Below are 225,048 nucleotides of genomic sequence, written 5' to 3'. Positions count from 1 at the left end.
AGCGCATCTGGGCGCGGATGCGCGCCAGCAGCACGGCGAAGCGGAACGGCTTGACCACGTAGTCATTGGCGCCCGCCTCCAGCCCCATGATGGTGTCGCTGTCGGTGTCGTGGCCGGTCAGCATGATGACCGGCGCCTTGAAGCCGCCCTCGCGCATCTTGCGCACCGCCTCGCGCCCGTCCATGTCGGGCAGGCCGACATCCATCAGCACCAGGTCGATGCGGCTGTCGTCGACCGCGCTCATCGCGGCCTGGGCGGAATCGACGGCGACGACCTCGAACTCGTCATAGAGCGAGAGCTGCTCGACCAGCGCCTCGCGCAGCTCATTGTCGTCGTCGACCACCAGGACCCGCTGTGCATTCGCCATGTCCGCTCTCCCGAACCTCTTGTTCGCGCCACGCCGCACGTTCACTCTCGCGCGGCGCTGGATGGATTGCCGTGGGCCACCCGACTAGGCAGGCCGGGCGCGTTCGGCAAGAGTCGGCAGCCCGCGGTGCAGGACACGAGCGGGTTCGTGACGTGATCGTGAACGGAAAACGCGTGAAGAAGAAGGCCCTTCGCGGTCCTAACCGTACGAAATCCCCCACGAAACGCGCCCGGAGCCTGTCCGGGCTGCGCGTCGTCGCCCTTCCGGGCCGACAAACGCGCGGCCTCGTGCTCACGGAAGGTCACCCCATACCAGTCGCGCTCGGCGCGGGGGGAATCAGGTGCGACAAGCGCGAGGGCGACGGCGCGACGCCGGCGGGGCTGTGGCACCCGCGCGAGTTGCGCTTCCGCGGCGATCACCTCCGCCAGCGGCCGCGCAGCCTCCTCCCCATCCATCGGACCCGGCCGGAAGACGGCTGGTGCGACGATCCTGAAGACGGGCGCTACAACCGGCCGGTGCGCCTTCCCTTCGCGCCCTCGCACGAGCGGATGTGGCGCGCCGACGGGCTCTACGACCTCGTAATCGTGCTTGACCACAACACCCGCCCGCGCCAGGCACGGCGCGGATCGGCGGTGTTCCTGCATCTCGCCCGCGAGGGCTTCGCGCCGACCGCCGGTTGCGTCGCCTTCCGGCGGGCGGACCTGCTGCGCCTGCTGGCGCGCCTGTCGCCGCGCACGCGCATCCGCGTCGGCTGACGTCGATGGAGTTGGATTCGGGGCCGGCCTAGCGTCCGCCGAAGATCGCGCTGCCCACCCGCACATAGGTGGCGCCGAGGCCGATCGCGGTCTCGAAATCGCTGCTCATGCCCATGGAAAGCGTCGACAGCCCGTTGCGCCGCGCGATGGTCGTGAGCAGCGCGAAATGCGGCGCTGCCGGCTCGTCCGCCGGCGGGATGCACATCAGCCCCTCGACGGCGAGGCCGTGGGTGTCGCGGCAGGCGGCGATGAAGGCGTCGGCCTCCTCGGGCGCGACCCCGGCCTTCTGCGGCTCCTCGCCGGTATTCACCTGCACCAGCAGGCGCGGCGCGGGACGGGCTTCCGGCCGGGCCAGCTCCTTGGCGAGGGCGGCGGCGAGCGAAGGCCGGTCGAGCGTGTGGATGACGTCGAACAGCGCCAGCGCCTCGCGCACCTTGTTGGTCTGCAGCGGGCCGATCAGGTGCAGCTCGATGTCGGGATGCGCGGCACGCAGGGCCGGCCATTTGCCCTTGGCCTCCTGCACCCGGTTCTCGCCGAACAGGCGCTGACCGGCCTCGATCGCGGGCGCGATGTGGGCCGCCTCGAAGGTCTTGGAGACGGCGACGAGGTGGACCTCGTCCGGCGCGCGCCCGGCGTCGCGGCAGGCACGCTCGATGCGGGCCCGCACCTCGGCGAGGCGGTGGACCACGGGGCTGTCCTGCTCCACTGTCATGCTGATCTCCGGCCGGCGACGCGCCCGCAATGCGAGGTGACGGGGCCATTGTCAAGGAAAGCGGCTTGAAACGCGCGGTTCTTGCTGTATCTCACTTCTTGGCGTTCGTGCCGCAACGATAACTCCCTGCAATGGCAGATACGCCGACCCGGGATTGGCCGTGACCGAGGACAACCAGCCGGGTGCCGATGGCGTCGACCGCCTGCGGCGCCGGCAGGGCGAGGTAAAGCCCTCGCGCACCGTCAGCCTCCGCCTGCGGCTCGGCTTCCTCGCCGCGCTGGCGATGACGCTGGTGATTGCCGAACGAACGGTGAGCATCGTCCGCCTCGAACGCAGCGACCTCGCCGCTGCCGAGCGCCACGTGTTCGAGGTGACCGAGCGCGGCGTTTCCCAGTACCAGAACGCCCTGGTCTCGATCCGCACCATGCTGGCGACCCTCGCCTCCGACAGCCAGATGACGCCGGAGGACGCGTTCAGTTTCTCGCCGGGCACCGACCCGCAGGCCCCGCCACCCGATCCCGGCCTCACGCCCAGCACACCGGAGATCTGCTCGCGTCTCGGCCGCGTGCTGGAGGTGGTGCCGGTGGCGGATTCGCTCGCCGTCACCGCCGCCAACGGCATCGTGCGCTGCGGCACCTCGCCGAACGCCGAGGGCCTCGACCTGTCCGGGCGCGACTATTTCCGCATCGCCATGCGCGGCATCCCCTCGATCGACACGGTGGCACGCTCCTTCGTCACCGGGCTGCCCAGCGTCTATGCCGCCCAGCCGCTGGTGGCGCCGGGCGGCCGGGTCGCCGGCGTGCTGGTGGCGCGGGTCAATATCCGCGAGCTGTTCCCGCTCGAGATCGCCAGCGAGCTTGGCCCCGGCGCCGAGATGATGATCGTCGACCCGGCGGGCCGGGTCATGATCACCTATCCCGAGGACCCGACGCTGATCGGCCGCGAGATGGGGCAGAAGGCCTTCGTCGCCCCCTCGCTTAGCCGCACCAGCGGCACCGTCACCGCCCAGGGCCCGGATGGCGTGCGCCGCATCTACGGTTACAGCCGCCTGCCCTCGACCAACATGCACCTGCTGGTGGGCGTCGACGAGCGCACCATCCTGACGCCGATCGAACGCGCCACCTTCCAGGCCGGCATGACGCTGCTGCTGGCGAGCTGCATCATCTTCCTCGGCCTGTGGATCGCCGGCGAGCGGCTGATCGTGGCGCCGGTGCGCGCGCTCGCCAACCGGCTGGTGCGCTTCGGCCGCGGCGAGGCGATCGAGACCGAGCGGGCACCGACCCTGATCACCGAGATCCAGCCGCTGGCGGTCGCCTTCGAATCCATGACCGAGGAGCTGACCCGGCGCGAGAACGCGCTGCGCAGCGCCAACCGGCGCCTCAGCTCGCTCGCCAGCCTCGACCCGCTGACCGGCATCGCCAACCGGCGCAGCTTCGACGCGGTGGCGGCGCTGCAATGGGGCACCGCCTCGCAGATCGCCATGCTGATCCTCGACATCGACCACTTCAAGAAGTTCAACGACCGCTACGGCCACAAGGAAGGCGACGACTGCATCCGCCGGCTTGCGCAGGCCCTGGCCTCGACCGTGCGCGGCACCGACATCGTCGCGCGCATCGGCGGCGAGGAGTTCGCGGTGCTCATGCCCGGCGCCACGATCGAGGCCGCGTGCGACGTCGCCGAGCGGCTGCGCGCCGCGGTCGAGAAGCTCGCCATCCCCCATGACGGCCTGCCGGCCGGCTTCGTCTCGATCAGCGTCGGGTGCGCCGCCTGCCGGCCCGAGCCGGAGATCACGCTGTCCGACCTGTTCGTCGCCGCCGACCGGGCGCTCTACGAGGCCAAGGCGGCGGGCCGCAACGCGGTGCGCTGCGCCCCCTCGGTGCGCCACGAGCCCGACCCGGAAGCGGCCATCGTCTCCTCCTCGGACCGCGGAACGTCAGCCGACGGTTGACCGGGCGCCGGACTTCGTGCCTAGTCCCGCGCCATCCGATGACATCCTGACCAGGCCTAGACGACATCCGCCCATGAACCCGCCGATGAGCACCGAGCGCTACAACGCACGCGAGGCCGAGCCCCGCTGGCAGAAGATCTGGGACGAGCGCGGCATCTATCGCACCCGCAACGACGATCCCCGCCCGAAATACTACGTGCTCGAGATGTTCCCCTATCCGTCCGGGCGCATCCATATCGGCCACGGCCGCAACTACGTCATGGGCGACGTGGTGGCGCGCTTCAAGCGGATGAAGGGCTTCAACGTCCTGCACCCGATGGGCTGGGACGCCTTCGGCCTGCCGGCCGAGAACGCCGCCATCGAGCGCAAGACCCATCCGCGCGAATGGACCTACGAGAACATCGCCACCATGCGCGAGCAGCTCAAGCTGCTCGGCCTGTCGCTCGACTGGTCGCGCGAGATCGCGACCTGCGACGTCGACTATTACGGCGAGCAGCAGCGCATCTTCCTCGACTTCTTCAAGGGCGGCTTCGTCTATCGCCGCGAGAGCGAGGTGAACTGGGACCCGGTCGACAACACCGTGCTCGCCAACGAGCAGGTGATCGACGGGCGCGGCTGGCGCTCGGGCGCGCTGGTCGAGCGGCGCAAGCTCGCCCAGTGGTTCTTCCGCATCTCCGACGCCTCGGACGAATTGCTCGCCGGCCTCGACACGCTGGAGCGCTGGCCCGAGAAGGTGCGCCTGATGCAGCGCAACTGGATCGGCCGCTCCGAGGGGCTGCATGTGCGCTTCGCGCTGGAGAGCCCGGCGCCCGAGCTGCCACAGGAAATCAAGGTCTACACCACCCGGCCGGACACGCTGTTCGGCGCCTCCTTCCTCGCGCTCTCGCCGGGCCATCCGCTGACCGAGACGCTTGCCGCGGCCGATCCGGCGCTGAAGGCCTTCGTCGAGGAATGCCGGCGCGGCGGCACCTCCACCGCGGAGATCGAGACCCAGGAGAAGATGGGCTACGACACCGGCCTCAAGGTGGTGCACCCGCTCGGCGGGCCGCACCTGCCGGTCTATGTCGCCAACTTCGTGCTGATGGAATACGGCACCGGCGCCATCTTCGGATGCCCGGCGCACGACCAGCGCGACTACGACTTCGCCAGCAAATACGGCCTGCCGATCACCCCGGTGGTGCTGCCGCCCGACGCCGACCCGGCGAGCTTCGAGCTCGACGGCGGCCCCTATGAGGGCGACGGCACGCTGTTCCACTCCGGTTTCCTCAACGGCATGTCGGTGCCCGAGGCCAAGGAGGCGGTCGCCGCGCGGCTGGAAGGCGAGCTGCTCGGTAATTCCGCCGTCGGCGAGCGCGCGGTGAACTACCGCCTGCGCGACTGGGGCATCTCGCGCCAGCGCTACTGGGGCTGCCCGATCCCGATCATCCATTGCGACGCCTGTGGCCCGGTCCCGGTGCCGCAGGACCAGCTCCCGGTGCGGCTGCCCGACGACGTCAGCTTCGACCAGCCCGGCAACCCGCTCGACCACCACCCGACGTGGAAGCACGTGACCTGCCCGCATTGCGGCGGGCCGGCGCGACGCGAGACCGACACCATGGACACCTTCGTGGATTCGTCCTGGTACTTCGCCCGCTTCGCCTCCGAGCCCGGCACCGCGCCGCTGCAAAAGGCGGCGGCCGACCACTGGCTGCCGGTCGACCAGTATATCGGCGGCATCGAGCACGCGATCCTGCACCTGCTCTATTCGCGCTTCTTCATCCGCACGCTGAAGAAGCTCGGCCGGGTCTCGATCGAGGAGCCGTTCGCCGGCCTCTTCACGCAGGGCATGATCGTCCACGAGACCTACAAGGACACGGCCGGCAAGTGGCTGTTCCCGGAGGAGGTGGAGAAGCGCTCTGACGGCACCGCGGTCAAGGTCGGCACCGGCGAGCCGGTGACGGTCGGCGCGCCGGAGAAGATGTCGAAGTCCAAGCGCAACGTGGTGCCGCCCGAGATCGTCGCCGACACCTACGGCGTCGACTGCGCCCGCTGGTTCATGCTGGCCGACACGCCTCCCGAGCGCGACAGCGAATGGACCAGCGCCGGCATCGAGGGCGCCTGGCGCTTCGTGCAGCGGATCTGGCGCCTGGTCGGCGACGCCACCGTGCTGGCGCCCGCCGATATGCCGATGCCGGATCGTTTCGGTGACGAACCGACGGCCCTGCGACGCGCCTCGCACCGGCTCGCGGCCCAGGTCGCGGACGATGTCGAGCGGTTGCGCTTCAACGTCGCCGTCGCCCGGGTGCACAGCTTCGCCAACCAGTTCGGCGATGCCATCGGCGCCGCGCGCAAGGCCGGCGTGACGCCCGACTGGGCGTTCGCCCTGCGCGAGGCCGCCGCCTTCCTCGTCGCCGTGGTCGCGCCGATGGTGCCTCATCTGGCCGAGGAATGCTGGGCGGGGATCGGCGGCGCCGGCCTCGCAGCCGAGGCCGGCTGGCCCGAGATCGACCCCGCGCTGCTGATGGAGGACACCGTTACGCTGCCGATTCAGATCAACGGCAAGCGTCGCGGCGAGATCACCGTGCCGAAGGAAGCCAGCCCCGGCGAGGTCGAAAAGGCGGTGCTCGCGCTCGAGCTGGTGTCGCAGGCACTCGACGGGCGTGCGCCGAAGCGTATCATCGTGGTTCCGCAGAGGATCGTGAATGTCGTCGCCTGATTCGTCCCGCCGGACCGCTCGCCCGTCGACCCTCGGCCTGTCGACTTTCGGCTCGTCGACCCACCCTGCGCCGGTGCGCCGCGCATTGGGCTCCCGCCTGCTCGGCATCGCGGGCGCGGGGCTGCTCGCCCTGTCGACCGCCGGCTGCTTCCAGCCGATGTACGCGCAGAAGCCGGACGAGCAGGGCCCCTCGATGCAGCAGCAGCTCAGCGACATCGAGATCGTGTTCTCCGCCGGGCGCATCGGCAACGAGGTGCGCAACGACCTGATCTTCGCGCTCACCGGCGGTGCCGGTAATCCGTCCGGCACGCCCTATCGCCTCGAGATGCGCGCCACCGACAACACCACCGCGGCCATCGTCGATTCCGTGTCGGGCCTTCCCGAGGTCGAGCTGGTCTCGGTGCAGGCGCTCTGGCGCCTGGTCGACAACACCGACCCGAAGAAGCCGGTCACGCTGACCTCGAACATGGCCTTCGGCAAGGCGTCGGTGGACAGCGGTTACCAGCGTTTCGCCCGCGAGCGCGCCATTCGCGACGCACAGAACCGCGCCTCCCAGGTGGTGGCCGACACCATCAAGATGCAGCTCGCTTCCTATTTCGCCACCAAGCGCGCCAATGGCGGCAAGGAGCCCGGCAGCCAGGCGGCCGGCGCCCCGGCATCCGGCATTCCGGCCACCGGCGGGCAGACGCTCGGCACGGGTACGCCCGTCGGCGGCGCGCCCAAGAGCTGACCTTCCCATGGTTGCCGTCCGGCCCGGCGACGTCGAGGCGACGCTCTCGCGCATCGACCCGCTCCGGCCGGTGGTCCTGCTCTACGGCCCCGATACCGGTCTGGTGCGCGAGCGCGCGAGCGCCTATCTCGCCCGCGCCGGCCAGGGCACCAGCGACCCGTTCGGCACGATCCGCCTCGACGGCGACGAGATCGCCGGCGACCCGGGCCGGCTGGCCGACGAGGCCGGCACGGTGGCGCTGTTCGGCGGCCGGCGGGTGGTCTCGGTGCGTGCCGGCAGCCGTAACATCGTCCCCGCTGTCGAGGCGCTGCTCGCCGTGCCGATCGAAGACGCCGTCGTCGTCATCGAGGCCGGCGACCTCAAGCGCGGCACCGGCCTGCGGGCGCTGTGCGAATCCTCCCCGCGCGCCCTCGCCATCGCCTGCTACGCCGACACCGACCGCGATCTCGGCCGGCTGGTCGACACCATGACCGCCGAGGCCGGCATTCCGATCGAGCGCAACGCGCGGGCCGAGCTGATGGGCCTGCTCGGCGGCGACCGCCTCGCCTCGCGCGGCGAGATCGCCAAGCTGCTGCTCTACGCCGCCGGCGAGCCGCGCATCACCGCCGAGCATGTGCGCGCCATCGTCGGCGACGCCTCGAGCCTCGCCATCGACGAGGTGTCCGACGCCGCGCTCGCCGGCATGCCGTCCGAGATGTCGGGCGCCTTCGCCAAGGCCATCCATGAGGGGATGCGGCCCGACGTGCTGCTCGGCGCAGTGTGCCGGACGGTGCAGGGCCTGCACATGATGCGGCTCGGCATCGAGGCGGGCGGCAGCGTGGAGCGGGCCATCGACGGCGCGAGACCGGCCATCCATTTCCGCCGCAAGCCCTTGATCGAAAAGGCGCTTCGGAGCTGGAACAGCGAGCGGCTGAAAGCGGTTCTGCTGGCGCTCGACGACGCCTTGCTGGCGGCCCGCCGCAATGCCGCGCTGGGCCCGGCCATCGCCGAGCGCGCCCTGCTTCAGATCGCCGGCGCCGCCCGCCGCGGCTGACGCCCGCGCCCGGGTGCAGGCGCGCTCACGCGCTCAGCTTCCCGCGAGGCGCCGGCAGACCTCGTCGAGCTGATCGAGCGAGGAATAGCGGATGCGCACCTCGCCGGCCTCGCCGTCATGGCGCAGCGTCACCTGCAGGCCGAGCGCATCGGAGAGCCGGCGCTGCAGCGCCGCCGTGTCGGCGTCGAGCGCGGCGGCCGCCTTCGGCTTGCGCGGCGGCTTGCCGGCCGCTTCCGCCCGGGCGACGTTCAGCTCCTGCGCCAGCGCCTCGATCGCGCGGACATTCATGCCCTGCTCGACGATCACCCGCGCCAGCTGCTCGGGGTCGTCCTGGGTCAGCAGCGCGCGCGCATGGCCGGCCGAAAGCCGCCCGTCGGAGACATAGGCCTTCACCGATTCCGGCAGCTTGAGGAGGCGCATCGTGTTCGCGACATGGCTGCGGCTCTTGCCGATCACCCGCGCCAGGTCGTTCTGCGAATAGCCGAACTGGTCCGACAGCGACTGGTAGCCAGCCGCCTCCTCCAGCGGGTTGAGGTCGGCGCGCTGCACGTTCTCGATGATCGCGATCTCGAGCGCCTCGCGGTCATCGACCTCGACCACCACGATCGGCACCTCGTGCAGGCCGGCGCGCTGCGAGGCCCGCCAGCGCCGCTCGCCGGCAACGATCTCGAAGGCGTCGCGCTGGCCCGGCACCGCCCGCACCACGATCGGCTGGATGATGCCGCGCTCGCGGATCGAGCCGGCGAGATCGTCCAGATCCTCCTCGGCGAAGCTGCGGCGCGGGTTGCGCGGGTTGGCCCGCAGGAAGGCGAGCGGCACCCGACGCTGGCCGCCGGCCGGGCGCGCGGGCGCCCCGCCGAGGTCGCTCATCTCGCCCATATCGCCGATCAGGGCCGCGAGACCGCGACCGAGCCGCGAACGTCCGCCGTCATCCGCCATGGCCATTGACGCCTCCCTCAGACCGCCGCCGCGCTGCGCAGGGTGCGCTCGCGCTGAATTATTTCGGATGCGAGACGAAGATAGGCCTGCGATCCGACGCATTTGAGATCGTAGAGCAGCACCGGCTTGCCGTAGGACGGCGCCTCCGACACCCGGACATTGCGCGGGATGATGGTCTCGTAGACCTTGTCGCCCATGAACTGGCGCACATCATCCACCACCTGCGACGACAGATTGTTCCGCGCGTCGAACATGGTGAGCACGATGCCGTGGATCGACAGACCGGGATTGAGCGTCGTGCGCACCTGGTCGACCGTCTTGAGAAGTTGCGACAGCCCCTCCAGCGCGAAGAACTCGCACTGCAGCGGCACCAGGATCGCGTTCGCCGCCGCCATCGAGTTGACGGTGATGAGGTTGAGCGAGGGCGGGCAGTCGATCAACACGTAGCTATAGGGAAAATCGTTCCCATCCCGAAACGACGTGTCGCCGTTCAGCCGCGCGATGGCGTCGCGCAGGCGAAACGCGCGGTCGCGCGCGGTGGCGAGCTCCAGCTCCAGCCCGGACAGATCCATGGTCGAGGGCACGATGTGCAGGCGCGGCACCGCGGTTTCCAGCACCGCGTCGCGCAGCTCGACCTCACCCACCAGCACGTCATAGGTCGAGATCCGGCGGGCGCGCCGGTCGATGCCGAGGCCGGTCGAGGCGTTGCCCTGCGGGTCGAGGTCGACCACCAGCACCGTCTCGCCGATGGCCGCGAGCGCTGTGCCGAGATTGATCGCCGTCGTCGTCTTGCCGACACCGCCCTTCTGGTTGGCGAGGGCCAGCACGCGCGGCATGCGCCGCCCTGCGCCTTCCGGCGCGAGGGGGACAAGCGGAGCCTGCTCACTCATCGTTTCGACCCTTTCACCTGCCCGGCGGCATCACGTGGCCGGCGCCAATGGGGCGGCGGATGTCACGATCAGGATCCGGCCGCTGCGGTCCGTCACGCTGGGCGCGATCCTTGATGCGATTCTCCAAGATTTAGCTGAATCGGTCAATTCGTTATCAACATCTTGTCCCTTCAGAAACAGCCCCGTGGCGCCTTGGGCGAGGAAGGGATGGGCGAGTTCGAGGAGCCGGACGAGCGGGGCGAGCGCCCGCGCCGACACCACCTCGACCCCCGGCGCCAGCTGGGCAGCGACACGCTCGATCCGCGCCGGCACCACCGTCGCCGGCAGCTCGGCGATCCGCGCCGCCTCGCGCAGGAATGCCGCCTTCCGGCTGTCGCTCTCGACCAGCGTCACATCCGCCCCCGGCCGCTCGCCCAGCATCGCCGCCACGACCAGCCCGGGAAAGCCGCCGCCCGAGCCGAGGTCGACCCAACGCCGGGCCTCGCCGGCGAGCGGCACGAGCTGGAGCGAATCCGCCACATGGCGCATCCACACATCCGGCAGGCTCGCCGGCGCGACGAGATTGATGGTGCGCTGCCATTTCTGCAGCAGCGTGACGATGGCGTCGAGCCGCTCCGCTGTTTCACGTGAAACAGGTACCAGCTCCAGGGCCCGGTCCCGGCCGGCCGAATCGCTCTTGCTCATGCGCCATATTCGCCCCGAACGGCCCGGCTGCGCTACTGCCCGCGCGACGCGCGCGCCTACCGCGCCTTGCGCGCCTGCGCCGCCAGCAGGGCGAGCGCGGCCGGCGTCATGCCGTCGATGCGGCTCGCCTGACCAATGGTACGGGGCCGAATCGATTGAAGCTTGGCCTTGATCTCGTTGGAGATGCCGGCCAGCACGGAATAGTCCACCTCCGGCAGTGCCGCCGCCTCGTTGCGCCGGAACGACAGGATGTCGGCTTCCTGCCGGTCGAGATAAACCGCGTATTTGGCGTCGATTTCCACCTGCTCGCCGATCCGCGGATCTTCGCCCGCCGCCTCCGGCCAGATGCGGCAGATGTCGGTCCAGCCGACATGCGGGTAGGACAGAAGGTCGAACGCCGTCCGCCGCTGGCCGTCGCGGTTCAGCGCCAGCCCGTGCCGCTCGCCCTCGCCCGGCGTCAGCGAGACGGAGCGGCTCCACTCACGCACCCGCGCCAGCGCCGCACTCTTCATCCCGAACTGCGCCCGCCGCTCGCCCGCGATCAGCCCTAGCGCCTCGCCGCGCGCGGTCAGCCGCTGGTCGGCATTGTCGGCCCGCAGCGACAGGCGGTACTCGGCGCGCGAGGTGAACATGCGGTAGGGCTCGCTGACGCCGCGGGTGACGAGGTCGTCGATCATTACCCCGATATAGGCCTCGGCCCGGTCGAAGGTGACGCCCTCCTCCCCGCCCGCGCGGCGCGCCGCGTTCAGCCCGGCGACCAGACCCTGCGCGCCCGCTTCCTCATAGCCCGTGGTGCCGTTGATCTGCCCCGCCAGGAAAAGCCCGCGCAGGCGCCGCAGCTCCAGCGTCGGCTCCAGCTCGCGCGGGTCGACATGGTCGTACTCGATCGCGTAGCCGGGCCGGCTCATCACCACCCGCTCGAGCCCGGGAATGGTGGCGAGCAGCGCCGCCTGCACCTCCTCGGGCAGCGAGGTGGAGATGCCGTTCGGATAGACCGTCGGGTCGTCGAGCCCCTCCGGCTCCAGGAAGATCTGGTGCCCCTCGCGCTCGCCGAAGCGCACGATCTTGTCCTCGATCGAGGGGCAGTAGCGCGGGCCGACGCTGTGGATGTTCCCCGAATACATCGCCGAGCGGGCGATGTTGGCGCGGATCACCTCATGCGTCGCCGGCGTGGTGCGGGTGATGCCGCAGGCGATCTGCTCGATGGTGATGCGCTCCGTCAGGGTCGAGAACGGTTCCGGCGGCGAATCGCCCGGCTGCATCTCCAGCGATGCCCAGTCGATGGTCCGCCCGTCGAGCCGCGGCGGCGTGCCGGTCTTCAGCCGGCCGAGCGTCAGGCCGAGCCGCACCAGCGAGGTGGAGAGCCCGCGCGCCGGCGCCTCCCCCATCCGCCCGGCCGGAAGCTGCCGGTCTCCGATATGGATCAGCCCGTTGAGAAAGGTGCCGGTGGTGATGACGACCGCGCCGGCGCTCAGACTGCGCCCGTCGGCGAGCCGCAGGCCCGCGACGCGCCCGTCGGCAACGATCAACTCGTCCGCCTCGCCCTCGACGATGGAAAGGTTCGCCTGCGAATCGATCGCCTGCTGCATCGCCTGTGCATAGAGGCGACGGTCGGCCTGCGCCCTCGGCCCCCGCACCGCCGGTCCCTTGCGCCGGTTGAGTACGCGGAACTGGATTCCGCCCGCGTCGGCAACCCGCCCCATCAGCCCGTCCAGCGCATCGATCTCCCGCACCAGGTGGCCCTTGCCGAGCCCGCCGATGGCCGGGTTGCAGGACATGGCGCCGATCGTGTCGCGCCGATGGGTGACCAGCGCCGTCGACGCGCCGAGCCGCGCCGCCGCAGCGGCGGCCTCGGTCCCCGCATGCCCGCCGCCGATCACGACGACATCGAATTTCAGTTCATCGACTGCCATGGCGTCACTCGTCACGGGCGCGCGCCCGCAAATAAATCGCCGCTGTTGAGCCCTGTCCGCCGGCCGGCGTCAAGCCTCACGAGGAGACGCAGCCGGAGGCGCACGTCCTCACACGTGATTCACGTGAAACATTCCGGGCGCGAATCGCTCTTTGCGCCGCCGCTGTTTCACGTGAAACCGGCCGCCTATTTGCCGATGCAGAACTCGCGGAACACCACGTCCAGCAGGTCCTCAGTGTCGATGGCACCGGTGATCCGCCCGAGCGCGCGGCCGGCGAGACGCAGCTCCTCGGCAAGAAGCTCGTCGCTCAGTTCGTCCCAACCGGCCAGCGCGACCGACAGATGGCCGGCCGCCTCCTGCGCATTCGCCCGATGCCGCTCGCGGATCAGCGCGGGGTGCTCGCCCCCTCCCGCCCGCGCGGCGACGGCTTCCGCCAACGCGGCGGTCAGCGCGTCCAGCCCCTCGCCCTCGCGGGCGGAGATCGCGAAGTCGCGTGTCGCCCAATCGGGGCGCGCGAAGGCAGCCGCGCCGGCGTCGACCTTGTTGGCAAGCAGCCAGAGTTCCGCCTGCGAATCGATGTCCGGTCGCGTCTGCGGCGGCGGCTCCGTGGCGACGTCGTGAACCCAGAGCACGAGATCCGCCCCTTCGATGCGGGCGAGGGCGCGGCGAATTCCTTCCGCCTCCACCGCCCCCTCCGCCGTCCGCAGCCCGGCCGTGTCGATCAGCGTCGCCTTGTGCCCGCCGAGATCGAGCGCGACTTCCAGCACGTCGCGGGTGGTCCCCGGCTCGTCGGAGACGATGGCGATGTCGCGCGCGGCGAGTGCGTTGATCAGCGAGGACTTGCCGGCATTCACCCGGCCAGCAATGGCGATGGTCGCACCGTCGCGCAGCAGCGCCCCGCGCCGATCCTTCAGCGCCGCCTCGAGCTCGGCGCGCAGCAGCTCCGCCTCCGGCCGGGCGAGAGCGCGCGCCTCGGCCGGCACGTCGTCCTCGTCGGCGAAGTCGATGCCCGCCTCGATCAGCGCCATGGCGCGGATCAGCCGCTCGCGCCAGCGCGCCACCTGCTCGCCGAGATGGCCGAAGGCATGGGCGAAGGCGAGCCGGCGCTGCGCCTCGGTCTCGGCCGAGAGCAGGTCCGCTAGACCTTCCGCCTCGGCGAGGTCCATCCGCCCGTTCAGAAAGGCGCGGCGGGTGAACTCGCCCCGCTCGGCCGGCACGATGCCGGGTACGGCGATCAGCGCGTCGAGCGCCGCCGCCACCACGGCGCGCCCGCCATGCACCTGGAACTCGGCCATGTCCTCGCCGGTCACGCTGCGCGGTCCCGGCAGCCAGAGCACCAGCGCGCGGTCGATCTCGGCCCCGCTCGCGGGATGGCGCAGCGTGGCGAGCGTCGCCCGGCGCGGCTCGGGCAGGCGCCGCGCGAGCGCCCTCACCGCCGCACCCGCCTGAGGGCCAGAGACGCGGATCACAGCTACCGCCGCCGTGCCGCTGCCGGACGAGACGGCGGCAATGGTCGAGCCGCCGCGCCCGCTCGGCCCGCCCTCATTAACCCGACGCGCGTCCTTCATCGGTCTTCCTTTTTACGTGACCCGTCCCGCACGACGCCCTATCTCGCTAGCATCACCGTTCCGCCGACCCGTCAGAAGCCGGAGAGAGTCTTGCCCAACCGCCTCCAGCACGCCGCCAGCCCCTACCTGCTCCAGCACAAGGACAACCCGGTCGACTGGTGGCAATGGCAGCCCGACGCGTTCGAGGAGGCCCGCCGCAGCGGCCGGCCGATCCTGCTCTCCGTCGGCTACGCGGCCTGCCACTGGTGCCACGTCATGGCCCATGAGAGCTTCGAGGACGAGGCGACCGCCGCGGTGATGAACGAGCTGTTCGTGAACATCAAGGTCGATCGCGAGGAGCGGCCCGACGTCGACCAGATCTACATGTCGGCACTGCAGCAGCTCGGCGTCCAGGGCGGCTGGCCGATGACCATGTTCCTCGACGCCGAGGGCGCGCCATTCTGGGGCGGCACCTATTTTCCCAAGGAAGCCCGCTACGGCCAGCCCGCCTTCACCGACGTGCTGCAGACCATGGCCGGCGCTTATCGCAGCGGCGACCCGCGCATCGCCTCCAACCGGGAGGCGCTGCTCGAGCGCCTGCGCACCAAGGCGCAGCCGGAGGGGCGCGTCACGGTCGGCCCGAACGAGCTCGACGACGTCGCCGGCCGCATCCTCGGCATCATGGACACCGCCCATGGCGGGCTGCAGGGCGCGCCGAAATTCCCCAACACGCCGTTCCTCGAGCTGCTCTGGCGCGCCCATGAGCGCACCGGGCGGCAGCGCTTCCGCGACGCCGCTCTGCATGCGCTGGACGGCATGAGCGAGGGCGGCATCTACGATCACATCGGCGGCGGCTATGCCCGCTACTCGGTCGACGAGCGCTGGCTGGTGCCGCATTTCGAGAAGATGCTCTACGACAATGCGCAGATCCTCGAACTGCTCGGCCTCGCCTATAGCGAGACGCTGGCCGACCTGTTCCGCGCCCGCGCCGAGGAAACCGTCGCCTGGCTGAAGCGCGAGATGCTGACCGAAAGCGGTGCCTTCGCCGCCAGCCTCGACGCCGATTCGGAAGGCCATGAGGGGCGCTACTATGTCTGGACGCTGCGGCAAATCCTCGACGCGCTCGGCGCCGAGGATGCCGAGTTCTTCGCCCGGCACTACGACATCACCCCCTTCGGCAACTGGGAGGGGGTGTCGATCCCCAACCGGCTGAAGGAGACCGAACGCTCCGGCGCCGACGAGATGCGCCTCGCCATGCTGCGCGACAAGCTGCTGGCGGTGCGTGCCGCGCGCGTGCCGCCGGGGCGCGACGACAAGGTGCTCGCCGACTGGAACGGGCTGATGATCGCCGCCCTTGCCGGCGCCGCGCCGCGCTTCGGGCGCCCGGAATGGACCGGGATGGCGGCGCGCGCCTTCCGTTTCATCGCCGAATCGATGACCCGGAACGGCAGGCTCGGCCATAGCTGGCGCGCCGGCAAGCTGGTCTATCCCGGCCTTTCCAGCGATTACGCGGCGATGATCGGCGCCGGCCTCGCCCTCCACCAGGCGACCGGGGAGGCCTTCTATCTCGAGCAGGCGATCGCCTGGCAGAGGGCGCTGGAGACCCATCACGCGGCCGAGGACGGCGGCTACTACCTCACCGCCGACGACGCCGAGGGTCTCATCCTCCGCCCGGAGGCGACGGCGGACGACGCCATCACCAACCCGAACGCGCTGATCGCCCGCAACCTCGTCACGCTTGCCACGCTCACGGGTGAGGAAGCCTGGCGCGCGCGAGCCGACCGCCTGTTCGACGGGCTGCTGCCGCGCGCGGCGGCCAATCTCTACAGCCATGCCGGCCTGCTCAACGCGCTCGACGCGCGGGTACGGGCGACCGAGATCGTCATCACCGGCCCCGCCGACGACCCGGCCGCCGATGCGCTGCTCGACGCGGCGCGGCGCCTGCCGCGGGCCGGTCTCGTCATCCAGCGCGTCGGCGATCCCGCTGCCCTGCCGGATACCCATCCGGCCCGCGCCAAGGCGATGGCGGCCGAGGGCGCTGCCGCCTTCATATGCAGCGGCGCGGTCTGCTCGCTGCCCGTTACGGAAGCGAATCGATTGGCCGAGGAGGTCACACGGACCGATGCCGGCGCCCCCGCCGGCTGAAGATCTGTGCGCTCGCCCGAGGCGCTCAATGTGGATTGCCCTGTGGATAAATCGGCGATCTCGCGGCCGCATGGCACGGATCGGCCCAGAAATGACCACTGACGGCAAAGGACTTCCCGCCGTATCGTTCCTCGGAACGACAGCGGAATGCGCGTCAGCGCTCAATTGTGGGGACAACCGTTTCGCGTACGAATCGAGTTTTGACTCGCGGAAGTTTCAGCGCCGCCAGATGTCGCGGGAGAGCTTGGCCTTGTCCTGCTCGCGGCGGCTGAACATGAGGTTCGCGAACATCAGCGGCAGCACGAGCGTGAGCGCGCTCGTGAGGTCCGCCTGCATCATGTAGGAGAGTCCGAGCTCCTCGCGCACCGCCGGCCCGATCACCGGGTCGACCAGGTCCGCCACCAGCGAGGAGTCGAACAGCGCCACCGGCACCCAGAGCGCCAGCGGCAGCCACCAGCGCCGGCAGGCCATCACCCAGCTCAGCGCCGCGACACCGACCACGAGAAGCCAGAGCACGGCGGAAGGCGGCTCGCGCTCGGCGACGCCCGCGAAGGCGGGAGCGGCGGGCACCAGCCACGCCGCGCCCACCAGGGCGACCGATCGCACTATGCCTGCCGCAGCGGCCGTCATGCCCGCCTCCCGGCTCTCCCTGGCTTCCCGATTCCCGACGTCAGGTGTTCATCGAGTCGAAGAAGTCCGAATTGGTCTTGGTCTGCCGCAATTTGTCGAGCAGGAACTCGATCGCGTCAACCGTGCCCATCGGATTGAGGATTCGCCGCAGCACGTACATTTTCTTGAGCACGTCGGAAGGAACCAGCAGTTCTTCCTTGCGCGTGCCCGAGCGGGTGATGTCGATCGCCGGGAAGACGCGCTTGTCGGACACCTTGCGGTCGAGGATGACCTCGGAATTGCCGGTGCCCTTGAACTCCTCGAAGATCACCTCGTCCATGCGCGAGCCGGTCTCGATCAGCGCGGTGGCGATGATGGTCAGCGAGCCGCCTTCCTCGATGTTGCGCGCCGCGCCGAAGAAGCGCTTGGGGCGCTGCAGGGCGTTGGCGTCGACACCGCCGGTCAGCACCTTGCCCGAGGACGGCACCACCGTGTTGTAGGCGCGCCCGAGGCGGGTGATCGAATCGAGCAGGATCACCACGTCGCGCTTGTGCTCGACGAGACGCTTGGCCTTCTCGATCACCATCTCGGCGACCTGCACGTGGCGCGCGGCCGGCTCGTCGAAGGTGGAGGAGACCACCTCGCCCTTCACCGAGCGCTGCATGTCGGTCACTTCCTCCGGCCGCTCGTCGATGAGCAGCACGATGAGGTAGCACTCGGGATGGTTGGTGGTGATCGACTGGGCGATGTTCTGGAGCAGAACCGTCTTACCCGTGCGCGGCGGCGCGACGATGAGGCCGCGCTGGCCCTTGCCGATCGGCGCCACGATGTCGATGATCCGCGCCGAGAAGTCCTTGCGCGTGGGATCCTCGATCTCGAGCTTCAGCCGCTCGTCGGGATAGAGCGGGGTGAGGTTGTCGAAGTTGATCTTGTGCCGGATCTTGTCCGGGTCTTCGAAATTGATCGTGTTGACCTTGAGCAGTGCGAAGTAGCGCTCGCCGTCCTTCGGGCTGCGGATCTGCCCCTCGACGGTGTCGCCGGTGCGCAGGCCGAAACGGCGGATCTGCGAGGGCGAGACATAGATGTCGTCGGGACCCGGCAAATAGTTGGCGTCCGGCGAGCGCAGGAAGCCGAAGCCGTCGGAGAGGATCTCGACGACGCCTTCGCCGATGATGTCGGTCTCGCGCGCGGCAAGCTGCTTGAGGATGGCGAACATCAGCTCCTGCTTGCGCAGCGTGCTGGCGTTCTCGACCTCGAGTTCCTCGGCGAAAACGAGCAGTTCAGCCGGATTCTTGGACTTGAGGTCCTGGAGCTTCATTTCCCCCATGGGAAAGGGCCTCGGATGTTGGATTGCCCGGAAAGGCCAGATGAAAGCCGCCGGGAAAGAAGGATAAGGGAAGCGCTGGTCTGCGGACGTGGCCGAAGGGATCCGGCCCCCTGTCCGACACCCCGACCGACATCGCGAGACGATGGCGGTTTCAGCGGAGCGTCAGCCAGCTTCGTGGAAGAGTGGGCACCATAGGCAAAGCCGCGATCCTCCGCAACCCGCCTCGCCGCGCTTTCAGCACCTCAAAACGGTTTTACGATGACCAGTATGACGATGGCGATCATCAAAAGCGTCGGCACCTCGTTCATGATCCTGAAGAACCGCGCCGGTCGGGTGTTCCGGTCGGCCGCGAAGTCGCGCACCCAGCGGGCCTGGAATTCCTGCGCCACGCTCAGCGCGATCACCAGCGCCAGCTTGGCGTGGAACCAGCCCGAGGTGAGCCAGCCGCCCTCCCAGGCGAGATAGGCGCCCGCCATCCAGGCGACCGCCATGGCCGGGCGGGCGATGGCGTTGAGCAGGCGTCGCTCCATTACCTTGAAGGTCTCGGACTGGGGCGAGCCCACAGGCGCGTCGCAGTGATAGACCATCAGCCGCGGCAGGTAGAGCAGCGCCGCCATCCAGGAGATGATGGCGACGACGTGCAGGGCCTTGATCCATTCATACGCCATCGCCCGCTCCCGATTTCCTCAGCCGCGCACCAGGGCGATCATCTTCTCGACATGAGCGATCGGCGTCTCCGGGCGGATGCCGTGGCCGAGATTGAAGATGTGCGCCGCGCCGCGGAAATCCTGCATCAGCGCGCCGACCGCCTCTTCCAGCGCCGTCCTGCCGGCGATCAGCGCCAGCGGGTCGAGATTGCCCTGCAGCGCGCATTTGGCGCCCAGCGCGTAGCGCACGCCGCGCCGGTCCGCGGTCCAGTCGAGCCCGACGCAATTGACGCCGGTCCGCGCCACGAGCTCGGTGAGCCCCGCCAGCGTCGCCCCTTTCGGGAAGGCGATGATGCGCGCATCCGGGATCTCGGCCCGCACCAACGCGACGATCCGCCGGATCGGCTCGATGCTCCAGCGCCGGAACGCTTCCGGGTCGAGCACGCCGGCCCAGCTGTCGAAGATCTGCACCGCGTCCGCCCCCGCCCGGAGCTGGCCGACGAGATAGCGCGCGGAAGCTTCGACCAGCCGGTCGATCAGCGCCTCGAAGAAGGCGGGGTCGGTCAGCGAGGCGAGCCGCGCCGGTGCCTGGTCGGGCGTGCCGCGCCCGGCGACCATGTAGGTCGCGACCGTCCACGGCGCCCCGCAGAAGCCGAGCAGCGCGGTCTCGCGCGGCAGCTTCGCGCGGATGCCGGACACCGCTTCCAGCACCCGGTCGACCTTGTCCGCATCCGGGTCGCCGCGCAGAGCCTTCAGGGCGGCGAGATCGGGCACCGGGCTCAGCCGTGGTCCCTCGCCGGCCTCGAAGGTCAAGTCGCAGCCCAAGGCATGGGGAACGACGAGGATGTCCGAGAACAGGATCGCCGCGTCGAAGCCAAAGCGACGGATCGGCTGCAGCGTCACCTCGACGGCGAAGTCGGGCGTGTAGCAGAGGGTAAGGAAGTCGCCGGCCCTGGCGCGCAGCTCGCGATATTCGGGCAGGTAGCGCCCGGCCTGGCGCATCATCCAGATCGGCGTGCGATCGGGCACATGCCCGTCGAGTGCCTGGAGCAGGATCGGCTGCCCATCCCCTCTGTCCGCCGGCGCCTTCATACTTATTTAATCTCTTTGAATGAAGAGTCGTCTGTGTTTAGGACAGGGCATTAGACGGGTTCCGGGCTCATCACAACCGGCCCCCAGCCCCGCCCACGGCGCGGCCTTCGGCGCGTTCCGAAAAGGGCTGGAATTACCGCCGCTTGCGCGGGCGCGACAGTTTATCCACGCTGTTCGCGCGGAGGTCCGGATTCCACGCACAGCACGTTGAACTGTGGAAGGGCGGCCCCGCTTTCCCCAGACCGGACTTGCTAACGCGCGCCGGGCGTGTCTTGTTCCCGCTCCATGCACAGCCCTGTGGACAAGCGCCGTGATCGACGACGCTGAGATTCCGGAAAGCTATTTCCACCTTCATCTCGTGTCGGATTCGACCGGCGAGACGCTGCTGAGCGTCGGCCGGGCGGCCTCGGCGCAGTACAATGTGAAGGCGATCGAGCACATCTACCCGCTGGTGCGCACGCACAAGCAGCTCGACAAGGTGATCGGCGATCTCGAGGAATATCCCGGCATCGTGCTCTACACGTTGACCGAGCCCGATCTGCGCAACCGGCTGAAATCCTTCTGCCTGGAGAACGGCATTCCCGTGCTCTCCGTGCTGGCGCCGGTGGTGCGGCTGTTCCAGGCCTATCTCGGCGGCGACCCGACCCCGCGGGTCGGGGGTCAGCACCAGCTCGACGGCGAGTATTTCCGCCGCATCGACGCCATGAACTACACGGTGATGCACGATGACGGGCAGCACACCAGCGGGCTCGACGCCGCCGACGTGGTGCTGCTTGGCATCTCCCGCTCGTCCAAGACCCCGACCAGCATCTATCTCGCCAATCGCGGCATCAAGACCGCCAACATCCCGCTGGTGCCGAACATCCCGGTGCCGCCGGGCCTCGACGAATTGCGGCGCCCGCTGGTCGTCGGGCTGGTGGCGAGCCCCGAGCGCGTCGTCGAGATCCGCCGCAACCGCCTGCTCGGGCTGAACGCCGCCCAGCCCAACGACGCCTATACCGACCGCGACGCTGTCGCCGAGGAGGTGGCGTTCTCGCGCCGCCTGTGCGCGCGCCATGGCTGGCCGGTGATCGACGTCACCCGCCGCTCGATCGAGGAGACCGCGGCCGCCATCATCGCGCTGCTGCAGGAGCACCGGCGCAAGCTCTCCGAGGCGCGCTAGCGATGGCGTCCGCGACCCATCCGCTTTGGCGCGGAACGACTCCGCTTGTGCTCGCCTCAAAGAGCGCCGCCCGCCGTGCGCTGCTGGAGGCGGCCCAACTGCCGGTCGAGACGCTCGCCGTCGATGTCGAGGAGCGTGCGCTGGAGGCGGAGGCGGTCCTGCGCGGTGCCGCTCCCGCCGAGGTCGCCGCGGTTCTGGCCCGAGCCAAGGCGCTGGCAGGCAGCGCGCTTTGCCCTGGCCAACTGGTGATCGGCGCCGACCAGACGCTGGCGCTGGGCGAGGAAGCCTTCCACAAGCCGGCCGACCGCGCGGGCGCGCGGGACCAGATCGCCCGCCTCGCCGGCCATACCCATGCGCTCCATTCCGCCATCGCGCTTGCTCGGGACGGCGTGGTGCTGTTCGAGACCGTCGAGACCGCGCGCCTCACGATGCGCCCGCTCGACGCGAACACGCTCGACGCCTATCTCGATGCAGCCGGCGAGGCGGTGACCTCGAGCGTCGGCGGCTACCAGCTCGAAAATCTCGGCATCCACCTGTTCGAGCGCATCGAGGGCGACCATGCGGTGATCCTCGGCCTGCCGCTGCTGGCGCTGCTCGCCTTCCTGCGCCGGCATGGAGACCTGACATGACCCGCCGCGCCGCCGTCATCGGCCATCCGGTCGCCCATTCGCGCTCGCCGCTGATCCACGGCTACTGGCTGAAATCGCACGGCATCGACGGCAGTTACGGGCTTTTCGACGTCGCGCCGGCCGACATCGACCGCTTTCTCGGCGACTTCGCCGCCAGCGGCCTCGTCGGTGCCAATGTGACGGTGCCGCACAAGGAGGCGGCCTTCCGTGCCGCGCGCGAGCTCGACCCGGTGGCGGTAGCGCTCGGCGCGGTGAACACGCTGTGGCTGGAGGACGGGCGCCTGTGCGGCGCCAATACCGACGTCCACGGCTTCCTCGCCAATCTCGACGCCGCCGAGCCGGACTGGACCCGCGCGCTCGGCGAAGCCGTGGTGCTGGGCGCCGGCGGGGCGGCGCGCGGCATCATCCACGGCCTGCTCAGCCGCGGCCTCGACCGGGTGGTGGTGGCGAACCGCACCTTCGCCCGCGCCGAGGCGATGCGCGCCCATTTCGGCCCACGCGTGCTGCCGGTCGAATGGCGCGACATGCCGGCCACGCTCGCCGGCTGCCAGCTCCTGGTGAACACCACCTCGCTCGGCATGAAGGGCCAGCCGCCGCTCGACATCGACCTGTCGGCGCTGTCGCCGGACGCGCTCGTCACCGACATCGTCTATGTGCCTCTGGTGACGCCGCTTCTCGCCGCCGCGCGGGCGCAGGGCCTCGCCACGGTGGACGGGCTCGGCATGCTGCTGCATCAGGCGGTGCCGGGCTTCGAGCGCTGGTTCGGCGTGCGCCCGCAGGTCACGTCCGAGCTGCGCGAGCTGGTGCTCGCCGACCTCGCCGCCAAGGGCCAGCTCGCATGAGCGGCGCGCGTCCCCTCCGGCTTGGCCTGACCGGCTCGATCGGCATGGGCAAGTCGACCACCGCCGCGATCTTTCGTGAATTCGGCGTGCCGGTGCACGACGCCGACGCGGCGGTCCACGCCATCTATGGCGCGGAAGGCGTCGGCCCGGTGGAGGCGGCCTTTCCCGGCGTTTCCATGGGCGGGCGGATCGACCGCACCCTGCTCGGCGCCCGGGTGCTGCACGACAAGGTGGCGATGGCGAAGCTGGAAGCGATCGTCCATCCGCTGGTGCACGCCCGCGAGGCCGCCTTTCTCGAACGCGCCGCGGCGGCAGGGGAGCCGGTGGTCGTGCTCGACATCCCGCTGCTGTTCGAGACCGGCGCCGAGGGCCGGGTCGACGCCACGCTGGTCGTCACCGCACCGGAAACGGTGCAGCGCGCCCGCGTTCTCGCCCGTCCGGGCATGACCGAGGCGAAGTTCCAGGCGATCCTGTCGCGGCAGGTGCCTGATTCGGAAAAGCGCGCGCGGGCGGACTACCTCATCGACACCGGCCACGGGCTGCAGCATGCCCGCGAGCAGGTGGAAAAGCTGATCGCGGCGCTTCGCCAGCGCGCTAAAGGGGAGGCCGGCCATGCGTGAGATCGTGCTCGACACCGAAACCACCGGCCTCAACCCGCTCACCGGCGACCGGCTGGTGGAGATCGGCTGCGTCGAGATCTACAACCGCATCCCGACCGGCCAGAACTATCACGTCTACATCAATCCCGAGCGCGACATGCCGGCCGAGGCTTTCGCCGTGCACGGGCTGTCGAGCGAGTTCCTCGCCGACAAGCCGCTCTTTGCGGCGGTGGCGGAAGAGTTCCTCGCCTTCATCGGCAATGACCCGCTGGTGATCCACAACGCCGCCTTCGACATCGGCTTCCTCAATGCCGAGCTGGCGCGGCTCGGCCGTCCGGCGATCGTGTTCGACCGCGTGGTGGACACGCTGAGCCTGGCGCGGCGGCGCCATCCGGGCGGCTCGAACCGCCTCGACGACCTGATGACGCGCTACGGCATCGACGGCTCACGCCGCACCAAGCACGGGGCGCTGCTCGATTCCGAATTGCTGGCGGAGGTCTATGCCGAGCTGTGCGGCGGCAAGCAGACCGCGCTGAGCCTCACCATCGAGGAACGCACGGTCGTCGTCGCCGATGGCGGGCCGGCGGCGCCGCTGCAGCGCCCGCGCCCGCTGCCCCCGCGGGTGCATGCCGAGGAGCTCGCCGCGCATGAGGCGTTCGTCGCCACGCTGGGCGAGGGCGCGCTCTGGAACGGCTACGTGGCGGAGAAGTGAACCGCCCGGCGGCCTCCGTGTGAGAAGCGCCGCCGGCCGGGATCCTGTTCGCTCAGGAGGCGAGCACGTTGCTCGGCGGGGTCTTGGCCATGCGCTCGCGGTAGAGCGTGACGAAATCCACCGGATCGATCATCAGCGGCGGGAAGCCGCCATTGCGCACCGTGTCGGCGACGATCTGCCGCGCGAACGGGAACAGCATGCGCGGGCACTCGATCATGATGAAGGGGTGCATGGTCTCCTGCGCCACGTTCTGGGCGCGGAACACGCCGGCATAGGCGAGCTCGACCGCGAACAGCGTCTTGCCGCCGCGCTCGGCCTTGGCTTCGATCTTCAGCTCGACCTCGAAGTCGCCGTCGCGGATCGGGCGCGCATTGACGCCGATCTGGATGCCGATCTGCGGCTGTCCCGCCGGCTGCAGCGATTCGGGCGCGCCCGGATTCTCGAAGGACAGGTCCTTGGTGTACTGCGTCAGCACCTGCAGGGTGGGCATGGACGCGGCGGCGGTGTCGGTATCGGCCATCAGGATCTCCTCGGGTCCCCGCCGGCGGCAGGGCGCCTTTGCGGGGTCGTTCGCCGCTGGGTCGGAGGGTGCCGCCGCAGTCGGACGTCAAATCGGCGCGTGTCGCTAACACGGTTGCCGCCCGGCCTCAAGGCGCGCCGCGCCGCGCCGCGCCCGGGTACCGGAGGCGGCCCGCCGGGCGCGGCAAATCGCATCGAGCCTTGGCGCCGGATGGCCCCTTGCTCTACTCTTGCGTAAGGTAAGGGCCTTCCGGCCCCTCGCGCGAGGTGATGACGTTCCGTCAGTTCCCGGGCTGGCGAAATCGCGCGGACGGCGTAAATAGGCTGTAGAAGGCCGGGATCGGTCGTCGGTGGTGGACTTGGACGAAGCTCACACCACATATGACGATAAGGGTGCCATGGATGCCTGAGGCAAGGCGAAACGACGGCGATTAGCAACGTGTTCGATATCTATACGATCATCTTCCTGGCTCTCGCCGTGTTTATTTTCATACGGCTGCGCAGCGTGCTGGGTCAGCGTACCGGGCGCGAGCGACCGCCCTATGACCCCTATTCGCGGCGCGATCCCGCCAAGGCGCCGGCCGGCGGTTCGGACAAGGTCGTGAATTTTCCGGGCGCCGCCGAGGCCCCGGCGATTCCCGAGCCGGTCGAGCCCGCCGATCCGAACGAGCCGCGCCCAGCCCGCTGGACCGGCGTCGCCGAAGAAGGCTCGCCGGTCGCCACCGGGCTCGACGCGATCGCCGTGCAGGAGCGCGGCTTCGACGCGCAGCACTTCATCACCGGCGCCCGCGCGGCCTATGAGATGATCGTCGTCGCCTTCGCCAAGGGCGACCGCGCGGCGCTGAAGGACCTGCTCGCCCGCGAGGTGTTCGAGGGCTTCTCCTCCGCTATCGCCGAGCGCGAGCAGCGCGGCGAGAAGATGGAGACCCACTTCGTCGGCCTCGAGAAGGCGGACATCGTCGAGGCGCAGGTGAAGGGCCGCAGCGCCCAGATCACCGTGCGCTTCCTCTCCCAGCTCATCTCGGTGACGCGCAACCGCGCCGGCGACGTCATCGACGGCGATGCCGAGCAGGTGGTCGACGTCAAGGACGTGTGGACCTTCGCCCGCGATCTCGGTGCGCGCGACCCCAACTGGAAGCTCGTCGCCACAGAGGCCGCTTCGTGAGAAGATGATGGGGTGCGAACCGCTCTTCTCACCCTTGCCGCCCTGGCGCTGTCGGGCGCGCTGACCGGCCTCGTCCCGCCGCCCGTCTCCGGGCTTGCGGGTGCGTTGGGACCGGGGCTCGCCTATGCCTCTTCCGCCGGCAAGCACGCCTCCCGTAACCGCCACCGACCCGACTCCGTGCCGGTGCTGTTCCCGCAGGCGGCGCTGGAGCCGGTGCGCTTCGCCGATTTGCCCGGCTGGTCGTCGGACGATGTCGCTACCGTACTCGCCGCCTTCCGCCGGAGCTGCGCGATGAACGCGGCCAAGGGCGACCTCGTCACCCCGCCGCGCCCCTTCTTCACCGCGCTGGCGCCGATCTGTGCCCGGGTGCGGCATCTGCCCAGGCATGTCAGCGAGCACCGCGCGCGGGCCTTCCTCGAGCGCGAGTTCCGCCCCTACGCGATCGCCCCGATCGGCCAGCCGGACGGCTTTCTCACCGGCTATTACGAGCCGGAGGTGGAAGGCTCGCGCACGCGCACGGCCGAATTCCACACCCCGCTCTACCGGCGCCCGCCCGACCTCGTCACCGAGCCGCCGCCCAAGGGCAGCCCGCCCTCCAACCGCGCCCCGGCCTACCGGCGCGTGGACGGCAAGCTGGTGCCCTATTTCGACCGCGCGGCGATCGACGACGGGGCGCTGAAGGACAAGGGGCTGGAGATCGCCTGGGTGCGCGACCCGGCGGACGCCTTCTTCGCCCAGATCCAGGGCTCGATCCGCATCCGCCTGCCCGATGGCGGCGTGCTGCGCCTCAATTATGACGGCCATAACGGCCAGCCCTACACGCCGATCGGCCGGCTGCTGATCGAGCGCGGCCTGGTGCCGCGCGAGAAGATGTCGATGGACGCCATCCGCGCCTATATCGGGGCGCATCCGGAGGAGGGGCAGGCGCTGATGCGCGAGAACCGCTCCTTCATCTTCTTCCGCGAGGCGCACGAACTGAAGGCCGACGACGGCGCCGTCGGTGCGCAGGGCCTGCCGCTGGTGGCCGGACGCTCCATCGCCGTCGACAAGCGCATCCACGCCTATGGCACGCTGTTCTACATCGCCGCCGCGCTGCCGACCGGCACCGACGGCGCGCTGCAGCCCTTCGACCGGCTGATGGTGGCGCAGGATACCGGCTCGGCCATCGTCGGGCCGGCGCGGGCCGACATCTTCTTCGGCGCGGGCGACGTGGCGGGCTCGATCTCCGGCCGCATCCAGCATCCCGGCCGCTTCGTCATCCTGCTGCCGCGCGCGCTCGACCCCGCCCGGCACCGCGTGCCGCGCCCGCCCAAGCCGCCGGTGAGGTCCGAAGCGGTCTCGGAAGTGCCATGAGCGGGGCGGGCGAGAGCGGAGGTCGGCCGCGCCGAAGGCGCGTGCTCGGCGCCGAGGAGCGCGAATTGTGGGAGCTCGTCACCCGCTCGGTGCATCGGCTGCGCCCCGAGAAGCCGAAGCCGGCGCCCAAGGCCGAGACGCCTCCGCCCGAGGCGATGCCGGAAGCTCCCGACGCGCTGTCCAACGGCAAGGCCGCGCGTCCCCTCGCCCCGGCGCCGCGTCCGCGCGTGCCGGCACCCCCCCCGCTGACGCCGCTCGCCCCGCTGGAGCCGAAGCTGCGCCGCCGCCTGTCGCGCGGCGCCGAGGTCGATGCGCGCCTCGACCTGCACGGCATGACCCAGGCGGCCGCCCATGGCCGGCTGCTCGGCTTCCTGCGCGGGGCCCAGCATTCGGGTCATTCGCTGGTCTTGGTGATCACCGGCAAGGGCGACGGCGGCGGCCTGCTCGCCGGCGAGGGCGGGCGCGGCGTGCTGCGCCGCATGGTGCCGCAATGGCTCGCCTCGCCGGAGCTGCGCGCGGTGGTGGTCGGCTTCGAGACCGCCGGGCGCGGCCATGGCGGGGAAGGCGCGCTCTATGTGCGGGTGCGCCGGCTGAGGGAGGGGGGACGATGACGCCTTTCGGCCGCCGCATGCGCGAGCTGCGCGCCGAGCGCGGCGTGACGCTGACCCAGATGGCCGAGGGCATCGGCGTCTCGCCGGCCTATCTCTCGGCGCTGGAGCACGGCAAGCGAGGGCAGCCGACCTTCATCATGCTCCAGCGCATCATGGCCTATTTCAACGTCATCTGGGACGAGGCCGAGGCGCTGCGCATGCTGGCCGACATCTCCGACCCGCGGGTGACGGTTGACACCGCCGGCCTTTCGCCCGAGGCGACCGAGCTCGCCAACCTGCTGGCGCGCGAGATCGCCACCCTGCCGACCGAGGCGGTGGCCGAGCTGCTCGGCCGGCTGAAGATCCTCAGCCGCTGGGGGTGAGCGGGCGGCGTTTCACGTGAAACGCCCACCAGGCGCATGCCCCACCCGGTTCGCGCCTCACAGGATGAAGCGGGAGAGGTCCGCATTGCCGGCGAGGTCGGCGACCCGCTCGCGCACATAGGCGCCGTCGATGACGATGGTCTCGCCGTTACGGTCCGGCGCGTTGAAGGACAGATCGTCCAGCACCCGCTCGATCACCGTCTGCAGCCGGCGTGCGCCGATGTTCTCGACCGAGCCGTTCACCTGCACCGCGGCGTCCGCGATCGCCTCCACCGCGTCCTCGGTGATGTCGAGCGTCACCCCTTCGGTACCCATCAGCGCCACCGACTGCTTGACGAGGCTGGCCTCGGTCTCGGTGAGGATGCGCTTGAAGTCCTCGCGCGTCAGCGCCTCCAGCTCGACCCGGATCGGCAGCCGCCCCTGCAGCTCCGGCAGCAGGTCGGAGGGCTTGGACACGTGGAACGCGCCCGAGGCGATGAACAGGATGTGGTCGGTCTTCACCGGCCCGTGCTTGGTGGAGACGGTGGTGCCCTCGATCAGCGGCAGCAGGTCGCGCTGCACGCCCTCGCGCGAGACGTCGGCGCCCGAGCGCCCCTCGCGGCCGGCGATCTTGTCGATCTCGTCGAGGAACACGATGCCGTTCTCCTCCACCGCCCGGATCGCTTCCTGGACGATCGCGTCCTGGTCGATCAGCTTGTCGGCCTCCTCCGACAGCAGCAGCGGATGGGCGTCGCGCACGGTGACGCGGCGCGGCTTGGAGCGGCCGCCGAACGCCTTGCCGAGCATGTCGCCGATCGAGATGGCGCCCATCTGCGCGCCCGGCATGCCGGGAATCTCGAACATCGGCATGCCCTGGCCGCCGGAGGTGATCTCGATCTCGATCTCCTTGTCGTCCATCAGCCCGTCGCGCAGCTTCTTGCGGAAGCTCTCGCGGGTGCCGGAGGAGGCGGTGGAGCCGACCAGCGCGTCGAGCACGCGCTCCTCGGCGGCGAGATGCGCCTTGGCCTCCACGTCCTTGCGGCGCACGTCGCGCACGATGCCGATGCCGACCTCGACCAGGTCGCGCACGATCTGCTCGACGTCGCGCCCGACATAGCCGACCTCGGTGAACTTGGTCGCCTCGACCTTCAGGAAGGGCGCGCCGGCGAGCTTGGCCAGGCGGCGGGAGATCTCGGTCTTGCCCACCCCGGTCGGGCCGATCATCAGGATGTTCTTCGGCAGCACCTCCTCGCGCAGGCTTCCCTCGAGCTGCTGGCGGCGCCAGCGGTTGCGCAGGGCGATGGCGACGGCGCGCTTGGCGTTGTGCTGGCCGACGATGTAGCGGTCGAGCTCGGAGACGATTTCGCGGGGCGAGAAATTGGTCATTGAAAGGTCTTTCAGCAGCGGGTCGGGCCGGCGCGGGTCGGGCGCGGCCTCAGCCGATCGTCTCCACGACGACGTTGCCATTGGTGTAGATGCAGATATCCGCGGCGATGGCGAGGCTCTTGCGCACGATCTGCTCGGCGTCCTGCCCGCTGTCGGCGAGCGCGCGCGCGGCCGCCAGCGCGTAGCCGCCGCCCGAGCCGATGGCGGCGATCCCGCCCTCTGGCTCCAGCACGTCGCCGGTGCCGGTCAGCACCAGGGTGGTGGTGGCGTCGGCGACGATCATCATCGCCTCCAGCCGGCGCAGGTAGCGGTCGGTGCGCCAGTCCTTGGCGAGCTCGACCGCGGCGCGCTGGAGCTGGCCCGGATACTGCTCGAGCTTGGCCTCCAGCCGCTCGAACAGGGTGAAGGCGTCGGCGGTGGCGCCGGCGAAGCCGCCGATCACGTCGCCGCGCCCGAGCCGGCGCACCTTGCGCGCATTCGACTTCATCACCGTGTTGCCGAGCGTCACCTGCCCGTCGCCGCCGATGGCGACCCGCCCGCCGGTGCGCACGGAGACGATGGTGGTGCCGTAGATCGTGTCGGGGGAATGCGTCATGAAGAGCTCCGATCGGGAAGCCCTTACTTAAGCCCTCGCCGTCTCAGCGCAACTCGGGCGCGGGCACGGGCGCGCGGGCGAGCTTCAGTCCCGGCAGCAGGGCGGTGAGCACCAGCACGCCGCCGAGCGCCAGGAACAGGTCCGCCGGCAGCACAGCGAGCAGGCTCGTGAGCAGCCCGGCAAGGAACACCGAGAGCGCGACGCTGGCATTGGCGATGCCCAGCGCCCAGCCGCGCTCGGTCTCGTCGACCGCCGAGGAGATGGCGGCGAGCAGGGTGACATAGGCCAGGATGTTGCTCGCGGTCGACAGGAACGCCACCGCGACCTGCCCCCAGGCCGGCAGCGGCGCCGCGCTGACGATCAGGAACAGCCCGCACAGGGCGAGGCCGAGCAGCGCCGTCGCCCGGTCGCTGCCGAGCCTCGCGCGCGCCCATTTGAAGCCGATGGCCGAGGAGAAGGCGCAGCCGAGCCCCAGCACCATCGAGAACAGGCCGAGGCCCCCGGTCGAGAAGCCGTAGCTGCGCTGCATCTCGACCAGGATGAAGGTGTAGTAGATCAGGAAGCCGAGCTGGAACAGCAGGAACGCCGCCGCCGGCACCCGTATGGCCTGCCGCTGGCCGATCCGCGCCAGCAGCAGGAAGGGCTGGCGCCAATCGAGCGCGAGCGTCCGGCGCGCCTCGTCATGGGCGAAGCGGGCGCCGCGCAGCAGTACCAGCGTCGCGACGCACAACACCAGCGCAAGGGCGAGCGGCAGGCGGAAGTCGAGATGGCCGAGCAGGCCGCCCAGCGCCGGGCCGGCCACCATGCCGAGCGTATTCGCCAGCACCACCTGCGCCACCGCCGCGCTGCGCCGCTCCTCCGGCACCGAATCGACCATCGCCGCCTGCGCGATCGGCGCGGTGCCGGCCATGAGGCCGGACAGCAGCCGGCCGAGGAAGAACAGCCACAGATGGCCGATCTCCAGCGAAGCCCACATCAGGGCGTAGCTCAGCGCCAGCCCGCCCATGCAGATCATCAGCGTGCGCCGGCGCCCCAGCGCGTCCGACAAATCGCCGAGCAGGGCGGCGCCGAAGAACATGCCGACCGGGAACAGCGAGAAGGCGAGCGAGAGCAGCGCGTCGCGCATCGCGGGCGAATAGCCGGCCGTGATCGCCCCGCCGTCGAACAGGGCGACGATCAGCGGGTACATCAGCCCGAAGGAGAAGATGTCGATGAAGACGGCCAGGAACAGCGGCGCCCGGGCGCGCAGCCGCGTGGTCTGCAGACCGGTGACGTCCATGGCGAAGGCCTTCGATGCTGCAGGGTCGGGGAGAGGGGCCGCGCGGGCAGCCCGGTAGTGTCGATGATGGCCGACTTCACCCCGGCACGCCAGCGCTGCCGCGCCGCGCGAACGCGCGTTTGCCGCCCGCCTGGCGGGCCGCTCGCCGCCCGGCGCCGCGCGTATGGCATCGCGGTGCCATTGCTGCTAAGACGCCCGCTCTTCCGGGAGCCCCTTTCATGCGCACGGCCAGCATCACCCGCGCCACCAAGGAAACGCAGATCCGCCTTGCCGTCGACCTCGACGGCACGGGCAAGGCGTCGATCGCCACCGGGATCGGCTTCTTCGACCACATGCTCGACCTCCTCGCGCGCCATTCGCGCATCGACATGGAGATCGAGGCCACGGGCGACCTGCACATCGACTTCCACCACACGGTGGAGGATGTCGGCATCGCGCTCGGCCAGGCGGTGAAGACTGCGCTCGGCGACATGCGCGGCATCACCCGCTATGCGAGCCTGCACCTGCCGATGGACGAGACCCTGACCCGGGTCGCGCTCGACATTTCCGGCCGCCCGTTCCTGGTGTTCCGCACCGAGTTCGCGGCGCCGAAGATCGGCGAGTTCGACACCGAGCTGGTGCGCGAGTTCTTTCAAGCGTTCGCCATCAATGCCGGGCTGACGCTGCATGTGGAGACGCTCTACGGCCTCAATGCGCACCACATCGCCGAGAGCTGCTTCAAGGGACTGGCGCGGGCGCTGCGCCTCGCGGTGGCGATCGACCCGGCGATGGCCGGCGAGATCCCGTCCACCAAGGGCAGCCTCGGCGGCTGAGGGCGAAGCCATGGCGATCTGGACCGTATTCGAGCTGGACGAGGCGGAGGCGACGACCGAGCGCTGGGCGCAGAAGGTCGCCTTCGTGCGCGAGGGCTTCTCGTGGAGCGCGCTCTTCTTCGCGCCGCTGGTGCTGCTGGCGCACCGGCTGTGGCTCGGCCTGCTGGCCTATCTCGCGATACAGGGCGCGCTGCTGGGCACGGTCTATCTGCTCGACGTCGATTCCGACGCGCTGGTGCTGCTGGCGCTGACCCATCTCGCGGTGGCGCTCATGCTGCCGGACCTGCGGCGCGGCAAGCTGCTGCTGTGGGGCTACGAGGAGACCGGGGCGGTCGCCGCGCGCCGGCTGGAGGAGGCCGAGCAGCGCTATTTCGAGGCCCGCCTCAACGCCGTGCCGGCCCCGCGCGAGACCCTCGCAGCCGCCCGCACCCCCGCGGCGGCCCCGCTGCCGGCGCGCCCCGCCGGGGCCGACGTGCTCGGCCTGTTCCCGGAGGCGGGACGATGATGCCGCCCGCTCCCGTCGCCCTGATCGACTACGGGTCGGGCAATCTGCATTCCGCCGGCAAGGCGCTGGAGCGCGCCGCGCGCGAGAGCGGCAGCGGCCGGGCGATCATCGTCACCGCCGACCCGGAGGTGGTGCGCGCCGCCGACCGCGTGGTGCTGCCCGGCGTCGGCGCCTATGCCGACTGCCGGCGTGGGCTCGACGACGTGCCCGGCATGGTGGAGGCGCTGACCGAGGTGGTGATGGGGCGCGGCCGGCCGTTCCTCGGCATCTGCGTCGGCCTCCAGCTCTTGGCGACGCGCGGGCTGGAGCACGGTGTGACGCCGGGGCTCGACTGGATCGCCGGCGAGGTGGTGAAGATCGCCCCGGACGACCCGGCGCTGAAGATCCCCCATATGGGCTGGAACGGGCTCGACATGCGGCGCCCGCACCCGCTCCTCGCGGGCATCCCGACCGGCGCGGACGGGCTCGACGCCTATTTCGTGCATTCCTATCACCTCGCGCCGGCGCGGCCCGAGGACGTGGTCGCCACCACCGATTACGGGCAGGCGGTGACCGCCATGGTCGCGCGCGACAACGTCGCCGGCACGCAGTTCCATCCCGAGAAGAGCCAGCGCCTCGGCCTCGCCCTCCTCGCCAACTTCCTTGCGTGGACGCCGTGATTCTCTTCCCCGCCATCGATCTCAAGGACGGCAAGTGCGTGCGCCTGAAGCAGGGCGACATGGCGCAGGCGACCGTCTTCAACCACGACCCCGCCCAGCAGGCGGCGCAGTTCGAGCATGACGGTTTCCGCTACCTGCACATTGTCGATCTCGACGGCGCCTTCGCCGGCAAGCCGGTCAACGCCCATGCGGTGGAGCGGATTCTCGAGGCGGTGACCATGCCGGTCCAGCTCGGCGGCGGCATCCGCGACCTCGCCGGCGTCGAGGCGTGGCTGGAGAAGGGCATCACCCGGGTGATCCTCGGCACCGCCGCGGTGCGCGATCCCGCCTTCGTGCGCGAGGCGGCGCGCTGCCATCCCGGCCGCGTCGCCGTCGGGCTCGACGCGCGCGAGGGCCGCGTGGCGGTGGAAGGCTGGGCCGAGACCTCGGACCTGACCGCGCTGGAGCTCGCCCGCCGCTTCGAGGATGCCGGCGTCGCCGCGATCATCTACACCGACATCTCCCGCGACGGCCTGCTCAAGGGCCTGAACCTCGAGGCCACCATCGCCCTCGCCGAGGCGATCTCGATTCCCGTCGTCGCCTCGGGCGGCCTCGCCTCGCTTGACGACGTGCGCGCGCTGCTCGACCCGCGCGCCGCCAAGCTCGAAGGCGCGATCACCGGCCGCGCGCTCTATGACGGGCGGCTCGACCCGCACGCCGCGCTGGCGCTGGTGGCGGGGCTCGCGGCATGAACCCGGCGGAACGTCCATGCTGAAGGTCCGCGTCATCCCCTGCCTCGACGTCAAGGACGGGCGCGTCGTCAAGGGCGTGAAGTTCGTCGACCTGCGCGACGCCGGCGATCCGGTGGAGGCAGCCAAGGCCTATGATGCCGCCGGCGCCGACGAATTGTGCTTCCTCGACATCACCGCCAGCCACGAGGCGCGTGGCACGCTGATCGACGTGGTGAGCCGCACCGCCGAGCAGTGCTTCATGCCGCTCACCGTGGGCGGGGGCGTGCGCACGGTGGAGGACATCCGTGCGCTCTTGAACGCGGGCGCCGACAAGGTGTCGATCAACACCGCCGCGGTAAACCGGCGCGATTTCGTGCGCGAGGCGGCGGAGAAATTCGGCGAGCAGTGCATCGTCGTCGCCATCGACGCCAAGAAGGTCTCGGGCGCGGGCGAGCCGGACCGCTGGGAGATCTTCACCCATGGCGGGCGCAACCGCACCGGCATCGACGCGGTGGAGTATGCGCGCGAGGTGGTCGCGCTCGGCGCCGGCGAGATCCTGCTGACCTCGATGGACCGCGACGGCACCGGCGAGGGCTTCGATCTCGCGCTGACCCGCGCCATCGCCGACGCGGTGCCGGTGCCGGTGATCGCCTCGGGCGGTGTCGGCACGCTCGATCACCTGGTCGAGGGCATCAGCAAGGGCGGCGCCTCGGCGGTGCTCGCCGCCTCGATCTTCCATTTCGGCACCTTCACCATCGGCGAGGCGAAGGACCGCCTCGCCGCCGCCGGGCTCGCCGTGCGGGCCGGCGGGGGCGACGATTTCGGGCAGGAGAGCGGGACATGAGCGAAGCGCCCGGCCGGGTGAGCCTCGAGGACCTCGCCGCCATCGTCGCCGCCCGCGCGGCCACGGGCGGGGAGAGCTCCTACACGCGCAGCCTGATCGCCAGGGGGGTCGCCAAATGCGCCCAGAAGCTCGGCGAGGAGGCGGTGGAGACGGCGCTGGCGGCGGTCGGCACCGATACCAAAGCCGTCATTTCGGAGAGCGCCGATCTTCTCTACCATCTCGCCGTGCTGCTGCAGGCGCGCGGCGTCAGCCTGGACGACGTCTATGCGGAACTGGGACGCCGGACGCACCAGTCCGGCCTTGAGGAGAAGGCCTCCCGGCCGAAGGCGTGAACGCGCGGCCGCCGGCTGCCCTCGCGCCCATTGCCTCGTCGTCTTCCGCTTCGTCGCCTTTCGTTTCGCGACCTTCCGCCCTTTCGCAGCCTTCCGTCCTGCCGCTGCGTCGGCCCGCGCCGTGCCATGCGCGGGCGTCGCGGCCGCCATCGCAGCTTGCTGTATCGCTTTGCCCCGCTCTGGGTTATGTGGTCGACCAGCGCCCGGCGCCGGCAATGACCGGGCGATGGTTCTGGAAACGTCCTCGGAATCCCGCCCATGGATCTGAAGCTCGACAAGGCCGGGCTGTCGCCCTACCGCAATTTCTCGCGCGTGGAATGGGCGGGACTGCGCGCCGACACGCCCCAGCCGCTGACGCCGGACGAGATCACCCGTCTGCAGGGCCTCAACGACCGTCTCTCGCTGTCGGAGATCGAGGAGATCTACCTGCCGCTTTCGCGCCTGCTGTCGATCTATGTCGGCGCGACGCAGAAGCTGTTCCGGGCGATGCAGAAATTCCTCGGCCCCGAGGATACCGGCAAGATGCCCTATGTCATCGGCGTCGCCGGCTCGGTGGCGGTCGGCAAGTCCACCACCTCGCGCGTGCTGCAGGCGCTGCTCGGGCGCTGGCCGAACACGCCCAAGGTCGCGCTGGTCACCACCGACGGCTTCCTGCTGCCCAACGCGGTGCTGGAGCGCGAGGGGCTGATGGGGCGCAAGGGCTTTCCCGAGAGCTACGACCTGCCGGCGCTGCTGCACTTCCTGTCCGACATCAAGGCCGGCCGCCGGCCGGTGCGGGCGCCGATCTACAGCCATTTCAACTACGACGTCCTGCCGCACGAGACGGTCGAGGTCGACCAGCCCGACATCCTCATCGTCGAGGGGCTGAACGTGCTGCAGACCAGCCGCCCGCCCAAGGACGGCAAGGGCATCCCCTTCGTCTCCGACTTCTTCGACTTCAAGATCTACATCGACGCCGACGAGGCGATCCTCGAGCGCTGGTATGTCGAGCGCTTCATGCGCCTGCGCGAGACCGCCTTCCGCGACCCGGCCGCCTATTTCCACCGCTATTCCGGGCTCTCCGACAGCGAGGCCGACACCACCGCCCGCTCGATCTGGCGCTCGATCAACCTGCTCAACCTGCGCGAGAACATCCTGCCGACCCGCCAGCGCGCCGACCTCATCCTGCGCAAGGGCGGGGACCATGAGGTCGAGGCGGTCTCGCTGCGCAAGCTCTGAGGGGCAGGCGATGGCCACGGCCACGAAAACCGCTCCCGCGCCGGCAGCGCCGGTCGAAATCGCCCCCGGCTGCCTGTGGTGGTCCGGCTGGCTCGACCGCCCGGCGCAGGAGGCGCTCGCCGCCGAGCTGCGGCAGGTTCTCGCCCGCGCGCCGCTCTTCACCCCGCGCATGCCGCGCACCGGCAAGCCGTTCTCGGTGCGGATGTCGAATTGCGGGCCGCTCGGCTGGGTGTCGGACGAGACCGGCTATCGCTACCAGCCGACCCATCCCGAGACCGGCGAGCGCTGGCCGCCCATGCCGGCGGCGCTGCTGGAAGCCTGGGAGAAGCTCTCCGGCGCCGCCCTTGCGCCCGAGGCCTGCCTCATCAACTGGTACGCGCCCGGCGCCCGCATGGGGCTGCACCAGGACCGCGACGAGCGCGAATTCGGCGCGCCGGTGCTCTCGCTCTCGCTGGGCGACACCGCGCTGTTCCGCATCGGCGGCACCAGCCGGCGCGATCCGACCCGCTCGATCCGCCTCGCCTCGGGCGACGCGCTCGTTCTGGCCGGCCCGAGCCGCCTCGCCTTTCACGGCATCGACCGCATCGTGCCGGACAGCTCGACCCTGCTAAAGCAGCCCGGGCGCATCAATCTCACGTTACGTCGTGTAAATCCTGCAGGAAATGGCGGAATTCCGCCGTCTTGACGTCCCAATTGGGCTGGACCGCCCGACACGTACCGGACAGGTTCGGGGGCGGACCGCCGATCTTACTCGAAGGAAACGGAATGAGCCGCCTCGCCCGTGCCCGCCTCTGCCACGTCCTCGCCGCCTGGTTCCTGCTCGTCGCCGCGGCGCTTCCCGCCGCCGCGCAGGAGGCGGTGTTCCCCAATGACGGCACGGTCGGCCTGGTGCCGCCGTCCGGCATGTCGGAAATTCCCGGCGTTCCCGGCTTCGAGGACCGGGTGGCCCACGCCGCGATCCTCATCATGGAGGTGCCCGGCACCGCGCTGGAGGACGTCTCCAAGAGCTTCACCCCCGAGGCGCTCGAGACCAAGGGCGTGACGGTGGAGAACAGGCGCGACGTGACCCTGAAGAGCGGGGCCAAGGGCGTGCTGATGAGCGGCTACCAGACCATGGGCGCGGCCGCGCTGAAGAAGTGGATCATGCTGGTTGGCGACGGCAAGCAGGGCGCCATGGTCACGGTGCAGTTCCCCGAGGATTCGGCCGCCCGCTATTCCGACGACGCGGTCGAGGCGGCGCTGATGAGCGTCACCTTCCGCCCGCCGCCGACCCAGGAGGAGCTGCTCTCGCGCCTGCCCTTCACCATCAAGGACATGGAAGGCTACCGGGTGGTGCGCGTGTTCGGCACCAATGCCGCGCTGCTGACCAAGGGCGACGCCGCCAGCGGCGACCTCTCGCGCCAGCCCTTCTTCATCGTCTCGATCGCCCCGGGCGAGGTGCGCGAGGACGACCGCGAAAGCCTCGCCAAGCGCGCCATCTCCAGCGTGCCGGGGGTGAAGGAGCTGAAGATCGAGCGCGGCGGCACGCTGCGCATCGGCGGGCAGCCGGGCTACGAGCTGATCGCCAACGCGGTGGAGATGCGCACCGGCACGCCGGTCAAGGTGGCGCAATGGGTGCGCTTCGGCCGCTCCGGCTATGTGCGCATGGTCGGCGTCGCGCCGGCCGAGGGCTTCGACACCAGCTTCAACGAGATGCGCGGCCTGCGCGACGGCATCGAGCTGCGCTGAGCGCGGGCGGCAGAGCGCGCACGAAAAAAAAATGCCGTGCGACGATTGTCTCGTCGCCCGGCGGTTCGGGAAAGGGTTCGCGGATCGATGTGAGGATCGCCGGGGAGGGCCGGCGGCCCGTTCAGCTCTCGGCGGCGGGCGCTTCGGCCGGGGCCGCCTTGGGGCCGCCCTTGGATACGCCGACCAGCGCCGGGCGCAGCACCCGCCCGCCGATCGTGTAGCCGGGCTGGATCACCTGCACGACCGTGCCGGAGGGCACGTCCTCGTTCGGCACCTCGAACATCGCCTGATGGAGGTTCGGGTCGAACTTCGACCCCTCCGCCTCGATGCGCGCCACGCCATGCTTGGTGAGCGTCTGGTTCAGCGCGCGGGAGGTCAGCTCGATGCCGTCGATCAGCGTCTTCAGCGTGCCCTCGGCGGCGGCGCGGGCCTCGGCGTCGATGGCGCCCATGGCGCGCTCGAAATCGTCGGCCACGGTCAGCACGTCGCGGGCGAAGCTGGTGATGCCGTAGACCTTGGCGTCCGCCACCTCGCGCTCGGCGCGCCGGCGCACATTGTCCGCCTCGGCGAAGGCGCGCAGGAACTTGTCCTTCAGGCTCGCGACCTCGGCCTCGAGGCGTTCCTTCTCGGCCGCCCACGGGGCGGCGTCATCCGCCGGGGCCGCCGCCGCGCCGATCTCCTCGTCGGGAGTGCCGGGCGTTGCGTCGGTCTGGTCCGCCGGATTGCGGGAATTATCGCTCATAAGTACCTCGTCGGGAGAAATTTCGCGTCCGCCGACCCTGTCAGGCGGCCATTTCGTGCAGACCTGCGCCATATCGGGGTGCGGGCATGAAAAATCAAGCCGCGTCGGCCCCGGGGCCGGCCAAGACGCGGCTTACCACCCGGGCGGTGAAGTCGACCATCGGCACGATGCGGGCATAGTTCAGCCGCGTCGGCCCGATCACGCCGAGCACGCCCACCACCCGGCCCTGGCCGTCGCGATAGGGGGCGACGATGGTGGAGGAGCCCGACAGCGAGAACAGCTTGTTCTCCGAGCCGATAAAGATGCGCAGCGCCTGCGCCTCCTCGGCGCGGCCGAGCAGGTCGACCACCTCCTGCTTGCCCTCGAGATCATCGAACAGCAGGCGCACCCGCTCCAGGTCCTCGATCGCCTTGAGGTCGTGCAGCAGCCGGGTCTGGCCGCGCACGATCAGCCGGCGCTCGGCCTTGTCGCCGCCGGACCAGCTCGCGAGCCCGGTCTCGACCACATGGGCGGTGAGCGCGTCGAGCTCGGCCCGGCGCTCGGCGAGCGCACGCTCCACCTCGGCGCGCAGCTCCGCCAGCGTGCGCCCATGGGTGCGGGCGTTGAGGAAGTTGGTGGCCTCGACCAGCGCCGAGGCGGGAAGCCCGGTCGGCAGCGGCACCAGCCGGTTCTCCACCTCGCCGTCCTCGGAGACGAGGATCAGCAGCGCCCGCGTGGTGTCGAGCGGCACGAACTCGATGTGCTTGAGCCGCCCGTCGACCCGGCTCGCGGTCACGATGCCCGCCCCGCGCGACAGGCCGGACAGCATGTTGGAGGCTTCCGCCAGCACGCCCTCGACCGATTGCGCCAGCGCTGCGGCGCGCACCTGCGCCTCGATCGCGTTGCGTTCCTCCTCCGAGACGTCGCCGATCTCCAGCAGCGCGTCGACGAAGAAGCGCAGCCCGCGCTCGGTCGGCAGCCGCCCGGCGCTGGTGTGCGGGGCGAAGATCAGCCCGGCCGCCTCGAGATCCGCCATGACGTTGCGCACCGAGGCCGGCGAGAGCGTCATCGGGATGAGGCGTGAAATGTTGCGCGACCCCGCCGGCTCGCCGGTCGCGAGATAGGTCTCGACGATCTGGCGGAAGATCTCGCGCGAGCGCTCGTCGAGCCGCGCGAGTTGCGGGGTGGTGGCGGTGAGAAGCGGATCGAGTGGCATCGCGCTGCTGAATCCTGACGTGACACCGCTATATTTCGGTATTCATCATGCCGGTTCAAGCGATCTGCGGACTTGAGCGCGGATGGCGCGCCCCGTACAAGGGCCGGCCGAAACCTGAAGAGAGTGCCCCGCATGCGCCCCTCCCGCCGCGCCACCGACGAGATGCGAGCCGTCAGCTTCGAACGCGGGGTGCTGCGCCACGCCGAGGGAAGCTGCCTGGTCAAGTTCGGTGAGACCCACGTCCTGGTCGCCGCCACGCTGGAAGAGCGCCTGCCGCCCTGGCTCAAGGGGCAGGGGCGCGGCTGGGTGACGGCCGAATACGGCATGCTGCCGCGCGCCACCCATGAGCGCACGCGCCGCGAGGTCACCGCCGGCAAGCCGACCGGCCGCACCATGGAGATCCAGCGCCTGATCGGGCGCTCGCTGCGCGCGGTGGTGGACCTCGAGCGGCTCGGCGAGCGCCAGATCACCGTCGACTGCGACGTGATCCAGGCCGATGGCGGCACCCGCACCGCCTCCATCACCGGCGCCTGGATCGCGCTGCACGACTGCCTGTCCTGGATGAAGGCGCGCAGCATGATCCCGGCGATCCCGCTGCGCGACCACATCGCCGCGGTCTCGTGCGGCATCATCGACGGCGAGCCGCGCCTCGACCTCGACTATGCCGAGGATTCGGAGGCCGAGACCGACTGCAACTTCGTCATGACCGGCACCGGCGGCTTCGTCGAGATCCAGGGCACGGCGGAGAAGACGCCCTTCACCGGGGCCGAGTTCGACGCCATGGTCGCGCTCGCCCGCAAGGGCGTGGACAAGCTGGTCGACCTGCAAAAGATGGCGGTGGCCTGACCATGAGCGAAGCGCCTCGCCGCCTCGAAGGCCGGCTCGTCATCGCCACCCACAATCCCGGCAAGCTCGAGGAGATGCGCGGCCTGCTCGCGCCCTATGGCGTGGATGCGGTCTCGGCCGGCGACCTCGGCCTTCCCGAGCCCGAGGAGACCGGCGGCACCTTCGCCGAGAACGCCCGGCTCAAGGCCGACGCGGCGTCCAGGGCGACCGGCCTTCCCGCCTTCGCCGACGATTCGGGTCTGTGCGTCGAGGCGCTGGGCGGGGCGCCGGGGCTCTATACGGCACGCTGGGCCGGGCCGGAGAAGGATTTCATGGCCGCCATGGCCAAGGTCGAGGAGGGCCTTCGCGAGGCCAATGCCGACCTGCCGGACCTGCGCCGGGCCTATTTCATCTCCGCGCTGTGCCTCTCCTGGCCGGACGGGCATGTGGAGGAGTTCGAGGGCGTGGTCGAGGGCACGCTGGTCTGGCCGCCGCGCGGGCCTTCCGGCTTCGGCTACGACCCGATGTTCCAGCCGGACGGCTACGAGAAGACCTTCGGCGAGATGACGGGAGCCGAGAAGCACGGCCTGCCGCCGCTCGGGCGCGGCCTGTCGCACCGGGCGCGCGCCTTCATGGCGCTGGCGCAGGCCTGCCTCGGGGCGAAATTTGACTGAGGACCTGCTCCGGCAGCCCGCGCGGCAGCCGCTGCGGCGCGCCGTTCCGGCCGATCCCGGCTTCGGGGTCTATGTGCACTGGCCGTTCTGCAAGGCCAAGTGCCCCTACTGCGACTTCAACTCCCACGTCCGCCATTCTCCGCCCGACCAGGCCCGCTTCGTCGCCGCCTTCCGCGCCGAGATCGCCCATATGCGCGCGCTCACCGGCCAGCGGCGTACCCAGAGCGTGTTCTTCGGCGGCGGCACGCCCTCGCTGATGGAGCCGGCGACGGTCGCCGCGATCCTCGAGGCAATCGAGGCGGCCTGGCCGCTCGACCGCGACGCCGAGGTGACGCTGGAGGCCAACCCCACGAGCGTCGAGGCCGCGCGCTTCCGCGGCTACCGCGCCGCCGGCGTCAACCGGGTCTCGCTCGGCGTGCAGGCGCTGGACGATGCCGCGCTCCGGGCGCTCGGGCGCATGCACAGCGCCGAGGAGGCGCTGGCCGCGGTGGCGGTGGCGCGCGCCGCCTTCGAGCGCGTGTCGTTCGACCTCATCTATGCCCGCCCCGAGCAGTCGCCGGCCGAATGGGGCGCGGAGCTCGCCCGCGCGATCGCCGAGGGCTGCGAGCATCTCTCGCTCTACCAGCTCACCATCGAGGAGGGCACGCCCTTCGCCGCGCTGCATCGCGCCGGCCGCCTCGTGACGCCGGACGGCGAACGGGCGCGCGCGCTGTGGGACGTGACGCAGGAGGTGACGGCGGCGGCCGGCCTGCCGGCCTACGAGATCTCCAACCACGCCCGCCCCGGCGCGGAAAGCCGGCACAACCTGCTCTACTGGCGCTACGGCGAATATGCCGGCATCGGCCCCGGCGCGCATGGCCGCATCGACACCGACGACGGCCGGCGCGCCACCAGCACCGAGCGCGGGCCGGAGGAGTGGCTGACCCGGGTCGAGCGCCTCGGCCACGGCATCGTGCTCGACGAGGGGCTGAGCCGGGTCGAGCAGTCCGACGAATATCTGCTGATGGGCCTTCGCCTCGTCGAGGGCATCGACCGCACCCGCTATGCCCGCCTCTCCGGCCGCGACTTCGATCCCGGCCGGGTGGCGGCGCTGCGCGAGGAGGGGATGATCGAGGCGCTGCCCGGCGACCGCCTGCGCGCCACCGCCCGCGGCTTCCCGGTGCTCGACGCGATCGTGGCGGATCTCGCCGCCTGAGCCGTGTCAGATCGCGCCGGCGAAGCTGCGCGGGGCGGGGTCGATGATCTGTGAGGTGCCGTTGCCGACCTGCATGATGGCGAGGCCGCGCTGGTTGGTGCCGTCGGCGCGAAAGCGGAAGATGCCGTCGACGCCGATGAAGCCCGACGGATTCTGGATCGCCGCGTCGGTGATGCCCATCTCGCCCTTGGCGTTGACCAGCGCCGCCATCAGCGACACGCCGTCATGGGCGAGGGTAGCGGTGCGCACCGGCTCCTGCCCGTAGCGGGCGCGGTAGCGCTCGGAGAAGGCGCGGAAGCCGGCCGGATCGGGCGCGGCGAAGATGCCGCCGGCCACGGAAGGCGCGGCGAACAGCCGCCGGTCGTCCCACAGGCCGGTGCCGATGAGCTGCTTGCCGGACATGTTGACCCCGGCCGACGCCAGCGCCTGGATGATCTGCGGCACCGCGTCGGCGGCGTCGGGCAGGAAGATCGCGTCCGCCTCGCGGGCGGAGGCGGCGGCGCGCTGGGCGGCCTCGGCATATTTGCCGCCGTCGCCGGTGGCGTAGCGCTCGATGCCGAGTACGCGCCCGCCGGCGGCCGGCACGGTCTCGCGGAAGGCGGCCTCGACCACCGAGCCATAGGCGTTGTCCGGCACGATGCCGACGAAGCCGCGCCGCCCGCGCGAGGCCGCGTAGCGTATCGCCCGCTCGACGTCGGTCTGGGGCAGGAAGCTGAGCAGGTAGACGCCCTGCGTGGCGACGTTGGTGTCGGTGGAGAAGCCCACCAGCGGCACGCCGCGCTGGCGCGCCACCTGGCCGGCGGCGGCGACCGTATGGGCGAAGACCGGGCCGATGATGGCCCGCGCGCCCTCGTCGATCGCCTGCTGGGCGGCGGCCTGGGCGCCGGGGCCGGTGCCGCCGTCGTCCTTCACCAGAAGCTGGATGTTGGCGCCGGTGAATTCCGACATCGCCATCTCGGCCGAGTTGCGGAGCGACTGGGCGGCGAGCGCGGCATTGCCGCTGGCCCCGAGCGGCAGCAGGAGGCCGATCCGCACCGAGCCGGTGCCGATCGAATTGGCCGGCTGCTGCGGCATCTGCGGCGCGGGCTCGGTCGGCAGCCCGGCCTGGGGCGGCGGGGACTCGGGCATCGAGCCGCAGGCCGATAGCGCCGTGCCGAGCGTGGTGGCGCCGGCCATGACCAGAAAGGTGCGGCGGGACGCACGGGCGGGGAACGGGCCGGCGGGCCCCGAAGCCGGATGGTCGTCGTCGCTCATTGCGTGCGCGCTTGGAGCTCCCGGTGCGCCCGCCCCTGCGGCGCGCGCATCGTCCTTTTTAGGCCGCGCGGTCGCGCCCTGTCACCTCGCCCCCTGCCGGCTTCGGGCAAAAAGCCCACATTTCCCCCCGTTCCGCCCATCACGATCGATCGCGCGGGGCTGCGGGGCGCGCGCCGGCGGGCATGACGGCGCCGGCCGGCGGTTCTAGAGTGCGGCCGCATGAACGCCAGCGAATCGCCCGCCCGCCCCCGCCTCTTCCGCCTCGGCTCCCGGCCCGGCGCCGACCCCGGCGCCCCGTCCCGCGCCTATGAGGTCGCCGTCGCGCGGCCGCAGCCCGGCCTCTACGTTGTCGCGACGCCGATCGGCAATCTCGGCGATGTCACTTTGCGGGCGCTGGAGACGCTGGCCGGCGCCGACCTCGTCGTGTGCGAGGACACCCGCGTCACCCGGCGCCTGCTGGATCGTTACGGCATCGAAACGCCGCTCGCCGTCTATCACGACCACAATGCCGAGCAGGCGCGCCCGCGGCTGCTGGCGCGGCTGGCGGAGGGGGCGGCGCTGGCGTTGGTGTCGGATGCCGGCACGCCGCTGGTCTCCGATCCCGGCTACAAGCTGGTCGGCGCGGCGATCGAGGCCGGGCATCGCGTGGTGCCGCTGCCCGGCGCCTCGGCGAGCCTCGCCGCGCTGGTGGCGGCCGGGCTGCCGACCGACCGCTTCTTCTTCGAGGGGTTCCTCCCGGCCAAGAGCGGCGCGCGACGCAACCGCATCGCCGAGCTGAAGGCGATCCCCGCGACGCTGGTGCTCTACGAGACCGGTCCGCGCCTGCCCGACTGCCTCGCCGACCTCGCCGCCGGCCTCGGCGCCCGCCCGGCGGCGGTGTGCCGCGAGCTGACCAAGGCGTTCGAGGAGGTGCGGCGCGGCCCGCTCGACGCCCTTGCCGCCCATTACGCCGAAGCCGGGCCGCCGAAGGGCGAGATCGTGCTGGTGATCGGGGCGCCGGTCGCGGCGGCGGCGGACGAGGAGGATGTCGACGCGGCGCTGCGCCGGGCGCTCGCCAGCCTGTCGGTCAAGGATGCGGCGGCGGCGGTGGCGGCGGCGATGGGCGTGCCGCGGCGCGCCGTCTATGCCCGCGCGCTGGCGCTGCAGCAGGGCGAGGGGGATGACTGAGGCCCGCCGCGCCGCCTTCACGCGCGGGGTCGACGCCGAGGCGGCGGCGGCGCGGCTGCTGGAATCGAAGGGCTTCGCCGTGCTCGCGACCCGGGTGCGCACGCCGCGCGGCGAGATCGACCTGATCGCCCGCCGCGAGGACCTGCTGGTCTTCGTGGAGGTGAAGGCGCGCGCCAATCTCACGGCGGCGGCGGAATCGATCCTGCCGCGCCAGCGCCGGCGGATCGGCGAGGCGGCGGAGATCTTCCTCGCCCGCAATCCCGCCTATGCGGGGCTCGACATGCGGCTCGACGTGGTGCTGGTCGCGCCCGGCCGCGCGCCGGTGCACCTGCCTGGCGCCTTCGAGGTCGGCTAGCGCGGCCGATCCGGTCCCTGCCGGCCGTGCCCGTCATGGCATGTCGGCGCGCGAGCGGCTAAACAGGAAGGGAATGCCGCCACGCGGCCCCCTCCTCCGAGAAGACCTCCCATGACGCTCAATGTCGCCGTCCAGATGGACCCGATCGACCGCATCAACATTGCGGGCGATTCCGCCTTCGCGCTGCTGCTCGAGGCGCAGGCGCGCGGGCACGCGCTCTCCTATTACACCACCGACCGCCTCGCCATGCGCGATGGCGAGGTGTTCGCCACCACCCAAGCGCTCGAGGTGCGCGACGTGGCGGGCGACCATTTCACCCTCGGCGAGGCGAAGCGGGCGCGCCTCGACAGCTACGACGTCATCCTGATGCGCCAGGACCCGCCCTTCGACATGAACTACATCACCGCCACGCACCTGCTGGAGCGTGTGCACCCGAAGACGCTGGTGGTGAACGACCCGGCCCATGTGCGCAACGCGCCGGAGAAGATCTTCGTCACCGAGTTTCCCGAGCTGATGCCGCCGACGCTGATCACGCGCGACCTCGACGAGATCAAGGCGTTCCGCGAGGAGTTCGGCGACATCGTGGTCAAGCCGCTCTACGGCCATGGCGGCGCCTCGGTGTTCCGGCTGACGCGCGACGACCTCAATTTCGGCTCGCTCTACGACCTGTTCGCCACCACCTTTCGCGAGGCCTGGGTGGTGCAGCGCTTCATCCCCGAGGTGAAGCACGGCGACAAGCGCATCATCCTGGTCGACGGCGAGTTCGCCGGCGCGGTGAACCGGGTGCCGAGCGAGGGCGACCTGCGCTCCAACATGGTGCGCGGCGGGGCGGCCAAGGAGACCGACCTGACCCCGCGCGAGCGCGAGATCTGCGAGCGGCTCGGCCCGGCGCTGCGCGCCCGCGGCCTGCTGTTCACCGGCATCGACGTGATCGACGGCAACCTCACCGAGATCAACGTCACCGCGCCGACCGGCATCCGCGCCATCGCCCGGCTCGGCGGGCCGAACATCGCGGCGCGGATCTGGGACGTGATCGAGGCCAAGCGAAAGGGCTAGGGCGGAAGGGGTGAGGCGGGGAATGGCTGACGCCCACGAGGCGTCAGTCAGCCTCGTTTCGTCTACGAAATAAAATGCCGCCATCGCGGCGCCGCGCAAGGGCGGCGGGAGATGGCGGCATGTTACCTGTTCCCGGACACCGACCGGTCCGTTCGGCCGGCGCCGTGTAGTCCCGAGGCGGCGTCAGTGCACGCTGAGCGTCACCAGCTCGTTCTGCATCGCGCTGGCGACGGCGGCCTCGCGGCTGTCGGTCAGCATCATCGGCGTGCCGTCGGCGGCGTGCAGGGTGAAGAGCTTCAGCCCCGGCGCGAGCCGCGCCTGCGGGAACAGCTCGGCCGCCATCTGGGAATCGATGGCTCGCACATAGGCGATGTGCCCGCCGCCAAGATTGGCGAAGGCCTCCGGCGAAAGGGCACCGGCGACGGCCGAGCCTGCGTCGGGCGAATTGATCTCGAATTCGTTGGTCATGGTCCGCGACTCCTGTCTAGCTGTCGAGACCGGCTTCGGGCTTCATTCGTCGGTCGCAATGGAGATACGCCGGACGACGCGTTCCGGTTCCGGCCGGACCAGATCGACCGAGAGAAGACCGTTCTTCAGATCGGCGCCGATCACCCGCATGCCGTCGGCCAGCACGAAGGTGCGCTGGAACTGGCGCGCGGCGATGCCGCGGTGAAGATAGACACGATCGGTCTCGTCGATCTGCCGCCCGCGGATGACGAGCTCCTTCTCCTCCAGCGTCACGTCGAGCTGGTCGCGGGTGAACCCGGCGACGGCCAGCGTGATGCGGAGCCTGTCCGGCTGGCCCGGCACCGACACCCGCTCCACATTGTAGGGCGGGTAGCCGTCCGAGCCCTTCATGACGCGATCGAGCGCCCGCTCGACCTCGTCAAAGCCGAGCAGAAAGGGGCTCGACAGCGTGGGGATACGCGACATGCTCCCAAAGTCCTCGTCTGAAGCGACTTTGCGTTGTGGAACCCCCGGGGGGCATTCCGTTGCCTCAGCATATGGGCAGTGCCGGCGACCCGCGCAAGATACCGTCCGGCCGCTGCCGTCCGCCGCCCAGGCTCCGGCAACGCGCTGGCGAAGCGGGATCGTTGCACGGCTTTGCGGCCACGCATGTCCGCTCCGCCGGCCGGCTTGGCGCGGGGTCTTACCTTACGACAGATTCGGCTTCGCTCATGCGCGCGGCGAAGCTCGCGAGATGCCTCGCCGGGCTGCCTTCCCGGAAGCCGGGCGGCGGGTGTTCAGGCCGCGTGGCGCTCGGCGTTGACGCCGAAATGGTCGAGATAGCGCGGGTTGATGCGCTCGACCGGCAGCACGATCAGCACGTCGGTGGTGCCGAACTGGCGGTCGACCACCGCCCCGCGGCCGATCTGGGCGCCGAGCCGCAGATAGCCCTTGATCAGCGGCGGCAGCTCGACGAGCGCCGCCTTGGCGTCGAGCGCCTCGGAGGCGACGAGGTCCATCGCCACCATGTTGTGCGCCAGCGCGGCGGCCGACCATTCCGCATCCGCCGGCGCGAAGTGGTGCAGGAAGGACAGCGGGCGGGCGAGCGCGGCGATGTCCGTGCCCTCGAGGCTGGCACAGCCGAACATGACGTCGATGCCGTGCCGGCGCACATAGGCCCAGATGCCGTGCCACAGCAGCTCCACCGTGCGCTTGGTGCGGTAGGGGCGCAGCACGCAGGAACGGCCGAGCTCGAGGAAGCGGCGATGCGGGTGGCGGGCGATCAGCGGGCCGATGTCGAACTCGCCGGCGGTATAGAACCCGCCATGGCGGTCGGCGATCTCCTGGCGCAACAGGCGGTAGGTACCCACCACGCGCGGCACGCGCTTGCCGCGCACCATCCGGCAATCCTCGTGGTCGAGCACGAGAAGGTGATCGCAGATGGCGTCGAAATGGTCGAAATCGCGCCGGGCAAGCCGGGCGGCGGCGGCGGGGATGGCCGACATCTCCTCGTAGAACACCTCGTAGCGCAGGCGCTGGGCGCGGCGCACGTCGGCCGCCGTGGTGGCGAGCCGGACCTCGAGCGCGCCGATGCGCCCGAGCGTGACCGGGCCGGGGTCGCGCCGGCTCTCGCGGTGGCGCAGGCCCGAATAGGAGCGCAGCGCCGGCATCAGCCGCGAGGGCGCGAACGCCGCCGGCACCAGCCGAAGCGGCGCCGCCCGGCCGGCGGCGGGCGCGGGCTGAGCGGTGGAGGGGATGGCCTGGGCTGCTCCGGCCTGAGCAGGGATCGCTTGAGCCGGGACGGCGACGGCCGGGGCGACCGGGAACAGGCCGCGCCCGCCGAATATCTGGCGCAACGCGCTGGCGACGGCGGAAGGTGCGTTCCCGGCATGTCCGTCGGCGAGCATCTGCGTCATGACCCGGCCCCTGACCCTCGTCACACTATAGCGTTCTACGACAGGAATCACATTTGTCGGACGCGTATGTGACAGACCGGACCCCGCCGTGCGAGCCCGCTCCGCAGATCGAGGCGCCGCGGCGGAGACCGGAACTGACGCAAGGGTAGTCGGTGGCTTGACGTCTGGCAAAGGCGGGGCTGGACTTTGCCGGGACGGAGGCATTCGGGCAAATTGGGGTGACCCGAAACCCGAGTGTGCGGAGCAGGCTCGGATGCGCCCCGGGGGCAGCCGGTGTGCGGGAGGCTCGATGCCGGGTGGCGGACGCCATGGTCCGACACTGGCAGGCCGGTTGGCGTCGACATGTGCGCCGGCGCGGCAAGTCCAGAACATTGCGCCCGCAGGATTTCAGCGAGAAACCTCCCACCGGAAGCCTGACCCGCCTTCGAGCCAGGATGCCCGACAACCGCGTCCTCGTTTGACAAGACCCTTGCCGATCTCCGAACCCGCCGACGCCGGCCGATTCCCGCACCGGCCAACATCCGTTCGCCCACACGCGCCTGCGCCTCGGGCGGACCAAGCCGCTGTCGGTGCGGAGCAATTCAGCGCTTGCCACCTTCCCGGCGGCCCCATCCTGATCTTCAAACACCGGCGACTAAGGCGGACCAACGGCCGCTGCCGCGGCGACTATCACCGCCGCTCCACTGTCGTCGGACGCTCCCACAACTAGGTCGCTCTCTTTAGGCCGCTCTGCGCCTCTCTTCCGCTTCCAGACTGCCCGGCGATTCCCCCGCCACGCACCCATCTCCCCACCCGGTACATGCCCATCGCACGCAGCACCCCCACCCCACCCCCTCACGCCGCCGCCGCCGCGCGGTCGGCGGCGGAGCGGTAGGCGAGGGCTTCGGCGATCTGGGCGCGGCCGACCGATTCGGCGCCGGCGAGGTCGGCCAGCGTGCGCGCCACCCGCAGCACGCGGTGATAGCCGCGCGCCGACAGCCGCATCAGCCGCGCCGCGTCGGCGAGGAGCGCGCCGCCCGCCGCGTCGGGCGAGGCGATGGTCTCCAGCATCGGGCCGCTCGCCTCGGCATTGGTGAACAGGTCCGGCCGGTCGAGCGTGACGAAGCGCGCACGCTGGGTCTCGCGCGCCGCCATCACCCGCGCGGCCACCGCCGCGCTCGGCTCGGCCGGGCCCGGGCGCACCAGGTCGATGGCCGAGACCGCCGGCACCTCCAGATGAAGGTCGATGCGGTCGAGGAACGGGCCTGACAGCCGCTCCTGATAGTCGCTCGCGCAGCGCGGGCCGCGCCGGCAGGTATGGCCCGGCTCGCCCGCGCGCCCGCACCGGCACGGGTTCATCGCCGCGATGAGCTGGAACCGGGCAGGATAGGCGATGCGGTGATTGGCGCGGGCGATGACCGCCTCGCCGGTCTCCAGCGGCTGGCGCAGCGAATCGAGCACGGCGGGCGCGAATTCCGGCAACTCGTCGAGGAACAGCACCCCGCCATGGGCGAGCGACACCTCGCCCGGGCGCGCCCGCATGCCCCCGCCCACCATCGCCGCCATGCTGGCCGAATGGTGCGGGGCGCGGAACGGCCGGCGATTGGTCAACGCCCCGCCCTGCAGCGCCCCGGCGACGGAGGCGATCATCGACACTTCGAGCAGCTCGGCGGGCGCGAGCGGAGGCAGGATCGAGGGCAGGCGCTGGGCCAGCATCGACTTTCCCGCCCCCGGCGGGCCGCACAGCAGCAGGTTGTGCCGGCCGGCGGCGGCGATCTCGAGCGCGCGCTTGGCCGTCTCCTGCCCCTTCACCTCGGCGAGGTCGGGCAGCGCGGAATTGCCGGCTTCGAGCCGCGGCTCGGGCCGCCCAAGCGTCTGCCGGCCGGCGAAGTGATTGACGAGCTGGATCAGCGAGGCCGGCGCCAGCACCGCCATCTCAGGGCTCGCCCAGGCCGCCTCGCAGCCGCATTCGGCCGGGCAGATCAGCCCGTGGCCGCGCGCATTGGCACCGATCGCGGCCGGCAGCACGCCGGCGACCGGAGCGATCCGCCCGTCGAGCGCCAGCTCGCCCACCACCGTGTAGCCCTCGAGCGCGTCCGCGGCGATGGCGCCGATCGCCGCCATCAGGCCGAGCGCGATCGGCAGGTCGTAATGGCTGCCTTCCTTCGGCAGGTCGGCCGGGGCGAGGTTGACGGTGATGCGCTTGGCCGGCAGGGCGAGGCCGGAGGCGATCAGCGCCGCGCGCACCCGCTCCTTGGCCTCGGTCACCGCCTTGTCGGCGAGACCGACCAGGTTGAAGGCCGGCAGGCCCGAACTCACCTGAATCTGAACGTCGACCGGGCGCGCCTCCACCCCCTCGAACGCCACCGTCGCCACTCGCTGGACCATGGCCGCCCCCCGAACGTCGCCTCGTCCCCACCCGCGCTCCATCGCCCGAATGCCCGCAGATTAAGGGCTTGCCGGCATGCGTCAAGAACAATTAGGGAACATTGCGGCGCGGCGATCCGACACGGGCCGCGGTACCTTGACGATAGAAAAATTCTATCGAGGCACGAAACACCGGAATTGATTTTATCCAAAAGGCATTAGATCTTTTTCTTTGGAAAATTCTAAAAGAAGGCCGGGAGAAATGCCGCATTACGAACCCTGGAGCGAAGATCGCGCCCGCGCTGTGATCGCGGAGTTCGCGCACCTCGAGGGTCCCCTCATGCCGATGCTCCATGCGATGCAGGAGACCTTCGGCCATGTGCCGGACGCGGTTGTGCCGATGCTCGCCGAACACCTGAACGTCTCGCGCGCCGAGGTGCATGGCGTGGTGACGTTCTATCATGATTTCCGCCACGAGCCCGCCGGCCAGCACGTGCTGAAGCTGTGCCGCGCCGAGGCGTGCCAGGCCGCCGGCGGCGACGCGCTCGCCGCCCATGCCGAGCAGCGGCTCGGCTGCAAGCTGGGCGAGACCACGGCGGACGGCCGCGTGACGGTCGAGCCGATCTACTGCCTCGGCCTGTGCGCCACCGCGCCCTCGGCGATGCTGGACGGGCGCATCGTCGCCCGGCTCAACGAGAACCGGCTCGACAAGCTGATCACGGAGGCGCAGTCGTGAGCATCCGTATCTACGTTCCCAAGGACGCCTGCGCGGTCGCGTGCGGCGCCGACGAGGTGGCCGAGGCGATCCAGGCCGCGGCGCTCACCCGCCGCCAGCCTGTCGAGATCGTGCGCAACGGCTCGCGCGGCATGCTGTGGCTGGAGCCGATGGTCGAGGTGGTGACCCCCGAGGGGCGCATCGCCTACGGCCCGGTGGAAGAGGGCGACGTCGAGGGCCTGTTCGAGGCCGGCTTCCTGACCGGCGGCGCGCATGCGCTGCGCATCGGCAAGCCGGAGGAGCATCCCTTCCTCGCCAAGCAGACCCGCCTCACCTTCGCGCGCTGCGGCATCGTCGACCCGGCCTCCTACAGCGACTACGTCGCCATGGGCGGCTACAAGGGCCTTGAGCGCGCGCTGCAGCTCGGCCCGGTCGAGATCATCGAGGAGGTCAAGAAGTCGGGCCTTCGCGGGCGCGGCGGCGCGGGCTTCCCCACCGCCATCAAGTGGAAGACGGTGGCCGACGCGCAGGACGACCGCAAATACATCGTCTGCAACGCCGACGAGGGCGACAGCGGCACCTTCGCCGACCGCATGATCATGGAAGGCGACCCCTTCGAGCTGATCGAGGGCATGACCATCGCCGGCATCGCGGTGGGCGCTACCAAGGGCTACGTCTACACCCGCTCCGAATATCCCCACGCCATCGCGGCGATGGAGAAGGCGATCCAGGTCGCGCGGGCCCACGGCATGCTGGGCGTGAACATCGCCGGCTCGAAGTACAGCTTCGACATGGAAGTGCGCATGGGCGCGGGCGCCTATGTGTGCGGCGAGGAGACGGCGCTGCTCGACAGCCTCGAGGGCGGTCGCGGCACGGTGCGCGCCAAGCCGCCGCTGCCGGCGCATAAGGGCCTGTTCCAGAAGCCGACCGTCATCAACAACGTGCTCTCGCTGACCGCCGTGCCGCACATCCTGGCCGATGGCGGCGAGTTCTACGCCAATTTCGGCATGGGCCGCTCGCGCGGCACGATGCCGATCCAGATCGCCGGCAACATCAAGCATGGCGGCCTGTTCGAGACCGCCTTCGGCATCTCGCTGGGCGAGCTGGTGAACGACATCGGCGGGGGCACCGCCACCGGCAAGCCGGTCAAGGCGGCCCAGGTGGGCGGCCCGCTCGGCGCCTATGTGCCGACCTGGCAGTTCGACCTGCCCTTCGACTACGAGGCCTTCGCGGCCAAGGACGCGCTGATCGGCCATGGCGGCATCGTCGTCTTCGACGAGGACGCGGACATGCCGAAGATGGCGCGCTTCGCCATGGAGTTCTGCTCGGTCGAGAGCTGCGGCAAGTGCACGCCGTGCCGCATCGGCTCCACCCGCGGGGTCGAGCTGCTGGACCGCATCATGGCCGGCGAGCGGGTCGAGGCGAACCTCGCCACCCTGACCGACCTCTGCCAGACCATGAAACTTGGATCGCTTTGCGCCCTTGGGGGTTTCACCCCATATCCGGTGCTGAGCGCGCTGAACCACTTCCCCGAGGAATTCGGCGCCCCGCCACGCCTCGAAGCCGCTGAATGAGGAGGACGCAAACCATGTCCCTCGTCCATGAGATCGACTACGGTACGCCCGCCCCCAGGACCGACAAGATGGTGACGCTCACCATCGACGGCATGGAAGTGTCGGTGCGCGAAGGTACCTCCATCATGCGCGCCGCGATGGAGATGGGGACCCAGATCCCCAAGCTCTGCGCCACCGATTCGCTCGACGCCTTCGGCTCCTGCCGTCTGTGCCTGGTCGAGATCGAGGGCCGCAACGGCACGCCCGCCTCCTGCACCACGCCGGTGGCGCCGGGTATGAAGGTGCACACCCAGACCGCCCGCCTCGCCCAGCTTCGCAAGGGCGTGATGGAGCTCTACATCTCCGACCACCCGCTGGACTGCCTCACCTGCGCCGCCAATGGCGACTGCGAGCTGCAGGACATGGCCGGCGCGGTCGGCCTGCGCGAGGTGCGCTACGGCATGGAGGGCGCGAACCACTTTGCCCCGGCCTCCGAACTCACTCTGCCGAAGGACGAATCGAACCCCTACTTCACCTATGACCCGTCCAAGTGCATCGTCTGCAATCGCTGCGTGCGCGCCTGTGAGGAAGTGCAGGGCACCTTCGCCCTGACGATCTCCGGCCGCGGCTTCGATTCGCGCGTCTCGGCCGGCCAGTCGGAAGCCTTCCTGACCTCGGAATGCGTGTCCTGCGGCGCCTGCGTGCAGGCCTGCCCGACCGCGACCCTGTCCGAGAAGCGGCTGATCGAGATCGGCACGCCCGAGCATTCGGTCGTCACCACCTGCGCCTATTGCGGCGTCGGCTGCACCTTCAAGGCGGAGATGCGCGGCGAGGAAGTCGTGCGCATGGTGCCGTGGAAGGACGGCAAGGCCAATCGCGGCCATTCCTGCGTCAAGGGCCGCTTCGCCTGGGGCTACGCCACCCATCAGGACCGCGTCCTCAACCCGATGATCCGCGCCAAGGTCACCGACCCGTGGCGTGAGGTTACCTGGGAGGAGGCGATCGCCCACACCGCCTCCGAGCTGAAGCGGATCCAGGACGCCTATGGCCGCAAGTCGGTCGGCGGCATCACCTCCTCGCGTTGCACCAACGAGGAGGCCTATCTGGTCCAGAAGCTGATCCGCGCCGGCTTCGGCACCAACAATGTCGATACCTGTGCGCGGGTGTGCCACTCGCCGACCGGCTACGGCCTCAACCAGGCCTTCGGCACCTCGGCCGGCACGCAGGACTTCGATTCGGTCGAGGATTCGGACGTCATCCTGATCATCGGCGCCAACCCGACCGACGGCCACCCGGTGTTCGGCTCGCGCATGAAGAAGCGCCTGCGCGAGGGTGCGAAGCTGATCGTCGTCGATCCGCGCCGCATCGACCTCGTGCGCTCGGCCCACATCAAGGCCGACTTCCACCTGCCGCTGCAGCCGGGCACCAACGTCGCCGTCGTCACCTCGCTCGCCCATGTGGTGGTGACCGAGGGTCTGGTGAACGAGGAATATGTTCGCCAGTACTGCGACTGGGACGAGTTCCAGGACTGGGCCGAGTTCGTCGCCGACCAGCGCCACTCGCCCGAGGAGGTCGAGAAGCTGTCCGGCGTGCCGGCCGAGCTGATCCGCGGCGCCGCCCGGCTCTACGCCACCGGCGGCAATGCGGCGATCTATTACGGCCTCGGCGTCACCGAGCACTCGCAGGGCTCGACCACCGTCATGGCCATCGCCAACCTCGCCATGGCGACCGGCAATATCGGCCGTCGCGGCGTCGGCGTGAACCCGCTGCGCGGCCAGAACAACGTGCAGGGCTCGTGCGACATGGGCTCGTTCCCGCACGAGCTGCCGGGCTACCGTCACATCTCCGACGACGCCACCCGCGCCACCTTCGAGGCGATGTGGGGCCGGCCGCTCGATCCGGAGCCGGGCCTGCGCATCCCCAACATGCTGGACTCGGCGGTCGACGGCACCTTCAAGGCGATCTACATCCAGGGTGAGGACATCCTCCAGTCCGACCCCGACACGCACCACGTGGCGGCGGGCCTGGCGGCGATGGAGCTCGTCATCGTGCAGGACCTGTTCCTGAACGAGACCGCCAACTACGCGCATGTCTTCCTGCCGGGCTGCACCTTCCTCGAGAAGGACGGCACCTTCACCAATGCCGAGCGCCGCATCCAGCTCGTGCGCAAGGTGATGGCGCCGAAGAACGGCTATGGCGACTGGGAGGTGACCCAGATGCTCGCCCAGGCGATCGGGCTGGACTGGACCTACACCCACCCCTCGCAGGTCATGGACGAGATCGCGGCGCTGACCCCGACATTCGCCGGCGTGTCGTTCAAGAAGCTCGACGAGATGGGCTCGGTGCAGTGGCCCTGCAACGACGCCAATCCCGAGGGCATGCCCATCATGCACATCAACGGCTTCGCGCGCGGCAAGGGCAAGTTCGTCGTCACCGAATACGTGCCGACCGACGAGCGCTCGGGCGCCCGCTTCCCGCTGCTGCTCACCACCGGCCGCATCCTCAGCCAGTACAATGTCGGCGCGCAGACCCGGCGCACCGAGAACAGCGTCTGGCATCCGGAGGACGTGCTGGAGATCCACCCGCACGACGCCGAGCAGCGCGGCGTGCGCGAGGGCGACTGGGTGCGGATCGACAGCCGCGCCGGCTCGACCACGCTGCGCGCGGAGATCACCGACCGCGTGGCGCCGGGCGTCGTCTACACCACCTTCCACCATCCGGGCACGCAGGCCAACGTCGTCACCACCGACTTCTCGGACTGGGCGACCAACTGCCCCGAGTTCAAGGTGACGGCGGTGCAGATCTCGCGCTCGAACGGTCCGTCCGAGTGGCAGGAAGACTATGACGCCTTCGCCCGCCAGAGCCGCCGCATCGCGGTCGCGGCGGAGTGAACGGACGCGTGTCATGATTGCGCCGGTCGTCCGGGTCCCTCGTCTCGCCGTCAAGGCGGGCGAGGTGCGTCTGGGCGAGCGCGCCATCCCCGAGGAGACCGCGGTCGCGATCGTCCATAACGGCTCCACCTATGCCGTGATGATGGCGACGCCCGCCGACCTCGAGGATTTCGGCTACGGCTTCAGCCTCACCGAGGGTGTGGTCGGCTCCCTGTCCGACGTCGAATCCATCGAGACGCTGGAATTCGACGAGGGGGTGGAGATCCGGCTCTGGCTCAACGAGGAGCGCGCCGGCCAGATGGTGGCGCGCCGCCGCCAGATCGCCGGCCCCACGGGCTGCGGCCTGTGCGGGGTCGAGAGCCTGGAGCTCGCCACCAAGCCGGCGAAGCTGGTGCCTGAGGGGCGCAGCTTCACCACGGCGCAGATCGGCGAGGCCATCGCCGCGCTGCCGACCGCGCAGCGGCTGAACCACGAGACCCGCGCCGTCCACGCCGCCGCTTTCTGGCAGCCCGGGGACGGGCTGGTGGCGGTGCGCGAGGATGTCGGGCGTCACAACGCGCTCGACAAGCTGGTGGGCCATCTCACCCGCACCGGGCGGGACGCGGCGGCCGGCATCGTGCTGCTGACCAGCCGGGTCTCGATCGAGATGGTGCAGAAGACGGCCATGCTCGGGGCGCCGGTGCTGGTGGCGGTGTCCGCGCCCACCGCGCTCGCCGTGCGCACGGCCGAGGCCTCGGGCATCACGCTGGCGGCGATCGCCCGCGACGACGGATTTGAAGTGTTCACCCACCCCCATCGCATCGCGTTCGGCGGGGCACAGACGGAGTTGATGGCCCATGTCGGCTAACACGATGGACCGGCTGGTCTACATGGCCAACCAGATCGGCAAGTTCTTCGAGCCGCAGGGCCATGAGCGCGCCGTGAAGGGCGTCGCCAAGCATGTGAAGGACTTCTGGGACCCGCGCATGCGTGCGCGCATGGAAGACCACATCGCGGCCGGCGGCGCCGGGCTGATGCCGACCGTGTTCGAGGCGCTGAAGACGCTGCCGCCGGTGAGCCGCGACACCATTCCCGCCCCCCATCCCACGCTCAACCCGCCCGGCCCGACGGCCTCCCATCACTGAGGCGGGGTGACCCGGGCCGGGGACGGCCCTTTCTGACGATCGATGGGGCGGGCTGCCGGAAGGCGGCCCGCCCGTCCGTTTTCCGGCCGGCACGCGCCGATCCGCTCGCGCCGCCTGACGCCGCGCTCGCTTTGGCCTGCGGCCGGCGGGGCGTTCCCATCCCGCCGGGATGCCGTCGTCCGGGCCTGCTTCGGGCTCCCGGGGGGCACCGCGTGCGGCCTTTCGGGAGGCCGGTCACGCGTTTCCGGACGGAAACCGTGCAGCCGTGAAAGAACCATGGTTCTGCCATCCCGAAGCGGCATGCCATCCTGTAGCGTGCAGTGGTATTTTGAGGTCGTGGGGCGAAGGCACGGTGGTCAATGCACGGTGAGGGGCAGGGATACCTTATTGGTGCTCTGATATTCTTGGTGACGGCGGTGGTGGCCGTGCCGGTGGCGCGGCGCCTCGGCCTCTCCCCCATCGTCGGCTATCTGCTCGCGGGGGTCGCGATCGGCCCCTCGGGCATCGGCGTGTTCCATGATCCCGAGCGCATCATCACCGTCGCCGAGATCGGCGTCGTGCTGCTGCTCTTCATCATCGGGCTGGAGCTCCAGCTCTCGCGCCTGCTCGCGCTCAAGCGGGCGATCTTCGGCATGGGGCTGGCGCAGCTCGTCTTCACCGGAACGGCGATCGCCGCTCTGACCCGTTTCGCCGGCCAGGATTTCGACTGGCGCGCGGCCCTGGTCGCCGGGCTCGCTCTGTCGCTGTCGGCGACCTCGATCGCGCTGCAGCTGCTCGAGGAGAAGGGCGGCCTCTCCCAGCCCTATGGCCAGCGCGCCTTCGCGGTGCTGCTGTTCCAGGACATGGCGGTGGTGCCGCTGATCGCGCTGATGCCGCTGCTCACCCCCGGCACCCACGAGGCGCAGACCTTCGAGCAGGGGCTCGGCCACGTCTCGATCATCGTCGGCGCGCTGGCGATCGTCATCCTCACCGGGCGCTACCTGCTGACGCCGATGTTCCAGGTGCTGGCGCGCAGCGGCGCGCGCGAGGTGATGACCGCCGCGGCGCTGCTGGTGGTGCTCGGCGCCGGCGCGCTGATGGCCTCGGTCGGCATGTCGATGGCGATGGGCGCGTTCCTCGCCGGGGTGATGCTGTCCGAATCGAGCTTCCGCCACGAGCTCGAGGCCAATGTGGAGGCCTTTCGCGGGCTTCTGGTCGCCCTGTTCTTCATGGGCGTGGGCATGTCGATGAACCTCGCCGTGGTGCTCGCCAATGCCTGGCTGCTGATCGTCGGCACGCTGCTGGTCACGCTGGTGAAGGCGGTCTCGGTGTGGACCGTGTTCCGCCTGTCGGAAGGAACGCGGGCGGACGCGGTGCGCTCGGCCTCGGTGCTGACCCCGGCCGGCGAGTTCTCCTTCGTGCTGTTTCCGCTCGCCCTCGGCCTCGGCCTCATCACCTCGCGCCAGAGCGACATGCTCGCCGCCTGCGCCGGCATGACCATGCTGCTCGGCCCGCCGATCGCGCTGTTCGGCGAGCGGCTGGCGCGCCGGCTGGAGCGCAGCGCGGTGACGCAGGAGCCGGACGAGGATTTCAGCGACGCGCACGGCTCGGTGCTGGTGGTCGGCTTCGGCCGCTTCGGCCAGATCGTCTCGCAATGCCTGCTAGCGCGCGGGCTCGACGTGACCATCATCGACAACGACGTGGAGATGATCCAGAACGCCGGGCGCTTCGGCTTCCGCATCTATTACGGCGACGGCACCCGGCTCGAGGTGCTGCGCGCCGCCGGTGCCGAGCGGGCGCGGGTGATCGCCGTCTGCGTCGACCGCCGCGAGACCTCGGACCGGATCATCGACATATTGCGCTCCAACATTCCCGCCCCGCAGCTCTTCGTGCGCGCCTATGACCGCACGCACACGCTGGCGCTGCGCGCACGCGGGGTCGACTTCGAGATCCGCGAGACCTTCGAATCGGCGCTGACCTTCGGCGAGGCGACGCTGCGCGCGAGCGGGCTCGACGCGGCGGCGGCGCGCGCGACGGTGAACGACGTGCGCGAGCGCGACCTCGCCCGGCTCGCGCTGCAGGAGGCGGGGGGCGTCGATCCGGGCCTGACCGGCGTCGTCGAGCCGGAACCGCTGATCCCGCCCGAGCGCGAGGCTCATCCGCTCAATCCGGAAGCCGAGGACGTGCTCAAGCGCGAGACCGAGTTCTCCGGCTAGCGGCCGCGCGCGGTCCGCCGGCGCGCGGCTATTCGCCCAGCAGGTTGCGCCGCACCCGCAGCAGGTGACGGGTCAGCGCGGCCTCGGCGAGCCTTGCGTCGCGCGCCCGCAGCGCCGCGACGATCTCGCGGTGCTCCTGGCGATAGGCGTCGCGCCGCTCGGCGGTGATGCTGAGCCGCTTGAGCTCACCCCATTCGGCAAATTCCCGGGCGCTGGTGATGGTCGCGTAGATCGCCACCATCAGCGGGTTGTGGGTCGCGTCGGCGATCGCCTGGTGCAGCGCCGCGTCCCAGTGCTCGAACGCCTCGAAATCGTCCGCCGCCTCGCCCTGGCGGTTGCACTCCTCCATGCGCTCGAAGTCGGCCGCCTTGGCGTTCATCACCACGAGCTGGGCGAGGCGCGGCTCGACGATCAGGCGCGCCGCCATGATCTCGGTCGGGCTGGCGTCGCCCGCATGCGCGCCGGCGGGCGGCTCCGCGCGGGAGGGCGCACTGGGCGCGTTCTTGGCGACATAGGTGCCGCTGCCGATGATCCGCACCACCCGGCCCTGCGATTCCAGCACCGAGAGCACGTCGCGCACCGCCGAGCGCGGCACGCCCAGTTCCTCGGCGATGGCTCGCTCGGTGGGCAGCTTGGCGCCGGGCGCATAGGCCCCGGAGCCGATGGCGCCGTCCAGGAACTCCTGGACCAGGACGGTGGGCTTACGGTCGATCAGAACGCGATCCATGGCAACTCGCTTGATATGAGGTATTTGGTATACCAATTCTCGCACCGACGTGAAATCAGAAATCACTCAAAACGAGCGCATCCGCAAGATTTCGCGACCGCGACCCGTTGACAGCCGGTCAACCAATGTCGCTATAATGGTTCAAATTGGTAAACCAATCAAGGCCACAACATGAAATTCGCTACTTTTCGGCATGGCGGGCGCGAGCAGGTCGGGCTCGTCGATAGCGAGGCGGAGCGCGTCTATCCGGTCGACGCCGCCGACATGGTCGAGCTGATCGCCCGCTATGACGAGATCGCGCCGAAGATCCGCATGAACGGCAACGCCGTGGAGCTGTCGCAGGTTGAGCTGCTGGCGCCGATCCCCCATCCGCGCCGCAACATCTTCTGCGTCGGCAAGAACTATCGCGACCACGCCCGCGAATTCGCCAGCTCCGGCTACGAGGCCGGGGCGGTGAAGGGCGCGGAGATCGACGACTACCCGGCCGTGTTCACCAAGCCGGCGACCTGCGTGGTCGGCCCCGGCGCCACGGTCGACACCCACCCGAAGGTGACCAGCGCCGTCGACTACGAGGTCGAGCTGACCATCGTCATCGGCAAGGGCGGGCGCGACATCGCCCGCGAGCACGCGCTGGAGCACATCTTCGGCTACACCATCATCAACGACGTGACCGCGCGCGACCGGCAGAAGAACCACCGCCAGTGGTTCCTCGGCAAGGCGCTCGACACCTTCTGCCCGATGGGGCCGTGGATCACCACCGCCGACGAGGTCGACGCCGCCAACCTGCAGGTGCGCACCTGGGTGAATGGCGAGCTGCGCCAGGACGCCAATACGCGCGACCTGATCTTCGACATTCCCGGCCTCATCGAGACCATCTCCGCCGGCACCACGCTGGAGCCGGGCGACCTCATCGCCACCGGCACCCCGGCGGGCGTCGGCCTCGGCTTCAGCCCGCCGAAATTCCTGAAGGCGGGTGACAACGTGACCATGTCGATCACCGGGCTCGGCACGCTGAGCAACCCGTTCGCCTGACGTCCGCGCCCGCGAAGGCACGGGTTCGTCTGACGGCCGAAGCGCCCCGAAGAAGGTGCCGGCTCTGGGAGGAAAAATGGCTATCATCACCATCGCGTCGCCGATGCGTGCACCTGCGCTGCCGAACTGGCTGCGGCTCGAGACCGTCGTCATCGCGACGGCGATCGGCGCGCTCGTCATCCTGGTCGTTCTGCCGGTCCTGTCGCTGATCGCGGCCAGCGTCTGGCAGGACGGCCGGCTGACCGGCGAATTCTTCGCCGAGGCGCTGACCGGGCGCTCCTATCTGCGGGCGCTCGGCAACTCGCTGATCCTCGGCAGCTGGACCGGCCTCATCAGCGTGCTCATCGGCGTGCCGCTGGCCTGGGCGGTGAGCCGCACCAACGTGCCGGGCAAGGGCCTCATTCAGGTCACCGCCACGCTGTCCTACCTGTCGCCGCCCTTCCTCACCGCCATCGCCTTCGTGAACCTGTTCAGCCCCAATGCGGGCGTGATCAACGTCTTCCTGCGCGATGTGCTGGGGCTCGACATCGGCTTCAACATCTTCACCATGAGCGGCCTGGTCTTCGTGACCGTGCTGCACACCTTCCCCTTCGTCTACCTGCTCTCCTCCTCGGCGCTGCAGTCGGTGGATGCCTCCTATGAGGAGGCGGCGCAGATTCTCGGCGCCTCCAAGCTGCGCACCGCGCTCACCATCACCCTGCCGCTGGTGGCGCCGGCGGTGCTGTCGGGCACGCTGCTCGCCTTCGTCAACGCCATCGCCCTGTTCGGCTCGCAGGCCATCATCGGCCTGCCCGGGCGGATCGTGACGCTGCCGACGCGCATCTACTCGCTGTTCGACTATCCCCCGCAGTTCGGCACCGCCTCGGCGCTGTCGCTGATGTTCATCGCCATCACCGTCGCCGCGCTCTATTTGCAGCGCGCCTTCCTCGCCAAGCGCTCCTATGTGACGCTGGCCGGCAAGGGCGCGCGGCCGCAGCTCATGGATCTCGGGCCGTGGCGCTGGGTGCTGTTCGCCGCCTGCGTCGTCACCTTCATCGTGGCGATCCTCTTGCCCTATGGCTCGCTGATCGCGGTGTCGTTCTCGAAGTCCTGGGGCCTCGACTTCTGGCACAACCTGACGCTCGACAATTACCGCTTCGTGCTGATCGACTACGACGTGACGCGCCGCGCCATCGTCAACAGCCTCGGCCTCGCCATCCTCGCCGCCACCGCCTGCGTGTTCCTCGGCGCGATGATCTCGTGGATCGATGTGCGCACCACCATGCCGGGCCGCAAGCTGCTCGACTATGCCTCGCTGATCCCGCTCGGCCTGCCGGGCATCGTCATGGCGGTGGCGCTGCTGCAGTTCTGGCTCTCCATGCCGGTCTCGCTCTACGGCACCTTCGCCATCCTGCTGCTCGCCTATGTCGGGCGCTACGTCCCGCTCGGCGTCAGGGCGGCGAACTCCTCGCTGCGCCAGATCGACCCCTCGCTGGAGGAAAGCGCGCGCATCCTCGGCGCCTCCTGGGGCCAGACGATGAAGGAGATCACCCTGCCGCTGATCAAGCCGGGATTGTTTGCCGGCTGGCTATTGGTCTTCGTGCCGGTGATCCAGGAGCTTTCGGCCTCGATCCTGCTGTTCTCCTCGAACTCCATCACCCTCGCCGTCGCCGTCTACAACCTCTACGAGACCGGCTACACCGAACCCGTCGCCGCTCTCGCCATCATCAACATGATCATCATCGCCACCGCCATCGGCATCGCCCGGCGGTTCGGCGGCAGCCGGCTCGGCATGAAGACCGGGGCCTCAGGCAATTCGCGACCGGGAGTTATGGGCTGATGGCAGGTATTCGCATCTCCGGACTGTCGAAGTTCTACGGCGGCAAGGACAGCGGCATGGCCGCGCTGACCGACCTCGACCTCGACATCAAGGACAACCAGTTCGTCACCCTTCTCGGCCCCTCGGGCTGCGGAAAGACCACGACGCTGCGTCTCATAGCCGGCTACGTGGTGCCGGATGCGGGCACCATCCGCGTCGACGACCGGGTCATCTCCTCGGTCGACGGCGTCGCCCCGCCGGACCGGCGCGGCATGGGCATGGTGTTCCAGAATTACGCCGTGTGGCCGCACAAGACGGTGTTCGAGAACGTGGTCTTCGGGCTGAAGCTGCGCAAGGTGCCGGCCGAGGAGGCGCGGCGCAAGGTCGAGGAGACGCTGGCGCTGGTGAACCTCGCCGGCCTCGAGGCCCGGCTGCCGAACGAACTGTCCGGCGGCCAGCAGCAGCGCGTGGCGCTGGCGCGCAGCCTGGTGGTGGAGCCGGGCATCCTGCTGCTCGACGAGCCGCTCTCCAATCTCGACGCCAAGCTGCGCGAGCGCATGCGGGTCGAGCTCAAGCAGCTCCAGCGCCGCACCGGCATCACCTTCGTCTACGTCACCCACGACCAGGCCGAGGCGCTCGCGCTCTCCGACCAGATCGCGGTGATGCATGGCGGCAAGCTGCAGCAATACGGCTCGCCCGACGAGGTGTACCGGCGCCCGGCCAACAAGATCGTCGCCGACTTCATGGGCATCGTGAACTTCCTGCCCGGCGAGCTGCGCGCGGGTACGGGCGGCGCGCCGGTGCTGGTGGTGGACGGGGTGGAGATGGCCGCCCCGGTCGGCTCGAAGCTTCACGCCGGCCAGGCGGTCGACCTCGCCGTGCGGCCGGAGAACGTGCGGATTTCGCGCCTGCGCGAGAGCCCGGACCAGCTCGTCGCCCGCGTCACCGAGCACACCTATCTCGGCAATCTGAGCGAATACTGGCTCGAGCTCGCCTCCGGCGCGGTGCTGCGCGCCCAGACCCATCCGCTCGAGCCGTTCCAGGTCGGCGACGAGGTCCATGTCTCGATCGACGCCGGCGAATGCAGCGTCTTCCCCCAGGCCGCGGCGGCGACGCCGATGGTCAAGCACTGACAACGGAGCCCATCATGCAGAGCGCCACCGCGCTGAAGCCGGCCATCGCCGGCCGCGAGCACTGGACCCATAACGGCGATGCCGAGCTGTTCCTCTGGCAGAAGGCGCCCGAGGCCGGCGCGCCTTCCGGCACGGTGCTGTTCGTGCACGGCTCGTCCATGGCCTCGCAGCCGACCTTCGACCTCCAGGTGCCCGGCCGTCCCTGGTCCTCGGCGATGGACTATTTCGTCGACAAGGGCTTCGAGACCTGGACCGTCGACATGCGCGGATATGGCCGCTCCGACAAGCGCCCGGGTACCCAGGCGACCATCGCCGAGGGGGCGCAGGACCTCGTCGCCGCCACCGACTACATCCTGAAGACCCGCGACTGCGGCCCGCTCTACGTCTACGGCATCTCGTCCGGCGCGCTGCGCGCGGCCGCCTTCACCGAGCGCTGCCCCGACCGGGTGAAGCGGCTCGCGCTCGACGCCTTCGTATGGACCGGGGAGGGCAGCCACACGCTGGAGAACCGGCGCAAGAAGCTGCCCGACTACCGCGCCGGCGAGCGGCGCCCGATCGACAAGGCGTTCGTCTACTCGATCTTCAACCGCGACCACCCCGGCACCGCCGAGGACAAGGTGATCGAGGCCTTCGCCGACGGCATCCTCGCGCTCGACGATTCGATGCCCAACGGCACCTATATCGACATGTGCACCAATCTGCCGGTGATCGACCCGACCAGGATCCCGGTGCCGGCCCTCGTCATGCGCGGCGAATATGACGGCATCGCCGGCTTCGACGACCTGGTCGAGTTCTTCAAGCGCCTGCCCAATTCCGACAAGCAGTTCGCGATGATGCCCGGCATCTCGCACGCCTCGTTCCAGCAGAAGAACTACATGCTGGTGCTGCACATCCTGCACGCCTTCTTCACCCAGCCCGAGCCGATCTACCGCGGCTGAGCGGGTCTACTCAACGACACAAGAACCGAACCCCGGGAGGAAATTCCATGACCAACGCTCGTGTCGAAACACGCCGAAGTTTCATGGCGCGCCATCTCGCCACCCTCGGCCTCGCCGCCGCCGCCGGGCTCGTGCTCGGCGGGCTCGGCGCCGCACCGGCCTTTGCCGAAGACGTCGACATGGCCAAGGCCAAGCAGGAGGGAACGGTGGTCTGGTACACCTCGACCCCGATCGAGCAGGCCAACAAGCTCGCCCGCCTGTTCGAGGACCAGACCGGCATCAAGGTCGAGCTGTTCCGCTCCGGCGGCTCGGCGATCCTGCGCCGCTTCTACCAGGAGCTCTCGGCCGGACGGGTGGGGGCGGACGTGCTCACGACCTCCGACCCGGCGGCCTCCAACGTGATGGCGGAGAAGGGCACCTTCGTTCCGTTCAAGCCGGTGGGCTTCGACAAGATCCCGGACGCGGCGAAGGACCCGGACGGCAACTGGATCGGCCAGCGCCTCAACCTGATCACCATCTACATGCGCGGGGACAAGGTGGCCGAGGCCGACCGGCCGCAGAAATGGACCGATCTCACCGATCCCAAATACAAGGGCCAGATGGTGATGACGGACCCGTCCTTCACCTCGCTGCAGCTCTCGGTGGTCGGCACGCTGTCGCAGAAGCTCGGCTGGGATTTCTACCAGAAGCTCGCCGACAACGACATCATGATCGTCCAGGGCAACCAGCAGGTCTCGGACAACCTCAAGCGCGGCGAGCGCCTGATCGCCGTCGGCGCGCTCGATTCCTACGCCGCGCAAGACCGCCTGAGCGGGCATGAGATCGTGACCGTCTATCCCAAGGACGGCACCTTCGTCATTCCCTCGCCGACCGCGGTGGTGAAGGGCAGCGACCATCCCAACGCCGCCAAGGCCTTCGCCGCCTTCATGATCAGCCCCGACGCGCAGAAGATCTTCCCCGCCGACGGCGGCTATTCGGCGCGCATCGACGTCGATCCGCCCGAGGGCGGGCCGAAGGTCTCCGACCTCACCATCATTCCGGTCGACTATGCGGCGCTGGAGAAGCAGGCGAGCAAGATCAAGGACCAGTTCAACGACATCTTCCGCTGAACCGGCATTGCGTCGCCTTTAGACAGCGGCCCCGTCTCCTCACCGAGGCGGGGCCGTTCTCGTTCGCGCGCTCAGCTTCGGCCGGCGGCCAGCGGCAGCACGAAACGGTCGATGGCGTTGGCGATGCCGTCCTCGGCATTGGTGGTCGTCACATGGTCGGCCAGCGCCTTCACCGCGTCGGTCGCGTTGCCCATGGCGATGGCGAGCCCGGCATTGGCGAACATGGGCAGGTCGTTCGCCATGTCGCCGATCACCGCCACCTCGTTCAGCGGCACGCCGAAATAGCCGGCGAAGGCGCGCACCGCGTAGCCCTTGTCGACCACCGGCGCGGTGACGTCGAGATAGTAGTGCTGCGAGCGCCGGGCCGAGGCGCGATCGCCGAGCAGCGCCTGCAGCTCGGTCTCGCAGGCGGCCAGCATGTCGAAGTCGGAGGAGGAGCCGACGATCTTGCCGGCCCGGCCGATATGGTCGCCGAAGCTGGTGACCAGCGTCGGCTGGAACTGCACCGTGCGGATCTCGCGCGGCACGTACTGGCTGTCCGGGTTCTCGATGTACCACTCATTGTCGGCGAACACCCAGATGTCGGCGCCCCGCGCGCGCATGGTGTCGACCGCCAGATGCGCGGCCTCCAGCGGCACGAAGTGCTGCTCCACCGGGGAGTAGTCGGCATGGACGATCGAGGAGCCGTTGAAGCCGCCGAAGATCTCGAGCTCGAGCGGCTCGATCAGGATCTTCATGCCGCGCGGTGGGCGGCTCGACACGGCGGCGAAGGCGACGCCGGCCGCGTGCAGGCGGCGCACCGCCTCGACCGTCGCCGGCGCCACCAGCTTGTCGGGCGTGACCAGCGTTCCGTCGACGTCGGACACCATCAGCGAGATGCGGGTCGCGCGCGGCGGGCGGGCCGGGCCGGGGGTCGTGTCGGTCGTCTGGTCTGTCATCGCGGGCGGTCCCGTTCGAGCGGCAGCCACTGGAAGCCGTCCTGCGCCAGCAGTACGTCGGCCATGGTCGGCCCGCTCGAGCCGGCGGCATAGCCGTGCACGTCGATCATCCCGGCCTCGACCGCCTTGAGGATGGGATCCACCGCCGCCCAGCCGGCCTCGATGTTGTCGGCCCGCTGGAACAGCGTCGGATCGCCCGACAGGCAATCGTAGATCAGCGTCTCGTAGCCGGTCGAGGGAGCGGACTGGAAGTAGTCGGCATAGCGGAAGTCCATGTCGACCTCGGACAGGCGCACCTTGCGGCCCGGCACCTTGGCGGCGAAGCGCAGCGAGATGCCCTCGTCCGGCTGGACGTGGATCACCAGCACGTTGGGCGCCAGCTCGCAGTCGGGATCGTTGCGGAACAGGACGCCCGGCGCCTTCTTGAAGTGGATCGCGATCTCGGTGCGCCGGGTGGCGAGCGCCTTGCCGGTGCGGATGTAGAACGGCACCCCGTTCCAGCGCCAGTTGTCGATCAGGCACTTGATGGCGATGAAGGTCTCGGTGTGGCTCTCGGGGGAGACGTCGGGCTCCTCGCGATAATCCGCCACCGGCTTGCCCAGTACCTCGCCGGCCCGGTACTGGCCGCGCACCACATGGGTCGCTGCCTCGCCGAGCCGCATCTGGCGGATCGCCTGGATCACCTTCGACTTCTCGGTGCGCACCGCGTCGGCGTCGAACGAGTTGGGCGGCTCCATCGCCACCATGGCGAGGAGCTGGAACATATGGTTGGGCACCATGTCGCGCAGCGCGCCGGTGGCATCGTAGAAGCGCCCGCGCTGCTCGACCCCGACCGTCTCGGCCGCGGTGATCTGCACATGGTCGACATAGCCGCGGCTCCAGATCGGCTCGAACATGCCGTTGCCGAAGCGCAGCGCCATCACGTTCTGGACCGTCTCCTTCCCGAGGAAATGGTCCATGCGGTAGATCTGGTTCTCGTCCGCCACGGCGAGCAGGCGCGCATTGAGCGCCTTCGCCGAGGCGAGGTCGGTGCCGAAGGGCTTCTCCACCACGAAGCGGCGGAACGCGTTCTCGCCCTCGGTCAGCAGGTCGGCGGCGCCGAGGTGCTCGGCGATCGGCGCGAAGAAGCGCGGCGTCACCGCCATATAGAACACGGCATTGGCGTCGCCGGTCTCGCCCTGGCGATCGGCGAGGCGGGTCTTCAGCCGCTCATAGGTCTCAGGACTGTCGAAATCGCCGGTGACGTAGCCGATGCGCGAGATCAGCCACTGCCAGACCTCGCGGTCGAGCGGATGGCTCTTGGCGCCGAACTCCTCGACCGCGTCGGTCAGGTGCTCGCGGAAGCTCGCATCGTCGTGCTCGACCCGGTCGACGCCGATGATGGTGAAGTTCGCATCGAGCACGCCCTCATGGGCGAGGTTGTAGAGCGAGGGCATGAGCAGGCGCTTGGTGAGGTCGCCCGAGGCGCCGAAGATCACCAGAGCGCAAGGCGGCGCGGGGGGCGCGTCCGCCTGGATGACGGGAGCCTCGACCACGGCTCAGCTCCCGGACTTCTTCTCGACATGGCCGCCGAACTGGAAGCGCATGGCGGAGAGCAGCTTCTCGCCGAAGGTGTGTTCCTGGCGCGAGCGGAAGCGGTTGTAGAGCGCGGCGGAGAGCACCTCGGCCGGGACCGCCTCTTCCACCGCCGCCATCACCGTCCAGCGGCCCTCGCCGGAATCGGCGACCTCGCCGGAGAAGTTCGACAGCTCGTCATTCTCTGCCAGCGCGATCGCCGACAGGTCGAGCAGCCAGGAGGAGACGACGCTGCCGCGCCGCCACACCTCGGCGATGTCGGCCATGTCGAGCGTGTAGCGCTCGTTCTCCGGCAGCTCGGTGGAATCCTTGTGCTTCAGGATGTCGAAGCCCTCGGCATAGGCTTGCATCAGGCCGTATTCGATGCCGTTGTGGACCATCTTGACGAAGTGGCCGGAGCCGGCCGGGCCGCAATGCATGTAGCCCTGCTCGACCCGCGGGTCGCGGCCGTCGCGGCCGGGGGTGCGGGGAATGTCGCCGAGGCCCGGCGCCAGCGCGGCGAGGATCGGGTCGATATGGTCGACCGCCGCCTTGTCGCCGCCGATCATCATGCAGTAGCCGCGCTCCAGCCCCCAGACGCCGCCCGAGGTGCCGACGTCGACATAGGAGATGCCCTTCTCCTTCAGGCCGGCGGCGCGGCGGATGTCGTCCTTGTAGAAGCTGTTGCCGCCGTCGATGATGATGTCGCCGGGCGACAGCAGGGTGCCGAGCTCGGCCACCGTCGCCTCGGTCGGCCCGCCGGCCGGCAGCATCACCCACACCGCGCGCGGCGCGTCGAGCGCCTTGACGACGCCGGCGAGGTCGGCGGCGCCGGTGTTGCCCTCGCCCGCCAGCTCGCGCACGGCGCTCTCGTTGCGGTCCCAGACCACGCAGGTGTGCCCCGCCTTGGCGAGCCGGCGCGCGATGTTTCCTCCCATGCGGCCGAGGCCGACGATTCCGAGCTGCATCTGTTTTTTCTCCTGGTCCCGCCCTGCGGCGCCGGGCCGCTGAGTCGGCCGCGTGCGACGAATGTGCGCCAACCCTATGCCGGGCTTGCGACAATTGGAACGCTCGTCGGACGATGGCGAGGGAAAGTTCGCGTGCGCGGACGGATGGGAAGGTCGCCATCGCGGCGCGCCGCGCGCCTCAAGGGCCTTCCGAGAGGCCGTCACGGCCCGTTCCACCGTCGGCCGGGAGCGCGCGCGAAGCCGAATCGCCGCCGCCGCCGATCGGGGCGGCGGGAGGCTGTCAGCATGGCGGGACCGACCCCGGGCAGGGCGCGTGAGGGCGCGCCAGGGCGCGCAAGACAAGCATCCTCCCCGCGATCCGCTCACGGTGGAACGATGCCGGGGTCAGCCGTCCGGGTACCGGTTGCCGGTCGCGCGTGCCTTACGGCGCCATGATCTGCGGCGTGCCGCAATTGGGCGGCACGCAGTCCGGCAGCTTGATCTTCGCCGCCTGTCCCTCGGGCGCGGGGCCCGGCGGCGGCTGCACCACGCCGGTCCGCGGCGAGGGCTCGGACGGGCCGTCCATCAGGGTCGGCTCGTCCTGCAGCGTGGTCGCGTTCGGCGGGCTCAGGCCCTTCAGGGTCTGGGCGGACGCGGCGCCGGCGAGCCCGCATGCCATCAGGCCGGCCAGGAGCCAGGTAAGCGATGTCCTCTTCATGCCGCCCTCCATTCTGGTGTGCCTAGGGTAGAGGATATGACGCCTTCCGTCAGCATTTCGTGACGGCCCGCCGGCCCCTTGCGCACCCGCCCGCACGCTGGAACCTTGCCCGACTGTCCCTGTTGACCAGACACAGCCATTCGAGGGGGATCATTCGTGACCGCACGGAGCAGGACCGACGGACTGGTCGTCGCGGGCGCGCTGGCGACCATCACGCTTGCCGCCCTGCTGCAGCTTCGGGTCGACCGGAGCGCGCCCGCCAACGGCCGCGCGCCGGGCGCCTCGCCGCCGCTGCCGCCGTCCTTTCCCGCCGGCGTGCCCGTGGCGGATGACGGCGCGAGCGCCTTCGCAGGCGCGGGGCGCGGGCGCCTCGCCACCGCGCCGGACGAGATCACGCCCTCGGGCTGGCGCGACATCGCGCTGCGCATCTACGCCAACATCTCCGAGCACCGCGTGCTCGCCATCGGCGCCGGCGTCACCTTCTATTCCATCCTGGCGCTGTTTCCGGCCGTCGCCGCCTTCGTCTCGCTGTTCGGCCTGTTCGCGCAGCCTTCCGAGGTCATCGCCGAGATGGGCCAGTGGCGCGGCATCCTGCCGGACGGCGCGATCGAGGTGATCGGCGGCCAGGTGCAGCGCATCGCCTCGACCGGCGATGCATCGCTCGGGCTCGCCTTTTTCTTCAGCCTGGCGCTGGCGATCTGGAGCGCCAATGCCGGCATGAAGGCGCTCTTCGACGCCCTCAACATCGTCTATGTCGAGCGCGAGAAGCGCAGCTTCCTGGTGCTGAACGCGGTGTCGCTGGTCTTCACCGTCGGCGCCATCGTCATCATGCTCGCCGCCATGGGGGCGGTGGTGGTGCTGCCCATCGTCCTCGCCTATGTGCCGATGGGCGGCGGGGAGCTCCTCCTGCGCCTCGGCCGGTGGCCGGCGATGTTCGTGGTGCTCGCCTTCGCGCTGGCGCTGCTCTACCGCTACGGCCCGAGCCGCGCCAATGCGCGCTGGCGCTGGCTCAGCGTGGGCAGCATCGCGGCCGCCTTCTTCTGGATGGCCGCCTCGATGGGCTTCTCCTGGTACGCAACCAACTTCGCCAGCTACAACGAGACCTATGGCTCGCTGGGCGCCATCATCGGCTTCATGGTCTGGATCTGGATCTCGACGGTGGTGATCCTGATCGGCGCCGAGCTGAACGCGGAGACCGAGCACCAGACCGCGCGCGACACCACGACCGGCACGCCGATGCCGCTCGGCCTGCGCGGGGCGACGATGGCCGACACGATCGGCCAGACCCCGCCCTGAGCGCGCCCGCCCTGAGCGCCCTGAGCACTCGGGCCCGGCCCTTTCTCACGTCCGCGCGAGGAAATTTCGTCCGCCCCTCCCAACCGGCATGCGCGCCCTAGATCACGAGCCGAAGGGCACGCCTCGTGCCCGCGAGGCAGGACGGGAGGATGCCGTGGACAGGCGGACGTTCTTGATTGCTTTCTGCGAGATGGGCGCGGCCGCCGCCGGCGCCGTGGCGCTCGGTTCGCTCGCCGCCGGCCCGGCCGGTGCGGCGGTGCTGACCGGCGCCGGAAACCTGCCGGCACCCGGCGCGGAGGAGCTTGTCCCGGAGGTCCCTGCCCCGGAACGCCTCGCCCCGGAGGGATTCGCCGGCGCGGCGCCGGACGGCACCCCGGCCGAAGAGGCCTACTGGGTCTGGCGCAACGGGCGCCGCATCTGGGTCCAGCCCCGACGCCGGCGCCGGCGCGTCTGCCGCAATGTGCGGGTGCGTGGCCGCTGGGTCCGCCGCTGCTGGTGGCGGTGAACGGCTGACGCCGCGCGGCCCTCTGGCTCGCCCATTGGCCGTGCGCGTGCCGACCCGCGACCTTTTGCCGGGCTATGCGCGGCGGAACGGCGCGCGCGTGCCGGCGTTGGCCCGAAAACAGGAGGCCTCGCCATGAAGATGGGCATATGGATTGTGGGCGGCATGCTGGCCTTCGGCCCGCTCGGCCCCGCCCTCGCGCAGACCGCGGCCGACCCGGCGCGCGACGGCAGCACCCCGCAGACCGGCGCTCCTCAGACGGGCGTCCCGCCTGCGGGCAGCCCGACGCAGCCGGACCGCTCGCCCGAGACCGGGGTGCTTCAGCCCCCGCCCGGGCCGCCGCCGCAGGGCGAGGCGGCGGATACGAAGCTGCCGCAATGCGGGCCCGGCAAGTGCGGCACGCCGCAGATCATGCAGCCCTGACCGCGGTCATTCGCGTGCGCTCCCGCACGTTCATTCCTGGATGATATCCGCCGCCTTCAGCCGCAGCACGCCGTCCGGCGCGCCGGACGCATCGACTTTGCGCATCGCGGCGGCCTCGATGCCGGTGCGGTGCTCCTCGAAGCGCGCGAGCCGGTCGGCCCGGCTGGCGGCTTCGCTGTCGCCCAGCCGGTCGAGCACGTCCCAGCCGACGAGGCAGGTGATCAGGTCCTTGTCCCCGCGCAGCCGGAAACGGATCTCGCGGCTGTCGGGAAGGTCGTCGGCCGGCATGGCGGAATGATGCAGAACCATCGCATGGCCTCCCTGTTTCAACAGGACAACCGGCCAGCGCGGAAGAAGTTCGGAAATCGGCTCCGCCAAACGCCAACGACCTGCTGTCAGCGCGGTGTGCGGCAGGCCCGCACCAGCGCCGCGACCGCGAGCAGCACCGCAGACGCCGTGACGCCGGCCGCCACCACCCCGGCCGGCGTCCAGCGCGCGGTCGCGTGGATGGTCATGTTCTTGCCGAGCCGCACGTCCCATACCGCCTTCATCTCCTCGGGGTGGTAGGGGGTGGCCGGCTCGTCGATCTGGAGATCCTCGCTCATCGTGCCCTCTCGCGGCTCGAAGCGGCCCGTCGGCCGGGCCTGCCGATGCCGCAGCGTGGCACATGCGCGCAGTGCCGACCATCGGGCGCTCATCGTCGATCGCCGCCGGGCGCCGGACGCGCGATGCCCGCCCCGGCCGGAGCCGGAGCGGGCAGCATGTCGCACATGTCTTTGCAGGCCGGAAAGCTACTTCTGGCCGCCCTTGTGGCCGGCGTCGCGGGCGCGGTCACGGTCGTTGGAGAAGTTGCCGGGGTTGCCGGACTGGCCGCCCTGCTGGCGATTGTCGCCGCCGGACTGGCTGTGCTGCTGGGCGGGGGAATGCTCGGCGCCCTTGCGACCGGCTTCGCCGGCCTTGTCGCGGTTGTCGGCGACGTTGCCGGAACCACCGCGATGCTGCTGGTTGGTCATGGGGAAATCTCCTCGATGGATCTGCCCCCCGGCTAACAACGGCCGGATCGGAACCTCGTTCCAGGGTAAAATCGGAAGCGCCGACCTGCCCTAAGGGACGCTGTCGCCAAGCCTTTTCGAGCCGCAGCCTTCAAGGCCCCGGCGCCGGGCTCTCCGGCGCGCGGGCCTGGCTCCGTCTCAGCCCCGGCCGGCGATGATCCCGTTGGCCTCCGCCCACCAGATGAAGGCGTTCGCGGCCTCGAGGCACTCTTCCGAATCGGCCGCGCTCTGCAGCCGGCGGATGAGGCCGTCATAGTCGCCCCTGGGATGTAGATTGGCCTGGGCGAAGGCCAGCGCCTCGTCCAGCGTGTCGATGTCGAACACCGCCGACCCCGCGCGCACGCGCACCGGCGGCATGGGGACGGGCACGGCAGGCTGCATTTCGCCGATCGTCATGGCGGCAACTCCCGTTTTGCTGAAACCATCGGAGTCAACCCTCCACAGCCCCGCACGTTCCGCCGCGCGAGCGGGTGCGGGCCCGCATCATGACCCCATCCCCCGATGGCGCGGTGAAGTGCTCTCTCCGCCACGGCCGAAAAACGATTGGAAACGGCGCGCGCCGATAGATTTCATACGTGGTCAAAGCATTGTTTGCCGTCGACCAAAGATATAGGCTTTATCTCTTTGTATCCCGAACCATACGGGAGTGCCTCATGGCTGTTACTTTCGCCGAGATCGTAGAGCGTACGGGTAGTATTCCACTCTCCTGGGCCGGCTCGACTTTGCAGATGAATTATCTCAATTTTGGCGACGCTTTGAGCCCCGTCATGGTCTCGCTATTGGCCGGGAAGCCGGTCCACCGCGTTCCGACGAAGTCGCTCACGCCGCGCATGGCGGCGGTGGGCACCATCGGTCATGGCTTTTCCGGCGGCGATGTCTGGTTCTGGGGCACCGGATGCTCGAACTGGCGCAATCCGGGCAAGCCCGAAGCCGAGCGCGAGCCTTTCGTGCCGTCGGCCGATTCGCGCTTCCATGTGAATGCCACGCGCGGTCCGGTTTCGGAGCGGCTGCTCGGCGGCGGGAGCGGCGGGACGGGCATCTATGGCGACCCCGTCTGGCTGCTGCCGCGCTTCTACGACCGCCCGGTCGCCAAGAAGTGGAAAATCGGCGCGGTGCTGCATCTGTCCGAGCTTGCCAACCGCGAGATGGATGCAAAGCCGCTTCCCGAGCTCGAGCGCTATCTCATTCCGGACGAGCTGCGCGACGACGTCCATCTCATCACCACCGTGGCGCCGGTCTCGATCGACGGGCTGCGGGACAAGGTGGACGAGATCCGCGCCTGCGAGCGCATCGTCTCGACCAGCCTGCACGGCATGGTCATCGCGGAAAGCTACGGCATTCCCTGCCTGTATTTCTCGCCGTCCGGCCGTACGCCGGGCGTCGACGTGTTCGATCTCGACGCCGATCCGACGCTCGATCTGCGGCTCATCGATCTGTATCGAGGCCTCGGGCGTTCGCGGCTGTGCGTCTATGTCCAGCCGCGCAAGGAGGCGACGGACTGGCCGGCCCTGATGCGCGCCATCGACGCGAGCTGGGACCCAATCGACCTGCAGGACGCCGACGCGCTGGTGGCCGCGCTGCCGCTGGAGGTCGCGCCGCTGTCGGCGCAGCCGGGCGAGACGATCTGGGAGCATCCGCTGCTGCGCTCGCTGGTGCTTCAGCACGACGTCGCGCAGCTCCGGCGCGACGACAAGGCAGCCGCGCTGCGCCTCAGCGCCTGAGCGGTCCGGACGGCGCGCCACGACGGCCGATTCGCTTCACCGGTCGGCGGCGAGGCCATCGCAACTCATGTCGCGGGCGAGATCGGCTTCACGCGCGACGGTGCCGAGCCGCAGCCGTCCAGCGGGGCGGGATGGCGGGTTATTCTTGATCGATGGGGGAGACTGGTGGAGCCAGGCGGAATCGAACCGCCGACCTCTTGAATGCCATTCAAGCGCTCTCCCAACTGAGCTATGGCCCCACCGGGGGTTGCCGGGTGCGCGGGCGCTTTGGGCGCCTCGCCTTGGGTTTCTCCCGGCGTGTCGCCCCGGAACCAACCGGAGCGGACGGTCGTAAAGCACATGGCGGATGAGACTGCAAGCCTCCACTGTGCGGCTTGCCTGTCGTCCCCAGCGCTTTTTCAGCTTTCCTCGTCGTCCTCGATGCCGTCGCCGATCAGATCGGTCACGTCATCCTCGCCGTCCTCGTCTTCTTCGAGGAAGGTGTCGTCGTCATCGGATTCGACGTCCTCGTCGATCTCGATGTCGTCGTCGGACGCGGCGGGCGCCTTCGCGTTGGAGCTGGTGGCCTCCTCGTCGGCCTCTTCCAGCGACACGATCTCGACGTCCTCGTTCTCCTCCGATTCGGTTTCCGTCTCGGCGGTGGGACGAGGCGTGTCGGGTCGCCCGCCACGTGCCACCGGCACGGCGATCGGGACGACCTGCCCGGTATAGGGCGAGATCACGGGGTCCTTGTTCAGGTCGTAGAACTTCCGCCCGGTGACCGGGCAGACGCGTTTGGTGCCTAAATCAGGTTTCACCACGGTTCGGAACCTCAGAAAGTGGTGACGAAAGGGTGCTCCCATTGAACCGGCGGCTTCGAGGAGTCAAGCCGCATTTGCTTTCTCGTGACGCCAATGACGGCCTCGTGCTAGGACGGCGCCCGTTCACCGCCGGCGCGACCCCCGCGAGGAGGCCCTCACATGGATACCGCGCGGCAGAAAGGGCGTCAGATGAGCACCACCGCTTCCCCGTCTTCCGCCAGGGACGCCGCCCCCGCGAAGGATGCGGCATCCAGCGGTCATGGAAGCGCACCGCTCCCCGCCCGCGCCTCCCGCTCCGGCCCGCTCGCGGGCACGATCGAGGTGCCGGGCGACAAGTCGGTGTCGCACCGGGCGCTGATCTTCGGCACGCTGGCGGTGGGCGAGACCGAGATCACCGGCCTGCTGGAAGGCGAGGACGTGCTCAACACGGCGCGCGCCTGCGCCGCCCTCGGGGCCAATGTCGAGCGGCTCGGCCCGGGCGCCTGGCGGGTGCGCGGCGTTGGTGTCGGCGGGCTTCAGGCGCCGGACGGCCCGCTCGACTTCGGCAATGCGGGCACCGGCTCGCGGCTGATGATGGGCGTGGTCGCCGGCAACCCGATCACCGCGACCTTCGACGGCGACGCCAGCCTTCGCAAGCGGCCGATGCGCCGCATCCTCGACCCGCTGGAGAAGATGGGCGTCGAGGTGCTGGACGAGGCCGAAGGCGGGCGCCTGCCGCTGACGCTGCGCGGCCCGCGCGACCTGATCCCGATCACCTATGAGAGCCCGGTCGCCTCGGCGCAGATCAAGTCGGCGGTGCTGCTCGCGGGCCTCGGCGCACCCGGCGAGACGACGCTGATCGAGAAGGAGGCGAGCCGCGACCACACCGAGCGCATGCTCGCCCATTTCGGCGCCGAGGTGCGGGTCGAGCCGCATGGCGCGCATGGCCGCAAGGTCACGCTGAAGGGCCGCCCTGAGCTGAAGCCGGCGCCGGTGCGCGTGCCGGCCGATCCTTCCTCGGCCGCCTTCCCGCTGGTGGCGGCGCTGATCGTTCCCGGATCCGAGGTGACCATCCGCGGTGTGATGACCAACCCGCTGCGCACCGGACTCCTGACCACGCTTCAGGAGATGGGCGCGGCGATCGAGTTCCTCGACGCCCGGACCGAGGGCGGGGAGAGCGTCGCGGATCTGCGCGTGCGGGCCTCGGCGCTGAAGGGGGTCGACGTGCCGGCGGCGCGCGCGCCCTCGATGATCGACGAATACCCCGTGCTCGCCGTTGCCGCCGCCTGCGCGGAGGGTACCACCCGCATGCGCGGCCTGTCCGAACTCCGCGTCAAGGAATCCGACCGTCTCGCCGCCGTCGCCGCGGGGCTGGAGGCGGGGGGCGTCGCGTTCGCGATCGAGGGCGACGACCTCGTCGTCGAGGGCCGCGGCCGCGTTCCCGGCGGCGGCACGGTGGCGACCCACATGGACCATCGCATCGCCATGAGCTTCCTGATGATGGGGCTCGTCGCCGAAAAGCCGATGACGATCGACGACGTCTCCTTCATCGCCACCAGCTTTCCCGACTTCGTGCCGCTGATGACCGGGCTCGGCGCGGACATCGCGCTCGCCGGGGACGCGGCGTGATCATCGCCATCGACGGGCCGGCCGCCTCGGGCAAGGGCACCGTCGCCCGGGCGCTGGCGGCGCGGTTCGGCCTGCCCCATCTCGACACCGGCCTGCTCTATCGCGCGGTCGGGTTCGCGGCGCTGACGCGCGGCCTCGATCTCAAGGACGCCGCCGCCCTCGCCGCGCTGGCGGGGGAGCTCGACCTCGCCGCCTTCGATCCCGAGGCGCTGAAGTCCGGGCCGGTGGGCGAGGCGGCCTCGCGCGTCGCCGCCCTTCCGCAGGTGCGCGCGGCGCTGTTGAAGCTGCAGCGCGATTTCGCCGCCCGGCCGGGCGGGGCGGTGCTGGACGGGCGCGACATCGGCACCGTCATCGCGCCGCAGGCCGAGGTGAAGATCTTCGTCACCGCGAGCCCGGAGGCGCGCGCCGCCCGGCGCTATCGCGAGCTTTCCCAGCGCGGCGAGGCGGTGAGCGAGACGACGGTGCTGGAGGACATCCGCCGGCGCGACGCGCGCGACAGCGGCCGCGCCAGCGCCCCGCTGGTCAAGGCGCCCGACGCCGTCGAGCTCGACAACACCGCGCTCAGCGCGGCCGAGAGCGTCGCTCGCGCGCTCGAGATCGTCGCGGCCCGCACCGCCCCTCCCGCCCCCGGAATGGAGTGAGCCGCATGGCCGACGAGACCCGCCCCGGCGACGGGGCCCTGTCCCGCGACGACATCGGCGACGAACGCCTCGCCCGTGGCAAGGCGCAGCTCGCGCGCATCACCGGCCGCTCCGGCGAGGAGGTGATGGCCGCGCTCGCCGACGTCGCCCCGGACTTCGCGCGCTACATCTTCGAGTTCGGCTATGGCGACATCTATTCGCGCCCGGGCCTCGACCTGCGCACGCGCCTGCTCGCCACCGTGGCCGGGCTGGTCTGCCTCGGCCATGCCCAGCGCGAGCTGGAGGTGCATATCGGCTCGGCGCTGAACTGCGGGGCGAGCCGGCAGGAGGTGATCGAGACCATCATGCAGATGGCGCTCTATGCCGGCTTCCCCGCCGCGCTCGATGCGCTGTTCGTGGCGCGCAAAGTGTTCGACGCGCGCGAGGAGGCCGGCACGTCGCCGGCGCAGGGCTGAGGAAGGCCGATGCGGCGCGTTCTCGTCATCGGCATCGGCATGGGCGACCCCGCCGCGCTGACCCTTCGCGCGGTGGAGGCGATCAACCGCGCCGACGTGTTCTTCTTCCTCGACAAGGGCGAGGCGGCCGCCGAGCTGATCGAGATGCGCGAGGCGATCCTGCGCACCCATCGCCGCGCGCCGTGGCGCTCGGTCACCGCCGCCAGCCCGAAGCGCTCGGCCGAGAGCGGCTACCGCGCCGGGGTCGAGGCCTGGCACGCCGCGCGGGCGGAGATCTTCGCGCGGCTGATCGACGAGGAGATCGCGCCGGACGGGGTCGGCGCCTTCCTCGTCTGGGGCGACCCGATGCTCTACGATTCGACGCTGCGGGTGCTCGACACCGCCCGCTCCGTAACTGCGCCCGCCGCCCCGCCATTCGAGGTCGAGGTGGTCCCGGGCATCTGCGCGATCCAGGCGCTGTGCGCCGCGCACGCGATCCCGCTCAACGGCATCGGCGAGCCGGTGGAGGTGACCACCGGCCGGCGCGTCGCCGGCGCGACGCCCGAGGCCCCCGCCTTCGTGGCGCTGCTCGACGACGGCACCGGCCTTCGCGCGCTGATCGAGCGCGGCTGGGCCGGGCGCGTGTGGTGGGGGGCTTATCTCGGCACGCCCGACGAGGTCCTTCTGGCCGGGCCGTTGGCCGAGGTGGGCGAGGCGATCCTTGCCCGGCGCGCCGAGGTGAGGGCGCGCAAGGGATGGGTGATGGACGTCTGGCTCGCCCGCCCCGACGTATGAAATACCGGCGAGAATTGACTCGCATTCAACTGCACTTGCGTGTAGATAGTCGCGCGCGCCACGATGACGGTAACCGTCGCTGTTCGGTCGGTCGGGGCCACATCTTCGACATTCCATGAATGTGGACTTCGCGCGGCGGGCGCCGGGGTGGTCAATAGATGCGTGTTCTCACCTGCCTCGTGGCGTTCCATGACCTGCGTCTGGTGGCACTTGCCGCGCTCGTCTGCCTCGGCGGCGGCTATGTGACGATCGAGCTGTTCCGGCGCGCGCAGGAGCGCACCGGCATCCAGCGCGGCGGGTGGATTTTCATGGCTGCCGTCGCCGCCGGCTGCTCGGTCTGGTGCACGCATTTCATCGCCATCCTCGCCTACCGCACCGACATTCCCGCCCAGTACGACCCGGTGCGCACCCTGGCCTCGCTGCTGGTCATGATCGCCGGCGGCGCGCTGGCCTTCTTCATGATCCACGCCCCCTCGTTCGCCCGCACCACCCTGTCCGGCGTGGTGCTCGGCCTGTCGGTCTCGGCCATGCACTATCTCGGCATGTTCGCCTACAGCGTCGACGGCTTCGTGCAGTGGGACCCGACCTATGTGGTGCTGTCGGTCGTCGCGGCGCTCGGCTTCGGCATCGTCTTCGCCCATGCGGTGGCGGCCGGGCATCGCTGGATCGCGCTCGCCGCGTTCACCTCCAGCGTGGTCACGCTGCACTTCACCGGCATGGCGGCGGTCACGGTGACGGCGCTCGCGCCGGCGGGGGCCGGGGCCACGGGCGGCACCGAGGGGCTGGCGGTCGCGGTCACCGGCGGCCTGCTGCTGCTGCTCGGCACCGGCGTGGCGAGCTATCTGATCGATTCCGACGTCACCGAGCAGAACGTCGACACGCTGCGCCGGCTGGCGCTTAGCGACGGGCTGACCGGCCTGCCCAACCGCACCCATTTCGTCGGCCGGCTCGATGCCGAGCTCGCTCGCGCGAGCGCGCAGGCGGGCAAGCTCGCCGTCGCCATCATCGACCTCGACAAGTTCAAGGAGGTCAACGACCTCTACGGCCACGATGCCGGCGATTCGGTGCTGCGCATCGTCGCCGGGCGCTTTTCCGCCATGTTGCAGGAGGGCGAGCTGATCGCCCGCATGGGCGGCGACGAGTTCGCCGCCGTGAAGCGCTTCTCGGCCGACGAGGAGGTCAAGGAGTTCGGCGTGCGGCTGGAGGAGGCGCTGTTCGAGCCGATCAGGCTCGGCGAGAGCGACATTCTCGGCGGCGGCAGCATCGGCCTGTCCATCTATCCCGACGATGGCGACACCAGCGCCCGGCTGGTCGGCAATGCCGACCTCGCCATGTACCGCGCCAAGTCCGACGTCACCCGCGCGGTCTGCTACTACGACGCCACCATGGACGAGGCGGCCCGCGCGCGGCGCGACCTCGCGGCCGAGATGCGGACCTCGCTCGAGGAGGGCCATTTCGCCCTGCACTACCAGGTTCAGACCGATTTCGAGCGCGGCGAGATCATCGGCTACGAGGCGCTGCTGCGCTGGAACCACCCCACGCGCGGCCTGATCGAGCCGGCCGAGTTCGTGCCGCTGGCGGAGGAGACCGGCCTCATTCTGCCGCTCGGCGAATGGGTGCTGCGCACCGCCTGCGCGGAAGCGGCGCGCTGGGACCCGCGCATGTCGATCGCGGTCAACATCTCCGCGGTCCAGCTCGGCCATATCGACCTGCCGCGCCTCGTCGCCGAGGTGCTGCGCGACACCGGCCTCGCCCCGGCGAGGCTGGAGCTCGAGATCACCGAGACCGCGATCATCCGCAACCGCTCCAAGGCGCTGCGGGCGATGGAGGGCATCCGCGCGCTCGGCGTGACGGTGGCCATCGACGATTTCGGCACCGGCTATTCCTCGCTGGCGACGCTGCGCACCTTTCCGTTCGACCGCATCAAGCTCGACCGCGCCTTCATCCGCGACCTCGCCACCGACCAGCAGTCGCTCGCCATCATGCGCGCGGTGCTCGCGCTGGGGCGCAGCCTCAACATCCGGGTGCTGGCGGAGGGGGTGGAGACGCGCGACCAGCTCGCCGTGCTGCAGGCGGAAGGCTGCACCCAGGCGCAGGGCTTCTATTTCGGCTACCCCTCGGCCCCGGCCCAGCTCGCGCCGGCGGGTGCCGGGCCGGCCGCCTCTGCCGCCGCGCCGCCGGCCGCGGCCGGCGGGTTGAATCTTGCCTTCCCCCTCCCCTTGCGCTAGGAACGGCGCGTCCGCGCGCCCTTACCTGAAGGTGGGCCGCCCGGGCGGGCCGGGGCGAGGCGAAGCGTCGCCCCTGTAGGAGGTAGCCCGCCGCGCCGTCGACCGGTCGCTCGGACGTGAGAGTTTCGGCCCTCGCCAAAGGCCGTCCACGATCCATATCAGGTGAGGCGTGCCGTCCCTGCCCTGCGCGTGCCCTTGTCGGCGTGCCGGGACGGACGATCGGCCGCCGCCGGCCCGACCTTCCGCACCGGCCTCCGGGCGGTCCGGTTCGGGCCTGCCAGGCCTCTCCAGCTTTTCCCGCGCGTGCCGTTGATACGGCAGCGGGAGGGCAGCGGGACGGATCGCCGGCCGATGGCGGGCAGGGGCATGTGACGGGCATCCGGTACGGCACCGCGCCGTGCCCGGCATCCACCCGCCATCCAGTATCGGAGCGTTGCGCATCGCCCGGGCGGCACCGTCCGGGATCGCCGCGTTCCGAAAGCGTCTACGCCGCCTTTTCCACGGCCACAGCGCCGGGCCCCGTGTTTCGGGGCAGCACCGGGATCGCCAGACCCGGTGCCCGTGGGAGAGGGGGCGCCCGACAACCCAACCGGCGCAATCCGTCTGGCTCAGGAGCTTATATGTCCGCAACCGAAACCGCACTTGCGTCCCGCGACGATTTCGCCGCGATGCTCGAGGAGAGCTTCTCCCACGCCGAGCCCGCCGAGGGCACGGTCGTCAAGGGCACCGTGGTCGCCATCGAGAAGGACCTCGCCATCATCGACATCGGTCTGAAGACCGAGGGCCGGGTGGCACTGCGTGAATTTGCCGGCCCCGGCCGCGACCAGGAAATCAAGGTCGGCGACGAGGTCGAGGTCTATCTGGAGCGTGTCGAGAACGCGCTCGGCGAGGCCGTCCTCTCGCGCGACAAGGCGCGCCGCGAGGAGAGCTGGGTCCGCCTCGAGAAGGCGTTCAACGCCCAGGAGAAGGTCTCCGGCGTGATCTTCAACCAGGTCAAGGGCGGCTTCACGGTCGACCTCGACGGCGCCGTGGCGTTCCTGCCGCGCTCCCAGGTCGACATCCGTCCGATCCGCGACGTCGGCCCGCTGATGCACAACCCGCAGCCGTTCCAGATCCTCAAGATGGACCGTCGCCGCGGCAACATCGTGGTCTCGCGCCGCACGGTTCTCGAAGAGACCCGCGCCGAGCAGCGCCACGAGCTGGTGCAGAACCTCGAAGAGGGTCAGGTCATCGACGGCGTGGTCAAGAACATCACCGACTACGGTGCGTTCGTCGACCTTGGCGGCATTGACGGCCTGCTGCACGTCACCGACATCGCCTGGCGGCGCGTGAACCACCCGACCGAGGTGCTCACCATCGGCCAGACGGTCAAGGTGAAGATCATCAAGATCAACCACGAGACCCACCGCATCTCGCTCGGCATGAAGCAGCTGCTCGGCGATCCGTGGGAGGGCATCGAGGCCAAGTACCCGGTCGGCGCCCGCTTCAAGGGCCGCGTGACCAACATCACCGACTACGGCGCGTTCGTCGAGCTGGAGCCGGGGATCGAGGGCCTGATCCACGTCTCCGAGATGAGCTGGACCAAGAAGAACGTCCACCCCGGCAAGATCGTCGCCACTTCGCAGGAAGTGGAAGTCGCGATCCTCGAGGTGGATCCGGTCAAGCGCCGCATCTCGCTGGGTCTCAAGCAGACCCTGCAGAACCCGTGGGAAGCCTTCGCCGAGAAGTACCCCTCGGGCGCGACGGTCGAGGGCGAGGTCAAGAACAAGACCGAGTTCGGCCTGTTCCTGGGCCTCGACGGCGACGTCGACGGCATGGTGCACCTGTCCGACCTCGACTGGAACCGTCCGGGCGAGCAGGTCATCGACGAGTTCAAGAAGGGCGATGTGGTCCGCGCCGTCGTGCTCGACGTCGACGTCGACAAGGAGCGCATCTCGCTCGGCGTGAAGCAGCTCGCCGGCGACCCCTTCCAGGACGCGGGCGAGCTCCGCAAGGGCGCGATCGTAACCTGCGAAGTGATCGACGTGAAGGAAGGCGGCGTCGACGTGAAGATCGTCGGCACCGACATGACCACCTTCGTCAAGCGCTCGGAACTGGCCCGCGACCGCGGCGACCAGCGTCCGGACCGCTTCGCGGTCGGCGAGAAGTTCGACGCCCGCGTCACCCTGTTCGATCGCAAGGCGCGCAAGGTGCAGGTCTCCATCAAGGCGCTCGAGATCGCCGAGGAGAAGGAAGCCGTGGCGCAGTTCGGCTCGCAGGATTCGGGCGCTTCGCTCGGCGACATCCTGGGCGCCGCGCTCAAGAAGGCGTCCGAGAAGACCGACTGATCGGAACGGCGCGGGGGCATCCGCCCCCGCCGCCTGACGGCCCCGAAAACGCGAACGGCCGGCGTGTCACCACGCCGGCCGTTTTGTTTTCAGCAATACGGGGCAGCCCGGCCGGCCTTTAGCCGACGTAGATACGGCAGCAACAAGCGGATCAGTCTTCACCGACCCAGACGTCGAACCTTCCCGTAGATGTATTCCGTGTCCACCGAAGTCGGTCAGGCTCGTCGTCAGCTACCCGCCGCATCAATGCAACGAAAGAAGAAATATTGACTAAGAATATAGATTTGGACACCTCATTATCGGATGTAACAAGAAACGATTCGCAACGATTAAGATCATCTATAACTTCTTGGAATACGAAGCTATGTATCACAATATTTAGAAGTCGCCGTACTGTAATTTCTGCATTTATGCCGGACTGGAAATCAAAAAAACGTTCAAGATGGGGGCTGTTTAATTGATTTATACCCTTACATTTTGATGGATATTTTGTGATGCTTATATCAGATTTAAGTATTTTGGTTGAAATTTTATGTGCATTATCGAGTTTTCTGATTATATATGCTGCCAAAAATATCTCCTTTTCGAGTTGAAAGGAGCGGCTCTCTGAGCATGTTCTTTTTTCACTACACCTCGCGATGACTTTCGCGGCGCGAGCAAGCTGCGACTTCCAAGGTGAGCTTTCGTATATCAAGGGTCTCTCCAGATCGACGCTCCGGGGACATCAGGCCCTACTCACGTGAATCTCGTCAGCCCAGCTCGGCCCAGCCCATCAGCTCGCGGCGCACCACCGTTTCCAGCACGTCCATGCCGGGTTCGGAATCGTTCAGGCAGTTGATGAAGTGGAACTTCTCGCCGCCATGGTGGTGGAAGATCTCGGCGTTCTCGCCGCCGATCTCCTCCAGCGTCTCCAGGCAGTCGGCGACGAAGCCGGGGGTGATGACGGCGAGCCGCTTCACGCCCGAGGTCGCCAGCGCCTCCACCGTCTTGTCGGTGTAGGGCTGCAGCCACTCGGCCTTGCCGAAGCGCGACTGGAAGGTGACGCGCAGCTTCTCCTCCGGCCAGCCCAGCCGCGCGCGCAGCAGCCGCGCGGTCTTGTGGCAGTAGCACTGGTAGGGGTCGCCCTTGTCGAAATAGTCCTTCGGAATGCCGTGGAACGAGGCCAGCACCAGCTCCGGCTCCCAGTCGAGCGCGCCGAGCGAGGTCTCGATCGATTGCGCCAGCGCGTCGATATAGGCCGGCTCGTCCGGCCAGGGCGGGGCGACCCGCAGCACCGGCTGCCAGCGCATCTTCTTCAGCGCGTCGAAGGCGGCGTCGCACACCGTCGCCGAGGTGGCGGCGGCGTATTGGGGATAGAGCGGCACCAGCAGGATGCGCTCGCAGCCGGCCTTCTGCAGCGCCTCGATGCGCGAGGCGATGGAGGGATTGCCGTAGCGCATCGCCCAGTCGAAGACGAGCCGCGGGTCCCGTCCCGACAGGCGCGCGGCGAGCTTTTCCGACTGCGCGCGGGTGATGGTGCGCAGCGGCCCCTCGTCGCGCTCCTTGTTCCAGATCGTCGCGTAGTCGCGGCCCTTGGCCTGCGGGCGCTTCGACAGGATGACGACGTTGAGCAGGAACCACCACAGCGCGCGGTTGACCTCGATCACGCGCCGGTCGGAGAGGAACTCCTTCAGGTAGCGGCGCATCGACCAGTAGTCGGTGCCGTCCGGCGTGCCGAGATTGACGATGAGCACGCCGATCTTCCCGAACGCGACCGGCGGGTGGCCTTCCGGCAGCGCGGCCGGGCTGCCCGCCGTCTGCGGCATGGGAACGGGCCTGTTCATCGCCAACACCTCACCTTCGCGCCGGAACCTCGGCTGCCGAGCTTATAGGGCAAATCCGCCGGGCTGCCATCACGCCCGCCGGGACGCGACAGCGCACCCGGCGGGCGTGATCGTCCCGGCCCGCGCGCGTCAGGGCCGCGGGGGAATGTTCAGCCCGCGCTCGACCGCCGGCCGGGCGAGGCCGCGCTCCAGCCAGGCCGGCACGTTCTTCAGCTCGTCATAGGCGACGAGCTCGCCCGCGCCGTAGAAGCCGACGAGGTTGCGCACCCAGCCGAGGCAGGCGATGTCGGCGATGGTGTAGTCCGCGCCCATGATCCATTCGCGCCCGGCGAGCCGGTCCTCCAGCACCCGGATCAGCCGCGCGCTCTCGGTGGCGTAGCGCTCGCGCGGACGCTTGTCCTCATAGGCGGCGCCGGCGAATTTGTGGAAGAAGCCGAGCTGGCCGAACATCGGCCCGAGGCCGGCCATCTGCCACATCACCCATTCGATGGTCTGGTAGCGCGCGGCCGGGTCCTGCGGCAGGAACCTGCCGGTCTTCTCCGCGAGATAGATCAGGATGGCGCCGGATTCGAACAGGCCGATCGGCTTTCCGCCCGGCCCGTCGGGGTCGAGTATGGCGGGGATCTTGCCGTTCGGGTTCAGCGAGAGGAACTCCGGCGTCCAGGTCTCATTGGCGCCGATATTGATGGTGTGCGCCTCGTAGGGCAGGCCGCTCTCCTCCAGCATGATCGAGACCTTCACGCCGTTCGGCGTCGGAAACGAATAGAGCTGGAGCTTGTCGGGATGCTGGGCGGGCCAGCGGGCGGCGATCGGGAAGGAGGAGAGATCGGGCAAGGCGGGGCTCCGGCAGGCGGGGGAATCCGGCTGCGGCGGGCGCCGCAGTCGCCGTATAGCTAGGCGCGGGGGGCGCGAGATGCCATGGTTGCCCGGCGCATATGGCGACCGGGGACGCAAATGGACGCGGGCGGGTCGGGTCTCGGACTTGGTATCGTCGGCTGCGGCCAGCTCGGCGGCGCCATCGCAGGAGCGCTGCTGCGCGCCGACGTCGTCGCCCCCGGCGAGCTGTGGATCTGCAACCGCAGCGGCCCGGCAGGCGAGCTCGCCGCCCATGAGGGCGTGCACTGGACCCGAGACCCGCAGGAGCTGGCCGCGCGGTGCGCGAGCGTCCTGCTGGCGCTGCCCCCGGCGGCGGGCCGGCGGCTGCGCCTCGACGTGCCGGACCGGCTCGTCGTCTCGGTCATGGCCGGCATCGACACCGGTCAGCTTCGCGCCATCGGCAATTCCGCCCGGGTGGTGCGGGCGATCTCGAACCCGGCGGCCGCGATCGGCCTCGCCTATTCGCCCTGGTTCGCCCCGGGCGGCCTGTCGCCGCCGGACCGGGCGACGGTGCTGCGCCTGTTCGAGGCCTGCGGCACCACCGACGAGGTGCCGGCTGAATCGCAGATCGACTGCTTCACCGCCCTCACCGGCCCGGTCCCCGGCTTCGTCGCCTATTTCGCCGAGTGCATGCAGGCCTATGCGCAGGGGCAGGGCGTCGAGCCCGAGGTGGCGGCGCGCGCGGTCAGGCAGCTCTTCCTCGCCGCCGGGCGGATGATGGCGGCGTCGGACACGCCGCCCGCCGGCTTCGTGCAGGAGATGGTCGACTATGCCGGCACCACGGCGGCGGGGCTCGAGGCGATGCGCGCCTCGCCGCTGTCATGGCTGGTCGCCGAGGGGCTGGAGGCCGCGCGCCGGCGCTGCCTCACCATCGGCGGCGAGCCGCCGGCGCCGGACGACTGAGGAGCATCGCGGCGCCGGGCCCGCGCCTCACCGCACCAGTATGTTGCGGAACTGCCAGGGGTCGCTCTCGTCGATGTCTTCGGCGAAGAAGCCGGGGCGGTCGTCGAGCGGCGTCCAGTCGGTGTAGTAGCCCTTCACCGGGCCGAGATAGGGGCGCTGCACCTCGAGACAGCGCCGGTAGTCCATCTCGTCGGCCTCGACGATACCCGCCTCCGGGTTCTCCAGCGCCCACACCATGCCGGCCAGCACGGCGGAGCTCACCTGCAGCCCGGTGGCGTTCTGGTAGGGAGCGAGGTCGCGCGTCTCCTCGATGGTGAGCTGCGAGCCGTACCAGTAGGCGTTCTTGGCGTGGCCGTAGAGCAGCACGCCGAGTTCGTCCGCCCCGTCGACGATCTCGTGCTCGTCGAGGATCTTCCAGTCCTCCTGCACCTTGCCGGCGGCGCCGAACATCTCGTGCATCGACAGCACCGCGTCATTGGCCGGGTGGTAGGCGTAGTGGCAGGTCGGGCGGTAGACCACCTCGCCACCCTCGCGCAGGGTGAAGAAGTCGGCGATCGAGATCGATTCATTATGGGTGACGAGGAAGCCGTATTGCGGCCCCGGCGTCGGGCACCAGCTGCGCACGCGGGTGTTGGCGCCCGGCTGCAGCAGGTAGATCGCCGCCCCGCAGCCCTTATCGTGCGAGCGGGCATTGTCCGGCATCCAGCTCTCATGCGTGCCCCAGCCGAGCTCGGCCGGCTGCAGCCCCTCGGAGACGAAGCCGTCCACCGACCAGGTGTTGATGAACACGCCCATCGGCTTGGGGTCGCGCGCGCGCTGGGTGTCGCGCTCGGCGATGTGGATGCCCTTCACGCCGACCTGCTGCATCAGCCTGGCCCAGCCCTCGCGGGAGGTCGGCTCCTCGAAGGCGAGGCCGGTATCGGTGGCGATGTCGACCAGCGCCTGCTTCACGAACCAGGACACCATGCCCGGATTGGCACCGCAGCAGGCGACCGCCGTCGGGCCGCCGGGGCGCGAACGCTTGGCGTTCAGTAAAGTCTCCCGGAGCGCATAGTTGGTGCGATCCGCCGGGCCGGCGTCCCTGTCGAAATAGAAGCCGAACCAGGGCTCGACGACCGTGTCGACATAGAGCGCGCCGAGCTCGCGGGCGAGCTCCATGATGGCGACCGAGGAGGTGTCGACCGAGAGGTTGATGACGAAGCCGCGCCCGCCGGTCGTCAGCAGCGGGGTCAGGACCTCGCGATAATTGTCCTTGGTCACGGCCTGCTTCAGAAAGGTAACGCCGCGCTCGTCGAGCAGTGCGCGATCGTCATCCACGGGATCGATTACGGTGAGCCGGTCCTTGTCGAAGTCGAAATGCCTCTCGAGCAGGGGCAATGTGCCGCGACCGATCGAGCCGAAGCCGATCATCACGATGGGACCTTCGATTTTTCCGTAAACCGGCCATACCGACATTCTTGGGAAACCTCCGTGGGGTGTCATGTTGCTGGGGCGCGCACCATGGGGATCCCAGCCTGCCGCGTCAATGGTGACGCCGGTTTGACGGTGCCTTCGGAGGTATTTGGAGAATGCGCGGCGCGGCGTATGGCCGGCGGGCGGCGGCGCTCAGTCGGCCGAGAGGATGTGGTTGCGCACCAGCGGATAGACCTGCCCGCGCCAGCGCCGGCCGCTGAACACGCCGTAATGGCCGACGCCGGGCTGGAGATGGTGGCGCTTGCGGTGCGGGCGCAGGCTGGCGCAGATGTCCTGCGCCGCAACGGTCTGGCCGACCGCGCAGATGTCGTCGCGCTCGCCTTCCACCGTCAGCAGCGAGGTGCGGCGGATGGCGCGGAAGTCGAGGGTCTCGCCCTCATAGGTCAGCACGCCGCGCGGCAGATCGTAGTCCTGGAAAACCTTGCGGATCGTCTCCAGGTAGAAGTCGGCATCGAGATCGAGCACCGCGAAATATTCGTCGTAGAAGTTCTTGGCCGTGCTCGCCTTGTCGTGCTGGCCCATGGCGAGGTTCTCGAACATCTTGACATGCGCCTTCACGTGGCGGTCGAAATTCATCGCCATAAAGGCGCCGACCTGCACGAAGCCGGGATAGACCCGCCGTCCCACGCCCCGGAAGCCGGGCGGGACGGTGGAGATGAGGTTCTGCTCGAACCAGTCGAGCGGCTTCGAGGTCGCGAGCTCGTTCACCTTGGTCGGGCTGACGCGGCAGTCGACGGGGCCGGCCATCAGGGTGATGGAATGGGGCGTCGCCGGGTTGTCGCGCTGTGCCATGGCGGCGGTGGCGGCGAGCACCTGCACGCAGGGCTGGCACACGGCGAGCGCGTGCGCGCCCGGGCCGATCGCCTCCAGGAAGCGGATCAGATGGGTGACGTAGTCGTCGAAGCCGAAGCGCCCGGCCGCCAGCGGCACGTCGCGCGCATTGGCCCAGTCGGTGATGTAGACGTCGTTCTCCGGCAGCAGCGTCTTCACCGTGTCGAGCAGCAGCGTCGCGAAATGGCCCGACAGCGGCGCCACCACGAGGATGCGCGGCTGCGGCTGGTCGATGTCCTTGCGGAAGTGCAGCAGCGTGCCGAAGGGCAGGTCGAGCGCGGATTCCTCCACCACCTCGACCTCGCGATTGCCGACCGTGACGCTCTCGATGCCGAAGGAGGGCCGGCTGTGGCTCAGTCCGGCGCGCTCGATCATCTCGAAGCCGGCCGAGACGTTGCGCAGGAACGCGGTCTCGCCGAAACCGTCCATCACCGTCGCGAGCACCCGGCGCGACAGGCGCGCGGCGGTGCGCATCGGGTCGAGAAGGTCGGCTTGAGCCTGATAGGCGGCATAGATCATACGCGGCGGCTCATCCGGCGGTTCGGGCGGCGGTGCCCCATGCGGCAGCGGCGGGTCGACGTGGCGGCAGTTGGCTGGCGACAGTTAACGGGCGACAGTCGGCTGGCGACACGCAGCAGGTCAGGTTAAGTCGCCCGCCACCGTCACGCCAGTGAAATTGTGCGACGCGAAGGATAGGCCGCCGGGCGCGGCGCCGGGGGGATGGCCGCGCCGCCGGATCGGGAATGGCACGAATAGTGTTTGCCCCCGCCGGGCCCTTCATCATCGCCCGCTCCAGACAGGACGTTCGACCCATGCGCGCCCCGACCTCCCGATCCAAATCCGCGTCCGGTCCGGGGACCAAGGCCGCCGCGCCCACCCGCACCGCCAAGACGACGACGCCCAAGACGGCGCCGGGCAAGCCGACGGCGAGCAAATCCGCTGCCAAACCCTCTGCCGCCAAGCCCTCCGGGACCAAGCCGGTCGCCAGCAAACCACTCAAAACCAAGCCCTCCACGAGCAAGTCCGTCACCGGGCCGGCGCCTGCGGCCGCGGTGCTCACCCTGAGCAGCAAGAACTATTCCTCCTGGTCGCTGCGCGGCTTCCTGATGTGCCGGATGGCGGGGCTCGATTTCGAGGAGGCGAAGGTCTCGGCCGACGATCCCGACATCCGCGCCGAGCTGCTGCTGCAGTCCTCGTCCTTCCTGGTCCCGCGCCTCGACCATGACGGGATGCGGATCTGGGACACGCTGGCCATCGGCGAATACCTGCACGAACGCGCGCCAGAGGTCGGGCTTCTGCCCAAGGAACGCGCAGCGCGTGCGCATTGCCGCTCCATCTGCGGCGAGATGCATTCGGGCTTCGCCAATCTGCGCTCGGCGCTGCCGATGAACGTCAAGGCCCGCCATCCCGGCTTCAGGGTATGGACCGGGGCGCAGGCGGACATCGAGCGCATCCTCACCATCTGGCGCGGCTGCCTGAAGGCCTATGGCGGGCCCTATCTGTTCGGCGCCGCGCCGACCATGGCGGACGCGATGTACGCGCCGGTGTGCTCGCGCTTCACCACCTACGACGTCGCGCTCGACGCGCCGACGGCGGCCTATTGCAAGGCGATCCTCGCCCTGCCGGCGATGAAGGAATGGATCAAGGCGGCGCTCGAGGAGCCGGACGAGATGGAGGAGCTCGACGTCGAGTTCTGAGCGGGGACGCAGGCACGGGAGACTGCCGGCGCCGGGGGGCATGGGCCGCTGGCGCCGTCTCCCAAACGAAACGGGGCGCCCGAAGGCGCCCCGCTCGATTGTTCCGCAAGGCCTCGGCCGCTCACTCGGCGGCGCCGGCCTCGGTTTCCTTCTCGGCCTTGTTCTTGGCCTCGAGGTCCTCGCCGGTCTCCTGGTCGACGACCTTCATCGACAGGCGGGTCTTGCCGCGCTCGTCGAAGCCGAGCAGCTTCACCTTCACCTTGTCGCCTTCCTTGACGACGTCGGAGGGCTTGGCCACCCGCTCCTTGGCGAGCTGGGAGACGTGGACGAGGCCGTCCTTGGCGCCGAAGAAGTTCACGAAGGCGCCGAAGTCGACCACCTTCACCACCGTGCCGTCATAGATCTGGCCGACCTCCGGCTCGGAGGCGATGGACTTGATCCAGTTCAGCGCGGCCTTGATCGAATCGCCCGAGGCGGAGGCCACCTTCACGGTGCCGTCGTCCTCGATGTTGATCTTGGCGCCGGTCTTCTCGACGATCTCGCGGATCACCTTGCCGCCCGAGCCGATCACTTCGCGGATCTTGTCGACCGGGATCTGGATCACCTCGATGCGCGGGGCATGCTCGCCGAGCTCGGCGCGGGCGCCGGTCAGCGCCTTGGCCATCTCGCCGAGGATGTGCGCGCGGCCGTCCTTCGCCTGGGCGAGGGCGACCTTCATGATCTCCTCGGTGATGCCGGCGATCTTGATGTCCATCTGCAGGGCGGTGACGCCCTTCTCGGTGCCGGCCACCTTGAAGTCCATGTCGCCGAGGTGATCCTCGTCGCCGAGGATGTCGGACAGCACGGCGAACTTCTCACCTTCGAGGATGAGGCCCATGGCGATGCCCGCCACCGGACGGCGCATCGGCACGCCGGCATCCATCAGCGCCAGCGAGGTGCCGCAGACGGTCGCCATCGAGGAGGAGCCGTTCGACTCCAGGATCTCCGACACCGCGCGCAGCGTGTAGGGGAACTCGTGCGCGGGCGGCAGGATCGGGTGCACGGCGCGCCAGGCGAGCTTGCCGTGGCCGATCTCGCGGCGGCCGGGCGAGCCCATGCGGCCGGTCTCGCCGACCGAGAAGGGCGGGAAGTTGTAGTGCAGCAGGAAGCGCTCCTTGTAGGTGCCTTCCAGGCTGTCGATGAACTGCTCGTCCTCGCCGGTGCCGAGCGTGGCCACCACCAGCGCCTGCGTCTCGCCGCGGGTGAACAGCGCCGAGCCGTGGGTGCGCGGCAGCACGCCGACTTCCGCGACGATCGGGCGGACGGTCTTGGTGTCGCGGCCGTCGATGCGCACGCCCTCGTCGAGGATGGTCCAGCGCACGATCTTGGCCTCGAGCTCCTTCAGGACCTCGGAGAGCACCTGGCCGTCGGGCACGTCCTTGCCCTCGGCGGCGAGGGCGGCGTAGTGCTCCTTGGCCTTCGCCTTGGCGGCGTCGACCGCGGCGTAGCGGTCCTGCTTGCGGGCGATCTTGTAGGCCGCGCGCATGTCGGCCTCGACCAGGCCGCGCAGCTCGCTCTCCAGCGCCGAATGGTCGGCGGCGGCGAAGTCGCGCGGCTCCTTGGCGGCCTTCTCGGCGAGGCGGATGATGGCCTCGATCACCGGCTGGAAGTGGCGGTGGCCGAACATGACCGCGCCGAGCATCACTTCCTCGGACAGCTCCTTGGCCTCGGACTCGACCATCAGCACGGCGTCGGACGTTCCGGCGACCACGAGGTCGAGCGCGGATTCCTTCACCTCGTCGGTGGTCGGGTTCAGCACGTACTCATTGTCGATGAAGCCGACCCGGGCGCCGCCGATCGGGCCCATGAACGGCACGCCCGACAGGGTGAGCGCGGCCGAGGCGGCGACCATGGCGACGATGTCCGGGTCGTTCTCGAGGTCGTGCGAGAGCACGGTGACGACGACCTGGGTGTCGTTCTTGTAGCCGTCGGCGAAGAGCGGGCGGATCGGGCGGTCGATCAGGCGGGAGACCAGCGTCTCCTTCTCGCTCGGACGACCTTCGCGCTTGAAGTAGCCACCGGGAATGCGGCCGGCCGCATAGGTCTTTTCCTGGTAGTTGACGGTCAGCGGGAAGAAGTCCTGGCCGGGCTTGGGCGCCCTGGCGGAAACGGCGGTGGCGAGAACCGTGGTGTCGCCATAGGTCGCGAGCACGGCGCCATCGGCCTGGCGCGCCATGCGGCCGGTCTCGAGGACGAGCGTGCGCCCGCCCCAGTCGAGTTCCTCGCGGTGGATATCGAACATGTCTATCTCTGGCTTTCCGAAGCGGGAGCCATGGGCAAGACGGCGAGAGGCTCGGGCGGCTCTTGCGTCCCCCTCGGGGGCGGAGCCTCGAGCCTCCGGCGATCCTGCCATGGCGCGCCGCTTCTCATCGGTCGCGGCGAGCCCCATGCCCGCCGCTCATCTACGCGGCCGGCGCCCGGAACGGTCCGTGGCGCCGCACAGAACGAGGCGGGCCCGACGTCAGCGACGCCGGGCCCGCCCAAGGATCAGCGGCGGATGCCCAGCCGCTGGATCAGGGACTTGTAGCGCGCTTCCTCGGTCTTCTTCAGATAGTCGAGGAGGCCGCGGCGCTGGGACACCAGCTTCAGCAGACCGCGCCGGGAATGGTTGTCCTTGGCGTGGGTCTTGAAATGGCCGGTCAGGTTGGCGATGCGCTCGGTGAGGATCGCGACCTGCACTTCCGCCGAGCCGGTATCGCCCGGCTTGGTGGCGTATTCCTGGATGAGCGCCTGCTTGCGCTCGGCAGTGATCGACATCGGATGATCCTTTCGGTCTGTCAGGTGAAGGTGGCGGGCGCCTGTCGGGACGGCCGGAGGCCTGTCCGCAGGTCGTCTCGCCGGACCCGCAGTTCGGCCGGGCCGGGATGTCGTCCAGCGCGGTCGAAAGGCTGCGGCTCGCGCGGACATGAGGTCCGCAACGCGCGCGCAACATACACGAAATCGCCAGCCTGACCAGCGCCATCTCGGGGGCGTGGCGCGGGGAGGGTTATAGTCCGACGCCAGCCTCCACGAGCCGGGCCCGTGTATCGGGCATGCGCTTGAGAGACGCAGCAATGCGCTCGCGCCAGCGGGCGCCCTGCGAGATCGCATCCTCATAGGCCTCGATCAGATCGGTGGGCCGATCCTCGGCAAGCACATCGATCAGGAATGCGGCCTGCATCCGGTCCTTGTGGGCCTTGACCCCATTCGGACCTTCCCGCCGGCGGTCGGCGACGATCAGCTTGTGGACCGCGAAGCGCTCGGGCCGCGGCACCTGCACCAGCACGCCGTTTCGATAAGTGACGGCAGCTTGGATGGGAGAGGCGATCAAATAATTCAGATAGTGCAGGGACTGGGCGTGCACGTCGAGCGCCGCGAGCGGCTTCAGCTCCTCGGCGGCCTCGAAGGATGGCGTGAGGAACTCCACCAGGAGCTCGTTGCGGCTCTGCTTCCAGCGCCAGACCTTGCCCCGTTCCAGCGATGGCACGGCCTCGAAGGCGAAGTCGGCAAACACGCGCTGAAGCGGCTCGGAAACGATGTCTTCGAGGGCCAAGGACAAGCGCTCGAAGCTCGCAATGTCGATGTCGTTGGTCTGCGCGGCCTGATCGACGCTGTAGCGAATGCCGAGTTCGCCTTCATAGAGGCGGAAGGCCTGGGTCCCGACGATGGTTCCCCCGAGGCGGAAGACGCCCGCCTTTTGCAGCGCGTTTAGAAGCGATCCCGTGGCCGCATCGATGCCCAGGAAGCCCTCGCCGCGCAGGATGCGGATGAGGCGCGCCCGATTCGACCGGCGCTCGGCGGCGGCGGCAGCGATTTCATTCAGCCGTTCGATCCGTGCCCGCCGCTCCGCCGTGTCTTCGCCGATATAGGCTTTGCGGACCTCGGAGCCGACGCGATAGGTGTCGTACCAATAGGCTTTGCCGTTGCGTTCGACCCGCGTTGGTGTGCCCCGAATCTCGGATATCGCCTCGTCCTTCAGCGAGCGCAGCAGGTCGTGATAGGCCGCATGGGCGATCGAAGATATGTGGCGTTGCATCGGTATGCTCAACGATAATTAATTTTGTTGAGCATAAGCGTGTGTTCAACAAAATCCAATTTTGTTGAACACACCAGCTTCGCCGACGGACCTCACTTCGCCGAGTGGAAGATGCGTTTGGGGAAGATCTCCGCCCCTTCCGCCTCGCCGAGCGCAACCAGCCGTCCGCCGGCATTGACCGCGACAGGGCCCTCGAGGATCGGCGCGTCGCGCCCGCGCAGGATGATCGACTGGCCGCGCGCCAGCCGCGCCGCGTCGGCCGGCGAGACCTTCAGCGCCGGCAGGGTGTCGAGGCCGATCTCCACCGGCCGGAGCGCTTCGACCGGCGCCGTCTCGCCGTTCTGCGCGTGCATGGCGCGCAGCGTGTCGAGCGGCACCAGCTCCTCCTCGGCGAAGGTGCCGACCCGGGTGCGGCGCAGCGCCGAGATGTGGCCGCGCGCGCCGAGCATGCGGCCCATGTCGCGGGCCAGCGAGCGCACATAGGTGCCCTTGCCGCACTCGGCCTCGAACACCGCGTGGTCGGCGTCGGGCTGCTCGACCAGCTCCAGCGAATGGATGGTCACGGGGCGGGCGGCGAGCTCCACCGCCACGCCGTCGCGGGCGAGGTCATAGGCGCGCTCGCCATTGATCTTCAGCGCCGAATAGGCGGGCGGCACCTGCTCGATCTCGCCGCGGAAGCCGTCGAGAATGGAGAGGATCGCCGCGCGATCCGGGCGCGTGTCGGAGGTCTCGACCGGCCGGCCCTCGCTGTCGTCGGTGTCGGTCTCCACGCCCCAGCGCACGGTGAAGCGATAGACCTTGCGCCCGTCCATGACGAAGGGAACGGTCTTGGTCGCCTCGCCCAGCGCGATCGGCAGGCAGCCGGAGGCGAGCGGGTCGAGCGTGCCGGCATGGCCGGCCTTCTTGGCCGAGAACAGCCATTTCACCGCCCCGACCGCCTGGGTCGAGGTCATCCCGATCGGCTTGTCGAGCAGCACCCAGCCGTCGACGTCGCGCTTCGGGCGGCGCGGGCCGCGATCCTTGCGCCCCCGCGCGCCGCGCCCGGCCTCCGCCTCGCCGCGGGAATTCTCGCCGCGAGACGTCTCGTCGGCGGGCGCGTCGGGGTGCGAGCCGGCCGGGGCCTCGACGCCGGCACCCATCGGCATGTCGATGGCGGCGTCGGACGCGCGGGCGGAAACGTCGCTGGAGATGTCGGCGGAAGCCTCGGCGAGACCCTCGTTCATGGGCATGCTCATGCCTCGTCATCCTTGCTGTGGTCGGGGGTGCCGGCGTCGGGTTCCTCGGCGTCGGGCTCCTCGGCATCGAGGTCGCGCGCCACGTCGGGCGAGCGCAGCAGCGCGTCGATCCGCGCACCTTCCTCGAACGAGGTGTCGACGCGGAACCTGAGCTCCGGCACGTATTTCAGCTCCACCCGGCGGGCGATCTCGCCGCGCAGCGGCCGCGCATTGGTGGCGAGCGCCGCCACCGCGGCCTTGGCGTCCTTGCCGCCGAGCGGCATGACGAAGCAGGTGGCGATCTTGAGGTCCGGGCTCATCCGCACCTCGGGCACGGTGATCAGCATCCCGGTCAGCGCCGGGTCGGCCAGGTCGCCGCGCGCGAGGACGTCGGCCAGGGCGTGGCGGACGAGTTCGCCGACGCGCAACTGGCGCTGGCTCGGGCCGGCGCCCGAGCTCGCTCTGTTCTTCATAATGCACAAACCTTCATGGTCCCCGCCGCCGCAGCGCAATCGCGGGACCGCCTTCGACCGGAGCGAACGGGCTTGGACCGCTCACCCCCGCGGATATGCGCGCACAGGGCGCGAACGCTCCCCGCGTGCGGGGAGCGTCAAAGACATCAGAGCGTGCGCTGCACGACCTCGACGCGGTAGCACTCGATGACGTCGCCGGCGCGCATGTCCTGGTAGTTCTCGAACGACATGCCGCATTCCTGGCCCGCCTGCACCACGTTGACCGCGTCCTTGAAGCGGTTGAGCGTGGCGAGCTTGCCCTCGTGGATGACGACGTTGTCGCGGATCAGGCGGACATGCTGGCCGCGCTCCACCGTGCCGTCGGTGACGATGCAGCCGGCGACCTTGCCGACCTTGGAGACGTTGAAGATCTCCTTGATCTGCGCGTTGCCGAGCATGGTCTCGCGGTTGACCGGGGCGAGCAGGCCGCCCATCGCCGCCTTCACGTCATCCACCAGGTCGTAGATGATGTTGTAGTAGCGGATCTCGATGCCGGCACGTTCGGCCGCCTCGCGGGCTTCCTTGTTGGCGCGCACGTTGAAGGCGATGATCGCGGCACCGGCCGTCTCGGCCAGCGTCACGTCGCTCTCGTTCACGCCGCCCGCGCCGGAATGGATGATGCGGGCCTGCACCTCGTCGGTGCCGAGCTTCTCCAGCGAGGCGATGATGGCCTCGACCGAGCCGGACACGTCGCCCTTGATGATGAGCGGGAATTCCTTCCGCCCGGCCGTCTTGGCCTGGCTCATCATCTGCTCGAGCGAACCGCGCACCGTGGCGGAGCGGGCCGCGGCCTTCTCGCGCTTCTGGTTCTTGCGGTAGTCGGTGATCTCGCGGGCGCGGGCCTCGTTGTCGACCACCGCGAGGCGGTCGCCCGCCTCCGGCGTGCCGTTGAAGCCGAGCACCTCGACCGGCATGGACGGCTCGGCCGAGCCGAGCTGGGCGCCCTTGTCGGAAATGAGCGCGCGCACGCGGCCCATCTCGGCGCCGGCCACCACGATGTCGCCCACATGCAGCGTCCCGCGTTCCACCAGCACGGTGGCCACCGGGCCGCGGCCGCGGTCGAGCTTGGCCTCGATCACGGTACCCTCGGCCGCGCGGTCGGGGTTGGCCTTGAGGTCGAGCAGCTCGGCCTGCAGGCTGATGAGCTCGAGCAGCTTGTCGAGATTGGTGTGGGCCTTGGCCGACACCTCCACCTCGAGCGTCTCGCCGCCCATGCTCTCGACCTGCACCTCGTACTGCAGCAGCTCGCTGCGCACCCGCTCGGGCTTCGCGTCGGGCTTGTCGATCTTGTTGATCGCCACGATCAGCGGCACCTTGGCGGCGCGCGCGTGATTGATGGCCTCGATGGTCTGCGGCATGACGCCGTCATCGGCGGCCACCACCAGCACCACGATGTCCGTCACTTTGGCGCCGCGGGCGCGCATGGCGGTGAACGCGGCGTGGCCGGGCGTGTCGATGAAGGTGATCTTGCCGCCGAGCGGCGAGGTCACCTGATAGGCGCCGATATGCTGGGTGATGCCGCCGGCCTCGCCGGAGACCACGTTGGCCGAGCGCAGCGCGTCGAGCAGCGAGGTCTTGCCGTGATCGACATGGCCCATGATGGTGACGACCGGCGGACGCGGCTCCATCTCCTCGGGCGCGTCCGGCGTGTCGAACAGGCCTTCCTCGACGTCGGATTCGGCGACGCGGCGCACGGTGTGGCCGAGTTCCTCGGCGATGAGCTGGGCGGTGTCGGCGTCGATCACGTCGGTGATCTTCACCATCTGGCCCTGCTTCATCAGCAGGCGGATCACGTCGACCGCGCGCTCGGCCATGCGGTTGGCCAGCTCCTGGATGGAGATGGTCTCCGGGACCACGACCTCGCGGGAGATCTTTTCCTTGGCCTCGACCTGGCGATGGCCGCTCATGCGCTGGGTGCGGCGGCGGAACGAGGCCACCGAACGCTGGCGCTCCTCCTCGCCGGACTGGGCGGTCACGAGCGTGAGACGGCCGCGATTCTTCTCGCCGCCGGCGGGGCGGGTCGGCTTCTGCGGCGGGGTCGCGGGACGCGCGGGCGCACCGCCCGGACCGCGGCGGGCGGGACGACGCTCTTCCTCTTCCGCGTCCATCGGGCCACGCGGCGTGGCGACGCGCGGCGCACCGACGGTGGTCGCGGCCGGGGCCGCGCCGGCATTCGCGGGACGCGCGGCGGCGCCCGACGATGCGGCCGCCGCGGCGGCATCCTCGCCGAAGCGCTTGCGCGCCTCCTGCTCGGACTTGCGCTTGGCCTCCTCGTCGAAGGCGCGGCGGGCGTCTTCCTCGCGCTTGCGGGCCTCGGCGGCCTCGCGCTCGACCTTCTCGCGCGCCTCGCGCTCGGCGCGGCGGCGGGCCTCTTCCTCGGCGCGCTTGCGCTCCTCGGCCTCGCGGATGCGGGCGTCCTGGAGCGCAGCGGTGCGGGCGCGGGCCTCTTCCTCGGTCAGCGAGCGCAGCACCACGCCGCCCGGGCGCGGGCCCTGCGGCGCCGGACGCGGCGAGGACAGGTTGGCGTGCGGGGAGGGCTGCGTGCGCAGCGGACGGCCCGACGGGCCGCTCGCGGGACGGGGGGCGGGCGCTGCAGGCTGGGCGGATGCCGGCGCGGAGGAAGGTGCGGCGTGCGCCTCGGGCTTGTCGCCCGGGCCGACCACGCGGCGCTTCACCTTCTCCACCACGACGGACTTGGACCGCCCATGGCTGAAGCTCTGGCGGACGACGCCCTGCTCGACAGGTCGCTTGAGCGTGAGGGTCTTGCCCCCCTGACCACCTTGGCCAGCGCCCATCGTCTTCTCGCCCGGGTTCTTCGTATCGGTCATTCGGTATCCGTTCCTCGGCATCCCGACATCGTATCGGGATGCGTATATCCGTCCGCCAGCCTGCTCAAGGAGCGCGCCAGCCTTCGAGCCTTCTCACACGCGCGAGAAACCCCGCGCTCGTCGGATGCGCGAGCAGCGCAGCATGTACCACATTTGCCCGCCCGAGCGCCAAGTCCAATTGCACGCCCGGCAGGCTGTCGATCCGGGCGATCTCCCGCCCGGTCAGCGCAAGCGCCTTTCGGGCCTGCGCGTCGATCTTGGCGACGCCGTCCGCCCCGGCCTCGCGCGAATGCACGAGCACGTGGACGGGGGCACCCTTGCGTTCGGTGTCGAGAGCCTCGACGACCTTCATGAAGCCCGTCACCACCTGCCCCGCCTTGTTGGCGAGGCCGAGGGCGGCGAGCGCATCCTTCTCCAGGAGCTGTTCCACCAGCTCCGGCAGCGCCGGGTCGGTGCGCCCCTTGCCCTTGAAGGCGCGGCCGAAGGCCTTGCGCTTCAGGGCCTCGGCGAGCGCGCCGCGGCTGGCGCCGACCCAGGCGCCGCGCCCGGGAAGGCGGCCGGCGATGTCCGGCACCACCCGCCCGTCGGGCGCCACCACGAAGCGCAGCATCTCGGCCACCGGGCGAACCGTGCGGCTGGCGATGCACTGCCTCTCCGGCACGCGCCGCGCCGAGGCCGGCCCGGCATCGGTCTCGTCCTCGGGCGAGGCGGCGTCCCCGGCCGGGCGGTCGGAAGCGGCCTCCGGCGCGGAGCACGCGGCGCCGGCCGCGTCCGCGGTCTCGCCCGCCGCCCCGTCGTTCGCCATGCCCGTCGGCCCCGCCTCGTCCCGCACCTTCACCCGGTTCCCGTTTCCTGTCCGCCCCGGGCGGCCAGGAGCCGCCCGTTCTTACGTCCCTCGGGCGGCCGCGGGGCCGCCCGTTCGTCCCGAACGCCTCAGCTCTGGCTTTCGCCCTCGGCCTCGGCCTCGCCCTCCGTCTCCGCCGCCTCGTCCGCCGCCAGTTCGGCAGCGTCGATCCAGCCGGCCTTGACGCGGGCCTGCATGATCATGGCCTCGGCCTCCTCGCGGGAGAGGTTGAACCCCTCCAGCGCGCCGGGCGTGCGCACCACTTCGCCGTCCTTGCGCTCGGTCCAGCCGATCAGGTCGTCCGTGGCGCAGCCGGCGAGGTCCTCGACCGACTTGATGTCGTTCTCGCCGAACGCCACCAGCATGGCCGACGTCACGCCGGGCACCTCGCGCACGTCGTCCTCGACGCCGAGCTCGCGGCGGCGCGCATCGAGGTCGGCCTCGACCTGGGCCAGGTGGCCCAACGCGCGGTTCTGCAGCTCCTGCGCCGTGTCCTCGTCGAAGCCCTCGATGCTCGCGAGTTCGGAGAGCGGCACATAGGCCAGTTCTTCCAGCGTCGCGAAGCCCTCGGAGGCGAGGAGCTGGCCCATCATCTCGTCGAGGTCGAGCGCCTCGGCGAACATCTTGGAGCGCTCGGCGAATTCCTTCTGGCGCCGCTCGCTCTCCTCGGCCTCGGTGAGGATGTCGATGTCCCAGCCGGTGAGCTGGGAGGCGAGACGCACATTCTGGCCGCGCCGCCCGATCGCCAGGCTTAGTTGGGCATCCGGCACCACGACTTCAATACGCTCGCGGTCCTCGTCGAGCACCACCTTGACCACTTCGGCCGGGGCGAGCGCGTTGACGATGAAGGTCGCGAAGTCCGGCGACCACGGGATGATGTCGATCTTCTCGCCCTGCAGCTCGTTCACCACGGCCTGCACGCGCGAGCCGCGCATGCCCACGCACGCGCCGACCGGGTCGACCGAGGAATCGCGCGAGGTGACGGCGATCTTGGCGCGCGAGCCGGGGTCGCGGGCGACCGCCTTGATCTCGACGATGCCGTCATAGATCTCCGGCACTTCCTGCGCGAACAGCTTGGCCATGAACTGGGGATGGGTGCGCGAGAGGAAGATCTGCGGCCCGCGCGGCTCGCGGCGCACGTCGTAGACATAGGCGCGGATGCGGTCGCCGACCTTGAACACCTCGCGCGGCAGCAGCTCGTCGCGGCGCAGCGAGGCCTCGCCCCGGCCGAGATCGACCACCACGTTGCCGTATTCGACGCGCTTGACCGCGCCGTTGATGATCTCGCCGATGCGGTCCTTGTACTCGTCATACTGCCGGTCGCGCTCGGCCTCGCGCACCTTCTGCACGATCACCTGCTTGGCCGACTGGGCGGCGATGCGGCCAAAATCGAACGGGGGCAGCGTGTCGGCGATCGAATCGCCCACCTGCGCCGCCGGGTTCAGCCGGCGCGCGCCGGTGATGTCGATCTCGGTGGCCGGGTTCTCGACCTGGTCGACCACCAGCAGATGCCGCGCGAGGCGCAGCTCGCCGGTGCGCGCGTTGATCTCGGCATGGATGTCGGTCTCGGCGCCATAGCGCGAGCGCGCCGCCTTGGCGATCGCGTCCTCCATGGCGGCGATGACGATGCCCCGGTCGATCGATTTCTCCCGCGCGACCGCATCGGCGATCTGCAAGAGTTCGAGCCGGTTGGCGCTGACCACGGCCATCAGTGCATCTCCTTCGCAGTGGACCCGTTCACAGGGATTTGCGTTTGGCGTTGGATTTCTTGCCCGGCTTGGCGGCACCCTTGGGCTTCAGCATCGCCTTGGCCTTCGGCTTGCCGCGAACCGGCATCTTCTTCGGCGGCAGGATGCGGACGGCGACGTCGTCGCCCTCGCCTTCGCTGCCGTCCTCGTCCTCGCCCGGCGTGTCGCCGAGGTCGGCGGTGTCGATGTCGTCCTCGTCGATCCCCGCGCCCTCGCGCAGCGCCTTGTCGCGCCGCAGCGCCTCGCGGATCAGTACGTCGGTCATCACGAGCCGCGCGTCGCCGATGTCGGCGATCGGCAGGCGGGCCGTGTCCGGCGTGTCGGCGGGCACGTCGCGCAGGCGGATCAGCGCCTCGCCGTCCTCGGCGCCGAGCAGGATGCCGCGGAAGCGCTTGCGCCCCTCGACCGGCACCGCCATCTCGACCTTCACGTCATGGCCGGACCAGCGCTCGAAATCGGAGATCCGCACCAGCGGCCGGTCGATGCCCGGCGACGACATTTCGAGGTTGTAGGTGCCCGAGATCGGGTCCTCGACGTCGAGCACCGGCGAGATGGCGCGGCTCGCCGCCTCGCATTCCTCGATTCCGAAGCTGCCGTCCGGCCGCTCGGCCATGATCTGCAGCGTGAGGTACTCGCCGCCCGAGATCCGCACCCGCACCAGCCGGAAGCCGAGCCCCTGCAGCACCGGCGCCACGATCGCGGCGACGCGTGCGGCGGGCCCGGATTCGGTCACCAGCCGCGGCTCGTCGAGACGCGGGGCGCCGTCCTGCGCCGGGAGGCCGGTCTGCGCGGGGAGGGTCTGCTGTTCGCTCATTCGTCCTCGTCCGGACCGAACGGGTGCGCAATGCAAAAAGAGCGGGTCCCGGCGGCGGAACCCACTCTCAACCGACCGTTCAGTCGCTAGAGATATTTGGATGACCAAGGCTTATACAGGCAAACCGCCCCGTGGCGCAAGCTCGCCCTCGCCGCGCCGCCATATGAGTGCCGGCGAGGAGAGGGTTCGCAGCCCGGGGCACTGAAACCTGAAGGTCCCTCATCCGCGCCCTTTCCGGCACCCTCCGCCGGCTTGCCGGTCGCCAGCCACCGGCGCATAAGCGCACCATGTCCGAACCCGCCCAATCCCGCCTCCTCACGCCCCCCGCCGCCGCCGCCGGCGGGCTGCGCGAGCGCGCGCCCGCCAAGGTGAACCTGACGCTGCGTGTGGTCGGCCGGCGCGCCGACGGCTATCACGAGTTGGCGAGCGTCGTCGGCTTTGCCGGCACCGGCGACCGGCTGGAGCTCGAGCCCGGGCCGGAGCTCGCCCTGGCGCTGCGCGGGCCGGGCGGTGCGGCGCTGGCGGGCGAGGGCGACAATCTGGTGCTGCGCGCCGCGCGCGAGCTCGCCGCCCGCGTGCCGGGGCTGACCGCCGGCCGCTTCGTGCTCGACAAGCGCCTGCCGGTGGCGGCGGGCATCGGCGGCGGCTCGGCGGACGCGGCGGCGGCGCTGCGCCTGCTGGCGCGCGCCAACGCCCTTGCTCCCGACGATCCGTGCCTCGCCGCCGCCGCGCTCGCCACCGGCTCCGACGTGCCGGTCTGCCTCGCAAGCGTCGGCGCGCTGATGGCCGGGCGCGGGGAGCGCGTCACCCCGCTCGCCCTGCCGCGCTTCGGCATGGTGCTGGTCAATCCGCGCGTCCCGGCGGCGACGGGCGCGGTGTTCGCCGCGCTCGGCCTCGCCCCGGGAGCGCACCGACCCGCGCCGGCGGTGCCGGCCGCCTTCGCCGGGCGAGAGGAGGCGCTCGCCTTCCTGCGCGGCGAGCCGAACGACCTCGAAGAGCCCGCGCGCCGGCTGGCGCCGGTGCTGGCCGAGGTCGAGGCGGCGCTGCAGGCGAGCGAGGAGGCGCGGCTGGTGCGCATGTCGGGCTCGGGCGCGACCATGTTCGCGCTCTATGACGACTGCCGCGCCGCCGCCCGCGCGGCGAGGCGGGTCGCCGCCGGCCGTCCCGGCTGGTGGGTCAAGTCCACCGTGCTCGGCTGAGGCGCGGCGATGCACACCGCCTTCTTCTTCCTCGCCGCGGCGCTGTTCGAGATCGCCGGCTGCTTCGCCTTCTGGGCGGTGCTGCGCGGCGGGGCGTCGGCGCTCTGGCTGGCGCCGGGCCTCGCCAGCCTCGTCGCCTTCGCCGCAGTGCTGACCCAGGTCGACGCCAGCGCGGCCGGGCGCGCCTTCGCCGCCTATGGCGGGGTCTATGTCGCCGCCTCGCTGGCCTGGCTGTGGGCGGTGGAGGGGCTGCGCCCCGACCGCTGGGACCTGCTCGGCGGCGCGGTCTGCCTCGCCGGGGCGGCGATCATCGTGTTCGGCCCGCGCGGCTGAGCCCTTCCGGCCCGCCGGCGCTGATGCTTTCGCCCGCGCTCAGCGCGCCCGCGAGATGCAGAACTCCACCGTGTCGAGCAGCGCCCGCTTGGCCGGCCCGTCCGGGAACAGCCCCAGTGCGTCCCTTGCCATGGCGCCGTAATGGCGCGCGCGCTCGACCGTTGCGGCGATCGACTGGTGCGCGGCGAGAAGCTCCATGGCGTGTTCGAGGTCGCCCTCGCCGACCTCGCCCTGCTCCAGGCAGCGCCGCCAGAAGCTGCGCTCCTCCTCGGTGCCGCGCCGGAAGGCGAGCAGCACCGGCAGCGTGATCTTGCCCTCGCGGAAGTCGTCGCCGACGTTCTTTCCGAGCTTGGCGCCCGAGCCGCCATAGTCGAGCGCGTCGTCGATGAGCTGGAAGGCGATGCCGAGATTCATGCCATAGCTGCGGCAGGCGGCCTGCTCGGCCTTCGGCCGGTTGCCGAGCACCGGGCCGACCTCGCAGGCGGCGGCGAACAGCTCGGCGGTCTTGCCGCGGATCACGGCGAGGTACTCGTCCTCGCTGGTGGCGGTGTTCTTGGCGGCGGCGAGCTGGGCCACCTCGCCCTCGGCGATCACCACGGCGGCGGAGGAGAGGATGTCGAGCGCCTGCATCGAGCCGACCTCGATCATCATGCGGAACGCCTGGCCGAGCAGGAAGTCGCCGACCAGCACGCTCGCCTCGTTGCCCCACAGCATGCGGGCGGCGAGCTTGCCGCGGCGCATCTCGCTGTCGTCCACCACGTCGTCATGCAGCAGCGTCGCCGTGTGCATGAACTCGACCGAGGCGGCGAGCTTGATGTCGCCCTCGCCCCTGTAGCCGGACAGGTCGGCGGTCGCGAGGGTGAGCATCGGGCGCAGCCGCTTGCCGCCCGAGGAGATGAGATGGGTCGCGACCTCCGGGATCATGGTCACGTCGGAGCCCGTGCGCGACAGGATCAGGGCGTTGACGCGATCCATGTCGGAGCGGACAAGGGAGACGATACCCTCGAGCGACGGCTCGGCGGCGATGTCCGCGGCGGGATCGAAGGGAAGTACAACGGCCACTTGCAGGTTCCGTATCTGACAATGCCGCTGCACCATAAGAAGCTGGTGGTACGTACGGCAAGAGCGGATTAGAACGGAAAAATAGTATGAATTTCCCAGTTTACCGCTCGCCGGCGCCGGTCGCGGTGCCCGGCAATCCCTCGAAAGAGGTAGTCTGGGATGCCACTTCCGGCGGATGGCGCATGCACATACGTTGTATGCCAAGGGTTGCGGCCGCTTCCCCTGCCGCGCGCGCCGCTGTTCCCCCCGCCGCGCCGGCGCGAGGATGAGCCATGCACGAACTGCTCCGCACCAATGACGTGGTCCTGCTCTCGGCGATCGGGGCGCTGCTCGACAGCGCGCGCATCGGCCACATCGTGCTGGACCAGCACATGAGCGTGATGGAAGGCTCGATCGGCCTGCTGCCGCGCCGCCTGCTGGTGGAGGACGAGATGGTGGCGCGCGCCCGCGCCCTGCTGCGCGAGGCCGGCTTCGGCGCCGCGCTCGCCAGCGAGTGAGCGGGCCGGCGATGGACGAAGGGGTCGAGGACAATCGGGCCGAGGACGATCGGGCCATGGACGATCCGGGCGAGGCGCTCACCGATGACGGGCTGATCGGCGGGCGACTGCGCCTGCTTCAGCCCGCGCGCGGCCACCGCGCCGGCCATGACGCGGTGCTGCTCGCCGCCAGCGTGCCGGAGAGCGCGCGCCGCGCGGTGGATCTCGGCGCCGGCGTCGGCACGGCGGGCCTCGCCGTGGCGCTGCGCCTGCCGCAGGCCGGGGTCACGCTGGTGGAGATCGACCCGGCCCTCGCCGAACTCGCCGCCCGCAACGCGGCGCGCCAGCAGCCCGACATGGCCGGCCGGGTGCGCGTGGTGGCGGCCGATGTCGCCCTGCTCGCCCGCCCCGCCGGCCCGGCCGAGCCCGCGCCGGCCGGCGCCGATCTGGTGCTGATGAACCCGCCCTTCAACGATCCCGCCCGCCACCGCCGCTCGCCCAGCGCGGGCCGCGCCCGCGCCCACAGCGCGGAGGATGGCGAGCTCGAGATCTGGCTGCGCGCTGCCGACCGGCTGCTGGAGCCGGGCGGCGCGCTCCGGCTGATCCACCGGCCGGAGGCGCTCGCCACCCTGCTGGAGCTGCTCGGCCGGCGCGCCGGCGCGATCACGATCCGCCCGGTGCATCCGCGCCCCGACGCGCCGGCGATCCGGGTGCTGGTCGGCGCCGTCAAGGGCCGGCGCACCCCGCCCGCGCTGCTGCCCGCCCTCGTGCTCGCCGACGCGCAGGGCCGGCCGACGCCGCAGGCCGAGCGGGTGCTGCGCGGCGGGGAGGGGATCGGCGAAGGCTGAGCAACGCGCGCCCCCGGGGCAGCGCCGGCGCAGAAACCGCGCAACACGCCGCTTGAGCAGGGCCGGCGCGCATCCTATGTGTTCCGCCATGGCCAACGCATCCGTCCTCGCCCCGCTCCGCCGCCTTCTCAATCCCATCCTGCCGGCGCGGATGCGCGCCGGCGCCGCCATCGTGCCGGTGGTCCGGCTGCACGGCGCCATCGGGCTGTCGAGCCCGCTGCGGCCCGGCCTCTCCATGTCCGCCGTCTCAAAGACGCTGGAGCGCGCCTTCGCGGTAAAGGGGGCAAAGGCGGTGGCGCTGGCGATCAACTCGCCCGGCGGCGCGCCGGCGCAGTCGCACCTCATCTACCGCCGCATCCGCGCGCTGGCGGAGGAGAAGGAGATCCCGGTCATCGGCTTCGTCGAGGACGTCGCCGCCTCGGGCGGCTACATGCTGGCCTGCGCCGCCGACGAGATCGTCGCCGATCCCTTCTCGATCGTCGGCTCGATCGGCGTGGTCAGCGCCGGGTTCGGCTTCGACCGGGTGCTGGACAAGGTCGGCGTCGACCGGCGCGTCTACACCGCCGGCACCCGCAAGGTGATGCTCGACCCGTTCCAGCCCGAGAAGCCGGAGGACGTCGAGCGCCTCAAGGCGCTGCAGAAGGAGATCCACGAGGTCTTCACCGGCCTGGTGCGCGCGCGCCGCGCCGATGTGCTGAGCGGTGACGACGACACCCTGTTCTCGGGCGAGTTCTGGTCGGCGGCGCGGGCGCAGGAGCTCGGCCTCGTCGACGCCATCGGCGATCTGCGCACCCATCTCAGGGCGCGCTATGGCGAGAAGGTGGTGATGCCGCTGATCGAGCCGAAGAGCGGCCTGTTCGGCCGCCGCCTGCCGGGTGTGACGGCGCTTGGCGCCGCGTCCGGCGGGGCGTCGATGCAGATCGGCGCGCAGATCGGGGCCGGCGCCGCCGAAAGCCTCGTCGGCGTCGCCGAGGAGCGCGCGCTGTGGGGCCGCTTCGGGCTGTGAGAGAGGCCGCCGGTCCGTGATACGGGCCGGCACCAGGAGAGTGGGAAGGAAGGCCAGGACATGCCGCCGGTCATCGTGCTTGCCCTCGGCGCCATGGGCGCCGCCGCGCTGGTGAAGCTGCTCGCCAGGGAATCGCGCCGCGTCAATGCCGAGCTCGATGCCACCCGCCGCGAGGAGGAGGCGCTGCGCGACGGCGCGCGCCCGAGCCTGCGCCGCGACCCGGCGAGCGGTGAGTACCGGCCCGGCGACCGCTGAAGCCGGTATTTCTGGAATGAATACAGGCTGCTAGCCGGCGTCTTCATTACCGCGAATTCATTTTGTGCCGCGTGCGGGCCGGGTTATCCCGTTGGGTGTCCTAACGGAGCCGCCGCATGCTTCAGAAATCCGACAGCAGCCGGGCGAGGCCCGCATCGATACACCGGCGCCGCCGGCGCTGGCCGGTGCTCATCCTGCTGGCGGCGGTCGCGGCGGGCGGCGGCTATTACTACTACACCGCGACCGCCGGCGAGCCGGCGCCGCAGTACCAGACCGCGAAGGTCGCGCTCGGCGACATCGAGACCACGGTCACCGCCATCGCCAAGATGCAGCCGAAGAACTATGTCGACGTCGGCACGCAGGTCTCCGGCCAGCTCCGCACCATCGATCCCGATGTCGGCGCGGTGGTGAAGAAGGGCGATCTGCTGGCCGAGATCGACCCCACCGTCTACCAGACCCGCGTCGCCGGCGATCGCGCCAGCCTCGACAATCTGCGCGCCCAGCTAGCCCAGGCCGACGCCCAGCTCACCCTCGACCGGCTGCGCAACGAGCGCGCCCAGGACCTGCTCGCCAAGCAGTCCGGCAGCCGCGACGCCGCCGACGCCGCCCGCGCCACCATGCAGATCAGCGCCGCCAAGATCGACGCGCTGAAGGCCCAGATCGCCCAGACCCAGGCGACGCTGGAGGGCGATCTCGCCAATCTCGGCTACACCAAGATCTACGCGCCGATGGACGGTACGGTGGTCTCGATCACCGCCCGCGAGGGCTCGACCCTCAACGCCAACCAGTCGGCGCCGATCGTGCTGCGCATCGCCGACCTGCAGACCATGACCGTCACCGCCCAGGTGGCGGAGGGCGACATCCCGAAGATCACCGTCGGCACGCCGGTCTATTTCTCCACCCTCGGCCTGCCGGACCGGCGCTGGCGCGGCGAGGTGCGCCAGATCGAGCCGACCCCGACCATCGTCAACGACGTCGTGCTCTACAACGTGCTGATCGACGTGCCCAATGAAGACCTGATGCTGATGACCGACATGACGGCACAGGTGTTCTTCCGCCTCGGCTCGGCGAAGGACGTGCCGCTGGTGCCGACCCAGGCCATCCGCCACGGGCGCGACGGCGCCGCCAGCGTGCGCGTGCTCACCCCGCGCGGGCCGGAGGAGCGCGCCGTCGAGACCGGGCTCTCCAACCGCAGCGTGACGCAGGTCACCGCCGGCCTGGCGCCGGGCGACACCGTGGTCGTCGGCTCGTCGGCCGCCGCCGCCGCGGCGCCGTCCGGCCGCCCGCGCATGCCGCCGCGGCTCTGAGGCGGGAGCAGCGGGAACGCGCCATGGACGAGACCACTTCCCGGCACCCGGCCCTTCCGCCCGCAGCCGTGGCGCAGGACCACCCGCACGCGGCCCCGACCGGCACCCGGCCGATCGTCGAGCTGGTCGACGTCAGCCGCATCTACCCGAACGGCGAGAGCGTGGTGCGCGCGCTCGACCGGGTGTCGCTCGCCATCCATCCCGGCGAGTTCGTCGCCATCATGGGCCAGTCGGGCTCGGGCAAGTCGACGCTGATGAACATCGTCGGCTGCCTCGACCGCGCTTCGGCCGGCACCTACCGGGTCGACGGCGTCGACGTCTCCCATCTCGATGCCGACGCGCTGGCGGCGCTGCGCTGCTCGACCTTCGGCTTCGTGTTCCAGCGTTACAATCTGCTGCCGAGCCTCACTGCGGCCGAGAATGTCGAGATCCCCGCCATCTATGCCGGCGCGCCGCAGGAGGAGCGGTTCGGGCGCTCGCACGAATTGCTCGGCCGCCTCGGCCTCGGCGACCGCACCGAGCACCGGCCGAGCCAGCTCTCCGGCGGCCAGCAGCAGCGCGTCTCCATCGCCCGCGCGCTGATGAATGCCGCCCCGGTGATCCTCGCCGACGAGCCGACCGGCGCGCTCGACACCCGCAGCGGCGAGGACGTGCTCGCCCTGCTGAAGGAGCTGAACGCCGAGGGCCACACCGTCATCCTCATCACCCACGACCCGGACGTCGCCCGGCACGCGCGCCGCATCGTGCGCTTCCAGGACGGGCGCATCGTCGCCGACGAGCGGCACGAGGGGGAGCCCGCGCGCCCGGCCCTTCCCGCCTCGCGCGCGCCGCGCCGCCAGGGGCTGGCGCGCTTCCTGCCGGATCTGGCGGAGGCGGTGCGCATGGCCTTCGCCTCCATGCACAATTCGATCTTCCGCACCGCACTGACCCTGCTCGGCATCGTCATCGGCGTCGCTTCGGTCATCACCATGCTGGCGGTGGGCGATGGCGGCAAGGAGCGGGTGCTGGAGCGCATCGCCCAGATCGGCACCAACCTCCTGATCGTGCGCCCCGGCGCGCGCGGCATCCGCTCCTCGGGCGACAACGCCACGCTGCTGCCGGAGGACGCCGACGCGCTGAGGGCCATACCCGGCATCAGCGCCATCTCGCCCGAGCGCTCGGGCCGCTTCACGCTGCGCTTCGGCTCGCAGGACTATTATACCTCGGTGACCGGCACCAGCGCCGACTACCTCTCGGCCCGCGACTGGCCGATGGCGCGCGGCGTGATGTTCACCGACGCCGACGTGCGCGCCTATGCGCCGGTGATCGTGCTCGGCCAGACCGTGGTCGACAATCTGTTCGGCGAGGACGACCCGCTCGGCCGCTACGTGCTGGTGAAGAACGTGCCCTACGAGGTGATCGGCGTGCTCAGCCCGCGCGGCGCCAACGCCTTCGGCCAGGACCAGGACGATGCGGCGCTGATCCCGATGTCGACCGGCTTCGTGCGCGCCTTCGGCCAACGCTTCGTCAATTCGGTCACGGTGAAAGTGGCGGATTCGGGCGACATTCCCGCCGTCGAGCAGGCGGTGACGCGGATCATCGCCGACCGTCACCAGGCCGAGGATTTCCAGGTGCGCAACACCTCGCAGTTCCTCGAGACCGCCACCGAGACCCAGAACACGCTGACGCTGGTGCTGGGCTGCGTCGCCGCCATCTCGCTGCTGGTGGCGGGCATCGGGGTGATGAACATCATGCTGGTGAGCGTGACCGAGCGCACCCGCGAGATCGGCATCCGCATGGCGACCGGCGCGCGCATGAGCAACATCATGCTGCAGTTCAACACCGAGGCGCTGGTGGTGTGCTCGGTCGGCGGGCTGGTGGGGGTCGGGCTCGGCCTCGCCACCGCGGTCGGGCTGGAGGCGATGGGGGTGTCGATCGCGTTCGCGCTGATGCCGCCGCTGCTCGCCTTCGGCTGCGCCTTCCTCACCGGCCTCGTCTTCGGCTACCTGCCCGCGCGCAAGGCGGCCGGGCTCGATCCGGTGGTGGCGCTGGCCTACGAATAGGCGGCGGGCGGCGCCCTTCGCCGCTCCTCGTCCAGGCTCTTTGCCCGCGTTCTTTGCCCGCGCTGTTGGCCCCGCGCTCTTGCCCGCCGCGCCCGGAGCGTTTACGCGAAGCGCGGTTGAGGCGGCGGGAGGCCCTGCGGATGAAAGTATTGTTGCTCGGCTCGGGCGGCCGCGAGCACGCGCTGGCCTGGAAGCTGGCCCAGAGCCCGCGGCTCACGGCGCTGTTCGCGCTGCCGGGCAATCCGGGCATCGCCGCCCACGCCACCTGCATCGACGGCGTGCCGCTGGACGACCACGACGCCATCGTCTCGATCTGCGGCTCGCACGGTGTCGATCTCGTGGTGGTCGGGCCGGAGGCGCCGCTGGTGGAGGGCATTGCCGACCGCCTCGCCGCCGAGGGCATCGCCGTGTTCGGCCCGCGCCGGGCGGCGGCCCAGCTCGAGGGCTCCAAGCTCTTCACCAAGGAGCTGTGCAAGGCGCACGACATCCCCACCGCCGCCTTCGGCCGCTTCACCGACGCCGCCTCCGCGCGCGAGTTCGTGCGCCGGCGCGGCGCGCCGATCGTGCTCAAGGCGGACGGGCTGATGGCCGGCAAGGGCGTCATCGTCGCCACCTCGCTGGAGCAGGCGCTGGAAGGCGTCGACGCGGTGTTCGCCATGGGCGCGGAAGGCGGCGGCTTCGGCACCGAGATCCTGATCGAGGACTATCTCGAGGGCGAGGAGGTCTCGTTCTTCTGCCTGGTCGACGGCGAGAGCGTGCTGCCCTTCGGCTCGGCGCAGGACCACAAGCGCGCCTTCGACGGCGACGAGGGCCCCAACACCGGCGGCATGGGGGCCTATTCGCCGGCGCCCGTCTTCACCGCCGAGATGGAGCGCCGCACCCTCACCGAGATCATCAAGCCGACCGCGCGCGCCCTCGCCGACGCCGGCTGCGCCTATCGCGGCGTGCTGTTCGCCGGGCTGATGATCACGCGCGACGGTCCCCGGCTGATCGAATACAATGTCCGCTTCGGCGATCCCGAATGCCAGGTGCTGATGACGCGGCTCGACGGCGACCTGCTGCCGCTGCTCGAGGCCACCGCGACCGGCGGGCTCGGCGACTATACGGTGGCGATGAAGCCCGATGCCGCGATCACCGTGGTGATGGCGGCGAACGGCTATCCCGGCGCCTATGCAAGGGGCTCGCGCATCGCCGGCATCGAGGCGGCGGAAACCGTTCCGGGGGTGAAGGTGTTTCATGCCGGCACCAAGCGCGCCGGCGAGGACCTCGTCGCCGATGGCGGGCGGGTGCTGAACGTGACAGCGATCGGTGCCAATGTGGCCGAGGCGCGCGAGCGCGCCTATGACGCGGTGGCGCGCATCGACTGGCCGGAGGGCTTCTGCCGCTCCGACATCGCCTGGCGGGCGCTCGGCGAGTAGGACGAGGCCCGACCCGGGCGAAACCCGTCCCGCCCCGCGCCCGTTCTAACAGGTGCCGCCACCCGGCGGCACGGGAGAGCCGTCAGGGGTGAAGTGATGGAAGAGTCGTCCACCGGTTCCCGGCACCGCCACGCCCGGCGCGTGCCCGCGCATGACGCTCCGAACGAGGCGCCCCCGCAGGATGGAGCGTCGCGCGAGGGTTCGGCGCGCGAGGATTCCGGGCGCGAGCCGGCGGCTCACGGCCCCGCGGCCCGCGGCTCTTCGGCTCACGGTTCTTCGGCACATGGCTCTTCCGCTCACGGCCGTGCGCGGCCGGCGCCCGGCGCGGCCGGGCACGCGCCCGAGGCGGTGGTCGTCTCCGGCGCCCATGACCGCGACGGCGCGCCCGGCGGCCCGCCGCCCGGCGAAGGCCACCGCGGGCCGTCGATCGCGGTCGCGCTCGGCTCGGGCGGGGCGCGCGGCCTGTCGCACATCCTGGTTCTGGAGGCGCTCGACGAGCTCGGCCTGCGGCCGACCGCCATGGCCGGCGCCTCGATCGGCGCCTTCTTCGCCGCCGCCTATGCTTCGGGCATCCCCGCGCGCGAGATCCGCCACGTCGTCACCGCGACCCTGCGCAACAAGGGCGAGGTGATGCGCCGCCTGCTCGCCGCCCGAGTGGGGCGCATCGCCGACCTGTTCGGCGGGCTCGGAAACCCGGTGCTGATCGACGCCGAGCGCTTCATCGAAGGCTTCATGCCGGATCTGGTGCCGGAGGATTTCGACCAGCTCGCCATCCCGCTTCAGGTGGTGGCGACCGACTATTGGGGCCGCTGCGAGCGCATGTTCGAGCACGGGCCGATCCGCCCGGCGGTCGCCGCCTCGCTCGCCATTCCCGGGCTGATGCGCCCGGTGGTGCATGCCGGGCACACGCTGGTCGACGGCGGCGCGGTCAATCCGCTGCCCTTCGACGTGCTGCGCACGCGGGCGCAGGTGGTGGTGGCGGTGGACATCACCGGCGGCCACGGCGCGGAGACGAAGGGCGTGCCGAGCCCGTTCGACGCCATGTTCGCGACGCTGCAGATCATGGCGAGCTCGATCGTCGGCGAGAAGCTGAAGGCCGGCGCGCCGGACATACTGATCCGGCCCAACGTGCACGATTTCCGGGTGCTGGAGTTCTTCCGCGCCACCGCCATCCTCAAGGCGTCCGAGCCGGTGAAGGATGAGGTCAAGCGCCGGCTGGAGGCGGTGCTGGGCTGAGCGCGGTCCCGCGCCGCCGCGCGTGACCGTTTCCTTCGTCACCTCTTGGCGGCGAAGAAGTCCTTGAGCAGCGCCCCCGCCTCGCGGGCGGCGAAGCCGTCATAGATTTCCGGCACGTGGTGGCAGGTGGGGCTGGAGAAGAACCGCACCCCGCTCTCCACCGCCCCGCCCTTGGGGTCGGCCGCGCCGTAATAGAGCCGGCGCAGCCGTGCCCAGGCGATCGCGCCCGCGCACATGGTGCAGGGCTCGAGCGTGACGTAGAGGTCGCAGTCGGGCAGCCGGTCGCTGCCGAGCCGGGCGCAGGCGTCGCGGATCGCCAGCATCTCGGCATGGGCGGAAGGGTCGGAAAGTTCGCGCGTGCGGTTGCCCGCAGTGGCCAGCACCTCGCCCGCGCGCACCACCACGGCGCCCACCGGCACCTCGCCGCGCGCGCCGGCCCGTGCCGCCTCGTCGAGCGCGAGCCGCATGAAATCCGGCCGCCCGGGCCCGCCCGCGGCACCCTCGCCGTCCGCCTCGTATTCGTCAGCTCTCACCCTTTGGTCGCCTCGCCTGCTACTGATCTGCCCGAATGCTCGCCTCGGACCGCAGGACATGCTAGCACCCGCGGCCTCGATACCGGATGAACGCCATGCCGAAGACGACCCCGCCCCGCAAGGGCCATAACCGTGTGCCCCGCCCCCCGCGCGAGCTGGCGCCGCAGGAGCCGCGCGAGGGCGAGCGCATCGCCAAGGTGATCGCCCGCCACGGCCTCGGCTCGCGCCGCGAGATCGAGGAATGGATCCTCGCCGGCCGGGTGGCGGTCAATGGCGAGGTGCTGGACAGCCCCGCCCGCACCGTGACCGCCGCCGACGCGGTCACCGTCGACGGCGCGCCGCTGCCGCAGAAGGAGCGCACGCGGCTGTTCCTCTACCACAAGCCGCGCGGCGTGGTGACGACCAATTTCGACCCAGAGGGCCGCGCCACCCTGTTCGAGATCCTGCCCCCCGGCCTGCCGCGGCTGATCTCGGTCGGCCGGCTCGACCTCAATACCGAGGGGCTGATCCTGCTCACCAATGACGGCGGCCTCTCGCGCGTGCTGGAGCTGCCGGACACCGGCTGGCTGCGCCGCTACCGGGTGCGCGCCAAGGGCGCCATCACCCAGGACCGGCTCGACGCGCTGATGGAGGGCATCACCGTCGAGGGCGTGCATTACGGCCCCATCGAGGCCCGGCTCGACCGCGTGCAGGGCGCCAATTCCTGGCTCACCCTGGCGCTGCGCGAGGGTAAGAACCGCGAGGTGCGCAACGTCCTCGGCTCGCTGGGGCTGGAGGTGAACCGGCTGATCCGCCTGTCCTACGGGCCGTTCCAGCTCGGCGAGATCGCGCAGGGCGCCATCGAGGAGGTGCGCACCCGCGTGCTGGCCGACCAGCTCGGCGAGGCGCTGGCGAGCGCCGCCGGCGCCGATTTCGAGGGCCCGCTGTTCGATCACGCCGGCGAGGACGAGGAGGCGCCGGCCCCCCCGCGCGCCGGCGCGGCGGGCGCCTCCCGTACGCCCGGGCTGAAGGGCGGCAAGAAGGCGCGCTACGCCCGCACCGAGGGCGAGGAGGATCGCCACCGCCGCCGGCCGATCGAGGCGACCGAGGGCCCCGAGCGCAGCGTCACCTCCGGCCTGCTGGCCGACCGCAAGGGCCGCAAGGTGCTGGTGCAGCGCGTGCGCGCGACCGAAACCGAACCGGCGCCCGAGGAGGAGAGCCCGCGCCGCGCCGCCCGCCGCCCGGCCGAGCGCCACGCCTCGCCCTATGCCTCGCGTCCGGGCTACGAGCCCAGCCATGAGCGCCCGAACGAGCGCCCGTCCGAGCGCGGGAATGCGCGCGACAACGAGCGCGGCGGCGAGCGCACCTTCCGCCGCCGCCCGGACCGCGAGGCCGGCGCGCCGGACGAGGAGCGCCCCTTCCGCGCACCGCGCGGCGAGGGTTCGCGTCCGCCGCGCGGGCCGAGCCGCGACCGCTCCGCCGCCGGCCCGCGTCCCGCCCGTCCGCGTCCGCGCGACGAGCGCGAGGGTTCGGACGAGGCACGCCCGAGTTCGTACCGCGACCGTAACGACCGTCCGGTGCGCTCCCGCCCGGCCGGCGAGGAGGAGCGTCCCGCGCGCGGCAACCGCCCGTTCCGCGAGGGCGGCGGGTCGGATCGCCCGTTCCGCGAGCGTCCCCAGGGTGAGCGTGGTGATCGTCCCCAGGGGAATCGTCCCCAGGGTGATCGTCCCGCTCGCGAGCGTCCCTATGGCGAGCGCTCGTCCGGCGAGCGCGGCGAACGCTCGGGCCTGCACCGTCCCTATCGTGGCGAGGGCAGCGACCGGCCGTTTTCCGGCCGCGTGAAGTCCGAACAGCATCGCAGCCGTGGCCCGCGTTCCGACGAGGACCGTCCCGCGCGCGGCGACCGCCCGTTCCGCGAGCGTCCCTCCGGGGACCGTCCCTCCGGCCCGCGTTCTTCGGGCGAGCGTCCTTCCGGGGACCGTCCCTTCCGCGATCGCGGCCCGCGCCCGGAAGGGCTAGCCGGCGGCGAGGGCCGGGAGGGCCGCCCGTTCCGTTCGCGTCCCGAGGGCGATCGCCCGTTCCGCTCGCGCGACGAGCGTCCCGAGCGCGCCCCGCGCGGCGAGCGCCCGCAGGGCCGCGGCTTCGACAGGCCGTCGCACGGCGAGCCGGCCGAAGGCCGCGCCGGCCGCACGCCCGATTCCGGCCGTCCCGGCGGCAAGCGCTTCGGCGGTCCGTCTTCCGGTGGCAAGGGTCCCGGCCGCGGCGGTCCCGGCGGCAAGGGTCCCGCGGGCAAAGGTCCCGGCAGGGGTCCCTCGAAAGGTCCGGCGGGCAAAGGGCCCGGCAAGGGCCCCGGCGGGCGTCCGGGCCGGCCGCCGCGCGGCTGAGGGCTGAGCGATGCGTATCGTCGGTGGCCGCTTCCGGGGCCGGGGCCTGCGCGGCCCCTCCTCTGCCGCCACCCGCCCGACGTCGGACCGGCTGCGCGAGGCGCTGTTCAACGTCCTCGCCCATGCCTATGGCGATCCGGCCGAGGGCGCGCGGGTGCTCGACCTGTTCGCCGGCACCGGCGCGCTGGGGCTGGAGGCGCTCTCGCGCGGCGCGAAATTCGCCGTGTTCGTGGACGAGGCCCACGAGCCGCGCGGAATCATCCGCGCCAATGTCGAGGCGCTGGGGCTGGGCGGCATCACCCGCATCTTCCGCCGCGACGCGACGAAGCTCGGCGCCGCGCTCGCCAGCGATGCCTTCGACCTCGTCTTCTGCGACCCGCCCTATGGGCGCGGCCTGGCGGAGAAGGCGCTCGCGGGCCTGATCGAGGGCGGATGGCTGGCGCCCGGCGCGCTGGTGGTGGTGGAGGAATCGGTCGAGGCCGCCTTCGCGCCGCCGGAGGGCTTCGAGGAGCTGGAGCGCCGGCGCTACGACGACAGCGAACTCACCTTCCTGCGCGGCCCCGCCTAGGGCGCCGTCGCTCTACGCCCGCCGAGACCCGAGCCTCACGCAATCGTCTCGACCGCGTCGAGGATGCGCGCGATGTCCTCCGGCCGCGACAGCCGGTGGTCGCCGTCCTTCACCATCGTCAGCACCACGTCATCCTCGGCGAGGCACGAGACCAGCCGCATGGCGTGCTGCCAGGGCACGGTCTCGTCGGCGACGCCCTGCAGGATGCGTACCGGGCAGCCCACGGCGAAGGGCACGCCGAGCACCAGGTTGCGGCGCCCGTCCTCGATCAGGGCGCGGGTGATCGGCTGCGGCGGGCCGTATTCGGATTCGCGGTACCACACGCCCTTCTCCATCAGCTCGGCGCGGATCTCCGGGCTCATCGCCTCCCACATCAGCGCCTCGGTGAAGTCCGGCGCCGGCGCGATCAGCACCAGCCCCGCGAGCCGCCCGCCCGCGCCGCGCGCCGCCAGCGCGCGCGCCAGCAGCAGCGCGATCCAGCCGCCCATGGAGGAGCCGACCACGATCTGCGGCCCGCCGGTCTCGCACTCGAACACGGCGAGCGCCTCCTCGGCCCAGCGCGAGATGGTGCCGTCGATGAAGGCGCCGTCGGATTCGCCATGGCCGGAATAGTCGAAGCGCACCACCGTGCGCCCGGCCCGCGCGCCCCATTCGGCCAGCGCCTCGGCCTTGGTGCCGCGCATGTCGGACTGGTAGCCCCCGCACCAGAACACGCCGGGCCCGGCTCGACCGCTGCCGGGCGTCTCGCGCACCGCGATCCGGCGGGCGTCGGCGCCGACCGCGATGAAGCGGGGAGCGGCGTTCGGGGCATCGTTCGGGCGGTCGGGAGGGGCATCGTTCATGGGCACGGATCCTGTCGTCGCGGGCGCGGCCAGGGCGGGGCACGAGGGCCGAAGGGTTGCGATTCGCCGCCGGCGCGCCATCTTCCACTACAGGCAGCGGCGCGGCGCGAACAGCGCGAGCGACGTCGCGGCCGGCAAAATCGGCGCCGTCCGGCTGGAACGGGGCCGGCTACCTGTCGTCACGCCGTTGACTTCTGCCTGGTTTGTCACGATGTTCTGCGACCGTTTTATGCGCGCGGCAGACTGAGCCGGCCGGCACCCTCGAAGCGCGGTGAGACGACGACCCCGCAAGCTATCCTGCAATGGCAGAGGAGAAGACCACCATTCGTCGCCCCATGAGACCCGTCGCGCCGGAAAAGGAAGGCCCGCGCGTCAACGAAGACATCCGCATCCGCGAAGTGCAGCTCATCGACCAGGATGGGCAGAATCGTGGCGTCGTTCCGACGCGCGACGCGATCACCATGGCGCAGGACGCGGGCCTCGATCTGGTCGAGATCGCTCCCAACTCGGTCCCGCCGGTCTGCAAGATCCTCGACTACGGACGGTTCAAGTACCAGAACCAGAAGAAGGCCAACGAGGCGCGCAAGAAGCAGCACATCGTCGAGATCAAGGAAATCAAGCTGCGCCCCGGCATCGACACCCATGACTATGAGGTGAAGATGAAGGCCATCCACCGCTTCTTCGAGGAAGGCGACAAGGTGAAGATCACCCTGCGCTTCCGCGGCCGCGAGATGGCCCATCAGGAGCTGGGCTACAAGCTTTTGAACAAGGTCAAGGAAGAGCTGGCGACGCTGGCCAAGGTCGAGGCCGAGCCCTCGCTCGAAGGCCGGCAGATGATCATGGTGCTGGCCCCACGCTGAGCGGGCCGGCCCTCACGGCTTCCGGCGCGGCTTCGGCCCGCCCGACTGGATTCAGGACGCCTCCCGCCGTTCCGGCCGGGAGGCGTTTTCGTGTCCGGCGCCGAAAAAAGCGGGCCGGCGCCGGCCCGCCGATGCGGAAAGAGGGGGCGTCAGTCCGGCAGGCTGCCGTTCTCGCCCAGCACCGCGCCGGCGAGATAGAGCGAGCCGGTGATCAGCACCCGCGGCGGCGGGCCGACCGGGTAGTCCCGGAGCCCGTCCAGCGCCGCGGCGACGCTCGGCGCGGTCGAGGCGGCGATGCCGTGCAGCGCGGCGGCGGCGGCCACCGCTTCGGGCGGCTGCGCCTTGTGCTCGCCCGGCACCGGCACCGCGATCAGCTCGCGCGCGAGCCCCGCGAAGGGGGCGAGGAAGGCGCCCGAATCCTTGGTGCCCAGCATGCCGACGATCAGCACCAGCGGGCGCGACACCCGGTCCTCGAGATCGGCCAGCGCGGCGGCGAGCGCCTGCCCGCCGGCGGCGTTGTGCCCGCCGTCGAGCCAGACGTCGACGCCCTCCGGTGCGCGCTGGGTCAGCGGGCCGGGGCCGAGCCGCTGCAGCCGCGCCGGCCAGTCGGCGGCGCGCATGCCCTGCTCATAGGCGCTCGCCCCCAGCCTCAGCCCGGCGACGCGCAGCGCCTCCACCGCGAGGCCGGCATTGTCGATCTGGTGCGGGCCGACGAGGCGCGGGCGCGGCAGGTCGAGCAGCCCCTGCTCGTCGGCGACGATCAGCCGCCCGTTCTCCTCATAGGCCTGGAACTGCTCGCCCTGGATGGTGAGCGGCACGGCGAGCCGCGCCGCCCGGCGCTCGATCGCCCTCAGCGCGTCGGCCGGCTGGCGCCCGAGCACCGCCGGCACGCCGCGCCGCAGGATGCCGGCCTTCTCGCCGGCGATCTCGGTCACCGTCTCGCCGAGGAAGTCCACATGGTCGATCGAGACCGGGGTGATGACGCTGACCAGCGGCTTGTCGACCACATTGGTGGCGTCGAGCCGGCCGCCGAGCCCGACCTCCAGCAGCAGCACGTCGGCCGGCACCTCGGCGAACAGCAGCAGCGCGCTGGCGGTGGTGATCTCGAAGAAGGTGATCGGCTCACCCTCGTTCGCCGCCTCGGCGCGGGCCAGCGCCTCGCTCAGGGTCTCGTCGTCGACGAGGCGTCCGGCGAGCCGGATGCGCTCGTTGAAGCGCACCAGATGCGGCGAGGTGTAGACGTGCACCCGCTGGCCGGCGGCCTCGAGCACCGCGCGCATGAAGGCGACGGTCGAGCCCTTGCCGTTGGTGCCGGCGACATGGATCACCGGCGGCAGGCGCTGCTCGGGGTGGCCGAGCCGCTCCAGCAGCCGCCACATGCGGTCCAGCGACAGGTCGATCAGCTTGGGATGCAGCGCCAGCAGGCGGTCGAAGATATCCTCGACCGGGCGCCTTCCGGGTGCGGAAGCGCCGGTGGCGGACCCGACGGCCATCTCGGTCTCCGGATCAGGCGCCGGCGGGTGCCGCGGGCGGGGTGTCGCCCCCGGCGGCCGGCTCGGGTGCGGGGCGCGGCGCCTCGATGCCCGGCGCCGCCGGGGCCGGCTGGTCCGCGCCGGGCGCGGGCGCGCGCATCATCAGGCGGCACAGCCGGGCCAGCGTGTCGCGCATCTCATGGCGATGCACCACCATGTCCACCATGCCGTGGTCGCGCAGATATTCCGAGCGCTGGAAGCCCTCGGGCAGCTTCTCGCGGATGGTCTGCTCGATCACGCGCGGGCCGGCGAAGCCGATCAGCGCGCCGGGCTCGGCGATCTGCACGTCGCCCAGCATGGCGTAGGAGGCGGTGATGCCGCCCGTGGTCGGGTTGGTCAGCACCACGATGTAGGGCAGCCGCGCCTCGCGCAGTTCCTGGATCGCGCAGGTGGTGCGCGGCATCTGCATCAGCGAGAGGATGCCCTCCTGCATGCGCATGCCGCCGCCGCAGGCGAACATGATGAAGGGCGTGCCGCGCGAGGCGGCGGTCTCGAGCCCGGTGACGACGGCTTCGCCCGCCGCCATGCCGAGCGAGCCGCCCATGAAGCCGAAATCCTGCACCGCGATGGTCACCGGCAGCCCGTCGAGCTTGCCGTAGCCGACCTTCAGCGAATCCTGCGCGCCGGTCTTGGCGCGGGCGTCCTTGAGCCGGTCGACATAGCGCTTCTCGTCACGGAACTTCAGCGGGTCCGCCGCCACCGAGGGCAGGGCGACGTCGTACCACTTGCCGCCGTCGAACATGGAGCGCAGCCGCGCGGCCGGCTCCATGCGCATGTGGTAGCCCGAGTTCGGGACCACGAACAGGTTGGCCTCGAGGTCCTTGTGGAACACGAGCTGCCCGGTCTCGGGGCACTTCACCCAGAGATTCTCCGGCACGTCCCGGCGGTTGAGGAAGCTGTTCAGCTTCGGGCGGACGACGTTCGAGATCCAGTTCAACGGCGTGGCTCCGGAAAAAAGCGAAAAGGCCGGCGGCGGTCCGCCGACCCGATCCAGGCCCCCTCGCGTCGAGGGCCCATCCAAGGCTCGTGTGAGCCTCATCTAAGCCTCAAGCGGGGCGATGAAAAGGCCGGCCCTATTCGGCCGCCGCCCGGGCGACCCCGCGCACCGCCTCGGCGAGGGCGCTGACGAGGCCGGTGACGGCGGGAACGGTGGCGGGCGTCGCCCGCTCCCCGGCGTCGAGCGAGCCGCGCAGCGCGTCGATCAGCGCCGAGCCGACCACCACCCCGTCGGCGCCGGCGGCGATCGCGGCCGCCTGGGCCGGGGTCTTCACGCCGAAGCCGACCGCGACCGGCAGGCCGGTGTGGCGCTTGATGCGCGCCACCGCCTGGCCGACCACGTCGGCGTCGGGTGTCGCCGCGCCGGTGATGCCGGTGATGGAGACGTAGTAGACGAAGCCCGCCGTGTTCGCGAGCACCGCCGGCAGGCGCCGGTCGTCGGTGGTCGGGGTGGCGAGGCGAATGAAGTCGAGCCCGGCCTTGAGCGCCGGCAGGCACAGCTCGTTGTCCTCTTCCGGCGGCAGGTCGACCACGATCAGCCCGTCGACCCCGGCCTCCCTGGCGTCGTTCAGGAAGCGCTCGACGCCGTAGATATAGATCGGGTTGTAGTAGCCCATCAGCACGACCGGCGTGTCCGCCTCGCCGGCGCGGAACGCGCGCACCATGGCGAGCGTCTTGGCCAGCGTCTGCCCGGCCTTGAGCGCGCGCAGCCCCGCGGCCTGGATCGCCGGGCCGTCGGCCATCGGGTCGGTGAAGGGCACGCCGAGCTCGATCACGTCGGCGCCGGCGGCGGGCAGCGCCTTGAGCAGGGCGAGCGAGGTGTCGTGATCCGGGTCGCCGGCGGTGATGAAGGTCACCAGCGCGGCGCGGCCCTGTTCGGCGCAGGCCTTGAAACGGGTGGCGAGGCGGGTGGTCATATCTTGGTCCCCAGAATCTCCGCCACCTGCGGAATGTCCTTGTCGCCGCGGCCCGAGAGGTTGACCACCATCAGGTGCTCCCTCGGCAGGGTCGGGGCGAGTTCGATCACCTTGGCGAGCGCATGCGCCGGCTCCAGCGCCGGGATGATGCCCTCGAGCTTCGACACGAGCTGGAAGGCGGCCAGCGCCTCCTTGTCGGTCGCGGAGATGTAGGTGGCGCGGCCGGTGTCGTGCAGCCAGGCATGCTCGGGGCCGATGCCGGGATAGTCGAGGCCGGCGGAGATCGAGTGCGCCTCGATGATCTGCCCGTCATCGTCCATCAGCAGGTAGGTGCGGTTGCCGTGCAGCACGCCCGGGCGCCCGCCGGTTAGCGAGGCGGCGTGCTCGCCGCTCGGTATGCCGTGGCCGGCCGCCTCGACGCCCCAGATCTTCACGGAAGGATCGTCGAGGAAGGGGTGGAACAGGCCCATGGCGTTGGAGCCGCCGCCGATGCAGGCGATCAGGCTGTCGGGCAGGCGCCCTTCGGCCTCCATCATCTGCTCGCGGGTCTCGTTGCCGATCACGCTCTGGAAGTCGCGCACCATGGCCGGGTAGGGGTGCGGGCCCGCCACCGTACCGATGCAGTAGAACGTGTCGTGGACGTTGGTGACCCAGTCGCGCAGCGCCTCGTTCATCGCGTCCTTGAGCGTCTTGGCACCGGCCTCGACCGGCACCACCTCGGCGCCCAGCATCTTCATGCGGAACACGTTGGGCGCCTGCCGGGCGACGTCGAGCGCGCCCATATAGACCACGCATTTCAGCCCGTAGCGCGCGCACAGCGTGGCGGTGGCGACGCCGTGCTGGCCCGCGCCGGTCTCGGCGATGATGCGCTCCTTGCCCATGCGGCGGGCGAGCAGGATCTGGCCGAGCACGTTGTTCACCTTGTGCGAACCCGTGTGGTTCAGCTCCTCGCGCTTGAAGTAGACCTTGGCGCCGAGCCCCTCGCCCGCGCCGGCGCGCAGGTGCTCGGTGAAGCGCTCGGCGTAATAGAGCGGGCTCGGCCGGCCGACATAGTGCTTCAGCCCGGCATCCATCTCCGCCTTGTAGGCGGGATCGGCCTTGGCCTCCTCATAGGCCTTCTGCAGGTCGAGGATCAGCGGCATGAGCGTTTCGGCCACGAAACGTCCGCCGAATATGCCGAAATGCCCGTTCTCGTCGGGGCCGGTGCGGAAGGAATTCAGAACAGTCACGACGCAGGGCTCGTCTGGTTGGCTGGGGAGGCCGTCGCCGGGGCGGCGGCCGGGTTGGGATCGGCCGGGCGGCCGGCGATTTCGTGCGTGCCGGCCTCGCGCGCCTCTCTCTCGGCAGCGCGGGCCGCGCGTATGAAGGCCTCGATGCGCGCGGGGTCCTTGAGGCCGGGCGCGCTCTCGACGCCGGAGGAGACGTCGACGCCGGACGGGTGCGCCAGGCGCAGCGCAGCGCCGACATTGGACGGGTCGAGCCCGCCCGAGAGCATGTAGGGCACTCGGAGCTCGAGCCCGGACAGCAGCGCCCAGTCGAACGGCACGCCGTTGCCGCCGGGCAGCGCCGCGCCCTTGGGTGCCTTGGCGTCGAGCAGTAGCCGGTCGGCGACGCCCTCATAGGCGCCGAGCCGGCCGAGATCGGCGCGGGTGGCGATGCCGACCGCCTTCATCACCGGCAGGCCGAAGCGGGCGCGGACCGCGGCGACGCGCTCGGGGGTCTCGCGGCCATGAAGCTGAAGCAGGTCCGGGCGCACCGCCTCGACGATCGCGGCAAGCGCCTCGTCCTCGGCGTCGACGGTCAGCGCGGCGACGCGCGCAGACGCACCCTCCCCGCGCGCGTGCGCGGCGAGCCGGCGCGCGGTGGCAAGGTCGACATTGCGCGGGCTCGGCGCAAAGAACACGACACCCACCATGTCCGCCCCGGCGCCGAGCGCGGCGTCGAGCGTCTCGAGGGTGCTGAGCCCGCATATCTTGATCTCAAGCGACAAGGCGGTCTCCTCGAACAGAGCCCACTAGCACGGATCGGGCGCGCGAGGCGAGGTCTTGATGGCTGGCGGACCCGACACCGGGGGCAGGCAAACGCGACGTCCGGCGGACTTTGCGCCCGCAGCGCCCGCCGGGCGCCATCCGCGCGGCACGGGTGCCGGGTGAGGGCGCAGCTTGGGGCCGGCCCAAACAGCGGATCGCCATTATCCCTCTTCCGCAGCGAAATTGTCCATGCTACACGAAATGCAATGTGAAATATCTTATTTCACATAATTCTAATGCAAATGGTGATCGGCGCCCGTTTCGGCCGCGCCGCGCCGGCTGCGATCAGTGGAGAATTGCCATGCGCCTCTCGCGCCGCCTGTTCCTCTCCGCCATGGCCGCGCCCGTGATGGCGCCCGCCCTGGCCTCTCTCGCCCTGCCGGGCTTCGCCACGGCGGCCCGTGCGGATGAGCCGACCACCATCCTCAACGCCTCCTACGACATCGCCCGCGAGCTGTTCGAGGCCATCAACAAGCAGTTCGAGCCGGCCTACAAGGAAAAGACCGGCAAGGACATCAAGGTCGACCAGAGCCACGCCGGCACCTCGAAGCAGGCGCGCTCGATCGTCGAGGGCCTCGCCGCCGACGTCGTGACCTTCAACCAGATCACCGACATCCAGTTCCTGGTCGACAAGGGCTTCGTCGCCAAGGACTGGCAGTCGCGCCTGCCCAACGCCTCCTCGCCCTGGTACTCCTTCCCCGCCTTCCTGGTGCGCGAGGGCAACCCGAAGGGCGTGAAGAACTGGGACGACCTGGTGCGCGACGACGTCAAGCTGGTGTTCCCCAACCCGAAGACCTCGGGCAATGCGCGCTACACCTATCTCGCCGCCTATGCCTATGCACTGGAGAAGTTCGGCGGCGACACCGCCAAGGCCGACGCCTTCGTGAAGAAGCTGTTCTCCAACGTCGTGGTGTTCGACACCGGCGGGCGCGGCGCCACCACCTCCTTCGTCGAGCGCGAGCAGGGCGACGTGCTGATCACCTTCGAGGCCGAGGTCATCAGCGTGAAGGACGCCTACAAGGACAAGAACTTCCAGGTCGTGGTGCCGCCGGTCAGCCTGCTCGCCGAATTCCCTGTGGCGGTGGTCGACAAGGTCGTGGACAAGCGCGGCTCGCGCAAGATCGCGACCGACTACCTCACCTGGCTCTACTCGCCCGAGGGCCAGCGCATCGCGGCCGAGGCCAACAACCGGGTCGCCGACGCCGCCGTCGCCGAGGAGTTCAAGTCGAAGTTCGCGCCCGTGCGCCTCGTCAAGGTGGAGGACGTATTCGGCGGCTGGCAGAAGGTCCAGGCGGACCATTTCGCCTCCGGCGGCAAGCTCGACGAGCTGTTCGTCGGCCAGTGACCGGCCTTGCCGGCGCCCCCGGGCGCCGGCGTCAGCCCGCCCGGTCGGCGTGCTGCCAGCTCTTGAACACGAATTCGAGGCTGTAGCCGTCCGGGTCGCGGACCTGCGCCGCGTAATAGCGGGGATCGTAGTGAAGCTGCGGGCCGGGCGGGTGTATCGCCTGCGCGCCCGCCGCCAGCGCCTCGGCATAGGCCGCGTCCACCATCGCCTCGGAATCGGCGACAAGGCCGACATGCACCGCGTCGGGAGACGGCGTGCCCGGGCGCAGCCAGAAGAATATCCGGCCCTTCGCCCCGAACCCCGTCAGATCGGGATGCCCGGCCGGGCCCTGGCGTCCGTCATAGTCGTGCCGGGCGGTAATGCCCAGGATCGGCATCACCCGCTCGTAAAAGGCGGTCGAGCGCGCCGTGTCGCTCACGGTGAGGAAGATATGGTCGAGCAAGCGGGCCTCCTCCGGGCGGGAATCGCGGCACGGGGTCGTCCGCCTGTGTCGACCGTCACCGGCGCGCGGGCAAGATGTCCGGTTCACCGCGCCTTGAATGTGAATACCCGATAAAACTGGACATTCATGTGAGTGTGCGGCATGCCCGAAGCTCCTGCGGCTTTAGGCCATGTCGCGAAACCGGGCGGGCAGAGGAGCCGAAACGTTGAACCGCGTCGTCCCGGGCTTTGCGCTCTCGCTCGGCATCACCCTGTTCTATCTCAGCCTGATCGTGCTGCTGCCGCTGGCCGCGCTGGTGTGGCAGGCGACCGATATCGGCTGGTCGCGCTACCTCGCCATCCTCACCGGCGCGCGCACCTTTGCCGCTTTCGAGGTGACGCTGACGACCGCGGCGCTGGCCACCCTGTTCAATGCCGTCTACGGGCTGGCGCTGGCCTGGGTGCTGGTGCGCTACGAGTTTCCCGGCCGCCGCCTGCTCGACGCGCTGGTCGACGTGCCCTTCGCCCTGCCCACGGCGGTGGCCGGCATCGCGCTCTCGGCGCTGTTCGCGAAGAACGGCTGGTTCGGCGGCCCGCTGGCCGGCCTCGGCATCGAGGTCGCCTACACGCCGATCGGCATCGCGGTGGCGATGGCCTTCACCTCCATCCCCTTCGTGGTGCGCACGGTGCAGCCGGTGCTGGAGGATCTCGCCGCCGATGTCGAGGAGGCCGCCGCCACGCTCGGCGCGTCGGATCTGCGCATCTTCGCGCGGGTGATCTTCCCGGCCATCTTCCCGGCCTTCCTCACCGGCGCCTCGCTCGGCTTCGCGCGCTCGCTGGGCGAGTTCGGCGCCATCATCTTCATCGCCGGCAACCGGCCGATGAAGACCGAGGTGGTCTCGCTGCTCACCTTCATCCGCATCGAGGAATATGACTATCCGGCCGCCGCCGCCATCGCCGCGACGCTGCTCGGCCTCGCCTTCGTGATGCTGTTCGTCGTCAACATGATCCAGCTCTGGCAGCAGCGCCGGATCGGGACGGGAGACTGAGCATGGCTTCGGAACCCACCTCGACGCCGCAGCCTCAAGTGCCAGACCCACGGATAACCGCCCCGCTGCTGCCCGACCCCCTCCTCACCGACCCGCTCGCCTCCGGCGCGGCGGGGGCGAACCATGCGCCGCGCCGCATCCGGGTCGGCGACGGGCCGGCGACGCGGCGGGTGATGATCGCCGTGGTGCTGGTGGTGACCCTGCTCGCGCTGGTGGCGCCGCTCGCCGCCATCTTCGCCGAGGCGTTCCGCCAGGGCATCGCCGCCTACACCGCTTCCTTCGCCTCGTCCGACACGCAATATGCGATCTGGCTGACCGTGCTCACGGCCCTGATCGTGGTGCCGATCAATATCGGCTTCGGCATCGCCGCGGCGTGGTGCATCGCCAAGTTCGCCTTCCCCGGCCGCAACCTGCTGGTGGCGCTGGTGGAGCTGCCCTTCTCGATCTCGCCGATCATCGCCGGCGTGTCCTACCTGTTCGTCTATGGCGCGCAGGGCCTGCTCGGGCCGTTTCTCGAGGCGCACGACATCAAGATCATGTTCGCGGTGCCGGGCATCATCCTCGCCAGCCTGTTCGTCACCGCGCCCTTCGTGGCGCGCGAGCTGATCCCGCTGATGATCGCGCAGGGCTCGGAGGAGGAGGAGGCGGCGGTGACGCTGGGCGCCAGCGGCTGGCGCATCCTGCGCCTCGTCACCCTGCCCAATGTGCGCTTCGCCCTGCTCTACGGCGCGGCGCTGTGCAACGCGCGCGTCATGGGCGAGTTCGGCGCGGTGTCGATCGTCTCCGGCAACATCCGCGGCCAGACCAACACGCTGCCGCTGCAGATCGAGCTGCTCTACCAGGACAACAACGCGGTCGCCGCCTTCGCGGTCGCCACCATCCTCACCGGCGTGGCGCTGGTGACGCTGGTCGCCAAGGCGATCATCGAGCGTCTCGACGCCGCCCGCGAGCGCACCGCCGGCCGCCCGGGCCACTGACGGCGTTCTCCCCCGCGAGGGCGAGCGGACCGGGTCGCCGGTCTCGGCTCTTCACGATTGCCGAAACTGCCTCTCCCTGAGGGCGAGCGGCACCGCCGGCGGTCAGGTCGTCTTCAGCGCCTTCCACACCAGCTCGGCGGCGGCGAGGTCCTCGATCGCGGTGCCGACCGACTTGAACAGGGTGATCTCGCTCGCCGAGCCGCGCCCCGGCGCGGTGCCGGCGGCGAGCTCGAACAGGTCGCCCTCGACCCCGCCCGGGCCTTCGCGGCGCAGCAGGCCGCTCGCCAGCGGGATCACGATGTCGCCCGCCTCCTTCATCGCCCCGGCGCGGGTGTCGACATAGACCCGCGCGCGGCGGACCGCCTCGTCGTCGGCCTCGCGCATGGTCGGGGTGAAGCCGCCGACGAGGTCGACATGCTGGCCGGGCACGAGGAAGCGCCCCTCGACCAGCGGCTGCGGCGAGAGCGTCGCCGAGGCGACGATGTCCGCCCCGCCGATCGCCGCGCCGCGCTCGCTCACCGCCTCGGCCTCGAAGCCGTCGGCGCGCAGCGCAGCCGCCATCGCCTCGGCCTTCTGATGGGTGCGGTTCCACACCGCGATCGAGCGGATCGGCCGCACGCTGGCATGGGCGCGGGCGAGATAAGGCGCCAGCGCCCCGGCGCCGATCACCGCGAGCCGGTTCGCATCCGGGCGCGCGAGGTAGCGCGCGGCGAGCGCCGAGGCTGCCGCGGTGCGCCACAGGGTGAGCGCGCGCCCGTCCATCACCGCCAGAGGAAAGCCGGTCGCCGCCGAGTTGAGGATGAACAGGCCGGTGACGCTGTCGAGCCCGCGCGCGCCATTGGCCGGAAACACGGTGACCAGCTTGGTGCCGAGCACGTCGTCCTCGGTCCCCTCGGCGGTCCAGGCCGGCATCAGCAGCAGCGTCGCCTCGCCCTCGGGCCGCTCGATCGCGTGGTGGTGGCGCACCGGCACCTCGATCCGCCGGCGGAAGGCGGCGTCGAGCGCGTCGATCAGGGCGGGGAAGGTGAGCAGCCCGGCGATCTCGCCGGCGGTCACGAAGCGCAGCTCGCTCATCGCGGCCGCCATATGGGGAGCAACGTGCGGCGCCGCGCGGGGCGTGTCATCGCCGGTCTCGCGGCCCGCTCAGGCCGCGCTGCGGCGGTCGGCGAGGGCCGGGGTCTGCGGGCTGGAGGCGAGCGACAGGCTGGCCGGCTTGGCCGCGGAAGAGGTTCCGGCCGGCGCGGTGCGCGCGGCGAGGGCGCCGCGCAGCGCGTCGGCCTCGACATTGGCGCGCTGCGCCTCGCGCCGGTTGCGGCGGGCGTCGCGGCGGTAGCGGCCCTGGGTCAGCCATACGCTGACGCCGCCCAGCACGACGCCGAGGATCAGCGCCGCGAATACCACCAGGAACAGCGGCAGCTCGACGTTCATGCCGGACGCGCCGGCGAACGGGTCGAGCATCAGCGGCACCGCGTGGCGGTTGGCGACGGCGAGCAGGATCACCGCCACGGAGACGGGAACCAGGATGAGGGTCAGGACGATCCGGCGCAGCACGCGGGGCTCCTCGGCAGTTCGGTTCGTTTCGATGGCGGCCCGGCGTGCGCGCCGCCCGCTTGCATCATTCGAGGTCGACGCCGTCGTTCAGGCGTTCGCGCATTTCCTTGCCCGTCTTGAAATAGGGCACCGCCTTGCCGTCGACAGCCACATGCGCGCCGGTGCGCGGGTTGCGGCCGGTGCGGGCCGGGCGCGCCTTCACCGAGAAGGCGCCGAAGCCGCGCAGCTCGACCCGGTCGCCACGCGCCAGCGCCGAGACGATCTCGTCGAGTATCGCATTGACGATGTTTTCGACATCGCGCTGGTATAGATGCGGATTGGCTTCCGCAATACGCTGAACAAGCTCGGACTTGATCATCGACGCCCCGCCCCTTTTTTTGTCCGGCTTGTCGGAAAACCAGAAAAGATCATATTTTGGAAGCTCTTGGCCCGTCTAGCCTCAGCGAGGGTGCCAGAGGGCCAACAGACCGTCAAGGCGCGCCTGTGCCGCGACCCCGCCCGTCGGGTCAATAATCGCATGAGCGAAGTCTCCCAGCCCGATCAGGGACATGAGGTGGATCGCGATACCCGACAGCCAGCCGAACTCGTCGCCGGCGCGCTCGGTGTGCCAGTCGCGCACCGGCAGGCTCTTCGGCACGCCGCGCTCGCGCTCCAGCCAGTCGCGCGCGGTATCCTCGTCCCCGATCTCGTCGATCAGCCGCAGCGGCAGCGCCTGGTGGCCGGTGAACACCCGCCCGTCCGACGCCTCGGCCAGCTTGTCGCCGGTGATCAGCCGGCGCTGCGAGACCAGATCCTTGAACCAGCCATAGCTGTCCTCCACCAGCGAGCGGATCGCCGCGCGCGCCTCCTCGGTGGGCGGATCGAACATGTTCGGCGCCGCCTTGAGCGGGCTCGACTTGATCTCCTCATAGGAGACGCCGACCGTCTTCATCAGCTCGGAGAAGTTGGGAAACTGGAAGATGACGCCGATCGAGCCCACCAGCGCGTTGCGCGGGGCGACGATGTGGTCGGCACCCATCGCCGCGATATAGGCGCCCGAGGCCGCCATGCCTTCGACCACCGCGACGACGGGCTTCTTCTTCGCCAGCGCGCGCAACTCGTCATAGAGCGCGGCCGAGCCGACCACCGTGCCGCCGGGGCTGTCGATGGAAAGGATCACCGCCCGCGCGCCCGAACGGCCGATGGCCTCCAGCAGCTTGGTGCGCTCGCGCTCGTTGCGGATCAGCCCGCCGATCTTCACCCGCGCCACATGCGGCGCGTTGCGCGGCAGGAAGGCGCCGTTGCTGAGCCAGAAGAACGCGCCGAATCCGGCGGTGAGCAGGATCAGCAGGGCGAGCACGCGCCAGAAGACCAGCTTGCGCCGCAGCCTCCGCCGCGCCAGCAGCTCGTCCACCTCGATCGCAGTTCCCGCCATGCGGCTCTCCTCGGTCTCGCGCCCAAGCCGTAGCGGCGGGCTCGGGCCGGCGCAAGGGTCGAGACGCCGCCGGCGCCGTGCCGACACGCGGGCGTGACCGCGCCGCGAACCGCCCGCGCCGGTGGGACGCCGCGCGCTTCAGCCGCCGTGCCGCGCGAGGAAGGCCTCGATCTCCAGCGTGCGGAAATCCTCCAGCGCGGCGTGCAGGCGCGCGTGTTCCCAGTCCCATCAAGCGAGCGCCTGCAGGCGCGCGGCGATCTCCGGCGCGAAGCGCTGGCGCACCACCCGCGCCGGCACGCCCGCCACCACGGCATAGGGCGCGACGTCCTTCGTCACCACGGCGCCCGCCGCGATCACCGCGCCGTCGCCGACGCTGCGGCCGGGCAGCACGATGGCGCCGTGGCCGATCCACACGTCGTGGCCGATCGTCACCGGCTGCGCGCGCCGCCGCTCGAAGAAGCCGGGCTCGTCCTGCGCGTCCTCGAAATAGTCGCCGGCGCGATAGGTGAAATGGGCCTGGCTCGCCCGCTCCATCGGGTGGTTGCCGGGGTTGATCCGGGTCATCGCCGCGATCGAGGCGAACTTGCCGATGCGCGCATGGGCGATGTCGCAATCATTGACCACGTAGGAATAATCGCCGAGTTCGACCTCGAGCAGCCGCGTGCGCGGGCCGATCTCGGTGTAGCGCCCGAGCGTGCATCGGCGCAGCTCAGCGCTCGGGTCGACCAGCGGCTCGACGCCGAGCCGGGTCTTCCGGGGCTTCGTTGTTCGCGGCTCCGTCGTCTCAGGCCCCGTCATGCCTCGTCCTCCGCCGGTCAGCTCCCGAACGGGTAGCGCCCGATCAGCCGGAACGGGCCGTTCTCCTGCTTGTAGAGCGCGACCTCGCTGACGATCAGCGGCCCGTCGGCGCCGCTGCCGGCGAGATGGGCGGCGAGCTCGGCCTCGGCGAGGCCCCGCTCCTCCTCGTCCAGTCCGCCGGTCAGCGTCATGTGGAAGCGGAAATCGTCCAGCACATAGGGGTAGCCCCAGCGCGCGAGCTGGTCCTGCTGGCGCGGGGTGAGCGGCGCGCGCAGGCGCTTCTCGCGCTCGGCCTCGCTCATCGGCGCGCGGAAATCGTCGAAGGCGGTCACCGCGCCGGCGGCGAGCCGGTCGAGCGCGGCGCAGGGCGTCACTGTCCTGAGCGCCAGGAACCGGCCGAGCACGGCGAGCTGGATGCCGGTGCAGGCGAAGGGCGCGCGCGCGGCGGCGAAGCGGGTACAGGCGGCCTCCAGTTCGGACTCGCTGCGGCCGTCGGCGAGGCGGAACGGCGCCTTCAGCGTGCCGTGGAAGCCGTAGCGGCGCGGCTCGCTGGTGATCTCGCGCCAGCGCTCGGCGTCGAAGCGGCGCAGCGCCGGAAGGGCGCACTCCTCGCCGGTCTCGGCGTCGTAGCCGAGCACGCTGGAGCCGAAGCGCCAGAGCGGACTCTGCGCCGGCGGGGCGTAATAGACGGCATAGCGGGGCTGGTTCATGGAATCAGGACACGCACGGGTTGGAGGCACGCACGGTATCAGAACACGCGCCGGCCGCCGCGCGTGACCTCGCGCACCAGCGGGGTGTCGTCGACGAGGCGGAAGGCGACGAGGTCGGCCCGCAGCCCCTTCTCCAGCCGCCCGCGGTCGTCGAGCCCGGCGAGGCGCGCCGGCACCGCGCTCACCAGCGCCAGCGCGGCGGGAAGATCGAGTGCGGCGGGCGCGTCGGGTTCAGTAGCCGCATCCGGTTCCGCCTGCCCGTCCGCGCCGGCCGGCCGGGTCAGCGCCAGCGCCGCCTGCAGCAGGCTTGCGGGCACGTAGTCCGAGGCGAGGGCGTCGAGCAGTCCTTCGCCCGCCAGCTCGCGCATCGACGCCCCGCCCGAATGAGAGCCGCCGCGCACCACGTTGGGCGCGCCGCCGATGGTGGCGAGGCCCGCGCCGCGCGCCGCACGCGCGGCGTCGATGGTGGTCGGGAATTCGGAGATGGTGCAGCCCGCCGCCACCGCCTCCTCGACATGGGAGGGCGTGGTGTCGTCGTGGCTCGCCAGCACGATGCCCGAGCCGGCGAAGGCGGCGACCATGCGCGCATGGTTGCCCGCCACCGCGTCGCGCGCGCGCTCGATGCGCCAGGCCACCTCGCGGTCGATGTCGTCGCCGCCCTTGCCGATGCCGGTGAGGTAGACCTTGAGATGCTCGACATTGCGCCATTGCCGCGTGCCGGGCGTGTGGTCCATCAGCGAGGCGAGGTGCACCGCCGCCCGGTCATGGGCGATCTCGACCAGCTCCGGCAGGTTCGGGTCGGTCAATTCGCAGCGCAGGTGCAGGCGGTGGTCGACCCGGAACATGCCGCGCGCCCCGCCCTGGTGCACCGTCTCCAGCATCACCTCGTAGAGCGCGCGCCGGTCGGCCTTGGCCTGGTCGAAGGCGCCGGCGCAGATCGCGTCGTAGACCGTGGTGATGCCCGAGGCCGCCATCTGCGCGTCATGGGCGAGGGCGGCGGCGCGCGCATCCGGCCAGATCACCTTCGGGCGCGGCACGAAATGGCCTTCCAGCGCGTCGGTGTGCAGGTCGATCAGGCCGGGGGCGATGAAGGCGCCCTCGCAGTCGACCGCCGCCGGAAGCTGCGAGCGGCCCTCGTCGAGCGCGCGGATCACGCCGTCCTCGTGCACCAGCGTGCCCTCGACGACGCGGTCGGTCACGACGAGGCGGGCATTGGTCAGAATCGTTTCCATCGCCGCGCCTGTCGCATGTTGATGTGACCGTTCCGTGAAGCGGCTCAGACCCCGGCCGCCCCGCCATCGGCGCGCGGGTCGTGGGTGCCCTCCACCCCCGCCCCCTCGGGATGCAGCACCACCGCACCGGCGTGGCCCATCATGTCCGAATAGGCGTCGGGCAGCACCTCGACGTCGTGGCCGGCGCGCTCCAGCGCCTCGGCCACCGCGCTGTCGATCGCCCCTTCCACCCGCAGGTTGACGAGGTCGGAGCCCCAGGTGCGGCCCAGCACCCAGCGCGGGCGCGCCACCGCCTCGCCCAGCGGCACGCCGAACATGGCGTAGCGGCTCACCACCGCCGCATTGGTCTGCGGCTGGCCCTCGCCGCCCATCGTGCCATAGGCGACGACGCGCCCGTCGGCGAGCTGCGCCATGCCGGGATTGAGGGTGTGGAACGGGCGCCGGCCCGGCATCAGCGGGTTGCGCGCGCGCGGGTCGAGCGAGAAGGAGGTGCCGCGGTTCTGCATCAGCACCCCGGTCGCCGGCAGCACCAGCCCGGCGCCGAACTCCCAGTAGATCGACTGGATGTAGGAGACGGTGATGCCGCTCTGGTCGGTGGCGCCGAGCCAGACCGTGTCGCCGCGCCGGGCGGGATGCGGCCAGGGCGCGGCCTGGCGCGGCTCGATCGCCGCCGCCTCGCGCGCCAGCGCCGCCGGAGTGAGGAAGGCGGCCGGGTCGCGGGTGAGGTGGTCGAAATCGGTCACCACCCGGTCGCGGATCAGGAAGGCGCGCTTGGTGGCCTCGATCAGCCCGTGCAGATGCGCGAAGCCCTCCGGCGCGGCGACGCCGAGGCGCTCGAACACGCCGAGGATGATCAGCGTCGCCAGCCCCTGGGTCGGCGGGGGCGAGGCCCACAGCTCCATATTGGCGAGCTTCAGCTTCAGCGGCTCGCGCCGCAGCGCGCGATAGGCGGTGAGGTCCTCGCGCGTCACCGGGCTGCCGGCGCGCTCGAGGTCGGCGGCGATCTCGCGCCCGACATCGCCGCGGTAATAATCGTCGAACCCGGCGCGGCCGAGATGTTCCAGCGTGTCGGCGAGCCGCTCGAAGCGAAGCCGCGCGCCGGGCTCGGGCACCTTGCCCTCGGCGTCGAGGAAGGTTTCGGCGAAGCCCGGCACCGGGGCGAGCTCGGCGCGCTTTTCCTGCGTCAGCCGGTGCTGCGAGGCCGAGACCGGCACGCCGGCGCGGGCGTGGCCGATCGCCGCTTCCAGCAGCCGGCGCATCGGCATCCGCCCGCCGAGCGCGGCGGCGGTCTCCAGCGCGAGCTGCCAGCCGCCGATCTGGCCCGGCACGGTCAGCGCGGCGAGCGGCCCGCGCGGGGGAATGACGTCGTGGCCGCGGTCGCGGTAGAAGGCCTGCGTCGCCTTCGCCCCGGCATAGCCGGTGGCCTCGATGTAGCCGACCCGGCCCTTCGGGTCGCGGATCAGCCAGAAGCCGTCGCCGCCGATCTGGGTCATGTGCGGGTAGACCACGGCGATCGCGGCGGCGGCGGCGAGCGTCGCCTCGAGAGCATTGCCGCCCTCCTCCAGCACCGCGCGCCCGGCCTCGACCGCCAGATGATGCGGGGCGGCGACGATGCCGCGTCCGGCGCGAACGCTTTCGTGAAGGTGATCTGCCATGGACCGTCCCTGCCTGCCTGCGAACCGTGCGGCTTGACCCGCGCGGCGCGACATAGCAGGTTGCGCCGCGCCGAATAAGACGGATTGAGACGATGAGCACGGGCCGACGCATCCGCTGGGACCATCTGAGCACGGTGGTGAGTGCCGCCATCCTGCTCGGCGCCGAACTGATCGGCGCGGGCCTCGCCGCCGGCTGGGCGGTCGCGGCGCTGTTCGAGGCGAGCTGGGAGTGGGAGGTCGGCTTCGAGGCCGTGTTCGGCCTGCTGGCGCTCTACGGCATCTACCGCTTCGTCATGAAGGCGAAGAGCATCGAGCCCTTCGTCGAGGGCTGATTCCGGCCGCGCGGGCGGCCTCTCCAAGACCTCCTGATTTCCACCCGGTTGCCGGCTATGACGGTGCCGGGAAACCAGCAGGCATGCGCTTTGCCGGCTCATTGTGCCGTGCGCGCCGCCGCCGGCCCGGAAATCGGGCGTGTAAGATAAAAAATCCCACGATCCGCTTGCATGTGACGGCGAATGTCCCTACATCGCGTCTCGCCCAATTTCGCACGTGCCTGTGGTCGCGTGCCGATCGGCGGAAGTCCGGACAAGAGGCCGGAAAGTCGCCAGGAAGATCGGTAGCCGGAGGCGAAACCGGCGCACTCCGCTCTCAGCGGGGAACGTGGCTTGAAGCAACGACGTAGCGGGCTTTTTTGGTCTCGGTCGGCCCTCCAAAGGTCGGCGACACTAAAGAGGCACTACTTCTTGCCGGGCGTGCGGTCGGGTCCTCCCGTACCAAGCGAAGGCACCGATCGGCCGAGAGCGTTCTCCACAGGCGCTCGCGAACCTGTCCGTGCCACGGCTCCTGCAGACGGCCTTGCGGCAAAATGCCGTGCGGCCGGCGAACGGATGCGGATTTTCGCCATCGGCGCGGCGCATTAGCGCCGCGGGCGAGTGTTCGCATCGCGTGTTCGCATCACCTGGGTCCGAAGCTTCTGGTCGATGGGAGAGCGCCATGACCGACCGTATTCGCGAGTTTCTGCGCAACCGACGTGAGGACGGCCCGTGCGTCGTCGTCGATCTCGACGTGGTGCGCGCCAATTACAACGCCTTCGCCCGGGCGCTGCCGGACACGCGCGTCTTCTACGCGGTGAAGGCGAACCCGGCGCCGGAGGTGCTCACCCTGCTCGCCGAGCTCGGCTCCTCCTTCGACTGCGCCTCGGTGCCCGAGATCCAGATGGTGCTCGCGGCCGGCGCCACGGCGGACCGCATCTCCTTCGGCAACACCATCAAGAAGGAGCGCGACATCGCGCGCGCCTTCCAGCTCGGCGTGCGCCTGTTCGCGGTCGACTGCGAGGAAGAGGTCGAGAAGGTGGCCCGCGCCGCCGCCGGCGCGAAGGTGTTCTGCCGCATCCTGTGCGACGGCGCCGGCGCCGAATGGCCGCTGTCGCGCAAGTTCGGCTGCGTGCCGGAGATGGCGGTCGACGTGCTCGAGCATGCCCACCGTCAGGGCCTCGTCGCCTATGGCGTCTCCTTCCACGTCGGCTCGCAGCAGAAGAACGTCGAGGCGTGGGACTCCGCGCTCGCCTCCGCCTCCGCGATCTTCCGCGCCTGCGCCGATCGGGGCATCCACCTGTCGCTGGTCAATCTCGGCGGCGGCTTCCCGGCCAGGTACCTGCAGGACGTGCCGGCGGCCGAGGCCTATGGCGAAGCCATCTTCCGCGCGCTCTCGCGGCATTTCGGCAACGCCATCCCGCAGACCATCATCGAGCCGGGCCGCGGCATGGTCGGCGCGGCCGGCATGATCGAGGCCGAGGTGGTGCTGATCTCGAAGAAGTCGGCCGAGGACGAGGTGCGCTGGGTCTATCTCGACATCGGCAAGTTCGGCGGTCTCGCCGAGACGATGGAAGAGGCGATCCGCTACCCGATCCGCACCTCCCATGACGGCGATGCCGTGGAGCCCTGCGTGCTCGCCGGCCCGACCTGCGATTCGGCCGACGTGCTGTACGAGAAGACCCCGGTGATGCTGCCGGTGTCGCTCGCGATCGGCGACAAGGTGCTGATCGAGGCCACCGGCGCCTACACCACCACCTATTCGGCGGTGGCCTTCAACGGCTTCGACCCGCTGCGATCCTACGTGATCTGAGCCGGCCGCACGCCGGCTCCTTCCTCCCCCGCGGCCGGGCGACCGGCGGCGGGGAACGGGAGGCCGCCGGCCGCCGCACCCTGCCTTCACAATTCCCTTCCACCTCTTTTTCCCGGCCGATCCGGGTTTTGGAGGCCACCTTGGAACACGTCGCCGATCTCCTCCCCGCCGCCCCGGTCGCCGTGCCGGACTTCGCCGGCCCCGCGCCCGCCATCTCGCTGGAGCGCCCGCAGGACGTCGCCCAGCGCGAGGCGCTGCTCGACCTCGCCTTCGGCCGCGCCGCGCGCCTCGCCAAGACCTCCGAGCGCCTGCGCGAGGGGCGTCTGCCGGCGGAAGGGCTCGCCTTCGCCGCCCATGGCGCGGATGGCCGCGTGGTCGGCACGCTGCGCCTGTGGCACGTCGCCGCCGGCCCGGAGCGTCCCGCGCTGCTGCTCGGCCCGCTCGCCGTGCACCCGTGGTTCCGCGCCCGGGGGCTGGGCGCCGCGCTGATGAACACGGCGATCTGCGAGGCCGCCCGGTGCGGCCATGGCGCGATCCTGCTGGTGGGCGACGCGCCCTATTATGCGCGCTTCGGCTTCTCGACCGCGCCGACCGGCGGGCTGTGGCTGCCCGGCGCCTTCGACCGTTCGCGCTTCCTCGCGCTCGAGCTCGCCCCGGGCGCGCTTGATGGCGCGCGCGGCCTGGTCAGCCCGACCGGCGCCTTCGCCGAGACGCCGAACCTCGCCGATCTGATCGCCCGCCAGGGCGACGCATCGGCCGCGATCGGGGAACTCCGGCGCTCCGCCTGAGTTGCGTACGGACCATCCGGCACGGCGGCAACGCGATCGGCCGGATGCGCCGGCCGGAGGTGCGGCCCGGGTCGAGGCGGCGACGTGTCCAGAGCACGCCCGCTTCCCCAGCCCCTCCGGCCGGCGCCTCTATCTCGTTCACCCGTAGGCGGCGAACGCGGCGCGGATCGCCGCCGCGTCCCATCCCGAGGCCAGCGCCAGCGTCAGCAGCAGCCGCGCCTTCGGGCCGGTGAGGAAGCCGGCGGGAACGAGCCCGCGCGCGATCAGGTCGATCTCTGACCCGGCATAGCCATAGGTGCGCTCGAACACCGGCCCGGCCAGCGTCCGGCTCGCCAGCACCACCGGCAGCGCGGCGGCGATGGCGCCAACGTCCTCCGCCAGGTCGGCCGGCACATGGCCCGCGCCCATCCCCTCGAGGACGAGCCCGGCATAGCCGAGCTCCGGCACGGCGCGCAGCAGCCGCCCATCATCGCCCATCGCCATCTTGAGCAGCGCCACCGGCGGCAGCGCTGCGGCCGGCGCAAAGGCCGGCAGGTCGATCCGGCCGACGCGGGTGAGAAGGCGCGCCCGGCCCTCCGCCACCACGCCCAGCGGCCCGCCATTGTCGGAGACGAAGGCGCTGGCGAGCGCCGAATGCGCCTTGCGCACCAGCCGCGCGGCGTGGATCTCGTCGTTCAGCACCGCCAGCGCGCCGAGCCCGCGCGCCTCCGTGCTCGTCGCGACGATGGCGGCGGCCAGCAGGTTCGCCGGCCCCTCGGCGCCGGGCGCCTGCGCGCCCCGCATGGCGCCAGTCACCACCACCGGCTGCTCCTCGCGCAGCAGCAGGTCGAGCGCGAAGGCGGTCTCCTCCAGCGTGTCGGTGCCCTGGATCACGATGGCGCCGTCGAAGCCCTGCGCGAAGCCGGCGCGGATCTCCTGCGCCACCCCCACCACATGGTCGAGCCCGAGCGAGGCGCTGGGCAGGCGCTGCGGCGAGCGCGCCTCGATCTGCGCCACCTCGCCGAGCCCCGGCACGGCGGCGACGAGGTCGGCCGCGCCGAGCGTGGGCGTGATCCCCGCCCCGGCGGCGGGGTCCGCCGCGGTCATGGTGATGGTGCCGCCGAGCGACAGGACGAGAAGGCGCGGGCGTGTCATCTAAACCTGCCGGGATCAGAGCGCAGAGGAACCGCGCGGGCGCGCGGGAATCGTGCGCCCTGTGTCAGGCCGCCGAGGGCATGGCGTCAAGCCCCGCCGGCGCCGGCCCTCCGGTCGCCCAGTCGATGAGTTCCACCGTGTGCACCACGGGGATCGCCGTGCCGCCGCCGATCTGCGTCATGCAGCCGATATTGCCGGCGGCGATGATCTGCGGCCTGGTGCGCTCGATATTGGCGACCTTGCGCTCCTTCAGCCGCCCGGCGATCTCCGGCTGCAGGATGTTGTAGGTGCCGGCCGAGCCGCAGCACAGATGCCCCTCCGCCGGCTCCAGCACGGTGAAGCCGACCTTCGCCAGCAGGTTCTTCGGCGCGGTGCGCACCTTCTGGCCGTGCTGCAGCGAGCAGGCCGAGTGATAGGCGACGCGGATGCCGGCATCGATCACCGGCACCGGCAGCTCGCGCTCGGCGAGGAACTCGCTGACGTCCTTGGCCAGCGCCGACACCTTGGCCGCCCGCTCGGCATAGGCCGGGTCGGTGCGCAGCATGTGGCCGTAATCCTTGATGGTGGTGCCGCAGCCCGAGGTGGTGATGATGATGGCGTCGAGCCCCTCGCCCTCGATCTCGCGGCTCCAGGCGTCGACATTGGCGCGGGCATTGGCGAGCGCCAGCTCCTCCTTCCCCATATGGTGGGTCAGCGAGCCGCAGCAGCCGCCGCCGACCGGGCGCACGATCTCCACTCCCATGCGGGTGAGCAGGCGGATCGCCGCCTCGTCGATCGCCGGGCGCAGCACCGGCTGGGCGCAGCCGTCGAGCAGGGCGACGCGCGCGCGGCGCGGACCGATGGCGGGAAAGCGCCGCTCGCCCTCGCTCGGCGAGCGGGTGGCGGGCCGCGCCGGGGCGAGCTTCAGCATCGCCTCGACCGGCTTCAGCCCCGGCAGCGCGCCGATCAGCCCGGCGAAGGGCCGCGCCAGCATCGCCCCCGCCAGCGACAGGCGGAACAGCCGCCGGCTCGGCAGCACGCGCGCCAGCAGCGCCCGCACCAGCCGGTCGGCGAGCGGGCGCTGATAGGTCTTCTCCACATGGTCGCGCCCATGGTCGATCAGGTGCATGTAGTGCACGCCCGAGGGGCAGGTCGTCATGCAGGAGAGGCAGGAGAGGCAGCGGTCGACATGCTTGGCGACCTCGGCGGTGGCCGGCCGGTCGTTCTCCAGCATGTCCTTGATCAGGTAGATGCGCCCGCGCGGGCTGTCGAGCTCGTCGCCCAGCAGCACATAGGTCGGGCAGGTCGCGGTGCAGAAGCCGCAATGCACGCAGGCGCGCAGCACCTGCTCGGAGCGTGCGGTCTGCGGATCGGCGAGCTGCGCCAGGGAGAAATTGGTCTGCATCGCTCACATCCCCGCATACATGCGGCCGGGGCTCAGCACCCGGCCCGGGTCGAAACCGTCCTTCATCCGCTTCACCAGCATGGCGGTGACCGGGTCGAGCGGCTGGAACACCTCCTCGGCCGCGCGGGTGGCGCGCGGCGCGCGCACCAGCGTGGCGTGGCCGCCGCCCGCCGCCGCCACCGCCCCGCGCACCAGCGCGGTGTGCGGCGTCCCGTCCGGCATCTCGATCCACACCAGCCCGCCGGCCCAGTCGTAAAAGCAGCGCGCGCCCGCCTGCGTCAGCGCCGCGCCGATGCCCGGCCCCGCCATCGGCGCCACCGAGACCCGCCACACCGCCGGCGCGCTCTCCGCGTCGCTCCCCTCGGGCAGCGCGAACGGCGCCACGTCGCGGACCGCCTGCCAGAAGGCGCGCGAATCGGCGGCTTCGAGATGGGCGAGGGTGCCGCTCGCGCGCAGCATCTCCTCCAGCTTGCCGCGCCGGTGCAGGATCGAGGGCAGCACGCCCTCCAGCCGCAGCGCGGTGACCGACTGCCCGCTGCCGGCGACGGCCGGGACCCGCGCGGCGACCTCGGCCGGCAGGTGGGCGGCGCCGGAGACGTCGTAATAGGAGCCGGTGGCCGCGCTCATGGCGCCGGCGGCGGCGCCCGCGTCGAGGCCGAGCACGAGCAGCGTCTCCACCGTCTCGGGCCGCGGCAGCACCTTGATGGTCAGCTCGGTGAAGGCGGCGAGCGTGCCGTGCGAGCCGGCGAGCCCGCGCGGCAAATCGTAGCCGGTGACGTTCTTCACCACCCGCCCGCCGGCCTTGAACGCCTCGCCGCGCCCGGAGACGGCGCGCAGCCCCAGCGCATGGTCGCGCGCCGCGCCCGCGCTCGGCCGGCGCGGCCCGGCGAGGTTGCAGGCCATCACCCCGCCGAGCGTGCCGAGCCCGGCCGGGCGGCCGAACAGCGGGCCGTAATCCATCGGCTCGAACGCCATCATCTGGCTGGAGGCGGCGATGGTGGCCTCGATCTCGGCGACCGGCGTGCCGGCCTTCGCGCTCAGCACCAGCTCCTCGGGCTCGTAGAGCGTGACCCCGGTCAGCCCTTTCAGCTCCAGCGTCAGGTCGGTCTGGATCGGGCGGCCGAGCCCGGCCTTGGAGAGCGAGCCGGCGACGTCGAGCGTGCGCGCCTGCGCCACCGCCCAGCGCACCGCCTCGACGATGTCGGCCTCGTCGCGCGGGCACAGGCGGTCGCCGGTACTGGCCTCGGTCATGTCTCGATCACTCCGCAAGCGCGGCGAGCCGCGCGGCATGTCTGTTGTGCTCGGCGACGACGGCCGGCAGGTCGATGGTGACGATCTCGCCATGCGCGACCACCGGGCGTCCGTGCACCACGGTGAAGGCGGCGCGGCCCGGCGTGCAGAACAGGACGGCGGCGACCGGGTCGGCAAGGCCGCCGGCGAAGGCGACGTCGTCGAGCCGGAGCGCGAAGAAGTCGGCGCATCGGCCGGGCTCCAGCGCGCCGATGTCGGAGCGCCCCAGCACCGCGGCGCCGCCGAGCGTGGCGAGCTCCAGCGCCTGGCGGGCGCTCATCCATTCATGGTCGCGCGAGGGGTCGGCGGTGGAGAGCGTGGTGTCCGGCCCCTCGGGCGGGCGCAGCGCGATCTGCAGCCGTGCCAGCAGCATCGCCTGGCGCGCCTCGCCCAGCAGGTTGTTGCCATCGTTCGAGGCCGAGCCGTCGACGCCGAGGCCGACCTTCACCCCGGCGCGGCGATACTTCATCACCGGCGCGATGCCGGAGGCGAGCCGCATGTTGGAGGACGGGCAGTGGCACACGCCCGCGCCGGTGGCGGCGAAGCAGCCGATCTCGTGATCGTTCACATGCACGGCATGGGCGAACCAGACGTCGTCGCCGAGCCAGCCGAGCTCGTCCATATAGGCGACCGGCCGCTTGCCGAAGCGCTCCAGCGTGAAGCGCTCCTCGTCGATCGTCTCGGCGAGATGGGTGTGGAGCCGCACCCCCTTCGCCCGCGCCAGCGCCGCACTCTCGCGCATCAGCCCCGGCGTCACCGAGAAGGGCGAGCAGGGGGCGAGCGCGATCTGCAGCATCGAGCCGGGCGACGCGTCGTGCCAGGCGCCGATCACGCGTTCGCTGTCCTTAAGGATGTCGTCCTCGTCCTCGACGCAGTCGTCCGGCGGCAGGCCGCCCTTGGACTGCCCGAGCGACATCGAGCCGCGCGAGACCATGAAGCGCAGGCCGATCTCGCGCGCCGCGCCGATCTGGTCGTCGACCCTGCAGCCGTTGCGGAACACATAGGCGTGGTCGAAGCAGGTGGTGCAGCCCGACAAGGCGAGTTCGGCGAGGCCGACCAGCGTCGCGGTGCGCGAGGCCTCGGGCGTGCGCGCCGCCCACAGCCGGTAATGCGCGGTGAGCCAGCGGAACAGGTTGATGTCCTGCGCCACCGGCAAGGCGCGGGTGAGCACCTGGTCGAGATGATGGTGGGCGTTGACGAGACCCGGCAGCACGACATGGCCGGAGAGGTCGATCACCTCGTCGGCGGTCGCGGGCAGGCTCCCGCCCGGGCCCACCTGCTCGATGATGCCGTCGCGCGCGAACAGCCCCCCGCCCGCGATCTCGCGGCGGGTGCCGTCCATGGTGACGAGCACGGTGGCGTTGCGGGCGAGCAGCGTGGTCACGGGCGGGGCTCAGAACCTCGGAATGTCCGGGAAGGGCAGCTTGCCGGCGCTGACATGCATGCGCCCGAGCTCGGCGCAGCGGTGCAGCACCGGGAACACCTTGCCGGGGTTGAGCAGCGCGTCGGGGTCGAACACGCATTTGAGCCGCTGCTGGTGGGCGAGGTCGGTCTCGTCGAACATGGAGGGCATCAGGTCGCGCTTCTCCACCCCGACCCCGTGCTCGCCGGTGAGCACGCCGCCGACCTCGACGCACAGCAGAAGGATATCGGCGCCGAACGCCTCGGCCTTCTCCAGTTCGCCCGGCTGGTTGGCGTCGTAGCAGATCAGCGGGTGCAGGTTGCCGTCGCCGGCGTGGAAGACGTTGCCGCATTTGAGCCCGTACTTCTCGGACATCTCCTCCATGCGGGTGAGCACCTGCGGCAGCGCCTTGCGCGGGATGGTGCCGTCCATGCACAGATAGTCCGGCGAGATGCGCCCCACCGCCGGGAAGGCGGCCTTGCGCCCGGCCCAGAAGGCGACCCGCTCCTCCTCGCTGGTGGAGGCGCGCAGCGTCAGGCAGCCGAGCGTGCCGGCGATCTCGGCCACCCGCTCGATCAGGTGGTTCACCTCCGCCTCCGGCCCGTCCAGCTCGACGATCAGCAGCGCCTCGACGTCGAGCGGGTAGCCGACATTCACGAACGCCTCGGCGGCGTGGATCATCATCCGGTCCATCATCTCCATGCCGCCGGGGATGATGCCGGCCGCGATGATGGCGGCGACGCAGGCCCCCGCCGCCTCGGAGGAGGGAAAGCCGACCAGCACCGCGCGCGCGGTCTCCGGCTTCTTCAGGATGCGCACCGTCACCTCGGTGACGACGCCGAGCAGCCCCTCCGAGCCGACCACCATGCCGAGCAGGTCGAGCCCGCCCGAATCGAGGTGCTTGCCGCCGATGCGCACGATCTCGCCGGTGATCAGCACCATCTCGACGCCGAGCACGTTGTTGGTCGTGAGCCCGTATTTCAGGCAGTGCACGCCGCCCGAATTCTCCCCGACATTGCCGCCGATGGTGCAGGCGATCTGCGAGGAGGGGTCGGGCGCGTAATAGAAGCCCTCATGGGCGACCGCGGTGGTGATGCCGAGATTGGTCACGCCCGGCTGGGCGACCACGGCGCGGTTGGCGAAGTCGATGTCGAGGATGCGGTTGAACTTGCCCATGCCGAGCAGGATTCCGTCCGCCAGCGGCAGCGCCCCGCCCGAGAGCGAGGTGCCCGCCCCGCGTGGCACGACGGGAATGCCGTTCGCGTTGCAATAAGCCAGCACCTTCGAGACCTGTTCGGTGGTCGAGGGCAGCACCACGGCGAGCGGGAGCTGGCGGTAGGCGGTGACGCCGTCGCTCTCGAACGGCCGCATCTCGGTCTCGCTGTCGATCACGCCCTCGCCGGGCACGATGGTGCGCAGCGCGGCGATGATCTCGGCGCGGCGGGCGATGAGATCGGCCTTGGGTTCCGGCATGACGAGCCCGGACATGGCGCTTCCTCCGGCGCGTTCACAGTGTGCTTTCGACCCATTCTAGGGAAAAGCGCCGCCGCCTTCCATGGTAAAAAAATCAGACCAACAGGAAGATTTCGGAGCCGAGCCGGCGCCTTAAGCCCGAAGGCCTGCCGCGAAGGCAGCTCGGGATGGGCTCTTGCGCCGGATCAAGGATGCGCGCCAGCTATGGTTTAAGCGTGCCCGGAGCCGGGCGGGGCTGCCGCCCGGCGCGCACGGGAACGAAGGACAGGAGGAGACGCCCCATGAACGACACGGTGCAACCGGACGCCGACGCGCTGCAGCGCATCCGGCTTCATCTCGCCCGCTCGAAGGAATTTCCCGGCGGCAGCGCGCGGCACGGCTACGAGTTCGTCGCCCCGCTCGACGCCGCCGGCCATATCGACCTCGAGGCGTGGAAGGACCTGCGCGAGCGCTGCACCGTGACCCGCTTCTGGGGCAATGACGAGCCCGAGCAGGGCCGGCTTGTGCGCCGCGCCGGCGGCGCCCATGGCGCGACCTGGGTGTTCGACTACGAGCAGGGGGAGAGCGAGGACGACGAGGCCGGCTACCGCTTCGGCGACCACGCCTTCGCGCCGGGCGAATATGTCTCGCTGCGCGACGAGGACGGGGTGATGCACACCTTCGTGGTGTTCTCGGTGCAGCCGGCCTGAACGGGGGGTGTCGTCAGGCGTCAGGCGGGATCGACGCTGCCGGCGCCATCGCCGGCAAGACGGGCGAGATCCGCGACGTCCGGCAGCCTGCGGGCGCTCAGTTCGGCGTGCGCTGCACCGCCGGCACCGCGACCGAGGGGACCGGCGGGGCCGAGGCGGTCTCGGCGGTCGGCATGGGCGTCGGCATGGGCGGGTTCTTCGGCAGCGGCCGGCGGCGCGCCACCTGGCGCGGGCTCTTCACGATCATGGCGATGACCTTGGCGTGCAGGTCGGCCGCCTTGTCGATGGTGAAGTGGCTCAGCGAGGGCGTGCCGGTGAGGTCGATATTGTCGACCCGCGGCCCGGAGACCGGCTTGCCCGAGCCTCCGCCCTGATAATAGTTCACCACCTTGCCGATCTTGGCCGAGGCGACGGTGGGGGTGACGGGGTCGAAGGTGACCACCAGCGGCACCGGCACGCCGGCCGCGCTCACCTTGTTGCCCATGTAGACCGCCGCGTCGGCGCCCAGCGAATGGCCGATGATGATCACCGGCGCGGGCCGGCGCCGCGAGCCGTTCTCCTTCGCCTCGGCGATCGCCTGGTCGGCGAGGGTCTTCCAGTCGACATAGGAGTGCACGCTGGCGTCGATGCCGCGCGCCTTCAGCTTCTCGGTCAGGTCATCCATGCCGAGGGAGAAGATGTTCGCGAGACCACGCAGCAGATAAACGCGTGGGGCGTTGGAGCTGCTCTTCGCGTAGGCCGGGCCGCCGAGGGCGACCGCGAAAGCCGCAAGCAGGCACAACGTCCAAAACCGCACACGCTTCATGTCACGAATCCCGAAAACAACCAATAAACTTCATGCATCCGCCACAACGACCAAGGCAAACGAAATTTGATTCGCTCCTGTTTCCTGTCGCGCATGATGCGAATACGCAACAGGCCAGGAAAGACTTGCCCCACCGGAAATGACGAGCCGGTTTTCCCGCCCCGTCCCTCCGGCTTAACCTCGCGCGACCGGGACCCTTGCCAGTCGTTGCTCATCATGCAACCGACTGGGGCGCCCATGGTTCCGCCGCATTGGTAGCGGGCGGCGGCGCACCGGCACGGAGCCCGGGCGCATCCGGTGGTGGGGCAGAAGGGATGCCGGCGCGGGCCGGCCCCGCGAAAGGGAGCAGGACGCGTGGTCGAGACGAAGCCGCCGAGGAGCGAGACCAGCCCCGCCGGCGCGGCGGTGTTCCAGGATCATCCGCTGCGCGCGCCGGTGCTCGCCGAGCTGCATGCGCGCCCCTTCCTGCCGGTGGCGACGCCGGCGCGCATCCTGCACGTCGCCTTCCTGGTCGACCGCGAGCAGGCGGCCGCCGACCGCGCCGCCTTCGCTGGCCTGTGCGCGGCGCGAGGCCAGCCGGGCCCGGCGCGCGAGGCCAAGCAGCACCGCGTCGCCTTCGGCGGCGCCATCCTGCGCTGGGAGCGCCACGCCGAGTTCACCACCTATACCTGGGAGCTGCCGAGCGAGGACCTGATCGACGGCGGCCTGCCCTTCCATCCCGCCTCGGGGGCGCTGGTGGGCACGCTGGCGCAGCTTCCCCAGCCCGGCCCGCTGCTGGTGGCGGTCGACCTCCAGCTCGTCACCGACACCGCCGATTCGCTGGCGCTCGACCGGCTGTTCGACCGTTCCAGCCTCGCCCGCTCGGACGTCGAGGACGGCTTCGCCGAGATCGCCACCGACTTCCAGCCCGACCCGTCCGGCTTCGTGCGCATTCTGGTGCGCGACCGCGGCATGACGCCGGATGCCTCGGGCGCGCTGATCCAGCGGGTGCTGGAGATCGAGACCTACCGCACGCTGGCGCTGCTCGGCCTGCCGGAGGCGCAGCGCCTCGCCCCCACCGTCGCCAAGATCGAGAACGAGCTCGGTGCCATCACCCGCGAGATGCGCGAGAGCGAGGGCCTGGTCGCCAATAACCGCCTGCTCGGCGCGCTGACCTCGCTCGCCGCCGAGCTCGAGGCGGACGCGGCGGCGGCGCTGTTCCGCTTCGGCGCCACCCGCGCCTATGAGGAGATCGTCACCCAGCGGCTGCAGGTCATCGGCGAGCGGCCGATCTCGGGCTACCCGACCTGGCAGCAGTTCCTGCTGCGCCGGCTGCAGCCGGCCATGCGCACCTGCCAGGCGATCGAGCAGCGCCAGGCGAACCTGTCGGTCAAGCTCACCAGCGCCGCCAACCTGCTGCGCACCCGGGTCGATGTCGAACTGGAGCAGCAGAACCGCGACCTGCTGTCCTCGATGAACCGGCGCGCGCGCATGCAGCTTCGCCTCCAGCAGACGGTCGAGGGCCTGTCGGTGGCGGCCATCTCCTACTACGTGGTCAGCCTCGTGCACTATGTGCTGGAGGGCGTGCATCCGGCGCTGGAAGAGGCGGGGCTGCACGTCAATGTCGGCATCGCCACCGCGCTCGCCGTGCCGTTCGTGGCGCTGCTGATCTGGTCGGTGGTCCGCCGCATCCGCCGCGGCCACGCCGACGAGGGCTGAGGCAGGCCCGGCGGCCCGCACGACAAGGCACACAGCGCCGGCCCAGGCCGTACGGACTAATTGGATCGATCGACGGCGGATCGGGAACGGCGGTGCGCCCGCCGTCCCCCTTGCCCGCCGGAGCGCGCGCTACTGCGAGAAGCCGCCGGTCGAGGGCGCGGGCGCGCCGATCCACTGGTTCTGGCTATCCTGCGCCGGGGCCGGGCTCGAGGCCGCCGGGGCGGTGCTCGCCGGGGCGGTGGTGCTCGGCGCCGAGACCGCCGGGGTCGGCGCGGCGGGCGCGGTGCGCGCGGGCGCGCTCTGCACCGGCGCGGGCGCGGCGCTCGCCGCCGGCTTGGGCGCGGCGGGCTTGGGCCGCGCGGGCTTCGGCCGGGTGGTGGTCTGGCGCGGCCGCGCGGGCTTGGCCTCCTTCGCCCCCTGGGGGTCGAAGCCGACATAGACCACGTAGCGGTCGAGCGTCGCGGCGTCGGGGCGCGGGAAGTTCACGTCGTCGGCGAGGATGCTGAAATCGACCTGCAGCACGTTCTGGCCGATCTCGACCGGCACCGCGTAGAACTTGGTCCAGACCGACTTCGGCACCGGGCCTTCCTCGACCACGGCGAGGCGGATCGGCACGTCGACCTTGCCCGGGCCGCCCTTGGCGCCGAGCAGCACCCGGCCCTGGATGCCGATGCGCATGTTCATGTCGGGCGTGGTGAAGCGGCAGTCGCGGGCGAACTGGCCGAGCGTCGCCTGGTAGCGCAGCGCGCCGTCGGTGGGCTCGGTCACCTGCCAGGCGGCGGCGCCGCCGCGCACCTCGACCCGCGGGCAGGAGAAGTCGGAGTCCGCGCCGGCGCCGGGCGTGGTCGCCGCCACGGCCGCGGTGCCGCCCGCTGCGGGCGTCCCGGTGGCCGGCGTGCCCGCGGCGGGCGTCCCGGCCGCGGTGCTGGTGCCGTCCGGCCGCACCGTCGTCGTCTGCATGCTGGAGCCGAACAGGCCCTGCTGGTCGGCATTGCCGGTCCCGCCCGGGCCGACATCGCCCCCGCCGCCGCCTATCCCGTTGGCGCATCCCGCCAGCAGCAGCGCCAGCGCCGGAACGGCCAGCAACAGCCGCCCGCGCGGCACCGCCGGCCTCGCTTCAGGGACCCGGTTCCGCAGCTTCTCAACACACATACGCATACTCCCCGCCTGACCCGGTCGCGCGGTCTTCCCCCATCCGCGCCCGGCCGGCTCTGTCGAGCTCCGCCTTCATGCGGAGGCACTTATAGCAGGCGATCGCGCGCTGGGAACATTCCCGCGCGCATCGCCCAACTCTTCGTCCATGTTCCCGGCCAAGGTCCGCACCGACCTCCCGTCGCCTCGCCCGCGCTCAGCCGCCGTCGCCGGCGCTCACGCCGGCCGGGCGGCCGACCACGCTGAACAGCCAGGCCGGATCGTTTCGGAACCGCGCCGCCACCCGCTTGATGTCGTCGAGCGTGACCGCGCCGACGAGCTGGTTGCGCACGTCGATATAGTCGATGCCGAGATTGTCGATCTGGATCTGCAGCAGCTGCGCGGCCACCTTGGTCGAGGAATCGAAGCGCAGCGCGAAGGAGCCGATGAGGTAGCTCTTGGCGTCCGCCAGCTCCTCCTCGGTCGGGCCTTCCTCCAGCAGCTTCAGCCACTCGCCCTTGATGATGTCGATGGTCTCGCCGGCGCGCTCGTTCTTGGTCGCGGTGCCGCCCAGGATCAGCGCCGCATGGTCGAGCGGGGCGAGGTGGCTGTAGACCGAATAGGCGAGGCCGCGCTTCTCGCGCACTTCGCGGAACAGGCGCGAGGAGAAGGCCGAGCCGCCCAGCATGTGGTTGAGCACGAAGGCGGGGATGAAGTCCGGGTCGTTGCGCTTGAGGCCGATGCCGCCGAACACCATCGAGGTCTGCGGCACGTCGAGCTCCTTGACCACCACCGTGCCGAGGCCCTGCGGGGTCACGTCCGGCACCGGGGTGAGCTCGGCCTTCGCCGGCAGCGCGCCGAACATGGCGTCGAGCGCCGGGGCGAGGGCCTCGGCCGTGATGTCGCCCACCACCGCGATCTTGAGGTTGTCGCGGGCGAGGTCGTGCGCAACGAAGCCCTTCAGGTCGGCGCGCGAGATGGTCGGCACGCTCTCCAGCGTACCCATCACCGGCCGGCCATAGGGGTGGTTCGGGAAGGCGCGGGCCGACCAGCCCAGGCTCGCCAGCGTCGAGGGGTCGTTCAGCCGCCGGCGCAGCGCGGCGAGCTGGCCCTGGCGGATGCGCTCCACCGCCTCGTCGTCGAAGCGCGGTTCGGTGACGGCGAGGCGCATCAGCTCGAACGCCTCCCCGGCATTGTCGGAGAGGGTGCGCAGCGAGCCGGAGACCTGGTCGCGCGAGGCGTCGAAGCGCAGCTCGATCGCCTTCTCCGCCATCCGGTCCTGGAACGCCTGCGCGTCGAGCTCGCCCGCGCCCTCGTCGAGCAGCGAGGCGGCGAGATTGGCCACGCCCGGCTTGTCCGCGGGGTCCTGCGAGGCGCCGCCGATGAAAGCGACCTCCATCGCCACCAGCGGCAGCGTGGTGTCGTGGACGAGCCAGGCTTCGATGCCGCCCGGGCTGACGACGCGCTGGATGCGCGTGGTCTCGGACTGGGCGGGGGCGACGGGGAGCAAGGCGACGGTCATGATCACACTGGCGGCGAGGTGGAGGAGAGGGCGGATCGGGCCGCGGCGGGGTGGGCCGGAAGACGGTCTGCGCCGGGCCACGTTCATGAACGCTTCTCCGGGGCGCCGCTCCCGTTCGCGGGGGCGGCGGCCGGGTCGCTCGCGCCGGGCGCCGGCTCGCCTGCGGTGCCGGGGCTCGCGGCAGCGGGTTTCGCGGCGGTGGGGGTCGCGGCGGTCGGGTTCGGCTTGGCCGGCAGCAGCTCGGTTGTGACCGAGCGCGCGGGCAGCAGGTAGCGCCGCGCCACGTCGCGCACCTCGTCGGCGGTCACGGTCTTCACCATGTCCGGCCAGCCCGAAACGTCGGCCGGGGTCGAGCCGGTGGCGAGCGCCGCGCCATAGATGCGCGCCAGCGTCGCCTGGTTGTCCTGGGCGTAGATCGCCTCGGCCACCAGCCGGGTCTTGGCGCGCTCCAGCTCCTCGGCGCCGGGGCCGTTGGCGGCGAGGTCGCCGATCACCGCCTCGAGCGCCTCTTCCAGCGCCTCCATGGTGACTTCCGGACGCGGCGAGGCGGAGATGGCGAAGCGCGTCTCGTCGAGCGCCGTGCTCTGGTACCAGGAGCCGGCGCCGGCGGCGAGGCCCTTCTCGGCCACCAGCGTGCGGTAGAGCCGGCCGGTCGAGCCGCCGCCCAGCACCTGCGCCAGCACGTCGAGCGCGACGCTCTCCTGCTTGTCGTTGCGATAGGAGGGCACGAGATAGGCGCGCGAGAGATTGGGCTGGCCCACGCGCGGGTCGGCCAGCGTCAGGCGGCGCGCGGCGCGCGGGGGCGGCTCCTGCGGGCGCACCCGCTCGGCGGTCTGGGCGCGCGGCTGCACCTTGCCGTAGGTCTCCTCGGCGAGCTTCTTCACCTCGTCCGGCTCGACGTCGCCCGCCACCACGAGGATGGCGTTGTTGGGCGTGTAGAAGCGCTTGTAGAAGGCGAGCGCGTCCTCGCGGTTCAGCTTCTGGATCTCGTCTTCCCAGCCGATGATCGGGTGGGCATAGGGGTGGTTGACGAACATCGCCGCCTGCGCCGCCTCGGAGAGCTGCGCGGCCGGGTCGTTGTCGGTGCGCATGCGCCGCTCCTCCAGCACCACGTCGCGCTCGGGCAGCACCACCTCGTCGGTGAGCACGAGCCCGGTCATGCGGTCGGCCTCGAAGGCCATCACCGTGCCGAGATGCTCCTTGGCCACGCGCTGGAAATAGGCGGTGTAGTCCTGCGAGGTGAAGGCGTTCTCCTGGCCGCCGAGCTTGGCGACCACCTGCGAGAACTCGCCGGCGGGATGCTCGGCCGTGCCCTTGAACATCAGGTGCTCGAGGAAATGGGCGATGCCGGACTTGCCGGGCTGCTCGTCGGCCGAACCCACCCGGTACCACACCATGTGGGTGACGACCGGGGCGCGATGGTCGGGCACCACCACCACCTGCAGGCCGTTGTCGAGGGTGAACTCGGCGGCTTCGGAGCCGCTGGCGCGGTTCGAGGCGAGGGACGCGGCGATCAGCATCACGGCGGACATCAGCTTTCCAGTCGACAGGGTTCGAGATGGCATTCCGGTCACAATATCCGTATCGAGGCCATGATATAGGCTCGCGGGCGGGCTTCAGCCATAGCCGGCATCGGCCTCGGATGACGCAAGCCGCCCGGCAGCCCGGACGGCGCCGGAGGGAATCGCGCCGGCAGGGGCCTTGAAACGGGCGCCCCACGGGCCGGAGCGGTCGCGGCCGGGCGTCGTGCAGAAAGGCGGAACGTCGCGCGGAGCGGGGCCCCGCGAGACGGGCGTCGGTCGGCGCGGGGAACGTCGCGCGAAGGGGCGGCCGGATCGCCGCCGCGTGGCGCGAGCGGCACGCAGCTCTCGCGCGAAGTCTGCCACAGATCATGGCCACGCGATGTCGCGCCGGATCACTCCCCTGTGAGGCGCGCCGCGCGCGCCCTTGATTCCGCGACGTCGGGCGCCAGCCGGGACACGATCCCGGAAGCCATCAGGCCTGCGAAATCGCGATCCCCGCGAGTCCCGGTTCGCAAAGCCATCGCCGGTTTGGCCAGGGCAACCTCTTCCCGGGAAACCTCAAGCCGGGGCGGCCAACCCGATGACACGCCGGCCTCGAAAAGGGCGGGCCGTCAACCGCCGATCCTTGCAGCGGCACGTCCGCCGGATGCGGCCTGCCGCGCCGGGAAACACCCGCCGCGCGCGTCAGGCCACCCACCTCACGCGAACCGGCTCACGCGAGCGGGCACGCATGCGGGCTCAGTGCCGGTCGTTGTTGCTCTGCGTCCGGTCGAACCAGTTCGGCAGCTTCCATTCCTTTTCGTCCGGGCGCTCGGCGACCACGCCATAGGCGGCGCCTTCCGCGGGGGTCTGGAAGCCGGGCGGCGGCTCGGTCAGCGAGGTGCGCTCGGGCTCGCCCTGGAACACCATCGGCTTTTCCTTCTGCTTCTTGTCCCAGCCGAGGAAGCCGAGTCCCTCGGTCGGCTTCAGCCAGTCCGGGCGCTCGGCGTTGTTCTTCATCATCGCGCCGCGATAGGTCGAGTTCGGGTTGGTGCCGCGCGCGACCTCGGCCGGGGTGAGGGCGCGGGTGGCGTCGCGGTCGCTGAAGTTCACCGGCGTGCGTGCCGCCTGGAGTTCGGCCTTGCGCCGCTGCACGTCCACGTCCTTCGGCCAGGCCGGGTTCTGCGACAGCGCGTTGGCGTTGCGCGGGGGCGGCAGCACGTCGTCGGCCGGGGGCACCACCAGCGGCGCGCGCTCGCGATAGTCGATCTCCGGCGGCGTCGGCGCCACCAGGCCGAAGCTGGTGAAGAGCTGCTCGGTAAAGCTCTGTTCCTGGGCGGAAGCCGGTGTGCCGGCCATGGCAAGGGCGACGCCGAGAGCTCCGCCGAGAAGGGCGGCGCGCGTCGAAAGGGGTCGCTTCATCATCCGATCGTCTCCTGAGGGCACGGCGTCGGGCCGGGCTTCCCGGGCCGGCGCGCGAAGACGGTCGGAAGCGCGCACATGCCCGGACGATGGGCGGTTAACACGGCAGGGCGGCTAATTTGCGGCGCCGCCACGCACGGAGTCATACAGAAGCAGCCCGACCCCGGCAACAATCGCCACGTCCGACAGGTTGAAGATGTACCAGTAGAAGCCGAAGGCGTGCAGCGACACGAAGTCGAACACCGCGCCGTAGAGCCCGCGGTCGATCGCGTTGCCGAGCGCGCCGCCGATCAGCAGGCCCAGCGCCGCCGCCTCCAGCCTTCGGTCGACCCGCGCCAGCCAGAGCCAGAACAGCACCGCCGCGATCACCTTCACCCCGCCCAGAATCCACCAGCCATGCGGGCCCTGGGCGAACAGCCCGTAGCTGATGCCGGTGTTCCACGCCTCGACAAAATCGAGGAACGGCGTGACGTGGACGATGCCGGCATCGCCGAAGTCGACCCCGTGCAGCACGGCGAGCTTCGAGGCCTGGTCGATGACGAGGGCGGCGAGGGCGAAGCCCGCCCCGTAGAGGGTCCGGGGGCCGGCGAGGCGGAGTTTCATGCGGGCGGCTTCCGGTGCGGCGTCATCGAGGTCCGGCGCGCGCGTGCCTCCGGCGTGCCGGAGGACGGCGCCGCGCGCGCGGGCCCGCTCACTCGGCGGCGCGCCGGGCGCTGGCGAGCTCGCGAAGCGCCATGGCGTCGCGCGGGGTCACGTCGGGATAGTCCGGGTCGGTGCCCACCAGCGGCGAGATTTTCCACGAGCGCGCGCATTTGCGCCCCTGCGCCCGCACCGGCACCACCGCGACGCCCGGCACCTCGTCGAGCCGGAACGCGTCCGCCGGTCCCTCGTCGGGCATCAGATGGGCGTCGGAGGTGATGCACACTTCGGCGAGGTCCACCGCGCTAACCGCCGCGAACAGCGCCGGGTCGGTGACGTGGATCGCCGGCGCCGCCTCGAGGCTGGAGCCGATGCGCTTGGCCGCCCGCTCCACCTCCAGCGCGCCGAGCACGACGCGCCGCACCTGGCGGATCTTGCGCCACTCGTCGGCGAGCGCGTCGTTGCGCCACTTGGCCGGCGTCTGCGGGAAGGTCTGGAGGTGCACCGAATCTTCCTCGGAGGGGAAGCGCGCGAGCCACGTCTCCTCCGCCGTGAAGGGCAGGATCGGCGCCAGCCAGATCACCAGCCGCTGGAAAACCTCGTCGAGCACGGTCAGGCACGCATGGCGCGTCACCGAGGAGATCGGGTCGCAGTAGAGCGCGTCCTTGCGCACGTCGAAATAGAACGCGGAGAGTTCCGTGGTCATGAACGCGGTCAGCGCCGCGTTGACCCGCTTGAAGTCGAAGCCGGCATAGGCCTCGCGCACCACGCCGTCGAGCTCGTGGAGCCGGTGCAGCACCATGCGCTCCAGCGCCGGCATGTCGGCATAGGCGACGCGCTCGGCCTCGCGGTAGTGGTGCAGCGAGCCCAGCAGCCAGCGCAGCGTGTTGCGCAGCTTGCGGTAGGTCTCGACCGTGGTCTTCAGGATCTCCGGGCCGATGCGCAGGTCGTCCGAATAGTCCGAGGCGCACACCCACAGCCGCAGGATGTCGGCGCCGGAAGCCTTGATCACCTCCTGCGGGGCGACCACGTTGCCGATCGACTTCGACATCTTGCGGCCCTGCTCGTCGAGCACGAAGCCGTGGGTGAGCACCACGTCGTAGGGCGGGCGCGCGCGGGTGCCGCAGCTCTCCAGCAGCGAGGAGTGGAACCAGCCGCGATGCTGGTCCGAGCCCTCGAGATACATCACCCGGTCCGGCCCGCCATTGAAGGCGCGGTCGACCTTCAGGTCCTCGCGCACCTCCAGCGTGAAGGCGTGGGTGGAGCCGGAATCGAACCAGACGTCGAGGATGTCGTCGACCTTGCGCCATTCCTCGGGGCTGTACTCGTTGCCGAGGAAGCGGGTCGCCGCGCCGTCCTTGTACCAGGCGTCGGCGCCCTCGGCCTCGAAGGCCTCGGTGATGCGCCGGTTCACCTTGTCGTCGCGCAGGATCTCGACCGTGCCGTCGCCCTTGTCCTTCACGAACACGGCGATCGGCACGCCCCAGGCGCGCTGGCGCGAGACCACCCAGTCGGGACGGTTCTCGATCATGCCGTTGATGCGGTTGCGCCCGGTCTCGGGCACCCACTCGACCCCGGCGATGCCGCCCAGCGCCCGCGCGCGCAGCGTGTCGCCGGCCGTCGTCGAGCCGTCCGCCGCCGCGATGTCCTTGTCCATCGCGATGAACCATTGCGGCGTGTTGCGGAAGATGATCGGCGCCTTGGAGCGCCAGGAGTGCGGATACTGGTGCTTCAGCCGCCCGCGGGCGATGATCCTGTCCGCCGCCGCCAGCGCCTTGATGACGACGTCGTTGGCGTCGCCGTCCTTGCCCTTGTCGTCCATCACCCGGTGGCCGCCGAACAGCGGCACGTGGTCGTAGTAGTAGCCGTCGGGGCCGACCGTGTGCGGCACCTCGCCGAGCTTGGCGGAGATGTAGAGGTTGAAGTCGTCGGCGCCGTGGCCGGGCGCCATGTGCACGAAGCCGGTGCCGGTATCGTCGGTCACGAAGTCGCCGGCGACCACCGGCACGGGGAAGTCGAAATAGCCCTTGGTGCCCTTCACCCCCGCCAGCGGATGGGCGCAGACGAGGTGCGTCGGGTCGACCTCTTTGTGGCGCTCGTGGCCGGTCACGCGCGCGGCCTTGAACACCTCCTCGGCGAGGTTGTCGGCGAGGATGAAGTGCTCGCCCACCTTGGCCCAGTTGTCGGCCGGCGCCTCGGTCACCTCGTAGACGGCATAGGTGACGTCCGGCGAGAAGGCGATGGCGCGGTTGCCCGGAATGGTCCAGGGCGTCGTGGTCCAGATGACGACCGAAGCGCCCTCATAGGAGGGGAAGAGGTGGATGTCGTCGGCCTTGTCGGCCGGCTCCAGCCCCTTGGGCAGGCCGCCGGCGGTGGCCGCGCTCTTGCGGTAGCCCTTGACCGGGAACTTGACGTAGATCGTGGTCGAGGTGTGGTCGTGATACTCGACCTCCGCCTCGGCGAGCGCGGTGTTCTCCACCACCGACCACATCACCGGCTTGGAGCCGCGATAGAGCAGGCCGTTGGCGGCGAACTTCATGATCTCGCGGGCGATCTGCGCCTCGGCGGGGAACGCCATGGTGGCGTAGGGATGGGCCCAGTCGCCCTCGACGCCGAGCCGCTTGAACTCCTCGCGCTGCACGTCGAGCCAGTGCTCGGCATAGGCGCGGCATTCCTGGCGGAAGGCGACCATGGCGGCGGCGTCGGCGAAGTCGGGCTTCACCTTGCCCTTCTTGCGGTAGTTCTCTTCCTCGATCTTCCACTCGATCGGCAGGCCGTGGCAGTCCCAGCCCGGGACGTAGTTGGAATCGTGACCGAGCGCGCCCTGCGAGCGCACCACCACGTCCTTGAGGATCTTGTTGAGCGCGTGGCCGATATGGATGTTGCCGTTGGCGTAGGGCGGGCCGTCATGCAGCACGAAGCGCGGGCGGCCGGCGCCGGCCTGGCGCTGCCGGCCGTAGAGGTCGATCCGCTCCCAGCGCTTCAGCAGCTCCGGCTCGCGCTGCGGCAGGCCGGCGCGCATCGGGAACTCCGTCTGCGGCAGGAACAGGGTCGACGAATAGTCATGCGCCGCGGCCTCGCCGGCGGGCTCTTTGTCGGTACGACCGTCGCTGTTGCGGCTCGTCATCGCGCGCTCCTTCACTCGCCGCCCGGTTTAAGCGCAGCCGCAAGGCGGTGCAAGGGCAGTGCGGAGGCCGCTACCGGGAAGGCGGAGCGCGCGCGGAGGGGTCAGGCGAACGGCATGGGAGCGGCGCGAGTGACAGCCGCTGCCCACCCGCTCCGCGCTGGCCCCGGCGCACAGCGTGCCCTCCCGTCACCGGGGTGGCACCGGGGTGCGGCGCGGGAGCGGGCCGGCCTGCCCCTTCCCCCACCTCTTCCCGCTGGAGCGGGGTCGCCCCACGGCGGCGGGCGAGGTTGAAGGCCGGGTGGGATTGTAGCGCGCATCTTCGCCCGGCGTGGGCCGTCTCCGATCCCTTACCAGTCGGACAGCCGCAGCTCCGGCCTCCCATCCCCTCCCAGAGAAACTTATCCGCACCCCCAGGGGCGGGGCGATAATGCCCGCACCTGTCCCGGCAAGGGGGCGCAACCGGAGCGGCCGGCTCGCGCGGGACGGGGGCGGTGGCCATGGCGCAAGGGATAACGCACCCTCGCCCCGTGGCGGCCCAAGCCTTGCGTTCCCGGGCCGCATCACCGCGGTCCACCGGGCGGCGTGCCGGCAACGGTTCGCCGTGCCACAGCGGAGGATAGCAACGGTAAGTCCTCCGGGGGCCGCAGGGAGCAAGCCTCAAACACCGCGTGCGGGGCGCCGGGAGCGGCGCGTCGGACGGTTGACTAAAGGCTTGCACCACCTTTTCACACCCGGTGCAGGCGACCGCCGGAGCGTTCCGCCCCGGCGCCCCGCGCGCCCTCCTGGAGGGCGCTCCGTGCTCATCCGCCCGGCCCCGCGAGGGGTGCGGGAGTTCGGTGCTGGGTGGGGGAAGGGGCGCGGAGGTCAGGGCGTGGTGGAAGGCCGGCGGCGACTGTGAAACAAGGCGCCGTCTGACGGGATCGAAAACGATGACATTTTCCTGCCTCTGCGGCCGCGTCCGCGTCGATATTCCGGCGCCGCCCGCATTCATCAACGCGTGCAACTGCACCCTTTGCAGCAAATCGGGCGCCCGATGGGCCTATTTCAGCCCGTCGGAGGTCGGCGTCGAAGGGGTGACGAACGGATATAGCCGGGAAGACAAGGAAGACCCGGCCGCCGAAATCCACTTCTGCCCGACCTGCGGCTCGACCACGCACTTCGTCCTGACCGCGAGTGCCGTCTCACGGTTCGGCAACAGCCAGATGGGCGTCAATATGCGCCTCGTGGACGAGAAGGACCTCGCTGGAACGGAACTGCGCTATCCCGACGGGCGGGCCTGGCCGGGCAAAGGCGGCTTCGACTATGTGCGGCCGGCCCGGATCATCGGGGAATGAGCGTCGAACCGGCGGCTCCGGCAACGATCGACGCTGCAAGCCCGCTTCGGCGACCACCGTGCGCGGGCGAGCCCTAGCCCAGCGCGGCGCGGGCGCGGGCGCTGTCCTCGTCCATCTGCGTGATCAGCGCCTCGATGCTGTCGAACTTCAGCTCCGGGCGCAGATAGGCGTGGAAGGCGACCCGCAGCACCCGGCCATAGAGGTCGCCGGCATAGTCGAACACGAAGGTCTCGAGCCGCGGCGCGCCGTCGTCGAAGGTCGGCCGGCGGCCGAAGCTCGCCACCCCCTTGTGCACCGTGCCGTCGATCTCGACCGTCACCGCATAGATGCCGTGGGCGAGCGTGATCGCCGGGTCGAGGCGCATGTTGAGGGTCGGGTAGCCGAGCTCGCGCCCGCGCTTGTCGCCGTGGATCACCTCGGCCTCGACCGCCCAGGGCGCGCCCAGCATGTCGGCCGCCTGCTCGACCCGGCCCTGCTCCAGCGCGGCGCGGATCGCGCTCGACGAGATCTGCGCCCCCTCGTCCAGCAGCGGCGGCACGATCTCGACCGGGAAGCCGTGGCGCCGCCCGGCCTCGCGCAGGAAGATCGGCGAGCCGCCGCGGCCCTTGCCGAAATGGAAGTCGTAGCCGGCGACCACCATGGCGACGCCGAGCCGGCCGATCAGTATGTCGGCGACGAAGGCCTCCGCGTCCTTGGCCGCGAGCGCGGCGTCGAAGCCCAGCACCACCGCGCCGTCGAGCCCGGTCTCGGCCAGCCGGGCCAGCTTCATCGGCGCCGGGGTGAGGCGGAACACCGGCTCGTCGGGCCGGAAGAAGGAGCGCGGATGCGGCTCGAAGGTCACCGCCAGCGCCGCCCGTCCGAGCGAGCGGGCCTGCTCCAGCGCGGTGCCGATCACCGCCCGGTGGCCGCGATGCACGCCGTCGAAATTGCCGATGGCGACCACGGGATGGGCGAGCTCGGCCGGCAGGGCCTCGCTGCCGCTCAGCACGCGGAACGGATGGGAACGGTGGATCGGCTGCATCATCTCGGCGACAGGCGGGCACGCGGCATCAAAAGGCGGGCCACGCCGGCCCGCGCCATGGCGCATAACTGGCGCGCCCGCCGGCCCGCGTCAATCCGGACTAACCCCGCGCGCTACCAGGCGAGCCGCGTGGTGACGGCGACCGGCAGGCCCGGCCCGTCGGCCAGCAGCCGCGCCAGCGCCTTCGGGTCGACCTCGGCGCCGTGCTCGAGCCCGAGCTCGCCGGCATGGATCCCGGCGCCGACGAACAGGCAGTCGATGCCCGCCCCGAGGGCGCCGGCGAGATCGGTGCGCAGCGCGTCGCCAATGGCGAGGATGCGCCCGGATGCGGTCTCGGTGCCGCGCAGGGCGCGGGCGGTGGCGAAGGCGGTGTCGTAGATCGGCCGGTGCGGCTTGCCGCAATAGACCGCCTCGCCGCCCAGCGCCTCATAGGCCTCGGCGATGGCGCCGGCGCACCAGATCAGGTCGCCGCCGCGCTCGACCACGATGTCGGGATTGGCGCAGATGAAGGGCAGCGCGCGCGCCTTCGCTTCCTTCAGCGTGGCGGCGTAGTCGTCCGGCGTCTCCACCGTGTCGTCGAACAGGCCGGTGCAGACGATCAGCTCGGCCGCCTCGAACCCGGTCAGGCTGAGGTCGAGCCCGTCATAGATGCCGAGGTCGCGCTCCGGGCCGAGGTGCCACATCCGCACCCCCGGCCGCTCCGCCAGCAGCGCGTTCGTCACCATGCCGGAGGTGACGATGGTGTCGTAGGCCGTGCGCGGCACGCCGAGCCCGTCGAGGATGCGCGCCACCCCCTCGCGCGGTCGCGGCGCGTTGGAGACCAGGATCACCGTGGCCCCCGCGGCGCGGGCGCGCTGCAGCGCGTCCGCCGCCGGCGCGAAGGCGGCGACGCCGTTGTGTAGCACGCCCCAGACATCGCACAGGATGACGTCGTAGCCCGGCGCGAGCCCGGCGAAGGAGGTGATGACCGGCGGGAGGTCGCCGGGGCGGGAGGCGGGGCGCGGATCAGCTGTCATGGCCGGGGATTGCCACGAGCGCGGGGCGCGCACAAGCCGCTCCGGCGCGGCCCGGCCATGCGCGGCGCCGGCGTCACGCCCGCATGCCGCCGTCCATGGCGGTCCGGCGGTCGCCGCTCAGGGGCGGAACAGGGGTCCGTTGGTGACCACCATGCCGTGGCCGGGCACCTCGTTGCCGGCGGGATAGACCCCGCTCAGCACATCGTTGAAATGCCGGCGCACGGTCTCGTCGCAGCCGCAGCTCATGGCGCGCAGCTTCGGCAGGTCGCGGATGACGAGCCGCGCGCGGCGCGGCTCCACCGCCCCGCTGTCGCGCAATTGCTGGATCACCCGGCCGATATAGGAGCGCCCCACCGCCAGCATGGACGCGAGCTGCTCCTGGGTGAGGCGCACATCGTCGCCGCCGGTGCGGTCGAGCGCGGCGACCAGCCATTTGGCGGTGCGCTGCTCGATGCTGTGCGCGGCGTTGCAGGCGACCGACTGGAACACCTGCGCCAGCAGGCAGTCGGCATAGCGCGCGAACAGGTTGCGCAGGCTGGACGAGGCGCTCTTGGCGCGCTCCAGTTCCACCGTGTCGAGGCGCAGGATCGGCCCGCCGATCTGCACCACGGCGCGGGCATAGGCCGGCAGCCGCCCCTGGCTGACGATGCCGCCCACCGCGCCCTCGCGCCCGACCGGGGTGATCTCCACCGGCCGGCCCTCGTCGAGCACCACCATGAAGGAGATCAGCGTCGGCCCGCAGGGGAAATAGACGTGCCGCACCTCGTCGCCGGGCTCGTAGAGCACCGCGCCGGGGCGCCGGTCGATGCGCCTGAGATGGGTCTTGAGAAGGTTGAAATCCGCCGGGCGCAACGCCCCGAGCAGATTGTTGCCGCCCGACGACGGCTCGCCGCTCTTGTCGTGCTCCTCGCCGCTCGCTTCCTCGCTCCGACGCATCGCTTCCACTCCTCCACCGTCCGCGCGTCTCCAACGCGGAGGGGAGCAAAATGTTCACTTGTACGCAGAACTCACCGTGCCGGACGCCTAGAAGGGGGATCGATTTTCGGGAGTGAGGCAGGGTGCCGGAGACGGTCATCATCGAGGGCGCGGTGGCGATGCGGGCGGGGCGGGCTGCCGCGGGCGCCGGTTTCGGCGCCGTCGTCGCGCGGGTTGCCGGCAGGGCCGGGCGCGGCCTCGATGCCGCGCCGGCATACGCCCATGGCTGAGCCGGCCGGCGACGCCGCTTCCGATACGTTCTTCTGGCGGCTGGTCCGGCTCGCGCGGCCGCTGCGCGAGCATCCCTGGCGCGGCGACGCGGCGGGCGTGGCGATGTTCGGCGCCGCCCTCCTGCTGCGGTTCGCGCTGGAGGGAATCCTGCCGCCGGGCTTTCCCTTCCTCACCTTCTTCCCGGCGGTCATCCTCACCACCTTCTTCTGTGGCCTGCGGCCCGGCATCACCTGCGCCGCGCTCTCCACCCTCGCCGCTTGGCACTTCTTCATCGGCCCCTCGGTCGGCATGCGGCTCGACAACGGCCAGGCGCTGATGGCCCTCGCCTTCTTCGTCGGCATCGCCGCCCTCGACATCGTGCTGATCCACTTCACCTTCACCGCCGCCGACACGCTGCGCGCCGAGCGCGAGACCAGTGCCCGGCTGAATGGCAGCCTGCGCATCATGTTCCAGGAGCTGCAGCACCGGGTCGCGAACAACATGCAGTTCGTGGCGGCGCTGCTCACCCTGCACCGGCGGCAGGCGGCGGCGGACCCCAATGTCGCGCTCACCGTGCTGGACGACGCCGGCATCCGGCTCGAGACCATCGCGCGCATCCATCGCCGGCTCTACGCGCCCGAGCAGCTCGACATGCCGACCGGCCAGTATCTTCGCGAGCTGTGCCGCGACCTCATCGAGGCCGCCGGTGCGCGCGAGGTCACCTGCACCGTGGAGGCACCGGACCTTCGCCTGCGCATCACCCAGCTCACCACCCTGTCCATGCTGGTGGCGGAGATCGTGACCAATTCGCTCAAGCACGCCTTCGCGCCCGGCCAGCCGGGGCTGATCGACGTCGCCATCACCCCGCTCGGCGCCGGCCGTTACGACCTCGCCATCACCGATGACGGGCGCGGCATACCGGTGGACTTCGATCCCTCCTCGCGTTCGAGCCTCGGCTTCCGCATCATCCAGGGGCTGGCGGCCCAGCTCGGCGGTACGCTGCGGCTGGAAGGGGGATCCGGTACGGCGGCCCATGTCGAATTCGTGGTCGAATAGGCCGGGCGAGGTCTGCTAGAAGCGGGCGGACCGGCTCGGCGATCGCCGCCACGAAACCAGCCCGAGGATTCCATGACCCAGACCTTCGATCTCCTGCTCAAGGGCGGCACCGTGGCCAATCAGGACGGCGTCGGCGCCCGCGACGTCGGCGTGGTCAATGGCCGCATCGCCGGCATCGGCAGCTTCGATGCCGCCCAGGCCGGCGAGACCCTCGACTGCACCGGCCTCACGATCCTGCCCGGCGTCATCGACACCCAGGTGCATTTCCGCGAGCCGGGAATGGAGCACAAGGAAGACCTGGAGACCGGGTCCCGCGCGGCGGTGATGGGCGGCGTGACGGCGGTGTTCGAGATGCCCAACACCAGCCCGCTCACCACCTCCGCCGAAGCGCTGGAGGACAAGCTCGCCCGCGCCACCGGGCGCATGCATTGCGACTTCGCCTTCTTCGTCGGCGGCACCCATGACAATGTGAAGGACCTGCCGGAGCTGGAGATGCTGCCCGGCGTGCCGGGAGTGAAGGTGTTCATCGGCTCCTCCACCGGCTCGCTGCTGGTGGCCGACGATCCCGGCGTGCGCGCGATCCTGAAGGTGATCCGCCGCCGCGCCGCCTTCCACTGCGAGGACGAGCCGCGCCTCGCCGAGCGCCGGCACCTGCGCGTGCCGGGCGACGCCTCCTCGCACCCGGTCTGGCGCGACGAGATCGCGGCGCTGACCGCCACCACCCGCCTCGTCAACCTCGCGCGCGAGGAGGGCAAGCGCGTCCACGTGCTGCACGTCACCTCCGCCGAGGAGATGGCGTTCCTGCGCGAGCACAAGGACGTCGCCACCGTCGAGGTGACGCCGCACCATCTGACCATGGATGCGGACTGGTACCGCCGGCTCGGCTCGCTGGTCCAGATGAACCCGCCGGTGCGCGAGGCGCGCCACAAGCCGCTGCTGTGGCAGGCGCTGGCCGAGGGCGTGGTCGACGTGCTTGGCTCCGACCACGCGCCCCACACGCTGGAGGAGAAGGCCAAGCCCTATCCCGACAGCCCCTCCGGCATGACCGGGGTGCAGACGCTGGTGCCGATCATGCTCGACCATGTGAATGCGGGGCGCCTGACGCTGGAGCGTTTCGTCGACCTGTCGAGCGCCGGCCCGGCGCGGATCTTCAACATCGCCACCAAGGGCCGGATCGCGGTCGGCTACGACGCCGACTTCACCATCGTCGACATGAAGCGGCGCGAGACCATCCGCAATGGCTGGATCGCCTCCCGGCCCGGCTGGACGCCCTATGACGGTGTCGACGTCACCGGCTGGCCGGTCGGCACCTTCATCCGCGGCCGCCGGGTGATGTGGGAGGGCGAGCTCGTCACCCCGTCGGGCGGGACGCCGGTGCGCTTCCTCGAATCGCTCGGCGCCGCCGTGCCGAAGCGCACGCCCACCCTGCTGGAGCGGCTCGGCTAGTAGGTCACCTCGGCGAGATAGAGCCCCGCCGCGGGGGCCATCGGCCCGCAGCGGGCGCGGTCCTTCGCCTCCAGTGCGGCGGTGACGTCGTCCGGCGTCCACGCGCCCTCGCCGACCTTCACCAGCGTGCCGACCATGGAGCGGACCTGGTGATGCAGGAAGGAGCGTGCCTGCGCATGCACGCGCACTTCCATGCCCGGCCCCTCGATCGCCACCCGCTCCACCTCCAGCCGGTCGAGCGTCTTCAGCGGCGAAGCGGCCTGGCAGCCGACGGCGCGGAAGGTGGTGAAGTCGTGCCGGCCGATCAGCCGCGCCGCGCCGAGCGCCATCGCCTCCGCATCGAGCGGGCGCAGCACCCGCCAGGCCCGGTCGCGCTCGAGCGCGAGGTCCGGCCGGCGGGTGATGATGCGGTAGACGTAGCGCCGGCCGGTGGCCGAGAAGCGGGCGTGGAAATCGTCGGCGACCGCCTCCGCCGCCAGCACCGCGATCGGGTGCGGGCGCAGATGCGCGTTCATGGCGTCGCGCACCGTATCGGGCCGCCAGTCGCGCGAGAGTTCGACATGCGCCACCTGCCCGGTGGCGTGCACGCCCGCATCGGTGCGCCCGGCGCCGTGCACCGCGACCGGCTCGCTGGCGAAGCGCTCGGCCGCCCGGGCGAGCAGTCCCTGCACGCTCAGCCCCTCGGCCTGGATCTGCCAGCCGACGAAGGGCGTGCCGTCATATTCGATGGTGAGCTTGTAGCGGGGCATGGCGCTCTCTAGCCTTCCGCGCGCCGCGCGTCATCTCCCCCGGCCTGCGCATCGGTTCCGCGCCCTCGCGACGGTTGCCGCGCGCAGGCGCTTCGGGCATCGTGCGCGGCCGAACCGGAGCCCCCCATGCCCGAGCACGATCCTCTGGAAGCCGGCGATCATGTCGTCCTGATCGACGGCTCCGCCTATATCTTCCGCGCCTACCACGCCCTACCCCCGCTCACCCGCACCTCGGACAAGCTGCCCGTCGGGGCGGTGGCGGGCTTCTGCAACATGCTGTGGAAGCTGGTGCGCGCGCAGGGCTTCTCGCCGGCGCCGACCCACCTCGCGGTGGTGTTCGACAAGTCCGAGCAGACTTTCCGGAAAGAGATCTACCCGCTCTACAAGGCGCAGCGCCCCGACCTGCCGGAGGACCTCGTCCCGCAGTTCCCGCTGATCCGCGAGGCGACGCGGGCCTTCGACCTTGCCTGCGTCGAGCAGGACGGCTTCGAGGCCGACGACCTGATGGCGACCTATGCCGAGCAGGCCAAGGCCAAGGGCGCGCTCGTCACCATCATCTCCTCCGACAAGGACCTGATGCAGCTCGTCGACGAGCGGGTGCGCATGTACGACCCGATGAAGGACCGGGCGATCGGCGCCGAGGAGGTGTTCGAGAAGTTCGGCGTCGCGCCGGAAAAGGTGGTCGACGTGCAGTCGCTCGCCGGCGATTCGGTGGACAACGTGCCCGGCGTGCCCGGCATCGGCGTCAAGACCGCGGCCCAGCTCCTCGCCGAATATGGCGACCTCGACACGCTCCTCGCGCGCGCGGGCGAGATCAAGCAGACCAAGCGGCGCGAGAACCTGATCGAGTTCGCCGACCAGGCCCGCCTGTCGCGCGAACTCGTGACGCTGAAGCGCGACGTCGCGCTCGACGTACCGCTCGATGACATCGCCGTGGTGGAGCCCGAGGGCAGGCGGCTCATCGCCTTCCTGAAGGCGATGGAGTTCAGCACCCTCACGCGCCGCGTCGCCGAGGCCTATGAGATCGACGCCGGCGCCGTCGACCCGGACCCGGAACTCAAGACCGGCGGCAGCGAGAGCGGCCAGCTCATGGCCGGGCTCGACCCGGAGACCGGCACCTCCGCCGTGCCGGGCGACGTCGAGGCGACGCCGACCGCCGAGCGTGCGCTCACGCCGGCGGCCCTCTCAACCGCGCGCATCGCCGAGGCGACCGTGACCCCGGTCGACCGCTCGGCCTATGAGACGGTGACGACGCTGGAGCGGCTGCGTCAATGGGTGGCGCGCGGCTACGAGGTCGGCACGGTTGCGGTCGACACCGAGACCACCGGTCTCGACCCGATGCAGGCCGAGATCGTCGGCTTCTCGCTCGCCACCGCGCCGAACGAGGCCTGCTACGTCCCGCTCGCCCATAAGGGCGGCGACGAGGGCCTGTTCAGCGAGGGGCTGCTGCCGGACCAGATTCCGCTCGAGCAGGCGATATCGGCGCTGAAGCCGCTGATGGAGGATCCGGGCGTCCTGAAGATCGGCCAGAACCTCAAATATGACTGGCTGATCTTCAAGCGCCTCGGCATCGAGCTCGCCCCCTATGACGACACGATGCTGATCTCCTACGTGCTCGACGCCGGCGCCTCGCCGCACGGCATGGACCCGCTCTCCATGCGCTGGCTCGGCCACACGCCGATCAAGTACGAAGAGGTATGCGGCAAGGGGAAGGGGCAGATCTGCTTCGACCGTGCGGCGATCGACCGGGCGACCGACTACGCCGCCGAGGATGCCGACGTCACGTTCCGGCTCTGGCGCGTGCTGAAACCCCGCCTCGTCGCCGAGGGCAAGACCGGCGTCTACGAGACGCTGGAGCGCCCGCTCGTCACCGTGCTCGCCCGCATGGAGGCGCGCGGCATCATGATCGACCGGCAGATGCTCTCACGCCTGTCCGGCGAGTTCGCGCAGGGCATGGGGCGGCTGGAGGCCGAGATTTCCGGCATGGCGGGGGAGACCTTCAACCCCGGCTCGCCCAAGCAGCTCGGCGACATCTTGTTCGGCAAGATGCAGATCCCCGGCGGCCGCAAGACCCCGACGGGGGCCTGGTCCACCGGCGCCGACGTGCTGGAGGAGCTGGCCGAGGCGGGCCACGAGCTGCCGCGCCGCATCCTCGATTGGCGCCAGCTTCAGAAGCTGAAATCGACCTATGCCGACGCGCTGCCGACCTATGTGAATCCCGAGACCGGGCGCGTGCACACCTCCTTCGCGCTGGCGGCGACGACGACCGGCCGGCTCTCCTCCTCGGAGCCGAACCTGCAGAACATCCCGGTGCGCACGGAGGAGGGCCGCAAGATCCGCCGCGCCTTCATCGCCGAGCGCGGCCACAAGCTGATCTCGGCCGACTATTCGCAGATCGAGCTGCGGCTGCTGGCCGAGATCGCCGATACGCCCTCGCTGCGCCAGGCGTTCCAGGACGGGCTCGACATCCACGCCATGACGGCGTCGGAGATGTTCGGCGTGCCGGTCGAGGGCATGCCGGGCGAGGTGCGCCGGCGAGCCAAGGCGATCAATTTCGGCATCATCTACGGCATTTCGGCCTTCGGCCTCGCCAACCAGCTCTCGATCCCGCGCGAGGAGGCGGGCGCCTACATCAAGCGCTATTTCGAGCGCTTCCCCGGCATCCGTGCCTATATGGACGAGACGCGCGCCTTCGCCCGCGAGCACGGCTATGTGGAGACGCTGTTCGGCCGGCGCTGCCACTATCCCGACATCGCCGCCAAGAACCCCTCCATCCGCGCCTTCAACGAGCGTGCCGCCATCAATGCGCGACTGCAGGGCTCTGCGGCGGACATCATCCGCCGCGCCATGACGCGCATGGAGGCGGCGCTCGCCAAGGCCGGCCTGTCAGCGCGCATGCTGCTGCAGGTGCATGACGAGCTGATCTTCCAGGTGCCGGACGAGGAGATCGAGGCGACAATCCCGGTGGTGACGCGGGTGATGGAACATGCGCCCATGCCCGCCGTCGCGCTCAAGGTGCCGCTGAAGGTCGACGCCCGCGCGGCGCTGAACTGGGAAGAGGCGCACTGAGAGGGCCGACGTGAGGGGCCGGCCTCTCCCGCCGGGGAGAGGCCGGAACAGCCGCTCAGCTCGCCAGCTCGACCGGGATGTTGCCGCGCGTGGCCTTGGAATAGGGGCAGACCTGGTGGGCCGCCTCGAGCACTTCCTTGGTCTGCTCGGGCGTCAGCGCCGGCGCCTTCAGCGACAGCTTGGCGGCGAGGCTGAAGCCGTCGTCGCCCTTCACCAGCGAGACCGCCACGGTCACGGCGGCGCCGGTGACGTCGAGCTTCTTCTGGTGGCCGACGAGCTCCACGGCGGAACCGAAGCAGGCGGCATAGCCGGTCGCGAACAGGTGCTCGGGCGTGGTCTTGCCGGCTTCGAGCGCGCCGTTCTTCGGCATGCCGAGATCGACCGAGACCGAGCCGTCGCTGGTCTGGGAGTGGCCGTTGCGCCCGCCGACGCAGGTGGCGGTACCGGTGAAGAGGACGGTGGACATGGGCTGTCTCCTGCTGTTGGGACCTTCAATGTGAGGGTCGCCCGCAAAAATGGTGCGACAGGGCGACCAAACAATATCTTGCACGATATATTTTGCCGATCCGCATGGAATCCGTTTGAGGTCGTCGTCGTGTTCCCTCTTTGTTTCAGTTTGGCCTTGCCCGGGCCTGTCGCAGGGCTTACCTCTAGGCATCGCCGGTGCCCGCTTGCGGGCACGCACATCCGTTCGACCACAGCGCCCATGGAATCCGTCCGATGCCCATCGCGGTCCTGAGGGAACGCGCGCTCGCCCGCGTCGCGGGAGCCGATGCCGCCCATTTCCTCGACAATCTGATCACCGCCCGCACCCCGGTCGAACCGGGCGCGGCGCGCTATGGTGCGCTGCTGACGCCGCAGGGCAAGATCGTCGCCGACATGATCGTCGTCGCGACCGAAGGCGGCTTCCGCCTCGACGTGCCGCGCCTCGCACTGGCTGACCTCCTGAAGCGGCTCCAGCTCTACCGGCTGCGGGCCAAGGTCGAGATCGGCGCCCTCGACGATCTCGTGGTCGCCGTGGCCTGGGGCGGATCGGAGCCGCTGGTCGACGCCTTCGCCTATGACGACCCGCGCCTTGCCGCGCTGGGGCGGCGCTTCCTGCTGCCGGCGGCCGAGGCGGCGAACATAGAGATGGTGCCGGAGGCCGAGTGGCAGGCGCACCGCATCGCGCTCGGCGTGCCGGAGGGCGGCACCGACTTCCTTTATGGCGACGCCTTCCCGCATGAGGCGGACATGGACCAGCTCGGCGGCATCGACTTCGACAAGGGCTGCTATGTCGGCCAGGAGATCGTCAGCCGCATGCAGCATCGCGGCACCGCGCGCACCCGCATCATCCCCTTCGCCCTGTGCGGCCCGGCGCCGGCGGAGGGCACGCCGATCCTCGCGGGCGGCAAGACCATCGGCCGCCTCGGCTCGGGCGTCGACGGGCGCGCGCTCGGCCTGGTGCGCCTCGATCGGCTCGAGGATGCGCGCGCCGGCGGCCAGGTGGTGGAGGCGGACGGCGCCGCGCTGGTGGCCGAGCGGCCGCAATGGGCGCATTTCGCCGTTCCCGGAACGGAGAGCGCGGCGTGAGCGAGCTTCTCCATGCGGACGGCGTCACCCGCTGCTCCTGGTGCGGGTCCGACCCGCTTTATGTCGCCTATCACGACACGGAATGGGGCGTGGCCGAATATGACGACCGCGCGCTGTTCGAGAAGCTGATCCTCGACGGATTCCAGGCCGGCCTCGCCTGGATCACCATCCTGCGCAAGCGGGAAGGGTTCCGGAGCGCCTTCGACGGCTTCCAGCCGGAGATTATCGCCCGGTACACGCCCGAAAGGATCGAGGCGCTGATGGCCGACCCAGGCATCGTGCGCAACCGCTCCAAGATCGTCTCGACCGTGCGCTCGGCGCAGGCGTGGCTCGACATCATGGAGAAGGGTCCGGGCTTCTCGAAGATGCTGTGGGAGATCAACGGTCCGGTGCTCGACAATCGCCGCGCGCCGGGCGATCCGCCGATCGTCACCTCGCCGGTCGCGGCCGCCATGTCGAAGGAGCTGAAGCAGCGTGGCTTCAACTTCGTCGGGCCGACCATCGTCTACGCCTTCATGCAGGCGGTCGGCATGGTGGACGACCACGTCGTCTCCTGCCATCGCCACGGCAAGGGCGGGGCCGGCAAGGGAGCTTCCGGTAAGGTAACGCATGACGCGCCGGTTGCGGGCGGCCTGGCGCCCGGCGGGCACGCTTGAGGCGTCGTCGATGACCGCTCCTGCCAACGCCGCCGGCACCGCCAAGACGCCGCGAAAAAAGCCCGCCCGCGTCTGGCAGCGCATGTTGTCGGGACGCCGGCTGGACCTGATCGACCCGTCCCCGCTCGACATCGAGATCGAGGACATCGCCCACGGCCTCGCCCGCGTCGCGCGCTGGAACGGGCAGACCCACGGGCCGCACATCTTCTCTGTCGCCCAGCATTCGGTGTTGGTAGAGGTGATCGCCCGCCGTCAGGCCGGCGCGCGCGGGGCGGAGCTCGATCGCCGCTGGAAGCTCGCCATGCTGCTGCACGACGCGCCAGAATATGTGGTCGGTGACATGATCAGCCCGTTCAAGGCCGTGCTCGGCGGCAATTACCGCGAGGTCGAGGAGCGCCTGCTCGCGGCGGTGAGCCTGCGCTTCGGCCTTCCCGCGCACTGGCCGGTGGCCCTGGTGAAACTGGTCAAGTCGGCCGATCGGGCCAGTGCCTTCCTTGAGGCGACGCGCCTCGCCGGCTTCGATCTCGCCGAGGCGAAGAGCTTCTTCGGCCGGCCCTTTCCGCTCGACGCGGCCGAGGAGCGAAGCTATCTGGCGCCCTGGAGCGCGGACGAGGCTGCGGCGCGGTTCCTCGCCCGCTTCGCCGAGCTCGCCGAGGAAGGCGGCGCATCCGCGCCCCGGCCCGCTCCGGCCCGCTCCGGCCGATGACCTGGAGGTCTTGATGATTCACGTCTGTCCGCTCTCGCGCCTCGAGGAGACGGTGACGCGCACCGGCGCCGGCCATGTGCTGAGCGTGATCAATACCGGCACGCCGGTCGCGCTGCCGGCCTGCGTCGCGCCCGGCAACCATCTGTTCGTCGGCTTCAACGACATCACCGCGCCGCAGGACGGGCTGATCCATCCCGCCGCCGAGCATGTCGAGGCGATCCTCGGCTTCACCCGCCGCTGGCCGCGCCGGGCGCCACTGGTGGTGCACTGCTTTGCCGGCATCAGCCGCTCGACCGCCTCGGCCTATATCGCCGCCTGCGCGCTCAATCCCGGGCGCGACGAGGCGGGCATTGCCCGCGCGCTGCGGCTCGCCTCGCCGATCGCCACGCCGAACGCGCTGCTGGTCGCGCTCGCCGACGAGGCGCTGGGGCGAAAGGGGCGCATGGTCGAGGCCATCGCCGCCATCGGCCGGGGCGAGGAGGCGATGGAGAACGTGCCCTTCGAGCTGGCGCTCGACTGACGAAGCGGGGTCAGCTCACCGCCGCGCCGGTCGCCGGCAGCACCACGACCTTGGTATCCACCGGCACACGGCCGTAGAGGTCGATGATGTCCTGGTTGATGAAGCGGATGCAGCCCGACGACACCATGGTGCCGATAGTCCACGGCTCCACCGTGCCGTGCAGGCGGTACAGCGTGTCGCGCCCGTCCTTGTAGATGTAGAGCGCGCGCGGCCCGAGCGGGTTGCCTTCGCCGCCCGGCATGCCGCTGGCATAGGGGCCATAGCGGTCCGGCTCGCGGCGGATCATGTCGGGCGTCGGCGTCCAGTGCGGCCATTTGGCCTTGCGGGCGATGGTGCCGGCGCCGCGGAAGTTGAAACCTTCCTGCTTGCCGACGCCCACGCCGTAGCGCAGCGCCCGTCCGTTGGCCAGGACCAGATAGGCGAAGCGCTCATTGGGATCGACCACGATCGTGCCCGGCTGCTCGCGGGTGCTGTAGGCCACTTCCTGGCGCAGGAAGCGCGGGTCAATCTGCGAGATGTCGACCGCCGGCACGGGGAACGGCTCGTCGTTGATCGCCGCATACATCTTCACATATTGCGGGTCGAGCGTGGGCGGCAGCGCGCTGAGGCGCGGATTGCTGGTGCCGGTGGTGGTACAGCCGGCGAGCGCGACGGGCGCGGCGAGTAGAAACAGGCGGCGATCGATCATGGGGAGGAAAACTCGCGGGTGGAAAGGCATGCCCTTTCCTATAAGCGCTCCGGGTTAATTCGGTCTCCCGTCCGGTTCACGGTGGCGTTATGCGTGCAAGAGAGTGCGAAGCTGTGGCCCGAACGCCCCAGATTGGCCTCCCGGCGAACGCCATCCATCAATATTCATGATTGTGATCCGCAATAATATTCGCTTTTCGAGCCGCGGATTGCCGCCCTATTGCTAGCTTGCGGCAGGTGCTCTCGTTCCGTCACATGGCCGCCAATCGCAGGCGGCGCGACCGGCAAGACATGCGCCGCCGAGTGGATCCGGAGTCCGACATGAGCGCCGCAGCCCGTCCTTCCCTCGCCGCGCGCGCCCCGCTCCTGGTCGTGCTGTGCGGATGCCTGATCGCGATGGTGACCTTCGGCCCGCGCGCCTCCTCGGGTCTCTTCCTGCTGCCCATGACGAGCACCTATGGCTGGGGGCGCGACACGTTCGGGCTCGCCATCGCCATCCAGAACCTCGTCTGGGGCCTCGGCACGCCCTTCGCCGGCGCCATCGCCGACCGGTTCGGGGTGATGCGGGTGCTGTGGGTCGGTGCGCTGTTCTATGCGGTTGGGCTGATCCTCATGGCCTATTCCTCGACCCCGCTGCTGCTGCACCTGTCGGCCGGCGCGCTGGTCGGCTTCGGCCTTTCGGGCTCCTCCTTCAACATCGTGCTCGCCGCCTTCGGCAAGATGCTGCCCGAGCGCTGGCGCCCGCTCGCCTTCGGCGCCGGGACGGCGGCCGGCTCGTTCGGCCAGTTCCTGTTCCCCCCGCTCGCGGCCGGGCTAAACGCCAGCGTCGGCTGGCACGAGACGCTGATCGTGTTCGGCTTCGTCATGCTGCTGGTGATCCCGTTCTCGCTGGCGCTTGCGAACTCGCCCGCGGCCTCGAAGACCGCGAACGTGCCGCAGCAGTCGATCGCGGCGGCGCTCGGCGAGGCGTTCGGCCACCGCTCCTATGTGCTGCTGATACTCGGCTTCTTCACCTGCGGCTTCCAGCTCGCCTTCGTCACCACGCATCTGCCGGCCTATCTCATCGACCGCGGGCTCTCGATCAGCGTCGGCGGCTGGACGCTGGCGGTCATCGGGCTCGCCAACATGGTCGGCTCGCTGGCGTCGGGCTGGCTCTCGTCGCGCATGCCGCGGCGCTATCTTCTGGCCGGCATCTATTTCGCGCGTGGGCTGGCCATCATGGCCTTCGTGCTGCTCCCGGCCTCGCCCGTGACCTCCATCGGCTTCGGCGTGGTGATGGGCCTGCTCTGGCTGTCGACCGTGCCGCCGACCTCGGGGCTGGTCATGCTGATGTTCGGCACGCGCTACCTCGCCATGCTTTACGGCTTCGCCTTCTTCAGCCACCAGGTGGGCGGCTTCCTCGGCGTCTGGCTCGGCGGCGTGCTGTACGAGGCGCTCGGCTCCTACGACCTCGTCTGGTGGCTCTCGGTCGCGCTGAGTTTCGCCTCGGCGGTCATCAACCTGCCGATCGTCGAGCGGCCGGTGGAGCGCGGGCTGAAGCCGGCTTGAAGCGCGAGCGCGTTTGCGCGGCGTTAACTCTCCTCCTTCACCTTAGGTGCCGTGGTGCCGAAAGCGTTGCGCCGGGGCCACAGGCTGGCGGCAGGATGGCCGTCCGACGGCCTTCCGGGGCCCGTCCGGCCTTGACAAGAGCCGGCCCTGACGGGGCATCGTAGCCCCCTATCCGACCGATGGACCTTTGCGATGCGCCTTGCGACCGCTCTTCTGGCTGCTGCATGTGTGTCCGGCGCCGCCGCCGCGCCGGGCGCGTCCGCGCTCGCCGACCCGCTGTCGGCGCAGGACGCCCAGCGTTTCGTGATGGGCCGGACCTTCTCCTACACCTGCTATGAGGGCACGGTGGGCTCCGGGCGGGTCCTGAAGGACGGGTCCGTTGCCGGCACCATCCAGGTACGCGGCCATGGCACGGCGCGCTATGTGACGCTGCCCGCCGGCACCATTCTGGTGAAGGGGGAGGCGGTCTGCGCCAAGCTCGGCGGGCTGGCCTTCCAGCCCTGCTTCGAGCTGGAAAAGACCGGCGCCACAAGCTTCCGCGGCAATCTCGCCGGCGCGAGCCGGCTGTGGTGCGAGTTCAAGCGCGGTGGCAGCGGGCGGGCCCGCCTCGCCGAGCGCGGCACCAACGCGACGCGCACCGCCCGCGCCGACCAGGTTTCCGACCAGCACTGACATCCGGCCGCGGCGAGAGGCGCGTGGCCACGTGCGCCAGCGGCTGCGCATGCGCGGGACGAAACTCATATCGACGAAGGGCTGAATTGCGCTGGCGCAATACCGTAACGGTAATTGCGGCTATGGTCGTGCATGAGTGAATGCGGCCTACTCGGGGTCAGAGGGCATCACCGCCCTGAACCCGTTGGAGGCTGACATGATCGACGTGAATACCGCGCCCTATGGCGTCTTCCTGCTGCGCCTGTCGCTCGGCGCGATGTGGGTGTCCCACGCGCTGCTGAAGCTCTTCGTCTTCACAATTCCCGGCTTTGCCGGCTATCTGGGAAGCGTCGGCTTCCCCTCTGCGCTCGCCTGGCCGATCGTCCTCGCCGAGCTGACCGGCGGCATCCTCATCATCGCCGGCGTCTATGCGCGCCACGTCGCGCTTCTGCTCGTCCCGCTCATGGCCGGCGCGATGAGCGTGCATATCCCCAATGGCTGGGTGTTCTCCAGCGCCAATGGCGGCTGGGAATATCCCGCCTTCCTGATCGCGACGTCGTTCGTGCTGTGGCTGGTCGGCGACGGCGCCTTCGCGCTGCGCTCGCGCCCGCTCCTGTTCGTCGGGCGCCCGGTCGCGGCCTGAAGCCTACGACCGGGCGAGACGGGGTGAGACGGGGCGGGGCGGCTCAGCCGCCGCCGCCCTGCTTCTCGGTGGAAGGCGCGGGCGGCTCGGCCGCGGCCTTCTTCGCCGGCGTCGTCGAGGTGTCGATGCTGGTCTTGTGGATCTCGTTGCCGGGGCCGTCCTTGGCCTTTTCCGCCGCGTCGAGGCCGAGCGCGATCTTGAGGTCGATCTGCTTGAGCTCGTCGGGATCGGGCTTCAGGTCGCGGGCATGGTTCCACTTGAACCGCGCCTCCAGCTTCCGCCCGACCTTCCAGTAGGCGTCGCCGAGATGGTCGTTGATCACCGCCTCGCTCGGCTTCAGCTCGACCGCCCGCTCCAGCTCGCGCACCGCGTCGTCATAGCGCCCGAGCCGGTAATAGGCCCAGCCGAGGCTGTCGATGAAGAAGCCGTCGTCGGGGCGCAGCGAGACCGCCTTGCGGATCATGTCCAGCCCCTCGTCGAGGTGGACGCCCTGGTCGACCCAGCTATAGCCGAGATAGTTCAGCACATGGGGCTGGTCGGGCTTGAGCTCGAGCGCCTTCTTCAGGTCCGCTTCGGACTTGTCCCACTCCTTGGTGCGCTCATAGGCGGTGCCGCGGAAGTAATAGAGCATCCAGTTGTTGCCGGTCGGCGCCTGGAGCTGGTCGATCGCCTTGGTGTAGATCTTGGCCGCCTCGGCGAAGTCCTCGTTCGCCCGCAGCACGTCGCCCAGCGCCATCAGCGCGCGCTGGTCCTTCGGGTTCTTCGTGGCCACGGCCTCCAGCGTCTTGCGGGCGTCCTTGTGGTCGCCTTCGGCATCGAGGTTGAGGCCGAGCTGGATCTGGGCGCTGGTGTAGAACGGCGAGTCGGCCGGCACGCTGCGATAGAGCGCGATGGCGTCGTCGTTGCGCTTCATCGATTCGAACAGGTCGGCGAGGGTGATCTCGATCAGCGGATGCGAGGGATCGAGCCAATGGCCGAGCTGAAGGTAGATCAGGGCGAGGTCCTCGCCGCCCTGCCGGCCGAGCGCGGCGCCGAGCCCGTAGAGCACCTCGGCCGCGCCCGCCTGCGGCGTCGTCACCAGCGCCGGAAGGGTCTTGCCGGCCTCGAGCTGGTCGATCTCGCGCGTCACCAGCGGGTCGTTCGGCGAGAGCTTGTCGAAGTCCTCATACGTGTCGATGGCGAGCTGCTTCTTGCCCGAGCGCGAGGCCCAGCGGCCATAGGCGTCGACCACGCGCAGCGTGTGCGGGTCGATCTTCAGCGCGTCCTCGAGCCGCTTGCCGGCATCGCGCTTGCGTCCGGCCGCCTCGAGGATGAGGCCGGCGTGGAAATCCTGGAAGCCGGAATACCATTCCGGGCCCTTCAGCGCGTCGATTGCGGCGACGCCGGTGCGCGGGTTGCCGGAGCCGAACTGGGTCCAGGCGGTGAGCAGCGTCGAGTTGAGCTCGGCGATCGCGCCCTGCCCGGAGCGGCGCAGATTGCTGCGCGCGGTGATGTATTTCTTGTCCTTGATCGCCTTCACGCCGAGGACGAGACGCGCGAGCCCGTGTTCGGGGTCCATGCGCACGAGGCGGCGGGCCATCTCGGTGGCCTCGTCCATCGAGCCTTCGGCGAGCAGGGCCAGGAAGGCGCGCTCGACGACCTCGCCATTGTTCGGGAACACCTGCACCAGCGCTCGGTAATAGGCGGCGGCGGCAGGCGTGTCGTGCTCGGCGGTGGCGAGGCGGGCGGCGAGATAGTTGCCGGCCGGCGAGGTGCGCGCGATCTCATCGGGCGGCGGCGCGTCGGCAAAGGCCGCAGGCGCGGTGCCGAGCGCGGTGAGCATGGCGAGAATGGCCGCACCCGGCCGCAGCGACAAACGTCGGAACGTCAAGTTGGAAACCTCCAGCGGCACCCAGACGGACCACGGCCCCGTGGCTCGCGGTTTCGGACCCCGCCGGCAGATTGGGCCTTTTTGCCGGCCCTCGCAACAAAGAGGGACGGCTGACCGACTCAAACCACAGCGGGCCGAGTCGGCACGGTTTCATATGCGTCGGCCAAGAATAAGGCCGAGAAGCGCCGCACCCGCGGCAATCGCTATAACGGTCGAACTCGACGGATTGGCGGGCGCGACCGGTGGCACCGCCTGTCCCGGCGGAGGCGGACCAAGCCCCGTCGGCGCGACGCCTGGCGCCGCCTGGGGCGGCATCATGCCACCGATCGCGCCGCCGAGCGCCCCGTGGAGCGCATGCCCGGCCGGACGCGCGCGGCGCCGGGTGCGGATATAGACGACCAGCAGCAGCACGAGCGCGAGGAACAGGCAGATGCCCGCCAGTATCAGCGCCGCCCCTGCCGGACCGAACCGATCGGCCAGCAGCACGAAGGCGGCGATGAGGAAGGCGAGAATCGCGCCGGCCAGGAAAAGAGCGGCGAACAGCATCAGAAACGCCGTCGTCGCGGCCCGCTGGGCCGTACGGCGAATTTCGATCCGGGCGAGGCTCAGCAGGAAGCGGAGCATCAGCGTCCCCGGGTGAGAAGGCCGAGAACGAAGCCTATGCCGAGCGCGGCGCTCACCGCTCCGAGAGGGTTGCGCTCGATGGCGGCGCCGAGCTCGCCCCCGGCCGCCTTGGCACGCAGCCGCGCCTCGTCGAGTGCGGCCGCGCCTTCATCCATGAGGCCCGCGGCCGTCGCTTCCGCACGCGCCTTGCCTTCGCGCAGCCGCCCGGACACGGCTTCGGCGGCGGCTTCGCCTTCCGCCTTGACGAAGGTGGTCAGCGTATCGGCGAGGCGCGCGACATCGGCGCGCAGCACGGCGAGATCGGCGGACAGCTTGGCGAAATCTTCCTGGGGATTCGGGTCGGCCATGGGTCGGTCTCCTGTGCGTTTCCTCGGCCGCGGCCGCCTGGCCGCGCGTTGAGCGAGCCCTCGACAACGCCGCGTTCGTCGCTGCGGTTCCCCATCATATGCGGTAGTCAGATGCGCTGGAACTCGTAATAGCCCGGTACCCTGCCGGCCCGCATCGCCTTGGCCTCGTAGCGCGTGCCGGGCCACCCCGCCCAGGGCCGGCGCCAGTCGTCGGCGCGCCGCGCGGTCCAGGCGAACCGCTCGTCCGCGAGCAGGTGCCGCAGCGTCCAGCCGGCATAGTCCTCGACGTCAGTGGCGAAGCGGAACCGCCCGCCCGGCGCCAGGAGGCGGGCGATGCGGTCGATGTTGTCGGGCTGCACGAAGCGGCGCTTCCAGTGGCGGCGCTTCGGCCAGGGGTCGGGATAGAGCAGGTCGACGCGTTCGAGCGAGCCGGTCGGCAGGCGGTCGAGCAGCGGCACCACGTCGTCGCCATGCAGACGGACGTTGCCGAGCGCCGCCTCGGCGAGCGCCGAGGTGAGCTTGGCCAGGCCGTTGAGGAAGGCTTCCGCGCCGATATAGCCGATGTCGGGGTGGTTCCGGGCCTCGGACAGCAGGTGCTCGCCGCCGCCGAAGCCGATCTCGAGCCGCACCGCCCGCACCGGCTGACCGAACAGTGCGGCGAGCGGGGTGCCTGGTGACGGTGTGCCGGGGCTCGCGGGAACCGGTAGCGCGGTGAGGTCGATGGCGAGGTGCGGCAGGTCGCGGGCGAGGCGGTCGGCCTGCCCCGCGCGCAGCGGCTTGCCCTTGCGCCGTCCGAAGAAGGCGGCCTCGCGCGGCGCGGCATTCGCGGACGATTCGCGGCCGGGTGTGCCGCGGGTGGACGTGTCGTGGTCGTTGTCGGCGGAATCGATCATCGGATGCGCAATGAAAAGGGGCGGACGCTGCCGTCCGCCCCTGCTTATCCTCGACTGACCGGATCGGCGCAATGGCGTCCGGGTCAGGCCACCGCCGCCTTGATGGCGTCGGCGAGATCGGTGCGCTCCCAGGAGAAGCCGCCATCGTCCTCCGGCCGGCGGCCGAAATGGCCGTAGGCGGAGGTGCGGGCATAGATCGGCTTGTTGAGGCCGAGATGCTCGCGAATGCCGCGCGGGCGCAGGTTCATCACCTCGCGCAGCACCTTCTCGAGCTTGGCCTCCTCGACCTCGCCGGTGCCGTGCAGGTCGACATAGACCGCGAGCGGATCGGACACGCCGATGGCATAGGCGAGCTGGATGGTGCAGCGCTCGGCGAGGTTCGCGGCCACCACGTTCTTGGCGAGGTAGCGCGCGGCATAGGCGGCGGAACGGTCGACCTTGGTCGGGTCCTTGCCGGAGAAGGCGCCGCCGCCATGGGGAGCCGCACCGCCATAGGTGTCGACGATGATCTTGCGGCCGGTCAGGCCGCAGTCGCCGTCCGGCCCGCCGATCACGAACTTGCCGGTGGGATTGACGTGCCAGATCGTGCCTTCCGTGATCCAGCCCGCGGGCAGGGTCTCGCGGATATAGGGCTCGACGATGTTCTGGACGTCATGGGAGGAGAGGTCCGCGTCGAGGTGCTGGGTGGAGAGCACGATCTGCGTGACCTCCGCCGGCTTGCCGTCCTCGTAGCGCACCGTAACCTGGCTCTTGGCGTCCGGGCCGAGCACCGTGCTCTCGCCCGAATGGCGGGCCTCGGCGAGGCGCTTCAGGATCTTGTGCGCGTAGTAGATCGGCGCGGGCATCAGCTCGGGCGTCTCGCGGCAGGCATAGCCGAACATGATGCCCTGGTCGCCGGCGCCTTCGTCCTTGTTGTTGGCGGAATCGACGCCGGCGGCGATGTCCACCGACTGCGCGTGCAGGTGCACGTCGATGTCGGCGGTCTCCCAGTGGAAGCCGTCCTGCTCGTAGCCGATGTCCTTGATCGCCAGCCGCGCGATGTGGGTGATGAAGTCCTTCGTCAGCTCGGCGGGGCCGCGGGTCTCGCCGGCAATGACGACCCGGTTGGTCGTGGCGAGAGTTTCGCAGGCGACACGCAGGTGGCTGGGATCCCAGCCATATTCCGGGCCGGTCCTGAAGAACGCGTCGACGACCTCGTCGGAGATGCGGTCGCAGACCTTGTCCGGATGGCCTTCGGAAACGGATTCGCTAGTAAAGAGATATGCTTGGCGAGACACGCGCGGCTCCTCGATTGTCGCCCGGCGCACCAAGGGGCACCCGGCGCGCGCATTTTTGGCGGCACCGGCTGCTCAGGTCAAGAATATAGGACGAAATCGTTCGGAAAAAAGAACGCGGTGTGACCCGGTCGTCTCAGTTGGTCTCTTCGGAACCCGCGAGGGCTTCGACCAGGTCGACGATGCGCCGGCGCACCTTGGAGTCGGTGATTTTCAGGAAGGCACGGGTGAGGGCGATGCCCTCCGACGTGGCGAGGAAGTCCGAGACGAAGGCGGGGGAGGCATCTTCCGCAAAGCCCGCCGGGCCGGCGCCGACGGTGGGCGCGCCGTCGAAGAAAAACGAGACCGGAACACCCAGTACGTTCGAGATGTTCTGCAGACGGCTGGCGCCGATCCGGTTGGTTCCCTTCTCGTATTTCTGGATCTGCTGAAAGGTGATGCCGAGATTTTCTCCCAGTTTCTCCTGGCTCATGCCCACCATCATGCGGCGCATGCGGACGCGGCTGCCGACATGCTTGTCGATGGGATTGGGAGATTTCTTCGTCATCATCGGCCCCGACTCGAACAAAAAAGACTCCCCTTCCGCCACGTTGGGCGGAGGGAAGCGATGCCTAAGCTGCGCAGCAGTCTAGGCAAAGGCCACGATACCGTCGATCAATCTACGCGTGTATTGTTCGGCAACGCAGCATAAAGACGACCAATATCGCGGCCGCCAGCAGAACGCACGGTATCGAATTGCCAAACATGGAATAAAGCGTCGGCGGAAGTGCAGTCGGAAGTTTACCGTCGAGCGTGCCTCTTGCACCCAGGGGTAGCATTTCCTCTATTCGCCCGAGCGGGTCGACAATCGCCGAAATTCCGTCGTTTGTGCCGCGAATCAAAGGCAGGCCCTGCTCGACCGCGCGCATGCGCGCCTGCTCGAAATGCTGGTAGGGGCCCGGCGTCATGCCGAACCAGACGTCGTTCGACAGGTTGAGCAGCACGCCCGGCCGCTGGTCGGGCGAAAGCCCCGCGGGCATGATCTCGCTGGGGAAGATCGCCTCGTAGCAGATCAGCGGCACCGCGGTCGGCAGGCCGGGAATGCGCATCAGCGTGCGCTTGTCGGCGGCGCTGAATCCGCCGCGATACTGGGTCAACTGCTGGATGCCGAGGCTCTCCAGCGTTTCCTGGAACGGCAGATATTCGCCAAAAGGAACGAGATGGACCTTGTCGGCCACGGCGAGGAAGGCCCCCTCGTCGCCGATCGCGCGAATGCTGTTATAGGCCTTGGGCCGAGTCTGGCCGGGGACCTGTTCGAGCCGCACCGCGCCGGTGATCAGCGTGGCGCCGGGCGGCAGCATCGCCGCGATGCGCGAGATCGCGCCCGGCTCGCGCTCGAGGAAGAAGGGGAAGGCCGATTCCGGCCAGAACAGGTGGGTGATCCCCTTCAGCCCGTCCTTGCCCTCGCTCAGCGAGACATAGAGGTCCATCACCTGGTCGCGGGCGTCATAACGGAACTTCTGGTCCTGCGGCAGGTCGGGCTGCATGATGCGCAGCATGACGCCGGGAACGTGCCCGACTTCGCTGGTCGCGAGCCGCCAGGTTCCCGCGCCCCACATAGCCGCGAGGGTCAGGCCGGCGAGGACGACCGGCAGGAAGCGCCGGCGGCCCGGCGCGTCGAACAGCGTTGCCGGCGCGGCGAGCGCGGCGAGGGCGACGAAGCAGAGCCCGAATATGCCGATGGCGGCGCCCGACTGCGCGAAGGCGAGGTCGCTCGCCAGCGCGTAGCCGAAATTGTTCCAGGGAAAGCCGGTCAGCAGCGTGCCGCGCAGCCATTCGGTGGCGGTGAGCGCAATCGCGAGGACGAGGATCCGTTCCGCCGTCCGGCTCCAGAACAGTGCCGCGAGAGCGCACCCCATGCCGACATAGAGCGCGAGCCCCGCCGGCAGTAGCAGCACGGCGAAGGGGATCAGCCAGGCGAAGGTGTCGGCTTGCACCAGGAAGGCCGAGCCGATCCACCACAGTCCGGCGAGGAAGTACCCCATGCCGAACAGCCATCCGGTGCCGAAGGCCGCGCGCATGCGCCGCCACCGGCCGGACGGGGCGGCATCCTCGATCGCCCGGTCGAGCAGCAGCACCAGCGCCGGCAGGGTGAGCGCCATGATAGGCCACGCATCGACCGGCGCCATGGCGAGCGCGGACAACGCGCCGGCGAGGAAGGCGCCGAGCGCGCGCAACCGGCGCGGCGCGAGACGCAGACGGTCCGGCAGCGTCATGAGGCCGTCCGCGCTCGCTCAGGCAGCGGCATCGGGATCGCGCGCGGCCCGGCCGCCATAGCCGTTGTTCTGCTCGGCCGGCGGCGGCAGGCTGGCGCCACCGGCCCGCTCGTCGCGGCGGCGTTCGCGTCGCGCCCCGGCGGGGGCGGGCACCACCTCGCCGGTCGCTTCGCGCGCCGTGCCGTTGCGGGCGGGGGTGATGCGCAGTCGCTTGACCCGGCGCGGATCGGCATCGAGCACCTCGATCTCGAAATCGTCGGGGCCGCGCACGATCTCGCCGCGCACCGGCACGCGCCCGGCGAGCGTCACCAGCAGCCCGCCCAGCGTGTCGACCTCCTCGGCCTCCTCGCCCAGCGCGAAGGCCGGGTCGACCGTCTCGGCCACCTCCTCGAGGCTGGCGCGCGCGTCGGCGATGTAGGACCCGTCCGGCTGGAGCGCGATCATCGGCATCTCGTCGTCGTCGTGCTCGTCCTCGATGTCGCCGACGATCTCCTCCACTAGGTCCTCCATGGAGACGATGCCGTCGGTGCCGCCATATTCGTCGATGACGAGGGCGAGGTGGATGCGGCTTGCCTGCATGCTGGCCAGCAGTTCGATCGAGGGCATGGAGGGCGGGACGAAGAGCAGGCGGCGGATCAGCTTCGCCGCGCTCAGCGAGGTGCCGAGGTCGATGGCCTTGAGGTTGAAGCCCGGCAGGGTCTTGCCGTTGCCTCGCCCGTTGGTCTTGGCATCCTTGGCCGGGCCGGCCTCGCCCCGGGCGGCGTCGGCGCTCGGTTCCGCGCTCGTGCGCGGCTCCTTGGCGCTCCGCGTGATCATGGCGCGCTGCGTCAGATAGGCGACGAGGTCGCGTATGTGCACCATGCCGACCGGGTCGTCGAGCGTGTCGTCATAGACCACGAGGCGCGAATGGCCGGCATTGGCGAACACGGCGAGCAGCTCGCCGAGCGAAATGTCCTTCTGCACCGCGACGATGTCGGCGCGTGGCACCATCACGTCGCCGATGCGCAGCTCGCGCAGGCCGAGAACGCTCTTCAGCATCGAGCGTTCGGTGGCCGAGAGGTCGGTGCCGACATCCGCATTGGTCGCGGAGAGGACTTCGGCGAGGTCCATGCGCAGCGAGCCGGAGGTCCGCCAGCCGCCCATGAAGTTGCGCAGCCGGTCGAAAAGGCCGGGTCGCGGGTCGGTGTCGGCGGAACGGGAATCGGCCGGGCCGTCCGGCCCGGCGGTCCTACTCGAACCGCCGATGGTAGTACTTGGGCCGTCGCTGCTCTGTGCGGGGGGCGGCGGGTTGGAAACAGGCTCGGACATCGTCTTCAGGTGGCTTGGTGAACGGGTTCGGTTTCGGCATAGGGGTCGGGCACACCGAGCGTCGCGAGCACGCGGCGCTCCATCGCTTCCATCTCCTCCGCCTCCTCGGCGGTCTCGTGGTCGAAGCCGAGCAGGTGCAGCGTGCCGTGCACCGCCAGATGGCTCAGGTGGTCGGCGAAGGTCTTGTCCTCGCTCGCCGCCTCGCGCTCCAGCGTCTCGAATGCAATGGCGATATCACCGAGATGGGGCGCGCCCGCGGCGCGCGCCACCTCCGGCGTGGGAAAAGACAGCACGTTGGTCGCGTAATCCTTGTGCCGCCAGTCGCGGTTGAGCGTGCGAATGGCGTCGTCGTCGGTCAGCTTCACGGCGATCTCGGCGCCGTCGAGGGCGATTTCGTAGTCCTGGGCGGCACCGAGGCAGGCCGCGCGCACGGCCCGCGTAACAAGGCCGTCAGCGTCGGGCACGCTCGGCCACGGGCCGGCCTCGACGAGGATGTCGACCTCTATCGGCTCGCCTTCGCTCATGGCGGCGGTGCCTTCGGTTCGGCCAGGACCGCGGGTTCCGACGGGGCGCCGACGGAAGCACCCGCCGGCCTTCCGCCGGCCAGCTTGCTGTCATAGGCGGCGACGATGCGGCCGACCAGCTCGTGGCGCACCACGTCGGCGGCGCCGAACCGGCAGACCTCGACCCCTTCGACATTGCCGAGCAGGTCCACCGCCTCGGCAAGTCCCGAGGTCTGGCCCGGCGGCAGGTCGACCTGGCTCGGATCGCCGGTGACGACCATGTGCGAGTTCTCGCCGAGGCGGGTCAGGAACATCTTCATCTGCATCGACGTCGTGTTCTGCGCCTCGTCCAGAATCACGCAGGCATTGGCCAGCGTGCGCCCGCGCATGAAGGCCAGCGGGGCGATCTCGATCTCGCCGGAGGTCAGCGCCCGCTCGACGAAGGCGCGGTCCATCAGGTCGTGGAGCGCGTCGTAGATCGGGCGCAGATAGGGATCGACCTTCTCCTTCATGTCGCCGGGCAGGAAGCCGAGCCGCTCACCCGCCTCCACCGCCGGGCGCGAGAGGATCAGTCGGTCGACCACCCGACGCTCCAGCAGGTGCACCGCATACGCGACCGCCAGCCAGGTCTTGCCGGTGCCGGCCGGGCCGACGCCGAACACCAGCGTGTGGCGCTTGAGCGCGCGGATATAGGCGTCCTGTGCGGCGGTGCGGGCCCGCACCGGCCGGCGCCGGAGCTGGATCTCGTCGAAGCTCTGCCGCTTGGTCGCGGGGTCGAAATCGAACAGGAAGCCCTGCGAGGCGGCCTCGCGCATCACGCCCTCGACGTCGCCGGGCACCAGCTCGCCGCCCTTCTTCAGGCGGGCATAGAGCGTCTCGAGCACATGGCGCGCCTGCTCGCAGGCCTCGCGCGGGCCTTCCAGCGTGACGTGGTTACCGCGCTGCTCGGCGACGATCTCGAGCCGTCGCTCGATCAAGGCGAGGTTCTGTCCGTAATGGCCGAACAGCAGGCTCGCCAGCCGATTGTCGTCGAAGGCGAGCACGATCTGGTTCGGTCCATCCTCCGGGATGTCGACCCAGTTCGCCGCCGGCCGCGACGACGCGGCAGGGCGCGGCGCGGTCTGCGTCGTTCCGCCGGATCCGCCGGTGCGGGGGGAATGCAAGGCACGTTCGTTCTCGGAAGAACCAGGTCGACGCACGCTCACGCCTCCACCGTCTCACTCTGCCCCACCAAACGCGGTTCGACACCGGCGCCGCCGGCGAAAAACTCGCCGCCGATGATGTCGCCGGAAAGACTCTTGGTACTGACGGCCCGCACTTCAACTGTCGCCAGGGTGCCGATCGCCTCGCGCGGCGCCTCGACCACCACCGACTGGAGATAGGGCGAGCGGCCGATGAGCTGGCCCGGGAAGCGGCCTGGCTTCTCCAGCAGGATCTCGAAGCGCCGGCCGCGGCAGGCCGCGTCGAAGGCCGCCTTCTGCCGGTCGAGCAGCGCCTGCAGGGCATAGATGCGCTGCGACTTCACCTCTTCGGGAAGCTGCACCTCCATCATCGCCGCCGGCGTGCCGGGGCGCGAGGAATATTTGAACGAGAAGGCGCCGGCAAAGCCGACCCGCTCCACGAGGTCCATCGTGTCGGCGAAATCCTCGTCGGTCTCGCCCGGGAAGCCGACGATGAAATCGGAGGAGAAGGCGATGTCGGGACGCGCCGCGCGCACCCGCTCGACGGTCTCGAAGAACAGCTCGCGGTCGTGCTTGCGGTTCATCGCCGCGAGGATGCGGTTCGAGCCTGACTGCACGGGCAGGTGCAGATAGGGCATCAGCGCCGGCAACTCGCGATGGGCGGCGATCAGTTCGTCGTCCATGTCGCGCGGATGGCTGGTCGTGTAGCGCACCCGGGCGATACCCGGCACCTCGGCGACCCGGCGCACCAGCTCGGCAAGGCCGGCCGGGCGACCGCCCGCGTCGGCGCCATGATAGGCGTTGACGTTCTGGCCGATCAGCGTGACCTCGCGCACGCCGCCATCGGCGAGCCGCGCCACCTCGTCGAGGATCTTCGCCACCGGCCGGGAGACCTCGGCGCCGCGCGTATAGGGCACGACGCAGAAGGTGCAGAACTTATCGCAGCCTTCCTGCACCGTGACGAAGGCGGTGGGGCCGCGCTTGGCGATGGCCTGCCGGCTCGGCGGGGCGAGGAAGTCGAACTTGTCCTCGACCGGGAACTCGGTTTCGACGATGCCCGCGCGCCGGTTGCTGCCGCGCCGCTCGGCATCGGCCACCAGCTCGGGCAGCTTGTGGTAGCTCTGCGGGCCGACCACGAGGTCGACGCCGCGGGCGCGCTTCAGGATCTCGGCGCCCTCGGCCTGGGCGACGCAGCCGGCAACGGCGACCATCTGGCGGCGGCCGGCCTCCTCCTGCGCGACGCGCAGCCGGCCGAGCTCGGAATAGACCTTCTCGGCCGCCTTCTCGCGGATGTGGCAGGTATTGAGGATGACGAGATCGGCGTCCTCGGCCGTGTCGGTTTCGACAAAACCTTCCTTCGCCAGCGTGTCCGTCATGCGCTGGGCGTCATAGACGTTCATCTGGCAGCCGAAGGAGCGGACGTAAAGTTTGCGCGGCTCGCTCATTGCGTGTCGATCGACCTCAACCGCCTGTCCATGAAGGACGTTGCCCCGCAAGGAGGCCGGCGGCCCATTCCGTTGGAAACCCGGCGCATTTCCGGCGCGCCCGTGCCGAGGCGCCGTCGCAAATCGCGGTTCGTTCCCAACTCGCATTGGCCGAGGTCGAGATCGTCTACGTCTCCACTGGTGACACCTTGCTTCCTGTGTAGCGGGATTCCCGCCAAAAGGGAATGCGGCACCCGAGAGTCGGCGTACTCGAAAAAGGGAGCTGTCAGCCCGGCGGAAGCGGCGCCCGGCCGGTCAGTGCCCCCGTGAGCATGGCGCGCGCGGCCCGTTCGGCGGCCAAGGTCGCGGCCTTGCGGTTGCCGGCCTCGATCACGGTGCCGAAATGCAGCTCGACGTCGATTGCCCCGTGGCGGAGCAGGTTCATCAGGTGCGGGGCGAGCTCCATGTCGCCATACCACGCCACCATCGGCCGCCGCGCGCGCCCGAGCGGTATGCCGGCCTGGCCGACATAGGCGATGGCGAGGGGCTGGATCGTCGCCGGCCGCCCGGTGCCGACCGCCTGCCCCGCCGCGCCGACCAGCGCCGAGCGGAACGCCAGCACGCGGTTGCCGTCGCTCGAAGTGCCTTCGGCGAACAGCACCACCGCGTCGCCGTCGCTCATCCGCGCCGCCATCTCGTCCGCCACCCGGCCGGTGGCGGCGCGCGCCGCGCGGTCGACGAAGATGGTGCGCTGGAGCTTCGCCAGAAGGCCGATGCCGGGCCAGCGCGCCACCTCGCTCTTGGCGACGAAGCACAGCGGCAGGCGCGAGCCGAGCACCGGGATGTCGAGCCAGGAGACGTGGTTGGAGAGGATCAGCAGCGGGCGCACCGCCGCCGGCGCGCCGACGACCCGCACCCGCACGCCGATCAGCGCCAGCAGGATGCGGTGATAGACCACCGGGATGGTGCGGCGGGTCGGCAGCCCAAGCGCCACCGAGGCCCATTGCAGCGGAATGCCGACGAGCGTGACCAGCACCACCGGCAGCAGCACCAGCCAGGCGCGCACGGGCTCAGCTCTTGGACTTGTCGAGCGGCACCCCGTAGAGCTCCAGCCTGTGGCCGACCAGCCGGTAGCCGAGCTTGCGGGCGATCTCCTCCTGCAGGTGCTCGATCTCCTCGGAGCGGAACTCGACCACATGGCCCGAGCGCAGGTCGATCAGGTGGTCGTGGTGCTCGTCGGGCACCGGCTCGTAGCGCGAGCGCCCGTCGCGGAAGTCGTGGCGCTCGATGATGCCGGCATCCTCGAACAGCTTCACCGTGCGGTAGACGGTCGAGATGGAGATGCGGTCGTCCACCGCCGCCGCGCGGCGATGCAGTTCCTCGACATCGGGGTGATCCTGCGCGTCGGCGATGATGCGCGCGATGACGCGGCGCTGGTCGGTCATGCGCAGGCCCAGCGTCATGCAGGCTTCCTCGATGGCCGTCGGTTTTTCGTTCATCCGCGCGGTCTCCGTCTTGTCCCGCCTTATCGCTCATGGGAGGGGCGAAGGGCAATCGATTCGTCCCCGCCCTCCCCGGACCGTTCGCCCCCTCAGGCGATGTCGCGGCGCATGATCAGCGCGGCGGCGGGCTGGCCCGTCCCGGTACGATAATAGCCCTCGCGGCGGCCGATTTCCCGAAAACCGCTCCGCGCATAGAGGCTGAGCGCCGCCCGGTTGCCTTCCTCCACCTCGAGGAAGACGGCGGTGAAGCCTTCCGCCGCCAGCGCGCCGAAGGCCGCCTCGACCAGTCTGCGGCCGACACCGTGCCCGCGCGCGGACGGCGCGACGGCGATCGACAGGATCTCGATTTCCGGCGAGACGCCGCTGAGCAGGATGAAGCCGAGCACCGGGCCGCCGGGCCCGCGGGTCGCGACCCAGGCGCGGGCGAGCCGGTTGGCGAGCAGCCGCTCGAATTCGGCGCTGTCCCAGCCGAGCCGGAACGAGGCGGCATGGAGCCGCGCCATCGCCTCCGCGTCGGCCGCGCGCGCCGGGCGCAGCACGACCCCGCGCCGCCCGAAGCCGAAGCGATCGAACAGGCCGCTCACGGCGCGCCGCTCAGCGCTTCGCGCTCATTGCCGCGCGATCCGCGCCGCGGTTTGCGGCTTCGCGTCGGCCTCGCGCAGATAGAGCGGGCGGGGCGGTGCCTTGGCAGGATCGGTCACGCTGGCGAGACGCGCGGCCCATACCGGGTCGGGCGTCGCCTCGGCGTCGACCTCGAGCGGCGGGCGTTCGCCCGAGGGCCAGGCGCCCGCGAGCAGCGCCGCGCCGGAGCCGACGAGCCGCACCGGGCCGATCGCCACCGCGCGCGCGGCATCCTTCAGCGCCATCGCCCGGGCGTTGACCAGGACCCGGCTGCCGGGCCCGATCATCTGCAGATAGATGTTGCCGTGGCGCGCATCGATCGCCGCCGCGACAGGGATCTCGTCGTCGACCGCGAGCACCGGCGCCGCCAGCGTGGCGAGCGTGGAGATGCCGATCACCGGCCGGCCGGTGGCGAGGCCGAAGCCGCGCGCGGCGGACAGGCCCACCCGCAGCCCGGTGAAGCTGCCCGGGCCGACCGTCACAGCGAAGGCGTCGATGTCGGAGAAGCGCCGGCCGCCGGCCGTCATCACGCCGTCGACCATCGGCACCAGCGCCTCGGCATGGCCTCGTGCCATCACCTTGCGCGCGGCCGACAGCGTGCTGTCGGTGCTGACGTCGTGAAGCGCGACGGCGCAGGCGTCGAGGGCGGTATCGATGGCGAGAATCAGCATGGGTCGTCCTGTCGTCTCCTCACCATGCACATGCCGGGCGGCATAAGAAAAGCCGCTGGCGAGCCGATGCGAGCCGGAGGACGAGGAAACCGTCCGTGCGGCCTCAGACCGGGCGCACCTCGACCACGTCGGGTACGAAGTGGCGCAGAAGATTCTCGATGCCGTTCTTCAGCGTCGCGGTGGAGGAGGGGCAGCCCGAGCAGGAGCCCTTCATGGCGAGGAAGACCACGCCGTCCTTGTAGCCGCGGAAGGTGATGTCGCCGCCGTCATTGGCCACCGCCGGGCGTACCCGGGTGTCGATCAGCTCGCGGATCGTGTCCACCAGCCCGGCGTCCTTTTCCTCGTAGAAGGCCTCGTCCGCCGCGTGCTCGTGATCGTCGGGCAGCAGCGGCTGGCCGGAGACGAACTGCTCCATGATCGCGCCGAGGATGGCGGGCTTGAGATGCGCCCACTCGGCCTGGTCCTTGGTCACGGTCACGAAGTCGGAGCCGAAGAAAACGCCGGTGACGCCGGGAATCTCGAACAGCCGCGCCGCCAGCGGCGAGCGCGCCGCCTCGCCGGCATCGCGGGCCTCGAACGTGCCTTCGCCGAGCACGCTGCGGCCGGGCAGGAACTTCAGCGTGGAGGGGTTCGGGGTGGCTTCAGTCTGGATGAACATGGGATGCTCCTTGCCCACCGGGGTTAAAGGCCCCGGCGACGAGAGGGATTTGGAATTTAGATAAGCTTTCGGCGACCGAAGGGGAAGTGGCGAGGAAAAGTGCGGGGCGCGAACCGGCCGGCGCGCACCGTGCCTCACAGCCAGGCCAGCTCCGGGCCGAGCGGCACGATGCCGTTGGGGTTCAGCGCCTTGATCGAGTAATAGCCGCGCTTGATGTGGTCCATGTTCACCGTCTCGCGCACCCCCGGCAGGCCGATGACCCGCGCGAGATAGGCCGAGAGGGCGGGATAGTCCGCGATCCGGCGCAGGTTGCACTTGAACAGGCCGTGATAGGCCGCGTCGAAGCGCACCAGCGTCACGAAGAGGCGGATATCGGCCTCGGTCAGCGCCTCCCCGAGAAGGAAAGGCCCGCCGTCGCCGAGCCGCCCCTCGAGCTCGTCCAGCATGGCGAACACCTCGGCGAAAGCTTCCTCATAGGCCCGCTGCGTGGTGGCGAAGCCGGCGCGGTAGACGCCGTTGTTGAGGCGAGGATAGATCCGCTCGTTCAACGCGTCGATATCCCCGCGCAGCGCCGGCGGGTAGAGGTCGATGCCGCCCCGCGCCAGCGCGCCGAAGCCGGAATTGAACATCCGCACGATGTCCGCCGATTCATTGTTGACGATGGTGCCGCGCTGCCGGTCCCACAGCACCGGCACGGTCGCGCGGCCGCTGACATGCGGATCGGCGCGGGTGTAGAGCTCGTGCAGATAGGTGGCGCCGTTGACGGTGTCCTCGGTGGCGCCCGGATAGCTGCCGAAGCGCCAGCCCTGTTCCGTCAGCGCCGGCTCGACCACGCTGAGGGTGACGACCTCCTCAAGCCCCTTCAGCCGGCGCGCGATCAGCGTGCGCGAGGCCCAGGGGCAGATCAGCGCGGCATAGAGGTGATAGCGGCCGGCTTCCGCCGCGAAGCCGCCCGTACCCGTGGGGCCGGGCGCACCGTCGGGCGTGACCCAGTTGCGGAAGCTCGAGACCTGCCGCACGAAGCCGCCCTTGGCGTCGGTGGCCTGCACCGGCTGCCAGTTCTCCACCCATTTGCCGTCGACGAGCATGGTTCCTCCGCACGCGGGACGATCCCGCCCGACGAGTTAACCCCCGTCCGCACCGCCTGTCGCAGGCGTCGGCGCAGGCCCGCGCTTGCATTCGCGCCAGAGGATCATCAGGCCAGCGCGTCGATGTCCTCGTCGGAGAGCCCGCCGGGCACGATGGTGATCGGCACGGAAAGACCCGTCCAGCCGCCGGAGGCGAGCGCCGAGACCAGCGGGCCCGGACCTTCCTTGCCGGTGCCGGTGGCGAGCACGAGGATCGCGATGTCCTGATCCGCCTCGACCAGCTTCATGATCTCCTCGCCGATGCCGCCCTCGGCGACGATCCGCTCGCAGTCGATCCCGGCCAGCGCCCGCGCCCGGGCGGCGAAATGCTCCTGGCGCTGCTCGGCCTTGTCGGTCGCCTCCGCGCGCATCAGGTCGGCGACGCCGAGCCATTGGCTCTGCACCTCGGCGAGCTCCAGCACGCTCAGCATCACCAGCGCGCCGCCGGTGCGCGCGGCACGGCGCGCGGCGTAGTGCACCGCGCGGTCGCATTCGGGCGTATCGTCGATCACGACCAGGAATTTGCGGCGATGGCCGGGCTCGTGACTCTGGCGTCTGCGCGGCATGGAATCGTCCCCGGGATAAATGGCGCTCGCAAGCCGAGGCCGCTCGCTACCCCGGGGTCATACCACATCGCGCCGAGCGGAAGGGAAGGCGCCCGCGCCGCCCGCGCAATCGGACGGAAGGGGCGCAGTCCCTCAGCGCACGAAGCCGAGTATGTCCTTGACCTGGCCCATCGTCGCGTCGGCGAGCGTGCGGGCCCGGTTCGCGCCGTCGCGCAGGATGGCGTCGATATGGCCGGGATCGGCGACGAGCCGCTTCATCTCGCCTCCGATCGGGCCGAGCCGCGCCACCGCGAGGTCGACCAGCGCCGCCTTGAAGGTCGAGAACTGGCCCCCGCCGAAGCTCGCCAGCACCGCTTCCCTCGGCTCGCCGGAGAGCGCGGCATAGATGCCGACCAGATTCTCCGCCTCCGGCCGTCCCTTCAGCCCCTCCGGCTCGGAGGGCAGCGGTTCGGGGTCGGTCTTGGCCTTGCGGATCTTGGAGGCGACCGCGTCCGCGTCGTCGGTGAGGTTGATGCGCGAGAGGTCCGACGGGTCGGATTTCGACATCTTCTTCGAGCCGTCGCGCAGGCTCATGACCCGCGCCGCCGGCCCGCCGATCAGCGGCTCGGTCAGTGGGAAGTAGCCGCCCTCGAGCGCCGCGTCGCCGAGGCCCAGCCGGGCGATGGAGGCGGCGAAGTCGTTGTTGAACTTCTGCGCGATGTCGCGGGTGAGCTCGATATGCTGCTTCTGGTCCTCGCCCACCGGCACATGGGTGGCGCGGTAGAGCAGGATGTCCGCCGCCATCAGCGTGGGATAGGCGTAGAGGCCGACCGAGGCGTTCTCGCGGTCCTTGCCCGCCTTCTCCTTGAACTGGGTCATGCGGTTGAGCCAGCCGAGGCGCGCGACGCAGTTGAACACCCAGGCGAGCTCCGCATGGCCCGAGACCTGGCTCTGGTTGAACACGATGTGCTTTTCCGGGTCGATGCCGGCGGCGAGATAGGCGGCCGTGACCTCGCGGATGCAGCGCGTCAGTTCCTCCGGGCCGCCCCACACGCGCATGTCCTGGGTGATGGCATGCATGTCCACCACACAATAGATGCACTCATAGCTGTCCTGCAGCTCGGCAAAGCGCTTGATGGCGCCGAGATAATTGCCGAGGTGGAGATTTCCGGTCGGCTGGACGCCGGAAAAGACGCGTTCCTTGAAGCCCATGTCGTAACGTCCCGATAGCCCTTCGCGGCGAAGGCGCTGCGCGCCTGACTGCCGCGCGTGCGCGGCTATCGCATCAATGTCCCGTGGGGGCAAGCGGTGGCGCCATTGGTGGCCGCGTGCGTTCCGGCGGCTTCAGCGCGGGTCGCCCTTCAGCGCGCTCCTCAGCGTGCCGACGGCGATGCCTCCCAGCAGGCGCGCCGCGCCCGCATAGACGGCGACGCCCAGCACGACGAGCAGGGCGAGCTCCGCCGCGCCCGCAAGGCCGCCTGCCGCGAGGGCCGGCGCGGCCCAGAGCCGCGCCAGCGCCACCGCGCCCGCCATCACCAGCGCCGCGCCGGCGAGGCCGCGCAGGCGCCGCCGGCCATCCGCCTCGATCGCGACCAGCCGCCGCCGGCCGAGGCCGAGCGCGAGCCCGGCGAGGCTCGCCGCGCTGGAGACCAGCACGCCCAGCGCCGGGCCGGCGATGCCGAGCCACGGCATGCCGGCAAAGCCGGTGATCCCGCCGAGTATCAGCCCCGCCACGCCGCAGCGTGCCACGAGGCGCGACAGCCCTTCGGTGAAGGCGATGGCCGCCAGCACCTTCTCGCTCGCCTGCAGCGGCAGGGTGAGGGCGAGGAGCGCCATGGCGGTGGCGGTCAGCCGGGTCGCCTCGGCACCGAAGGCGCCGCGCTGGAACAGCACCGCGACGACGGGCTCGGCCAGTACGGCGAGGCCCAGCGCGGCGGGCAGAGAGAGCGCCAGCGCCGCCTCGATGCCGCCGGCGCCGACGCTGCGCGCCCCGGCTCGACCCTTGCCATCATGCCCGGCGAGGGCCGGCAGCAGCACCGCGCCGGCGCTGGCGCCGACGAGTCCGAGCGGCAGCTCCACCAGCCGCGTCGCATAGAACAACGCCGCGACGCCGCCGGCGATGCCCGATGCGGCCGCAGCGGCAACGAGGAATCGCAGTTGCGGCAGCGCGGCGGCGAACAGGCTCGGCAGCGCCGCCCCGAGCATCGGCAAGGCGCGGGCGAGGTCCTCACGGCGCGGCATCGCCAGGGCGCTGCGCGGTACGGCGAAGGCCACCAGCGCGAACTGCGTCACCGCTCCCGCGATCGCCGCGACGGCCAGCCAGGTGAGGGCGGCGTCCATCGCCATGGTCCGCCCGCCGGCAAGCATCAGCCCCGTGACCAGTGCAATCACCGCGACATTGCCGGCGACCGGGCCGAAGGCGGGGGCGGCGTAGCGGCCCGCGGCGTTGGCGAGCGCCGCCAGCACTCCGGCGAGCAGGGCGAGCGGCACGCAGACGACCGCGATCCGGCCCACCATCACCGCGCCGGCCCCGCGCGGCCCCGTCAGCTCGAAGCCCGGTGCCAGCACGCCGATGACGACGGGCATGAAGACGAACAGCACGAGGCCCGCGGCGAAGGCGGCCAGCGCGAACAGCACCAGCGCCGCGCCGGCCAGCCGCGCCCGCCGGTCCGCCTCCGCGCGCACCAGCGCGGGCAGGATCGCGGCATTGAGCGCGCCCTCGCCCAGGAGGCGCCGGGCGAGCTGCGGCAACACGAGCCCTGCGACGGACGCGTCGGCCACCAGCCCGGTGCCGAACAGCGCCGCCACCATCGCGTCGCGCACGAAGCCGAGCCCGCGCGAACCGAGGGTGATGAGAGCGACGGTCGAGGCGCGGCGCAGGAGAGCCATGGGCTAGCAATAGACGCTCCCCGGCGGCGCGCAAGGCATGTTGCCGGCACGCATCCGCGTGGCGTCGCACGGCCGAAAGCGCACATTGCGGACACTTTTCACGCCTCGGGCGCGTTGCGGGCGCCGCCCCGCTCTGCTACCGGCAACGGGCTTGTTTCCTCCAGCGAAAGGCCGCCCCGTGACCGCCCAGCAGCTCGATGTGATCGGCTTCGGCAATGCCATCGTCGACGTGATCTCCCGCGCCGAGGAGGCCTTTCTCGACACCCATGAGATGCGCAAGGGTGGCATGACGCTGATCGACGAGCCGCGCGCCGAGGCCGTATACGGCGCCATGGGGCCGGGCGTCGAGATTTCCGGCGGCTCGGCGGCCAACACCATGGTCGGCATCGCGGCACTGGGCGGGCGCGCCGGCTTCATCGGCAAGGTGCGCGACGACGAGCTCGGCGGCATCTTCGCCCATGACATCCGCGCCGCCGGCGTCGCCTATGCGACCCCGCCCGCTGCGAACGGGCCGACCACCGCGCGCTGCCTGATCCTGGTGACGCCCGATGGCGAGCGCACCATGAACACCTATCTCGGCGCGGCGCAGGGCCTTTCCCCGGCCGATGTCGACGAGGCGATGGTGGCCAGCGCCACCGTGACCTATCTCGAGGGCTATCTGTGGGACCCGCCGGCCGCCAAGGAGGCGTTCCTGAAGGCTGCCGGCATCGCCCACGGGGCGGGGCGCACGGTCGCGCTGACGCTGTCGGATGCGTTTTGCGTCGGACGCTACCGCGACGAATTCCTCAAGCTGATCCGCGAGGGCACGGTCGATCTGGTATTCGCCAACGAGGCAGAGCTGACCTCGCTCTACGAGACAGACTTCGACGCCGCTCTGGCCGCGCTGCGCCGCGAGGCCCGGCGCGCGGTGGTGACGCGCTCGGAGAAGGGCGCGCTCTCCGTGGCCGGCGACGAGCTGGTGGCGGTCGAGGCCTATCCGGTCGCGAAGGTGGTCGACACGACCGGCGCCGGCGACCTGTTCGCCGCCGGTTATCTTCACGGCTTCTCGCGCGGCTTCAGCGCGGAGGAATCGCTTCGGCTGGGCGCCCTGTCGGCGGCCGAGATCATCAGCCATATCGGGGCCCGTCCCGAGAGGGGGCTGAAGGAGCTCGCCGAGGAGAACGAACTGCGGGTGTGAGCCGGCTGCGAAACCGTCGCCGCAACCTGACGTTGGCGACGCGGCGCCCGAAACGATCATTTTGAGGTGATTGAGCCCGACTGGAATACCACTTTATGCCATGATACGTTGAGTGCAGGTGTTAGCGTCACAGTAAGCAGCGACGGTAAATTAGGGATGATCCCGGGTTGACGGGGGAGCGCCCATGCTCAACGTTGCAGTGCAACAGAACTCTCGCCATATCGGGCCACGGCCGTGAACGTCATCAGTCCACAGACCATCCCCTTCGAGCCGGCGCGTTTTCGATCAACCGCCGAGTTCTACAGCCGCTATCGCGTTCCCTACCCGGAATCGCTCATCGCCGACGTGGCGCAACGCATCGATCTGCGCCCGGGCGACCGGGTCCTCGACCTTGGCTGCGGGCCGGGCCCGCTCGCCATCGCCTTCGCCCGGCTCGGCGCGCGGGTGACGGCGATGGACCCCGAGCCTTCCATGCTCGACGCGGCGCGAGCCGATGCTTCCTGGGCCGGCGTCGAGCTGACGCTGGTGCAGGGCTCCTCCTACGGGCTCGACAACCCGGTATTCGGCCGTTTCCGCGCCGTGGTGATGGGCCGCTCCTTCCACTGGATGGACCGGCAGGCGACGCTGGCGACGCTGGACCGGATGGTCGATCCGGACGGGGCGGTCGTGCTGTTCGGCGATCGGCAGATCTTCGCCATGCCGGACTGGCGCCCGGTGCTGGAGCTCACCACCGAGCGCCATGCCGGCCCGCGCCTCGAGGACCGCAACCGCCGCCGTTCCACCGAATACGTGCCGCACGAAGCGGTGCTGCTGGCCTCGCCCTTCCACCGCCTCGAGCGGATGGGCCGGGTGATGGAGCGGCGCATCGACATCGACGACGTCATCGGCCGCGCCTTCTCGCGCTCGGTGACCTCGCCCGCCACGCTCGGCATGGAGCGCGAGGCGTTCGAGCTTGAGCTGCGCGCCGGCCTGGCGGCGCTGGCTCCCGATGGTGTTCTCACGGAAGTGATCGAATCGCAGGCGCTGATCGCCCTGCGCGACAGACAGAGCCCGATCGCCTTACGCGATACGCCCTGAAGCGCAAAAGACCGTCGGAAATCCGAAAATCGCCTTCGGCCGCCACAGTCGGCCCTCCCGGCGGGAGCTTTGCCGCGCCGGGACCGTTCAGCGCGGGGCGCGCTTGGCGAGGATCCGCTGGAGCGTGCGGCGATGCATGGAGAGCCTCCGCGCGGTCTCCGACACGTTGCGTCCGCACAATTCGTAAACCCGCTGGATATGCTCCCAGCGCACGCGGTCGGCCGACATCGGATTCTCGGGGAGCTGGGGCTTGTAGTCGCCCTGCGCGCTCAGCGCGGCATAGATGTCGTCGGCGTCCGCCGGCTTGGCGAGATAGTCCACCGCGCCTATCTTCACCGCGTTCACGGCCGTCGCGATATTGCCGTAGCCGGTGAGGATGATGCCGCGCGCCTCGGGGCGCCGGCGCTTCAGCGCGGAGATGACGTCGAGCCCGTTGCCGTCGCCGAGCCGCATGTCGACAACCGCATAGGCAGGGGCGCTGCCTTCGACGCTGGCGAGGCCGTCGGCCACCGTCTCGGCCGTGGTCACGGTGAAGCCGCGCGATTCCATGGCGCGCGCGAGGCGCTGCAGGAACGGACGGTCGTCATCCACGATCAGCAGCGTGCGGTCCGTAATTTCCGACGTCGTATCAAGCATCTGGCGTCTTTCCGAGCGCCGCGGGACGCGAGCTCTCCGTTCGATTTTGCGGGGAGATTACACCATCCCCCTCCGGCAGTGCAAAATTGTCGCATGCATGGGGCGATCGTGCTTTTCGATCAGGCCCCATGGCGATCGTGCGCTTCTCCCGAAATATCGATCGCCCGGCGCGGCCAGCGCACCGAGACCGAGGCGCCGTGTGCGGGCAGCGCGCGGTTCAGGAAGCTCAGTTCGGCGCCGGAGCGCTCGAGCAGCGTCTTGGCGATGAAGACGCCGAGGCCGAGGCCCTCGCGCAGGCCTTCCCCGACCCGCAGCCCGTCGCCGACGAGCGCGTCGCCCTCGGGTTCCATGTCGCGCCGCCAGCGGTGGCGCCCGCGGCTGGTGACGTAGGGTGCGCCGATCGAATCGATGAGCTCCGGGGGAAAGCCCGGGCCGTCGTCGGTCACCGTCACGCTCAGCTCGGCGTCGGTCCAGTTGGCGACGATGTCGACGCGCCCATTGGCGAAGTCGACCGCGTTCTCGACGATGTTGCCGAGCCCATAGAGCAGGCCCGGATTGCGGGCGATGATCGGCTCGTCGCCGCCGCGGTCCGGCAGCGTCACCTCGATGGCGATGCCGAAATTGCGGTGCGGCGCGACCACGTCCTCGAGGATGTGCGAGATCGGCATGCGGTCGAACGGTGCCTCGCCGCCGCCCAGCGAAGTGAGCGTGCGCAGGATCGTGCGGCAGCGCTCGGCCTGCTCGCGCAACAGCCCGATGTCGTCCACCATCGGGCTGTCGGCCGGCAGTGCGCGGACAAGCTCCTTGGCGACCACGGTGATGGTGGCGAGCGGGGTGCCGAGCTCATGCGCGGCGGCGGCGGCGAGCCCGTCGAGCGCCGACAGGTGCTGCTCGCGCGCCAGCACCAGCTCGGTCGCCGCCAGCGCCTCGGAGAGCTCGCGTGTCTCCTCCGCCACCCGCCAGGCATGGACGCCGATGAAGGCGATGGAGATGGCGAGCGCACACCAGATGGCGGCGAGGTAGACCGCCGGCAGCTCCGGCTCGTTGCCGAGCGCGACCTGGTCGGACCAGGGCAACGGCATCTGCCACAGGCCGACCACCGCCGCGCAGCTCGCGGCCAGCACGCCGAGCAGCACCGTGGTGCGCGGCGACAGCGCGGTCGCCGAGATGAGCACGGGGGCGAGGAACAGGAAGGCGAAGGGATTGGAGAGGCCGCCGGTGAGGAACAGCAGCGCCGCGAGCTGCAGGATGTCGTAGGCGAGCAGCCAGGCGGCCTCGATGTCGGAGAGCCGCCGCGCGCCGGGATTGCGCAGGCGCAGCGCAAGGTTCAGCCAAGCCGACAGCGCCACTACGGCGAGGCAGGCGCCGATCGGCAGCGTGAAGGCCAGCAGCCAGTGCACGATGACGATGGTCAGCGTCTGGCCGGCAATGGCAAGCCATCGCAGCCGGATCAGCGTGTCGAGCCGAAGGCCGAAATAGCGTTCGCCGATAGGATGTTCGAGCGAGAGCATCAACGTCCTTCCGTTCCGTATCCTCTCTATAGCCGCAGATACGACCAAAGCGCGAGACACCGGTTTCGTTGACGTTCGCGCCCGAGGGTCTATTTATGTTGCAGCGCACAAGCTGCGCGAAGGCCGAAGCGCGACACGTAACGCTTCGGAAGGATCGCGTTAAAAAAATGCGCCGAAAGTGCCCCGAGGGCGGCGTCCACGGCCGGTTCGGCGGCGGTAGGGACGCAAATGGCGGGCATTGAAGACGGAGGCTCTTATGGCAATCGGCGTTTTTGGTGAATTGCCCGACGCGGAACAGGCGGCCGAGTCGCCGGAGGCGACGGTCGAGACGGCATCGGCCTTTTCCAAGCCGCTCTACTGGATGTTCGAGATGGGCCATGCGGCGCTCGATCCGCTTCGCGTGATCGCCGATGCCAACCGGCTCTACTACCGCAACCCCGCCAACCCGCTGGCGCATACCAGCCTCGGCAAGTCGATCTCGGCGGCGTGCGAGATGTTCGAGCGCACCACGCGGCGCTACGGCAAGCCGGAATGGGGCATCGACGAGACCGTGGTCGGCGCCACCCATGTGCCGGTAACGATCGAGGTTGAATGGGAGCGCCCGTTCTGCCGGCTGCTGCATTTCGTGCGTGACTTTCCCAACCCGCCGCGCCGGCCGCAGCCGCGCATGCTGATCGTCGCTCCGCTCTCGGGCCATTACGCGACGCTGCTGCGCGGCACGGTGCAGACGCTGCTGCCGAACCACGACATCTACATCACCGACTGGGCCGACGCGCGCAACGTGCCGCTCTCCGCCGGGCGCTTCGATCTCGACGACTATATCGACTACGTCATCGAGATATTCCGCCATCTCGGCGGCGGCGTGCACGTGCTTGCCGTGTGCCAGCCGGCGGTGCCGGTGCTGGCGGCGGTGGCGCGCATGGAGGCGATGGGCGATCCGGACGTGCCCGCCTCCATGGTGCTGATGGGCGGGCCGATCGACACCCGCGAGAGCCCGACCGCGGTGAACCACTTCGCCGAGGAGCGCGGGCTCGACTGGTTCCGGCGCAACGTCATCACCACCGTGCCCTGGCCGAATGGCGGCTTCATGCGGCAGGTCTATCCCGGCTTCCTGCAGCTCCACGGCTTCATGGCGATGAATCTGGAGCGCCATCTCCAGGCCCATGCCGACATGTTCCGCCATTTGGTGAAGGGCGACGGCGATTCCGCCGCCAAGCACCGGGAGTTCTATGACGAGTATCTCTCGGTCATGGACCTGCCGGCGGAATATTACCTGCAGACGCTTCAGGCCGTTTTCATCGACCACGCCCTGCCCAAGGGCGAGCTGACCCATCGCGGCGAAAAGGTCGATCCCTCGCGGATCCGCAACGTCGCCCTGCTCACCATCGAGGGCGAGAATGACGACATCTCCGGGGTCGGCCAGACCCGGGCGGCGCAGAAGCTGTGCTCCAGCCTGCCAGACGACATGCGGGTGCACTACCTCCAGCCGACGGTCGGTCATTACGGCGTGTTCAACGGCTCGCGCTTCCGCGCCGACATCGCCCCGCGCATCGCCGACTTCGTGATGAGCCACAACTGGCCGCGGAAGGGCGACAACGCGCTGCGCGGCAAGAGCTGACAGCCGAGACGCCGGCTAAATGTCCCAGTAGGGCGGATCGCCGAACGCCTGCCGCAGGCACTCGGCGAAGGCGCGCAGCTTGGCCGAGGGCCGGCGCGCTTCGGCATGGGCGACATAGATGAATTCGGCCTCGGTCTCGGCGCCGACATCGACGACGCGCAGCGTGCCCGCCCGGACCGCCGGGCCGGCGATGAACATCGGCAGCAGGGCGATGCCGATTCCCGCCGCCGCCGCGTCGCGCATCAGTTCGCCATTGTTCACCCGCAGCCCGGGGCGGGCGCGGACATTGACCACGCCCTGGGGCGTCACGAAGCGCCAGTCGGCGATCCCGCGATGGGTGTAGAAGACGCCCCGGTGACCATCGAGTTCGTCGAGGTTGCGCGGCGCGCCGTACCGCTCGAGATAGCCGGGCGACGCCACCAGCACGCGCCGGCTGCGCGCCAGCGGCCAGGCGATGAGCCGGCTGTCCGTCAGCGGCCCGTGCCGCACCACGCCGTCATAGCTCTCGGCCTGGACCTCGATCCGCCGGTCGTCGAGGTCGAGGGTGAGCTCGACCTCCGGGTGGCGCAGCAGGAACGGATAGAGCGCCGGGCCGAGATGCAGGTGGGCGAACGCCACCGGCGCGGAAATCCGCAGCGGTCCCGACAGCGTGCTGCGGCTTTCGGCAAGGTCCGCCACCGCGGCGTCGAGCTGGCGCATCGCGCCGGTGGCGCGGGCGAGGAACGCCGCGCCGTCGTCGGTGAGCGAGAGCTTGCGGGTGGAGCGGTGGACCAGGCTGGCGCCGAGGCTGCGCTCGAGACCCGCCAGACGTTCGCTGACCACGGATTTCGACAGGCGCAGCCGCCTTGCCGCCTCGCTGATCGAGCCGGCTTCGGCGATGGCGACGAAGGCGGCGATGCCGTCCAGTTTCATCGTTCGGTCTTTCCGGATGCGAGTTCCATCATTTTCAGGCTAATTCGGACGATGTCTCTTGCCCATAGTCATCTGCGACAGGGCGGCGGCGGGCCATGACGGCCTGCCCGCCCGATAGCATGATGGAGAATTCGATATGGACAGGCTTTCCGGAAAGGTCGCGATCGTCACCGGCGCCAGCTCGGGCATCGGCCGGGCGACCGCGCTGCTGTTCGCGCAGGAAGGCGCGAAGGTCGTGGTCGGCGCGCGCCGCAAGGGCGAGCTCGACGCGCTCGTCGCCGAGATCGCCGGCAAGGGCGGCGAGGCCGTGGCGCTGGCGGGTGACGTCAGCTCGGAGGACTATGCCAAGGCGCTGGTCGCGCTGGCGGTCGAGCGCTTCGGCAGGCTCGACGTCGCCTTCAACAATGCCGGCACGCTCGGCGAGAAGGGGCCCAGCACCGGCGTTTCGGCGGCAGGCTGGAACGACGCGCTGGCGGTGAACCTCACCGGCTCGTTCTTCGGCGCCAAGCACCAGATCGCCGAGATGCTGAAGACCGGCGGCGGCTCGGTGATCTTCACCTCCACCTTCGTCGGCTACACCGCCGCCTTTCCGGGCCTTGCCGCCTATGCCGCCTCGAAGGCGGGGCTGATCGGCCTCACACAGACTCTCGCTGCCGAATTCGGCCCGCAGGGCATCCGGGTGAACGCCGTGCTCCCCGGCGCGGTGGAGACGGAGATGTATCGCGAGGCCAACGACACGCCGGAGGCGCAGGCCTTCCTCACCGGACTGCACGCGCTGAAGCGCGTGGGTGCGCCGGAGGAGCTGGCGCGCTCGGTGCTCTATCTCGCCTCGGACGATTCGTCCTTCGTCACCGGCACCGCCCATCTCGTCGATGGCGGGCTGTCGATCACCCGCACCTGAGGCACGAGCGGCGGGCCGTTCGCCCGCCTTCCGGTGTTCGCCCGCCCGTCAGTGCGCGCGGGCGAACATCTCGTTGAAGGAATAGCCGGAGCCGCGCACGGTGCGGATGGGGTCGGGCTGACGCGGGCGGTTGAGCGCCTTGCGCAGGCGTCCGACGTGAACGTCCACGGTGCGCTCGTCGATATAGACGTCCTGGCCCCACACCCCGTCGAGGAGCTGCTCGCGCGAATAGACCCGGCCCGGCGACTGCATCAGGAATTCGAGCAGCCGGAACTCGGTCGGCCCGAGATGCAGCTCCCGCCCGCCGCGATGCACGCGCTTGGTCTCGCGGTCGAGCTCGATGTCACCGGCCCGCAACAAGGTGGAGATATGGTCCGGCTTGGCTCGGCGGAGCAGCGCACGGACCCGCGCCACCAGCTCCGGCACCGAGAACGGCTTCACCACGTAGTCGTCGGCACCGGTGGCGAGGCCACGCACGCGCTCGGCCTCCTCGCCGCGCGCGGTGAGCATGAGCACCGGCATGCGCTCGGTCTCGGGGCGCGCCCGCAGGCGCCGGCACAGCTCGATGCCGGAAAGCCCCGGCAGCATCCAGTCGAGGATGACGAGGTCGGGGACGCTTTCCCTCAGCCTCGTCTCCGCTTCGTCGCCCCGGGCGACGCTCTCCACCGCATAGCCTTCAGACTCGAGGTTGTAACGCAGGAGCAGGGTCAGCGGCTCCTCGTCCTCGACGATCAGGATGTTGGTCGGCATTGCTTTTCTCGGTTGAGGACGGTCGCCGCCCGCCTCAGGCCGGGAACGGGACCGTCGTCAGGCTGCTGGTGTCCTGCTTGGGCCGCTCGTCGGCGAGCAGCTGGCCGGTGGAGAGGTAGTGCACCGTCTCGGCGATGTTGGTGGCGTGGTCGCCGATGCGCTCGATGTTCTTGGCGCAGAACAGCAGATGCGTGCACAGCGAGATGTTGCGCGGGTCTTCCATCATGTAGGTGAGGAGCTCGCGGAACAGCGAGGTGTACAGGATGTCGACCTCGCCATCGCGCTTCCACACCTCGAGCGCGCGCGCGTCGTCGCGGCTGGCGTAGGAATCGAGCACTGACTTGAGCTGCTCCAGCACCATGCCGGACATGTGCTCGACGCCGCGCACCAGCTTCTGCGGGTGGAATTCGCCGGTCAGCGCCAGCACCCGCTTGGCGGTGTTCTTGGCGAGGTCGCCGATGCGCTCGATGTCGTTGGCGATGCGCATCGCGGCGACGATCTCGCGCAGGTCGATGGCGAGCGGCTGGCGGCGGGCGATGGTGAGGATGGCCTTCTCCTCGATCTCGCGCTGCAGCAGGTCGATCGGCCCGTCGAGCACGATCACCTTCTGCGCCAGCTCGGTGTCGCGCTTCACCAGCGCCATGACCGAATCGGCGACCAGGCGCTCGGCCTGCCCGCCCATCTCGACCACGCGCCGCGAGAGGTCCTTCAGGTCGCTGTCGAAGGAGGAGACGATATGTTCGGTCATGGGATGATCCTCCGCCGCCGGTTCAGCCGAAGCGGCCGGTGATGTAGTCGCGGGTGCGCGCTTCGCGCGGATTTGTGAAGATCTCGTTGGACGCGGCGACCTCGATCAGCTCGCCCAGGTAGAAGAAGGAGGTGATGTCGGCGCAGCGCGCCGCCTGCTGCATGTTGTGGGTGACGATGACGATGGTGAATTCCTGCTTCAGCTCGTCGATCAGGTCCTCGATCTTCGAGGTGGAGATCGGGTCGAGCGCCGAGGTCGGCTCATCGAGCAGGATCACTTCCGGGCGCACCGCGATCGTGCGGGCGATGCACAGACGCTGCTGCTGGCCGCCCGACATGCCGAGCGCGGAAGTGTGCAGGCGGTCCTTGGTCTCGTCCCAGATCGCGGCCTTGCGCAGGCACCACTCCACGCGCTCGTCCATCTGCGCCTTGTTCAGGCTCTCGTGCAGCTTCACGCCGAAGGCGATGTTGTCGTAGATCGACATCGGGAACGGGGTCGGCTTCTGGAACACCATGCCGATGCGCGAGCGCACCACGGTGGAATCGAGGTCCTTGCCGAGCAGGTCGACGCCGTCGAACCAGATGTTCCCTTCCGCGCGCTGGCCCGGATAGAGCTGGTACATGCGGTTGAAGATGCGCAGCAGCGTGGACTTGCCGCAGCCCGAGGGCCCGATCATCGCGGTGACGCGCTTCTCGGGGATCTCGAAATTGATGTTCTTCAGCGCGTGGTTGTCGCCGTAATAGAAGTTGAGCTTGTCCACCTTGAGCTTGGGCTCGGCCGACGGTGCGGTCGCGCGGTTGACGGCGGAGGCGATGTCGATCGACGTCTCGGGTGCGAAATTCATGGTTCGTCTCACTTCATCTTCGCCAGGACAAGGCGGGAAACGACGTTCAGGGCCAGAACCCCGGCGGTGATAAGCAGGGCACCCGCCCAGGCCAGGGCGACCCAGTCCTCGAAGGGCGAGGCGGCGTACTGGTAGATCGCGATCGGCAGCGAGGCCATCGGCGCGTCGAGGCTGACCGACCAGCCATTATTGCCGAGCGAGGTGAACAGCAGCGGCGCGGTCTCGCCGGCGGCGCGCGCCAGCGACAGCAGGATGCCGGTCACGATGCCCGCGCGCGCCGCGCGCCAGGTGATCATCGTCACCACCTTCCACTGCGGCGCGCCGAGCGCGAAGGCCGCCTCGCGCAGGCCGATCGGCACCAGGTTCAGCATGTCCTCGGTGGTGCGCACGACCACCGGGATCACCAGGATGGCGAGGGCGATCGAGCCCGCCCAGCCGGAGAAGCCGCCGAAGGGCACCACCAGGAGCTGGTAGACGAACAGGCCGATCAGGATCGAGGGTGCGGAGAGCAGCACGTCGTTGACGAAGCGCACCGCGCTGCCGACCTGCGTGTTGCGCCCGTTCTCGGCGAGGAAGGTGCCGCACATCAGCCCGATCGGGGTGCCGATGATGAGCGCCACGCCGATCTGGATCAGCGAGCCGACGATGGCGTTGAGCAGGCCGCCGCCGGCGCCCGGCGGCAGGGTGATGCGGGTGAAGACGTGCGGGCCGAGCGCGGGAAGGCCGCGCGCCAGCAGGGTCCACAGGATCCAGGCCAGCAGCACGAGCGAGAGCGCGGCGAAGCCGGTGGAGAGGGCCTTGACCGTGTAGTCGGTGGCGCGGCGACGGGCGAGAGATGCCATGATCTGTCTTCCTCAGCCCTCGAGCTTCGAACGGACCAGCATGCGCGACAGCGCAAGCACGATGAAGGAGATGACGAACAGGATGAAGCCGAGCTGCATCAGCGACTGCAGCTTGAGCGAGCCGATGGAGGCCTCGGGGAACTCGTTGGCGATGGTGGAGGCGATGGTCGCCCCCGGCGCGAACAGCGAGGCCGACATGCGGGTCGCGTTGCCGATGACGAAGGTCACCGCCATGGTCTCGCCCAGCGCGCGGCCGAGGCCCAGCATGACCGCGCCGACCATGGCCGTGCGGCCATAGGGGACGGAGACGTTGCGATAGACCTCATAGGTGGTGGCGCCGACGCCGTAGGCGGATTCCTTGAGCATCGGGGGCACCGATTCCAGCACCTCGACGAACATGGCGGTGATGAAGGGAAGGATCATCAGCGCCAGGATCAGGCCGGCGGTCAGCATGCCCGCGCCCAGCGGCGGGCCCTGGAACAGCGCGCCGAGCAGCGGGATCGGGCCGAGCCACTCGATGAGGGGCGGCTGCACATAGGCGGCGATCAGCGGCACGACGATGAAGAAGCCCCACATGCCGTAGATGATCGAAGGGATCGCGGCGAGGAGCTGGATCGCCACCCCGATCGGGCGGCGCAGCGGGCCGGCGGCGATCTCGGTGAGGAAGAAGGCGATGCCGAAGGAGAGCGGCAGCGCGACGATGACCGCGATCACGGCGCTGAACACGGTGCCGAACACCATGACGCCGGCGCCGAACTTCTCGGTGACCGGGTTCCAGCTCGTCGACCAGAGGAAGGAAATGCCGAATTCGCGCAGCGCCGGCAGCCCGCCCTCGAACAGCATGGCGATGATCAGGCCGAGCAGCAGCAGAACCAGCAGCCCGCAGCCCCACAGGATGCCGACGAAAATGGGATCGCTGATACGGCCGGTCGGCTTGTGCGCGGCTTTCAGGGCGGTGGTCGCCTCGGTTCCACTGAGAGTGGCGTCCATGTCGTGTGATCCTCGGACCCGTCTTCCCCGCGGCGTCGCGGCCCGCGGGTCGGCGTTTCAGGGCGTGGCTTTCAGGGCTCGGCGTCGGTGTTTGTCAATGGGTCTGCGCTGCGCTCGCCCGCGCCCGGCTCGCCGTCAGGCTACAGGCCGGGGGCGGAGACGAGAAGAGGCACAGACGAGAAGGGGCGGCCGCCGTAACGGCCGCCCCGCTTTGTTCGAGGTCTTCCGGCGGAAGCGGAAGACGGACCCGATCAGTTGGTCCAGACGGCCTTGCCGTCGACCTTGACCTCGCTCGACCACGCCTTCTTGATGTTGGCGACGACCGAGTCCGGCAGCGGGATGTAGTGCAGCTTCTCGGCGATGGCGTCGCCATCGGCGGTGTAGGCCCAGTCGAAGAACTTGATGACGGCGGCCGACTGGTCGGCGTTGTTCGGGTTCTTCGGCAGCAGGATGTAGGTGGCGGAGACGATCGGCCAGGCGCTGTCGCCGGCGGTGTCGATCATCGAGGCGGCGAAGTTCTTCGCGCCGGCCCAGTCGGCCGCGGCAGCGGCGTCCATGAAGGCGGGGACGGAGGGCTTCACGATTTTGCCGGCCTTGTTGACCAGGTTGGTGGTCGGCAGGCTGTTGGCGGCGGCATAGACGAACTCGACGTAGCCGATGGCGCCCTTGGTGTTCTTCACCATGCCCGAGACGCCCTCATTGCCCTTGGCGCCCGCGCCGGCCGGCCACTGCACCGAGGTGGCGGCGCCGACGTTGGACTTCCAGTCCGGGCTGACGGCCGACAGGTAGGAGGTGAACACGAAGGAGGTGCCGGAGCTGTCCGAACGATAGATCGGCACGATCGCGGTGTCGGGAAGCTTCACGCCCTTGTTGAGGGCGGCGATCTTCTCGTCGTTCCACTTGGTGATCTTGCCCTGGTAGATGTCGGCGAGCACCGCACCGGAGAGCGTGAGCTGGCCGTCGCCGATGCCGTCGAGGTTGACGGTCGGGACGACGGAGCCGATCACGGTCGGGAACTGCAGCAGGTTGTTGCTGGCGAGCTTGTCGTCGGCCATCGGGGCGTCGGAGGCGCCGAAGTCGACCGTGCGGTTGACGATCTGGTTCTGGCCGCCGCCCGAGCCGATCGACTGGTAGTTCATCCCGTTACCGGTCTTCTCCTTATAGGCCGCGGCCCAGGCCTGATAGACCGGAGCGGGGAAGGAGGCGCCGGCGCCGTTGATGTCGGTGGCGTAGGCGGCGCCGGAAAACGCGAACGACAGCGCGGCGGCGCTGAGGATATGGGTGAGTTTCAAAGGTCTTCTCCTTGGATCGGGAGACCGGCCGCACCCGCATACGAGAAAACGGGGCGCGTTGTTGGCCGGAGGGGCAGCGGATTAAAGCGTACAGGGGGACTTCTATCGCCCCGGCACCAAGGTTCTATGACGTCGGAATGACGTCTTGATGACACCTTAAGCCGCTGTTCCGACGTCGTTTTTTTCGTCCTGATGAAACTGCCCGGAAAGCCGGACGGAGAATGTCGCGCCTTCGCCCGGCGTGCTCTCGATACCGAGCCGGCCGCGGTGGCGCGCGACGATGTGCTTGACGATGGCGAGCCCCAGCCCGGTGCCGCCCTGCTCGCGCGAATGGGCGGTGTCGACCCGGTAGAAGCGTTCCGTCAGGCGTGGCACGTGTTCGGGCGCGATGCCGGGGCCGAAGTCGCGCACGCCCACCACCACGTCGTTCTCGGCGCGGCCGATCGAGATCTCCACCCGCCCGCCGGAGCCGCCATACTTCATCGCGTTCTCGACCAGGTTCTCGAACAGCCGGATCAACTCGTCGCGGTCGCCGCGCACCGTCACCGGGCCGACCGCGTTGGCGAAGCCGATCTCCACGCCGCGCTCGCGCCCGAGCGGGCTCAGCGTGTCGCGCACATGGCCGACCACGGCGACGAGGTCGACCGCCGCCTCCGGCATGACGTGGGCGTTGAGCTCGATGCGCGACAGCGAGAGCAAATCGTCGATCAGCCGCGACATGCGCCGCGCCTGCTCGCCCATGATCTTGAGGAAGCGCTCGCGCGCATGCGCGTCGTTCCTGGCCGGGCCCTGCAGCGTCTCGATGAAGCCGGAGAGCGAGGCCAGCGGGGTGCGCAGCTCGTGGCTGGCATTGGCGATGAAGTCCACCCGCATCTGCTCGACGCGCCGCTGCTGCGTCAGGTCGACGAAGCTGACCAGCAGCGCTTCGGTGGCCTTGCCCTCGCGCCCGTCGCCGGAACGGATCGGCACGATGTCGGCGCGCAGCCAGCGGTCGATCGGCACCCGCTCGGCGAATTCGATCCGGTGCGGGACGCCGTCGCGGGTGGCGGCGCGGATCGCCTCCAGCACCTCGGGCACGCGCACCGCGAAGGAGACCGGGTCGCCGACCCGGACGCTGGCGGCGATGCCGGTGGCGCGGGCGTTGGCGACCAGTACGGTGCCCCGCGGGTCGAGCAGCAGCGCCGCCTCGGGCAGCGCGCGCACCAGCGCCGTGAGCCGCTCCTCGACGCCGAGCCGCACCGGGCTCGGCTCGCCCCGGCGGGCGCTCGCGATCACCACCAGCGGGCGGCGCGAGGCCGGCAGCGCGGCGGCCGCGAGGATGGCGAGACCGATGGCCGCGGCCGGCAGCGGCGCCAGCATGTCGGCCCACACCGTCGCGGCGAGGCCGGCCGCGGCGACGGCAAGAATCCACCGCGCACCGGCGAGCCTCTGGCGCAGCGTCTCTTCAGGGTAGGTCGTCTCCACCGGGGCCATCGCCGGACCGCTTCCTGCAAATGTTTGTTGCCGGCTGTTGCCAGCCACCGTGCCATTCGGCGTCTTATTCGCTATGCTTCCCGCACACGGCGCGAGATCGAGATGGGGCTTGCGTGCCGCGAATCCAGGGAAGACTCAAGGAACGTACCTTATCTTCCTTATGTTACGTATGAGAGGCTTCCATATGACGAAGAAGCCGGACAAGTCGTCGGTCAAGAAATCTGCGGGAAAAACGTCAGCTAAAAGGTCTTCGAAGGGTTCCTCTTCAGCCAAGAAGGTTGCCTCGTCCGGGGTGAAGTCCGCACCCGTGGGCCAGTCCGGCGACGACGATCGCGAACTTGCCAAGGCGCTTGCCGCCTTCTCGGTCGATGAGCCGCTGGCGCCGGTGATTTCTTCGCGCGCCTATGGCAGCGGCGACTATCCCTACACCGACCGTCCCAAGCGCAAGCTCTACCAGAAAGAGCTGCGCGAGTTGCAGATCGAGCTGCTGAAGCTGCAGGAATGGGTGAAGAGCGCGCGCGAGCGGATCGTCATCGTGTTCGAGGGACGCGACGCGGCCGGCAAGGGCGGCACCATCCACCGCTTCGTCCAGCATCTCAACCCGCGCTATGTGCGGGTGGTGGCGCTCGACAAGCCCACCGATGTCGAATCGGCGCAGTGGTACTTCCAGCGCTACGTGGCCCATCTGCCCTATCGCGGCGAGATCGTGATGTTCGACCGCTCCTGGTACAACCGGGCCGTGGTCGAGCCGGTGATGGGCTTCTGCACCCCGCAGCAGACAACGCAGTTCCTCGACCAGGTGCCGGTGTTCGAGAAGATGCTGGTCGACGACGGCATCCGCCTGTTCAAGATCTGGCTCGACATCGGCCGCGAGATGCAGCTCAAGCGCCTGCATGAGCGCCACAAGGACCCGCTGAAGCGCTGGAAGCTCTCTCCCGTCGACCTGTCCGCGCCCGCGCGCTGGGGCGCGATCTCGACCGCCCGCAACGCGATGATCGAGGCGAGCCACACCGCGAGCACGCCATGGACGGTCGTCCTGGCCAACGACAAGATGCGTGCGCGCCTCGGTGCCATAAGGCGGGTGCTGGCCCAGCTTCCCTATGCGGGACGCGACGACAAGGTCGTCGGCGTGCCGGACCCGGCCATCGTGCTTGACGGCCATCGTTTCCTGGATCAGGTCACGCGGCCGGCGGCCGCCAATGGTCGTGCAGCCCGGTAGCATCATGAACATCACGAATGGTCGGCCCGGCGTCCTCGCAAGGGGCATGGCGGGCGTTGCGGTCGTCGCCCTGGTTGGAGGCGCCGTATCGTCCGGTGCGCTGGCGCAGCAGGTATCCAAGCCCAAGCCGCCGGCGCGGGAGCGTTCCGCGCCGGACGAGCGTCCGCCCTTGCCGGCTTCCGATTTTTCCGTGCGCGGGACGGTGACCCCGAAGGGCGAGGCTAAGTTCGCCTATCGGGACGGACATCTGCGCGTGGAGATCTTCCGCGGCGGCGAAAGGATTATGGTCGGCCTGGTTGATCCCGGGGCGCACACGATCATCGTGCTGCCCGACCTGCCGGGGATGGGAAGCGTGGCGTTCGAAATGGACCTGCCGCCGGAATTCGGATTCGTCTCCATGCCGGCAGACAGCCGGCGCATCGGCTTCGACACCGTCAGTACCGAGCCGTGCGAGGTGTGGCGTGGAACCGATCCGGATCTCGGCACGCCGGTGCAGGCCTGCTTCACCGTGGACGGCATTCCCCTGCGGGTGCAGGCCACCACGCGGCAAGGCCTCAAAGTCGCGTTCGAGGCGACGGAACTCGAGCGCACGCCGCAGGATCCCGCGGCGTTCGACGTGCCGGAGGGCGTGCGGGTGCAGCGTGTGCCGCCCAGCCTGCAGGACATGGTGCCGGGTGGCGGCCTGTTGCCCTGAACGATCCCGGCAGCCGTCCGGGTCGAGAGGCGTCGCCGAATCGGCCGTCCGTCAACCCGTGGCGCGGCGGCGGGGCGGAAGTTCGCGCTCTGCCGGCGAGGTCGGGTCGGCGGCGACCGGCGTGCTCCCGCTCGCGAGTTCGGCCTTGCCTGCCTCGCAGGGCGAGCCTGCCATCTCGGCCGTCTCCAACGCGAGGGCGCGGCGGTGGGCGCGGTTCACCAGGAACTCGCGGATGCCGAGGATGATGAGCGCGATGGCGAAGGGCGTCACGTAATAGAGCAGGCGCAGCAGCAGCAGCGCGCCGAGCAGCGCCTCCTTCTCGAACTGCGGCAGCGCGACCAGCATGGCGGCGTCGAACACGCCGAGCCCGCCGGGCGCGTGGCTGGCGAAGCCGAGCAGCGTCGCGGAGATGAACACCACGCCGAGCGCGATCGGGTCGATGAAGGGCGTCTGCGGCATCAGCACATACATCGCCGCCGCGCAGCAGGTGAGGTCGATGATGCCGATGGCGATCTGCATCAGCGTCAGCTTCGAGCCCGGCAGGGTGACCGCCCAGTGTCCCTCTCCGACGCCGATCCGGCGCGGCTTCAGCCCGACCCAGAACACGTAGCCGGCGAGGCCCGCCAGCAGGGCGATGCCGATGAAGCGGTTGATCCAGGGCGGCAACTGGTCGACGGCGCTCGCCGCCCAGGGCTCGATGGTGATGCCGAGCCCGAGAATGGCGATGTTGCCGAGCCAGAAGGTCAGGCCGGTGACGAAGCACAGCTTGGCCACCTCGATCGCCCCGAGGCCGTGCGCCGAATAGATGCGGTAGCGCACCGTGCCGCCGGTGAAGGCCGAGAAGCCGACATTGTGGCCGACCGAATAGGAGGTGAAGGAGGCGAGCGCGGCGACGCGGTAGGGAATGTCCGGCCGCTCGATCGAGCGCAGCGCGAACCAGTCGTAGAAGGTGAGGGTGAAATAGGCCGCGGCGACGAACAGCGCCGCCAGCCCCACGCGCCACGGGTCCGTTCCCGTCAGCGCGTCGAGCACCTGGCCGGGATGGATGTTGCGCAGCATCTCGTAGAGCACGACCGCCGCGATCGCGATGATGACGAGGCTCGCGAACAGGCCGAGCGTATGCCAGCCGACATGCGCACGCAGCCAGCCGGTGATCGCTTTCAGCCCCTTCATCACACCTTCACCATCATACCTTCCACCGCCTCCCTCGGCCATGCGCAGCGACGCCTAGCAGACCTCGAAGCCTTTCGGAACCGCATATCGGCCCGGCGCGCCGCAAAACCGCAGGAGGGATGGCCTCGCCCGCATCGCCCGGCGGCGTCTCGCGCCGTGGCTTGTGTTCCCAGATAGAGGCGCCGACGTGACATTGCCGTAACGCTCGCAAGGGCGTGATCGGGCGGTGGCGGCGGCCGGCCGGAGGATTCCACCCCGCCCCGCTCACAGCCGCACCGGATAGCCGATCTCGATGGTGCGCGGGCGCGGCAGGCCGAAGCGGTCGACCGAGCGCTCGGCGTTGCGGGCGAGGAAGGCGAACAGATGCGCGAGCGCGTCGCGCACCCCGCCAATGCCGTCGGGCGGGATCACCCGCTCGTGGCCGATGACATAGACCGCCTCGTCCGGGTCGATGCCTTGAGCATAGAGCGCGGGGCCGAGTACCGAGGGCACGTCGATCTGCTGCATGTAGCCGAAGCGCACGTCGACCCGCACATGGACGGGATCGAGGGTGAGCACGCGCACCCGCTCGTCGACCGGCACGCGCGGACGTGCGGCGATCCACACCGAGACGATCACCGACCGGCTGAACTGCACGTTGAGCAAATCCGAAAGCCGCCCCAGCGCCACCGGCGTCACCGCCCCGCCGCGCGAGAGGAAGATCGCGGTGCGCGGGCTGATGGCGCAGGCGGACGGGCGCCCGCGGGCGACGAAGTCGTCCAGCGGCTCGGTGAAGCGGCGCTGCTGCAGGCCGAGCCCTTCCAGCCCGCGGCGCCAGGACACCATGATGACGAGCACGATGGCGGCGATGCCCACCGGCAGCCAGCCGCCGTCCGGCAGCTTGGTGAGGTTGGCGACGGCGAAGGGCAGGTCGATGGCGAACAGCCCGCAGGCGAGGGCGACCAGCGCCGGCACCGGCCACTGCCAGCTCCGCCGCACATAGGCGATGAACAGGATGGTGGTCGCCACCATGGCCATCGCCACCGCGATGCCATAGGCCGAGGCGAGCCGGTCCGACGAGCCGAACGACACCACGATGGCGGCGCAGGCGAGCATCATGATCCAGTTGAGCCGACCGATATAGATGTGTTGGTCGTTGTGCTCGCTGGTGTAGCGGATGCGCATCGGCGGCAGGTAGCCGAGCTCGATCGCCTGCTTGGCGAGCGAGAACACGCCGGTGATGATCGCCTGAGAGGCGATCACCGTCGCGGCGGTGGCGAGGATCAGCAGAGGCACGTCGATCGGGTCGGGCGAGAGGTCGTAGAACGGGTTGCGCACCGCCTCGCGGTGGATCAGCACATCCGCGCCCTGCCCGAAATAGTTCAGCAGCAGCGCCGGCATGGCGACGAACAGCCAGGCGCGGGTGATGACCGGCCGTCCGAAATGGCCGAGATCGGCATAGAGCGCCTCGCCGCCGGTGATGGCGAGGAAGGTGGCCCCGAGCACGGCGCCGGCAAGCCCCGGATGTAGCACCACAAGCGCGATGCCATGGCGTGGATCGAGCGCGAACAGCACCTGGGGCGCCTGCGCGATGCCGTAGATGCCAAGGCCGGCGAGGGTGGCGAACCACAGCAGCATGACCGGGCCGTAGAAGGCGCCGATCCGGTCCGTACCGGCCCGCTGCGAGACGAACACCATGAGGATCACCAGCACGGTCACGGCGACGATCCAGTGGTCGAGCGGCGGCGCGATCACCTCAAGGCCCTCGATCGCCGAGAGCACCGAGATCGCCGGCGTCAGCACGCCGTCGCCGATCAGCATGGCGCCGCCGACGAGGCCAGCTGCCAGCAGCAGCAGGCGCCGGCCGGTGGCGCTGCGGTGCAGGTCGAGCAACGTCACCAGCGCGAGGATGCCGCCTTCGCCGTCGTTGTCGGCCCGCAGCACCAGCATGACGTATTTGATGGTGACCGACAGGATCACCGCCCAGGTGATCAGCGAGAGCAGGCCGAACACGTTCGAATCGAGGCTGCCGGTGCCGCTCGCCGCCAGCAGGCCCTGCTTGAAGGCGTAGAGCGGGCTGGTGCCGATGTCGCCGAACACGACGCCCAGTGCGGCGGTCTCGGCGGCGAAAGGCAGGGCGCGGGCGGGTCTGGTTTCAGCCATGCAGGGCTACCTTCCGCGCCGCAATATGGGTCGGGCGATATCTGCCCCGGCGGGGACTGGGACCGTGTCGGGGCATGGAAATGGGAAGCACGCGCGCCTGATGTCCGGAAAGCGAGCAATACTCTGCCCTGCCGCTCGCGCCAAGACCCGTTAGCGCCAAGACCCGTTCGCGCCCTCTCGCGCGGCGACGGGCTCCGGCGCCCGGCCGGCCATGCTTTCGCAGGCGTGCAGGGCGCCCGTGGCCACGAGCGTCAAGGGATGCGGAAGGGGTCGGTTCCGGGGAGAGGTGGTCCGCTCGCCCGAGGCGCGGGCACTGCCGGTGTGGCGCCGATCGGGGGAAGAAGATGAGGGAGGAGGATTTGGGGGGCGGAATAACCCTCCTCCCTCGCCTATCGGCATGGCCCAGCGGAGGTTTGCGGGAACCTCCACAGCATCACCGCAGGTGAGTGATGTATAGAGCCCCACTCGACGCGGCGCAATAAAAACCGAACGGTTTGGTCATTTTTTATCGCGGGGACTTGGGGAACCCGATCGAGCGTGCCATGTTGGGGCGTTACGCGATGAAACGAACACATCGCCACACGCGGTTCGTGCATCGCGGCCAGCTTCTGTCGTGTATGGATGATGTTCGCCTCATGGCCCGCCGCCGCCTCGCCGATACCGAATCCGTCTGCTCCCTGCGGGGACTTGTGGTCGCGCGGGAGGAAGGACGGAGCCTCGCTTCGCTTGAGGCCGGCCACGCCGGGTCGAGCCCGGAAAAGCGCCGGCAGATCCTGAACGGGGCGCGGGACGTCTTCCTCTCCAGCGGCTTCGACGGCGCCAGCATGGGCGAGATCGCCCGCGCCGCCGGCGTCTCCAAGGGCACGCTGTATCTCTATTTCCCCTCCAAGGAAGAGCTGTTCGGCGCCATGGTGGGCGAGGCCTGCGGGCAGGTCGCCGAACGCTTCTTCGTGCTCGACGAGAATGACGAGGTGGGCGACGCCCTCACCCGCATCGGCCATCTCTATGTCGAGGCCATGGTCCAGCCGGAGCATCTCGCGACGGTGCGCATGGTGCTCGGCACGGTGGAGAAGTTGCCTGATATCGGCCGCGAGTTCATTTCGGCGGGGCAGCAGGCGGCGGTCCAACGGCTGTCGGCCTGGCTCAGCGTCAAAATGGAGCGCGGCGAGCTCGAGATCGACGATGTCGAGCTCGCCGCGTGGCAGTTCATTATCGGCTGCCATTCGATGATCGTGACGTCGATGCTGTTCGGCGGCGCCCCCCGGCCGGATGCCGCCTGCATCGACCGCGTGGTCGGCCACACCGTCTCGTCCTTCCTGCGCGCCTTCGCGCCGCTCCCCTAGGACGCGCGTCCTTCCCCCGCAGCGAACAGCGCCGTGAGCCCCTCGCGATAGCTCGGGTGGGCGAGGCCGTGCCCGAGCAGGGCGTGCAGGCGATCGTTCCTCACCCGCCGGTTGTCGGCCCAGAAGGAGCGCGCCATCGCCGACATGGTTCGCGCCGCCTCCTCATAGGGCTCCGCCTCGGGCGCGGGCCGCCCGAGCAGCTCCGCCGCGAAGCGCACCGGCGCGCAGGAGGGCGAGGGCTCGTCGTCCACCACATTGACGGTGCCGTCATGGCCGGTTGCGAGGGCGGCATCGATCGCGTCGGCGATGTCGTCGACATGGATGCGGTTGAAGGCCTGCCCCTCGCGCTCGATGCAGCGCGCGGTACCGGCGGCGACGTCCCGCAGCGGGTTTCGTCCCGGCCCGTAAATGCCGCCGAGCCGCAGCACCGCTACCGGCCGTCCGGCCAGTTCGCCGAGCGTGCGCCAGCCCGCCTCGGTCTCGACGCGGCGCACAGTGCGCGGCGCACTGGCCTGTGGCCTAGCGCTCTCGTCGACCCAGGCGCCGCCGCGGTCGCCATAGACCCCGATGGTGGAGAGATACACGATCGCCCCGCGCCGCCCGGCGGCGATCAGCGTGGTGCCGAGCGCGCCGAGGAAGGGGTCGCCGTCCTCGCCCGGCGCGGCGGAGACCAGCACCGCATAGGCGGCGCCGGCGGCGGCGAGCAGTGCCGGGTCGGCCGTGCCGCCGTCAAAGCGCAGGACCTCCACGCCGGGATGGGGCGCGCCGGTTCGGTTGGTGCCGACGATGCGGGTGAAGCGCTGGCCGTGGCGGGCGATGAAATGGCGGGCGCAATAGCCGAGGCCGAGGCACAGCAGCGTGGTCATGCCGGGGCCTTGGTCGAGGCCGGCAAGATGGCGGCCGGCGACGCCGCGGCGCGGCGCCGATCGATGCGGTGGGGCTCTTGCTGTCTCATGCGGCCAGTCTAGCGAGCCGCCACTCCTCGCGCACCCCGGGATCGGGCTCGCCCGCGTGGAGCATCGCGAGCCGGGTGACCTCGGCGGGCGGCAGCAGCCTGGAGAGCGCCCACACCGCCGCCCCGCGCACCAGCGGCGCCTCGTCGCCGAGCAGGCGCTCCGCCTCCGCGGCGAGCCGGGCGTCCTCCGAATTGCCGATGGCGATCAGCACGTTGCGCAGGAAGCGCGTGCGCCCGGTGCGCTTGATCGGGCTCTTGGTGAAGCGGGCGCGGAACCGGGCGTCGTCGAGCCGGGCCAACTCGGCGAGCGGGGGCGCGCGATTCTCCTCGCGCGCGGCGAGGCGTGCCTCACGGCCGAGCGCGGCGAACTTGTTCCAGGGGCAGGCGGCGAGGCAGTCGTCGCAGCCATAGATCCGGTTGCCCATGAGAGAGCGCAGCTCGACCGGGATCGGACCCCTGTGCTCGATGGTGAGGTAGGAGATGCAGCGCCGCGCATCGATCCGGTACGGCGCGGGAAAGGCCTGCGTCGGGCAGGCGTCGAGGCAGGCGCGGCAGGAGCCGCAATGGTCGTCGACCGGCGCGTCGGCCGGCAGGGCGAGATCGGTGGCGATGGCGCCGAGCAGCAGCCAGGAGCCGCGCTCGCGCGAGACGAGATTGGTGTGCTTGCCCTGCCAGCCGAGCCCGGCGGCCTGCGCGAGCGGCTTCTCCATCAGCGGCGCGGTGTCGACGAACACCTTCACCCGCACAGCCTCCGGCCCGCCGGTGCGGGCGACGAAGCGCGAGCAGATGCGCTTCAGCTTGCCCTTGATCAGCTCATGATAGTCGTCGCCGCGGGCATAGACCGAGACGGTGCCCGCGCTCCGGTGCGCAAGCGCGGCGCGCGGGTCCTCGTCCGGCCCGTAATTGAGGCCGAGCATGACCACGGAGCTTATCTCGGGCCACAGATTGCCCGGCGCGGCGCGGCGCTCGGCGGTCTCGGGCATCCAGTCCATGTCGCCATGGGCGCCCTCGGCGATCCATTGCCGCAGCCGCGGGCCGGCCTGCGGGATGGCGCCGGGCGCCGCCACGCCCATCGCGTCGAAGCCTTCGGCGCGGGCGAGCTCGACCAGGAACGCCTTCGCCGCCGCCGGCTCTAGAAGTCGAGATCCGCGTAGCACGGGGCCGGGGGCATGCCTGCCATGGTCAGCGCCAGCAGGGGCCGGAAGGCGGGTCGCGACTTGATGCGCGCGTACCAGATCTTCGCTCCCTCGTCCTCTTCCCATGGCACATCGCCCAGATAGTCGACGCAGGAGATATGCGCGGCGGCGGCGAGGTCGGCGTAGCTCATGCGGTCGCCCGCCAGCCAGTTCCGCGCCTTAAGCAGCCAGCCGATATAGTGCATATGGTAGCGGATATTCGAGCGCGCGGCGCGGATCACCGCCATGTCGGGCGGCCCGCCGCCGAGCTCGCGCGGCATGTAGCGCTTGTAGACCTTCTCGCGGATCAGCGGCTCGGAGACCTCGGCGAAGAACTTGTGGTTGAACCAGCCGGCCAGCCGGCGGACCTCGACCCGGCCCAGGCTGTCGGCCGGCAGCAGGCGGCGATCGCCCAGCACCGCGCCGCGGGTCTCGTCGATATATTCGGTGATGACGTCGATGCCCGGTATGACGAAACCGTCGTCTTCCACCAGCACCGGCGTGGTGCCGGCAGGATCCAGCGTCAGGAATTCGGGCCGACGCTCCCAGACACGCTCTTCGATCAGGAGATGTTCGATGCCCATCTCGCCGAAAGCGAGGCGTACGAGCCGCGAATGAGCACAGAAAGGATGATGATAAAGCTGCATTTTCGGGAGGTTACCGTGGCCGTCGCCGGGCGGCCTGATGCATGGGTCTAGAAGGGTTCATGCCACATCGCAAGCCATCGGGGCGCCTTCATGGCGCCGGGCTTTTGCCGTGGCGGCGCTCGATGGCAGATTCCGCGCGCTATCCTTTCCTGATCGTTAAGGCGAGGATCACTGCGAGCGGCCCCCGCCGAACCCATCGCCTCGAGGAGGGTGTCATGGCAGCCACGCCCCAGCACGGCGTCTTCGTCTGGAACGAACTGAACTCGCGCGACCCGGAGAAGGCCATGGCCTTCTACAGCGCCACGCTCGGCTGGCGCTTCGAGCCGATGCCGATGGAGGATGGCGGCGCCTACTTCATCGCCTGGCTCGGCGAGACCCGCGTCGCCGGCCTGTTCCCGCTGGCCGGGCCGGCGTTCGAGTCGCTTCCCGCGCACTGGTTCTCCTATATCGCGGTCGACGACGTCGACGCGCGTCTGGAAAAGGCGGTAGCGGCGGGCGGCGAAGCGCTGCGCCCGGCCTTCGACGTGCCGGGCGTCGGCCGGATCGCCGTGGTGAGCGATACGGAAGGGGCCGTCACGGGGTGGATTTCGCCGCAGATGTGACCCACCGGCAGGCATGTCCGGCCTCGCCGTCATCGCGCTAAGCGATTGGTGCGGCATCGGATTCGGCCGAATTGTAATCCGCGTGCCATAAATCGCGCGCATAAGGCGGGGCCGTGAGTCGCGGCGTCCGTTCCCACCCCGGTTTCAGGAAGAGCTGATCGATGCAGATGCACATCCCGGTCTCCCCGATCTGCGCCAGCGGCTACGCCATTCGCGAAGGCAGCCCCGAATTCGACGATATCGGCGCCGCCCTCGACGAAGCGGAGGGCCTCGGCGTCGATCTGGTGGAGCTGCCGGTCTATGCTTGGCATCTCATCGTCGGCGGCCGCCTGCTGAACGAGCGCGTCGCGGACCTGGTCCGGGCGCTGGAGGGCCGCAACCTCGCCTATTCGGTCCACGGCACGCTCGCCATCAATCTGATGGACATTCCCGAGCGCCTGCCGCGCCACGAGAAGGTGCTGGAAGCCAATATCGAGATCGCCGCCGCCCTCGGCGCGCAGCATCTCGTCATGCACACCGGCTTCGTCACCGATCCGGGCGACGATATCGAGGTCGCCTATTCGCGCCAGCGCGACGCGCTGGTCCGGGCCGGCGAGCGGGCGGCGGCGCTCGGCGTCCGGCTGTGCGTGGAGAATATCTTCCGCTTCGCCGGCGCCCGCGAGACCGCGACGCCCTCCAAGCTCGCGGGCGAGCTCGCCGCGATCGAGCACGACGCGGTGAAGGCGACGCTCGACGTCAGCCACGCCTATCTACGCTGCGCCGATGCGCGGCTCGACCCGCTGGCCGAGATCGCCGCGCTCGGCCCGCATGTGGCGCATTTCCACCTGCACGATTCCTTCGGCATGCCGAGCGCGCTGTGGACCTATCAGCCCGCCGAGGCGGTGGCGTTCGGCGAGGGCGACCTGCATCTGCCGATCGGCTGGGGCGGCATCGACTGGGACGCGGTGGTGCAGGCGGTGCAGCCGGCGCCCGGCGCGGTCGCGGTGATGGAGCTCGACCCGCGCCACTGGCGCGAGCTTCCGGATCAGGTCGGCGTGCTGAAGGGCCTCGCCGCCCGCTTCCGCCCCGCCGCCGAACCGGTCTGACGCGCCGCCGCCGGCGGGCCGCCAGCGCCTATTCGAGCAACCACGAGCGCATCGCCTCCGGCGAGGTGGGCGGGCTGACGGCGGTCTATCTCCACGCGGTCGACGCGGTGGCGCTGGTGCACGCGCTGCTGCTGCGGCTGCAGGCGGTCATCCTGCCGATCCAGATCCTCGTCTTCGGCGGGCATTGAGGGGCGAGGAGCGGGAGCGGGCGCGCCGTTGCGGAGTGCCGCCTTAAACCGCACGCTCCTTCTTGCGGCGGAAACGGGTGCCCCCTATATCGGCGACGAACGGCGCGGATAGCGTCGTACCCTATTGTTTGGGGGCCGGTCCGGGGGCGCGGTGCGGTGAAAGCTCAGCCACGTCTCTCCGGGTGCTTCAATAAGGTCCGGCCGGCCTGCCGGAAGGAGAAACAATATGTCTAAAGTCATCGGCATCGACCTCGGCACGACCAATTCCTGCGTCGCCGTCATGGAAGGCACCTCGCCGAAGGTGATCGAGAACGCGGAAGGGGCGCGTACCACCCCGTCCATCGTCGCCTTCACCGAGGACGGCGAGCGCCTCGTCGGCCAGCCGGCCAAGCGCCAGGCGGTGACCAATCCCGAGCGCACCTTCTTCGCGGTCAAGCGCCTCATCGGCCGCCGCTACGAAGACCCGATCATCGAGAAGGACAAGAAGCTCGTCCCCTATTCGATCGTGAAGGGTGACAATGGCGACGCCTGGCTCGAGGCGGACGGCAAGAAATATTCGCCCTCGCAGATCTCCGCCTTCACGCTGCAGAAGATGAAGGAGACCGCGGAGGCCTATCTCGGCGCCAAGGTCGACAAGGCGGTCATCACCGTCCCGGCCTACTTCAACGACGCCCAGCGCCAGGCCACCAAGGACGCGGGCCGGATCGCCGGCCTCGAGGTGCTGCGCATCATCAACGAGCCGACCGCGGCTGCGCTCGCCTACGGCCTCGACAAGAAGTCGGCCGGCACGATCGCGGTCTACGACCTCGGCGGCGGCACCTTCGACGTCTCGATCCTCGAGATCGGCGACGGCGTGTTCGAGGTGAAGTCCACCAACGGCGACACGTTCCTCGGCGGTGAAGACTTCGACATGCGGCTCGTCAACTACCTCGCCGACGAGTTCAAGAAGGAGCAGGGCATCGACCTGCGCAACGACAAGCTCGCCCTCCAGCGCCTGAAGGAGGCGGCAGAGAAGGCCAAGATCGAGCTGTCGAGCGCGACCCAGACCGAGATCAACCTGCCCTTCATCACCGCCGACGCTTCGGGTCCGAAGCATCTGACGATGAAGCTCACCCGCGCCAAGTTCGAGGCGCTGGTCGACGACCTGATCCAGCGCACCGTCGAGCCCTGCAAGAAGGCGCTCAAGGATGCGGGCCTCTCGGCCGGTCAGATCGACGAGGTGGTGCTGGTCGGCGGCATGACCCGCATGCCGAAGGTCCAGGAGGCCGTGAAGCAGTTCTTCGGCAAGGAGCCCCACAAGGGCGTCAACCCGGACGAGGTGGTCGCCATCGGCGCCGCGATCCAGGCGGGCGTGCTGCAGGGCGACGTGAAGGACGTGCTGCTGCTCGACGTGACCCCGCTCTCGCTCGGCATCGAGACGCTGGGCGGCGTGTTCACGCGCCTCATCGACCGCAATACCACCATCCCGACCAAGAAGAGCCAGACCTTCTCCACCGCCGAGGACGGGCAGACCGCGGTCACGATCCGCGTCTTCCAGGGCGAGCGCGAGATGGCGGCGGACAACAAGATCCTCGGCCAGTTCGACCTCGTCGGCATTCCGCCGGCGCCGCGCGGCGTGCCGCAGATCGAGGTCGCCTTCGACATCGACGCCAACGGCATCGTCAACGTGTCGGCCAAGGACAAGGGCACGGGCAAGGAGCAGCAGATCCGCATCCAGGCTTCGGGCGGCCTGTCCGACTCCGACATCGACAAGATGGTGAAGGACGCCGAGGCGCACGCCGAGGAAGACAAGAAGCGTCGTGCTGCCGTCGAGGCGAAGAACCACGCCGAGGCTCTGGTGCACTCGACCGAGAAGGCCCTCGCCGAGCATGGCGACAAGGTCGGCGAGGCCGAGAAGAGCGCGATCGAGACGGCGCTTGCCGAGCTCAAGAGCGCCATCGAGGGTGACGACGCCGAGGCGATCAACGCCAAGACCAACGCCCTGGCGCAGGCCTCCCTCAAGCTCGGCGAGGCGATGTACGCCTCCCAGCAGGGCGAGGGCGCCGGTGCCGGCGAGGCGCCGAAGGACGACGTGGTGGACGCCGAGTTCACCGAGGTCGACGACGACAAGAAGAAGTCGGCCTGACCGGCTTCTGAGTTCAGTGCGCCCCCGGGAACCGTCCCGGGGGCGAAATTCATTCGGCATTGTGGATCGATGCATGAAACGCCGCCCGTGGCGGCAGGAATCCTGCATGATCCGCCTGCCTTGACCGTGTGCCCGCGCTTCCCGCGCGGGGTAAATCCGGTTCCGAACGTTGGGCGGCCCAACTACCCATGTCGAAGCGCGACTATTACGAAATCCTCGAGGTCACCAAGACCTGCTCCGACGGCGAGCTGA

At 70.3% G+C, this 225,048-nt stretch carries 213 protein-coding genes, 1 tRNA gene and 1 pseudogene (2 of these 215 only partly in view); 99 read left to right on the top strand and 116 right to left on the bottom strand.

Annotation, left to right across the window (positions count from 1 at the left end; translation table 11 throughout):
• A protein-coding gene (locus NVS83_RS08995) for a response regulator transcription factor (RefSeq protein WP_258732190.1) crosses the window boundary here: on the bottom strand, positions 1–367 show its 5' portion. Its footprint begins 320 nt before the window's first position; only the first 367 of its 687 coding nucleotides appear in the window; its start codon is at positions 365–367; its stop codon lies off the left edge, out of view.
• Between the two features lie 173 nt (positions 368–540).
• Here NVS83_RS08995 and NVS83_RS08990 point away from each other — a divergent pair, with 173 nt between their 5' ends.
• Positions 541–1,122: a L,D-transpeptidase family protein gene (locus tag NVS83_RS08990; protein ID WP_258739006.1), complete on the top strand. Its 582-nt coding sequence runs from the start codon at positions 541–543 to the stop codon at positions 1,120–1,122.
• Between the two features lie 28 nt (positions 1,123–1,150).
• Here NVS83_RS08990 and NVS83_RS08985 read toward each other — a convergent pair whose 3' ends face one another.
• Positions 1,151–1,834 (bottom strand): YggS family pyridoxal phosphate-dependent enzyme, encoded by a 684-nt coding sequence (locus tag NVS83_RS08985; protein ID WP_258739005.1) that lies wholly within the window; start codon positions 1,832–1,834, stop codon positions 1,151–1,153.
• 160 nt (positions 1,835–1,994) lie between these two features.
• On the opposite strand from NVS83_RS08985, the gene NVS83_RS08980 reads away from it, so the two are divergent.
• From NVS83_RS08980 to holA, 4 genes are all read left to right on the top strand, one after another.
• On the top strand, positions 1,995–3,782 hold the full coding sequence (locus NVS83_RS08980; RefSeq protein ID WP_258739004.1) for a sensor domain-containing diguanylate cyclase: 1,788 nt from the start codon (positions 1,995–1,997) through the stop codon (positions 3,780–3,782).
• 85 nt (positions 3,783–3,867) lie between these two features.
• Positions 3,868–6,477 carry a leucine--tRNA ligase gene (leuS, locus tag NVS83_RS08975; RefSeq protein WP_258739130.1) on the top strand — a complete coding sequence of 870 codons (2,610 nt, stop codon included), beginning with the start codon at positions 3,868–3,870 and terminating at the stop codon, positions 6,475–6,477.
• Complete coding sequence (locus NVS83_RS08970; RefSeq protein ID WP_258739003.1) at positions 6,464–7,207, top strand: hypothetical protein; 744 nt, start codon at positions 6,464–6,466, stop codon at positions 7,205–7,207. The genes leuS and NVS83_RS08970 overlap by 14 nt, the downstream gene beginning before the upstream one ends.
• A 7-nt stretch (positions 7,208–7,214) precedes the next feature.
• Entirely contained in the window at positions 7,215–8,240 is a 1,026-nt protein-coding gene (holA, locus tag NVS83_RS08965; protein WP_258739002.1) for a DNA polymerase III subunit delta, read from the top strand.
• 33 nt (positions 8,241–8,273) lie between these two features.
• On the opposite strand, the gene NVS83_RS08960 is transcribed toward holA, so the two are convergent.
• The 5 genes from NVS83_RS08960 to mnmE form a co-directional block, all read right to left on the bottom strand.
• On the bottom strand, positions 8,274–9,185 hold the full coding sequence (locus NVS83_RS08960) for a ParB/RepB/Spo0J family partition protein (RefSeq protein ID WP_258739001.1): 912 nt from the start codon (positions 9,183–9,185) through the stop codon (positions 8,274–8,276).
• 11 nt (positions 9,186–9,196) lie between these two features.
• Positions 9,197–10,069, bottom strand: coding sequence for a ParA family protein (locus tag NVS83_RS08955; RefSeq protein WP_309486179.1), 873 nt, complete (start codon positions 10,067–10,069; stop codon positions 9,197–9,199).
• A 30-nt stretch (positions 10,070–10,099) separates the two neighbouring features.
• Positions 10,100–10,753 carry a 16S rRNA (guanine(527)-N(7))-methyltransferase RsmG gene (gene rsmG / locus NVS83_RS08950; protein ID WP_258739000.1) on the bottom strand — a complete coding sequence of 218 codons (654 nt, stop codon included), beginning with the start codon at positions 10,751–10,753 and terminating at the stop codon, positions 10,100–10,102.
• Between the two features lie 56 nt (positions 10,754–10,809).
• Positions 10,810–12,666 (bottom strand): tRNA uridine-5-carboxymethylaminomethyl(34) synthesis enzyme MnmG, encoded by a 1,857-nt coding sequence (gene mnmG, locus NVS83_RS08945; protein WP_258738999.1) that lies wholly within the window; start codon positions 12,664–12,666, stop codon positions 10,810–10,812.
• 185 nt (positions 12,667–12,851) lie between these two features.
• The gene (mnmE, locus tag NVS83_RS08940) at positions 12,852–14,234 is read right to left on the bottom strand and encodes a tRNA uridine-5-carboxymethylaminomethyl(34) synthesis GTPase MnmE (RefSeq protein WP_258738998.1); all 1,383 of its coding nucleotides are present in this window, start codon (positions 14,232–14,234) and stop codon (positions 12,852–12,854) included.
• A gap of 90 nt (positions 14,235–14,324) precedes the next feature.
• Here mnmE and NVS83_RS08935 point away from each other — a divergent pair, with 90 nt between their 5' ends.
• Positions 14,325–16,358 carry a thioredoxin domain-containing protein gene (locus NVS83_RS08935; protein ID WP_258738997.1) on the top strand — a complete coding sequence of 678 codons (2,034 nt, stop codon included), beginning with the start codon at positions 14,325–14,327 and terminating at the stop codon, positions 16,356–16,358.
• 216 nt (positions 16,359–16,574) lie between these two features.
• Here the strand turns inward: NVS83_RS08935 and NVS83_RS08930 are convergent, their stop codons facing one another.
• From NVS83_RS08930 to hemE, 4 genes are all read right to left on the bottom strand, one after another.
• On the bottom strand, positions 16,575–16,988 hold the full coding sequence (locus NVS83_RS08930) for a hypothetical protein (protein ID WP_258738996.1): 414 nt from the start codon (positions 16,986–16,988) through the stop codon (positions 16,575–16,577).
• Positions 16,989–17,028: 40 nt separating this feature from the next.
• Positions 17,029–18,294, bottom strand: coding sequence for a transcription termination factor Rho (gene rho, locus NVS83_RS08925; protein ID WP_258732177.1), 1,266 nt, complete (start codon positions 18,292–18,294; stop codon positions 17,029–17,031).
• Between the two features lie 242 nt (positions 18,295–18,536).
• Complete coding sequence (gene hemJ / locus NVS83_RS08920) at positions 18,537–18,962, bottom strand: protoporphyrinogen oxidase HemJ (protein ID WP_258732176.1); 426 nt, start codon at positions 18,960–18,962, stop codon at positions 18,537–18,539.
• 18 nt (positions 18,963–18,980) lie between these two features.
• Positions 18,981–20,033, bottom strand: a complete 1,053-nt coding sequence (gene hemE / locus NVS83_RS08915) for a uroporphyrinogen decarboxylase (RefSeq protein ID WP_258738995.1) — start codon at positions 20,031–20,033, stop codon at positions 18,981–18,983.
• 328 nt (positions 20,034–20,361) lie between these two features.
• Between hemE and NVS83_RS08910 the strand changes: the two genes are divergently transcribed.
• The 5 genes from NVS83_RS08910 to dnaQ are packed head-to-tail and all read left to right on the top strand — an operon-like array spanning position 20,362 to position 23,977.
• A complete protein-coding gene (locus NVS83_RS08910; RefSeq protein ID WP_258739128.1) occupies positions 20,362–21,195 on the top strand; it encodes a pyruvate, water dikinase regulatory protein in 834 nt (277 codons plus the stop codon).
• Between the two features lie 2 nt (positions 21,196–21,197).
• Positions 21,198–21,824 (top strand): Maf family protein, encoded by a 627-nt coding sequence (locus NVS83_RS08905; RefSeq protein WP_258738994.1) that lies wholly within the window; start codon positions 21,198–21,200, stop codon positions 21,822–21,824.
• Positions 21,821–22,666 (top strand): shikimate dehydrogenase, encoded by an 846-nt coding sequence (locus NVS83_RS08900; protein WP_258738993.1) that lies wholly within the window; start codon positions 21,821–21,823, stop codon positions 22,664–22,666. The genes NVS83_RS08905 and NVS83_RS08900 overlap by 4 nt, the downstream gene beginning before the upstream one ends.
• Complete coding sequence (coaE, locus tag NVS83_RS08895; RefSeq protein WP_258738992.1) at positions 22,663–23,286, top strand: dephospho-CoA kinase; 624 nt, start codon at positions 22,663–22,665, stop codon at positions 23,284–23,286. Before NVS83_RS08900 ends, coaE begins: the two co-directional genes overlap by 4 nt.
• The gene (gene dnaQ, locus NVS83_RS08890) at positions 23,279–23,977 is read left to right on the top strand and encodes a DNA polymerase III subunit epsilon (protein WP_258738991.1); all 699 of its coding nucleotides are present in this window, start codon (positions 23,279–23,281) and stop codon (positions 23,975–23,977) included. Before coaE ends, dnaQ begins: the two co-directional genes overlap by 8 nt.
• A gap of 52 nt (positions 23,978–24,029) precedes the next feature.
• Here the strand turns inward: dnaQ and secB are convergent, their stop codons facing one another.
• The gene (secB, locus tag NVS83_RS08885) at positions 24,030–24,497 is read right to left on the bottom strand and encodes a protein-export chaperone SecB (protein WP_258738990.1); all 468 of its coding nucleotides are present in this window, start codon (positions 24,495–24,497) and stop codon (positions 24,030–24,032) included.
• Positions 24,498–24,935: 438 nt separating this feature from the next.
• Between secB and NVS83_RS08880 the strand changes: the two genes are divergently transcribed.
• From NVS83_RS08880 to NVS83_RS08865, 4 genes are read left to right on the top strand one after another with little or no spacing between them, the layout of a single operon-like run.
• A complete protein-coding gene (locus tag NVS83_RS08880; RefSeq protein ID WP_258738989.1) occupies positions 24,936–25,661 on the top strand; it encodes a Tim44/TimA family putative adaptor protein in 726 nt (241 codons plus the stop codon).
• Between the two features lie 12 nt (positions 25,662–25,673).
• Positions 25,674–27,014: a murein transglycosylase A gene (mltA, locus tag NVS83_RS08875; protein ID WP_258738988.1), complete on the top strand. Its 1,341-nt coding sequence runs from the start codon at positions 25,674–25,676 to the stop codon at positions 27,012–27,014.
• On the top strand, positions 27,011–27,625 hold the full coding sequence (locus NVS83_RS08870; protein ID WP_258738987.1) for a Smr/MutS family protein: 615 nt from the start codon (positions 27,011–27,013) through the stop codon (positions 27,623–27,625). The genes mltA and NVS83_RS08870 overlap by 4 nt, the downstream gene beginning before the upstream one ends.
• Positions 27,622–27,987: a helix-turn-helix domain-containing protein gene (locus NVS83_RS08865; protein ID WP_258738986.1), complete on the top strand. Its 366-nt coding sequence runs from the start codon at positions 27,622–27,624 to the stop codon at positions 27,985–27,987. The genes NVS83_RS08870 and NVS83_RS08865 overlap by 4 nt, the downstream gene beginning before the upstream one ends.
• Positions 27,988–28,044: 57 nt before the next feature.
• Here NVS83_RS08865 and hslU read toward each other — a convergent pair whose 3' ends face one another.
• Genes hslU through NVS83_RS08850 form a run of 3 tightly spaced genes read right to left on the bottom strand, consistent with a single transcriptional unit; the run spans position 28,045 to position 31,226 of the window.
• Complete coding sequence (hslU, locus tag NVS83_RS08860; RefSeq protein ID WP_258732163.1) at positions 28,045–29,352, bottom strand: ATP-dependent protease ATPase subunit HslU; 1,308 nt, start codon at positions 29,350–29,352, stop codon at positions 28,045–28,047.
• Between the two features lie 49 nt (positions 29,353–29,401).
• A complete protein-coding gene (gene hslV / locus NVS83_RS08855) occupies positions 29,402–29,947 on the bottom strand; it encodes an ATP-dependent protease subunit HslV (protein WP_258738985.1) in 546 nt (181 codons plus the stop codon).
• A 43-nt stretch (positions 29,948–29,990) separates the two neighbouring features.
• Positions 29,991–31,226 (bottom strand): MFS transporter, encoded by a 1,236-nt coding sequence (locus NVS83_RS08850; RefSeq protein ID WP_258738983.1) that lies wholly within the window; start codon positions 31,224–31,226, stop codon positions 29,991–29,993.
• Positions 31,227–31,444: 218 nt separating this feature from the next.
• On the opposite strand from NVS83_RS08850, the gene hisB reads away from it, so the two are divergent.
• The 9 genes from hisB to NVS83_RS08805 all read left to right on the top strand — a co-directional run bounded on the left by hisB (position 31,445) and on the right by NVS83_RS08805 (position 38,034).
• The gene (hisB, locus tag NVS83_RS08845; protein ID WP_258738982.1) at positions 31,445–32,038 is read left to right on the top strand and encodes an imidazoleglycerol-phosphate dehydratase HisB; all 594 of its coding nucleotides are present in this window, start codon (positions 31,445–31,447) and stop codon (positions 32,036–32,038) included.
• A 10-nt stretch (positions 32,039–32,048) separates the two neighbouring features.
• On the top strand, positions 32,049–32,543 hold the full coding sequence (locus NVS83_RS08840; RefSeq protein ID WP_258738981.1) for a DUF2628 domain-containing protein: 495 nt from the start codon (positions 32,049–32,051) through the stop codon (positions 32,541–32,543).
• The gene (gene hisH, locus NVS83_RS08835; protein ID WP_374115037.1) at positions 32,543–33,202 is read left to right on the top strand and encodes an imidazole glycerol phosphate synthase subunit HisH; all 660 of its coding nucleotides are present in this window, start codon (positions 32,543–32,545) and stop codon (positions 33,200–33,202) included. Before NVS83_RS08840 ends, hisH begins: the two co-directional genes overlap by 1 nt.
• Positions 33,199–33,933: a 1-(5-phosphoribosyl)-5-[(5-phosphoribosylamino)methylideneamino]imidazole-4-carboxamide isomerase gene (hisA, locus tag NVS83_RS08830; protein WP_258738979.1), complete on the top strand. Its 735-nt coding sequence runs from the start codon at positions 33,199–33,201 to the stop codon at positions 33,931–33,933. The genes hisH and hisA overlap by 4 nt, the downstream gene beginning before the upstream one ends.
• 16 nt (positions 33,934–33,949) lie before the next feature.
• Positions 33,950–34,756, top strand: a complete 807-nt coding sequence (gene hisF, locus NVS83_RS08825; RefSeq protein ID WP_258738978.1) for an imidazole glycerol phosphate synthase subunit HisF — start codon at positions 33,950–33,952, stop codon at positions 34,754–34,756.
• Entirely contained in the window at positions 34,753–35,088 is a 336-nt protein-coding gene (locus tag NVS83_RS08820; protein WP_258732154.1) for a phosphoribosyl-ATP diphosphatase, read from the top strand. Before hisF ends, NVS83_RS08820 begins: the two co-directional genes overlap by 4 nt.
• Positions 35,089–35,346: 258 nt before the next feature.
• Entirely contained in the window at positions 35,347–36,306 is a 960-nt protein-coding gene (gene coaA / locus NVS83_RS08815) for a type I pantothenate kinase (RefSeq protein WP_258738977.1), read from the top strand.
• Positions 36,307–36,316: 10 nt separating this feature from the next.
• Positions 36,317–36,991: an alpha-ketoglutarate-dependent dioxygenase AlkB family protein gene (locus NVS83_RS08810; RefSeq protein WP_258738976.1), complete on the top strand. Its 675-nt coding sequence runs from the start codon at positions 36,317–36,319 to the stop codon at positions 36,989–36,991.
• A gap of 80 nt (positions 36,992–37,071) precedes the next feature.
• Positions 37,072–38,034 (top strand): hypothetical protein, encoded by a 963-nt coding sequence (locus NVS83_RS08805; RefSeq protein WP_258738975.1) that lies wholly within the window; start codon positions 37,072–37,074, stop codon positions 38,032–38,034.
• A gap of 121 nt (positions 38,035–38,155) precedes the next feature.
• Here NVS83_RS08805 and grpE read toward each other — a convergent pair whose 3' ends face one another.
• The gene (grpE, locus tag NVS83_RS08800; protein ID WP_258738974.1) at positions 38,156–38,776 is read right to left on the bottom strand and encodes a nucleotide exchange factor GrpE; all 621 of its coding nucleotides are present in this window, start codon (positions 38,774–38,776) and stop codon (positions 38,156–38,158) included.
• Between the two features lie 94 nt (positions 38,777–38,870).
• Positions 38,871–39,971, bottom strand: coding sequence for a heat-inducible transcriptional repressor HrcA (hrcA, locus tag NVS83_RS08795; protein WP_258738973.1), 1,101 nt, complete (start codon positions 39,969–39,971; stop codon positions 38,871–38,873).
• A 132-nt stretch (positions 39,972–40,103) separates the two neighbouring features.
• Between hrcA and rph the strand changes: the two genes are divergently transcribed.
• From rph to hemW, 3 genes are read left to right on the top strand one after another with little or no spacing between them, the layout of a single operon-like run.
• Positions 40,104–40,817, top strand: a complete 714-nt coding sequence (gene rph, locus NVS83_RS08790) for a ribonuclease PH (RefSeq protein ID WP_258732148.1) — start codon at positions 40,104–40,106, stop codon at positions 40,815–40,817.
• Between the two features lie 2 nt (positions 40,818–40,819).
• Entirely contained in the window at positions 40,820–41,470 is a 651-nt protein-coding gene (gene rdgB / locus NVS83_RS08785) for an RdgB/HAM1 family non-canonical purine NTP pyrophosphatase (RefSeq protein ID WP_258738972.1), read from the top strand.
• Positions 41,463–42,665, top strand: coding sequence for a radical SAM family heme chaperone HemW (gene hemW / locus NVS83_RS08780; RefSeq protein ID WP_258738971.1), 1,203 nt, complete (start codon positions 41,463–41,465; stop codon positions 42,663–42,665). Before rdgB ends, hemW begins: the two co-directional genes overlap by 8 nt.
• A 6-nt stretch (positions 42,666–42,671) precedes the next feature.
• Here the strand turns inward: hemW and NVS83_RS08775 are convergent, their stop codons facing one another.
• A complete protein-coding gene (locus tag NVS83_RS08775; protein ID WP_258738970.1) occupies positions 42,672–43,919 on the bottom strand; it encodes a penicillin-binding protein activator in 1,248 nt (415 codons plus the stop codon).
• A gap of 219 nt (positions 43,920–44,138) precedes the next feature.
• On the opposite strand from NVS83_RS08775, the gene rsmI reads away from it, so the two are divergent.
• The 3 genes from rsmI (at position 44,139) to gshB (ending at position 46,497) form a co-directional block, all read left to right on the top strand.
• Positions 44,139–45,086, top strand: coding sequence for a 16S rRNA (cytidine(1402)-2'-O)-methyltransferase (gene rsmI, locus NVS83_RS08770; RefSeq protein WP_258738969.1), 948 nt, complete (start codon positions 44,139–44,141; stop codon positions 45,084–45,086).
• Entirely contained in the window at positions 45,079–45,441 is a 363-nt protein-coding gene (locus NVS83_RS08765) for a YraN family protein (protein ID WP_258738968.1), read from the top strand. Before rsmI ends, NVS83_RS08765 begins: the two co-directional genes overlap by 8 nt.
• Before the next feature lie 111 nt (positions 45,442–45,552).
• Entirely contained in the window at positions 45,553–46,497 is a 945-nt protein-coding gene (gene gshB, locus NVS83_RS08760; protein ID WP_258738967.1) for a glutathione synthase, read from the top strand.
• A 183-nt stretch (positions 46,498–46,680) separates the two neighbouring features.
• Here gshB and NVS83_RS08755 read toward each other — a convergent pair whose 3' ends face one another.
• From NVS83_RS08755 to NVS83_RS08740, 4 genes are all read right to left on the bottom strand, one after another.
• The gene (locus NVS83_RS08755) at positions 46,681–46,965 is read right to left on the bottom strand and encodes a BQ00720 family protein (RefSeq protein WP_258732141.1); all 285 of its coding nucleotides are present in this window, start codon (positions 46,963–46,965) and stop codon (positions 46,681–46,683) included.
• Positions 46,966–47,007: 42 nt separating this feature from the next.
• Positions 47,008–47,430 (bottom strand): Hsp20 family protein, encoded by a 423-nt coding sequence (locus tag NVS83_RS08750; protein WP_258738966.1) that lies wholly within the window; start codon positions 47,428–47,430, stop codon positions 47,008–47,010.
• A gap of 311 nt (positions 47,431–47,741) precedes the next feature.
• Positions 47,742–48,614 carry a l-ornithine N(alpha)-acyltransferase gene (gene olsB, locus NVS83_RS08745; RefSeq protein ID WP_258732375.1) on the bottom strand — a complete coding sequence of 291 codons (873 nt, stop codon included), beginning with the start codon at positions 48,612–48,614 and terminating at the stop codon, positions 47,742–47,744.
• Between the two features lie 1,080 nt (positions 48,615–49,694).
• The gene (locus NVS83_RS08740) at positions 49,695–51,227 is read right to left on the bottom strand and encodes a YifB family Mg chelatase-like AAA ATPase (protein WP_258738965.1); all 1,533 of its coding nucleotides are present in this window, start codon (positions 51,225–51,227) and stop codon (positions 49,695–49,697) included.
• 241 nt (positions 51,228–51,468) lie between these two features.
• On the opposite strand from NVS83_RS08740, the gene NVS83_RS08735 reads away from it, so the two are divergent.
• The 6 genes from NVS83_RS08735 to NVS83_RS08710 all read left to right on the top strand — a co-directional run bounded on the left by NVS83_RS08735 (position 51,469) and on the right by NVS83_RS08710 (position 59,684).
• Complete coding sequence (locus tag NVS83_RS08735; protein WP_258732138.1) at positions 51,469–51,942, top strand: formate dehydrogenase subunit gamma; 474 nt, start codon at positions 51,469–51,471, stop codon at positions 51,940–51,942.
• Positions 51,939–53,495 (top strand): formate dehydrogenase beta subunit, encoded by a 1,557-nt coding sequence (locus NVS83_RS08730; RefSeq protein ID WP_258738964.1) that lies wholly within the window; start codon positions 51,939–51,941, stop codon positions 53,493–53,495. Before NVS83_RS08735 ends, NVS83_RS08730 begins: the two co-directional genes overlap by 4 nt.
• 14 nt (positions 53,496–53,509) lie before the next feature.
• Positions 53,510–56,365: a formate dehydrogenase subunit alpha gene (gene fdhF, locus NVS83_RS08725; RefSeq protein WP_258738963.1), complete on the top strand. Its 2,856-nt coding sequence runs from the start codon at positions 53,510–53,512 to the stop codon at positions 56,363–56,365.
• A 13-nt stretch (positions 56,366–56,378) separates the two neighbouring features.
• Complete coding sequence (gene fdhD / locus NVS83_RS08720; RefSeq protein ID WP_258738962.1) at positions 56,379–57,212, top strand: formate dehydrogenase accessory sulfurtransferase FdhD; 834 nt, start codon at positions 56,379–56,381, stop codon at positions 57,210–57,212.
• Positions 57,202–57,489: a formate dehydrogenase subunit delta gene (locus NVS83_RS08715; RefSeq protein WP_258732133.1), complete on the top strand. Its 288-nt coding sequence runs from the start codon at positions 57,202–57,204 to the stop codon at positions 57,487–57,489. Before fdhD ends, NVS83_RS08715 begins: the two co-directional genes overlap by 11 nt.
• Before the next feature lie 407 nt (positions 57,490–57,896).
• On the top strand, positions 57,897–59,684 hold the full coding sequence (locus NVS83_RS08710; protein ID WP_258732132.1) for a monovalent cation:proton antiporter-2 (CPA2) family protein: 1,788 nt from the start codon (positions 57,897–57,899) through the stop codon (positions 59,682–59,684).
• A 28-nt stretch (positions 59,685–59,712) separates the two neighbouring features.
• Here the strand turns inward: NVS83_RS08710 and NVS83_RS08705 are convergent, their stop codons facing one another.
• The gene (locus NVS83_RS08705) at positions 59,713–60,411 is read right to left on the bottom strand and encodes a FadR/GntR family transcriptional regulator (RefSeq protein ID WP_258738961.1); all 699 of its coding nucleotides are present in this window, start codon (positions 60,409–60,411) and stop codon (positions 59,713–59,715) included.
• Positions 60,412–60,582: 171 nt separating this feature from the next.
• Here NVS83_RS08705 and NVS83_RS08700 point away from each other — a divergent pair, with 171 nt between their 5' ends.
• The 5 genes from NVS83_RS08700 to NVS83_RS08680 all read left to right on the top strand — a co-directional run bounded on the left by NVS83_RS08700 (position 60,583) and on the right by NVS83_RS08680 (position 66,421).
• Positions 60,583–61,443 carry a fumarylacetoacetate hydrolase family protein gene (locus NVS83_RS08700; RefSeq protein ID WP_258738960.1) on the top strand — a complete coding sequence of 287 codons (861 nt, stop codon included), beginning with the start codon at positions 60,583–60,585 and terminating at the stop codon, positions 61,441–61,443.
• Between the two features lie 76 nt (positions 61,444–61,519).
• Positions 61,520–63,262 carry an ABC transporter permease gene (locus NVS83_RS08695; protein WP_258738959.1) on the top strand — a complete coding sequence of 581 codons (1,743 nt, stop codon included), beginning with the start codon at positions 61,520–61,522 and terminating at the stop codon, positions 63,260–63,262.
• On the top strand, positions 63,262–64,374 hold the full coding sequence (locus NVS83_RS08690; RefSeq protein ID WP_258738958.1) for an ABC transporter ATP-binding protein: 1,113 nt from the start codon (positions 63,262–63,264) through the stop codon (positions 64,372–64,374). The genes NVS83_RS08695 and NVS83_RS08690 overlap by 1 nt, the downstream gene beginning before the upstream one ends.
• 14 nt (positions 64,375–64,388) lie before the next feature.
• Positions 64,389–65,312, top strand: coding sequence for an alpha/beta hydrolase (locus NVS83_RS08685; protein WP_258738957.1), 924 nt, complete (start codon positions 64,389–64,391; stop codon positions 65,310–65,312).
• An 83-nt stretch (positions 65,313–65,395) separates the two neighbouring features.
• On the top strand, positions 65,396–66,421 hold the full coding sequence (locus NVS83_RS08680) for an ABC transporter substrate-binding protein (RefSeq protein WP_258738956.1): 1,026 nt from the start codon (positions 65,396–65,398) through the stop codon (positions 66,419–66,421).
• 71 nt (positions 66,422–66,492) lie between these two features.
• On the opposite strand, the gene NVS83_RS08675 is transcribed toward NVS83_RS08680, so the two are convergent.
• The 4 genes from NVS83_RS08675 to NVS83_RS08660 form a co-directional block, all read right to left on the bottom strand.
• The gene (locus NVS83_RS08675) at positions 66,493–67,359 is read right to left on the bottom strand and encodes a Cof-type HAD-IIB family hydrolase (protein WP_258738955.1); all 867 of its coding nucleotides are present in this window, start codon (positions 67,357–67,359) and stop codon (positions 66,493–66,495) included.
• The gene (gene zwf / locus NVS83_RS08670; protein ID WP_258738954.1) at positions 67,356–68,894 is read right to left on the bottom strand and encodes a glucose-6-phosphate dehydrogenase; all 1,539 of its coding nucleotides are present in this window, start codon (positions 68,892–68,894) and stop codon (positions 67,356–67,358) included. The genes NVS83_RS08675 and zwf overlap by 4 nt, the downstream gene beginning before the upstream one ends.
• Before the next feature lie 3 nt (positions 68,895–68,897).
• Positions 68,898–70,085, bottom strand: a complete 1,188-nt coding sequence (gene gnd / locus NVS83_RS08665; RefSeq protein ID WP_258738953.1) for a phosphogluconate dehydrogenase (NAD(+)-dependent, decarboxylating) — start codon at positions 70,083–70,085, stop codon at positions 68,898–68,900.
• 217 nt (positions 70,086–70,302) lie between these two features.
• Entirely contained in the window at positions 70,303–70,578 is a 276-nt protein-coding gene (locus NVS83_RS08660) for a hypothetical protein (RefSeq protein ID WP_258738952.1), read from the bottom strand.
• A gap of 156 nt (positions 70,579–70,734) precedes the next feature.
• On the opposite strand from NVS83_RS08660, the gene NVS83_RS08655 reads away from it, so the two are divergent.
• The 3 genes from NVS83_RS08655 to NVS83_RS08645 all read left to right on the top strand — a co-directional run bounded on the left by NVS83_RS08655 (position 70,735) and on the right by NVS83_RS08645 (position 72,799).
• Positions 70,735–71,874, top strand: coding sequence for a YihY/virulence factor BrkB family protein (locus NVS83_RS08655; RefSeq protein ID WP_258738950.1), 1,140 nt, complete (start codon positions 70,735–70,737; stop codon positions 71,872–71,874).
• Between the two features lie 172 nt (positions 71,875–72,046).
• Complete coding sequence (locus NVS83_RS08650) at positions 72,047–72,379, top strand: hypothetical protein (protein ID WP_258738949.1); 333 nt, start codon at positions 72,047–72,049, stop codon at positions 72,377–72,379.
• Positions 72,380–72,511: 132 nt separating this feature from the next.
• A complete protein-coding gene (locus tag NVS83_RS08645) occupies positions 72,512–72,799 on the top strand; it encodes a hypothetical protein (RefSeq protein ID WP_258738948.1) in 288 nt (95 codons plus the stop codon).
• A gap of 30 nt (positions 72,800–72,829) precedes the next feature.
• Here the strand turns inward: NVS83_RS08645 and NVS83_RS08640 are convergent, their stop codons facing one another.
• The 4 genes from NVS83_RS08640 to NVS83_RS08625 all read right to left on the bottom strand — a co-directional run bounded on the left by NVS83_RS08640 (position 72,830) and on the right by NVS83_RS08625 (position 74,247).
• A complete protein-coding gene (locus NVS83_RS08640) occupies positions 72,830–73,108 on the bottom strand; it encodes a DUF1488 family protein (RefSeq protein WP_258738947.1) in 279 nt (92 codons plus the stop codon).
• Positions 73,109–73,194: 86 nt separating this feature from the next.
• A complete protein-coding gene (locus NVS83_RS08635; RefSeq protein ID WP_258738946.1) occupies positions 73,195–73,404 on the bottom strand; it encodes a hypothetical protein in 210 nt (69 codons plus the stop codon).
• A 186-nt stretch (positions 73,405–73,590) separates the two neighbouring features.
• Entirely contained in the window at positions 73,591–73,812 is a 222-nt protein-coding gene (locus tag NVS83_RS08630) for a con-10 family general stress protein (RefSeq protein WP_258732113.1), read from the bottom strand.
• A gap of 177 nt (positions 73,813–73,989) precedes the next feature.
• Positions 73,990–74,247: a hypothetical protein gene (locus NVS83_RS08625; RefSeq protein ID WP_258738945.1), complete on the bottom strand. Its 258-nt coding sequence runs from the start codon at positions 74,245–74,247 to the stop codon at positions 73,990–73,992.
• Positions 74,248–74,426: 179 nt separating this feature from the next.
• Between NVS83_RS08625 and NVS83_RS08620 the strand changes: the two genes are divergently transcribed.
• The gene (locus tag NVS83_RS08620; protein ID WP_258738944.1) at positions 74,427–75,572 is read left to right on the top strand and encodes a polysaccharide pyruvyl transferase family protein; all 1,146 of its coding nucleotides are present in this window, start codon (positions 74,427–74,429) and stop codon (positions 75,570–75,572) included.
• Between the two features lie 163 nt (positions 75,573–75,735).
• Here the strand turns inward: NVS83_RS08620 and NVS83_RS08615 are convergent.
• Positions 75,736–75,811 (bottom strand) — tRNA-Ala (locus NVS83_RS08615).
• A 159-nt stretch (positions 75,812–75,970) separates the two neighbouring features.
• Positions 75,971–76,372: a TIGR02300 family protein gene (locus tag NVS83_RS08610; RefSeq protein WP_258738943.1), complete on the bottom strand. Its 402-nt coding sequence runs from the start codon at positions 76,370–76,372 to the stop codon at positions 75,971–75,973.
• 189 nt (positions 76,373–76,561) lie between these two features.
• On the opposite strand from NVS83_RS08610, the gene aroA reads away from it, so the two are divergent.
• The 6 genes from aroA (at position 76,562) to rpsA (ending at position 84,405) form a co-directional block, all read left to right on the top strand.
• Positions 76,562–77,980 carry a 3-phosphoshikimate 1-carboxyvinyltransferase gene (gene aroA / locus NVS83_RS08605; protein WP_258738942.1) on the top strand — a complete coding sequence of 473 codons (1,419 nt, stop codon included), beginning with the start codon at positions 76,562–76,564 and terminating at the stop codon, positions 77,978–77,980.
• A complete protein-coding gene (gene cmk, locus NVS83_RS08600) occupies positions 77,977–78,621 on the top strand; it encodes a (d)CMP kinase (protein ID WP_258738941.1) in 645 nt (214 codons plus the stop codon). The genes aroA and cmk overlap by 4 nt, the downstream gene beginning before the upstream one ends.
• 5 nt (positions 78,622–78,626) lie before the next feature.
• Complete coding sequence (locus NVS83_RS08595) at positions 78,627–79,076, top strand: carboxymuconolactone decarboxylase family protein (RefSeq protein ID WP_258738940.1); 450 nt, start codon at positions 78,627–78,629, stop codon at positions 79,074–79,076.
• A gap of 9 nt (positions 79,077–79,085) precedes the next feature.
• Entirely contained in the window at positions 79,086–79,850 is a 765-nt protein-coding gene (gene cobF, locus NVS83_RS08590) for a precorrin-6A synthase (deacetylating) (protein WP_258738939.1), read from the top strand.
• Between the two features lie 158 nt (positions 79,851–80,008).
• Positions 80,009–82,078 (top strand): putative bifunctional diguanylate cyclase/phosphodiesterase, encoded by a 2,070-nt coding sequence (locus tag NVS83_RS08585; RefSeq protein ID WP_258738938.1) that lies wholly within the window; start codon positions 80,009–80,011, stop codon positions 82,076–82,078.
• Positions 82,079–82,698: 620 nt separating this feature from the next.
• Positions 82,699–84,405, top strand: a complete 1,707-nt coding sequence (gene rpsA / locus NVS83_RS08580; RefSeq protein ID WP_258738937.1) for a 30S ribosomal protein S1 — start codon at positions 82,699–82,701, stop codon at positions 84,403–84,405.
• Between the two features lie 749 nt (positions 84,406–85,154).
• Here the strand turns inward: rpsA and hemH are convergent.
• Both hemH and NVS83_RS08570 read right to left on the bottom strand, forming a co-directional pair.
• The gene (gene hemH / locus NVS83_RS08575) at positions 85,155–86,228 is read right to left on the bottom strand and encodes a ferrochelatase (protein WP_258738936.1); all 1,074 of its coding nucleotides are present in this window, start codon (positions 86,226–86,228) and stop codon (positions 85,155–85,157) included.
• A 129-nt stretch (positions 86,229–86,357) separates the two neighbouring features.
• On the bottom strand, positions 86,358–87,062 hold the full coding sequence (locus tag NVS83_RS08570; protein WP_258738935.1) for a glutathione S-transferase N-terminal domain-containing protein: 705 nt from the start codon (positions 87,060–87,062) through the stop codon (positions 86,358–86,360).
• Between the two features lie 120 nt (positions 87,063–87,182).
• On the opposite strand from NVS83_RS08570, the gene NVS83_RS08565 reads away from it, so the two are divergent.
• Positions 87,183–88,007: a pyrroline-5-carboxylate reductase family protein gene (locus tag NVS83_RS08565; RefSeq protein ID WP_258738934.1), complete on the top strand. Its 825-nt coding sequence runs from the start codon at positions 87,183–87,185 to the stop codon at positions 88,005–88,007.
• A 27-nt stretch (positions 88,008–88,034) separates the two neighbouring features.
• Here NVS83_RS08565 and NVS83_RS08560 read toward each other — a convergent pair whose 3' ends face one another.
• Together NVS83_RS08560 and NVS83_RS08555 are read right to left on the bottom strand one after the other, a co-directional pair.
• Positions 88,035–89,462, bottom strand: a complete 1,428-nt coding sequence (locus tag NVS83_RS08560; RefSeq protein ID WP_258738933.1) for a homospermidine synthase — start codon at positions 89,460–89,462, stop codon at positions 88,035–88,037.
• Between the two features lie 150 nt (positions 89,463–89,612).
• Positions 89,613–90,830 carry a polyhydroxyalkanoate depolymerase gene (locus NVS83_RS08555; protein ID WP_258738932.1) on the bottom strand — a complete coding sequence of 406 codons (1,218 nt, stop codon included), beginning with the start codon at positions 90,828–90,830 and terminating at the stop codon, positions 89,613–89,615.
• Positions 90,831–91,363: 533 nt separating this feature from the next.
• Here NVS83_RS08555 and NVS83_RS08550 point away from each other — a divergent pair.
• On the top strand, positions 91,364–92,008 hold the full coding sequence (locus NVS83_RS08550) for a glutathione S-transferase (protein WP_258739127.1): 645 nt from the start codon (positions 91,364–91,366) through the stop codon (positions 92,006–92,008).
• 121 nt (positions 92,009–92,129) lie between these two features.
• Here the strand turns inward: NVS83_RS08550 and pnp are convergent, their stop codons facing one another.
• The 9 genes from pnp to rimP all read right to left on the bottom strand — a co-directional run bounded on the left by pnp (position 92,130) and on the right by rimP (position 104,022).
• Positions 92,130–94,289, bottom strand: coding sequence for a polyribonucleotide nucleotidyltransferase (gene pnp, locus NVS83_RS08545; protein WP_258738931.1), 2,160 nt, complete (start codon positions 94,287–94,289; stop codon positions 92,130–92,132).
• A 245-nt stretch (positions 94,290–94,534) separates the two neighbouring features.
• Positions 94,535–94,804, bottom strand: a complete 270-nt coding sequence (gene rpsO, locus NVS83_RS08540) for a 30S ribosomal protein S15 (RefSeq protein ID WP_258732094.1) — start codon at positions 94,802–94,804, stop codon at positions 94,535–94,537.
• A gap of 229 nt (positions 94,805–95,033) precedes the next feature.
• The gene (locus NVS83_RS08535) at positions 95,034–96,062 is read right to left on the bottom strand and encodes a nucleotidyltransferase family protein (RefSeq protein WP_258738930.1); all 1,029 of its coding nucleotides are present in this window, start codon (positions 96,060–96,062) and stop codon (positions 95,034–95,036) included.
• Positions 96,063–96,154: 92 nt separating this feature from the next.
• A complete protein-coding gene (truB, locus tag NVS83_RS08530; RefSeq protein WP_374115036.1) occupies positions 96,155–97,207 on the bottom strand; it encodes a tRNA pseudouridine(55) synthase TruB in 1,053 nt (350 codons plus the stop codon).
• 86 nt (positions 97,208–97,293) lie between these two features.
• Positions 97,294–97,749 carry a 30S ribosome-binding factor RbfA gene (gene rbfA / locus NVS83_RS08525; protein WP_258738928.1) on the bottom strand — a complete coding sequence of 152 codons (456 nt, stop codon included), beginning with the start codon at positions 97,747–97,749 and terminating at the stop codon, positions 97,294–97,296.
• 146 nt (positions 97,750–97,895) lie between these two features.
• Complete coding sequence (gene infB / locus NVS83_RS08520) at positions 97,896–100,616, bottom strand: translation initiation factor IF-2 (protein WP_258738927.1); 2,721 nt, start codon at positions 100,614–100,616, stop codon at positions 97,896–97,898.
• Between the two features lie 64 nt (positions 100,617–100,680).
• Entirely contained in the window at positions 100,681–101,454 is a 774-nt protein-coding gene (locus tag NVS83_RS08515; RefSeq protein WP_258738926.1) for an RNA-binding protein, read from the bottom strand.
• 95 nt (positions 101,455–101,549) lie between these two features.
• Positions 101,550–103,169 carry a transcription termination factor NusA gene (nusA, locus tag NVS83_RS08510; RefSeq protein WP_258738925.1) on the bottom strand — a complete coding sequence of 540 codons (1,620 nt, stop codon included), beginning with the start codon at positions 103,167–103,169 and terminating at the stop codon, positions 101,550–101,552.
• Between the two features lie 28 nt (positions 103,170–103,197).
• Entirely contained in the window at positions 103,198–104,022 is an 825-nt protein-coding gene (rimP, locus tag NVS83_RS08505; protein WP_258738924.1) for a ribosome maturation factor RimP, read from the bottom strand.
• Positions 104,023–104,309: 287 nt separating this feature from the next.
• On the opposite strand from rimP, the gene NVS83_RS08500 reads away from it, so the two are divergent.
• Positions 104,310–105,221, top strand: a complete 912-nt coding sequence (locus NVS83_RS08500) for a 4-(cytidine 5'-diphospho)-2-C-methyl-D-erythritol kinase (RefSeq protein ID WP_258738923.1) — start codon at positions 104,310–104,312, stop codon at positions 105,219–105,221.
• Between the two features lie 9 nt (positions 105,222–105,230).
• Positions 105,231–105,554 (top strand): YnfA family protein, encoded by a 324-nt coding sequence (locus tag NVS83_RS08495; RefSeq protein WP_258738922.1) that lies wholly within the window; start codon positions 105,231–105,233, stop codon positions 105,552–105,554.
• 39 nt (positions 105,555–105,593) lie between these two features.
• On the opposite strand, the gene NVS83_RS08490 is transcribed toward NVS83_RS08495, so the two are convergent.
• Positions 105,594–106,616, bottom strand: a complete 1,023-nt coding sequence (locus NVS83_RS08490; protein ID WP_258738921.1) for a polyprenyl synthetase family protein — start codon at positions 106,614–106,616, stop codon at positions 105,594–105,596.
• 272 nt (positions 106,617–106,888) lie between these two features.
• Here NVS83_RS08490 and NVS83_RS08485 point away from each other — a divergent pair, with 272 nt between their 5' ends.
• The 8 genes from NVS83_RS08485 (at position 106,889) to NVS83_RS08450 (ending at position 115,204) form a co-directional block, all read left to right on the top strand.
• Positions 106,889–107,113: a putative signal transducing protein gene (locus NVS83_RS08485; RefSeq protein ID WP_258738920.1), complete on the top strand. Its 225-nt coding sequence runs from the start codon at positions 106,889–106,891 to the stop codon at positions 107,111–107,113.
• A 56-nt stretch (positions 107,114–107,169) separates the two neighbouring features.
• Positions 107,170–107,940, top strand: coding sequence for a tRNA1(Val) (adenine(37)-N6)-methyltransferase (locus NVS83_RS08480; RefSeq protein ID WP_258739126.1), 771 nt, complete (start codon positions 107,170–107,172; stop codon positions 107,938–107,940).
• Positions 107,941–108,028: 88 nt separating this feature from the next.
• Positions 108,029–108,946: a S49 family peptidase gene (locus tag NVS83_RS08475; RefSeq protein ID WP_258738919.1), complete on the top strand. Its 918-nt coding sequence runs from the start codon at positions 108,029–108,031 to the stop codon at positions 108,944–108,946.
• 60 nt (positions 108,947–109,006) lie between these two features.
• A complete protein-coding gene (locus NVS83_RS08470) occupies positions 109,007–109,201 on the top strand; it encodes a hypothetical protein (RefSeq protein WP_258732077.1) in 195 nt (64 codons plus the stop codon).
• Positions 109,202–109,317: 116 nt separating this feature from the next.
• Positions 109,318–110,508, top strand: a complete 1,191-nt coding sequence (locus tag NVS83_RS08465) for an efflux RND transporter periplasmic adaptor subunit (RefSeq protein WP_258738918.1) — start codon at positions 109,318–109,320, stop codon at positions 110,506–110,508.
• Positions 110,509–110,531: 23 nt separating this feature from the next.
• A complete protein-coding gene (locus tag NVS83_RS08460) occupies positions 110,532–112,550 on the top strand; it encodes a MacB family efflux pump subunit (protein ID WP_258738917.1) in 2,019 nt (672 codons plus the stop codon).
• Positions 112,551–112,690: 140 nt separating this feature from the next.
• Positions 112,691–113,968, top strand: coding sequence for a phosphoribosylamine--glycine ligase (gene purD / locus NVS83_RS08455; RefSeq protein WP_258738916.1), 1,278 nt, complete (start codon positions 112,691–112,693; stop codon positions 113,966–113,968).
• A 348-nt stretch (positions 113,969–114,316) separates the two neighbouring features.
• Positions 114,317–115,204 carry a patatin-like phospholipase family protein gene (locus NVS83_RS08450; protein ID WP_258738915.1) on the top strand — a complete coding sequence of 296 codons (888 nt, stop codon included), beginning with the start codon at positions 114,317–114,319 and terminating at the stop codon, positions 115,202–115,204.
• 38 nt (positions 115,205–115,242) lie between these two features.
• Here NVS83_RS08450 and NVS83_RS08445 read toward each other — a convergent pair whose 3' ends face one another.
• Complete coding sequence (locus tag NVS83_RS08445; RefSeq protein ID WP_258732071.1) at positions 115,243–115,671, bottom strand: nucleoside deaminase; 429 nt, start codon at positions 115,669–115,671, stop codon at positions 115,243–115,245.
• A gap of 161 nt (positions 115,672–115,832) precedes the next feature.
• Here NVS83_RS08445 and NVS83_RS08440 point away from each other — a divergent pair, with 161 nt between their 5' ends.
• Entirely contained in the window at positions 115,833–118,100 is a 2,268-nt protein-coding gene (locus NVS83_RS08440; protein WP_258738913.1) for a pseudouridine synthase, read from the top strand.
• A gap of 10 nt (positions 118,101–118,110) precedes the next feature.
• Positions 118,111–118,668 (top strand): 16S rRNA (guanine(966)-N(2))-methyltransferase RsmD, encoded by a 558-nt coding sequence (gene rsmD, locus NVS83_RS08435; protein ID WP_258738912.1) that lies wholly within the window; start codon positions 118,111–118,113, stop codon positions 118,666–118,668.
• A 35-nt stretch (positions 118,669–118,703) separates the two neighbouring features.
• Here rsmD and NVS83_RS08430 read toward each other — a convergent pair whose 3' ends face one another.
• Complete coding sequence (locus NVS83_RS08430; RefSeq protein WP_258738911.1) at positions 118,704–119,510, bottom strand: alpha/beta hydrolase; 807 nt, start codon at positions 119,508–119,510, stop codon at positions 118,704–118,706.
• On the opposite strand from NVS83_RS08430, the gene NVS83_RS08425 reads away from it, so the two are divergent.
• Together NVS83_RS08425 and infC are read left to right on the top strand one after the other, a co-directional pair.
• Positions 119,509–119,757, top strand: coding sequence for a hypothetical protein (locus NVS83_RS08425; RefSeq protein ID WP_258738910.1), 249 nt, complete (start codon positions 119,509–119,511; stop codon positions 119,755–119,757). The two genes, NVS83_RS08430 and NVS83_RS08425, sit on opposite strands and share 2 nt — an antisense overlap.
• Positions 119,758–119,845: 88 nt before the next feature.
• The gene (infC, locus tag NVS83_RS08420) at positions 119,846–120,370 is read left to right on the top strand and encodes a translation initiation factor IF-3 (protein WP_258732067.1); all 525 of its coding nucleotides are present in this window, start codon (positions 119,846–119,848) and stop codon (positions 120,368–120,370) included.
• 149 nt (positions 120,371–120,519) lie between these two features.
• Here the strand turns inward: infC and NVS83_RS08415 are convergent, their stop codons facing one another.
• The 5 genes from NVS83_RS08415 to NVS83_RS08395 all read right to left on the bottom strand — a co-directional run bounded on the left by NVS83_RS08415 (position 120,520) and on the right by NVS83_RS08395 (position 125,805).
• Positions 120,520–121,863: a bifunctional folylpolyglutamate synthase/dihydrofolate synthase gene (locus tag NVS83_RS08415; RefSeq protein ID WP_258738909.1), complete on the bottom strand. Its 1,344-nt coding sequence runs from the start codon at positions 121,861–121,863 to the stop codon at positions 120,520–120,522.
• Between the two features lie 13 nt (positions 121,864–121,876).
• Complete coding sequence (gene accD / locus NVS83_RS08410; protein WP_258738908.1) at positions 121,877–122,839, bottom strand: acetyl-CoA carboxylase, carboxyltransferase subunit beta; 963 nt, start codon at positions 122,837–122,839, stop codon at positions 121,877–121,879.
• A gap of 136 nt (positions 122,840–122,975) precedes the next feature.
• Positions 122,976–123,815 carry a tryptophan synthase subunit alpha gene (gene trpA, locus NVS83_RS08405; protein WP_258738907.1) on the bottom strand — a complete coding sequence of 280 codons (840 nt, stop codon included), beginning with the start codon at positions 123,813–123,815 and terminating at the stop codon, positions 122,976–122,978.
• Positions 123,812–125,044 carry a tryptophan synthase subunit beta gene (trpB, locus tag NVS83_RS08400; RefSeq protein ID WP_258732371.1) on the bottom strand — a complete coding sequence of 411 codons (1,233 nt, stop codon included), beginning with the start codon at positions 125,042–125,044 and terminating at the stop codon, positions 123,812–123,814. The genes trpA and trpB overlap by 4 nt, the downstream gene beginning before the upstream one ends.
• Positions 125,041–125,805 (bottom strand): phosphoribosylanthranilate isomerase, encoded by a 765-nt coding sequence (locus NVS83_RS08395; RefSeq protein WP_258738906.1) that lies wholly within the window; start codon positions 125,803–125,805, stop codon positions 125,041–125,043. The genes trpB and NVS83_RS08395 overlap by 4 nt, the downstream gene beginning before the upstream one ends.
• Before the next feature lie 341 nt (positions 125,806–126,146).
• Here NVS83_RS08395 and cysP point away from each other — a divergent pair, with 341 nt between their 5' ends.
• Positions 126,147–127,190, top strand: coding sequence for a thiosulfate ABC transporter substrate-binding protein CysP (cysP, locus tag NVS83_RS08390; protein ID WP_374114540.1), 1,044 nt, complete (start codon positions 126,147–126,149; stop codon positions 127,188–127,190).
• Positions 127,191–127,221: 31 nt separating this feature from the next.
• On the opposite strand, the gene NVS83_RS08385 is transcribed toward cysP, so the two are convergent.
• Positions 127,222–127,632, bottom strand: a complete 411-nt coding sequence (locus NVS83_RS08385; RefSeq protein ID WP_258738905.1) for a VOC family protein — start codon at positions 127,630–127,632, stop codon at positions 127,222–127,224.
• A 205-nt stretch (positions 127,633–127,837) separates the two neighbouring features.
• Between NVS83_RS08385 and cysT the strand changes: the two genes are divergently transcribed.
• Together cysT and cysW are read left to right on the top strand one after the other, a co-directional pair.
• Positions 127,838–128,659, top strand: coding sequence for a sulfate ABC transporter permease subunit CysT (cysT, locus tag NVS83_RS08380; RefSeq protein ID WP_258738904.1), 822 nt, complete (start codon positions 127,838–127,840; stop codon positions 128,657–128,659).
• A gap of 173 nt (positions 128,660–128,832) precedes the next feature.
• A complete protein-coding gene (cysW, locus tag NVS83_RS08375; RefSeq protein WP_258732368.1) occupies positions 128,833–129,636 on the top strand; it encodes a sulfate ABC transporter permease subunit CysW in 804 nt (267 codons plus the stop codon).
• A gap of 102 nt (positions 129,637–129,738) precedes the next feature.
• Here cysW and lhpI read toward each other — a convergent pair whose 3' ends face one another.
• The 8 genes and pseudogenes from lhpI to NVS83_RS08335 form a co-directional block, all read right to left on the bottom strand.
• Positions 129,739–130,710 carry a bifunctional Delta(1)-pyrroline-2-carboxylate/Delta(1)-piperideine-2-carboxylate reductase gene (gene lhpI, locus NVS83_RS08370; RefSeq protein WP_258738903.1) on the bottom strand — a complete coding sequence of 324 codons (972 nt, stop codon included), beginning with the start codon at positions 130,708–130,710 and terminating at the stop codon, positions 129,739–129,741.
• 69 nt (positions 130,711–130,779) lie between these two features.
• Positions 130,780–131,187 carry a lipopolysaccharide assembly protein LapA domain-containing protein gene (locus NVS83_RS08365; protein ID WP_258738902.1) on the bottom strand — a complete coding sequence of 136 codons (408 nt, stop codon included), beginning with the start codon at positions 131,185–131,187 and terminating at the stop codon, positions 130,780–130,782.
• Between the two features lie 64 nt (positions 131,188–131,251).
• Positions 131,252–131,545, bottom strand: a complete 294-nt coding sequence (ihfB, locus tag NVS83_RS08360; protein ID WP_258732060.1) for an integration host factor subunit beta — start codon at positions 131,543–131,545, stop codon at positions 131,252–131,254.
• Positions 131,546–131,626: 81 nt separating this feature from the next.
• On the bottom strand, positions 131,627–132,601 hold the full coding sequence (gene sppA, locus NVS83_RS08355; RefSeq protein WP_258738901.1) for a signal peptide peptidase SppA: 975 nt from the start codon (positions 132,599–132,601) through the stop codon (positions 131,627–131,629).
• A 138-nt stretch (positions 132,602–132,739) separates the two neighbouring features.
• A pseudogene (locus tag NVS83_RS08350) lies at positions 132,740–133,399 on the bottom strand (DapH/DapD/GlmU-related protein).
• Between the two features lie 17 nt (positions 133,400–133,416).
• Positions 133,417–134,109, bottom strand: a complete 693-nt coding sequence (locus tag NVS83_RS08345) for a DUF1045 domain-containing protein (RefSeq protein ID WP_258738899.1) — start codon at positions 134,107–134,109, stop codon at positions 133,417–133,419.
• Positions 134,110–134,147: 38 nt separating this feature from the next.
• Positions 134,148–135,341 carry an alpha-D-ribose 1-methylphosphonate 5-triphosphate diphosphatase gene (locus tag NVS83_RS08340; protein ID WP_258738898.1) on the bottom strand — a complete coding sequence of 398 codons (1,194 nt, stop codon included), beginning with the start codon at positions 135,339–135,341 and terminating at the stop codon, positions 134,148–134,150.
• Between the two features lie 44 nt (positions 135,342–135,385).
• Positions 135,386–136,996, bottom strand: coding sequence for a gamma-glutamyltransferase family protein (locus NVS83_RS08335; protein ID WP_258738897.1), 1,611 nt, complete (start codon positions 136,994–136,996; stop codon positions 135,386–135,388).
• A 92-nt stretch (positions 136,997–137,088) separates the two neighbouring features.
• Here NVS83_RS08335 and NVS83_RS08330 point away from each other — a divergent pair, with 92 nt between their 5' ends.
• The 3 genes from NVS83_RS08330 to NVS83_RS08320 all read left to right on the top strand — a co-directional run bounded on the left by NVS83_RS08330 (position 137,089) and on the right by NVS83_RS08320 (position 139,908).
• Positions 137,089–137,328, top strand: a complete 240-nt coding sequence (locus NVS83_RS08330) for a hypothetical protein (RefSeq protein ID WP_163074999.1) — start codon at positions 137,089–137,091, stop codon at positions 137,326–137,328.
• 661 nt (positions 137,329–137,989) lie between these two features.
• Complete coding sequence (locus NVS83_RS08325; RefSeq protein WP_258738896.1) at positions 137,990–139,120, top strand: type III PLP-dependent enzyme; 1,131 nt, start codon at positions 137,990–137,992, stop codon at positions 139,118–139,120.
• Between the two features lie 182 nt (positions 139,121–139,302).
• Positions 139,303–139,908, top strand: coding sequence for a GNAT family N-acetyltransferase (locus NVS83_RS08320; RefSeq protein WP_374115035.1), 606 nt, complete (start codon positions 139,303–139,305; stop codon positions 139,906–139,908).
• Between the two features lie 138 nt (positions 139,909–140,046).
• Here NVS83_RS08320 and NVS83_RS08315 read toward each other — a convergent pair whose 3' ends face one another.
• The 5 genes from NVS83_RS08315 to NVS83_RS08295 form a co-directional block, all read right to left on the bottom strand.
• Positions 140,047–141,042 carry an asparaginase gene (locus NVS83_RS08315; protein WP_258738895.1) on the bottom strand — a complete coding sequence of 332 codons (996 nt, stop codon included), beginning with the start codon at positions 141,040–141,042 and terminating at the stop codon, positions 140,047–140,049.
• A 64-nt stretch (positions 141,043–141,106) separates the two neighbouring features.
• Positions 141,107–142,426, bottom strand: a complete 1,320-nt coding sequence (gene glcF, locus NVS83_RS08310; protein WP_258738894.1) for a glycolate oxidase subunit GlcF — start codon at positions 142,424–142,426, stop codon at positions 141,107–141,109.
• Between the two features lie 3 nt (positions 142,427–142,429).
• Complete coding sequence (locus NVS83_RS08305) at positions 142,430–143,677, bottom strand: FAD-binding protein (protein WP_258738893.1); 1,248 nt, start codon at positions 143,675–143,677, stop codon at positions 142,430–142,432.
• Between the two features lie 7 nt (positions 143,678–143,684).
• Entirely contained in the window at positions 143,685–145,100 is a 1,416-nt protein-coding gene (locus NVS83_RS08300; RefSeq protein WP_258738892.1) for an 8-oxoguanine deaminase, read from the bottom strand.
• A 9-nt stretch (positions 145,101–145,109) separates the two neighbouring features.
• The gene (locus NVS83_RS08295; protein WP_258738891.1) at positions 145,110–146,606 is read right to left on the bottom strand and encodes an FAD-linked oxidase C-terminal domain-containing protein; all 1,497 of its coding nucleotides are present in this window, start codon (positions 146,604–146,606) and stop codon (positions 145,110–145,112) included.
• A 266-nt stretch (positions 146,607–146,872) separates the two neighbouring features.
• Here NVS83_RS08295 and NVS83_RS08290 point away from each other — a divergent pair, with 266 nt between their 5' ends.
• Complete coding sequence (locus NVS83_RS08290; protein WP_258738890.1) at positions 146,873–147,280, top strand: hypothetical protein; 408 nt, start codon at positions 146,873–146,875, stop codon at positions 147,278–147,280.
• Positions 147,281–147,377: 97 nt separating this feature from the next.
• Here the strand turns inward: NVS83_RS08290 and NVS83_RS08285 are convergent, their stop codons facing one another.
• Positions 147,378–147,944: an alpha/beta hydrolase family protein gene (locus tag NVS83_RS08285; RefSeq protein ID WP_258738889.1), complete on the bottom strand. Its 567-nt coding sequence runs from the start codon at positions 147,942–147,944 to the stop codon at positions 147,378–147,380.
• Between the two features lie 546 nt (positions 147,945–148,490).
• Here NVS83_RS08285 and NVS83_RS08280 point away from each other — a divergent pair.
• Entirely contained in the window at positions 148,491–149,783 is a 1,293-nt protein-coding gene (locus NVS83_RS08280) for a DUF3422 family protein (protein ID WP_258739124.1), read from the top strand.
• Positions 149,784–149,912: 129 nt separating this feature from the next.
• Here the strand turns inward: NVS83_RS08280 and NVS83_RS08275 are convergent, their stop codons facing one another.
• The 6 genes from NVS83_RS08275 to ileS all read right to left on the bottom strand — a co-directional run bounded on the left by NVS83_RS08275 (position 149,913) and on the right by ileS (position 159,126).
• Positions 149,913–150,941: a hypothetical protein gene (locus NVS83_RS08275; protein ID WP_258738888.1), complete on the bottom strand. Its 1,029-nt coding sequence runs from the start codon at positions 150,939–150,941 to the stop codon at positions 149,913–149,915.
• A 190-nt stretch (positions 150,942–151,131) separates the two neighbouring features.
• Positions 151,132–152,436: a M16 family metallopeptidase gene (locus NVS83_RS08270; protein ID WP_258738887.1), complete on the bottom strand. Its 1,305-nt coding sequence runs from the start codon at positions 152,434–152,436 to the stop codon at positions 151,132–151,134.
• 83 nt (positions 152,437–152,519) lie between these two features.
• The gene (locus tag NVS83_RS08265) at positions 152,520–153,968 is read right to left on the bottom strand and encodes a M16 family metallopeptidase (RefSeq protein ID WP_258738885.1); all 1,449 of its coding nucleotides are present in this window, start codon (positions 153,966–153,968) and stop codon (positions 152,520–152,522) included.
• 729 nt (positions 153,969–154,697) lie between these two features.
• A complete protein-coding gene (locus tag NVS83_RS08260; protein WP_258732041.1) occupies positions 154,698–155,363 on the bottom strand; it encodes a hypothetical protein in 666 nt (221 codons plus the stop codon).
• Positions 155,364–155,474: 111 nt separating this feature from the next.
• On the bottom strand, positions 155,475–155,963 hold the full coding sequence (gene lspA, locus NVS83_RS08255; protein WP_258738884.1) for a signal peptidase II: 489 nt from the start codon (positions 155,961–155,963) through the stop codon (positions 155,475–155,477).
• 88 nt (positions 155,964–156,051) lie between these two features.
• The gene (ileS, locus tag NVS83_RS08250; RefSeq protein WP_258738883.1) at positions 156,052–159,126 is read right to left on the bottom strand and encodes an isoleucine--tRNA ligase; all 3,075 of its coding nucleotides are present in this window, start codon (positions 159,124–159,126) and stop codon (positions 156,052–156,054) included.
• A 929-nt stretch (positions 159,127–160,055) separates the two neighbouring features.
• Between ileS and NVS83_RS08245 the strand changes: the two genes are divergently transcribed.
• A complete protein-coding gene (locus NVS83_RS08245) occupies positions 160,056–160,460 on the top strand; it encodes a GFA family protein (protein WP_258738882.1) in 405 nt (134 codons plus the stop codon).
• A 73-nt stretch (positions 160,461–160,533) separates the two neighbouring features.
• Here the strand turns inward: NVS83_RS08245 and NVS83_RS08240 are convergent, their stop codons facing one another.
• The 3 genes from NVS83_RS08240 to NVS83_RS08230 all read right to left on the bottom strand — a co-directional run bounded on the left by NVS83_RS08240 (position 160,534) and on the right by NVS83_RS08230 (position 163,433).
• Entirely contained in the window at positions 160,534–161,484 is a 951-nt protein-coding gene (locus NVS83_RS08240) for a bifunctional riboflavin kinase/FAD synthetase (protein WP_258732035.1), read from the bottom strand.
• 110 nt (positions 161,485–161,594) lie between these two features.
• On the bottom strand, positions 161,595–162,497 hold the full coding sequence (locus NVS83_RS08235) for a TIGR01459 family HAD-type hydrolase (protein ID WP_258738881.1): 903 nt from the start codon (positions 162,495–162,497) through the stop codon (positions 161,595–161,597).
• A gap of 117 nt (positions 162,498–162,614) precedes the next feature.
• Positions 162,615–163,433, bottom strand: coding sequence for a Crp/Fnr family transcriptional regulator (locus tag NVS83_RS08230; protein WP_258732033.1), 819 nt, complete (start codon positions 163,431–163,433; stop codon positions 162,615–162,617).
• Between the two features lie 122 nt (positions 163,434–163,555).
• On the opposite strand from NVS83_RS08230, the gene NVS83_RS08225 reads away from it, so the two are divergent.
• The 3 genes from NVS83_RS08225 (at position 163,556) to NVS83_RS08215 (ending at position 166,184) form a co-directional block, all read left to right on the top strand.
• Positions 163,556–163,702: a hypothetical protein gene (locus NVS83_RS08225; RefSeq protein WP_258738880.1), complete on the top strand. Its 147-nt coding sequence runs from the start codon at positions 163,556–163,558 to the stop codon at positions 163,700–163,702.
• Positions 163,695–164,738: a sensor histidine kinase gene (locus NVS83_RS08220; protein ID WP_258738879.1), complete on the top strand. Its 1,044-nt coding sequence runs from the start codon at positions 163,695–163,697 to the stop codon at positions 164,736–164,738. Before NVS83_RS08225 ends, NVS83_RS08220 begins: the two co-directional genes overlap by 8 nt.
• A gap of 72 nt (positions 164,739–164,810) precedes the next feature.
• Positions 164,811–166,184 carry a dihydroorotase gene (locus NVS83_RS08215; RefSeq protein WP_258738878.1) on the top strand — a complete coding sequence of 458 codons (1,374 nt, stop codon included), beginning with the start codon at positions 164,811–164,813 and terminating at the stop codon, positions 166,182–166,184.
• Here the strand turns inward: NVS83_RS08215 and truA are convergent.
• A complete protein-coding gene (gene truA, locus NVS83_RS08210) occupies positions 166,181–166,933 on the bottom strand; it encodes a tRNA pseudouridine(38-40) synthase TruA (protein ID WP_258738877.1) in 753 nt (250 codons plus the stop codon). The genes NVS83_RS08215 and truA overlap by 4 nt on opposite strands.
• Before the next feature lie 126 nt (positions 166,934–167,059).
• Here truA and polA point away from each other — a divergent pair, with 126 nt between their 5' ends.
• On the top strand, positions 167,060–170,002 hold the full coding sequence (polA, locus tag NVS83_RS08205) for a DNA polymerase I (protein ID WP_258738876.1): 2,943 nt from the start codon (positions 167,060–167,062) through the stop codon (positions 170,000–170,002).
• Positions 170,003–170,057: 55 nt separating this feature from the next.
• Here the strand turns inward: polA and NVS83_RS08200 are convergent, their stop codons facing one another.
• Positions 170,058–170,468: an Ohr family peroxiredoxin gene (locus NVS83_RS08200; RefSeq protein WP_258732028.1), complete on the bottom strand. Its 411-nt coding sequence runs from the start codon at positions 170,466–170,468 to the stop codon at positions 170,058–170,060.
• Between the two features lie 254 nt (positions 170,469–170,722).
• On the opposite strand from NVS83_RS08200, the gene ygfZ reads away from it, so the two are divergent.
• From ygfZ to NVS83_RS08180, 4 genes are read left to right on the top strand one after another with little or no spacing between them, the layout of a single operon-like run.
• On the top strand, positions 170,723–171,574 hold the full coding sequence (ygfZ, locus tag NVS83_RS08195) for a CAF17-like 4Fe-4S cluster assembly/insertion protein YgfZ (protein WP_258732027.1): 852 nt from the start codon (positions 170,723–170,725) through the stop codon (positions 171,572–171,574).
• Complete coding sequence (locus NVS83_RS08190) at positions 171,571–172,230, top strand: DNA-3-methyladenine glycosylase I (protein ID WP_258738875.1); 660 nt, start codon at positions 171,571–171,573, stop codon at positions 172,228–172,230. The genes ygfZ and NVS83_RS08190 overlap by 4 nt, the downstream gene beginning before the upstream one ends.
• 10 nt (positions 172,231–172,240) lie before the next feature.
• The gene (locus NVS83_RS08185; RefSeq protein ID WP_258738874.1) at positions 172,241–172,936 is read left to right on the top strand and encodes a YfbR-like 5'-deoxynucleotidase; all 696 of its coding nucleotides are present in this window, start codon (positions 172,241–172,243) and stop codon (positions 172,934–172,936) included.
• Positions 172,937–172,949: 13 nt separating this feature from the next.
• The gene (locus tag NVS83_RS08180) at positions 172,950–173,456 is read left to right on the top strand and encodes a tyrosine phosphatase family protein (protein ID WP_258738873.1); all 507 of its coding nucleotides are present in this window, start codon (positions 172,950–172,952) and stop codon (positions 173,454–173,456) included.
• A 10-nt stretch (positions 173,457–173,466) separates the two neighbouring features.
• Here the strand turns inward: NVS83_RS08180 and NVS83_RS08175 are convergent, their stop codons facing one another.
• Complete coding sequence (locus NVS83_RS08175; protein ID WP_258732023.1) at positions 173,467–174,144, bottom strand: L,D-transpeptidase; 678 nt, start codon at positions 174,142–174,144, stop codon at positions 173,467–173,469.
• A gap of 320 nt (positions 174,145–174,464) precedes the next feature.
• Between NVS83_RS08175 and NVS83_RS08170 the strand changes: the two genes are divergently transcribed.
• From NVS83_RS08170 to NVS83_RS08160, 3 genes are all read left to right on the top strand, one after another.
• Positions 174,465–175,691 (top strand): MFS transporter, encoded by a 1,227-nt coding sequence (locus NVS83_RS08170; protein WP_258738872.1) that lies wholly within the window; start codon positions 174,465–174,467, stop codon positions 175,689–175,691.
• A 228-nt stretch (positions 175,692–175,919) separates the two neighbouring features.
• Complete coding sequence (locus NVS83_RS08165; RefSeq protein ID WP_258738871.1) at positions 175,920–176,363, top strand: hypothetical protein; 444 nt, start codon at positions 175,920–175,922, stop codon at positions 176,361–176,363.
• Between the two features lie 196 nt (positions 176,364–176,559).
• Positions 176,560–176,985 carry a DoxX family protein gene (locus NVS83_RS08160; protein ID WP_258738870.1) on the top strand — a complete coding sequence of 142 codons (426 nt, stop codon included), beginning with the start codon at positions 176,560–176,562 and terminating at the stop codon, positions 176,983–176,985.
• 43 nt (positions 176,986–177,028) lie between these two features.
• Here NVS83_RS08160 and NVS83_RS08155 read toward each other — a convergent pair whose 3' ends face one another.
• The 20 genes from NVS83_RS08155 to murJ form a co-directional block, all read right to left on the bottom strand.
• Positions 177,029–178,807, bottom strand: a complete 1,779-nt coding sequence (locus tag NVS83_RS08155; protein ID WP_374115034.1) for a tetratricopeptide repeat protein — start codon at positions 178,805–178,807, stop codon at positions 177,029–177,031.
• Positions 178,808–179,005: 198 nt separating this feature from the next.
• Positions 179,006–179,479 (bottom strand): phage holin family protein, encoded by a 474-nt coding sequence (locus NVS83_RS08150; protein ID WP_258738868.1) that lies wholly within the window; start codon positions 179,477–179,479, stop codon positions 179,006–179,008.
• Positions 179,479–179,826, bottom strand: coding sequence for a hypothetical protein (locus NVS83_RS08145; RefSeq protein ID WP_258738867.1), 348 nt, complete (start codon positions 179,824–179,826; stop codon positions 179,479–179,481). Before NVS83_RS08145 ends, NVS83_RS08150 begins: the two co-directional genes overlap by 1 nt.
• Positions 179,827–179,933: 107 nt before the next feature.
• Entirely contained in the window at positions 179,934–180,719 is a 786-nt protein-coding gene (gene trmB, locus NVS83_RS08140) for a tRNA (guanine(46)-N(7))-methyltransferase TrmB (protein ID WP_258738866.1), read from the bottom strand.
• Between the two features lie 83 nt (positions 180,720–180,802).
• Positions 180,803–181,996 (bottom strand): methionine adenosyltransferase, encoded by a 1,194-nt coding sequence (gene metK, locus NVS83_RS08135; protein WP_258732015.1) that lies wholly within the window; start codon positions 181,994–181,996, stop codon positions 180,803–180,805.
• Positions 181,997–182,129: 133 nt separating this feature from the next.
• Positions 182,130–182,540 (bottom strand): helix-turn-helix domain-containing protein, encoded by a 411-nt coding sequence (locus NVS83_RS08130; RefSeq protein ID WP_258732362.1) that lies wholly within the window; start codon positions 182,538–182,540, stop codon positions 182,130–182,132.
• Positions 182,541–182,652: 112 nt separating this feature from the next.
• On the bottom strand, positions 182,653–184,248 hold the full coding sequence (lnt, locus tag NVS83_RS08125; protein ID WP_258738865.1) for an apolipoprotein N-acyltransferase: 1,596 nt from the start codon (positions 184,246–184,248) through the stop codon (positions 182,653–182,655).
• Positions 184,249–184,266: 18 nt separating this feature from the next.
• Positions 184,267–185,556 carry a hemolysin family protein gene (locus NVS83_RS08120; RefSeq protein ID WP_258738863.1) on the bottom strand — a complete coding sequence of 430 codons (1,290 nt, stop codon included), beginning with the start codon at positions 185,554–185,556 and terminating at the stop codon, positions 184,267–184,269.
• Positions 185,557–185,561: 5 nt separating this feature from the next.
• The gene (gene ybeY, locus NVS83_RS08115; RefSeq protein ID WP_258738862.1) at positions 185,562–186,080 is read right to left on the bottom strand and encodes an rRNA maturation RNase YbeY; all 519 of its coding nucleotides are present in this window, start codon (positions 186,078–186,080) and stop codon (positions 185,562–185,564) included.
• The gene (locus tag NVS83_RS08110) at positions 186,077–187,129 is read right to left on the bottom strand and encodes a PhoH family protein (RefSeq protein WP_258739123.1); all 1,053 of its coding nucleotides are present in this window, start codon (positions 187,127–187,129) and stop codon (positions 186,077–186,079) included. Before NVS83_RS08110 ends, ybeY begins: the two co-directional genes overlap by 4 nt.
• Positions 187,130–187,260: 131 nt before the next feature.
• Positions 187,261–188,685 (bottom strand): tRNA (N6-isopentenyl adenosine(37)-C2)-methylthiotransferase MiaB, encoded by a 1,425-nt coding sequence (gene miaB, locus NVS83_RS08105; protein ID WP_258738861.1) that lies wholly within the window; start codon positions 188,683–188,685, stop codon positions 187,261–187,263.
• Positions 188,686–188,950: 265 nt separating this feature from the next.
• Positions 188,951–189,730, bottom strand: a complete 780-nt coding sequence (olsA, locus tag NVS83_RS08100; protein WP_258738860.1) for a lyso-ornithine lipid O-acyltransferase — start codon at positions 189,728–189,730, stop codon at positions 188,951–188,953.
• A gap of 4 nt (positions 189,731–189,734) precedes the next feature.
• Entirely contained in the window at positions 189,735–190,163 is a 429-nt protein-coding gene (locus NVS83_RS08095; protein WP_258732008.1) for a Fur family transcriptional regulator, read from the bottom strand.
• Between the two features lie 92 nt (positions 190,164–190,255).
• Complete coding sequence (locus NVS83_RS08090; RefSeq protein ID WP_258738859.1) at positions 190,256–190,750, bottom strand: GNAT family N-acetyltransferase; 495 nt, start codon at positions 190,748–190,750, stop codon at positions 190,256–190,258.
• Between the two features lie 24 nt (positions 190,751–190,774).
• Positions 190,775–191,458, bottom strand: coding sequence for a tRNA (adenosine(37)-N6)-threonylcarbamoyltransferase complex dimerization subunit type 1 TsaB (tsaB, locus tag NVS83_RS08085; protein ID WP_258738858.1), 684 nt, complete (start codon positions 191,456–191,458; stop codon positions 190,775–190,777).
• Between the two features lie 103 nt (positions 191,459–191,561).
• The gene (locus NVS83_RS08080) at positions 191,562–192,116 is read right to left on the bottom strand and encodes a NifU family protein (RefSeq protein WP_258732005.1); all 555 of its coding nucleotides are present in this window, start codon (positions 192,114–192,116) and stop codon (positions 191,562–191,564) included.
• A 134-nt stretch (positions 192,117–192,250) separates the two neighbouring features.
• A complete protein-coding gene (locus NVS83_RS08075) occupies positions 192,251–193,204 on the bottom strand; it encodes a glutathione S-transferase family protein (RefSeq protein ID WP_258738857.1) in 954 nt (317 codons plus the stop codon).
• A gap of 107 nt (positions 193,205–193,311) precedes the next feature.
• The gene (locus NVS83_RS08070) at positions 193,312–193,809 is read right to left on the bottom strand and encodes a universal stress protein (protein ID WP_258738856.1); all 498 of its coding nucleotides are present in this window, start codon (positions 193,807–193,809) and stop codon (positions 193,312–193,314) included.
• A gap of 132 nt (positions 193,810–193,941) precedes the next feature.
• A complete protein-coding gene (gene trpS / locus NVS83_RS08065; RefSeq protein ID WP_258738855.1) occupies positions 193,942–195,000 on the bottom strand; it encodes a tryptophan--tRNA ligase in 1,059 nt (352 codons plus the stop codon).
• A gap of 132 nt (positions 195,001–195,132) precedes the next feature.
• Complete coding sequence (gene murJ / locus NVS83_RS08060) at positions 195,133–196,677, bottom strand: murein biosynthesis integral membrane protein MurJ (protein WP_258738854.1); 1,545 nt, start codon at positions 196,675–196,677, stop codon at positions 195,133–195,135.
• 178 nt (positions 196,678–196,855) lie between these two features.
• On the opposite strand from murJ, the gene NVS83_RS08055 reads away from it, so the two are divergent.
• Together NVS83_RS08055 and NVS83_RS08050 are read left to right on the top strand one after the other, a co-directional pair.
• On the top strand, positions 196,856–197,854 hold the full coding sequence (locus NVS83_RS08055) for an adenosine kinase (protein ID WP_258738853.1): 999 nt from the start codon (positions 196,856–196,858) through the stop codon (positions 197,852–197,854).
• 234 nt (positions 197,855–198,088) lie between these two features.
• Positions 198,089–198,931 carry a class I SAM-dependent methyltransferase gene (locus tag NVS83_RS08050; protein WP_258738852.1) on the top strand — a complete coding sequence of 281 codons (843 nt, stop codon included), beginning with the start codon at positions 198,089–198,091 and terminating at the stop codon, positions 198,929–198,931.
• A gap of 87 nt (positions 198,932–199,018) precedes the next feature.
• On the opposite strand, the gene NVS83_RS08045 is transcribed toward NVS83_RS08050, so the two are convergent.
• Both NVS83_RS08045 and NVS83_RS08040 read right to left on the bottom strand, forming a co-directional pair.
• The gene (locus NVS83_RS08045; protein WP_258738851.1) at positions 199,019–199,567 is read right to left on the bottom strand and encodes an ActR/PrrA/RegA family redox response regulator transcription factor; all 549 of its coding nucleotides are present in this window, start codon (positions 199,565–199,567) and stop codon (positions 199,019–199,021) included.
• Between the two features lie 119 nt (positions 199,568–199,686).
• On the bottom strand, positions 199,687–201,081 hold the full coding sequence (locus tag NVS83_RS08040) for an ActS/PrrB/RegB family redox-sensitive histidine kinase (protein ID WP_309486178.1): 1,395 nt from the start codon (positions 201,079–201,081) through the stop codon (positions 199,687–199,689).
• A gap of 253 nt (positions 201,082–201,334) precedes the next feature.
• Here NVS83_RS08040 and NVS83_RS08035 point away from each other — a divergent pair, with 253 nt between their 5' ends.
• Complete coding sequence (locus NVS83_RS08035; protein ID WP_309486177.1) at positions 201,335–202,696, top strand: polyhydroxyalkanoate depolymerase; 1,362 nt, start codon at positions 201,335–201,337, stop codon at positions 202,694–202,696.
• Positions 202,697–202,711: 15 nt separating this feature from the next.
• On the opposite strand, the gene NVS83_RS08030 is transcribed toward NVS83_RS08035, so the two are convergent.
• On the bottom strand, positions 202,712–203,608 hold the full coding sequence (locus NVS83_RS08030) for a LysR family transcriptional regulator (RefSeq protein WP_258738849.1): 897 nt from the start codon (positions 203,606–203,608) through the stop codon (positions 202,712–202,714).
• 136 nt (positions 203,609–203,744) lie between these two features.
• On the opposite strand from NVS83_RS08030, the gene NVS83_RS08025 reads away from it, so the two are divergent.
• On the top strand, positions 203,745–204,509 hold the full coding sequence (locus NVS83_RS08025) for an SDR family oxidoreductase (RefSeq protein WP_258738848.1): 765 nt from the start codon (positions 203,745–203,747) through the stop codon (positions 204,507–204,509).
• Between the two features lie 48 nt (positions 204,510–204,557).
• Here NVS83_RS08025 and phoB read toward each other — a convergent pair whose 3' ends face one another.
• From phoB to NVS83_RS07990, 7 genes are all read right to left on the bottom strand, one after another.
• Positions 204,558–205,259, bottom strand: a complete 702-nt coding sequence (gene phoB / locus NVS83_RS08020) for a phosphate regulon transcriptional regulator PhoB (RefSeq protein ID WP_258731993.1) — start codon at positions 205,257–205,259, stop codon at positions 204,558–204,560.
• A gap of 34 nt (positions 205,260–205,293) precedes the next feature.
• The gene (phoU, locus tag NVS83_RS08015) at positions 205,294–206,007 is read right to left on the bottom strand and encodes a phosphate signaling complex protein PhoU (protein ID WP_258731991.1); all 714 of its coding nucleotides are present in this window, start codon (positions 206,005–206,007) and stop codon (positions 205,294–205,296) included.
• Positions 206,008–206,029: 22 nt separating this feature from the next.
• On the bottom strand, positions 206,030–206,851 hold the full coding sequence (pstB, locus tag NVS83_RS08010) for a phosphate ABC transporter ATP-binding protein PstB (protein ID WP_258731990.1): 822 nt from the start codon (positions 206,849–206,851) through the stop codon (positions 206,030–206,032).
• An 8-nt stretch (positions 206,852–206,859) separates the two neighbouring features.
• Positions 206,860–207,693, bottom strand: coding sequence for a phosphate ABC transporter permease PstA (gene pstA, locus NVS83_RS08005; RefSeq protein ID WP_258731989.1), 834 nt, complete (start codon positions 207,691–207,693; stop codon positions 206,860–206,862).
• Between the two features lie 12 nt (positions 207,694–207,705).
• The gene (pstC, locus tag NVS83_RS08000; protein WP_258731988.1) at positions 207,706–208,683 is read right to left on the bottom strand and encodes a phosphate ABC transporter permease subunit PstC; all 978 of its coding nucleotides are present in this window, start codon (positions 208,681–208,683) and stop codon (positions 207,706–207,708) included.
• A gap of 251 nt (positions 208,684–208,934) precedes the next feature.
• Positions 208,935–209,975, bottom strand: a complete 1,041-nt coding sequence (pstS, locus tag NVS83_RS07995; protein WP_258738847.1) for a phosphate ABC transporter substrate-binding protein PstS — start codon at positions 209,973–209,975, stop codon at positions 208,935–208,937.
• Between the two features lie 156 nt (positions 209,976–210,131).
• The gene (locus tag NVS83_RS07990; RefSeq protein WP_258738846.1) at positions 210,132–211,448 is read right to left on the bottom strand and encodes an ATP-binding protein; all 1,317 of its coding nucleotides are present in this window, start codon (positions 211,446–211,448) and stop codon (positions 210,132–210,134) included.
• Between the two features lie 184 nt (positions 211,449–211,632).
• Between NVS83_RS07990 and ppk2 the strand changes: the two genes are divergently transcribed.
• Both ppk2 and NVS83_RS07980 read left to right on the top strand, forming a co-directional pair.
• Positions 211,633–212,667: a polyphosphate kinase 2 gene (gene ppk2, locus NVS83_RS07985; RefSeq protein ID WP_374115029.1), complete on the top strand. Its 1,035-nt coding sequence runs from the start codon at positions 211,633–211,635 to the stop codon at positions 212,665–212,667.
• Between the two features lie 4 nt (positions 212,668–212,671).
• Entirely contained in the window at positions 212,672–213,361 is a 690-nt protein-coding gene (locus tag NVS83_RS07980) for a hypothetical protein (RefSeq protein WP_258738844.1), read from the top strand.
• A gap of 51 nt (positions 213,362–213,412) precedes the next feature.
• Here NVS83_RS07980 and NVS83_RS07975 read toward each other — a convergent pair whose 3' ends face one another.
• Both NVS83_RS07975 and NVS83_RS07970 read right to left on the bottom strand, forming a co-directional pair.
• Positions 213,413–214,534 carry a putative bifunctional lysylphosphatidylglycerol flippase/synthetase gene (locus tag NVS83_RS07975; RefSeq protein ID WP_258738843.1) on the bottom strand — a complete coding sequence of 374 codons (1,122 nt, stop codon included), beginning with the start codon at positions 214,532–214,534 and terminating at the stop codon, positions 213,413–213,415.
• Between the two features lie 264 nt (positions 214,535–214,798).
• Complete coding sequence (locus NVS83_RS07970) at positions 214,799–216,676, bottom strand: potassium transporter Kup (protein ID WP_258738842.1); 1,878 nt, start codon at positions 216,674–216,676, stop codon at positions 214,799–214,801.
• Between the two features lie 635 nt (positions 216,677–217,311).
• Between NVS83_RS07970 and NVS83_RS07965 the strand changes: the two genes are divergently transcribed.
• Positions 217,312–218,019, top strand: a complete 708-nt coding sequence (locus NVS83_RS07965) for a TetR/AcrR family transcriptional regulator (protein WP_258738841.1) — start codon at positions 217,312–217,314, stop codon at positions 218,017–218,019.
• On the opposite strand, the gene NVS83_RS07960 is transcribed toward NVS83_RS07965, so the two are convergent.
• The 3 genes from NVS83_RS07960 to NVS83_RS07950 all read right to left on the bottom strand — a co-directional run bounded on the left by NVS83_RS07960 (position 218,016) and on the right by NVS83_RS07950 (position 220,796).
• Positions 218,016–218,885: an NAD-dependent epimerase/dehydratase family protein gene (locus tag NVS83_RS07960; RefSeq protein WP_258738840.1), complete on the bottom strand. Its 870-nt coding sequence runs from the start codon at positions 218,883–218,885 to the stop codon at positions 218,016–218,018. The two genes, NVS83_RS07965 and NVS83_RS07960, sit on opposite strands and share 4 nt — an antisense overlap.
• 85 nt (positions 218,886–218,970) lie before the next feature.
• Positions 218,971–220,131, bottom strand: coding sequence for a tRNA epoxyqueuosine(34) reductase QueG (gene queG / locus NVS83_RS07955; RefSeq protein WP_258738839.1), 1,161 nt, complete (start codon positions 220,129–220,131; stop codon positions 218,971–218,973).
• Positions 220,107–220,796: a glutathione S-transferase family protein gene (locus NVS83_RS07950; protein ID WP_258738838.1), complete on the bottom strand. Its 690-nt coding sequence runs from the start codon at positions 220,794–220,796 to the stop codon at positions 220,107–220,109. The genes queG and NVS83_RS07950 overlap by 25 nt, the downstream gene beginning before the upstream one ends.
• 215 nt (positions 220,797–221,011) lie before the next feature.
• Between NVS83_RS07950 and NVS83_RS07945 the strand changes: the two genes are divergently transcribed.
• The 5 genes from NVS83_RS07945 to dnaJ all read left to right on the top strand — a co-directional run.
• A complete protein-coding gene (locus NVS83_RS07945) occupies positions 221,012–221,398 on the top strand; it encodes a VOC family protein (protein ID WP_258738836.1) in 387 nt (128 codons plus the stop codon).
• Positions 221,399–221,559: 161 nt separating this feature from the next.
• Positions 221,560–222,483: a sugar phosphate isomerase/epimerase family protein gene (locus NVS83_RS07940; RefSeq protein WP_258738835.1), complete on the top strand. Its 924-nt coding sequence runs from the start codon at positions 221,560–221,562 to the stop codon at positions 222,481–222,483.
• 65 nt (positions 222,484–222,548) lie between these two features.
• Complete coding sequence (locus tag NVS83_RS07935; RefSeq protein ID WP_374115028.1) at positions 222,549–222,671, top strand: hypothetical protein; 123 nt, start codon at positions 222,549–222,551, stop codon at positions 222,669–222,671.
• Between the two features lie 226 nt (positions 222,672–222,897).
• Positions 222,898–224,796 (top strand): molecular chaperone DnaK, encoded by a 1,899-nt coding sequence (gene dnaK / locus NVS83_RS07930; RefSeq protein WP_258731973.1) that lies wholly within the window; start codon positions 222,898–222,900, stop codon positions 224,794–224,796.
• A gap of 188 nt (positions 224,797–224,984) precedes the next feature.
• Positions 224,985–225,048 carry the beginning of a molecular chaperone DnaJ gene (gene dnaJ, locus NVS83_RS07925; protein ID WP_258738834.1) on the top strand. 1,076 nt of this gene lie beyond the right edge of the window, so only the first 64 of its 1,140 coding nucleotides appear in the window; its start codon is at positions 224,985–224,987; its stop codon lies off the right edge, out of view.

The organism is Ancylobacter mangrovi (assembly GCF_024752335.1).
In the GTDB taxonomy this organism is placed as follows: Bacteria; Pseudomonadota; Alphaproteobacteria; order Rhizobiales; family Xanthobacteraceae; genus Ancylobacter; species Ancylobacter mangrovi.
Note: the sequence above shows the minus strand (reverse complement) of the source record. Positions and strands in the feature narration are given on the sequence as shown.

Coding starts and splice junctions, on each gene's coding strand:
- NVS83_RS08325 (WP_258738896.1), top strand. CDS start 137,990: ATGACCGACCGTATTCGCGAGTTTCTGCGCAACCGACGTGAGGACGGC.
- dnaK (WP_258731973.1), top strand. CDS start 222,898: ATGTCTAAAGTCATCGGCATCGACCTCGGCACGACCAATTCCTGCGTC.
- NVS83_RS08130 (WP_258732362.1), bottom strand. CDS start 182,540: ATGACGAAGAAATCTCCCAATCCCATCGACAAGCATGTCGGCAGCCGC.
- NVS83_RS08680 (WP_258738956.1), top strand. CDS start 65,396: ATGGCGCGCCATCTCGCCACCCTCGGCCTCGCCGCCGCCGCCGGGCTC.
- pstC (WP_258731988.1), bottom strand. CDS start 208,683: ATGGACGCCACTCTCAGTGGAACCGAGGCGACCACCGCCCTGAAAGCC.
- NVS83_RS08045 (WP_258738851.1), bottom strand. CDS start 199,567: ATGCTTGATACGACGTCGGAAATTACGGACCGCACGCTGCTGATCGTG.
- hemH (WP_258738936.1), bottom strand. CDS start 86,228: ATGAACAGGCCCGTTCCCATGCCGCAGACGGCGGGCAGCCCGGCCGCG.
- NVS83_RS07940 (WP_258738835.1), top strand. CDS start 221,560: ATGCAGATGCACATCCCGGTCTCCCCGATCTGCGCCAGCGGCTACGCC.
- ileS (WP_258738883.1), bottom strand. CDS start 159,126: ATGACGAGCCGCAACAGCGACGGTCGTACCGACAAAGAGCCCGCCGGC.
- coaA (WP_258738977.1), top strand. CDS start 35,347: ATGGATCTGAAGCTCGACAAGGCCGGGCTGTCGCCCTACCGCAATTTC.
- NVS83_RS08080 (WP_258732005.1), bottom strand. CDS start 192,116: ATGTTCATCCAGACTGAAGCCACCCCGAACCCCTCCACGCTGAAGTTC.
- phoU (WP_258731991.1), bottom strand. CDS start 206,007: ATGACCGAACATATCGTCTCCTCCTTCGACAGCGACCTGAAGGACCTC.
- rdgB (WP_258738972.1), top strand. CDS start 40,820: ATGAGCGAAGCGCCTCGCCGCCTCGAAGGCCGGCTCGTCATCGCCACC.
- NVS83_RS08260 (WP_258732041.1), bottom strand. CDS start 155,363: ATGATGAAGCGACCCCTTTCGACGCGCGCCGCCCTTCTCGGCGGAGCT.
- NVS83_RS08425 (WP_258738910.1), top strand. CDS start 119,509: ATGGGCACGGATCCTGTCGTCGCGGGCGCGGCCAGGGCGGGGCACGAG.
- trmB (WP_258738866.1), bottom strand. CDS start 180,719: ATGATCGATTCCGCCGACAACGACCACGACACGTCCACCCGCGGCACA.
- NVS83_RS08230 (WP_258732033.1), bottom strand. CDS start 163,433: ATGCGTCGGAGCGAGGAAGCGAGCGGCGAGGAGCACGACAAGAGCGGC.
- NVS83_RS08810 (WP_258738976.1), top strand. CDS start 36,317: ATGGCCACGGCCACGAAAACCGCTCCCGCGCCGGCAGCGCCGGTCGAA.
- NVS83_RS08465 (WP_258738918.1), top strand. CDS start 109,318: ATGCTTCAGAAATCCGACAGCAGCCGGGCGAGGCCCGCATCGATACAC.
- glcF (WP_258738894.1), bottom strand. CDS start 142,426: ATGCAGACCAATTTCTCCCTGGCGCAGCTCGCCGATCCGCAGACCGCA.
- NVS83_RS08755 (WP_258732141.1), bottom strand. CDS start 46,965: ATGACCAACGAATTCGAGATCAATTCGCCCGACGCAGGCTCGGCCGTC.
- NVS83_RS08675 (WP_258738955.1), bottom strand. CDS start 67,359: ATGACAGACCAGACGACCGACACGACCCCCGGCCCGGCCCGCCCGCCG.
- NVS83_RS07980 (WP_258738844.1), top strand. CDS start 212,672: ATGAACATCACGAATGGTCGGCCCGGCGTCCTCGCAAGGGGCATGGCG.
- NVS83_RS08480 (WP_258739126.1), top strand. CDS start 107,170: ATGGACGATCCGGGCGAGGCGCTCACCGATGACGGGCTGATCGGCGGG.
- phoB (WP_258731993.1), bottom strand. CDS start 205,259: ATGCCGACCAACATCCTGATCGTCGAGGACGAGGAGCCGCTGACCCTG.
- NVS83_RS08335 (WP_258738897.1), bottom strand. CDS start 136,996: ATGGCAGATCACCTTCACGAAAGCGTTCGCGCCGGACGCGGCATCGTC.
- NVS83_RS08240 (WP_258732035.1), bottom strand. CDS start 161,484: ATGATGCAGCCGATCCACCGTTCCCATCCGTTCCGCGTGCTGAGCGGC.
- NVS83_RS08270 (WP_258738887.1), bottom strand. CDS start 152,436: ATGACCGTCGCCTTGCTCCCCGTCGCCCCCGCCCAGTCCGAGACCACG.
- NVS83_RS08445 (WP_258732071.1), bottom strand. CDS start 115,671: ATGCGGCTCGCGCTCGACGAGGCGGCACGGGCCGGCGCGCGCGGCGAG.
- NVS83_RS07990 (WP_258738846.1), bottom strand. CDS start 211,448: ATGGCCCCGGTGGAGACGACCTACCCTGAAGAGACGCTGCGCCAGAGG.
- truB (WP_374115036.1), bottom strand. CDS start 97,207: ATGCCGATGGGTGCCGGCGTCGAGGCCCCGGCCGGCTCGCACCCCGAC.
- pstB (WP_258731990.1), bottom strand. CDS start 206,851: ATGAATTTCGCACCCGAGACGTCGATCGACATCGCCTCCGCCGTCAAC.
- NVS83_RS08840 (WP_258738981.1), top strand. CDS start 32,049: ATGGCGATCTGGACCGTATTCGAGCTGGACGAGGCGGAGGCGACGACC.
- ihfB (WP_258732060.1), bottom strand. CDS start 131,545: ATGATCAAGTCCGAGCTTGTTCAGCGTATTGCGGAAGCCAATCCGCAT.
- NVS83_RS08660 (WP_258738952.1), bottom strand. CDS start 70,578: ATGAAGAGGACATCGCTTACCTGGCTCCTGGCCGGCCTGATGGCATGC.
- ybeY (WP_258738862.1), bottom strand. CDS start 186,080: ATGAGCGAAGGCGAGCCGATAGAGGTCGACATCCTCGTCGAGGCCGGC.
- NVS83_RS08695 (WP_258738959.1), top strand. CDS start 61,520: ATGGCTATCATCACCATCGCGTCGCCGATGCGTGCACCTGCGCTGCCG.
- NVS83_RS08150 (WP_258738868.1), bottom strand. CDS start 179,479: ATGCTCCGCTTCCTGCTGAGCCTCGCCCGGATCGAAATTCGCCGTACG.
- lspA (WP_258738884.1), bottom strand. CDS start 155,963: ATGAAACTCCGCCTCGCCGGCCCCCGGACCCTCTACGGGGCGGGCTTC.
- infB (WP_258738927.1), bottom strand. CDS start 100,616: ATGACCGATACGAAGAACCCGGGCGAGAAGACGATGGGCGCTGGCCAA.
- NVS83_RS08340 (WP_258738898.1), bottom strand. CDS start 135,341: ATGGAAACGATTCTGACCAATGCCCGCCTCGTCGTGACCGACCGCGTC.
- NVS83_RS08485 (WP_258738920.1), top strand. CDS start 106,889: ATGCACGAACTGCTCCGCACCAATGACGTGGTCCTGCTCTCGGCGATC.
- hrcA (WP_258738973.1), bottom strand. CDS start 39,971: ATGCCACTCGATCCGCTTCTCACCGCCACCACCCCGCAACTCGCGCGG.
- murJ (WP_258738854.1), bottom strand. CDS start 196,677: ATGGCTCTCCTGCGCCGCGCCTCGACCGTCGCTCTCATCACCCTCGGT.
- NVS83_RS08180 (WP_258738873.1), top strand. CDS start 172,950: ATGATTCACGTCTGTCCGCTCTCGCGCCTCGAGGAGACGGTGACGCGC.
- rph (WP_258732148.1), top strand. CDS start 40,104: ATGCGCCCCTCCCGCCGCGCCACCGACGAGATGCGAGCCGTCAGCTTC.
- ppk2 (WP_374115029.1), top strand. CDS start 211,633: ATGACGAAGAAGCCGGACAAGTCGTCGGTCAAGAAATCTGCGGGAAAA.
- infC (WP_258732067.1), top strand. CDS start 119,846: ATGAGACCCGTCGCGCCGGAAAAGGAAGGCCCGCGCGTCAACGAAGAC.
- purD (WP_258738916.1), top strand. CDS start 112,691: ATGAAAGTATTGTTGCTCGGCTCGGGCGGCCGCGAGCACGCGCTGGCC.
- NVS83_RS08440 (WP_258738913.1), top strand. CDS start 115,833: ATGCCGAAGACGACCCCGCCCCGCAAGGGCCATAACCGTGTGCCCCGC.
- NVS83_RS08635 (WP_258738946.1), bottom strand. CDS start 73,404: ATGAGCGAGGATCTCCAGATCGACGAGCCGGCCACCCCCTACCACCCC.
- NVS83_RS08645 (WP_258738948.1), top strand. CDS start 72,512: ATGAAGATGGGCATATGGATTGTGGGCGGCATGCTGGCCTTCGGCCCG.
- NVS83_RS07945 (WP_258738836.1), top strand. CDS start 221,012: ATGGCAGCCACGCCCCAGCACGGCGTCTTCGTCTGGAACGAACTGAAC.
- trpA (WP_258738907.1), bottom strand. CDS start 123,815: ATGACCACCCGCCTCGCCACCCGTTTCAAGGCCTGCGCCGAACAGGGC.
- hslU (WP_258732163.1), bottom strand. CDS start 29,352: ATGACCAATTTCTCGCCCCGCGAAATCGTCTCCGAGCTCGACCGCTAC.
- cobF (WP_258738939.1), top strand. CDS start 79,086: ATGCGGCGCGTTCTCGTCATCGGCATCGGCATGGGCGACCCCGCCGCG.
- NVS83_RS08705 (WP_258738961.1), bottom strand. CDS start 60,411: ATGGATCGCGTTCTGATCGACCGTAAGCCCACCGTCCTGGTCCAGGAG.
- NVS83_RS08595 (WP_258738940.1), top strand. CDS start 78,627: ATGGCCGACGAGACCCGCCCCGGCGACGGGGCCCTGTCCCGCGACGAC.
- nusA (WP_258738925.1), bottom strand. CDS start 103,169: ATGGCCGTGGTCAGCGCCAACCGGCTCGAACTCTTGCAGATCGCCGAT.
- NVS83_RS08330 (WP_163074999.1), top strand. CDS start 137,089: ATGAGCACGGGCCGACGCATCCGCTGGGACCATCTGAGCACGGTGGTG.
- rimP (WP_258738924.1), bottom strand. CDS start 104,022: ATGAGCGAACAGCAGACCCTCCCCGCGCAGACCGGCCTCCCGGCGCAG.
- sppA (WP_258738901.1), bottom strand. CDS start 132,601: ATGGCGGGAACTGCGATCGAGGTGGACGAGCTGCTGGCGCGGCGGAGG.
- NVS83_RS08765 (WP_258738968.1), top strand. CDS start 45,079: ATGACTGAGGCCCGCCGCGCCGCCTTCACGCGCGGGGTCGACGCCGAG.
- NVS83_RS08025 (WP_258738848.1), top strand. CDS start 203,745: ATGGACAGGCTTTCCGGAAAGGTCGCGATCGTCACCGGCGCCAGCTCG.
- NVS83_RS08215 (WP_258738878.1), top strand. CDS start 164,811: ATGACCCAGACCTTCGATCTCCTGCTCAAGGGCGGCACCGTGGCCAAT.
- cysW (WP_258732368.1), top strand. CDS start 128,833: ATGATCGCCGTGGTGCTGGTGGTGACCCTGCTCGCGCTGGTGGCGCCG.
- fdhD (WP_258738962.1), top strand. CDS start 56,379: ATGATTGCGCCGGTCGTCCGGGTCCCTCGTCTCGCCGTCAAGGCGGGC.
- NVS83_RS08075 (WP_258738857.1), bottom strand. CDS start 193,204: ATGCTCGTCGACGGCAAATGGGTGGAGAACTGGCAGCCGGTGCAGGCC.
- NVS83_RS08315 (WP_258738895.1), bottom strand. CDS start 141,042: ATGACACGCCCGCGCCTTCTCGTCCTGTCGCTCGGCGGCACCATCACC.
- NVS83_RS08700 (WP_258738960.1), top strand. CDS start 60,583: ATGAAATTCGCTACTTTTCGGCATGGCGGGCGCGAGCAGGTCGGGCTC.
- NVS83_RS08160 (WP_258738870.1), top strand. CDS start 176,560: ATGATCGACGTGAATACCGCGCCCTATGGCGTCTTCCTGCTGCGCCTG.
- NVS83_RS08805 (WP_258738975.1), top strand. CDS start 37,072: ATGAGCCGCCTCGCCCGTGCCCGCCTCTGCCACGTCCTCGCCGCCTGG.
- NVS83_RS08285 (WP_258738889.1), bottom strand. CDS start 147,944: ATGGATGACCTGACCGAGAAGCTGAAGGCGCGCGGCATCGACGCCAGC.
- NVS83_RS08625 (WP_258738945.1), bottom strand. CDS start 74,247: ATGACGATCGGCGAAATGCAGCCTGCCGTGCCCGTCCCCATGCCGCCG.
- rsmD (WP_258738912.1), top strand. CDS start 118,111: ATGCGTATCGTCGGTGGCCGCTTCCGGGGCCGGGGCCTGCGCGGCCCC.
- NVS83_RS08500 (WP_258738923.1), top strand. CDS start 104,310: ATGTCCGAACCCGCCCAATCCCGCCTCCTCACGCCCCCCGCCGCCGCC.
- NVS83_RS08265 (WP_258738885.1), bottom strand. CDS start 153,968: ATGTCCGCCGTGATGCTGATCGCCGCGTCCCTCGCCTCGAACCGCGCC.
- NVS83_RS08870 (WP_258738987.1), top strand. CDS start 27,011: ATGAGCGGGGCGGGCGAGAGCGGAGGTCGGCCGCGCCGAAGGCGCGTG.
- NVS83_RS08955 (WP_309486179.1), bottom strand. CDS start 10,069: ATGAGTGAGCAGGCTCCGCTTGTCCCCCTCGCGCCGGAAGGCGCAGGG.
- NVS83_RS08985 (WP_258739005.1), bottom strand. CDS start 1,834: ATGACAGTGGAGCAGGACAGCCCCGTGGTCCACCGCCTCGCCGAGGTG.
- NVS83_RS08775 (WP_258738970.1), bottom strand. CDS start 43,919: ATGAGCGACGACGACCATCCGGCTTCGGGGCCCGCCGGCCCGTTCCCC.
- NVS83_RS08035 (WP_309486177.1), top strand. CDS start 201,335: ATGGCAATCGGCGTTTTTGGTGAATTGCCCGACGCGGAACAGGCGGCC.
- NVS83_RS08565 (WP_258738934.1), top strand. CDS start 87,183: ATGGACGCGGGCGGGTCGGGTCTCGGACTTGGTATCGTCGGCTGCGGC.
- NVS83_RS08185 (WP_258738874.1), top strand. CDS start 172,241: ATGACCGCTCCTGCCAACGCCGCCGGCACCGCCAAGACGCCGCGAAAA.
- NVS83_RS08145 (WP_258738867.1), bottom strand. CDS start 179,826: ATGGCCGACCCGAATCCCCAGGAAGATTTCGCCAAGCTGTCCGCCGAT.
- hemJ (WP_258732176.1), bottom strand. CDS start 18,962: ATGGCGTATGAATGGATCAAGGCCCTGCACGTCGTCGCCATCATCTCC.
- NVS83_RS08275 (WP_258738888.1), bottom strand. CDS start 150,941: ATGCGTATGTGTGTTGAGAAGCTGCGGAACCGGGTCCCTGAAGCGAGG.
- NVS83_RS08750 (WP_258738966.1), bottom strand. CDS start 47,430: ATGTCGCGTATCCCCACGCTGTCGAGCCCCTTTCTGCTCGGCTTTGAC.
- rsmG (WP_258739000.1), bottom strand. CDS start 10,753: ATGAGCAAGAGCGATTCGGCCGGCCGGGACCGGGCCCTGGAGCTGGTA.
- NVS83_RS08970 (WP_258739003.1), top strand. CDS start 6,464: ATGTCGTCGCCTGATTCGTCCCGCCGGACCGCTCGCCCGTCGACCCTC.
- NVS83_RS08295 (WP_258738891.1), bottom strand. CDS start 146,606: ATGTCCGGGCTCGTCATGCCGGAACCCAAGGCCGATCTCATCGCCCGC.
- NVS83_RS08290 (WP_258738890.1), top strand. CDS start 146,873: ATGAACGACACGGTGCAACCGGACGCCGACGCGCTGCAGCGCATCCGG.
- NVS83_RS08470 (WP_258732077.1), top strand. CDS start 109,007: ATGCCGCCGGTCATCGTGCTTGCCCTCGGCGCCATGGGCGCCGCCGCG.
- pnp (WP_258738931.1), bottom strand. CDS start 94,289: ATGTTCGATATCCACCGCGAGGAACTCGACTGGGGCGGGCGCACGCTC.
- NVS83_RS08070 (WP_258738856.1), bottom strand. CDS start 193,809: ATGCCGCGCAGACGCCAGAGTCACGAGCCCGGCCATCGCCGCAAATTC.
- NVS83_RS08555 (WP_258738932.1), bottom strand. CDS start 90,830: ATGATCTATGCCGCCTATCAGGCTCAAGCCGACCTTCTCGACCCGATG.
- NVS83_RS08245 (WP_258738882.1), top strand. CDS start 160,056: ATGACATTTTCCTGCCTCTGCGGCCGCGTCCGCGTCGATATTCCGGCG.
- NVS83_RS08865 (WP_258738986.1), top strand. CDS start 27,622: ATGACGCCTTTCGGCCGCCGCATGCGCGAGCTGCGCGCCGAGCGCGGC.
- NVS83_RS08740 (WP_258738965.1), bottom strand. CDS start 51,227: ATGGTCCAGCGAGTGGCGACGGTGGCGTTCGAGGGGGTGGAGGCGCGC.
- NVS83_RS08175 (WP_258732023.1), bottom strand. CDS start 174,144: ATGATCGATCGCCGCCTGTTTCTACTCGCCGCGCCCGTCGCGCTCGCC.
- tsaB (WP_258738858.1), bottom strand. CDS start 191,458: ATGCTGATTCTCGCCATCGATACCGCCCTCGACGCCTGCGCCGTCGCG.
- NVS83_RS08220 (WP_258738879.1), top strand. CDS start 163,695: ATGGCTGAGCCGGCCGGCGACGCCGCTTCCGATACGTTCTTCTGGCGG.
- NVS83_RS08345 (WP_258738899.1), bottom strand. CDS start 134,109: ATGAACCAGCCCCGCTATGCCGTCTATTACGCCCCGCCGGCGCAGAGT.
- hslV (WP_258738985.1), bottom strand. CDS start 29,947: ATGACGCATTCCCCCGACACGATCTACGGCACCACCATCGTCTCCGTG.
- trpS (WP_258738855.1), bottom strand. CDS start 195,000: ATGGGCTTCAAGGAACGCGTCTTTTCCGGCGTCCAGCCGACCGGAAAT.
- NVS83_RS08535 (WP_258738930.1), bottom strand. CDS start 96,062: ATGCAACGCCACATATCTTCGATCGCCCATGCGGCCTATCACGACCTG.
- NVS83_RS08640 (WP_258738947.1), bottom strand. CDS start 73,108: ATGGTTCTGCATCATTCCGCCATGCCGGCCGACGACCTTCCCGACAGC.
- mnmE (WP_258738998.1), bottom strand. CDS start 14,234: ATGAAGGACGCGCGTCGGGTTAATGAGGGCGGGCCGAGCGGGCGCGGC.
- polA (WP_258738876.1), top strand. CDS start 167,060: ATGCCCGAGCACGATCCTCTGGAAGCCGGCGATCATGTCGTCCTGATC.
- NVS83_RS08820 (WP_258732154.1), top strand. CDS start 34,753: ATGAGCGAAGCGCCCGGCCGGGTGAGCCTCGAGGACCTCGCCGCCATC.
- coaE (WP_258738992.1), top strand. CDS start 22,663: ATGAGCGGCGCGCGTCCCCTCCGGCTTGGCCTGACCGGCTCGATCGGC.
- rho (WP_258732177.1), bottom strand. CDS start 18,294: ATGGGGGAAATGAAGCTCCAGGACCTCAAGTCCAAGAATCCGGCTGAA.
- mnmG (WP_258738999.1), bottom strand. CDS start 12,666: ATGGCAGTCGATGAACTGAAATTCGATGTCGTCGTGATCGGCGGCGGG.
- NVS83_RS08715 (WP_258732133.1), top strand. CDS start 57,202: ATGTCGGCTAACACGATGGACCGGCTGGTCTACATGGCCAACCAGATC.
- NVS83_RS08690 (WP_258738958.1), top strand. CDS start 63,262: ATGGCAGGTATTCGCATCTCCGGACTGTCGAAGTTCTACGGCGGCAAG.
- hisB (WP_258738982.1), top strand. CDS start 31,445: ATGCGCACGGCCAGCATCACCCGCGCCACCAAGGAAACGCAGATCCGC.
- NVS83_RS08235 (WP_258738881.1), bottom strand. CDS start 162,497: ATGACAGCTGATCCGCGCCCCGCCTCCCGCCCCGGCGACCTCCCGCCG.
- NVS83_RS07965 (WP_258738841.1), top strand. CDS start 217,312: ATGGCCCGCCGCCGCCTCGCCGATACCGAATCCGTCTGCTCCCTGCGG.
- NVS83_RS08460 (WP_258738917.1), top strand. CDS start 110,532: ATGGACGAGACCACTTCCCGGCACCCGGCCCTTCCGCCCGCAGCCGTG.
- NVS83_RS08560 (WP_258738933.1), bottom strand. CDS start 89,462: ATGTCGGTATGGCCGGTTTACGGAAAAATCGAAGGTCCCATCGTGATG.
- NVS83_RS08200 (WP_258732028.1), bottom strand. CDS start 170,468: ATGTCCACCGTCCTCTTCACCGGTACCGCCACCTGCGTCGGCGGGCGC.
- grpE (WP_258738974.1), bottom strand. CDS start 38,776: ATGAGCGATAATTCCCGCAATCCGGCGGACCAGACCGACGCAACGCCC.
- NVS83_RS08585 (WP_258738938.1), top strand. CDS start 80,009: ATGCGTGTTCTCACCTGCCTCGTGGCGTTCCATGACCTGCGTCTGGTG.
- dnaQ (WP_258738991.1), top strand. CDS start 23,279: ATGCGTGAGATCGTGCTCGACACCGAAACCACCGGCCTCAACCCGCTC.
- hisH (WP_374115037.1), top strand. CDS start 32,543: ATGCCGCCCGCTCCCGTCGCCCTGATCGACTACGGGTCGGGCAATCTG.
- NVS83_RS08415 (WP_258738909.1), bottom strand. CDS start 121,863: ATGGCCGTCGGGTCCGCCACCGGCGCTTCCGCACCCGGAAGGCGCCCG.
- aroA (WP_258738942.1), top strand. CDS start 76,562: ATGAGCACCACCGCTTCCCCGTCTTCCGCCAGGGACGCCGCCCCCGCG.
- NVS83_RS07975 (WP_258738843.1), bottom strand. CDS start 214,534: ATGAAGGGGCTGAAAGCGATCACCGGCTGGCTGCGTGCGCATGTCGGC.
- NVS83_RS07970 (WP_258738842.1), bottom strand. CDS start 216,676: ATGGCTGAAACCAGACCCGCCCGCGCCCTGCCTTTCGCCGCCGAGACC.
- NVS83_RS07960 (WP_258738840.1), bottom strand. CDS start 218,885: ATGACCACGCTGCTGTGCCTCGGCCTCGGCTATTGCGCCCGCCATTTC.
- rpsO (WP_258732094.1), bottom strand. CDS start 94,804: ATGTCGATCACTGCCGAGCGCAAGCAGGCGCTCATCCAGGAATACGCC.
- NVS83_RS08170 (WP_258738872.1), top strand. CDS start 174,465: ATGAGCGCCGCAGCCCGTCCTTCCCTCGCCGCGCGCGCCCCGCTCCTG.
- fdhF (WP_258738963.1), top strand. CDS start 53,510: ATGTCCCTCGTCCATGAGATCGACTACGGTACGCCCGCCCCCAGGACC.
- NVS83_RS08305 (WP_258738893.1), bottom strand. CDS start 143,677: ATGACCGAGGCCAGTACCGGCGACCGCCTGTGCCCGCGCGACGAGGCC.
- truA (WP_258738877.1), bottom strand. CDS start 166,933: ATGCCCCGCTACAAGCTCACCATCGAATATGACGGCACGCCCTTCGTC.
- olsB (WP_258732375.1), bottom strand. CDS start 48,614: ATGCCGGCGCTGCGCTCCTATTCGGGCCTGCGCCACCGCGAGAGCCGG.
- rpsA (WP_258738937.1), top strand. CDS start 82,699: ATGTCCGCAACCGAAACCGCACTTGCGTCCCGCGACGATTTCGCCGCG.
- hemE (WP_258738995.1), bottom strand. CDS start 20,033: ATGAAGGCGCCGGCGGACAGAGGGGATGGGCAGCCGATCCTGCTCCAG.
- cysP (WP_374114540.1), top strand. CDS start 126,147: ATGCGCCTCTCGCGCCGCCTGTTCCTCTCCGCCATGGCCGCGCCCGTG.
- NVS83_RS08155 (WP_374115034.1), bottom strand. CDS start 178,807: ATGCTCACCGCGCTCGGCACCGCGCCTGCGGCCTTTGCCGACGCGCCG.
- leuS (WP_258739130.1), top strand. CDS start 3,868: ATGAGCACCGAGCGCTACAACGCACGCGAGGCCGAGCCCCGCTGGCAG.
- hisF (WP_258738978.1), top strand. CDS start 33,950: ATGCTGAAGGTCCGCGTCATCCCCTGCCTCGACGTCAAGGACGGGCGC.
- miaB (WP_258738861.1), bottom strand. CDS start 188,685: ATGAGCGAGCCGCGCAAACTTTACGTCCGCTCCTTCGGCTGCCAGATG.
- ygfZ (WP_258732027.1), top strand. CDS start 170,723: ATGCCCATCGCGGTCCTGAGGGAACGCGCGCTCGCCCGCGTCGCGGGA.
- holA (WP_258739002.1), top strand. CDS start 7,215: ATGGTTGCCGTCCGGCCCGGCGACGTCGAGGCGACGCTCTCGCGCATC.
- NVS83_RS08095 (WP_258732008.1), bottom strand. CDS start 190,163: ATGAACGAAAAACCGACGGCCATCGAGGAAGCCTGCATGACGCTGGGC.
- pstA (WP_258731989.1), bottom strand. CDS start 207,693: ATGGCATCTCTCGCCCGTCGCCGCGCCACCGACTACACGGTCAAGGCC.
- gshB (WP_258738967.1), top strand. CDS start 45,553: ATGACGCTCAATGTCGCCGTCCAGATGGACCCGATCGACCGCATCAAC.
- rsmI (WP_258738969.1), top strand. CDS start 44,139: ATGAACGCCAGCGAATCGCCCGCCCGCCCCCGCCTCTTCCGCCTCGGC.
- NVS83_RS08120 (WP_258738863.1), bottom strand. CDS start 185,556: ATGTCCGAGCCTGTTTCCAACCCGCCGCCCCCCGCACAGAGCAGCGAC.
- NVS83_RS08030 (WP_258738849.1), bottom strand. CDS start 203,608: ATGAAACTGGACGGCATCGCCGCCTTCGTCGCCATCGCCGAAGCCGGC.
- NVS83_RS08850 (WP_258738983.1), bottom strand. CDS start 31,226: ATGGACGTCACCGGTCTGCAGACCACGCGGCTGCGCGCCCGGGCGCCG.
- NVS83_RS08430 (WP_258738911.1), bottom strand. CDS start 119,510: ATGAACGATGCCCCTCCCGACCGCCCGAACGATGCCCCGAACGCCGCT.
- lhpI (WP_258738903.1), bottom strand. CDS start 130,710: ATGAGCGAGCTGCGCTTCGTGACCGCCGGCGAGATCGCCGGGCTGCTC.
- NVS83_RS07950 (WP_258738838.1), bottom strand. CDS start 220,796: ATGCAGCTTTATCATCATCCTTTCTGTGCTCATTCGCGGCTCGTACGC.
- NVS83_RS08495 (WP_258738922.1), top strand. CDS start 105,231: ATGCACACCGCCTTCTTCTTCCTCGCCGCGGCGCTGTTCGAGATCGCC.
- NVS83_RS08475 (WP_258738919.1), top strand. CDS start 108,029: ATGGCCAACGCATCCGTCCTCGCCCCGCTCCGCCGCCTTCTCAATCCC.
- rbfA (WP_258738928.1), bottom strand. CDS start 97,749: ATGAAGAACAGAGCGAGCTCGGGCGCCGGCCCGAGCCAGCGCCAGTTG.
- NVS83_RS08930 (WP_258738996.1), bottom strand. CDS start 16,988: ATGACGGCCGCTGCGGCAGGCATAGTGCGATCGGTCGCCCTGGTGGGC.
- lnt (WP_258738865.1), bottom strand. CDS start 184,248: ATGACGCTGCCGGACCGTCTGCGTCTCGCGCCGCGCCGGTTGCGCGCG.
- secB (WP_258738990.1), bottom strand. CDS start 24,497: ATGGCCGATACCGACACCGCCGCCGCGTCCATGCCCACCCTGCAGGTG.
- NVS83_RS08960 (WP_258739001.1), bottom strand. CDS start 9,185: ATGGCCATGGCGGATGACGGCGGACGTTCGCGGCTCGGTCGCGGTCTC.
- NVS83_RS08685 (WP_258738957.1), top strand. CDS start 64,389: ATGCAGAGCGCCACCGCGCTGAAGCCGGCCATCGCCGGCCGCGAGCAC.
- NVS83_RS08735 (WP_258732138.1), top strand. CDS start 51,469: ATGCCGCATTACGAACCCTGGAGCGAAGATCGCGCCCGCGCTGTGATC.
- NVS83_RS08900 (WP_258738993.1), top strand. CDS start 21,821: ATGACCCGCCGCGCCGCCGTCATCGGCCATCCGGTCGCCCATTCGCGC.
- NVS83_RS08630 (WP_258732113.1), bottom strand. CDS start 73,812: ATGACCAACCAGCAGCATCGCGGTGGTTCCGGCAACGTCGCCGACAAC.
- NVS83_RS08905 (WP_258738994.1), top strand. CDS start 21,198: ATGGCGTCCGCGACCCATCCGCTTTGGCGCGGAACGACTCCGCTTGTG.